The organism is Shinella sp. WSC3-e (genome assembly GCF_945994535.1).
Lineage (GTDB): Bacteria > Pseudomonadota > Alphaproteobacteria > Rhizobiales > Rhizobiaceae > Shinella > Shinella yambaruensis.
The window spans coordinates 57,672-283,488 of the sequence record NZ_OZ000535.1 but is presented as its reverse complement, the minus strand read 5'-3'; the positions used below and the strand labels follow the sequence as shown (position 1 = coordinate 283,488).

Genomic DNA, 225,817 nt, shown 5'->3' with positions numbered 1-225,817 from the left:
CGCGGCGGGCACGTTGACCGTGACGCCGCCGAGATCGACGCTGCTGCCGCCGATGCCGATCATGCCTTCGAACTCCAGGAAATTCATCGACGGCGAGCCGATGAACTGGGCGACGAATTTCGTCGCCGGCCAGTCGTAGATCTGCTGCGGGCGGCCGAACTGTTCCACGACGCCATGGTTCATGACGACGATCTTGTCGCCCATCTGCATGGCTTCGAGCTGGTCGTGCGTGACATAGACGGTGGTCGCGCCCATGCGGTCGTGCAGCGCGCGCAGTTCTTCCGCCATGTGCTCGCGGAATTCCGCGTCGAGCGCGCCGAGCGGCTCGTCCATGAAGAAGGCCTTCGGCCGGCGCACGATGGCCCTGCCGAGCGCCACGCGCTGGCGGTCGCCGCCCGAAAGCCCGCCGACCGGCTTGTCGAGGATATGCTCGATCCTGAGGATGCGGGCGACCTCCGCGACGCGCGTCTTCACCTCCTCGCGCTTCATGCCCTGGCTGACCAGCGGATAGGAGATGTTCTTGCGCACGTTCATGTGCGGGTAGAGCGCGAACATCTGGAAGACGAAGGCGATGTCGCGCTGGCTGGCCGGCTTCATGCCGACCTCCTCGCCGTCGATGAAGATCTCGCCCGAGGTCGGCAGTTCGAGGCCGGCCATCATGCGCAGCGTCGTCGTCTTGCCGCAGCCGGAGGGGCCGAGCAGCATGAAGAACTCGCCGTCCTCGATGGTGAAGGAGGAGGAGCGCACCGCGGTGAAGGCGCCGAACTCCTTGCGGACGTTCTGGATTTTTATCTGCGCCATCGGCCTATTCCGGGAAATGGCTGACGATGATGAACATCACCGTGCCGAGGAGAGTGACGACGAAGGACCAGGAATAGAGCGTGAGCGCGAAGGGCTGCATGAGCATGACGACGCCCGCCGCGATCAGCACCGAGGCCAGCATTTCCCAGGCGCTGCGCCGGAAATGCAGGAGGCCGTTGAAAAATCGTGTCATTTGCGGACTGCTCCGAAGGTGATGCCGCGCAGGAGATGCTTGCGCAGGAGGATGGTGAACACCATGACCGGCACGAGGAAGAGCGTCGCGCCGGCGGCGACGGCGGGCCAGTCCTGGCCGCTGACGCCGATGATGGTGGGAATGAAGGGCGGGGCCGTCTGGGCGTTGCCGGATGTCAACAGCACGGCGAAGGCATATTCGTTCCAGGCGAAGATCAGGCAGAAGATCGCGGTGGAGGCGATGCCGGTCGCCGCCTGCGGCAGCACGACCTTGTAGAACGCCTGGAAGCGGGTATAGCCGTCGATCAGCGCCGCCTCCTCGTATTCGACCGGGATCTCGTCGATGAAGCCCTTCAAGAACCAGACCGAGAGCGACAGGTTGACCGCCGTATAGAGCAGGATCATGCCGGCATGGGTGTCGCTGAGGCCGAGCGAGCGGAACATCAGGAAGATCGGGATGGCGACGGCGATCGGCGGCATCATGCGCGTCGAGAGGATGAAGAAGAGAAGATCGTCCTTCAGCGGCACCTTGAAGCGCGAGAAGGCATAGGCAGCCGCCGTGCCGAGCACGATGCAGAGCACCGTCGAGCCGAAGCCGATTATGACGGAATTGGTAAAACGTTCGGCAAAACGCGAGGGGCCGGAAATGACGAGCCCGTCCTTGCGCACCAGCTTGTCGTACCAGGTGGTGGGCTCGCCCAGCGCCTGCAACTGCTCGGTCGAAAGCCGGGTGCGCGTGGTGAAGACGTTGACATAGCCTTCCACCGTCGGCGTGAAGAAGGTCTTCGGCGGATAGGCGATGGCGTCGGACGGGGTCTTGAAGCTGGTGGCGATGATCCAGACCAGCGGCAGGATGGTGATCAGCGCGTAGCCGACGACCAGGATGCCCGCGACCCATTTCTGCCTTGGCGAGGGCTCGGTGACGGAATAGCTGCTCATCGTTGTTTCACCTTGTTGAGCGCCTTGACGTAGATCGAGGCTAGGCCGAAGACCGTGACGAAGAGGATGACGGCATAGGCAGAGGCATAGCCGGTGCGCCACTTCTCGAAGGCCTCGCGCTTGAGGTTGATCGAGGTGAGCTCGGTGATCGAGCCCGGGCCGCCGCCCGTCAGCTGCACGACGAGGTCGAACATCTTGAAGTTCTCGATGCCGCGAAAGAGCACGGCGAGCATCAGGAAGGGCAGGACGAGCGGGATGGTGATCGTCCAGAACTGCCGCCACTTGCTGGCGCGGTCGCATTCGGCGGCCTCATAGATGCTCCCCGGAATGGAACGCAGGCCCGCAAGGCAGATCAGCATGACGAAGGGCGTCCACATCCAGGTGTCGACGATGATGATCGCCCAGGGCGCGAGCTTGACGTCGCCGATCATCGAGAAGCTGGAGGGGTCCGCGCCGGTGAGGAAGCCGACCGCATAGTTGAACAGGCCGATCTGCGGCTGGTAGAGGAAGGTCCAGAAATTGCCGACCACCGCCGGGCTGAGCATCATCGGCAGCACGATGATCGTCGTCCACAGATCGTTGCCGCGGAACTTCTTGTTGATGAGATAGGCGAGCGAGAAGCCGATGAGGACCTGCAGCACGATGGTCCAGATCAGGAAATGCGCCGTCGCCTGCATGGTCAGCCAGATGTCGCGGTCGGACAGGATGCTGGCATAGTTCTTCAGGCCGACGAAATCGACCTCGGCATTGGGCCGGTTGACGCGGAAATTGGTGAAGCTCAGCCGGATCGTCCAGATGAGCGGGAAGATGTTGACCGCCAGCAAGAGCACGATCGACGGGGCGACGAAGAGCCAGGCGAGCGCGCGGTCGGACAGGCCGTGCATGCGTCTGGCAATGGCGTGCGGCGTCGCCTCGGCGATCCGGTCCACGGAGGATTTCAGCATGGGTGTTCCCCTGACTATCTGACTGGGCGGCGACAGAGCCGGGGCAGATCCCCGGCTCCGGCCGCGCCCGTGGCCCGCTGGGAGGCGGCGGGACAGGGCAGAGTATGAAGACGATCGGCCGCGACGCAAGAAGGTGCCTCGTTTCCCTTCTCCTCTACGGGGGCAGCGCCATCGCAGAAAGAAGGAAACCGCTGCCCCATCCCCTTCTCCCCCGCGGGGAGAAGGTGCCGGCAGGCGGATGAGGGGGATGCCGGAGGCGCAAAGGCTCTATCCGAGCCACCCCCTCATCCGGCCCTTCGGGCCACCTTCTCCCCGCGGGGGAGAAGGGGACAACGGCAGTGTCGAACCCCGATGCGATGGCCCTGCCCCATGGGAAGAAGGGAGCCGCATCGGCTTGCGTTCAACCCGGCCGCCCGGCGGCGTCAGTACTTGCCTTCGTCGTCGAAGACCTGCGTCCAGTCCTTGGCAAGGCCGTCGAGCGCGTCCTGCGCGGAGCCCTGGCCGGCGACGACATAGTCGTGGAAGCGTTTCTGCGCCGCCTGCAAGAGTGAGGCATAGGCGGGCTCGGCCCAGAAATCCTTCACGATCGCCATGGAATCGAGGAAGGTCTGCGCATAGGGCTGGCTGGTGGCGAAGCTTGGATCCTCGACCACCTTGCGCAGCGCCGAATAGCCGCCCATCTGCCACCATTTTTCCTGGATTTCCGGCTGGGCGAACCATTTGATATAGGCGAGCGCATCCTCCTGCTTTTCCGAGGCCGCGACCACGGAAATGCCCTGCCCGCCGAGCTGGGCGAAGGCGACGCCGTCCGGGCCTGCCGGGTTCGGGAAATAGCCGGACTTCTCGCCACCGACATTGGCGTCGGCATGGATGCCCGGCCAGGTGAAGGCGAAGTTCATGTGCAGCGCGACCTGGCCCGACTTGTAGGCGTCGATGTCCTCGGACATGTAGGCGTCGGAATGGCCGGGCGGCGTGCAGCAATCGTAGAGCTGCTTGTAGAATTCCAGGCCCGCCACCGCCTTGGCGGAGTTCACGTAGCCTTCCAGCTCATAGGGCTTGTCCGGGTTCTCGTACTGGAAGCCGAAGCTGTAGAGCACGTCCATCACGCCCATGGTGATGCCTTCGGAGCCGCGCTCCGTATAGATCGCCGCGCCGTAGACGGTCTTGCCGTCGATCTCGCGCTTCTGGAAGAATTCGGCGATGTCCTTCAATTCGGCAAAGGTCTTCGGCACGGCGAGGTCGCGGCCGTATTTCTCCTTGAACGCCGCCTGCAGCTCGGGCCGTTCGAACCAGTCCTTGCGGTAGCTCCAGCCGACGACGTCGCCGAAGGCCGGCAGCGCCCAGTAGTTCGGCGAGTTCTTCGGCCATTCCGCGTAACCGACGACGGTCGCGGGAATGAAGTCGTCCATCTTGATTCCTTCCTTGTCGAAGAAATCGTTGAGCTTGACGTACTGGCCGTTCTCCGCCGCGCCGCCGATCCACTGGCTGTCGCCGATCATCAGGTCGCAGAGCTTGCCGCCGGAATTCAGCTCGTTGAGCATGCGGTCGGCGAAGTTCGGCCATGGCACGAACTCGAATTTCATCGTGACGCCGTTCTTGGCCTCGAAATCCTTGCTGAGCTCGACGAGCGCGTTCGCCGGGTCCCATGCGGCCCAGCACAGCGTCAGATCCTTTGCGCTCGCTTCACCCGTGGCTGCGGCGCCGGCAGCCAAGAGGGCCGCGAAAGCGGCCAGTGATGTGGCATGGCGAAATGTCATGGCGGGGACCTCCTCCCTCGCCTTCCGACCCCATCGGAAGGCTGAAAACGCCCGGTGCGGGCATATGGCGCGGACTGGCTTTCCGGCGGGCCCGCAATCGGGCCCTCCTCCTCCGCGCCGCCTCTTGTGGCACGCGCCGTTCCTCCTGCCGGCCACGCAACGAGTCATATTGAGGTGCGCACCTCAATGCAAGCAATTTTTGAGGTGCGCACTTCAATTCTTGCTTTTCGCCTGCTTTTGTTGGAGGAATCGGATCAGGATCACGCCGTCGTGAAAGAGAGCGGAGAATGCGGCCCACCGCGAAAGACCTGGCAGAAGCCGCGGGCGTCAGCCTCGCGACGGTCGATCGCGTGCTCAACGAGCGGCCGAATGTCAGCCCGAAGGCCGCAAGGAAGGTGGCCGAGGCCATCGAGCGCATAGGCTTCGTGCGCAATCCCGCCGCCGTGGCGCTGGCACGCAACAAGACCTACCGCTTCCGCTTCGTGCTGCCGACCTCCGGCGACCAGTATCTTGCCGAACTCCTCGCCCGCGTGCGCGAGGCCAAGGAGGCCTTGCGCGCCGATTCTACCGAGGTCGAGGCCGTGCAGATCCCGATGAGCGACCCGCACCACGTCGCCAAGTACCTCACCGCCATCGACCACGACGCGGTGGACGGCGTCGCCGTGATGGCGCCGGAATCGCCGCAGGTGCGCGACGCGCTGCTGCGCCTCGTCGAGCGGGGCGTCAAGGTGGTGCAGTTCCTCTCCGGCCAGGAGCGGCTGGAGAGCGCCGACTATGTCGGCATCGACAACTTCGCCGCCGGCGCGACGGCCGGCAAGATCGCCGGCCGCTTCATCGGCGCGCGGCCGGGCAAGATCATGGTCGTCGCCGAGACCATGATGGCGCTCGACAGCATCCAGCGCCGCCTCGGCTTCGACAGCATCATCAACGCGCAGTTTCCGCATCTCGAGAGCCTGCCCTCGCTGGAGACCTATGCGGACGAGAAGCGCGCCGACCTCATCATCCGGCGCACGCTGCAGCACAATCCCGACACCGTCGCCGTCTATGTCCTGAGTTCCGAGGCGCGCGTCCCCCTCTCCGCAGTCTGGAACGCGCAAGGGGACCGCCCCCTCACCGTCATCGCCCACGAGCACACGCCCTTCAGCGCGCAGGCGCTGATGGACGAGCGCATCGACGCCGTGATCGCGCAGGACCCCGGCCATGCCGTGCGCAGCGCCCTGCGCATCATGCGCGCCCGCGCCGACCATCGCGAGCTTCTCGCCTCGCAGGAGCGCATCCGCATCGAGGTGCTGCTGAAGGAAAACCTGCCGCTGCGGAAGACCGCCGGCCTCTGACCCCTCCAAAGCCGTCCGGAAACCGCGCCATGGCAGGCGGCGGGCTGCGTCCGCGCGTTTCCGTTTCGGCAACGGACAGCCCCGGAAAGACTCCTCTCCGGTTGCCGGATCGGCAATTTTCTGCATCCGGAAGCCGAAAACCGGGATATTTTCGGAAAGAATGGCCCGATATGGCTGAAATATTCTTGACACAATTCCGTTTCGGAAATCTACTTGATGCATTCAGGCCGAAATGGAACCGCGCATGAGCCAACGCTACCTCGTCGACGATCTGGACCGCGAGATCATCCGCTACCTCAGCGAGGACGGGCGCCTTTCGGCCGCCGAGATCGCCGGCCGGATCGGCAGCGTCTCCGAGCGCACCATCCGCAACCGCATCGCCGGCCTGCTGCAGGCCAAGATGATCGTCATCGGCGCCATTCCCGATCCCGTGGCGCTGGGGCGCGACGTGCAGGTCGAGCTTCTGATCGAAATCGAGCCGGGCCGGCAGGAGGAGGTCGCCATTCAGCTCGCCGAATATGACGAGATCGGCTACCTCGCCGCCACCAGCGGCACGGCCAATCTCAGCGCCTCGCTCTTCGTCGCCGATCATGCGGCGCTTCTCGAATTCATCGACCAGGAGCTGGGCAAGCTGCCCGGCGTGAAGCGCGTGACGAGCTCGGTCGTCCTGCGCCTCTACAAGGTATTCGGCACGAGGACGACCGCGATCAGCCGCGGCACGGACCTCGGCGGCAAGAAGAAAGGATAACCCATGCTGCGCATCGGGGTGGATGTGGGCGGAACCAATACGGATGCGGCGCTGCTCTCCGGCACGACGGTTCTGGCCACGGTGAAATCCGCGACCACGGCGGACGTGACCTCCGGCGTCGCCGCGGCGATCCGCACGGTGCTGGCCGAGGCCGGCATCGCCGCCGGCGCGGTCAACGGCGTGATGATCGGCACCACGCATTTCCTCAATGCGGTGGTCGAGGGACGGCACCTCAAGAAGGTCGGCGTGCTCCGGCTCTGCGGCGCGGCGACGCGCTCGCTGCCGCCGATGATCGACTGGCCGGACACCCTGCGTCCCATCGTCGAGGGCGGCGCGGCGCTGGTCGGCGGCGGCCTCAACTATGACGGCTCGGACATCGCGCCGCTCGATGGCCTCGCCATCCGCGCGGCCTGCCGCGACTGGCGCGCCCGGGGCATCTCCGCCATCGCGATCTGTTCCGTCTTCGCGCTGGTCGATCCGCGCATGGAGATCGAGGCGGCCGCCATCGTCGCCGGGGAAATGCCGGATGCCGCGATCAGCCTGTCGCACCGCATCGGCCGCACCGGCCTCCTGCCGCGCGAGAACGCGGCGATCCTCAATGCCAGCCTCCACACGCTGGGCCGCGAGACGGTCGGCGCCTTCCGCTCGGCCTTCGCCGCGCTCGGCCTTGCCTGCCCGCTCTATCTCACCCAGAACGACGGCACGCTGATGGCGGCGGACTTCGCCGAACGCTACCCGGTCTTCACCATCGCCTCCGGCCCGACCAACTCCATGCGCGGCGCCGCCTTCCTCACCGGGCTTTCCGACGCCGCGGTCATCGATATCGGCGGCACGACTACGGATATCGGCATGCTCGTCGCCGGCTTCCCGCGCACCCGCAGCGAGGGCGCGATGATCGGCGGCGTTCCGACCAATTTCCGCGTGCCCGACGTCTATTCCTTCGGCCTCGGCGGCGGCAGCATCGTGCGAGACGGCGCAGCGCCGACCGTCGGCCCCGACTCCGTCGGCTTCCGCCTGCCGCAAAGGGCGCTGTGCTTTGGCGGCGACACGCTGACGGCGACCGATATTGCGGTTGCCGCCGGCCTCGTCGACCTCGGCGACCGCAGCCGCCTTTCCCACATCACGCCGGATTTCGCGCAGAAGATGCTGGCGCAGATGAAGGCCAGCATCGAGACCGTGCTCGACCGCATGAAGCCGAGCGCCGAGCCGATTCCGGCCATCCTCGTCGGCGGCGGCTCCGTGCTGGTCGAAGGATTGCTGGAGGGCACCTCCGTTTCGCTGAAGCCGGATCATTTCGGCTCGGCCAACGCCATCGGCGCGGCCATCGCGCAGGTTTCCGGCGAGGTCGACAGCGTGGTCTCGCTGGAAGGCACGACACGCGAGATCGCGCTCGAATCCGTCGTCGCGGAAGCGCGGGCGCGCGCCGTCGAGGCGGGCGCGGCCGCCGAAACGACGACGCTCGCCGAGATCGAGGAAACGCCGCTCGCCTACCTGCCCGGCAATGCCGTGCGCGTCGCGGCGAAAGTCATTGGAGAATTGCGGGCATGAAATACTGGACGCTCACCGAGGCGGATATCGACCGCATCGCCATCGGCTGCGGCATCCTCGGCACCGGCGGCGGCGGCAGCACCTATCACGGCGCGCTGCGCGCCAAGGCGCTGCTGCGGGAGGGTAAACGCATCCGCATGGTGCGCCCGGCCGACATGGACCCGGATGCGCAGATCATCGGCATCGGCGGCATCGGCGCGCCCACCGTCGGCATCGAGAAGATCGCCGAGGGCGGCGAGGGCGTGCGGCTCCTGCATGCGCTGGAGCGCCATATGGGCCGCAAGGTCGATGCACTGCTCGGCGACGAGGTGGGCGGCGGCAACGGCATCGCGCCGATGCTGACGGCGGCCATGGTGGACCTGCCGGTCGTCGACGCCGACGGCATGGGCCGCGCCTTCCCGGAGGTGCAGATGACGACCTTCTTCATCCACGGCCAGCCGGTGCAGCCGGCGGCGCTCGCCGATGCGGACGGCAACGTGCTGGTCGTCACCGACGCCACCACGCCGAAAATGCTGGAAAAGCTGCTGCGCGCCAGCACCATCGCCATGGGCTGCACGGCTCTGATGACGACCGCGCCGATGTCCGGCGACTTCGTGCGCCGCTTCGGCGTGCCGCACACGACGAGCCAGGCCTGGAGCCTCGGCGACGCCGTGCTCACCGCCCGCGCCGCCAAGGCGGACCCGGTCGAGGCGATCCTGCAGCAATCCGGCGGCGTGCGGCTGATGCGCGGCAAGGTGACCGATATCGGCCGCCGCGTCATGGCGGGCTTCACCCGCGGCAAGCTGACCGTGGCGGGGCTCGATGGCGATGCCGGCCGCACGCTGACCGTCGAGATCCAGAACGAATATCTCATCGCCCGCGAGGGCGAGACGATCATCACCATGGTGCCGGACCTCATCTGCATCGTGGATTCGGAGACCGGCCGCGCCATCGGCACGGAGGAGCTGCGCTACGGCCTGCGCATCGACGTGCTGTCCATGCCCGCGCCGGTGCTGCTGCGCAGCGAGATCGCGCTCGCCTCCGTCGGCCCCCGGGCCTTCGGCTATGATTTCGACTTCGTGCCGATGGGCGTCTCCGCCGATGCGCCCGCGGTCCCGCATTACGAAGAAGACGCCTGATCGTCCGATCAAACCATCCATTGGGAGCCCGACATGAACCGCCGCAATTTCCTGAAGACCACCGTCCTTGCCGCCCTCGCCAGCGCCGCCACCGCGCGCTGGAACTTCGCCATGGCGCAGGGCGCCAGCCAGATCTTCACGCTCGCCTATCCGACGAGCTTCCCGGACCTCGACCCGGCGACCTCGTTCTCCAACGACGGCGCGGTGCTGGCCAATGTCTATGAGGGCCTGACGCGCTACATTCCCGGCGACGAGAAGACGGAGGCGAAGATCGAGCCGCGGCTCGCCACCGCTTGGGAGGTGAGCGCCGACGGCAAGACCTGGACCTTCACCCTGCGCGACGGCGTGACATTCCACGACGGCACGCCGCTGACCTCCGAGGCCGTCAAGGGCTCCATCGAGCGCACCAAGAAGATCGGCGGCGGCGCGGCCTTCATCTGGGGTCCGGTCACCGCGATCGAGACGCCCGAGCCGCTGAAGGTCGTCTTCCAGCTCTCCGAGCCGCAGCCGCTCGACCTCATCGCCTCGGCCGGTTTTGCCGCCTGGATCTACGCGCCCTCCTCCTTCGACAAGGACAATGCCTGGTTCAACGCCGGCAACGATGCCGGCACCGGCCCGTTCAGGATCTCGCGCTACGAGCCCGGCCAGCGCGCAGTGCTCGACCGCGTCGAAGGCTACTGGGACACCGTGCCGGACGGCGCCTTCCAGACGATCTCCTTCGAGATCATCGAGGACACGACGCTCGCCCAGAACATGATCGAGAGCGGCCAGGCCGACTGGACCTATTCCATTCCCTTCGAGAACCTCGAGGCGATGAAGGCCAATCCGGACCTCAACGTCGTCTCCAACCCCTCCTTCGAAACGCTGTTCGGCCTCTACAACGTCAAGCGTGCGCCGCTCGACAAGGTGAAGGTGCGCCAGGCGCTGTCGCTCGCCTTCCCCTATGACGACGTGATCGCCGCCGGCACGATGGGCCTCGGCACCCGCGCCAAGGGCGTCGTGCCCGCCGGCATCTGGGGCCACGACGCCGATGCGCCGATCCCCAGCACCGACCTGGAAGCCGCCAGGGCGCTGCTGGCGGAGGAAGGCATCGAGCCGGGGCTGGAACTGGTCATGACCTATTCCACCACCCAGGCGCTTTCGGCCGTTGCCGGCGAGCTCTGGAAGGCGAACCTCGAAACCCTCGGCATCACGCTGACGCTGCAGCCGATGGCCTGGGAAGCGCAATGGCAGCTCGGCAAGTCGGACCCGAAGGCCGCGCAGGACATTTTCGTCATGTTCTGGTGGCCGACCTTCGTCACGCCCTACGACTACCTCTTCAACCTGTTCCACACGGAAGAAAAGCCGAACTTCAACCTCGGCTACTATTCCAACCCCGAGGTGGACGCCAAGATCGACGAGGCGGCCAAGCTCTCCGGCACCGACCGCCCCCGCGCCGAAGCCCTCTTCATCGAGGCGCAGCGCACGGTGATCGAGGAAGCGGCGGCCGTCTTCATGGTCGACCGGCCGAACGTCCACATTATCCGCTCGGACATCAAGGGCTATACCGACAATCCGGCCTATGGCCATGTCACCTTCGTCAACGAACTGAGCCGGTAACGGAACGGGAAACCCCCAGATGACGCGCGCGCACCCCTCCTTGGCCTGCCGGCCATCTCCCCCTGAAAGGAGGAGATCGGGTGGGGTGGCGCTCCGCCCTTCTTCGACGGTGCCGTTGAAGCCGGGTTCCCGCCTCGCGACCTCTCCTTTGGCGGCGAGAGGTCGTGCCCATGGGGCGGACCCGTCCTGCCTGCTCCCTTCTCCCCCTCGGGGAGGAGGTCGCGGCAGCGACATGGGGAGAATGCCGCAGGCGAACCCGTCCGATCATGGCGCCCGCGCCCCGCATCCGGCCCGGCGCGACGCGTCCGCCCGGAAAATGCCGGCAGGCGGCGGGGGTGCTCGCCGCAGCCCTTTCACCCTCCCCTCCGCCATGCGATCGGCCCGCTGATGGAACTCCTCCGCTACATCCTGCGCCGCACGGTCCTCTCCGCCTTCGTCGTCGTCGGCGTGACCTTCCTGGTCTTCATCGTGGCGCAGGTGGTTCCCTCCGATCCCGCCGCGCTCTATGCCGGCCCGCGCCCGACGGCCGAGCAGATCGAGAAGGCGCGCCAGGAACTCAACCTCGACGCGCCCCTGCCCGCCCGCTTCGCCACCTTCGCGGCCGCGATGGCCTCCGGCGACTTCGGCGTCTCCTACAAGTCGCGCCGGCTGATCGCCGAAGACCTCAAGGCCTACCTGCCGGCGACGCTGGAGCTTGCGGTCTTCTCCACCGGCCTTGCGCTTCTCATCGGCATTCCGCTCGGCGTGCTCGCGGCCGCAAGGCAGGGCAGGTGGCCGGACAGGCTCGGCAGCTTCGGCTCCATCGCCGCCGTCGCCATGCCGACCTTCTTCCTCGCCATGATCCTGCAGCTGGTCTTCGCGCAATGGCTCGGCATCCTGCCGCTGTCCGGCCGGCTGTCGCGCGAGATCGCGATCGGCGCGCCGCTGCCCGTCGTCACCAATTTCACGCTTGTCGACGCGCTCCTTGCCGGCCGGCTCGATGCCTTCGGCAATGCGGTGACCCATCTCATCCTGCCGGCGCTGACGCTCGCCTCCTACCCCGCCGGCGTCGCCATGCGCCTGACGCGCTCGGCGATGATCGAGATCCTCGAGCGCCGCCACGTCGTCGCCGCCCGCGCGCTCGGCCTGTCCGAGCCGCGCATCCTGTTCGGCCATGCGCTGCCGAACGCCATGGGTCCGGCCCTGACGGTGATCGGCCTCTCCTTCGCCTATGCGCTGACCGGCGCGGTGCTGGTCGAGATCATCTTCGCCTGGCCGGGGCTCGGCCGCTACGTTTCCGAGGCGATCCTCGCCAAGGACTTTCCGGTCATCGCGGCCGTCACCATGGTGGTGACGATCTGTTATGTCGTGATGAACCTCCTCATCGACATCGCCCAGGCGCTGGTCGACCCGCGGGTGGCGCTCTCATGAAAAAGCTCGTTCACCGCCTCGGCTGGCCCGGCACGATCGCCCTTGCCGTCGTCCTCCTCTTCGTCTTCGTCGGCCTCTTCGCGCCGTGGATCGCGCCCTATCCCGCGCAGGGCGCCGGCGCGCCGAACGTGCTGGCGAAGCTCGCGCCGCCCTCGGCGGACTATTGGCTCGGCACAGACCATCTCGGCCGCGACATCCTGAGCCGCATCATCTACGGCACCCGCGTCTCGCTGACCAACGGCGTGCTGATCGTCGCCTTCTCGCTGCTCATCGGCCTGCCGGTCGGCCTTGCGGCGGGCTATTTCGGCGGCTGGATCGACGAGGCGCTGATGCGCGGCACCGACGTCTTCCTCGCCTTTCCCGCGCTGCTGCTCGCCGTGCTGATGGCCGCCGCCCTCGGCCCGGGTTTCCTCAACAGCATCATCGCCGTCGCCGTGACCTGGTGGCCCTGGTATGCCCGGCTTGCCCGCGCGGAAGTGCTGGTGCTGCGCGGCCAGCCCTATGTGGAGGCGGCGCGGCTTGCCGGCGTGTCGCATCCGCGCATCATCGCCCGCCACATCCTGCCCGCCACCGGCCGGCCGCTGACCGTGCAGGCCGCGCTCGACGTCGGCCCGGCGCTGCTGACCGCCGCCGCCCTCTCCTTCCTCGGCCTCGGCGTTCTGCCGCCGACGGCCGACTGGGGCCAGATGGTCGATGCCGGCCGGAAATTCTTCCCGGCGCGCTGGTGGTATTCGGCCATGCCCGGCCTGACGATCTTCATTGTCGCGCTCGCGTTCAGCGTGCTCGGCGATGCGCTGCGCGAGCGCAAGGGAGGGACCGTCCGTGCCCCTGCTTGACATAAGCGACCTCTCCGTCCGCATCCCGACGCCGGAGGGCGAGGTGCATGCCGTGCGCGCCGTCAGCCTTAGGATCGAGCGCGGCGAGATCCACGGCGTCATCGGCGAATCCGGCTGCGGCAAGACGATGACCGGCATGGCCACGCTCGGCCTTGCGCCGAAGGGCACCCGCATCGAGGCCGCGCGCTTCCATTTCGACGGCGCGGACCTGCGCGAACAGGCGAAGGCCCTGCGCGGCAAGCGCATCGGCATGATCGCGCAGGACCCCGCGGCCGCGCTCAACCCGGTGCTTTCCATCGCCCGCCAGATGGACGACGTCATCCGCGCCCACCGCACCCTGCCGCGCGAAGCCCGCCGCAGGGAGGCGGCCGACCTTCTCGCCGCCACCGGCCTGCCCGATCCTGAAAGGGTGCTGAAGAGCTATCCGCACCAGCTTTCCGGCGGCATGCAGCAGCGCGTGGTGATCGCCCAGGCGCTGGCGACCGGCGCCGACTTCCTCATCGCCGACGAGCCGACCACGGCGCTCGACGTCTCCGTCGGCGCGCAGGTCCTCGCGCTGCTGCGCAAGCTCGTCGCCGAGCGCGGCCTCACCGTGCTGATGATCACCCACGACATGGACGTCATCGCGGAGGCCTGCGACCGGGCGACGGTGCTCTATGCCGGCCGCTCCGTCGAGACCGGCCCGGTGGAGGCCGTGCTGCAGAAGCCCGGCCATCCCTATACGCGCGCGCTGCTCGCCGCCCTGCCGGATGCCGCCCCGCACGGCGCCCGCCTTGCCGCCATCGAGGGCTCCATCCCGCCGCCGCGGACGAGGATCGCCGGCTGCGCCTTCGCCCCGCGCTGTCCGAAGGCCATGCCCGTCTGCGCCGCCGAGCCGCCGCCCGAACGCGCCCGTGACCGCCACACCTGGCTCTGCCACCTGCCGGAGGATGCGGCATGAGCCCGGCCCCGATGCTCGACGTCAAGGATCTCGTCATCCGCTATCGCGCCGGCCTCTTCGCGCCGCGCCCGAAACCGGCCGTCAACGGCGCCAGCTTCCGCCTTGAAAAGGGCGAGACCCTCGGCATCGTCGGGGAAAGCGGCTCGGGCAAGACGAGCCTGCTGCGCGCCATCCTGCGCCTCCTGCCGGTGGAAAGCGGCACGGTGCGGCTCGACGGGCAGGACTGGCTGGCACTGCAGGGCGACGCCCTGCGCGGCGCGCGCCAGAAGATCGGCGTCGTCTCGCAAAATCCCTTCCTGTCGCTGAGCCCGCGCCTCACCATCGCCGAGATCGTCGCCGAGCCCCTGCTGGCCGCCGGCGCACGGCAAGGCCCGGCGCTGCGCGAGAAGATCGCCGCGCTCGTCGCCGATTGCGGCCTCACCGCCGATTTCCTCGACCGACGCGCGCGGGAGATTTCCGGCGGCCAGGCGCAGCGCGTGGCGATCGCCCGGGCGCTGGCGCTGGAACCGGGCCTGCTCATCCTCGACGAGCCCACCTCGGCGCTCGACGTCTCCGTGCAGGCGCAGATCCTCAACCTGCTCGCGGACCTCAAGGAAAGCCGCGGCCTCTCGATGCTCTTCGTGACCCACAACCTCAAGGTCGTCGCGCACATTTCCGACACGCTCCTCGTCATGCGCCGCGGCGACGTCATCGAGTTCGGCCGGACGGAAGCGGTGATCGCCGCCCCTGCCGAGGCCTATACGCGCGACCTCCTGTCCTTCGGCCGCAAGGCGGCTGCCGGATAGCGCGATCCTTGTACGGCGCAGGGGCCGGCGCCGCCGGCTCCCCCTCATTCCGCCGCCGCGGCAAGACACCTGTCGACGATGCTGCGGATCTCCCCGCGGCAGGAACCGCAATTTGTGCCCGCCCTCGTCGCCTCCCCGACCCCTTCGACGCCGTGGCACCCGCCGCGCACGGCCGCAACGATCTGGTTGACGCCGACGCCGAAGCAGGCGCAGACCGTGGCGCCGGGATCCGGCCTGTCCGCCCCCGGCCGGCCGGCGACGAGGGCGAAGCGCCGGCGCAGGTTCGCATGCCCGGCCGAAAGTTGCGCGATCGCCCAGTTGCGTGCCACCGCCACCGGTTCGCGCGCAAGGAAGAAGGCCGCGAGCAGGCGCGGACCGTCGAAGAAGGCGAGGCGGATCTCGCCGGTCTCCCGGTCGGCGTAACCGAGCGGTTCGACCGCGTCCGGGATGGCGAAGGCACGCCGGCACCAGACGGCCCAGTCCTCCCCGGGACTATCGAAGGCAAGCTCCAGCCGCCAGCCGCCCTCGGCCTTCGCCAGCGCCCAATAGGCGGCCTCGAGCCCTTCCGGCCTTGCCCGCGAGACGGCAAAGGCATAGGAGGCGGCCTTGAACGGGCGGGCGGCGACGGCGACGTTCTTCGAGGCCGGCTGGCCGGAGATCCTGTCCGTCAGCGGCGGCACGAGGGTGTCGACGCGGGCTTTCGCCGCGAACTGGTCATTCCAGTGCATCGGCGCGAAGAGGCTGCCGCGCGCCTGCCGGTCCGTGACGAGGGCGCGCACCACCACGCTGCCGCGCGGGCTTTCGATCTCGACCAGGCCGGCGGGCACGACGCCGATCTCCAGCGCATCGCGCGGGTGGAGCTCGGCAAAGGGTTCCGCGATATGGGTGGAAAGGCGGGCGCTTTTGCCGGATCGCGTCATGGTGTGCCACTGGTCGCGGATGCGGCCCGTGTTCAGCGTGAAGGGATAGGCGGCATCGGTGCGGTCGGCCGCGGCGGGCGCGACGGCGACGAAACGCGCCCGGCCGTCCGGATGATAGAAGCCGCCGTTCGCGAAGAACCGGGTTTCCCCCTCCCCGCGGCCTGCCGGCTGCGGCCACTGGAAGGGCGAAAGCGCGTCATAGGCCGCCGGCCCGATGCCGGCATGGGCGCCGATATCGAAATCCCGGCTGCCGCCGTTCTCGAAGGCGGAGAGCGCCGCATGCTCGGCGAAGATCCCCGACGCCCCGTCATAGGCGAACGCACGCGCAAAGCCCATGCGCCGGCCGACCTCGGCCAGCTGCCACCAGTCCGCCCGTGCCTCGCCCGGCGCGTCGAGGAACGCCCGCTGGCGGGAGACGCGCCGTTCGGAATTGGTGACGGTGCCGTCCTTCTCGCCCCAGCCGCGCGAGGGCAGGAGCACATCGGCGTGGCGGGCGGTGTCCGTCTCGCGCAGGATGTCGGAGACGACGACGAAGGGACAGGCCCTGATCGCCGCCTCGACGGCATCGGCGTCCGGCATCGAGACGACCGGGTTGGTCGCCATGATCCACAGCGCCTTGATGCGTCCCTCCGCCACCGCACGGAACAGGTCGACCGCCTTCAGCCCCGGTTTCTCGGCGATGCGCGGCGCCTGCCAGAAGCGCTGCACGCGTTCGCGGTCCTCCGCGCTTTCGATCTCCATATGGGCGGCCAGCATGTTGGCGAGGCCGCCGACCTCGCGCCCGCCCATGGCGTTGGGCTGGCCGGTCAGCGAGAACGGTCCCATGCCCGGCCGGCCGATGCGGCCGGTGGCGAGGTGGCAATTGAGGATGGCGTTGACCTTGTCGGTGCCGGACGAGGACTGGTTGACGCCCTGGCTGTAGCAGGTCACCACCTTTTCGCTCGCCGTGAACAGCCGGTAGAATTCGCGAAGCTGCATGGCCGGCAGGCCGGTCCGCTCCAGCGCCTCCGGAAAGGAAACCGCCGCCGCGAAGGCCTCGGAAAAGCCCATCGTGTGCGCCGCGATGAAATTCTGGTCCACCGCGCCGTTCTTGACGAGATGGGAGAACAGGCCGGCGAACAGCGCCACGTCCGTATCCGGCCGGATGGCGAGGTGCAGGTCGGCGATATCCGCCGTCATGGTGCGGCGCGGATCGATGACCACCACCTTCAGGCCCGGCCGCCGCGCCTTGGCCGCGGCCAGCCGCTGGTAGAGCACCGGGTGGCACCAGGCAAGGTTCGAGCCGGCGAGGACCACGAGGTCGGCAAGCTCCAGGTCCTCGTAGGTCCCCGGCACCGTATCGGCCCCGAAGGCCCGGCGGTGGCCGGCGACGGAGGAGGACATGCACAGCCGCGAATTGGTGTCGATATTCGCCGAGCCGACGAAACCCTTCATCAGCTTGTTGGCGACGTAGTAGTCCTCCGTCAAAAGCTGGCCGGAGACGTAGAAGGCGACGGAATCCGGCCCGTGTTCTTCGATGGCGGCGGAGAATTTCTCCGCGACGAGGTCGAGCGCCTCGTCCCATGTCGATTGCCGGCCGGCGATCTCGGGATGGAGGATGCGGCCGTCGAGATCGATCGTCTCGGCGAGCGCCGAGCCCTTCGAGCAGAGCCGGCCGTAGTTCGAGGGATGGTCCGGATCGCCCCTGACGGAAACCGCGCCGTCCTCGCCGACCGTGGCGATCACCCCGCAGCCGACGCCGCAATAGGGGCAGGTGGTTTTCGTTTCAACGGGCATGGGCGGCGCCTCGCGGGGACGCTGCACGCCCCTCATCCCCCTGCCGGGACCTTCTCCCCGCAAGCGGGGAGAAGGAGGGTATGGCGACGTCGGTGCTCCATCGGCCTTCTCCCCGTCGAAACGGGGAGAAGGTGGCGGCAGCCGGATGAGGGGCAAGGCTGGCTCCTGTCATGGCCTACTCCGCCGCCGCCATCAGGCGTTCCAGCGCGATGAACAGCGCCCCGTCCTCGTTGCGCAGCGGGATGGTCCTGACCGCCCCTTCGTCCGCGCCGAGCGCGTTGCCGGTCTCCAGCGAGATCACCCAGTTGTGCAGCGGGCAGGTGACGGCCTTGGCATGCACGATGCCCTGCGAGAGCGGCCCGCCCTTATGCGGGCAATGGTCCTCGATGGCGAAGACCTCGTTTTCCGCCGTGCGGAAGACGGCGATCTTCCCCTCCGGCGTCTTCACGCAGCGCGCGCCGCGCAGGGGAATGTCGGCGATGTTGCCGATGGGAAACCAGGTCATGTCCGTGCTCCTCATTCCGCGGCCTCGCCGTAGCCGATGGTCGCCATCGGCCTGAATTCGTGTTTGTCCTTGCCGGAGACCCGCTCCGACCAGGGATCGACCTGCGCGAATTTCTGGGAGAAGACGAACCGGTCGTAGAAGGCCTTGCGCTTGTCGGCGTCGCCCATGATCTGGCGGCGGATCTCGTCGAGGCCGATGCGCTTGGCCCATTTGTAGATGCGCTCCAGATAGCGCGCCTGCTCGCGGTACATCTGCGTCAGTGCCACGATATGCTCCAGCGCCTCGTCCTCGGTCTTGACGAGGCCGAGCACCTCCGTGCCCTTGATGTCGAGGCCCGCGGCGCCCGCGAAATGGATCTCGAAGCCCGAATCGACGCAGACGATACCGATGTCCTTGCAGGTCGCCTCCGCGCAGTTGCGCGGACAGCCGGAGACGGCCATCTTCAACTTGGCCGGCGTCCAGGAGCCCCACATGAACTTCTCGATGCGGATGCCGAGCCCGGTGGAATCCTGCGTGCCGAAGCGGCACCAGTCGGAACCGACGCAGGTCTTCACCGTGCGCAGGCCTTTGGCATAGGCCTGCCCCGAGATGAAGCCGGCCTTGCCGAGATCGGCCCAGACGGCGGGCAGGTCCTCCTTTTCGATGCCCAGCAGGTCGATGCGCTGGCCGCCCGTCACCTTCACCAAGGGTATCTCGAACTTGTCGACCACATCGGCGATGGCGCGCAGTTCGTGCGCATTGGTGACGCCGCCCCACATGCGCGGCACGACGGAATAGGTGCCGTCCTTCTGGATGTTGGCATGCACGCGCTCGTTGATGAAACGCGACTGGTAGTCGTCGGCATATTCGTCGGGCCAGTCGCAGACGAGGTAATAATTGAGGGCCGGCCGGCACTTGGCGCAGCCGCAGGAGGTCTTCCACTCCAGCTCCTGCATGACGGCGGGAATGGTCTTCAGCCCCTTCGCCTTGATCAGGCGGCGCACGTCGTCATGGCCGAGATCGGTGCAGCCGCACAGGGGCTGAACGGCGGCGGGGTTGTAGCTGTCGCCCAGCGTCAGCGTCATCAGCTGCTCGACGAGGCCGGTGCAGGAGCCGCAGGAGGCGGACGCCTTGGTGTGGGCGCGCACGTCGTCGAGCGAGGCCAGGCCCCTTTCCGTGATCGTCGAAACGATCTTCCCCTTGCAGACGCCGTTGCAGCCGCAGATTTCCGCATCATCCGGCAAGGCTGCAACGGCCGCCATAGGGTCCAGCGGGGCGCCCCCCTGATAGGCCTGGCCGAAGATCAGCGTCTCGCGCATCTCGGAAATGTCGGTCTGCTTCTTCTTCAGGTCGTTGAACCAGGCGCCATCGGCGGTCTCGCCGTAAAGCACGGTGCCGATGATGCGGTTGTCCTTCAGCACCAGCCGCTTGTAGACGCCGGCCGAGGCATCGCGCAGCACGATTTCCTCGCGGTCGTTGCCATCGGCGAAATCGCCGAGCGAAAAGAGCTCGATGCCGGTGACCTTCAGTTTCGTCGGCGTATCGGAATGCACGAAGGCGGCCGAGCGGTCGCCGGCCAGATGCGCGGCGGCGACGCGCGCCATCTCGTAGAGCGGGGCGACGAGGCCGTAGACCATGCCGCCCACTTCCGCGCATTCACCGAGCGCCAGGATGCTGCCGTCCGAGGTCTGCATGCCGTGATCGACGACGATGCCGCGGTTGACGGCAAGGCCCGCCTCCCTGGCGAGGCTCACGCTCGGCCGGATGCCGACGGCCATGACGACGAGCGTGGCGGGAATGACGCGGCCGTCGTCCAGCGCGATGCCCTCGACCTTGCCGTTGCCGACGATGGCCCTGGTGTTCGCCTTGCAGATGATCCTGATGCCGCGCCCTTCCAGCTCCCTTTGCAGGAGATAGCCGGCGGCGGGGTCGAGCTGGCGGTCCATCAGCGTCGGCATGACGTGCAGCACCGTGACGTCCATGCCGCGGCCGGCAAGGCCGGCGGCGGCTTCGAGGCCCAGCAGGCCGCCGCCGATGACGACGGCCTTTTCGCGCGACTGGGCGGCGAGCAGCATGGCCTGCACGTCGTCGAGGTCGCGATAGGTGATGACGCCGCGCATGTCGTTGCCCGGCACGGGCAGGATGAAGGGCACGGAGCCGGTGGCGATGACCAGCTTGTCGTAGCGTTCCGTGACGCCGTGATCGGAGGTGACGGTCTTCGCATCGCGGTCGATGGCGACGATGCGGTGGCCCTTGTAGAGCGTGATGCCGTGCTTGATGTACCAGCCGTCGCCGTGGATGATGATCTCCTCATACGCCTTCTCGCCGGAGAGGACGGGCGAGAGCATGATGCGGTCGTAGTTCACCCGCGGCTCGGCGTTGAAGATGGTGACCTCGTACCGGCCGGGGGCCTTTTCGAGGAGGTGCTCCAGCATGCGCCCGGGGGCCATGCCATTGCCGACGATGACGAGTTTCTCGGTCATGGGATTTTTCTCAACGTTACGCGGCGACGGCGGAGACGGAGGGGCGCTCCATCTGGCGAATGGAAAGATGCATCCAGAGGAGCGAGACGGCGACGACGGCGAAGAGCAGCAGGAAACAGGTCGACCACAGGCCGGTCGCGTCCTTCAGCAGGCCGAAGGCGATGGGCAGCACGAAGCCGCCGAGCCCGCCGACCATGCCGACGACCCCGCCGACCGGGCCGACGGCATCGGGGTAATAGGCCGGAATGTGCTTGTAGACCGCCGCCTTGCCGAGGCTCATGACGAAGCCGAGCACGAAGACGGTGACGATGAAGACGGCGGGCGTGACGCCCGACGGCAGCGACAGGACGAGCGTCGCGACCGCGGAAATGCCGAACATCCAGTACATCACGGCGCGCGCACCCTTGCGATCCGAAAGCATGCCCCCGAGCGCGCGAAAGATGCTGCCGGGGATGGAATAGGCCGCGGCGACCATGCCGGCGGTGGCGATATCGAAGCCGTAGACGCCGACGAGGTAGCGCGGCAGCCAGAGCGCCAGCGCCACGAAGCCGCCGAAGGCGAAGAAATAATAGAGCGAGAAGCGCCAGACCTGCGCCTTCTTCAGCGGCGCGAATTCCTGCATGAGGCTGCGCTTCGGCGCCTTGCCGTCGCGGCGATTGCGGAAGGCCGGGTCGTCGCTGGTGGTGAACCAGAAGAGGCAGGCGGTGAGGATCAGCGCCGCCGCCCAGATTTCCGCCACCATCTGCCAGCCGGCGGCGACGAGCACGAAGGGTGCGAGGAATTTCGTCAGCGCCGCGCCGACATTGCCGGCGCCGAAGATGCCGAGCACCGTGCCCTGCTTTTCCGGCGGGAAGAAGGGCGAGACATAGGCGACGCCGACCGCGAAGGACCCGCCGGCAAGGCCGACGCCGAGCCCGGCGAGCAGCATCTGCGGGAAGGTCGCGGCATGCGAGAGCATGAGCGTCGAAAGCGCCGCCGCCAGCATGGTCAGCGTATAGACGAGGCGGCCGCCGTAACGCGGCGTCCAGACGCCGAGCAGGATGCGCACCAGCGAGCCGGTGAGGATGGGCGTGCCGACGAGGAGGCCGAACTGGGCTTCGGTGAGCCCGAGGTCTTCCTTGATGCGGATGCCGATGATGGCGAAAATCGTCCAGACGGCGAAACAGATGGTGAAGGCGAAGGTGGACATCCAGAGCGCGACGGCAGGTTCGCGCGGGGACAGGGGCTGCTTGATCTTTGACATGGCGTCTCCGTGGCCCGACAAGGTCGTGCCGCTCCATCTTTGGGGGTGAAAAACAAAAAGCCGCTGGCCAGGTTCTTTTCGCGCGACACGAGGGAGGCCATGTGCGCGAAAAACCCGATCAGCGGCTTTGCTGGTGGCGCCCGTCGTTGGACGCCGATATCGTGGCCCGAAGGCCTACGGAGAGAAAAGCAATCCGCGTGCCAAGTCGGCAAGCGATTGATTTAATTCATTTCCTGGAAGACCGCATGCCGGCATGCGCATAGGCCGTCGGCAAAGCGGCGCCAAATTTTGTGCAGTGCGCATAAAATAGGCGCTAGCGCGATTGCGCTGCGATATAGCCGTCGACGTCGTCGGGATCGAAGCGCCCGCCGTCGAAGAAACCGTCTGGGCCGAGCGTCAGCGCGCCGGAGGAGCCGACGGGCGTTTCCGCGGTCAGCGCGCCCTCCACCTTGGCGCTCGCCGAGGGCATGGCGATGCCGAGCGCCTTCAGCGCCGCGCGATAGACATCCGGGCGATAGGTCTTGGCGGCGACCTGGCGGTTCGCCTCGGTATGCGCCACCTGCCGCCAGCGGACCATCTGGGTGTAGAACCACAGCGCATGGCTCTTCCAGGGGAAGGTGGCCGCCTTGGCCTGCGGCACGAAGAAATCGCCGACCGTGCGCACCGCGCCGCCGCCGACCGGCAGGACGCCGGTGAGGGCCGGCAGCAGGAGGTCCGGTTCGCGCCCGACATAGGCGGGCAGCGCCAGCAGCGAAGCGAGTTCCGCGTGGTTGCGCGGATCGCCGCACCAGAGCGAGGCGTGGTGCAGCGCGACCAGCAGGGCGGCCAGCGCCTCCGGGTTCGCCTCGCCCCAGCCCGCATCGACGCCGAGCACCTTTTCCGGGCTCGATTTCCAGATCGCGGCCTTGACGGTGGCAAGATGCGCGTTGCGTTTCAGGACGCCGAACGTGTTCCACGGTTCGCCCGCGCAATAGCCGTCGATGAGCCCTTCGGCGAGCGCATCGCCCATATCCGGCGGCGGCAGGACGAGGATGTCGATCTCGCGGTCCGGATCGATGCCGCTCGCCGCCAGCCAGTAGCGCAGCTCGTAATTATGCCCGGAATAGGGATGCACGACGCCGAAGCGCAGCGGCTCGCCCCTGCGCCCGTCGATGACCCGGCGCAGCGCAGCGCCGTTTTCGCGCGCGTCGAGGTCGGCGGTCGCGCCCGCCTCGGCCATTGCCTGCCAGAGCGCCGCCGAGACCGTGACGGCGTTGCCGCCGAGGCCGAGTGCCATGGGCACGATCATCTTCGGGGCCGGGGCGGAAAGGCCGAGATTGCAGGCAATCGGCATGGGGCCGAGAATATGGGCGACGTCGAACTGGCGGACGGCGAGGCGATCGCGGATGCTCGCCCAGGAGCGCTCGCGCACCAGCGTGAGGTCGATCGACTGCGCCGCGGCAAAGCCCTTCTCCTTCGCGGCGACGAGGAGGGCGCTGTCGAGCAGCGGCACGAAGCCGGCGGTGATGGCGTGGCGCGTCGTCATGTCTTCACTCCCGGATCGGGCGCTCCCGGATCGAGCAGGCTCGCCGCCGTGACGAGGCTTTGGGCGATCTCGGCGATCTTGCGGTTCTGGTTCATCGCCGTGCGGCGCAAGAGCGCATAGGCCGCCTCCTCGGACAGCCCGCGCGAGCGCATCAGGAGGCCCTTGGCGCGGTCGATCACCTTGCGGTTCTCCAGCACGCTGCGCGTCTCCTCCAGTTCGCGGGCAAGGCGGGAGAAGGCGTTGAAGCGGCTGATCGCCATTTTCAGGATCGGCCGCACGCGCTCCTGCTTCAGCCCGTCGACGATATAGGCCGAGACGCCCGCCTCCACCGCCGCCTCGATGGAGGCCTCGTCGGACTTGTCGACGAACATGGCGATGGGGCGCTGGATGGCGCGCGTCAGCTGGAAGATGCTCTCCAGCATGTCGCGGTTGGGGTTTTCCAGGTCGATGACGATGACGTCGGGATTGAGCTCGGCGATGCGGCGGGCGAGGCCCTGCATCTCCTCGACCACGGTCACGGCATAGCCGGCATCGCGCAGCCCCTCCTCGATGATGGCGGCGCGGATGCGGTTCTCGTCGATGACCAGTACGTTCAGTGCGCCCGGTTGCATGTCCCCACCGTGTCGGCGTGAAGGTTTCCCGCAGATGCCTCCGAATGGCCGGGAAAATCAAGCCGCGAAGGGGCCAAAAAAAATGGGCCAGCGGAAACCGCGGCCCATGAAGTGTGAAGGTCAAAAACCTCCAGAGGGGAACAGCTGATGCGGCGGCACTGGGAGGAAAACCGCCGTGTGCATCAACTGGGGGCACTATGCGATTTTTTTGACCATATGGGAAACATTTATTGTGCAATGCAGCTATGCAAATGCCGCGTTGCTTCTGCCGGCGGCGCGGCGTGCCCGATTTTTGCGCAGGCGTGTCGGATGGCGACGGCAGCAGCACGCCGCCCGCCTGGCGCGCACCACTACCCCCGGTGCCACCAGGGCGCACAACGGTGCCGTTTCCCCCTTCTCCCCCACGGGGAGAAGGTGGCCCGAAGGGTCGGATGAGGGGGTAAGCACGCCGTCTTCCGCCTGCGCCGCCCCCTCATCCCGCTGCCGCGACCTTCTCCCCGCGGGGGAGAAGGGGCAGGAGGCACGCTTCCAGTTCCCTATGCGATTGCCCTGCCGGCGCCCCCCCGCACAGCGTGCCGCCCGGCGCCAGCGATTTGCCCGTTGCAGCGGCTGGACCTCTTCAACCGCGCAGTGCCGATTTCCTCGAACGGCTTCAATCCGCGCCGTAATGCGCGGCGACAGCCGCGGCCGCGGCGGCAAGATCCGCCGGGGCGCCGCATTTCTGCAGGGCGATGCCATAGGCAAGCACATTGCCGAGCACGCTATCGAAGCGCGCGCGGCGGCCCGTATGGTTGAGCCTCACCAGGCGCGCGGCGCCGGGGCCGATGCCGGCGGACAGCTCCATGTCGAGCGGCACGGCGGCGGCAAGAAAGGTCTCGGGATCGACGGCCTCGGGCAGCACCGCGGTGGTGACGAGATGGGACGCCCGGCCGAAATCCGCCCAGGAACGGGCGCCCAGCGCAAGGAGGCCGTCGCGCGCCGCCGCCGCCGCCCGGACATGGCGGGCGAGCACGGCTTCCGCCCCCTCCGCCTCGAAGCGGTCGAGCGCGGCCTCGAGCGCGAAGAATTCCAGCGGCGCCGCCGTGCCGGGAAGCGCGCCGCGCCCGCTGTCGAGCCAATCCCGGCGGTCGAGCAGGGAAAGCGTCGAGCTGCGCCGCCCGCCCGCCGCCGAAATCAGGGCCCAGGCCGCCTGGCTGACCGACAGCGCCGAGACGCCGGCCGGCCCGGCCAGCGATTTCTGCGGGCCGATCACCGCGATGTCGATGCCGAGCGCATCGACGTCGAGCGCATGCCCGCCCACCGAGGCGACCGCGTCGACGATCGTCACGATGCCGCGGGCACGGGCCGCGGCGGCAATCTCCGCCAGCGGATTGAGCACGCCGTTCGCCGATTCGGCATGGCAGAGGATGACGGCCTTCACGTCGGGATGGGCATCGAAGGCCGCCTCCACGCTTTCGATATCGATGGGCCGGGCGGGTTCGGCCGAAAGCGTGACGACGTCCGCGCCGCCGCGCCGCAGCCAGTCGCCGAACCAGGCGCCGAACGGGCTGGTGACGATGTTGAGCGCCGTCAGCCCCGGCCGGGCGATGCTGGTCGCCACCGCCTCCAGCGCCACGACGGCCTCCGTCTGGAAGAGGAGGATGTCGTTGCGGGTCTTCAGGATGCGGGCGAGCCGGTCGGCGAGCGGGCCGAGGCGGTGGGGCGGGAAATCGGGGACATCGTTCAGGGCGTTCCAGCGGTCAGCGGCCATCGGGGCTTTCCTTGCTTTCCTGGGGTAGGAGGCGCGGCACGGCGCGGATGAGGGCGCGGGCGGCGGGCGATTGCGGATCGGCGATGACGCGGCCCGCCGGCCCGCATTCGACGATGCGCCCGGCCTCCATCACGGCGATGCGGTGGGAGAGCGCGCGCAGCACGGCAAGATCATGCGAGACGAAGAGATAGGCGATGCCGCGCTCTTCCTGCAGCGTGGCGAGCAGGTGCAGGATGCGTTCGCGCACCGAGACGTCGAGCGCCGAGACCGCCTCGTCCAGCACGATCAGCGCCGGGCGCGTGGCGATGGCGCGGGCGATGGCGACGCGCTGGCGCTGGCCGCCGGAGAGGTCGCGGACCGCGCGGCCGGCATAGGCGGCGGGCACGCCGACACGATCGAGCAGGGCCGCGATCTCGCGCGGGCGCTCACCCTTCGGCACCACGGCGTGGATGCGCAGGGGATCGTCGAGCGCGTCGGCGACGGTGGCGCGCGGATTGAAGGCGCCGGAAACGTCCTGGAACACCATCTGCATGCGGGCGCGGCGGCGGCGCAGGTCCGCGCCCGAAAGGGCGAGCCAGTCCTCGCCGGCGAAGCGCACGCTGCCGCCATCGGGCGGCATGAGCCGGGTGAGGATGCGCGCCAGCGTGGACTTGCCGCTGCCCGAGGCGCCGGCAAGGCCGAGCGTCTCCCCCGCCGCAAGGCTGAGCGAGACATCGCGCAGTGCCTCCACGGTGCGGCCGCCGGAGGAAAAGCGCTTGCCAAGATTTTGCGCGACGAGAAGGCTCATGCGCGGATCTCCCCGACCAGCGGTGGGGAGGCAAGGTCGCGGTGGCTGGCGACCAGCATCTTCGTATATGTTTCGCGCGGTGCGGCCAGTACAGCCGCCGCCGGGCCGGTTTCGACGAGCGCCCCGTCCTTGAAGATCGCCACCCGGTCGGCGAAGCCGGCGGCCAGCGCGATGTCGTGGGTGATGAAGACGAGCGTCATGCCCGCCGCGCGCACCAGTTCGTCGAGCAGCGCGACAATCTCCGCCTGCACCACCATGTCGAGCGCGCTGGTCGGCTCGTCGGCGATGACGAGGCCCGGGCGGGCGGCGAGCGCGGCGGCGATCGCCACGCGCTGGCGCTGGCCGCCGGAGAGCTGGTGCGGATAGGCGGCGAGCAGCTTTTCCGGCTCGGGAAGGCGCACCCGCTCCAGCATGTCGAGCGCGCGGGCGCGGGCCTCGAGCCGGGAGAGGCCGAGATGCCGGCGCGCGCCTTCGGCCACCTGCTCGCCGATCGTCAGCACCGGGTTGAGGCTGGCGGAGGGGTCCTGCAGCACGAAGCCGAGATCGCGGCCGGGAAGCGGCGCGGCGCCCGCCGCCCAGTGCACCGTGCCCTCCACCTCGGCCCCTTCGGGCAGGAGCCCGGCCAGCGCCCGCGCGAAGGTGCTCTTGCCCGAGCCGCTCTCGCCGATGATCGCCAGCCGCTCGCCGGCGCGGATCGCAAGGTCGAGGTTCGTCAGGGCTGGTGTCTCCTGGTCGCGATAGGTGACGGAGAGATCTTGGGTTTCGCACAGCACATCTTCCTGCCTTCGTTGAGCAGGACGATCGCTTTCAGTGCCGGCACCCCCCTCTGCCCTGCCGGGCATCTCCCCCTCAAGGGGGGAGATTGGATGGAGGGCCGTTTCACCTACCTCCGGCGCTTCCGGTTGAGCAGGGTTCCCGCCGCTTGCCGATCTCCCCCCTTGAGGGGGAGATGCCCGGCAGGGCAGAGGGGGGGATTTGCCGGCGCGCCGTGGTTTCTTCCTCTCGGCACTCGCTTCCCCCGCAAGCGCATTGGTCAGCCCCTCGCTGAGCAGGTAAACGCCGACCACCGTGGCGACCAAAGCGAGGCCGGGGAAGATCGACAGGAAGGGCGAGGAGCGCAGGACGTTGCGCCCTTCGGCGATCATCGAGCCCCAGGTGACGACATTGGGATCGCCGAGGCCGAGGAAGGAGAGCGCCGCCTCCGTCAGGATGGCGGTGGCGACGATGATGGCCGAGAGCGCCAGCACGGGGGGAAGCACATTGGGCAGGATTTCGCGCAGGGCGATCTCCACGGGATGCATGCCGGCAATACGCGCGGCGGCGACATAGTCCCGCCCGCGCACGGACAGCACCTCGGCACGGGTGAGCCGCGCGGGATCGGCCCAGGCGCCGAGCGCGATGGCCAGCACCACGACCGGCACCGAGGCGCCGACGACGCTGACGAAGGCGAGCGCCAGGAGGAAGCTCGGCACGATCTGGAAGGCATCGACCACGCGCATCAGCGCCTCGTCGGCAATCCCTCCGGCAAAACCCGCCGCAAGCCCCACCGAAAGGCCGATCGCCAGCGCCGCCAGCGCCGCGGCGAGGCCGACGAAGAGCGAGGTGCGCGCGCCGTGCACGATGCCGGCCAGGACGTCGCGGCCGAGCCGGTCGGTGCCGAGCGGAAAGGCGGGATCGGTGAAGGGCGCCGTCAGCGCCCGGCCGGCGATCTTCAGCGGATCGCCGGGGAAGAGGACGGGCGCGAGAAGCGCGAGAAGCGCGAGCAGGACGAGGATGGCAAGGCCGGCCGCCGCCTCCGGCCGGCGCAGCATGTCGCCGACAAGTTTCATGCGCCGCGCTCCGCGGCGCCGACGCGCGGATCGAGCGCGGCATAGACGATGTCGACGAGGAGGTTGACGAGGATGACCAGCACGGCGCTCACGACGATGATGCCGCAGAGCAGCGCCGCATCGCGCCCGCTCACCGCCTCCTGCGCCAGGCGCCCGAAGCCGGGAATGGCGAAGATGCTCTCGATGACGACGCTGCCGCCGAGCATGGCGGCCGCCTGCAGGCCGAGCATGGTGACAAGCGGCAGGAGCGCATTGCGCGCCACGTGGCGCAAGACGATGCGGGCACGCGAAAGCCCCTTGGCACGGGCGAAGAGCACGAAATCCAGCCGCCAGATGCCGGCCATGCCGGCGCGCATGACGCGCAGGAACAGCGCGGTGTAGATGAGCGCCAGCGTGCCGACGGGCAGGACGAGATGGGCCGCGATGTCGGCGGCGCGGGAAAGGCCCGTGCGGCCGGAGGCGATCGTCTCGATGCCCGAGGTGGGCAGCCAGCGCAGTTGCACGGCAAAGACGATGGCGAGCACCAGGCCGAGCCAGAAGCCCGGTATAGCATAGACGACCAGCGAGAGGGTGGAGAGCAGCCGGTCGCGCAGGCTGCCCGGCCGCGCGCCGGCGAGGATGCCGAGCGTGGAGCCGAAGGCGAAGGCGAGCGCGATGGCGCTTCCCATCAAAAGCAGCGTGTTCGGCAGGCGCTCGATGATCAGCCCGAGCACCGGCCGGTCGAAGGCGACGGACCAGCCGAGATCGAGCCGGGCGAGCGCGGAGAGATAGAGCCACAGCCGCGCCGCCATGGACTGGTCGAGCCCGTAGGCCTGCCGCAGCGCCCCGGCGATCGCCGCATCCCCGCCGCCGATGGAGAGCAGATAGGCGTCGACCGCATCGCCCGCTGCGGTCTCCAGGAGCAGGAAGGTGAGGATGACGACGATCAGCAGGACGGGAACGCTGCTGAGGGCACGGCGCGCGGTGAGGCGGAGGGCGCGGGTCACGGGGGGCGCCGTTGGGTTGCGGGCGTGGGGTGGAGCGAGCGCGATAATGCCCTCCGGCTTGCCGGCGGTCTCCGGCCCGAGGCAAGGGTGTCGCATATGGCACCCCCCTCTGCCCTGCCGGGCATCTCCCCCTCAAGGGGGGAGATGCCCGGCAGGAGGCAAGAACCTTGCTCAACCGGTAGCGCCTGAGAGGGGCGAAACAGTGCTCCATCCAATCTCCCCCCTTGAGGGGGAGATGCCCGGCAGGGCAGAGGGGGGTAGCGAACTCCACTGTTCATATGCGGTCACCCTGCCTTGCCGGAGGGATGGCCGGCTGGCCGGAGGGAGGATCCAAGACAACGCCCGTCATGGCCCCGCCGTCACGTCTTGAGCGCGGTATCGGCCCAGTTCGACACCGCCCAGCGCGGGTTGCTGGCGACGTTGAGCACGCTGTCGCGCGCCACCGTGATGAAGCCCCATTCGGCGACGTTGATCAGCGGCAGGTCGGCGGCGACCAGTTTCTGGAACTGGCGGTAGAGCGCGGTGCGGGCCGCCGTGTCGATCGTCTCGGCCGCCTTTGCGATGACGGCGTCGAGCTCGGCATTGGCATAGCCGCCCTGGTTGGAGAAGCCGACGCCGGCCGGAATGCCCGACTGCACGAGGATGGTCGTGGAGATCGCCGGATCGCCGCGGAAGACCGGCGGGGCGACGGCAAGGTCGAAATCGTGGTCGGTATAGACGGCCTTCTGGTGCGCGGCCGAATCCGCGTTCACCAGTTCCGCATCGATGCCGATGGCGGCAAGCGCCTGGCGGAGATAGTCGCCGAACTGGCGCGTCTCGTTGAAATAGGGCGCGGGGCGCAGCTTCAGCGTGAAGCGCGTGCCGTTCGCATCCTTCGCATAGCCGGCCTCGTCGAGCAGGGCATTGGCCTTGGCGATATCGAAGGCATAGGCCGGCACGGCGGCCTCGTAGAATTGCGGCGCGTTCTTCGGCACCGGGCCGGTGGCGGCTTCGGCATAGCCGAGGAAGATGGTGTCGACGACGAAGGTCTTGTCGATGGCGTGGGCGATCGCCTGGCGCACCTTGAGGTCGGCGAGCTCCTTGCGGCGATGGTTGATCTCCACGACGAGCTGGTAGGTCAACGCCTCGTAGCCCCTGGTGACGACCGCAAGGCCCGGCACCTTGGAGATGCGGTCGAGATCGGCGAGCGGCACGGCGGAGAAGGCGGCGAGCTGGATCTCCTCCGCCTCCAGCGCCGCGCCCGCCCCGGCGCGGTCCGGCAGCACGCGGAAGATGATCTCGTCGAGCTTCGGCTGGTCCTTGTCCCAATAGGCCTCGTTGCGCGTCAGGCGGTAATATTCACCCGGCTTGTATTCGGCGAAGCGGAAGGGGCCGGTGCCGACGAGCTGGGTGTTCGCCGGGTTCGTCGCGATATCCGTGCCCTCGTAGAGATGCTTCGGGATGACGCTGCTGACGACCGGCAGGGCGTTACGGATGAGCTGGAGCGGCGTGGGCCTGGAAAAGCGGAAGATGGCGGTGGCGGCATCCGGCGTTTCGACGGCCTCGAGATGGGCGAAGACGATGCGGCCGAGATTCTGCAGCGGCTTCCAGACTTCAAGTGCCGAAAAGGCGACATCGGTGGAGGTGAAGGGCTTGCCGTCGTGCCAGGTCACGCCCTCGCGCAGGCGGAAGGTGACGGAAAGGCCGTCGTCCGATCCTTCCCAGCTCGTCGCAAGGCGCGGCGACAGTCCGTCCTCGCCCGCAAAGGCGGCCTCGGCCAGCGGCTCGATAACCTTGCTGGCGACGAAGAACACGCCGTTGGAGGCGACGATCGCGGGGTTGAGGTTCTTCGGCTCGGAATCGGCCGCCACCACCAGCCGGCCGCCGGCAGGCGCGCTCTCGGCAAGGGCGATGGCCGGCAGCGCCGTCGAGGCGAGAAGGGTGGCCCCGGCCTGCAAGAACGAGCGCCGGGTTGGGTTCGCGATCAGCATCTTTGTCTCCTGCGGTCAGCGTCTGCTGCCGATATTGGCGGCGATTCGCCGGTTAACATAGGCAGGAAATTCTTCTCTTGCCGTCGGCAACAACAAAATCTTGTCCGGGTGACATTCCGCCGCCGCATGCCCGTTGCGGGCGGCGGCAAATCGCGCTGCCGGGCTGCCTGCCGCTGCGTCAGGGCGAAACCTGCCTGAGGCCGCGAAGGGCCTCCTCCACGTCGCGCCGGGCCCCGGCCGCCTCCGGATAGACGGCATAGGCCGGATAGGGGAATTCGGGTGCGTCCTCCACCCGTTCGAGCTCGCCCGCCGCCAGATGCGGCGCGACCGTTCCCTTGCGGAAATAGCCCATGCCGCCGGTGCGCAGGATATAGTGGAGGGCGAGCGGGCCGAAATCCACCTTCAGCGCCGGCTCGGCAAAGCCCGCCGGCCCGAAGCCGCCCTGCCCGGCAAAGCGCGGCCCCCAGTCGACATGCACATAGTCCGGCGCGCCGCTCTCCTGCGGGCCGGCCGGCCTGCGCACCAGCACGAGCCGTTCCTCCTCCACCAACTCGACCTTGAAGCCCGGCATCAGCTTCGGCGCATAGAGCACGGCGATGTCGAGCACGCCGGTGCGCAGCTGTTCCAGCAGCTGGTCGGGCATGCCGACGGCGGCGTGGATGGCGATTTCGGGGCAATTGCCCTTCATCCAGACCAGCCAGTCGAGCAGCAGCGGGTTCCACAGGCTCATCTCGCCGCCCACCGCCACGACCGATGTCCGGCCGGGCGGCACGGTGAGCTGCTGGCGCGCCCGCTCCCAGACCTGGACGAAGGATTGCGCGAAACGCTCGAATTCGCGGCCGGCCGCCGTCAGCGCCGCGCCGTTGCGCGTGCGCACGAAAAGCTTGCGCCCCAGCGCCTCCTCCAGCGTGCGGATGCGCGCGCTCACCGTCGTCTGGGTGACGTGCAGCCGCTCGGAGGCCTTCAGGAAGCTGCCGGTATGGACGATCTCGAGGAAGGTGCGCGCCCGGTCGATATCCATGAGGCTCCTCATTGAGTGCAATTATTTTGTCTTCATACAGCATTTAATTCCGTTTGCCTTCTTTCTTCCCGCCGGCCCACACTCCTTTCAGGCAACAGGGCCGACAAAGGCGGGGAGAGGTGCCGGCTCCCCCGCCGCACCCGGCCGCACACAGGAAAGGCGCATGCGATGTCCGAACACACCGTCGGCGAAGCGGAACACCGGCCGGGCCTTGCCGCCCGCTGGCTGTTCTCCACCAACCACAAGGACATCGGCACGCTCTACCTCCTCCTCTCCATGCTGTCGGGCATCCTCGGCACCGGGCTTTCGGTGGCGCTGCGCATGGAGCTGCAGGCGCCAGGCCTGCAAGTCTTCTCCGATCCCGGCGTCTTCAACGTCGTGGTCAGCGCGCACGGGCTGGTGATGATCTTCTTCGTCATCATGCCGGCGCTGATCGGCGGCTTCGGCAACTGGTTCATCCCGATCATGATCGGCGCGCCGGACATGGCCTTTCCGCGCATGAACAACGTGTCGTTCTGGCTGCTCGTCGCCTCGCTCGCGATGTTCGTGCTGTCGATGTTCGTGCCGGGCGCCGCCGGGGTGAACGGCCATGGCGGCGGCTGGACGCTCTATCCGCCCTATTCGAGCGACGGCCAGCCGGGGCCGGCGGTGGATTTCGTCATCCTGTCGATCCACCTGTCCGGCGCCTCGTCGATCCTCGGGGCGATCAACTTCATCACCACGATCCTCAACATGCGCGCGCCGGGCATGACGCTGCACAAGATGCCGCTCTTCGCCTGGGCGATGCTGGTCACCGCCTTCATGCTGCTGTTCTCGCTGCCGGTGCTGGCGGGCGCCGTCACCATGCTCATCACCGACCGCAATTTCGGCACGACCTTCTTCCAGCCGGCCGGCGGGGGCGACCCGATCCTCTACCAGCACCTGTTCTGGTTCTTCGGCCATCCGGAGGTCTACATCATGATCCTGCCGGCCTTCGGCATCGTCAGCCACGTCATCTCGACCTTCTCGAAAAAGCCGATCTTCGGCTATCTCGGCATGGCCTATGCCATGGTGGCGATCGGCGCCATCGGCTTCGTCGTCTGGGCCCACCACATGTTCACGGTCGGCCTGTCGCTGGACTCGCAGCGCTATTTCGCCTTCGCCTCCATGGTCATCGCCGTGCCGACGGGCATCAAGGTCTTCTCATGGCTGGCGACGATGTGGGGCGGGTCGATCCGCTTCGCCACGCCCATGCTGTGGGCGACGGGCTTCGTGCTGCTCTTCACCATCGGCGGCGTCACCGGCGTGGTGCTCGCCAATCCGGGCATCGACCGCGTGCTGCATGATACCTACTACGTCATCGCGCATTTCCATTACGTGCTGTCGCTCGGCGCGGCCTTCGCCATCTTCGCCGCCTGGTACTACTGGTTCCCCAAGATGAGCGGCTACCGGATGAGCGAGACGCTGGGGAAACTGCATTTCTGGCTGACCTTCGTCGGCGTCAACCTCGTCTTCTTCCCGCAGCATTTCCTCGGCCTCGCCGGCATGCCGCGGCGCTATGCGGACTATCCGGATGCCTTTGCCGGCTGGAACCTCGTCTCCTCGGTCGGCTCCTACATCTCGGCCGCCGGCCTTGCCGTCTTCTTCTTCGCCGTCGCAGAAGCCTTCGCGCGCAAGCGCGTTGCGGGCGACAACCCCTGGGGCGAAGGGGCCGCCACCCTGGAATGGGCACTCTCCTCGCCGCCGCCCTACCACCAGTTCGCCGCGCTGCCGCTGATCCGCTAGCATTTCCAGCCGAAGCAAAGTCGCTTCGGCGTCGGACAATGCGGCAAACAAGGATCTAGGGCGGCAAGGCGGCTCTCAGACCTGGCCTTCGGGCCGCAGGAAGCGCCGGACCATGGTGGTGATCAGCGCCCGGCTCTCGTCGAAGCGGATGCCGGGCACCATCAGCGGCAGCATGGGGGCGGCGTCGACGATGGCGATCAGCATGGCGCTGGTGTGTTCCGGATCGAGCGCCGGGTCCACCTCGCCGCGTGCCTGGCCGGCCTTCAGCACCTGCGACAGGAGCGCGCGCACGCCGTCGGTGTTGCGGGCGAGGATGGCGCGCACCCGCTCGTTGCGCCCCGCTTCCGCCAGAAGCTCGAACAGGATGCGACAGTGGGCGGTGTCCTTCCAGCTCTCCATGCTCCAGATCTCCGAAAGCAGCACGGTCGCGGCATCGCCCGTCTCCCGCTGCCGGCCGAAGACGCCGTGCAGGCGCGCGAGGTATTCGTCCGCCATCTGCTCGACGATCGCCTCCTTGCTGGGGAAATAGTGGTAGAGATGGCCGGGGCTGATGCCCGCCTCCTTGCAGATCATCGAGACCGACGCGCCCTGCAGCCCGTGCCGCAGGAAGCAGCGATGTGCGGCCTCCAGGATCTCGTGGCGTTTGCCCTCGTGCTGCTCGGGAACAAGCTTGCGTGCCATGCGGCCTCCAAAATAGAATGATCGCTCTATCTATCTTGACGGAGCGGCGATCATAATTAGAATGAACGCTCAATCTATGGAGAAACCACCGCCCCGTCCAGCCTCGCGCCGCTGGAAAGGGCGGGCTTTGCCGAAAAGCGGAGTGTCATGTCCCAGTCGATCCTTTCCCCGTCCCTCTCCTCCCGCCTCGCCGCGCTGCTCGCCTGGCCGCTCGCGGCGTTCTTCCTGTTCGGCGCCTATGGCAACGCCTTCCTCTCCGCCGACAATGCGGCGGCCTATGAACGCTGGGGCTATCCGGGCTGGTTTCCCTACCTCACCGCCGCCCTTGAACTTGCGGCCGCCCTGCTGCTGATCCCCGTTGCCACGCGCCGCCCCGGCGCCGCGCTCGGCACGGCGGTCATGGCGGCGGCGACCCTCACCACCCTCATCAACCAGGATTATGCCCACACGACGGCCCCCGCCATCGTGCTGGTCGTCTCGCTTATCGTGCTGGCCGTCTCGCGCCCGCGCACCTGACCGTTTCCCCCGGAGCATTCCCATGAAAGAACCGCTGACATCGGCCGGCCCGGCCGATCCCTCGCCTGCGCCCGGCGCACACCTCGACACCTGGTCGGACCTCCTGTCCGGCCGCCATCTCGTCATCGTCGCCATCCTGGCGAGCGGCGTGCTGCTCTATGCGATGAACCTCTACTTCACCGCGGCCCTGATGCCCTCCATCGTCGCCGATATCGGCGGCCAGGCCTATTATGCCTGGGTGACGACCTCCTTCGTCGTCTCGGCCATCGTCGCCTCGCTCTTCGTCAGCCGCATGCTCGACTGGAAGGGGCCGGGGCCGGCCTATGTGCTGGCCTTCCTCGTCTTCGCGCTCGGCGCGGCCGGCAATGCCGCCAGCCCGACCATGGATCTTCTCATCGTCGGCCGCGTGGTGCAGGGGCTCGGCGGCGGGCTGCTCGCCGGGCTCGGCTATGCCGTGATCCGCGCGGCGCTGCCCGAGCGGCACTGGGCGCGGGGAACCGGCGCCGTCTCGGCCATGTGGGGCCTCGGCACGCTGTTCGGGCCGGCGCTCGGCGGCATCTTCGCCGAGCTCGGCCTCTGGCGCTGGGCCTATGGGGCGCTCGCCATCGTCGCGCTGCTCTTCGCCCTTCTCGCGCAGCGCGCCTTTGCCGGCATGGGCGGTTCGCCGCACCGTACGCCCGTGCCCGTCGCATCGCTCGTGCCGCTGGTGCTTGCCACCATCGCCATCAGCCTCAGCGCCATCGTGCCGATCGGCTGGCCGACGCTGGCGACCGTCGGCGCCGGCCTCTTGCTTCTCGTCCTCTTCGTGCTCGTCGAGCGGCGCGCGCGCAACACCATCCTGCCGCGCATCACCTACCGGCGCGGCAATGCGCTGAAATGGGTCTATCTCACCGTCGCCGCGCTCAGCGCCGGCGTCATGGTGGAGACCTTCATCCCGCTCTTCAGCCAGCAGCTCGCCGGCGTCAGCCCGCTGGTCGGCGGCCTGCTCGGGGCGGTGCTCTCGCTCGCCTGGGTCATCGCGCAGCTCTTCGTCGTGTCGGTGACGTCGCCCGCCGGCCGGCGCCGCGCCGTGCGCGCCGGGCCGCTGCTGCTGACGGCGGGCCTCATCGCCTACGGCCTGTTGCAGGTGGACGGCGCCGGCACGGGGCTGGTCGCCGCCTGGGTCGCGGTGCTGGCGCTGGCCGGCGCGGGCATCGGCCTTGCCTGGCCCCTGCTCGGCGTTGCCGCCATGCGCAGCACGCACGACCCGGCCGAGGGCGGCAAGGCGGCCGCGGCGATCACCACGACCCAGCTCATCGCCTTCTCCGTCACCTCGGCGCTTGCCGGCACGCTGATGGCGGCCGGCGGGGACGTGGCGGTCGATGCGGCGCGCTATGTCGTGCTCGGCATCGCACTCCTGACGCTGCTCGGCATCCTCACCGCCGGCATCGCCACCCGGCGCTGAAACGGGAGAGGCACGCCGCTCACAGCGTGGCGAGCCGGCTGTTGTCCAGCCGGCCGCCATAGGCCGCGCGCATGGCGATCTTGTCCTCCAGCGCGGCGATGACCGTGTCGGAGAAGTTGGTCTCGTAGAGCTGCGCCAGATTGCCGAGCCCGCCTGGCGTGAAGACATTGATCTCCAGGATCTTGTCGCCGACGATGTCGAGGCCGACGAGGAACATGCCGTCCTCGACGAGCTTCGGGCGCACCGCCTCGACGACGGCGAGCATGGCAGGCGTCACCTCCACCGGCGCCGGTCCGCCGCCGACATGCACGTTGGAGCGGATCTCGCCCTTGGCCGGCACGCGGCGGAAGGCGGCGTATTTGCCGTCGCGCATCAGCGGCCGGCCGTTCATCACGAAGAAGCGCACATCGCCCTCGCTCGCCTCCGGCATGAAGCTCTGGGCGATGAGATAGCCCTCGCCGCTCACCGCCTCGAAGATCTGGTTGAGGTTCTGGTCGTCGGGCGAGGCGACCTTGAAGACGTTCTTGCCGCCCGAACCCTGCAGCGGCTTGATGATCGCCCCCTTTTTCTTCTCCCCGGCGATGAAGCCGCGAATCTCCTCGATGCTCTTGGAGACCAGCGTGGCCGGACGCACGGAGGGCGGGAAATCCTGCAGGTAGAGCTTGTTCTGCGCCTTGGCGAGGCCGGCCGGATCGTTGACGACCAGGGTGCCCCGCAGCGCCGCAAGCCGCCCGAACAGCGCCCCGGCATGGGCCGCCCAGGGCCGGTCCGTCACGTCGAGCGAGGGGTCGTTGCGCAGGAACAGGACGTCGATCTCCGCGACGTCGAAGATGCGCGTCTCGGTATTCTCCCCCTGCAGGTCCTTGTGCAGCGTCTCCGGCTTCTTGTAGCCCGAGGAGGGCAGCACCAGCCCGCGCACGGCAAGGCTGTCATCCGCGCGCAGCACGAAATCGCCGGGCGTGACGTAGCAGATCTCGTGGCCGCGGTTGAGCGCGGCGAGCGCCAGCGTCGTCGTGGTGAACTGCGGGGTTTCGTCGGCGATCGAGTTGACGAAGAAAGCGATGCGCATGAGAGCCTCCTCAGGCGATGAGATCGAGGGGTGAAAGGCCAGCGCGCAGCCGGGCAAGGCGCTCCTGCGCGCCCTTGGCGGTCAGGAATTGCGGCGTCAGGCGCGGCGCCTTGAGCAGGCCGCGCAGGCTGAGCTCCTGCATGACGGCGAAGTGGCGGGCCGCGATCTTGCCGAGCCAGAACGGCTCGAGATCGCCGCCGCCGCGCAGATGCGCGAGGATTTCCAGGAGGCCGCGCAGGTAGACCGCATCCTTGGCAAGCCCGCCGCCGCGGTGGAGGCGAAGCGCGATGTTGAAGGCGCCGGACGGGGCAAAGCCATGCTCGCGCACCAGCAGCCGGTAGGTTTCCACGAAACCCGCCCCGTCGAGCATGGCGGCACAGGCGACCACCCGCGCGGCGATCAGCCGGAGGCGGGCCGTCGTCATGCCGCCGACGAGATATTCCGCCAGAACCGCCAGCCCCTCCTGCGCCCCCTCGTAGCCGGCAAGGCCGGAACGGAAGAGCCGCAGCCCGTGGCCAGAGCCGTTGCAATAGGTCAGGAGATGCACGCCGACCTCGTGGCTCAGCAGCGCCTCGACCCGCTCGCGCGCCATCGTCGTGGTGCGGGCGATCAGCAGCCGGTCGCTCGACACCATCAGCCCGGGCGGAAGGTCGTTGCGCACCTCGACGCTCGGCGCGAAGGCGGAGAACTGCGCGCTGTAGCGGTCGATCATCGCGCGCGCCCGCCGCTCGACATAGCGATGGTCCACCTCCGGCGGGGCGGCCTTGCGGCCGGGTTTCGCGGTCGCCTCCAGGATATCGCCGGCGACCTTCGCCAGACGGCCGTCGACGGAGCCGTAGAGCGCGCGGCTCATCTCGACGAAGCGGGCATCCTCGCGGGCGGCGAGCATGGAGAGCTGGAGGTCCAGCTCCTGCTGCTTTTCGCCGTAGAGCCGTTCCAGCACCGGATCCTCGAACCGGTCGAGGTCAATGGAGAACAGCGCCTTCTTGCGCGCGGCGATATCGATGGCGAGCGGGCGGTAGAGAAAGGTCGGCGCGCGCTCGCAGCCGGCCGTGCGGAAGGCTTCGAAGGCCGCGTCGGCATTGATCGGCGTCACCGCGAGCAGGAAATCGAAGCTGGCGGCGATATCGTCCATGGCACGGTCGGCGCGGGTCACCGCCTCGACGAAGACGCGCCGGCCGAGCGCCCGGTGGGTGGCGGGCGCCAGCGCCGTCTCGGCGCGGGCGAACTGGCTTGCCGCGCGCAGCCCGGCATCGACCAGGTGGGCGACCAGCCGGCCCTGCAGCTCCGGATAGACGGCGCGCGAGGTCGGCACCCGGTAGATCGGCGCGACGCGCACGGTGAGCGTCGGGATATCCGGCAGGCGCCGGGCAAGGCCCGCATGGGGATCCTCGGCAAGTGTCGGCCGCGCGATGCGCGGCGCGCGGTAGCGGCCGTCGATCTTCTCCACCGCGCCGACGAAGGCCGACTGCGCGCGCTCCGCCGCCGCATCGGGCGAGGCCGAGACGCTGATCTCGAAGGGCGCGAGATAGGGCGTGTCCGCGGCCAGCTGGTCGCGTGCAAGCTCGCCGAAATCGAGCACGAGGAAGGCGCCGAATTCCTCGCGCATCCGTTCACCGACGAGGCGCACGATGGCCGCGGCGTCGGAGAGGTTGCCGGCCAGGAGATAGGCGGCATTGGCCATGGTGGCCGCGCGGGCGGCGGGAGCCGAGCGCCGGTTCACATGCACGGCGAGAAACGGCAGCGGGCGATCGAGGTGGAGCCGGCCGCGGCGCGGCAGGTCGAGCCGGACGGGAAGGCCGCGCTCCAGCGCGGCGGCGACCGCGGCGAGCGGGTCCGCCGCCTTGCGGGCACGCCCGCTCATGGCCCGCCCCCGCCCGGCATCGCCCGGAGAGCGCCTTCGAGCACCGGCAGGCTGGCGCGGATGGCGGCGCGAAAGGCATCGATCGCCTCCCGGTCCGGCGCGCCCGTCCACTCGTCCATGAAGATCTTCTTGAACTCCACGGCGATGGCGCAGCCGCGGCCGGGGAAATGCTGGTGCACGAAGCGCGTCTGCTCGCCCTTGCCGGCAAAGGCGACGTTTTCCCGGACATCGAGTTGCCGGCCGGGGAACGGCTGCTCGCGCAGACAGGCCATGAAGGCATCGACCACCGGCGCCCAGAACGCCCTGTCCATGGAGAAGGTGCCAATATTGATGTCCGGCGCCTCCGCCTGCGCGGTCGGCGGCCCGTCGGGGCCGGCCCGGCGATGGTTGTAGCTGTGCATGTCGAGGAGGACGAAGCGGCCATGCGCACGCTCCATGTCCAAAAGCACGGCCTTCAGCATGGCATAGTAGCCGTCGTGCTGGGCAAGCAGCGTCTCCAGCGCCTCCTGGCCGGGCGGCTCGGCCCAGATGTCGAGGCCCCAGGCCTGTTCCGGGCGCAGATAGACGGCGCCCTCGCGCGGCCGGTTCAGATCCACCTCGAAGCGCGAACGGTGGACGACGATCCGGTTGCCGATATCTTCGATGAAGGCGGCGGTGAAAGGGTCCTCCTCGCGCAGCCGGCCGGCGGCGTCGAGCTTCATGCGTGCTGCAAGGTCGCTGCGCAGCAGGTGGCCGTCGTGAATGGCGGTGCCGATGATCGGCGACTGGCCGCGTGCAACGCTCCAGAGCGCCCCTTCCCGCCGCCCATCGTTCTCGATCAGGTCCGTCATGCAGCCATAACGCGAAAGACGGATTCGGGTTCCCTTGCCGCCCGCCGGTCGGCGGAGAGCTGCTTGCACAGCCGTGCGAAATCCGGCGCGGGACCGATGGTGGGAATGGCGCTGCGATCCCGCGATTTCGCGCTTTTCCGGGGAAATTCATCACGCTGCGGCTTTGCACAGGGCGAAGAATATGCGCAAGTATGCACAAACGCCACCGGAGGCAGGAAGACGTGACGACATCCAGGTCCAGGCCGAAAAAGGCCTCGGTCAGCGCCATTCGCGTGGCCGAGCTCGCGGGCGTCTCGCGCTCGGCCGTCTCGCGCACCTTCACCGACGGGGCCAGCGTTTCGCCGGCGACGCGCGCCAAGGTGCTCGCGGCGGCGGAAAAGCTCGGCTACCACGTCAACCACCTGGCGCGCGGGCTGATCCATCACCGGTCCGGCATCGTCTGCATGATCGTGGCGGAGCTGCAGGCGCCCTTCCACTCCAATGTGGTGGAGGTCACCACGCGCAAGCTGCAGGCGATCGGCAAGGTGGTCATGGTGCTGAACACGGCCGGCCAGCCGGACAATGTCGAGGCGGCGCTGCGCCAGACGCTGAACTACCGCGCCGACGCCACGGTGGTGGTGTCCGGCGCGCCGCCCGTCTCGCTGATCGAGACCTGCATCGAGAACGGCCAGCGCGTCATCCTCATCAACCGCGACGACCCGATCGAGGGGCCGGAGATCGTGCTGGTGGACAATGAGAGCGCGGCGCGCGAGGCCTGCCTCATGCTGCACCGGGCCGGCTGCCGGCGCCTTGCCGTGGTCAGCTCGACGGCGGGCACGCCGAGCATCGTGACGCGCGAGCAATCCTTCGTCGCCGCTGCCGCCGAGCTCGGCCTCGAAGCGCAGGTCAGCCGTGCCGGGCCGACCAGCTACGCGACCGGCGCGGAAGGCGCCCGCCAGCTGCTCGGCGCCTCCGGCCGGCCGGACGGCGTGTTCTGCGCCACCGACCTGCTGGCGCTCGGCTTCATGGACGTGGCGCGGCTGGAATTCCGCCTCGACATCCCCGAGGCGCTCTGCGTCGTCGGCTTCGACGACATCCCGCAGGCCGGCTGGATCGGCTACAACCTCACCACCTTCCGCCAGCCGATCGGCGAGATCGCCGACCATATCGTCGCCATCATCGAGAAGGACGAGGCCGACCCCGCCCCGCCCAAGCGCCTGCCGACGCAGGTCGCCTGGCGCAAGAGCGTGCGGCCCTAGAATCTGTCAGGTTCATTCTGAACCAGACAGATTCTCGGTTTCTTTGTTTTCGTTTGTCTCTTCGGGAAAACCGGCTCCCACTTTTCCTGACAAACTCTAAAGCGCCCGGACGACGAGGTCGGGCAGGCTGAGGGAGAAATCCCGGTTCGGCGGACGCTCGAGATAGGCGCGCATCATGCGCAGCAGCGTGGAAAAGCGGGCCGGCAGGCCGTCGCCCTCGATATGCGGCGCCCTTGCGCAAATGTCCCGGTAGAAGGCGAGCCGGTCGGACGCGATGTCCGCCTGGCTGAGCTCGCCCGCCTTGCGCAGCCGGTACCAGTCCTCGACGAGCTCGTTGAGACCGAAGGCCGGCGCGCCGGCGGCAGCGAGCCCGAGCGTTTCGAGAAGGTCGGCGACCGTCGCCGTGCGCACGAACTCCACCATGTCGCGCGGCCATTCGCGCGCGAGGTAACGCCCGTGCACGAGGTTGACGAGATGGCGGCTGAGGAAGGTGCCGTGGTCGGGCGCGGAACTCGCGGCGGGCTCCGCCGCCCCTTCCCGCGCCGCCTCGGTGCGATAGGCCGCGAAGGCCGCGTCGTGGCCGGGCACCTGCCGGAGAGAGAGCGTGCGGATCTCGCTGCGATCGGCGCAGAGATCGACGATCTTCAGCCCCGGCCCGTAGCCGACCGGCGAGGGAACCGCGATATTGACGAAGCGTCCCGCGCCCGTCTCGTGCCGCGCCGTGTCGTTGACATGGAGATGGCCGGAGAAATGCAGGGAAACGCCGGTCGCGGCGAAGGCATCGGCCACCGCGGGTGTCGGTGCGCGGCGGGCAAGGCCGGTGGGGCCGAACAGCGCGACCTCCTCGCTCGACACGCCGCCGAGCGGATCGAGCGCCGGATAGTGCGAGAAGGCGACGAGCCGCTTGCCCCTAGCCTTCGCCCGCGTCGCCACGTCCGCCATCCAGGCAAGGAGATGGGCGCGATGCGCGAGCACGGCCCGCCAGCCGCCGTCGGTCGGATCGTGGAACTCTCCGGGATCGGCGAGATCCTCCGCCCCGTCGCGCGGCACGCAGACATTGGCGTCGATGGCGAGCACCCAGAGGCCTTCCACCGGCTCGACGAGATAGGAGGAATCGATCATCCGGCAGCGCGTGCCGCCGTCCGGGCTTACCGCCTCGTAGCTGCGGGCCTCCCAGGCCGGATCGGTGCCGAAGGGGCTTTCCCAGTGCAGGTCGCCCGCCTCGGGCATGAAGCCGAGGCCGGAGAGCATGGCGAGCGCCTCCGCCGTGCCGAGCGTCGCCGCCTCCGGGCAATCGGCGCTTCTGAGGAGCAGCGACCGGCCGTCGGCCATGAGGAAGCTCTTGTCCTGCGGCCGGCCGGCAAGGGCGTAGAAATCGTGGTTGCCGGGGGTCATCAGCACGCGGATGCCGTGGCGCTCGCGATACTCCGCGACAAGGTCGAGCGCGGCGCGGATGTTCGGCCGCTGGCCGTCGTCGGTGAGATCGCCGACGAGGAGCACGGTCTTCACGCCGGCCGCGGCGACATGATCCAGCGCGGCGCGGAAGGCGGGGATGCTCTCGTTGAAGACGCGCGTCGAGGCGGCGGTCTCGGCAAAGCTGCGGATGGCGCCGGGCAGGCCGGAGCCCTCGGGAATCCACGCACAATCATGCACATGCGGATCGGCGATGACGGCGATGCGGATCATGCAGTGGCTCTTGCGGGCGCGGCGGCGCGGGCGCGATCGGCCTCGACGAGGCGCACCCAGCCGGCGGCGCTCTCGGCGGCGGCGATAAGCATGGGCTTCGGCGTCTCGTGCCATTCGTCGGGGCGCAGCTCGCGCTTCACCCGCACATGGTCGACCGCGGCGGCGAGCGTCGGGAATTCGCCGGGGATCTGCAAATGCAGCAAGAGCGCGGCGAGGATCACCGAGCGGGAGCGCCCGGCCCGGCAGTTGACCAGCACGTTGCCGCGCTCGCGCATGGGATAGCTCGGCTTTTCCGGCAGGACCTGCTGCAAGGCGCCGAGCAGCTGGTAGTAGCCGGCGAGGAACATCGTGTCGGGATTGCCGGGGCCGTCGACGATGCCGAGCTTGTAGTAGCGGATGGGCGCCGGGCCGTAGCCGACGCAGCTGTCATGCGAGACCTCGTCGGGCGCCGCGACATAGTTGAAGTCGAGGTTGACCGCGCAGTTGAGCACGGTGGAAATGCCGTTCTCGCGCAGCAGCGGCACGTCCGACGCCCCCTCGCGACCGCCGACGAAGAGATCGACGCCGAAGCCCGGCAGGTTCTCGTAGACGCGGCTGATCGGCGGGCGATCGTAGTGGCGGGTGGGTTTGTCGGTCATGCGGTTCTCCGATGCTCTTCTTCCGCCGCGGCCAGAAGGTCCGGCCCGGTCAGAAGGGGAATGCCCGTCGCCTCCGACAGGATGGCGGCGACGCCGGGCGCGGCGGCCAGCACCGCCGCGCCGGCGGTCAGCCCGCCGAGCGACAGGAACGGCCCCGTCACCCCGCCCGCCTCGCGCACGAGCAGGAGGCCGGCAAGGCAATCCCAGGAATTCATGTGCAGCTCCGCATAGCCGTCGCTGCGCCCGTCCGCAACATAGGCGAGCCCCAGCGCCCCGCAGGCGCCGCGCCGCACATTGCTGCCCGCCTCGAAGAGCGCGTTGAGCGCGCCGATATAGCGGGCGAGCGGCCGGCGGTTCGACCAGCCCATCTCGAAGGAGGTGGCGGTGATGTCGCTCGTGGCGGAAACGCGGATCGGCTTGCCGTTGCGGTGCGCCCCGCGGCCGAGGCGGGCGAAATAGACCTCGTCCAGCACCGGGTTGACGATAGCGCCGAGCTGCACTTCGCCCTTGGCGATGAAGGCGATGGCGACGCAGAAATGCGGGATCGCCCGGGCGAAATTGGCCGTGCCGTCGATGGGATCGACCACCCAGGCCTGCCGGCCGGGCTCGCCGCCGCCCTCCTCGCCGAGGAAGCCGTCCTCGGGGAAAGCCTCCGAGATCCGGGCGCGCAGATGGTCTTCCACCTGCCCGTCGGTCTCCGTCAGGTAGTCCTGCGGGCCCTTCATGCTGACCGCCTGCCCCGTCTGCCGGGCAAAGCCGGCGCGGGCGAGATCCGCCGCCTCGCGGACAAGCGCGTGCAGGAAGGCCTCCCGGCGGTCGATCGCCCCCTCGTCAATGCTCATGTGCCCTGTCTTTCCTGCCCTGTTCGTTTCCGGTTCATCATTGCCGCCGCAAGGGCGGCAGGCGGGCCGGGAAACGGCCCGCCCGTCTTTGGCTCAGCGCTTGTAGTGGACGCGCCAGAAATCCTGCCAGTCCTGCCGGCTGTCCCAGTCTTCGAGGCCTGTCGCCGGGTCGTAGTTCAGCAGGGCATCGAGATGCTTGCCGATGCCCGACGGCTCGTCGTCCGGCAGGCCGACGGTGCGGTTGCTGGACAGCTTGCCGTCCTCGGCCTGCGGCGCGATGCCCTCGGCCGTCATGGCATAGTGGACGAAGAGCTTTGCCGTATTCGGGCTGTCCGAGCCCTTGACGATGACGCCGACCGTCGGGTTGGAGAAGCCGATGATCGGATCCACCCCGGTGCAAAGGCCCAGCGAGAAGCCCTTGCCCGCATTGTCGCGGAACTTGGCCGAGGCGACGAGGCCGACGAAGGGCTCGCTCTGGCCGGGCGCGGCGACGGCCTCGGCGGCGGCGGAATCCGAATCCGTCAGCAGCGGGCCGTTGGCCGCGAGCGCCGCCACGAAGGCCTCGGTCGCGCTGCCGAGGTCGCTCTCCAGCTTCTTGCCGTACTGCTTCTCGTAGGCGGCGGCGATCTTGTCGTCGATGCGGCTGCGCATCTGGTTGAACCAGTCGGTGTAGGACGGCTTGCCGAGCGGGTCCTGCATGGCGACCTTGCCCTTCCACTCCGCCTCCGTGAGCTGCCAGATATTGGTGATCGGGCACTTGTCGTAGAGCTTGGTGTTGTAGGCGAGGAAGTTGGGGCTCGACACGACGAGCAGCGGGTTGTGCGCCTCGGGCGAGATGTCCTTGGCGAGATCCGGCGGCACCCAGTTCTCCACGAAGCCGGCGGGCATCAGCTGGCCGACCACCGCCGAGGGGTCGGAGATGAAGGACACGTCCGTCTGGATGTTGCCCGACTGGGATTCGCGGATGATCGTTTCGAGCTGCGCGGTCGCCTTGGATTTCGAGCCCTCCGCCTTCAGCCCGTATTTGGCGTTGAACGCCTCGACCATGTCGACGATCTTGCCGGTGCTGTCATAGACCGACAGCGGCGGCTCCTTCTTCGCCGCCTCGATCAGCGCGTCGAGGTTGAAGTCTTCCGCCAGCGCCCCGCCGGCCATGCATAGCGCCAGCGCAGCGCCTGCCAGTAAACCGTATTTCCGCATGCTCTCCTCCTCCAGCTTCGCCCCGTCCGTCTCTTCCCATCGGATGGCGCGGGTTTCAGTTTCCGTTTCGGTTCAGGCGGCGCGCGCCAGCGTGTCGTCGGCGCCGGCAAGCCTGAGGCCCGCCGCGTCGAAGACATGCATGGCCGTCGGCCGGGCATGGACGAAGACCCGCTCGCCGCCCTTCAGCACCGGGCATTCGGTGGTGGTGGCGAAGAGGGCGCGGCCGTCGACCTTCAGTTCGATGATCCAGCTTCCGCCGGTCGGCAGGATGCCGGTGACCTCGGCCGCATGGCGGAAGCTGTCGCCGGGAACGGCAGCCTCCGAGCGCGCGATCTGCAAGGCCTCGGGCCGAAAGCCCACCGAGCCGACCCCCGCGCTCTCGCCGAGCCGACCGGCGAGCCAATGCGATGCGGCGCGATCCAGCGCATGGCCGGTCGCGGTTTCGAGAATGTTGATCGGCGGGCTGCCGACGAATTCGGCGACGAAGCGGTTGGCCGGCCGGTCGTAGATGTCGTTGGGCGTGCCGAGCTGCTGCAGCCGGCCCTCGTTCATGACGGCGATGGAGGTGGCGAGCGTCATCGCCTCCCACTGGTCGTGCGTGACGAAGACGATGGTGGTGCCGAAGGCGGCGTGGATGCGCTTCAGCTCGGCGCGCATTTCGAGCCTCAGGCGCGCGTCGAGGTTGGACAGCGGCTCGTCGAGCAGCAGCACGCCGGGATTGACCGCCAGCATGCGGGCGAGCGCCACGCGCTGCTGCTGGCCGCCGGAGAGCTGCGAGGGGTAGCGGTGCCGGTACTTCTCGATGTCCAGCGCCTTCATGACCTCGGTCACGCGCGCCTCGCGCTCGGCCTTCGGCACCTTGCGCAGGCGCAGGCCGAAATCCGTGTTGCGCTCGATGGTGAGATGCGGCCAGAGCGCATAGGACTGGAAGACGAGGCCCATGCCGCGCTTTTCCGGGCCGATGAAGGCGCCGCGCGCCGGGCTGTCGACGATCTTCTCGCCGACGCGGATCTCCCCGTCCGTCAGGTTCTCCAGCCCGGCGATCATGCGCAGCGTCGTCGTCTTGCCGCAGCCGGAGGGGCCGAGCAGGCACATGAACTCGCCGTCCTTGATGTGAAGGTCGAGGTCGCTCACCGCGTTGGGCGAGCCGGCGCCGTAGGATTTCTGCACATTGCTGAGAACGATATCGGGCATCAGTTTCCAAGTCCCTCGGCAAGGTTGGTGCGGGTGAGCCGCTGGGCGAGCACCGTGCCGCCATAGGCAAGGCCGGCGATGATCAGCACCACGGCGTTGGCGGCCTGGGTGTAGTTGTAGTCGACGAGGCGCAGCGAGAAGGTCGTCAGCACGTCCGTGGCGGGCACGGCGAGGATGACGAAGAGGCTGAGCCCCTTGATGCCCGAGATGAAGGGCAGGAGGATGCCGGTGACGAGCGAGCCCTTCTGGATCGGGATGACGATCGAGGTCATGCGGCGGAACCAGCCGGCGCCGACGATCTGCGCCGCCTCCTCCGGGTCCTTGCCGAGCTGCATCATGGCCGAGATGCCGGCGCGGGACGCATAGGGCATCTGGTCCGCCATCAGGGCGAGGATGAGGATCAGCGTCGTGCCGTAGAGGCCGGGGATCGGCCCGCGCTGCACGGCGAAGAGCGAGAGATAGGCGGCCGCGAAGGCGATGCCCGGCACCAGATAGGGCATGAAGGTGACCTGCCGCAGGAAGATCGCCAGCGGCCGGATGGTCGTGCGCACCACGACATAGCCGGTGAGCACGCCGAGGATGCCCGAGCAGACCGAGGCGATGCCGACGATCCAGATCGTGTTCAGCGCCGCCTGCCAGAGATCGGGGCTGAGCAGGATGCCGGTGCGCATGGCGACCGTCGGCAGGTCCCGGCCGATCCAGTAGTCGAGCGTGAAGTTCGACAGGGCGAAGCTGCCGGGCTGGTGCATGACCGTCGAGAGCGCCAGCGTCAGGAGCGGCATGCCGACGGAGACGATGAAGATGGCGGCGGCAAAGCCGCTGGCCGGCCAGCGCCAGGATTTCAGCCGCGACAGCCGGTTCATCGCGCCCTTGGAGCCGACGGTGACGAAGCGCCGCGCCTCGCGGGCGAGATGCGCGTCGATCATGATGGCCAGAACGCCGATCAGCATGATGGCGCCGGCGAGCACGCCCGCAACGCCGGTCTGGCGCGAGCCGATGGAGCGGTAGAGCGAGGTCGCCAGCACGTCGAACTTCACCGGCAGGCCGAGCACATAGGGCACGCCGAACTCGCCGAGGCATTTGGCGAAGATGAGCAGCACCGCCGACAGCAGCGCGGGGCGCATCAGCGGCAGGATGATCTGCAATGCGACCACCCGGCCCGGCGCGCCGAGAATGCGCGCGCTGTCCTCCAGCTGGCTGTCGAAGCGGCGCAGCGCCGAGCCGAACAGCAGGATGACGAAGGGGGTATAGTGCAGCGCGAGGATGATGGTGATCGGCACCTGGCCATAGGCGAGCCAGTCCGGCGGCGACAGGCCGATCGCCTCGAACCAGCCCGGCTGGCCGCCGACGGTGCGGTTCTTGAACAGCGTGGTCCAGGCGAGCGCGAAGGTCCAGGCCGGCAGCATGTAGGGCACGATGAGGGCGGTGGCGAACCATCGGCGGCCGAACATGTCGGTGCGCGCGATCAGCCAGGCGAGCACGCCGCCGACCGACAGCGAGATGGCGATGGCGCCGAAGGCCACCTTCAGCGTGTTGGCGAGCGGCTCCCAGAAGAGATCGTAGGCGACGGGAGAGGCGAAGGCGCGGTAGAGATAGTAGGCGGTGAAGCTGCCCGTTTCGCCCGCCGTGCGCCGCTCGTCGCCGAACTGCACGGTGGCCGCATCCGAAAGGATCGACAGGATCGGCACGACGATGAGATAGGCAAACAGCGCCGCCATCAGGACGGCGATCACCGTCGTCGGCTCGCGCAGCGCCAGCCGCAACCGGTAGCGCCAGCGCGCGCCGCCAACGGGCGCTGGCGCTACAGCCGCATCAGACGTGGCCATGGAGCCCGCCTTGTGCGCTGCGGCACGTTTTTCCAACAATCTTCGCAAAGCCGTGCAATGTTTCCTCCCCTGCCGGCTTCCGCCGGCCACCGCACCGAATTCGACCAAACCGGGAATGTTTCCTCCCATCCCGGCTGGTCAGTGGGTGCAGTCAATCATTGAGGGTCGGCACTTGTCAACACAATATTGCACAGCCGTGCATTGATGTGTGAAACCGGCCGGCTAGGCAAACCCGGCCAGCTTTTCGAGGTCGGCGCGGGCGCCCGGACCTGCGGCGACGACCGGCGATCCTTTGGTCAGCCGCTCACCCTCCACCGGGAAGGGGTGATGCCAGCCGCCGGCCTCCTTCACGAGGCAATAGCCGGCAAGGCAATCCCAGGCGTGCATGTAGGGCTCGTAGTAACCGACGAGCCGGCCGGCCGCGACATAGGCGAGCATCAGCGCGCCGGAGCCGTTGCGGATGAAGGTGCCGCCGGCCTGCAGCAGCCGGCTGACGATATCGGCCATGGCCTCCGGCGTCACATGGCTGTTGGCGCCGATGCCGGTCATGGCATTGCGCACGTTGCGAGTGGGATCGAGCGTCAGGACCTTGCCGTTGAGCTTGGCGCCCCTGCCGGCGGCGGCGGCATAGAGCTCGTTGTGGCAGGGCGCGCCGATGACGCCGATGACGGGCTCGTCGCCGTGCAGCACGGCGACCGAGACGCACCAGTTCGGCATGCCGCTGACGAAGGGCGCGGTGCCGTCGATGGGATCGACCACCCAGGTATAGCCGGAGATGCCCGCCGTGTGGCCGAACTCCTCGCCGAGGAAACCGTCCCCGGCGAATGTCGCCTCGACCCGCTCGCGGATCAGCTTCTCCACATTACGGTCGGCGATGGAGACGACGTCCTGCGGGTCGCGCTTGGTCTCGATCACCAGGCTGTCGCGGCGGTTGAAATAATCGAGCGCCATGGCTCCCGCCTCCTGGGCGATGGCCTTGGCGAGGACGAAGCGCCTGTCGAGGTCCGTCTCTTGCGACGTCATGCTGATTTCCTTGGGTAAGCAATTCCAGCAAAAGTGCGAAGCGGTTTTGCGTCCGGAATTGCGTAAAAACAAAAAGATAGAGCGTTTCCGCGATTCGAGGAAAAGCGGAATTGCTCTAGTTGCTGATGAGGGCGATGCCGCGGTTCTTGAAGCCGAGCGTGGCGTTAGAGGCGGCGGGCAGGATGCGGTCGACGGCATGGTCGACGATGAAGAGCGTGCCGACATCGGTCTCCACCTCGTATTCGACATGGTCGCCGAGATAGGCCGAATGCAGGATGCGGCCGGCCAGCCCCTCGCCGCGGCCTTCGGCGAGCGTCACCGCGCCGGGGCGCACGGCAAGGCTGGCGGCGCCGGGTTTCGCCCGGCCGGCGGGCACGCGGTGCGTAAGGCTGCCGATGCGGATATCGGCCTCGGCGCCGTTGATGCCGACGACCTCGCAGGCGATGACATTCGCCTCACCCATGAAATCGGCGATGAAGGAGGAGGCCGGGAATTCGTAAAGCTCGCGCGGGGCGCCCGACTGGGCGATCTCGCCGTCCTTCATGACGATGATGCGGTCGGAGACGGCAAGCGCCTCGTCCTGGTCGTGCGTGACATAGACGGCGGTGAAGCCGAGGCGCTGCTGGAGCTCGCGGATCTCGGTGCGCACCCGGCGGCGCAGGCGGGCGTCGAGGTTGGAGAGCGGTTCATCGAGCAGCAGCACCTGCGGCTCCAGCACCAGCGCGCGGGCGACGGCGACGCGCTGCTGCTGGCCGCCGGAAAGCTCGGCCGGCAGGCGCCCGCCCATGCCGGCAAGGCCGACGAGCGAAAGCCCCTCCTCCGCCTTCTCCCGCGCCTCCCTGCGCGAGAGGCCGGAGGATTCCAGACCGTAGGCGACATTGTCGAGCGAGCTCATATGCGGGAAGAGTGCATAGGACTGGAAGACCATCGAGACGTCGCGCTCGTTGGCCGGCAGCATGGTGACGTCCTTGCCGCCGATGAGGATGCGCCCGGCCGTCGGGTGTTCCAGCCCGGCGAGCATGCGCAGCGTCGTCGTCTTGCCGCAGCCGGAGGGGCCGAGCAGGGTGACGAGCGTGCCGGGCTCGATGGTGAGCGAAAGGTCGGGGATGGCGGTGAAGGCGCCGAAGGTCTTCTTCACGTTCTCGAAGGTGACGGAGCCGGCTTTCTGGTTGATCATGCGGTTTTCTCCTGACGAGAGGGGGCAAGGCCGGCGACGCGGTTTTCACGGCGCAGGCGCCGTTCGCCCACGAGAAGCTGGAAGCCGGTGATGACGGTGATCATCACGACGATCAGCATGGAGGAATAGGCGATCGCCACGCCGTATTCGCCGTTCTCGACGAGGCCGACGATATAGGAGGTCGCCATGTTGTATTCGGCGCTGACGAGGAAGATGACGGCGCTGATCGAGGTGATGGCGCGCACGAAGGAATAGACGAGCGCTGCGGTGATGGCGGGCCGCAGGAGCGGCAGGATGACCTTGCGGATGGTGCGGAAGCTGCCGGCGCGCAGCGTCAGCGAGGCCTCGTCCAGGCTCTTGTCGAGCTGGCTCATCGCCGCGATCCCGCCGCGCACGCCGACCGGCATGTTGCGGAAGACGAAGCAGGCGATCAGGATCAGCGCCGAGCCGGTCATCTCCAGCGGCGGCAGGTTGAAGGCCATGATGTAGCTGACGCCGATGACCGTGCCGGGAATGGCGAAGCTCATCATCAGCGCGAACTCGAACACGTTCTTGCCGGTAAACTTCTGGCGCACGATGATATAGGCCGTCAAAAGGCCGACGATGGCCGTCAGCGGCGCGGAGATCAGCGCGATCTCCATCGTCGTCCAGAACGAGTTCCAGGCGACGCCCGTCCAGGCGATGCTGCCGTCGAAGCTGATGGAGAAGGCCTTGGCGTAGTGGTCGAGCGTCAGCGAATTGTCGAGGCCCCAGGTCTTCACGAAGCCGCCGACGAGGATCATGCCGTAGACGACGAGCGTGAAGAGGCCCCAGGGGATGACGATGGCATGCACGCCGATAGACAGGCCGCGCGGCAGCGCGATATGCGCCCCGCTGTCGCCCTTGCCCGTGACTGTGGCGAAGTTCTTGCCCGACAGCCAGAAGCGCTGGGCGAGGAAGGCCGAGAGCGTGAAGACGAGCAGCACTATGGCGAGCACGGCGGCGCGCGAGGGATCGTTCTGCGAGCCGACGACGGCGAAGAAGATCTCCGTCGAGAGCACGCCGTGGCTGCCGCCGAGCACCAGCGGATTGCCGAAATCGGCCATGCTCTCGATGAAGCCGATAAGGAAGGCATTGGCGAGGCCCGGCTTCATCAGCGGCAGCGAGACGCGCCGGAAGGTGCGCCAGCGGTCGGCGCGCAGCGTCGTGGAGGCCTCCTCCATCGACGGGCTGACGCCCTCGACGACGCCGATCAGGACGAGGAAGGCGATCGGCGTGAAGGAGAGGACCTGGGCGATCCAGATGCCGGTGAGGCCGTAGAGCCAGCGGCCGGGCTCGATGCCGAAAAGCGCCGAAAGCCCCTCGGTGATGACGCCCGCGCGGCCGAAGAGCAGCGTCAGCGCCAGGCCGATGACGAAGGGCGGCGTGATGATCGGCAGGATGGTGAGGAGGCGCAGGCCCTTCTTGTAGGGAAAGCGCGTGCGGGTGGCGACCAGCGCGAAGGCGAGGCCGAGCAGCGTCGAGCCGAGACCGGTCATGATGGCGAGCCACAGGGTGCGCCAGGCAACGCCGCAGCGCCCCGCACCGATGACGCAGTTCAGGCTCCAGATGCTCGGATCCTGAAGGTTGCGGATGAAATTGTCCGGATTGAACGAGCCGTCGAAGTCCTGCACCGAGCCGGCGAACATGCTGCTGATCGGATAGAAGACGAAGACCGCGACGAGGAAGACGAGCAGCGAGATGGCGCTGACGACGAAGGCATCGCCCTTCATGACGCCGCGCTCGGCAAGGCCGAAGGAAAAGAGCAGCACGAAGACGACGGCCGACAGCACGGCGCCGGCGCCCATCGAGGGCTGGCCGTCCGAAAGCGCGCCGAACAGGCTTTCGCTGATCGTCCACGTCCAGCCGGAAAAGCCGATGGCAAGGCCCTGCAGCGACAGGAAGAGGACGCCGAGCGCACCCAGCCAGGCCAGCGCGGCGCCGCGGCGCATCGGGTCCGCCATGCCGCGCGCCGCGCCGGCAAGAAGAAGCAGCAGAACGACGCCGGCTAGCCACCACCGGCCATGCGCGGCGATCTGCACGAGGCCGGGCGCGACCTCGGTCGAAAGAGGGAAACCGGCCAGCCAACCGAACCCGTAGAAGCCGCCGTCGATCCGGTACCAGGGCAGAAGGGTCAAAGCGACCGCGCCCAGGATCAGGACCACGTCCAGCCTGCGATTGCCATGTCTCATGGCCGACCTCGCTATGGTGTGTCGTTTCGGGAAGACGGCGCCCGGAGGAGACGGGCGCCGTCCATCGGGCCGTCAGTTGGCGGCCGCGCCGACTTCGCGGTCCCAGCGCTCCAGAAGCGCCTTGCGCTTGGCCGGCTCGCCATAGGTCGCGAAATCGTAGTCGATCAGCTTGATGTCCTCGAAGCGCGGCGCTTCCTTCGGGATTTCCGCGTTCTTGTTCGACGGCAGCTGGAAGGACTTCGCATCCTTCATGCGCGACTGGACCTCCGCGGTCAGTGCCCAGTCGTACCAGATCTTGGCATTGTCGAGGTTGCGCGCGCCCTTGATGATCGACATGGAGCCGATCTCGTAGCCGGTGCCTTCGCAGGGCGTGATCGACTTGACCGGGAAGCCTTCGGCCGTCTGCGCCACCGCGTCATGCACGAAGACGATGCCGAGCGCCGTCTCGCCGCGCGCCGCCGCCTTGACGGGCGCCGAGCCGGACTTGGTGTATTGCGAGATGTTGTCGTTGAGCTTCTTCAGGTAGTCGAAGGCCGGGTCCTCGCCCATGATCTGCACGAGGGAGGCGAGCGCCGTATAGGCGGTGCCGGAGGAGTTCGGGTTGGCGATCTGGATCTCGCCCTTCAGTTCCGGCGCCAGGAGATCGGCCCAGCAGACCGGCTCCTTGAAGCCCTTCGACTTGAAGATCTCGGTGTTGTAGCCCCAGCCGAGCGCGCCGGCATAGACGCCGACCGTCTTGTAGCCCGCGCTTTCGGCCTGCTTCTTCGCCCAGTCGTTCAGTTCGTCGAGCTTCGGCGACTTGTATTCCAGCGTCAGGTTCTCCGACGCGGCCTGCAGATGCGGGTCGCCCGTGCCGGCCCACCAGATGTCGGTCTTCGGGTTGCGGGCCTCGGCGCGCACCTTGGCATAGGTCTCGCCCGAGGACAGGCGCACCATGTTCACCTTGATGTCGCTATGCGCCTTCTCGAAATCGCCCTTCATCTGCTCGCAGATGACGACGTCGGCCGAGCAGATGAGGTTGAGTTCGCCGGCCGCCGCAGCCGGCAGGGCGGCAAGCGCCGTTCCGGCGAAAAGCATGAGGGAAAGGGTTCTGGTCTTCATGGGGCATCCTCCTGTTGCCTGGTTTTGATCTGCAGCACGAACGGGCACGGCGAGGCCATCGGGCTACCCGCGGGCGGCGCGTTCGCGTGTTGTCGAATAGGGTTATTTCCGGGCCTCGATCAGTTCGTCGCGGAGACCACCGCGTCGAACCGCTCGAGCAGCCGACTTCGTTCTTCCGGCGAGCCGAAGGTGGCGAAGTCGTAGTCCACCATCTTGATCAGCGAGATATCGGGGGCGGCGAGCGGCAGGCCCGCCATGGCGTTCGAAGGCACCTGGTTCTGGCCGGCCGCCGCACCCGTCGCCTGGCCCTCCGGGCTCAGCGCGAAATCGACGAAGCGCTTCGCCTCCTCGACATGGCGCGCGCCCTTGACGATGCTGACGGCGCCGATCTCGTAGCCCGTGCCCTCGCAGGGCGCGACGATGACGAGCGGGGAGCCCGCCTCCTTCTGCGTGACGGCGTCGTGCATGAAGGAGATGCCGATCAGCACCTCGCCGCGCGCCGCGGCCTTGACCGGCGCGGAGCCCGATGACGTGTAGCGCTCGATGTTGCGGTTGAGCGCGGCCAGATAGCGGAAGGCCTCCTCCTCGCCGAAAAGCTGCACCAGCGTCGCCAGTGTCGTGAACGCGGTGCCGGAGGAATTCGGATTGCCGCTCTGGATGCGGCCGCGATAGGCGATGTCCGTCAGGTCCTTCCAGCAGGTCGGCGCCGGCAGCTTCGCCGCGTGCAGCAGGTCGGCATTGTAGGCGAAGCCCAGCGCCCCGGCATAGATGCCGGCCGAGCGGCCGCCGGACATGGCGAAGAAGTTCTGCGCCCAGGGCAGCATGTCGCGCTCATGCGCCGGCTGGTAGGGTTCGAGCAGGTTCTCCGAGCCGGCCTGCAGATGCGTATCGCCCGTGCCGCCCCACCAGACATCGACGGTGGGCGCGGCCTTTTCCGCGCGGATCTGGTTGAGGATGTCGCCGGTGCTCCGGCGCGTCATCGCGATCTCAAGGCCCGTCTTCGCCTCGTAGGCCTTCTGCATGAGGGCGCACCACGCCTCGTCCACACCGCACAGGACGGTGAGCGAGGGGGCCGTCATGCCGGCCGTGGCGGTCGCCAGCCACAAGGCTACGCCCGCGCCGAAAGCGCTGATGCCTCTCACGATGTTCCTCCCATTCGGAACGCGCCGCCTGCAACGGCGGGCATCCCAATCTCCACGTTCAGGATGGCACATCCGCCGCGCACCGCAATCGAAGAATGGTTACCGTTCTTACAGCGCCGGCCTGCCCGCCCTCCCAAAGATGACAAAGGTTACAAATGTGACAAGGCCGCATAATGCGAGCCGCTTTGAACAATCATCCCGGCCTCACTATGATGGGCGCGGGAGGAAGGCATGTGCTGAACGAGAGGATACGGATTCTGATCGTCGAGGACGATCCGGACATGGCGGAGCTCATCTCCGACCTGGTGGAGGCGGAGGGCTGGATACCGGTGACCGCGGCGTCGGCGGAGGCGGCGGCGGGCGTGCTGGCGCGCGAAAGCGTGCATCTCGTGCTCGTCGACCATAACCTGCCCGGCATTTCCGGCAGGGTGTTCGCCCAGCGCCTGCGCGCGCAGACCAACATCGGCATCGTCATGGTGACGGCGGCGGGCAGCGCCGCCGACCGGGTACTGGGGCTGGAGACGGCGGCGGACGACTATGTCGTCAAGCCCTTCGAGCCGATCGAGCTGACGGCGCGCATCAAGGCCGTGCTGCGCCGCACGATTCCCTCGCTGAAGCCCGAGCGGGACAGCGAGCGCGAGCACGAACCGGCGTCCCTGAAGCTCGGCGACTGGTCGGTGGACCTTGCGAACCGCCGCGCCGTCTGCCGCACCGATCCCGGAAAGTCGCTGACCGGCGCCGAATTCGCCCTGCTCGAAATCCTCGCCGAGACGCCGAACATCCCGGTCAGCCGCGCGCATATCCTCGACCGGCTCGGCGCGGAGAGCGACCGCTACATCGACCGCAACGTCGACGTGCTGGTGCTGCGCCTGCGCCGCAAGATCGAGCGCAACCCGGACCTGCCGCGCCATATCAAGACGCGGCGCGGCAAGGGCTACGTGCTCGACACAGACGATGGCGAGCTTTCACCGTGATCAGCCGCCCCTTCCTCTCCTCGATCGCCTTCCGCCTGCCGTTTGCGATCGTCTTCATCTGCGTGCTCGTCTTCAGCCTGTCGACCATCGCCATCTACGGCCTGCAGCGGGCGCGCGAGGAGATGGCGAGCTACGGCCTGCAGGCCTTTTCGAGCCTCGCCAAGGCCTCGCTCGTCTCGCGCCAGGTTTCCGACCTCGTCTCCAGCGCCCCCTTCCTGATGAACGCCACCTCGCCCTACCGGGTCTCCAGCGAAAGCCGCTCGGTGGTCGCGCAGGTCGATGCGCTGCTGCGCACCATGGCGCCGGAAAGCGGGGCGGCGGCCGTGAAGGGTCTTGCCAGCACCCGCATCGTCGAGCTGCTGGAGACGATCCGCACGCAGACCATGATGCTTGCGGGCGATGCGGACAGCGCCCAGCAGCACAAGGCCGAGGCCGCCGCCGCGCTCGGCGAGATCGCCACGGGCAGCGGCATCGCCGACACCGATTTCCGCCGGCGGCTGAACGCCATCGTGCAGTCGGCCTCCAATTCCGACAGCCTGTTCCAGCTCGGGGAACTGCGCCGCCGCTATGTCGCCGAAACCGCGCCGCGCCTTGTGCGCGCCGCCCCAAACGGCTTTTCCGCCGCCGAGTTCGCCCCCTATGAACGCGTCTTCGAGGCGCAGACCCGCTACCTCCTCGAAATGTTCGCCATCCGCGCCGCCGTCTCGCGGCTGCATTCCGTCTCGCGCGATCTCTCGCACGCCACGGAGACCCAGAGCGAGGCGGTCGCCCGCGGCCTCAACGACGATCTCGTCTCGACATCCGATGCGCTGAGCCGGCTGCTCGTCATCGTCGCCTTCGCCGCGCTGCTCGTGCTCGTCATGGCGATCTTCTCCATCCGCTCCGTCATGCGCGTCTCGCGCGGCATCGTCGCGCTGTCGAACGGCATGAACGCGCTGGCGGAAGGGCGCAAGGACGTCGATGCCCCGCGCTACGACGGCACGGAAACCGAGCTGGTGCGGCTGCTGGAGGCCTTCCGCGCCTTCCGCGAGAGCGTCGAGCGCGTCTCGCGGCTGCGGCGCACCGCCGAGGCCGCCGCGCGCACCATCCGCTCCACCTTCCGCACCATGAACGAGGGCATCGCGCTGTTCGATCCGCGCGGCAAGCCGATCACCATGAACCGCCGCGTCATCGAGCTCGTCGGCTGGTCGGGCTCGGCGCGCAAGCTGCCGGTGCGCAAATTCGTCGCGCCGATCCCCGAGATCGACCCGATGCTGCTGCCGGCCGAAAGCGAGGCGGGCGCGCTCGGCGACCGTTCCGTGCTGCGCCATCGCTCCGCGGCGGGGCGGGTGACGGAGGTCTCGCTGTCGCGCCAGCCGGACGGCGGCATCGTGCTGCTCGCACGCGACGTCACCGATATCGACCGGCAGGAGGCGGAGGCGGCCAAGATCCAGCGCCTCGACGGCATCATGCGCATGACGCACCAGGTGAGCCACGAGGTCGGCAACATGATCGGCATCATCACCGGCAGCCTCGGCCTGCTGGAGCGCGAGACCGGCTTCAACGACCGGCAGAAGCGGCATCTCGCCCGCATCCGCAAGGCGGCAGACCGGGGCCGGTCGCTGGCCGGCAGCATGCTTTCCATCGGCAGCCAGCAGCCGATCCATCCGGGCGCGGTGGAAATCGGCGCGCTGCTGCGCGGCATGGCGGACGTGCTGGAAATCGCCGTCGGCGAGAAGTGCCGGCTCGTCTTCGACATTGCCGAAGGCCTGCCGGCGGTGCTGCTCGATGCAGCGCTGTTCGAGCAATCCATCCTCAACCTCTGCCTCAATGCCGCAGCCGCCATGCCGTCGGGCGGGACGATCCTCATCCGCTGCCTCGGCGGCGGGGCCGGCGTCGTGGTGTCGGTGGCGGACGAGGGCATCGGCATGTCGCCGGAAGCCGCCGACAAGGCCTTCGAGCCCTATTTCACCACGCGCGACGAGGAAGGCGGCGCCGGCCTCGGCCTTGCCGTGGTCTATGGCTTCGTGCGCCAGAGCGGCGGCGACGCCCGCATCCTCTCGGCACCGGGACGGGGCACGGTGGTGGAACTCACCTTTCCACCGCTCGGGCCGGAGGGCAATCGCCCGGCGTGAAGTCCCCTCCTAACCTCTGCCGGGCATTGCCTCCTTCCCCTTCTCCCCCGCGGGGAGAAGGTGGCCCGAAGGGCCGGATGAGGGGGTGGCTCGGATAGAGCCTTTGCGCCTCCGGCATCCCCCTCATCCGCCTGCCGGCACCTTCTCCCCGCGGGGGAGAAGGGGAGAACGGCAACGGTTTCCTTCCAAAGCGGGAGATGCCGACAGGCAGAACGGGCTCATGGACGGATGCGTTACCCCCCGGCGGCAACTGCCTTGCGGGCGACGTCCGGGCGGCGCTTTCCGGAAAACCCGCGCAGCAGCGGGCGCTCGATGAGCAGGTAGCCGGCAAGGCCGGCAAGGAGGCCGGCGAGGACAGAGGCGAGGAAGACGAGCGCCGGCACCAGGCCGAGCATCGTTCCCGCCTTCGCCACGACCGAGATGGCGAAGGTGTGCCAGAGATAGATCGAATAGGAGGCGTCGCCGAGGAGCGCGGGAAGCCGCAGATGCGGCACGCCGCCTTCCCGCTCCAGCGCCGCGGTGCCGTAAACGAGCATGGCCGCGAGCGGGCCGCAGGTCCATTCGTCGAAGGGCAGCCGCAGGAGGCCGATCACGGCGAAGCCGGCGAGCGACAGGACGACGAGCGCAAGGCCGAGCCTCCGGCCGCGCACCCGCCCGGCGAGCCACAGCCGGCCGATCAGCATGCCCGCCACGAATTCCAGGATGATCGGCCGCGTATAGGTGACGAAGAGCGGGTTCTCGCTCGTCACCGCGAGGCCGAGCGCCACGAGGGCGAGGAAGATGGCGGCGACGGCGGCAAGCCTCATGCGCGCGGGCAGGAGCAGGCAGGCGGCGAAGACGGCGTAGAAGAAGAGTTCGTAATTGAGCGTCCAGCCCTGGACGAGGACCGGCCAGACCTCCCCGCTGCTCGGCGAGGGCAAGGGCACGAAGAACAGCGAGGCGAGGAGGTGGCGTGCCGTCAGCACGAGATTGGGGAAGAGGCCGAGCAGCGCGCCCGCCACCATGGCGCCGGTCGCCAGCCAGTAGACGGGCACGATGCGGCGCAGGCGCTCGGCAAGGAAGCGGCCGGGCGAGACCGGCCGCCGCGCGACGATCACCCACATGATGAAGCCGCTGATGACGAAGAAGACGTCGACCCCCGCCGCGCCGATCGCCAGCGCATGGCCGCTGCGCTCGCCGGCATGGAAGAAGACGACCGCGAGCGCGGCGAGCGCCCGCAGGTACTGGATGCCGTAGAGCGTCGCCGGCCGGCTTTCCTGCGTCATGGACGGACCGTCCCTTCTGGGCGCAGCGGCAGCCTGACGCGGTAGACCGGCTGCCCCCTTCGAGCGCGGCGGGCATCGGCCAGCTTTCCGGCGGCGAAATAGAGCAGGAAGGAGCCGACGTGATACGGATTGAGGATGTCGATCTCGACGAAGGTGCGCACCGCGAGCAGCGCCGCCACGGTGAAGAGGACCAGCGCCTCCAGGTCGTGCGCCGCCGAGAGGAGCCGGCGGAGATGGCCGGCGAGCGCGGCGAGCAGCACCATCGACAGGAGCAGGCAGCCGACCAGCCCGGTCTCCACCGTCGCGGCGATGAAGGTGTTGTGGAAATGGAAGCCCGAGCGGGTGCCGATGAAGAAGGCGGCCCACAGCCGCTCGGCCTCGGCGAAACCCTGCACCCAGAAGGCCTGGTAGCCGATGCCGACGACGGGCGCGGCCATGGCCGTCTCGATACCTTGCTGCCAGAGATAGGTGCGCCCCGTCAGCGTCGCATCCTTGCCGAAGGCGCCGAGCACCAGCGCATAGCCCCCACCATAGGCACCGGCGAGAAGCACGAGGACGGCGAAGACGGCAAGCACGAGGAACAGCATCTTGCGGTGCGCCGGCGCCAGCCTTTCCAGCGCCTTCAGCCCGAGGCAGAGGCCCGCGACGGCGGCGGTCGTCAGCACCGAGGTCGCCGATTGCGAGGCTTTCAGGCAGTAGAGCGCGACGGCCACGCAGACGAGGGCGACGAGCTTCCACGCCCCGCGCTCGGCCCCGAGGAAGAGCGCGGCAAAGGCGAAGAGCACGGCGAGCGAGGCGTAGAAGCCGAGCTGGTTCTTGGAGGCGAAGGCGCCGACGAAGCTGTAGGTGCCGTCGAGCGGGTCGAGATGATAGACGCCGAAGACGAGCGAATAACACAAAACGAGCGCCGTGCCGGCAAGGCCGCCGCGCACCAGCGTGCGCGTGTCGACGACGCGCATGGCGATCAGCGCGCAGACGACATGGGAGAGATATTGCACGCCCGCGCGGGCGGTGACGCCTGGCGCCTGCGACCAGAAGACGGAGAGGCAGGCGAAGACGGCGAAGGCGAAGATCCAGCCGTAGCGCGCATAATTGCCGAGCACCCGCCGGTAATCGACGATGACCAACGGCAGCCACAGCGCATAATAGGCGAGGATCGACACCTGGCCGAAGCGGAAGGAATAGGCGAAGACGAAGAAGGACAGCGCGACGGCGGTCGCGGCATAGGCCGTGTTGGCCCCGGGGTCGATCAGGCTTGCCTTGGCGATCCGCATGGCCGGCTCACTGCGTCTTCAGGCTCAGCCCCACCTTGACGACATCGCCCGGCAGGACCGGCGTCGTCTCGGTGGCGGCGATCTCTTCGGCCTTGCCCTTCACCGTGCGCAGGATCGAATAGGCGATGTTGGCGGAGGAGAGCCCGTCCTTGAAGGCGGCCGCATCGGCCGATTGCATCAGCGCCTCCGACATCAGGCTGCGGCTCGTGCCGAGCTTCAGGGCCAGCGTGTCGAGCTCCTGCTCGGTGTTCTGCAATTCCTGGGCAAGCTGCGCGTCCCAGTCGTTCGTGAGGTTGGTCTCGTCCTGCGTGGCCTTGTTGATGTCCTGCTTGGCCTTCAGCGAGGCGGTGTCGATGTCCAGCAGGGCGGCCTGCAGGTCGGCGGTGCGCTGCTCCAGCGCCAGCCGCCGGGAGCTGATCGCAAGGCCCTTTTCGGCGAGCGTGTCGACCTTGTCGAGATCGGCCTGGACGAGTTCGAGCTGCCGCGTCTGGGTCTGCGATTTCTTGGCGAGGGCGTCGATCTCGGTGCCGAGCAGGGATTTCAGATCGGCGAGCGCCGTCAATTGCAGGCGCAGGCGCTTCTCCCGCGAGACCATCAGCGCCTTCTCGCTCTCCATCAGCGCACGCGCCTCCTCGGTATCGCCGAACTCCTTCGGCATGGCGATGCCCTTGGCGTTGTTCATCTCCGCGTGGATGCGGGCGCGGCGGACCAGCAGGCGGTTGCGCTCGGCAAGGAAGACGGCCGCCTCGCCTTCGGAGCGCAGGAAATCCCGCGTGAAGCGCTGGCCGGCATCGGCGCGGCGCAGGCCGCCGCCGAAGCTGACGGCCTTCAGCACCGTCAGTCCCGGCGCATAGGGATAGGCGCCTGGCGTCTGCACCTCGCCGGCAAGATAGACCGGCCGGTATTCGGCGATCTCCACCGAGGCGGACGGGCGGTCGCGCAGGCCGAAGAGGACCTGCATCTTCTGGCCGATCTCCTCGGCAAGCTCGCCGGTGGTGCGGCCGTCCGCCGGCAGCGGGCCGAGGAAGGGCACGGAAACCGCCCCGTCCGCCCCGACGCTGTAGTCGCCGCTGACGGCGCTCCAGTCGCGGATCGCGCCCTCGGCAGTCTGCCATTCCGCCACGCGGATGCGCAGCTTGTCCATCACCCCGAGCCGGTATTCGCCGACCTCGGCGCCCGCCGGACCGGCGATGACAAGAAAGGCAAGGCAGAGCGCCGTGCGCGCCTTCATGGGAAAAGCGGCCGCGGCGAACGCCGCGTTCGGTGTCTTCGTCTTCATGGAAACCCCTGTCTTCCGGGCGTCCCGCAGCCGGGGCCGCAGGCGCGTCTTTCGGATCAATAGCTGCCGCGCGAAAGGCAGACGGCCGGGATGGTGCGGGCGACGATCATGAGATCGCTCACCAGCGACCAGTTGCGGACATAATGCGTGTCGAAGGCGACGCGCGCCGCATAGGACACGTCGTTGCGCCCGCTGACCTGCCAGAGACCGGTGAGGCCGGGGCGGGTCTGGAGATAGTAGATGGCGGAGGCCTCGTAGAGCTCCAGCTCGTCCTCGACCACCGGGCGCGGCCCGACGAGGCTCATCTCGCCGCGCAGGATGTTGAAGAGCTGCGGCAGCTCGTCGAGGCTGAGCTTGCGCAGCACGGTGCCGACGAGGGTCACCCGCGGATCGTATTGCAGCTTGCGGGCGGTGCGCCACTCCTCATAGGCGGCCGGATTGTCCTTCAGATACTGCTGCAGGATGGCATCGCCGTTTTCCGCCATGGTGCGGAATTTCAGGCAGCGGAAGGTCGTGCCGTTATAGCCGATGCGGCGATGGCCGTAGAAGACGCTGCCGCCGTCGGAGAATTTCACCAGCGCCATGATCATCAGGAAGATGGGGCTGATGACGATGATGGCGCCGAGCGCCACCAGGATGTCGAAGCTTCGTTTCGATATTCCCCCCACCGGCGGCGCGCCGGTTGCAAACGAACTGAAATACGGCGAACTGGCCGATCGTGTCGCGGACTTCATAGAGATGGCTCCACTTGGATTTGCGATAGGGTCGGTCCCCTCGGACGCGTCCCGTCATCCAATGCGGACTGTGTGGTCACAGTTTGTTTTTTGAAATGTGAAGCCGTGGACAAGGACGATGCACTCGAATTTAAGAAATTCTTTATGTGCTAAATTGAAGTTCTGTTATGTTCATCCAGGTTCAATGGCAAGCTTTTTCGCGGCGGTAAGGCCATGGCACTTCTGCGGCTTTACCTTGAAAGTTTCAACATCACTTCTTTTGATGAATCGCAAGCCGATGAATTACGGTTCATTCCCGGAATCCTCTGCGGCAGATTGTAAAACCCGCGATAATATACATGGAAACCGCGAATTATTTTGCATCGCAATATTATTTTTGCAACGCACAGTTTCCGGCGAAGAAGCGTTGAATCGGTAATAAAATTTGATCCGCCGCGCCCTTCCTTCGCAACCCCGCGGATAGGCTGGCGGCGGGATAACCCGCATGCAGCGTGGACCATGTCCCGATTGAGGCAAGAACAAGGCAACGAATCGGGCGCTGCGGCGTTTAACGGAAGCGCAAGGTCGCCAGGCTAGGGTGGAGCCCATGCGGGCGCCTGCGCGGCTCTTGCCGTTGATTGCACCGGTGGAAACACACTATAGTGCCCCACAGCCTGCGAGGAGAAGGCGGATTCCAACGATGAAACGCGTGCCGGACAAAAAGTGGCGGGACAGCATGGCCTATGCGCCACGCTTCTTCCTGAGCATGGCCATCGCGCTCGTCGCCTTTGCCGTGGTGACCTATCTTTCCACCGGCTCGCTCGCCACCACCGCCCTCCAGACGTTCCTCTGCGCCGTCCTCATCCAGATCGGCTATTTCCTCACCACCCTCTTCCTGGTCTGGCGCGCGGCCCGGGAGCGCCGGCAGGGGATTGGCCCCGGCACGCCGGACGCCGACAAGACCCGGGATGCGGCGAAGAGCAAGGTTCCCGTTTCGATGAACGAGCCCGGCCACTCCAAGCCCTGATCGCCGCGTCCTCGCGCGGGCCGTTTTTGTGCCCTTTTCCCCTTTCATGCTGCATTGCAGCGCGGGCAGGCCCGCGCCATGGTTCAACGCGTGACGGGGGTATGCTCATGGCCCGGGAAGAAACGGTCTGCGTCATCATTGCCGCGAAGAATGCCGAGCAGACGATCGGGCGGGCCGTCGGCTCGGCCCTTGCGCAGCCGGAAGTGGCCGAGGTCGTGGTGGTGGACGACGGGTCGGACGACCGTACCATGGCGGCGGCCGCCGCCGCGAACGATGCGAGCGGCCGGCTGGAGATCCTGGGCTTCACCCGGAACCGAGGCCCCTCGGCGGCCCGCAACCGAGCGATCGCCGTATCCCGCGCGCCGCTGATCGCCATTCTCGATGCGGACGACGTCTTCTTCCCCGGCCGTTTCCGCCAGATGCTCGCCTGCCCGGACTGGGATTTCATTGCCGACAACATCGCCTTCATGGCCGAGGCCGAACCGCTCCGCCAGCCGGCGCGGTTCGCGCCGCGCCCGCGCCGGCTCGATCTCAAGGCCTTCGTGCTCGGCAACATCTCCCGCCGCGGCGCGCCGCGCGGCGAACTGGGCTTCCTGAAACCGGTCATGCGCCGCGCCTTTCTCGACGCGCACGGGCTACGCTACCGCGAGGAGATGCGGCTTGGCGAGGACTACGAGCTCTATGTGCGGGCGCTGGCGAACGGCGCGCGCTATACGGTGATCGAGAGCTGCGGCTACGGCGCCTTGGTGCGCGAGAACTCGCTCAGCGGCCGGCACCGCACGGAGGACCTGGCGGCGCTGCATGCCGCCGAACGCGCCATCCTGGCGACGGGCGGCATCCCCCCCGAGGCGCTCCCCGTCCTGCGCCGGCACTGCCGCCAGATCGGCAACCGGCATGCCCTGCGCCACTTTCTCGACCGCAAGCGGGAGAACGGCGCCGGTGCGGCCCTCTCCTACGCCTTCGGCAACCCCGCCACCCTGCCGGCCATTGCCGGCGGCATCCTGCGCGACAAGGCGGAGGCCGCCTACCGGCGCTTCCGCCCGCGGGTCCCGGCCGAGGCGGGCCTGCGCTACCTGCTGCCCGCCGAGCCGGTCTGACGGGACAGGCCGGCATCGCGGGACTTACAGGTAGTCGCGCCGCACGCCGTCCAGCACGTCGTAGAGCTGCGCCTTGCGCGCGGCAAGGCGGGTATCGGCGCTGAGCTGCGGTTCGGCGCGGCTCGCCTGCCAGAGCGCCAGCGTCGAGGGGGCGGCGAGCACCTGCTTGGCCGCGAGGCGAAGGCCCGTGCCGGATGGCGCACGGACGGCCTCGGCCACCGCGGCATCCTGTGCCGGCCCGGGCCCTGCCTGCCCGGACCCTGCCTGCCCGGGCTCCGGCCGCACGACACGGCGTCCCTCGTAGTCCACGCCCCAGAAGCGGGCGCCCTTGACGATGGCCTCGGCGCGGCTGGAGATCGGCACGCGCCGGGGCCGGTGTTCCACGCCGACCGTCGCCGCCCAGTCGCGCCATTTGAAGCTGTTGATGCTGTCCGACGTGCTGACGGCCACCCAGGGCACGCGGAAGGCGTCGGCGAGAATGGCGCCGTGCATGGATTCGGCGACGATCCGCTCGGACTGTGCGATCGCCCGGATCACGGCCTTCGCCTCGCCGCGCGGATCGATATAGTTGAGGCCCGCCGTGGCGCAGACGGCCGGCCAGAGGCCTGCCACCGCCGATTCCCAATGGGGCACGAAGCTGCAGCCATGCCGCTTCGGCAGGTTCGAAAATTCCGGCATGTCGGCCACCAGCACCGCCGGGTCGACGATGCCCAGCGTCTCCGGCACGCCGACCTTTCCCGCCGTCAGCGGCCCGCGCACTGAGCGGATGTCCCAGAGGCTTTCATCCCGCATGTCCGGCAGCACGCCGTAGCCGAAGCCGCTGCCGATGACGAGCTTTCGCCCCGCCTCGGGCAGCAGCGCCTTGTTCAGCACCGTGCCGACGCCGACGAGCAGCACGTCGGGATGGACGGTGCGAAAGCCCGGCAGCAGGAAATCCCAGAGCCAGAGATTGAGGTCGTCACCGAAATTGCCGTGCTGCGATTCCCAGTAATAGGGCTTCATGTCCACCTCCTTGGAAAAGCGGGGCGCAAGGGACCGGGCGTTCCCGCCCGGCGCGAAAAGGGTTCAGCGGGAGACCTTGCCGACGGCGAGCGCAAAGGCGCTGGCGATCAGCCGCGGATCGCGCAATGCCCAGCGGGCGAGCATGTCGAACTGCGGCAGCTTGCGCCGCTTGACGCGCCGCGCCTGGCCCCAGAGCGCCTGGCGCCGGGCCGTCTGCTTGTAGGCGCGCAGCGAGGCGACCTCCGCCGGCCGCTCGGTGAAGCGCGTCTCCAGCCGGTCGAGCGCCAGCCAGGTGTTGAACTGCTGGCGCAGGAACTGCGGGGAATCGTTGTCGACGCCGTGGAAGATATTGACCCCCTCCCCGCGCACGGCCCCCGCCTCCGCACCGAGCACGACGCGCCTTGCCGCCATCACGCAATCGCAGAAGAACAGCACGTCCTCGGCGGCAAGCCGCAGCGCCGCATCGAAGCGCACCCGCTCGATCAGCGGCCGGCCGATGACCATTGAGGAAAGGTGCAGGAAGCTCCAGTTCTTCAGCATGACCTGCGTCAGGCCGGGGATCTCGATGAGGAGCGGATCCTCCTCGAGCCGCACGACGGTCTCGCTTTCCGCAAGATCGGCGACGCCGAAATGATAGTAGAAGGCATCGCCCCCGGTGATGGAGGCGAAGTAGCAATCGGCCCCGAACCGCGTCATCGCCGCATGGGCGCGGGCAAGGTGGCCGGGGGCGAAGGTGTCGTCCGAATCAAGGAAGGCGACGAGCTCGGTTTCCCGCGCGACATGGTCGAGCCCGGTGTTGCGCGCCCCGCCCGGCCCGGCATTTTCCTGGCGCAGGATGCGCACGCGCGCCTGGTCTTCCGGTAAAAGCGCGATGATGTCGCCATCGGCCGGATACGGCGATTCGTCGTCGACGACGATGACGTCGAAGTCGTTGAAATTCTGGGCAAAAACAGACCTGAGCGCACGCCCCAGGATGCCCGGCTCCTTCTGGTAGAAGGGGATGATAACTGTCAGCTTCGCCATCTTTTCGTCCCTGTGGTTTCTCTAGAAAGAGTTTCGCATGGTCTCCTCCCACGGGGGCGCGGCCGTTTCCGGCGCAGGCATTTCGTCGTCGCCAAGGCTCCTTTTTCGAGCAGGTATCCGCCATGTCCCAGCAGGTGAACGCGAAGTCGGTGACGCGAAACGTCGGCTGGAGCGTCCTATCCAAGACAAGCACATTCGGGCTTAAATTTGTCACGGTGCCCATTCTCGCCCGGCTGCTTTCGCCCGAGGAGTTCGGCGCGGTGGCCGTTGCGCTGGCCCTCGTGCAGTTCCTGGCGATGATCGGCGGGGCGGGCCTCGCCTCGGCCCTCATCCTCGAACCGCGGGAGGACGAGGAGACCATCCACTCGGTGTTCTGGGCCAATCTGGCGCTCGCCTTCCTGATGGCGGCGGGGCTGTTTTTCTGGGCCGAGCCGCTGGCCGGCTGGCTCGGCGCGGCCGATGCCGCCCCGCTGCTCCGCCTGATGAGCCTGCTCGTTCCGCTGCAGCTGGCCGGCGACGTCGCCTATGCCCTCGTCGCCCGGCGCATGCAGTTCAGCAAGGATGCGCTGTGGAGCATGGTGTCCGAATCGCTGGCGGCGATCGCCGCGGTCGTGCTGGCGCTCGCCGGCTTCGGCGTCGTCGCGCTGGTCGTCCAGCTCTTCGTGGCGGGCGTCGTGCGGCTTGCCGGGCTGTTCTTCGTCTCGCGCTACCTGCCACGCCTTCGCTTCCGCCTTGGGGAGGTGACGCGGCTCGCGCGCTTCAGCCTCGGGCTGATGGGCTCGGAGATCGCCAATTTCGTCACCTTCCAGTCGCCGATGGTCGTCATCTCGCGCTTCCTGGGACTGGCGGAGGCGGGGGCCTATTCCGCGGCGAACCGCTTTTCCAGCATTCCCAACCAGGTGGTGCTGTCCGCCGTCATGGGCGTGCTGTTTCCCGCCTTCAGCGCGATGATGCATGATCGCGAACGCCGCTCGCAGGCGCTGATGCTCTCCACGCAGGTGACGACCCTCTTGCTCGCGCCGATGATGTTCGGCCTGTGGGCGCTCGCCGAACCCGCGATGTTCCTGCTGTTCGGCCCGCAATGGGCGGCCGCCTGGCCGGTGCTCGGCCTGCTCGCGCTGTCGAAGGGCATCCTGACGCCCTGCAGCACTTTCATCCCCTATCTGAAGGGCGCCGGCCATGGCGGCGCGCTCTTCCGCTGGGCGGTCGGCCGCGCCGTCGTCACCACCGCCGCCGTCGCCTATGGCGCCTATGAGGGCACGCTGGTCGCGGCGATGACGGCGCTCTGCATCGTCAACGCGCTCGTGCTGGTCGGTTATTCCAGGCTGGTGTTCAGCGCCGACGGCACGCCGTTCCTCTCCGGCTTCCTGCGCGCGGTGCGGCCGATGCTGATGGCCGCGCTGATGGCGCTTGCCGTGCGCTACGCCCTCGACCACGTCCTCGCCCCGCGGCTGCCCGCCACCCTGCAGCTTGCCGTCGGCATCGCGCTCGGCGGCATCCTCTACGGCGTGCTGGTCCTCCTGACGGAGCGCCCGCTGCTGCGCAAGCTCATCGAGCTCGCGCGCCGGCCCAAGGCATCGCCCGTCTTGCCCTGAGGCCGCCGCATTTCGGCCCCGTCCGGCCACAATCGCGCCGGCACCGGGCCGGTCACGCATGGTCCCCGAAAAAAACTTCACAGGTCGCTGCACCCCATAATTGCAGGCAGATCAGTATATTCGAATAGGCTTCAAAGAATTGATGCCCCGGCGCTTGGTCTTGCCGGACGGCGCCCTGAATTCCCCTTCCGCCCGCCGCGCCGAACCTGTCGTTATGCTGCAATGCAACCTTCCGCTCACGCGATTTTGTTGCGCTGCCATATTTTTTTCCGTCCCGTCACCCAGACTCCGCTTCGTAGGCTCGAGTCTGCTCTTGTTTGAACGGCCGCTTGGGGGAGCGGCACACCAGAGGGGTGACGGACACCGTGGATATCGACGCGACCGTTTCACAGCGCATCAACCTGATGCGCATCGTGCTGATCAGCGGCATCATCCTCGTGCATGTGCCCTATGATCCCGCGACCAGCCCCTATGCCGGGCAGTTCGGCGGCTTCGACTGGCTGCGCGTCTTCCTCGGCGACAGCCTGTTTCGGATCGGCGTTCCCTGCCTCAGCGCGATTTCCGGCTACCTGCTCTTCCAGCGCGGGTTTGCGGGGTTCGACTATCGCAGGACGCTCCGCACCAAGGCCTCGACGATCCTCGTGCCGTTTCTCCTGTGGAACACGGCCTTCCTTCTCCTCGTGCTGGCGGCCCAGTCGCGCGGCATCGGCTTCGGCTACCTGCCGGACGTCCTGAACGCCACGCCGCGCGAATGGATGAACCTTTCCTTCGCCATCGAGGCCTGGCCGGTCAACATCCCGCTCTATTTCCTGCGCGACCTCCTCCTCTGCCTTCTCCTCTCGCCGCTCATCGCCATCGCCGTGCTGCGCTATCCGCGCACCGTGCTCGCGCTGATGCTGGCCTATGCGGTTCTGCCGCTGCCGAACGGCATCTTCCTGAAGAAGTCGATCCTGTTCGGCTTCAGCTTCGGCGTCTGCGCCGCGCTGCATCGTTTCGACATCCGCCGCCTCGACCGCTTCGCCGTGCCGCTCGTCCTCGCCGTGCTCGCCATGGCGGTGGCGCTGTCGCTCGCCCTCTTCGCCTTCGGCCCGCAATTCCCCGCCTGGCTGGACATGCTGCGCAGCCTGACGGCGATCGCCGGCATCTTCGGCGCCTGGGCGCTTTCCGCGCTTCTGGTGCGCACGGCGCCGGGCGCGGCACTGGCGAAGCTCGGCGGCCTCAGCTTCTGGATCTTCTGCGCGCACTATCCGCTGCTCGTCCTGTTCTGGATGGTCTGGAACCGCCTCGGCAGCGCGGGCGACTACCCGCTCTTCTATGTCGCAAGCCCTCTCCTCGCGCTCGTCATCCTCGTTGTCAGCCATGCTGCGGCGCGGCGCTTCACGCCGTCGCTGCACGCCATCCTCACCGGCCGCCGGCTGGGCGGCCCGCGCGCGCCCACGGGCCAGCGCCAGCATCCGCCGATGGAGCCGAGCGGTTCCATCGCCCAACGGAGGTAACCGGAATGACCGCTTCCCTGAAAAACGCCCTTCGGGCCGGCGCCCTTCTTGCGGTGCTCGCCGCAGCCGGCCCCCTTGCCGCCCAGGAAGGCGCAAGCGGCACCTCCTTCGTCGAGGCGTTCGATACGCTCGACACGGGCTTCTGGTACGTCTCCGACGGCTGGAACAACGGCGCGCACCAGAACTGCACCTGGTCGAAGGACCAGGTCGCGGTCAGCGACGGCAAGCTGCTGCTCTCCTTCGATGCCGCGCCGGCCGGCGAGCGTGATTATGCCTGCGGCGAGGTGCAGACGCGCAAGCGCTACGGCTACGGCACCTATGAGGTGCGCATGAAGACGGCGACCGGCTCCGGCCTCAACTCGGCCTTCTTCACCTATATCGGCCCGGCCGACAAGAAACAGCACGACGAGATCGATTTCGAGGTGCTCGGCAAGGACACGTCGCGCGTCCAGCTCAACCAGTATGTCGCCGGCAAGGGCGGCAACGAGAAGCTGGTGCCGCTCCCCGGCCCGGCGAATGCCGGCTTCAACGACTATGCCTTCGTCTGGCAGAAGGACCGGCTGCGCTACTATGTCAACGGCGCCCTCGTGCACGAGGTGACGGACCCTGCGGCGCTGCCGGTGAACGCCCAGAAGGTGTTCCTCTCGCTGTGGGGCAGCGACACGCTGACCGGCTGGATGGGCCGCTTCGCCTTTGCCGGACCGACGCGGCTCGAGGTGGAGCGCGTCGCCTTCACCGCCGAGGGCGATGCCTGCCCCTTCGCCGGCTCCGTCGCCTGCCTGCTGAACTGACCGGGATACGGCCGATGCTCCGGGTGCTCTATCTCGTTCACGATCTTTCCGATCCCGCCGTGCGCCGCCGCGTGCTGATGCTGCGCGCGGGCGGGGCGGAGGTGACGCTGGCCGGCTTCCGGCGCGGCGAGAACCGGCTCGCGGCGGTGGAGGGCGTCGTGCCCGTGGAACTCGGCGCCACCCGGGACGCCCGCTTCGCCCAGCGCCTTGCCGCCGTCGCCCGCGCCGGCGCCACGCTTTCCCGCCGGCTGGCCGGCACGGCGCAGCCGGACGTCATCCTCGCGCGCAATCTCGAAATGCTGGCGCTGGCCGGCCGGGCGCAGGGTATCTTCGGCGGCACCGTGCCGATCGCCTATGAATGCCTCGACATCCACCGGCTGCTGACCGGCAGGGGCGTTGCGAGCCGCGGCCTGCGCGCGGCCGAGCGCCATTTCGCCCGCAAGGCCGGCCTCCTCGTCACCAGCTCGCCGGCCTTCGTGGAACACTATTTCAAGCCGCTTTCCGGCGTCAGGGCGCCGGTCCACCTCGTGGAAAACCGCGTGCTGGCGCTGGACGGCCCGGCCGGCGACCTTCCCCCGCGGGCAAAACAGGCAGGCGAGCCCTGGCGCATCGGCTGGTTCGGCGCGATCCGCTGCCGCAGGTCGCTCGATCTCCTCGCCGCCTTCACGCGGCGCATGGAGGGCCGTTTCGAGGTGATCCTGCGCGGCCGGCCCGCCCGGTCGGAATTCGACGATTTCGACGGCCTCGTGGCGCGCGAGCCCTTCATCCGCTTCGAAGGCCCCTACCGCAACCCGGAGGACCTTGCCGCCATCTACGGCGACGTCGACCTCGCCTGGGCGATCGACTTCTTCGAGGAGGGGCTGAACTCCGCCTGGCTGCTGCCCAACCGGCTCTACGAGGGATGCCGCCACGGCGCGCTGCCCATCGTTCTCGGCGGAACCGAGACGGCGCGGCTTGCCGGCCTGCGCGGCATCGGCATTGCGCTGCGCGATGCGCGCCTCGAAACGCTGGTGACACGCTTTTCCGCCTTCGACGGCGACAGCTACCGGGCGCTCCACGCCGCGCTCGCCGGGCTCGGGCCGAAACCCTGGATCCACGACCGGGCCGATTGCGCCGTATTCGTCCAGCGCCTCGCCGCGCTCCGTGCACCGGCGGCGGAGCCCGCGCCCGTTCCCTCCCTTCTCGCAAGCAAGGTGGATTGCCATGACCATTGATCCCGTGACATCCGTGCGGTGCCTGATCGTGATCCCGTGCCTCAACGAGGCGCGCTACCTGGAGCCGCTGGTGCGGCAGCTGGAGCCGGCGCTGGCCGAGCTCAACGCCACGCTCGTCATTGCCGACGGCGGCAGCACGGACGGCACGCGCGCCATCGCCGCCGAGCTTGCGGCAAGCGTGCCGAACCTGCACCTCCTCGACAATCCCAAGCGCATCCAGAGCGCCGCCGTGAACCTTGCCGTCGGGACCTTCGGCATGGACCACGACTATCTCATCCGCATCGACGCGCACGGCACCTATCCGGCGGACTATTGCCGCGTGCTCGTCGAGGAGGCGCTGTCGACCGGGGCCGATTCCGTCGTCGTCGCCATGCAGACCGTCGGCTTCGGCACCTTCCAGAAGGCCACCGCCGTCGCGCAGAATTCCGTGCTCGGCAATGGCGGCGCAAAACACCGCGCCGGGGCGCAAAGCCACTGGGTCGAGCATGGCCACCACGCCCTGATGCGCATCTCCGCCTTCCGCACGGTCGGCGGCTACGACGAGAGCTTCACCGCCAACGAGGACGCGGAATACGACTATCGCCTGCATGCGGCCGGCTACCGGATCTGGATGACCGCGCGCACCGCGATGGTCTACTATCCGCGCGCCAGCGCCGGGCCGCTGTTCAAGCAGTATTTCCGCTACGGCCGCGGGCGGGCGCGCAACTTCCTCAAGCACCGCGCGCGCCCGAACCTGCGCCAGCTTCTGCCGCTGATGGTGGCGCCGGTGGCGGTCGGGGCGTTCCTGGCGGCCATCACCTGGATCGCCGCCGTGCCCTTCGTGCTGTGGGCGGCGGCCTGCCTCGGCTATGGCGCCTGGATGGCGCTCGGCCAGCGCAACCCCTATGGCCCGCTTGCCGCCGTCTCGGCGATGATCATGCATTTTGCCTGGTCCGCCGGCTTCTGGCGCGAGCTTCTCGACATCCGCCAGCACCGGGTGCCGGCATGACGGCCCCCGCCCCGCTCCGCATCGACATCGCGGTCTGCACGTTCCGGCGCGCGGCGCTTGGCGATACGCTCGCCTCGCTCGCCGCGCTGACGGTGCCGGCGGGCGTCGCCCTCCGCGTCATCGTCGCCGACAACGATGCCCAGCCGAGCGCCCGTCCTTGCGCCGAGGCCGCGCGCAAAAACCTGCCGATGGCGCTTTCCTATGTGCATTGCCCGGCCGGCAACATCTCGCTCGCTCGCAATGCCTGCCTGGAGGCGGCCGATGCGGATTTCCTCGCCTTCGTCGACGACGACGAGACGGTGGAACCGCAATGGCTCGAAAACCTGCTCGCCACGGCGACGACGGCCGCCGCGGACGTGGTCCTCGGCCCGGTCAGGGCGCGGTACGGGCCGGACGCCCCCGGCTGGATGCGGCGCGGCGACTTCCATTCCACCCGCCCCGTCCGGGTGAAGGGCGAGATCCGCACCGGCTATACCTGCAACGTGCTGCTGCGCCTTGCCGCGCCGGCCATCGCCGGCCGCCGGTTCGACCATGCACTCGGCCGGAGCGGCGGCGAGGACACCGCCTTCTTCGGCGAGGTGCACGCCGCCGGCGGGCGCATCGCCTTTGCCGGCGAGGCCTGGGTCAACGAGCCGGTTCCGCCCGCGCGCGCCCGATTTTCCTGGCTGGCGCAGCGCCGCCTGCGCATGGGCCAGACCCATGGCCGGCTTCTTGCCGGGCACGGCGCGGGCCGGACCGGCGCGGCGGGGCTGGCGGCCGCAAAGGCCGGCTTCTGCCTTGCGGCGGCGGCGGCCCTCGTCCTCCTGCCGGTGCAGCGCAACCGCTTCCTCCTGCGCGGCCTGCTGCATGCCGGCGTGATCGGCGGCCTTTTCGGCGCCCGCGCCATCGAACCCTACGGACAGCCGGAGGCCGCGACGCGATGACCCGCACGCTCCCGCCCGATGTCTCCGTCGTGATCGCCGCCTACAACGCGGCCGATACGATCGGCGAGGCAATCCGCAGCGCCGCAGCGCAGGAGGGCGTGACCGTGGAGATCGTCGTCGTCGACGATTGTTCGGCGGACGCGACCCGCGCAGCCGTCGCCGCGCTCGGCACGCCGGGGCTGACACTCCTGCCGCTCGATCGCAACCGCGGACCGGGCGGGGCGCGCAATGCGGGTTTTGCCGCCGCGCGGGGCCGCTGGATCGCGGTGCTCGACGCCGACGACACGATGCAGCCGGATCGCCTTTGCCGCATGATCGCTGCGGCCGAGGCGAAGGGCGCCGACGTCGTCGTCGACAATCTCGACGTGCTGCATGCCGACGGCCGCAGCGAGCGGATGTTCGACGCGGCGCAACTCGCCGCCATGCCGGCGCTGACGCTGCCCGTCTTCATCGACGCCAACCGGATCTTCCGCGCCACGCACAATTTCGGCTACATGAAGCCGGTCTTCCGCCGGTCCTTCCTTGAAGAGAAGGGCCTTGCCTTCGACGAGGCGCTGCGCATCGGCGAGGACTATCTCCTGCTCGCCTCGGTGCTCGCCGCGGGCGGGACCTCAGCCATCGTGCCCGAGGCGGGCTATGTCTACCGCATCCGCGAAGGCTCGATCTCGCGCGTGCTGCACCTTCACCATGTCGATGCGATGCTGGCCGGCGACCGGCGTTTTCTCGCCCGCTTCCCGCTTCAGGGCGCGGCCGCCGCCGCCCAGCGCCGGCGCACGCGCAACCTGAAGGAGACGCGCTCCTTCCTCGCGCTCGTCCAGCATCTGAAGAACCGTTCGCTCGGGCCCGCCCTCAAGGTGGCGCTCGGCGATCCCGTCGCGCTCCGGCATCTTGCGATGCCGATCGCCGCCCGGTGGCGCCGCCTTATGGCGCCCTCGGCCCCTGTGAGGACGGCCGCGCCGCGCGCGGCCCTTTCCCCAACGACAGCGGAAGACCTGCCGCTCAAGAACAAAGGATAATGCCATGGAGCGAACCAAGACCGTCCGCAAGGCCGTCATCCCGGTTGCCGGCAACGGCACCCGCTTCCTGCCGGCCACCAAGGCCATGCCGAAGGAAATGCTGACCATCGTCGATCGTCCGGTCGTGCAATATGCGCTCGACGAGGCGCGCGAGGCCGGCATCGAGCATGTCGTCTTCGTCACCAGCCGCAACAAGCAGGTCATCGAGGACCATTTCGACGACACGCCGGAGCTGATCTCCTCGCTGGAGCGCTCCGGCAAGGAGGCCGCGGTCAGCGAGCTCGGCCGGCTGCTGCCGGCGGCGGGCGCGGTGAGCTTCACCCGCCAGCAGGCCCCGCTCGGCCTCGGCCATGCGGTCTGGTGCGCGCGCGATCTCATCGGCGACGAGCCCTTCGCGCTGCTCCTGCCGGACATGGTGTCCTTCGGCCCGCGCGGCTGCCTGTCCGGGCTGATGGACCTCTATGGCGAGGTCGGCGGCAATGTGGTGGGCGTCGAGCAATGCGCGCCCGAGGAGGCCTCGCAATACGGCATCGTCGGCAGGGGCGCGGCCGTGCGCCACGGCTTTGCCGTCACCCACATGGTGGAAAAGCCGGCGCCGGGCACGGCGCCCTCCAACCTCTTCCTCAACGGGCGCTATATCCTCCAGCCGGAGGTGTTCGGCCATCTCGCCCGCCAGCAGCGCGGCGCCGGCAACGAGATCCAGTTGACCGACAGCATGCTGAAACTCTCCGCCACGCAGCCCTTCCATGCCCATGTCTACGAGGGGCGGACCTATGACTGCGGCTCGAAGCAGGGCTTCATCGAGGCGAATGTCGCCTTCGCGCTGGCCCGCCCGGACCTCGGCGGCGCACTCTTCGAGCCGCTGCGCGATCTCGTGATGGCCCACGGCGGCGGCGCGCGCGCCGCCTGACACGAGCGGATCCCGGGCCACCGGCCCGGGATCCGCATAGGCAGCGACCAATGAGCCGAAAGGCAGAACGGAGCCCCATGCATCACCGCACCGTGCCGTACGGCAGCCTTTTCCGCAGGGAGCCGGATGCGTCCGACAGCTTCATCGATCTCAACCGCCTTGTGACGATCCTCATGCGGCGGGCGCGGCTGATCGCGCTCTCCGTCGTCGTGGCGCTGGCGCTCGGCGTCCTCTACCTCGTCTTCGCCACGCCGCTCTACACGGCGATGACCCAGATCCTGCTCGACGAGGACCTGTCGCGGTATGCCGAGGAGGCCGAGACCACGCCGCAGACCAGCCAGCAGGCGGACACGCGCCTTGCCAGCGCCATCGAGATCCTGAAATCGGGCCGGCTGGCGCTGCGCGTGGTCGATGCCCTTGAACTTTCCGAAAACGAGACGATCCTCAACCCGCCGCAATCACCCGTCTCCCTCGCCAAGGGCTGGGTGAAGTCGCTCGCCTCCCTCGGCTCCGACAGTCCCGCCCCCTCGGCGGAGGCGGAAGCGGAGGGCCGGCGGCAGAAGGCGGCGGCGATGCTGCAGCAGGCCCTCGGCGTCGAGCGCGTCGCGCGCAGCTCCGTCGTCGCGGTCTCCTTCCGCTCGCCCGACCCGCAGCTTTCGGCAACCATCGCCAAGGCCTATGCCGAGGCCTTCTTCGCCGAGCAGCTCAACGCCAATGTCCATGCCAGCGAGCAGGCCAGCGCCTGGCTGCAGGAGCGGCTTGCCGATATCCAGCAGCGCTCGCAGGCCGCAGCGCTGGAGGTGGAGCGCTACCGCAACGAGAACGGCCTGACCGCCGCACGCGGCGAGCTCATGTCGGAACAGCAGCTTGCCGACCTCAACAGCCAGCTCATCGTGGCGCAGGCCGACGCGGCAAGCGCCTCCGCCCGCTACAACCAGTTCCGCGCAATCGTCGAACAGGGGCCGGAAAAGGCGGTCGCCAATGCGACCATCCCGGCGCGGCAGGGCGACAATTCCATCTTGCAGGCGCTGCGCGGCCGCTACAACGCCGTCGTCAAGCGCGAAGAGGAGATCACCCGCGCCTTCGGTGCCGACCATCCCCAGGCGGCGGCGCTCAGGACCGAGAAGGAAGACCTCGCCCGGCAGATCTACCAGGAACTGCAGCAGCTGACGGCGAGCTACCGCAACGACTACGACGTCGCCCGCTCGCGGGAGGTCTCGCTGCGCGAGAACATCGAGAAAGTCGCCGGCAGCAATGCCGAGGCGAACCGCTCCTCGGTGCAGCTGCGCACGCTGGAACAGCAGGCGGCGGCACTGAAGACGCTGTCGGACGCCTATCTCGCCCGCTACGAGCAGGCGACGCAGCAGCAGTCCTTCCCCATCGCAAAGGCACGGGTGATCTCCGATGCCGGCGTGCCGACGGCGGCCTCCAGCCCGAACAGGACGCTGACGATAGGCCTGTCGCTGGTGCTCGGCCTGATGGGCGGCGGCGCGCTGACCGTGCTGCAGGAAATGCGCGAGCGCGCCTTCCGCGTCGGCAACGACATCCGCGCCGTTCTGGGGCTGCGCCCGCTCGGCTACCTGCCGCTGGTCGGCGCCCGCAAGGAGCGCGCGCAGCCCGCCCGGGCCGAGGACGGCGGCACGGAGGAGGGTGACGTCATTCCCTTCGAGCGCATGACGCGCATCGTGCTCGACGCGCCGGGCTCGGCCTTCGCCGAGACGCTGCGCCATGCCCGGCTCGCCAGCGACATGATGCTGCACGGACGCGAGAGCCGCGTGATCGGCATCGTCTCCGCCCTGCCGCAGGAGGGCAAGTCCACCGTCGCGATCAACTTCGCCGCGCTGCTCGCCGCCAGCGGCAAGCGCACCCTGCTGATCGACGCGGACCTGCGCCGGCCGAGCCTCACCGCCATGCTGAAACCCGCCCCGCAGGCCGGCCTCGTGGAGGTGCTGCTCGGGCAGGCCGCGTGGAACCAGGCGATCAAGGTCGACCGCCGCAGCAAGCTCGCCGTGCTGCCGGCCGGCGGCCGGGCGGGCGCGGGCGAGAGCCACCATCCCAACGAGCTGATGGCGTCGGCCGCCATGAAGCGGCTCTTCGACGAGCTGCGCCAGACCTTCGACTACATCGTCGTCGATCTCGCGCCGCTCGCCCCGGTCGTCGACGTGAAGACCTTCGAGCCGCTGGCGGACGGCTTCCTCTTCGTGGTGGAATGGGGCAGGACCCCCTCGCCGCTGGTGCGCGACCTGCTTGCCGCCGAAAGCCGCATCGAGGCCAAGATCGTCGGCGTCGTGCTCAACAAGACGGACATGGCGGCGCTCCCCCGCTACAGCGATTTCGGCGCGGCGGAGAAATATCGCAGCCTCTACGACCAGTACTGCACCGATTCCGTCCCGCCGGTGCGTGTGCGGGAGAAGGAAGTGCCGGTGAAGGCGGGGCAGTCGCGGGGAGCATGACACTCTTCCCACAAGGGGCAGGATTATCGCATACGAACAGGTGAGATCGCCGCCCCACCCCCCTCTGCCCTGCCGGGCATCTCCCCCTCAAGGGGGGAGATCGACAAGAGGCGAAAGCCTCGCTTGATCGGCAGCGCTGGAAACGGGCGAAACGGCTCTCCATCCAATCTCCCCCTGAGGGGGAGATGCCCGGCAGGGCAGAGGGGGGTGGGGCGGCAATCTCCACCGTCCATCTGCAATTGCCTGCCCTCACGCCAATCACGCCTCCGTCGCCGAGCACTCGTAGAGCGAGGCGCCCGTCTCGGCATCCACGCCGGACAGGCTGACATTGTAGCCCCACAGCCGGCGGACATGGGCAAGGGTCGCGTCGCGGTCATTCTCGTTCAGGAGGATGCCGCTCTTCACCCGGTGGCGCAGCCGGAGCTGCCGGTCGCCCAGGAGGTCGACGTCGATCACCTGGATATCCGGCCGGTTGACGCCGGGATCGTAGTTGCGGGCGAGCGCGGTGCGCACGGCGGAATAGCCCCGCTCGTCATGGATGGAGGCGACCTCGCAGAACCGTTCGTCGGCGCGGTCGGTGAGGTGGAACAGGCGGAAGCGGCGCATCAGCGTCGGGCTCAGATATTGCAGGATGAAGGATTCGTCGCGGTGGTTCTCCCAGGCGTCGAGCAGCGTTCCCCGCCAGTCGCCATTGCCGGCGATGGTGGGAAACCAGTCCCGGTCCTCGTCCGTCGGCCGGGTGCAGATGCGCTCGATGTCCTGCATCATCGCGAAGCCGAGCGCATAGGGATTGAGGCCCGAAAAGCGCGGATCGTCGAAATCCGGCTGGAAGACCACGTTGGCGTGGCTCGCCAGAAGCTCCAGCATGGCGCCCTCGCTCATCCGGCCCTGGTCGAACAGCCGGTTGATGATGAAATAGTGCACGAAGGTGGCGCAGCCCTCGTTCATCACCTTGGTCTGGCCCTGCGGGTAGAAATACTGGGCGATGACGCGCACGATGCGCAGGATCTCGCGCTGCCAGGGCTCGAGGATCAGGCTGTGTTTCTCCAGGAAGTAGAGCAGGTTCTCTTCCGGCAGGTTCAGCGCCTGCTTGCGCTCCAGCGCCTCCTGCTCGGCCGCCTCGATGCCGGCATTGCCGCCCGCCGTCGGCAGGGTGCGCCACAGGTCGCTATAGGTCTGCTCCTCGTATTCCAGCCGCTCGCGCGCCCGCTCCGTCACCTTTTCCGAGGACAGCCGCGGCGGGCGGCGATAGTGGAAGACGCCCTGGTCCATCAGGGCATGGGCGGCGTCGAGGATCTCCTCCACCGCCGCAGGCCCATGCCGCTCCTCGCACTTGGCGACGTATTTCTTGGCGAAATCCATGTAGCCGAGGATGGCGCTGGCATCCGTCCACTGGCGGAACAGGTAGTTGTTCTTGAAGAAATGGTTGTGGCCGAAGGCGGCATGGGCGGTGACGAGCGCCTGCATCGGCATGGTGTTCTCTTCCATGAGATAGGTGATGCAGGGATTGGAATTGATGACGAGCTCGTAGGCGAGGCCGCGATAGCCCTTGCGGTAGAGATGGCTTTCGAAGACGAAGCGCTTGCCGAAGGACCAGTGCTGGTACATCAGCGGCATGCCGACCGAGGAATAGGCGTCCAGCATCTGCTCGGAGGAGATGACCTCGATCTGGTTCGGGTAGACGTCGAGCCCCATCTCGCCGATCGCGATGGCCTCGATCGCGTCATAGGCCCGCGACAGGGTCGCGAAATTCCATTCGGAGCCTTCGAACAGCAGGGAGGAGGCCGGTCGCTTCGCCATCCGCTCGCCCCCTCAGCCGCGCGCGGAACGGGGTTGGTGCCGGGCAAAGAGCTTGCGGAAGACGGGGTAGATGTCGGCGGGCCGGGAAATGCGCGTCATCTGGAAATTCCCCACCGCCCCGTCGACCGTGCGATAGGCGCGCCAGAGCGAGGTGCCGTTGTCGGTGGTGCCGAAGATCTCGCTTTCGCGCTCGTCGATGATCTCCACATAGGCATAGTACTGGCAGAGTTTCATGAGCTCGTCGCGCAGCAGCGAGGCGCAGCGCTCGGAATCGCCATTGGCATTGTCGCCGTCCGAGGCCTGCGCGGCATAGATGTTCCAGATATTGGAGGGATAGCGGTCCATGATGATGCGCTGCATCTCCTCCAGAGCGGTCGAGACGATCGTTCCACCGCTCTGCTTGCTGAAGAAGAAGGTCTCCTCGTCCACCTCGTGCGCCTCGTCCGTGTGGCGGATGAAGACGATGTCGATGCGCTCGTAGCGGCGCTTGAGGAAGAGGTGCAGGAGCACGAAGAAGCGTTTTGCCAGGTCCTTCTCGCGCTCGCCCATCGAGGCGGAAACGTCCATCAGGCAGAACATCACCGCGCTCGCATTGGGCAGCGGCTGGCGCTCGAAGCGGTTGAACCGCACATCGACGGGATCGACATAGGCGATGCGCCGGCGCCGGCGTTCCAGCACCTCCAGCTCCTGCCGCAGCTGCGCGAGCCGGTTGCGCTGCGACAGCGACAGCCGCTCCTCCCCCTCCAGCGCGGCGATCTCGTCGGCAAGCACCCGGCATTCCCGCTCGCTCGGGCGGCGCAGCGCCATGCGGCGCCCGAAGCTGTTGCGCATGGTGCGCCCGACATTGATGTTGGTGGGGGTGCCGGATGTCGTCAGCCCGGCGCGATGCGGCTTGTAGGTGACGGTTTCCCGCAGATTGAGCTTCACGAGATCGGGAAGCTCCAGGTCCTCGAAGAAGAGGTCCAGCACCTCCTCCCGCGACAGGATGAAGAGGAAATCGTCCGTCGCCTCGCCGCGTCCGGGGCCGCGTCCGTTGCCCCCGCCGCCGGCGCCCGTCTCGGGCTTGCGGATCCGGTCGCCGGGCGAGAAGGTCTGGTTGCCGGGCAGCACATGGTCCCGCTCGCCGCTGGCGCCGGAATGGCGGAAGCTCGGCTCGTCCGCGCCGCGCCGCGGGATCGGCACGCCATGGGCGGCGTCCACGTCGGCGATCCTGTCGGATTTCACCTGGTCGCGGATCGTGCGCTTCAGCTCGTCATGCACGCGCTTGAGGAAACGCTGGCGGTTGCCGAGGCTCCGGTCCTTGGGATTGAGCCGGCGATCAATGAAATTCGGCATGCGCCAATCCCCCGCTTCGGCATGGTCAGCCGGCCTTGTTGACGCGCATGTACCAATCGACGAGCCGGCGGACCTGGCGGCCCGTATAGCCGCGCGCCGTCATGCGCTGGACGAATTCGGCGTGCTGCTTCTCGGTCGTGCTGTCCTTCTTCGAGCCGAAGCTGATGACGGGCAGAAGATCCTCGACCTGGCCGAACATGCGCTTCTCGATGACTTCCCGAAGCTTCTCGTAGCTCGTCCAGGCGGGGTTGCGCCCGTTGTTGCGGGCGCGGGCGCGCAGGGTGAACTTCACCACCTCGTTGCGGAAGTCCTTGGGATTGGCGATGCCGGCGGGCTTTTCGATCTGCGACAGCTCGCTGTCGAGGATCTCGCGGTTGAGAATCTGGCCCGTGTCGGGGTCCTTGAAGTCCTGGTCTTCCAGCCAGGCATCGGCATAGGCGATGTAGCGGTCGAAGAGGTTCTGGCCGTATTCGCTGTAGGATTCCAGATAGGCCTTCTGGATCTCGTGGCCGATGAACTCGGCATAGCGGGCGGCAAGCTCGGAGCGGATGAAGTCGAGATAGTTCGCCTCGACCTCCTTCGGAAACTGCTCGCGCCGGATCGCCTGTTCCAGGATGTACATGAGGTGCACGGGATCGGCCGCGACCTCCTTGGTGTCGTAGTTGAAGGTCTCCGACAGCACCTTGAAGGCGAAGCGCGTGCTGACGCCCGTCATGCCCTCGTCGATGCCGGCGGCATCGCGGTATTCCTGCAGGGACTTCGCCTTGGGGTCGGTGTCCTTCAGGTTCTCGCCGTCATAGACCCGCATCTTCGTGTAGGTCGGCGAGTTCTCGTGCGGGGAAAGGCGCGTGGCGACCGTGAAGCGGCTGAGGTTCTCCAGCACTTCCGGCGCGCAGGGGCTGTCGGCCAGCTCGCTCTCGCGCAGCAGCTTTTCGTAGATCAGCCGTTCCTCGGTGACGCGCAGGCAATAGGGCACCTTGACGACGAGGATGCGGTCGAGGAAGGCCTCGTTGTTCTTGTTGTGCTTGAACTGCAGCCATTCGGATTCGTTGGAATGGGCGAGCACGATGCCCTGGTAGGGGAAGGCGCCGAAATTCTCCGTGCCGTTGTAGCTGCCTTCCTGGGTGGCGGTCAAAAGCGGATGCAGCACCTTGATCGGCGCCTTGAACATCTCGACGAATTCGAGCAACCCTTGCGTCGTGCGGTTGAGGCCGCCGCTGTAGGAATAGGCGTCGGGATCGGCCTGGCTGAAGTTCTCCAGCTGCCGGATGTCCAGCTTGCCGACGAGGGCGGACACGTCCTGGTTGGTCTCGTCGCCCGGCTCCGTCTTGGCGATGGCGATCTGGCGCAGGCGCGAGGGCATCAGCTTGACGACGCTGAACTTGGAGATATCGCCGCCGATCTCGTCCAGCCGCTTGGTCGCCCAGGGCGAGATGAGGCCGGTGAGCCGGCGCTGGGCGATGCCGTACTTGTCCTCCAGCAGCTCGCCCATGCGGTCGCGGGAAAAGAGGCCGAGCGGCGATTCGAAGACCGGGCTGATCTTGCCGTTTATGGCGAGCGTATAGATCGGCTGCTCTTCCATCAGCTTCTTGAGGCGTTCGGCGAGCGAGGACTTGCCGCCCCCGACGGGACCGAGCAGGTAGAGGATCTGCTTGCGCTCCTCCAGCCCCTGGGCGGCATAGCGGAAGTAGCCGACGATGCGTTCGATCGTGTCCTCCATGCCGAAGAAATCGGAGAAGGCGGGATAGATCTTGATGGTGCGGTTGGCGAAGACCCGGCCGAGGCGCTCGTCCGCGCTGGTGTCGATCAATGTCGGCGCGCCGATGGCCGCCACCATGCGCTCGGGCGCGGTGGCATACATGCTCTTGTCGTCACGGCAGGCCAGCAAGTACTCCTGAAGGCTCAGCTCTTCCTGCGCAGTACTTGCGTAAGCCTTTGAAAACAGATCGAAAACGTCGCTGCCAGTGGTTCCCATGGAACGCTCCTGCGGTCGTCAGCCGGGGTATCGAATCTCCCGCCTGTAGTGTACGCTGGAACGCCAACGACTGCAATTTGTTCCCCCCTCTTCAAGCGAATGTGTGCGGATCGCCGCTTCTCCATGGCCCCGCCGGGCCGTGCAGCCTAGCGCGATCCCCGGTCGAAGGTCGCCGGGCCGAGGCCGCGCTGGCGCAGCACGCTGCGCGCCACCTTTTCCGTCGGCGTGCGCGGCAGCGGCGCGTCGGTGATCTCGATATAGCGCGGCACCATGTGGCGCGGCGCGTTCGCCCGGAAATGCGCAAGCAGGCCGGCCGCATCGAGCGTCGAGCCGGCGCGGCGGAAGGCCACCACCATGATGTCCTCCTCGGTGAACTCGGAGGCGATGCCGAAGGCGGCGCTTTCGACGATGTCGGGATGCTGCTCGGCCAGCGTCTCCACCTCGTAGGCGGAGATGTTCTCGCCGCGGCGGCGGATCGCCTCGTTCAGCCGGTGCTTGAAGTAGAGCCAGCCGTCCGCGTCCATCACGCCGGCATCACCCGAATGATACCAGAGATTGCGCAGCGTCTCGACCGTCTTGGCCTCGGCGCGATAGTAGCCGGAGAACATGCTCCAGCTCTTCTTCGGACGAGAGACGATCTCGCCGATGCTGCCGGGCGGCAGCGGGCGGTCCCTGTCGTCGACGACGGCCACCTCCCAGTCGGGATGCGCCCTGCCGCAGGAGCCAGGCCTCGTGTCGTCGACGGTGTCGAGCGTCACGAAGCTGGTCTCCGTCTGGCCGTAGCCGGTGACGAGGCGCATGCCGAAGCGTTTCTCGAACGCCGCCTTGTCCGGCACCATGGGAATGCACTGGCAGACCCGCACCGGATTGCCGCCGTCGCGCGCCTCCGGCGGCGCGCGCAGGAGGATGACGGCCATGGCGCCGAGAAGGTTGGTTGCCGTCGCGCCGCTGTCGCGCACCTGCGCCCAGAAGCGCGAGGCGCTGAACCCGTCGACGAGCGTTGCCCGGGTGCCGTAGATCAGCGGCAGGTAGACGCCGAACATCTGCGCATCGGTGTGGAACAGCGGCAGGGCGGAGAAGTAGCTGTCATCCGTGCGGTAGCCGAGATTGGCGGCCATTGCCGCCGCCCAAGCGTAACAATGGTGGTGCGACATCAGCGCGCCCTTGGCCGGGCCCGTCGTGCCCGACGTGTAGAGGATCGCCATCGGGTCGCTGTAATGCACGGCCGAAAGGTCGAGGGCGGCGGGCGATGCGAGGCATTCCTCGAAACGCAGGATGCGGCCGATCCGGATCCCCGCCGCGCGCGCCTCTACGGGATCGGTGCCGACGAGAATGAGCGTGCGCAGCGCCGGCAGCCGGTCCTGCACGATGGCGAGTTCCGGCAGGGCAGCCGCATCGGCGACCAGCACCTCCGCCCCGCAATTGTTGAGATTGTGGCAGAGCAGGTCGCCCTTCAGCCCCGGATTGTTCGGCACCTCGATCGCCCCGAGGCTGGAGACGGCGAACCAGGTGGCGACGAGTTCGAGGCAGTTGGGCAGCAGCATCGCGACCCGGTCGGCGCGGCCGACACCCAGCCGGCGAAGGCCGCCGGAGAGCCGGCAGGTGAGGTCCAGCATCTCCTCGAAGCTCGCCGTGCGGCCGCAGATGTCGAGGAAGGGGCTGGAGCCGAAGCGCTCGGCCTGCCTGACGAGGATCTTCGGCAGGACGCGCTCTTCGATCTCGTCGTCGTGAAGGCCCGGGACGGGCGAAAGGGACGAGAAGGCGGGAATGATGGACACGGTCAGAACCCTTTTGCCTTTGCCTGCGCCGCGGGGGAGAGGAAGCCGCGGACCGTGGCCGCCGTCTCCTGCGCCATCGCCTCTTCGAGGGAGGAATGAAAGCCGTCATTGATGGCGCGCTTGACATCCGCCACCGCGCCCGCCGGACGGCTGGCGATCGCAAGGGCGAGCTGCCGGGCCGCATCGAGCAAGGTATCGTCCGGCACGACCTTCCAGGCGATGCCGGTCTCCAGGGCCTTTTGCGCATCGTGGCGTTCGCCGAGGATGAGCAGTTCCTTGGTGACCTGCGGGCCGACCTGCTTGGTCAGGAGCGCGGTCACGCCGCCCGTCACGAACAGGCCGTAGCCGACCTCGGGGAAGAACCAGCGGGTGTTCTCGGCAAAGAGCCGGAAGTCGCAGTTGATCGCCCATTCCAGTGCGCCGCCGACGCACCAGCCGTGCACGGCGGCGATCACGATCTTGCGCGAACGCATGATGTGGCGCGTGACGGCCTGGATGGCCTCCACCCAGTCCTGCGTCTCGGCCTCCGACGCGGTCTGCGCGTCGAGGTCCTTGAGGTCGTCGCCCGAGCAGAAGGCCCGGCCGGTGCCCTTGAGGATGACGGCGCGGACGGCGTCGTCCGCCTCGGCGGCTGAAAGCGCCGCGATCAGCCCGTCGACGAGCGGCCGGTTCATGGCGTTCAGCCGCTCCGGCCGGTTGAGCGTGATCCAGGCGATCGGCCCTTCGAGGGTGGAAAGGACAGTCTCGTTCATCGTCCGCCTCACACGATCATCGGTTCGGCATAGGCGCCCCAGACGCCGCGCAGCGCGCCACAGATCTCCCCGAGCGTCGCCCGCGCCTTGACCAGTTCGATGGTCTTGGGCAGGAGGTTCGTGTCGTCGGAGCGCGCTTCCTCGGCCAGCTCGGCCAAGAGGGTGCGGATGCGCGCATCGTCCCGGTTCGCCCGCACCGCCTGGAGCCGGTCGATCTGCAACTGGGTACACTGCTCGTCATAGGGGTGGATATGCACCTCGGCGGTGCTGCTCGCCTCGTCGGCGAACCTGTTGACGCCGACGGAGATCTTCTCGCCGGAATCGATCTTCTTGAAGGTGGCATAGGCGGAATCGGCAAGCTTCTGCTGGAACCAGCCTTCCTCCACCAGCTTGACCGCGCCGCCGCGTTCCTCCACCTCGTCGAGCATCTTCCAGATCTCGGTTTCCATGTCCCTGGTCAGCCGCTCGATGAAATAGGAGCCGCCGAGCGGGTCGATCACCGAGGTGACGTTGATCTCCTCGCGGATGATCTGCTGGGTGCGGATGGCAAGCTTCATCGCCTCCTCGGTGGGGATGGCGAAGGCCTCGTCGAGGCCGTTGGTGTGCATGCTCTGGCAGCCGCCGAGCACCGCGCCGAGCGCCTGGATGGCGGTGCGCATGAGGTTGTTGTGGTGCTCGACCTTGGTGAGGCTCATCGCCGCCGTCTGCACATGGACGCGCAGGCGCATGGATTCCGGCTTCCGGGCCTTGAAGCGCTCCGCCATGATCTTCGCATAGACGCGGCGCGCGGCGCGGAACTTGCAGATCTGCTCGAAGAAATCCTGGTGGCTGATGAAGAAGAAGGACAGGCGCGGGGCGAAATCGTCGATGTCCATGCCGGCCTTCGTGACCTCCTCGCAATAGGCGATGGTGAAGGCCATGGTGAAGGCGATCTCCTGCAGCGCGTTGCCGCCGACATCGGAGAGATGGTAGCCGCTGAGGCTGACGGGATTGATCTTCGGCGTCGCCCTGGCGCTGTACATGATGAGGTCGCGCAGGAGCCGAACGGCCGGGCGCACGGGATAGATCCACTCCTTCTGGGCGACATATTCCTTCAGCGGATCGGCCTGCAGCGTGCCGGTCAGCTTGTGCAGGTCGCAGCCGCGCTGCTCCGCCACGGCGACGAACATGGCATAGACCACCCAGGCCGAGGGGTTGATCGTCAGCGAGACCGAGATCTTTTCCAGGTCGATGCCGTCGAACAGGCGGTCGATATCGTCCATCGTGTCGATGGCGACGCCGACGCGGCCGACCTCGCCGAAGGCCATCGGGTCGTCGGAATCGAGCCCCAGCAGGGTCGGCAGGTCGAAGTCGGTCGAAAGGCCGGTCTGGCCGGTCTGGATCATGTATTTGTAGCGCTGGTTCGTCGCCTCGGGATTGCCGAAGCCGGCGACCTGGCGGATCGTCCAGGGACGGCCGCGATACATCGTCGGGTAGACGCCGCGGGTGAAGGGATAGGCGCCGGGAAAGCCGAGCTCCTCGGCCGGAATGTCGGCAACGTCGGCGGCCGTGTAGATCCGCTTCAGCGGGATGCCGCTCTCCGTCTCGTAGACGTCCTTTTCCTCCGGCCGGGTCTTGAGGAAGGCGGCAAGCGCGCCCTCCTCCCATTCCGCCTGGCTTTGGCGGATGGCATCGATGGCGGAGGCGGAGAAGAGATGGGCGTCGCTCATGGTGTTTCCTCCCAACCCAGAAGGGCCCGCGCGGCGACGGCGGGATCCATCCGCCGTTCCGCCACCGCCCGGATCTGCCTTTCGAGCGTTTCGGGTGCTTCCTGGAATTTCTGCTGAAAGAGATGGCGGGCCGTGCCGAGGATGCGGGTGCGGCCCATGGCGCGCTGGCGCTCGGCCCGTTCGCCGCTCTCGTTGAGATGCGCCCAATGCGCGCCGATGGCGTCCTTCAGTTCGTCGATGCGCTCGCCGGAGACGGCGCTGACCGGCAGGACCGGCGGCGCCCGGCGGGAACCGGGCCGCTCGCCGCCGAGCGCCAGCATGCCGCGCAGCGCCGAGACCGTCGCGGCGGCCTCCGGCTTGTCGCATTTGCTGACGGCGTGGATGTCGGCGATCTCGAGGATGCCGGCCTTGATCGCCTGGATGTCGTCGCCAAGGCCCGGCGCGGAGAGCACGACGATGGTGTGCGCGGCCGTCACCACCTCCACCTCGTCCTGCCCGACGCCCACGGTCTCGATGATGACGGGGTCGTAGCCCGCCGCATCCAGCACGTCGACTGCCTGGAGCGTCGCCCGCGTCAGCCCGCCGAGATGGCCGCGCGTCGCCATGCTGCGCACGAAGGCGCCGCCGGCGGCCGCCGTCTCGCTCATGCGCACGCGGTCGCCGAGGATCGCCCCGCCGGAATAGGGGCTGCTCGGATCGACGGCGATGACGCCGACCTTGCGGCCTTCGGCGGCATAGGCCTTGATCAGCGCCGAGACGAGGGTCGACTTGCCCGCCCCCGGAACGCCGGTAATGCCGATGACATGGGCCTTGCCGCCGTGCCGGTAGAGTTCGGCGAGCGCCGCGGCGGCCTCCGGATATCCTTCCTCCGCGCGCGAGATCATCCGCGCAATGGCGATGGCCCGGCCCGCCAGCACGTCCTTCACCAGGTCGGCCGAGGGGACATAGGCCGCCCGCCGCGGACTTGCGGAATGGGTGACGACGGTCATATCCGGCCACGCGCCGTGACGAGGTCGGTGATCGTCGTGACGATCAGGTCGGAACGGGCCTCCTGGGGCACGATGGCATCGACGCCGCCCTCCAGCAGCGCGGGATAGTCCTGCTCGGGAATGACCCCGCCGGCGACGACGAGGATGTGCCCCGCTCCCTCCTCGCGCAGACAGCGGCCGAGTTCGCGGAACAGCGGGACATGCGAGCCGGAAAGCAGGCTGACGCCGATGACGTCGACGTCCTCCTGGATCGCCGCCTGCACGACGTCCTTCGGCGTCTTGTAGAGGCCGGTATAGACGACCTCCATGCCCGCGTCGCGCAGGATGCGCGCCACCACCTTGGCGCCCCGGTCATGGCCGTCGAGTCCGAGCTTGGCGACGAGGACGCGGATGGTGTCGGGGGCCTCGGCCGGCCCGGTGGAAAGGCTTTCGCCGGCAAGGTTCGCGTCGCGCATCCGCTCTTTCTCCCTATTCAGCCGCAATGCCCGGCGCGCGGGCACCGGAGACTGATGCCGCCTCGATGGACTGGGCGATGATGCGCAGGCCAAGGTCGATCTCCTCCTCGGAAATCGTCAGCGGCGGCGCGATGCGGAACACGCCGCCCATGCCGGGCAGCTTGACGATGTTCATGCTGAGCCCGCGGCGGAAGGCTTCGGCGGCGATGCGGCTGCCGAGCTCGTGGTCGGCGCTGCGGTCCGGATTGACGATCTCGACGCCGAGCATCAGCCCGCGGCCGCGCACGTCGCCGACGCAGTCGAAGCGCTGCTTGAGCTGCGACAGGCCCCCGAACAGCCGGCTGCCGAGCCGGCCGGCGCGCGCGACCAGCCGTTCCTCCTCCACGATGTCGAGCACGGCGAGGCCCACGGCCGCCGGCAGCGGATCGGAGACATGGGTCGTGTAGAAAAGGTAGCCCTTCTCGTGGGCGATGTCCTCGATCTCCGCCGTCGTCATGACGGCCGCCAGAGGCAGGCCGGCGCCGATCGTCTTGGAGAGCGTCAGGATGTCCGGCGTCACGCCGTCGCGCTGGAAGGCGAACATGGTGCCCGTGCGGCCGATACCGGTCTGGGCCTCGTCGAGGATGAGCAGCATGCCGCGCTCGCGGCACTTTTCCTTCAGCGCCGCCAGATAGCCGGGCGGCAGTTCCAGCATGCCGCCGCTCGACAGGATCGGTTCGGCGATGAAGGCGGCGAGGCTGCCGACCGACTGGCTGTCGATCAGCCCGAAGGCGTCGTCGAGCTCGGTCTTCCAGTCGAGGCTGCCATCCGCATGGCGGAAGCGCGGTCGGAAGGTGTTGGGGGCGGGAATGGTGAGCGAGCCGACCATGGCGGGGCCGTAGCCCTTGCGGCCGGCGCTGTAGGTCGCCGAGCTCGCAGCGCCCGTCATGCCGTGCCAGCTCTTGGAGAAGGCGACGATCTCGTGCCGGCCGGTGACGAGCTTGGCCATGCGGATGGCCGCCTCGTTGGATTCCGCGCCGGTCGACAGCAGCATGACCCGGTCGAGCCCCGGCGCCAGCGCCGCCAGCCGCGCGGCAAGGTCCACGACGGGCCGCGACAGCATACCGCTGAAGAGATGCGCCACCGCGCCCATCTGGCGCTGGACGGTGGCGACGATGTGCGGATGGGAATGGCCGACGAGCGCGCTCATCTGGCCGGAGGTGAAATCGAGGATCGGGCGTTCGTCCGCATCGAAGACGAAGCAGCCCTCGGCACGCTCGATGATGGCCGGGTCGAAGCTTCCGCCATAGCGGATGAGGTGCTTGCGTGCGGCCGCCCAGAAGGCGGGGTCCTGATTGCGTGACATGTGAGCCTCCGATGCCGTTGCACAAGCGATACCGGCTGGCAGGATCTCTGTAAAATTGATAGTATTTGGATTCCGATATAAGGAAAACTGATATGCTGGGGCCGCTGGACCTTCGCCTGCTCATCACCTTCGTCAATGCCGCCCATTCCGGCTCGCTGAGCGCCACGGCGGTGCAGGTCGGCCGCACGCAATCGGCCGTGACGATGCAGATGCAGCGGCTGGAGGAGATGCTGGGGCACAGCCTCTTGCACCGCAGCGGCAGCGGCGTGCGGCTGACGGGAAGCGGCGAGCGCTTCCTCGCCTATGCCGAGCGCATCCTGAAGATGCACGACGAGGCCGTTTCCGCCTTTTCCGAAAAGGGCCTGCACGGCTCCATCGTCTTCGGCAGCCCGGAGGACTACCTCCTGTCGTTCTTTCCCATATTGCTGAAGAGTTTCGGCACGCGCTATCCGGATGTCGAGATCAAGGTGGTCTCCGCCCCGACCGCGGAATTGCGCGCCCTCCTGCCGTCGCGCAAGGTCGACCTCGCCCTTGTCTCGACGCCCAATCTTGCCGACGTCGACAACATCGTGCGGACCGAGCCGCTGGTCTGGGTCGGCAGCAAGCCGACGCTGGAGGCGCATGATTTCGGCGATACGGTGCCGCTGGCGCTGCCGGCCTCCAATGCGATGGACCACCGCGCGGCCTGCGAGGCGATGGCGCGGGCGGGGCTGCGCTACAAGATCTCCTATGCCAGCAACAGCCTTGCCGGCCTCATCGGCCTTGCCCGCTCCGGCCTTGCGATCTGCGTCATGACGCAGGAGGCCGTGCCGCCCGACCTTCACATCCTCAACGCGCCGCTGCCGCACCTGCCGCATCTCGGCATGCTGATCGCCTTCGCCGACGGCGACGCGTCACCGGCGACGATCGCCTTCGCCGACCATATCCGCGCGGTGCTGCCGACGCTGTGACGCGAACGGCCGCGGCAGGTTTCCCCGCCGCGGCCGGTCCGGTTCCCGGAGGCGATGCCTGCGTCCTCGACGCGTTTCCGCTTTTCTCCGAATCGCGAAAACGCTCTAACCCTTTATTTTACCGCATTTCCGGACGCAAAACCGCTTCACACTTTTGCTGGAAATGCTCTATTTCTCGAAATAGGTCGGCTTGCCGTCCTCGCCCTTGCGCCATTCGTAGATGACATAGTCGGGGCGGTTGATGTCGCCCTTGGCGTCGTAGCCGATCTCGCCCAGCGCCGTCGCCCAGGGACCGCCGGACCTGATGGTCTCGGCGACCTTCTGCGCGTCCTCGGCCGAGCCCGTCTTCTCGATGGCGGCGGCGACGATCTGCACGGCGATGTAGGAATAGAGCGTATAGGCCTCCGGCTCGAAGCCGGCGGCACGGAAGGCCTCGACCACCTCCTTTGCCGCCGGGTTGCGGCGCGGGTCGGGGGCGAAGGTGTTCAGCGTGCCGACGACGGCGTCGCCCGCGATCTGCGCCAGCTCGCTGGAGACCATGCCGTCGCCGGAGAACAGCGTCGCCTTCAGCCCCTGGTCGGCCGACTGGCGCATGATCAGCCCGGCCTCGGTGTGCAGGCCGCCGAAATAGATGAGCGTGACGCCGGCATCCTTCATCTTGGCGATCAGCGCGGAAAAATCCTTCTCGCCGCTGGTAATGCCCTCATAGAGGACCTCGGTGATGCCCTCGCCGTTCAGCTCCTGCTTGGCCACGTCGACGAGGCCCTGGCCGTAGGGCGTCTTGTCATGCACGATGGCGATCTTCGCATCTCTGAAATTGGCCGCGATATAGGCCGCCGCCACCCTGCCCTGCTGGTCGTCGCGCCCACAGGTGCGGAAGGTGTTCCACAGGCCCCGCTCGGTGAACTGCGGGTTGGTCGAGGCCGGCGTGATCTGCAGCACGCCGTTTTCCGCATAGACCTCGGAGGCGGGGATCGAGACGCCGGAATTGAAATGGCCGACGACATAGTGGATGCCGTCGGCGACGAACTTGTTGGCGACCGAGATGCCCTGCTTGGGGTCCGAGACGTCGTCGCCGATGACGATCTTCACCTGCTCGCCGAGCACGCCGCCGGCCGCGTTGATGTTGGCGGCCGCCTGTTCCGCGCCCTTGACGAACTGCGCGCCGAAGGCGGCGTTCGGGCCGGTGATGGGGCCGGCGACGCCGATGACGATATCGGCGAAGGCGCTGCCGCCGGACAGGGCCAGGGATGTCAGGACCACCGAGGACAAGAGGATTTTCTTCATGGATGCGCTCCCAGTTTGGCTGCGGGCGATGGTTGAGGCCTTGCTGCGCTGCCCACGATCGGCGCAGAACGCCATCCGGCGCGTGAAGACACCCGCCAGGCATTCGGTCGTGATGATGTCGGACTGTGTCCGGCGGGCGGTTCGGGCTCCCGCCCCGCCGGCCGGCCTGCCAGGCGGCGAAGGCGCGGCGCCCCGGCTCCATGCCGCCCGGCTCCCCTTCTTTCGAGAGGGGATGATGCGGCGGAGAAATATGGTATGCAATGACCGAAGGTTTCAGATTTCGTGATCGCTTTTGCCATAGGGACGGAGGGCAGGCCGCATGGAACGCCGCATGATCGCGCCCTGCTTCATGGACGACACGCTCGAATGCCTGCGGCGGCAGGGGGTGGAGGCCGCGCCGCTCCTCGCCGAAGCGGGCCTCCCGCCGGTCATCAACGGCCCCATCCCGGCCGAGCGCTACGGCGCCTTCTGGCACGCGGTGGCCCGCACCATGGACGACGAGTTCTTCGGCGAGGGCGCGCGGCCCATGCGTGCCGGCTCCTTCGCGCTGCTCTGCCAGGCCATCCTCTCGACGGCGACGCTGGAACATGCGCTGCGGCGGGCGCTGCGGTTCCTGAGGATCGTGCTCGACGATCCGCACGGCACGCTGGTCGTCGAGGAGGGACTGGCGCAGATCGTGCTGAAGGATGCGGGCGGGCCGCGCTCGGCCTTCGCCTACCGCACCTTCTGGATCATCGTGCACGGGGTCAATTGCTGGCTGATCGGGCGGCGGCTGCCGATCCGCTGGGTCGATTTCCGCTGCAGCGCGCCGCCGGCCGGCGCCGATTACCGCCTGTTCTTCGGCGCGCCGGTGCGCTTCGACCAGCCGCAGACGCGGCTGGTCTTCGATGCCGAGTTCCTGAACCTGCCGACCATCCGCGACGAGCGCGCGCTGAAGGAATTCCTCCGCCACGCGCCGGGCAACATCCTCGTGCGCTACCGGCACGACATGGGCCTGTCGGCCGCCATCCGCAAGCGCCTCGGCGGCCTCGCGCCGCAGGCCTGGCCGGGTTTCGAGGAGCTGGCCGGGCGCATGCGCATCCCCGCGCCGAGCCTGCGGCGGCGGCTGAAGCTGGAGGGGCAGACCTACCGGGAGATCAAGGACGACCTGCGCCGCGCGCTCGCCATGGAGGCGCTGGCGGAGGGCCATGCCAATGTCACGCAGCTTGCCGCCGACCTCGGCTTTTCCGAGCCGAGCGCCTTCTACCGCGCCTTCCGCAAGTGGACCGGGAAGTCCCCGGCCGTCTTCCGGCGCAGTGCGGGCGCGACGGAGGCGTAGGGCGGTCTTCCCGTCAGTTCTCCTCGAACTCGACGAGCGTGCCCTGGAAATCCTTGGGATGGGCGAAGACGACAGGATTGCCGTGCGCGCCGGTCTTCGGCTCGCCGCCGCCGAGCAGGCGGATGCCGTTTTCCGTCGCCGTGCCGATGGCCGCCGAAATGTCGTCCACGTCGAAGCAGATGTGGTGGATGCCGCCCGCCGGCTGGCGTTCCAGGAAGGCGGCGATGGGCGAATTCGGCCCCAGCGGCTCCAGGAGCTCGATCTTGGTGTTCTCGAACTCCACGAAGACGATGCGCACGCCGTGTTCCGGCAGGTCCTGCGGCTCGGTCGTCGCAACGCCGAGGTCGCGGTAGCGGCTGGCCGCCGCTGCCAGATCCGGGACGGCGATGGCGATATGGTTGACGCGTTTCAGCATGTTGGCCTCACTGGTTCCTGCGGCGGCCTTCGATCAGGTCGAGCACCGTCCGGGCGGCATCGAGCACGTTGGTGCCCGGGCCGAAGACGGCGGCCACCCCGTTGTCCATCAGATAGGAATAGTCCTGCCGCGGGATGACCCCGCCGCAGACGACGATGATGTCCTCGCCGCCCTTGGTCTTCAGGGCCTCGGCAAGCTGCGGCATCAGCGTCTTGTGGCCGGCGGCGAGCGAGGAGACGCCGATGACGTCGACGCCCTTCGCCGCGGCCATGGCGGCCGCTTCGTCCGGCGTCTGGAACAGCGGCCCCGCCAGCACGTCGAAGCCGAGGTCGCCGAAGGCCGAGGCGATGACCTTGGCGCCGCGGTCGTGGCCGTCCTGGCCGAGCTTGGCCACCATCACCCGTGGCTTGCGCCCGAGCTTTTCGGCGACGCCGTCGAGACGCTCCGTCAGGACCGACAGTTCCGGTTCGCCCTCATAGGCCTTGCCGTAGATGTTGCGCACGACCTTGGGCTCGGCGACATGGTTGCCGAAGACCGCGCGCAGGGCATCGGAGATCTCGCCGACGGTGGCCCTGGCGCGGGCGCAGTCGACAGCCGCGTCCAGGATATTGCCCTCGCCGGTGCGGGCGGTCTCCTCGAGGCGCGCGAGCGCGGCCGTGACGGCGGCGGAATCCCGCCGGCGCCGGATCGCTTCGAGCCGCTTGATCTGCGACGAGCGGACGGCGGTGTTGTCGATCTCCAGCGTGTCGATCGGCGCTTCGTCCTCCAGGCGGAACCTGTTGACGCCGACGATCACCTCCTCGCCCTTGTCGACCGCCGCCTGCCGGCGCGTCGCCGCCTCCTCGATCAGCCGCTTCGGCAGGCCGGCATCGACCGCCTTGGTCATGCCGCCCATCGCCTCCACCTCCTCGATCAGCGCCCAGGCCTTTTCCGCCAGCTCGCTGGTGAGGCTTTCGACGTAGTAGGAGCCGGCGAGCGGATCGACCACCCTGGTCACGCCCGTCTCGTTCTGCAGGATGAGCTGGGTGTTGCGGGCGATGCGGGCGGAAAACTCCGTCGGCAGCGCGATCGCCTCGTCCAGCGCATTGGTGTGCAGCGACTGGGTGCCGCCAAGGGCTGCCGACAGCGCCTCATAGGCGGTGCGGATGACGTTGTTGTAGGGGTCCTGCTCCTGCAGGGAAACGCCGGAGGTCTGGCAATGGGTGCGCAGCATCAGCGAGGACGGCTTCTTCGGCTCGAATTCCTGCATGATGCGCGTCCACAAGAGCCGCGCCGCGCGCAGCTTGGCGGCCTCCATGAAGAAGTTCATGCCGATGGCGAAGAAGAAGGAGAGGCGGCCGGCGAAATCGTCGACGTCGAGGCCCTTGGCGAGCGCGGCGCGGACATATTCGCGCCCGTCGGCCAGCGTGAAGGCCAGTTCCTGCACCAGCGTCGCGCCGGCCTCCTGCATGTGGTAGCCGGAGATCGAGATGGAGTTGAACTTCGGCATCTGCCGCGCGGTATATTCGATGATGTCGGCGATGATCCGCATCGAGGGGGCGGGCGGATAGATATAGGTGTTGCGGACCATGAACTCCTTGAGGATGTCGTTCTGAATGGTCCCCGACAGCTTTTCGCGCGGGACGCCCTGTTCCTCGCCGGCCACGATGAAGCTGGCGAGGATGGGGATGACGGCGCCGTTCATCGTCATCGACACGGAAATCTTCTCCAGCGGGATGCCGTCGAACAGGATCTTCATGTCCTCGACGCTGTCGATGGCGACGCCCGCCTTGCCGACATCGCCGACGACGCGCGGATGGTCGCTGTCATAGCCGCGATGGGTGGCAAGGTCGAAGGCGACCGACACGCCCTGCTGCCCGGCGGCCAGATTCTTGCGGTAGAAGGCATTCGAGGCCTCGGCGGTGGAGAAGCCGGCATATTGCCGGATGGTCCACGGCCGCCCCGCATACATGGTCGCGCGCGGCCCGCGCACGAAGGGCGCAAAGCCGGGCAGCGAGGACAAGTGGTCGATGCCCTCGATATCGGCGGCCGTGTAGAGCGGCTTGACGGCGATGCCCTCCGGCGTCTGCCAGGTCAGCGTCTCGGGGGAGGCCTTCAGCTCCTTTTCGGCCAGCGCCTGCCAGTCGGCGATCGTCTTCTCGTTCATCGGGCGCCCTCCTGCCGGCCGCGATCAAGGTCGTTTGCCATCATTCGAACTCCCATCATTCGAACTCCATGATCAGCTCGTCGACCGCAAGGCTCGCGCCCGGCTCGACGGCGACGCGGCTGACGACCGCGCGCTTTTCCGCGCGCAGGATGTTCTCCATCTTCATCGCCTCGACGACGGCGAGCGCCTGCCCGGCCTCGACCGTATCGCCCGCCTTGACGCTGACGGAGGTGATGACGCCCGGCATCGGGCAGAGCAGCATCTTCGAGGTGTCCGGCGGCTGCTTCTTCGGCATCAGCCGCGCCAGCGCCGCGACCCGGCCCGAACGGACATGGGCCTTGACGTCCATGCCCCGCCAGCGCAGGCGGATGGCCGGGCCGACGAGATCGACCTTCATGCCGACCGTCTCGCCGGCAATGGTGAAGGAGGCATGGGTGGAGCCCGGCACGAAGCTGCCGGCGACGGGCAGCACGGTGCCGTCGGCAAAGCGCACGCTGGCGCCCTCCACGCCGGTTTCCAGCGTCAGGGCAAGCTCGGTCTCGCCGAAGCGCACGACCCAGTCCTTGCCGAGGACGCGGCGGTGGTTGCCGATCGTGCCGGAAATCTGCACGGCGCGGGCCTGCATCACCTGGTTGACCGAGGCGGCGACGGCGGCAAGCACCCGCGCGGCCTCTCCATCCGGCTCGACGCCGTTAAAGCCGTCCGGGAACTCCTCCGCGATATAGGCGGTTGTCAGCCGGCCCTCGCGGAACCGCGGCTGCTGCATGACGGCCGACAGGAACGGCAGGTTGTGGCCGACGCCCTCGACCTCGAAAGCGTCGAGCGCGCGGGCCATGGCATCCACCGCCGCAAGCCGGGCCTCCGCCCCCTCGCCCGGTGCCCAGGCGCAGAGCTTGGCGACCATCGGGTCGTAATACATCGAGATCTCGCCGCCCTCGTAGACGCCGGTATCGTTGCGCACGACCGTGCCGTCGGCCGCCTTGCCCTCGGCCGGCGGGCGGTAGCGCGTGAGGCGGCCGATCGACGGCAGGAAGTTGCGGTAGGGGTCCTCGGCATAGAGGCGGCTTTCGATCGCCCAGCCGTCCAGCTTCACGTCGTCCTGCCCGAAGGCCAGCTTTTCGCCGGCGGCGACGCGGATCATCTGCTCGACGAGGTCGATGCCGGTGATGAGCTCCGTCACCGGATGCTCGACCTGCAGGCGCGTGTTCATTTCGAGGAAGTAGAAATTGCGGTTCCCGTCGACGATGAACTCCACCGTACCGGCGGAATGGTAGCCGACGGCCTTCGCCAGCGCCACGGCCTGCTCGCCCATGGCCTTGCGCGTTGCCGCATCGAGGAAGGGCGACGGCGCCTCCTCGATGACCTTCTGGTTGCGCCGCTGGATCGAGCATTCGCGCTCGCCGAGATAGAGCGTGCTGCCGTGCTTGTCGCCCAGCACCTGGATCTCGATATGGCGCGGCTGCGTGACGAACTTCTCGATGAAGATGCGGTCGTCGCCGAACGAGCTCTTCGCCTCGTTCCGGGAGGACTGGAAGCCCTCGCGCGCCTCCGCGTCGTTCCAGGCGATGCGCATGCCCTTGCCGCCGCCGCCGGCGGACGCCTTGATCATCACGGGATAGCCGATGCGCGAGGCGATCGTCACCGCCTCGTCGGCATCCTCGATCAGGCCCATATGGCCCGGCACCGTGTTGACGCCCGCCTCCGCCGCCAGCTTCTTCGAGGTGATCTTGTCGCCCATCGCCTGGATGGCGCCGACCGGCGGGCCGATGAAGGCGACGCCCTCCTTCTCCAGCGCCTCGGCGAAGGCGGCGTTTTCCGACAGGAAGCCGTAGCCGGGATGCACGGCGTCCGCGCCGGTCTTGCGGATGGCGTCGAGGATGCGGTCGATGACGATGTAGGACTGTGCCGACGGCGCCGGCCCGATATGCACGGCCTCGTCGGCCATGGTCACATGCAGCGCGTTGCGGTCGGCATCGGAGTAGACCGCGACGGTGGGAATGCCGAGCCTGCGGGCGGTCTTGATGACGCGGCAGGCGATCTCGCCGCGATTGGCAATCAGGATTTTCTTGAACATCAGGTGTCTTCCGGTCCCGGTCTGTCTTTGTATTTCTTTTCGTAAGGCATCAGCAGGATGGCCGAGGCCGTCGCGGCCCCGCCGAACAGCGAGGCGAAGGGCACGACGAGCAGCAGCACCGGCATGACCGGATCCGCCGCGCGGGCGATGCGCGTGCCGATGCCGCCGATATCGAGGACGATGACGGCGGCGGCCGTCGCCGCGCCGATCAGGCCGCCGACGAGCGCATGCAGCATCATGAAGCGCAGCATGTGCCAGTGATCCTTGCGTGCCTCCTCCGGCGTCAGTTCCGGCCGTTCCATCCTCCCCGCCCTCGTCAAAGGGGTATCGTGTCGTGCTTCTTCCAGCGCGTCTCCACCTGCTTGTTTTTCAGCGATGCGAAGGCCCGGGCGATGCGCCGGCGCGAGGAATGCGGCATGATCACCTCGTCGATGAAGCCGCGCTCGGCGGCGACGAAGGGATTGGCGAAACGTTCCTCGTATTCCTTCGTGCGGGCGGCGATCTTCTCCGCATCGCCGAGCTCCGAGCGATAGAGGATCTCGGTCGCGCCCTTGGCGCCCATGACGGCGATCTCGGCGGTCGGCCAGGCATAGTTGACATCGGCGCCGATATGCTTGGAGGCCATGACGTCATAGGCCCCGCCATAGGCCTTGCGGGTGATCAACGTCACCATCGGCACCGTCGCCTGGCTGTAGGCGAAGAGCAGCTTGGCGCCGTGCTTGATGATGCCGTTATATTCCTGCGCGGTGCCGGGCAGGAAGCCGGGCACGTCGACGAGGGTCAGGAGCGGGATCGAGAAGGCATCGCAGAAGCGCACGAATTTCGCGGCCTTGCGGGCGGAATCGATGTCGAGGCAGCCGGCCAGCACCATCGGCTGGTTGGCGACGACGCCGACCGTCTGGCCTTCCAGCCGGATGAAGCCGGTGATGATGTTGCGGGCGAAGGCCTCCTGCAATTCGAAGAAATCGCCCTCGTCGGCCAGAGCCAGGATCAGCTCCTTCATGTCGTAGGGCTTGGTCGAGCTTTCGGGCACGAGGCTGTCGAGGCGCATCTCGAGGCGCGCGGGGTCGTCGTGGAACGGGCGGACCGGCGGCTTCTCGCGGTTGTTGAGCGGCAGGAAATCGAAGAGCAGCCGGACATTCTCCAGCGTCTCGACGTCGTTCTCGTAGGCCGCGTCGGCGACGGAGGACTTCTTCGTGTGGGTGCCGGCGCCGCCGAGTTCCTCGGCGGTGACGATCTCGTTGGTGACGGTCTTCACCACGTCCGGGCCGGTCACGAACATGTAGGACGTGTCGCGCACCATGAAGATGAAGTCGGTCATGGCCGGCGAATAGACGGCGCCGCCCGCGCAGGGGCCCATGATGACGGAGATCTGCGGGATGACGCCGGAGGCCTCCGCATTGCGGCGGAACACCTCGGCATAGCCGGCGAGCGAGGCGACGCCCTCCTGGATGCGCGCGCCGCCGCTGTCGTTGAGGCCGATGACCGGGGCACCGTTGCGCACCGCCATGTCCATGATCTTGCAGATCTTCTGGGCATGGGTTTCCGACAGCGAGCCGCCGAGCACGGTGAAATCCTGGCTGAAGACATAGACCTGCCGGCCGTTGATCGTGCCCCAGCCGGTGACGACGCCGTCGCCCGCGAAGGTCTGCCCCGCCATGCCGAAATCGACGGCCCGGTGGGTGACGTACATGTCGTATTCCTCGAAGGAGCCCTCGTCGAGCAGCACCTCGATGCGCTCGCGCGCCGTCAGCTTGCCCTTGCCGTGCTGGGCGTCGATGCGCTTCTGGCCGCCGCCGAGCCTCGCCTCGCTGCGGCGTTGTTCGAGTTGTTCAAGGATGTCGCGCATGAAGGCTCCCACTGGTGTCGTCTGGTAGTCATACCGGTTTGCACAGGTTTGCTGAAGTCTTGATCGGGCGCGAATGTGGAATTATAAATTCGCGAATTGAAACTTGCGAAATTGCGAACATGGCACTCGGAAAACTGTTCATCGGCCTGAAGGTGCGCGAGTTGCGCGTGGCGAGCCAGCAGACGCAGAGCCAGTTCGCCAAGCGCATCGGCATCTCCACCAGCTACCTCAACCAGATCGAGAACAACCAGCGCCCCGTCTCCGCCGCCGTGCTCTTGCAGCTCGCCGACAAGTTCAACCTCGACATCAGCGAGCTTTCGCGCGGGGAGACCGACCGGCTGCTCTCGGCGCTCAGCGAGGCGCTCGCCGACCCGATCTTCGAGAGTTTCAGCCCTTCCCTCCAGGAACTCAAGCTGATTTCGCAGAACGCCCCGGCGCTCGCCCATGCACTCGTGCTCGCCCACCAGGCCTATCGCCGCAAGAGCGAGCAGCTGGCGAGCCTCGACCACGACCGCGAGAACGCCCCCGGCCTCGGCGCCACGCCCTACGAGGAGGTGCGCGACTTCTTCCATTTCGTCGACAACTACGTGCACGCGCTCGATGTTCTTGCCGAAACGCTGGCGGCCGGCCTCTACGGTGCGGGCTTCGACCGCAGGTCCGCCCTCGTGCGCCACCTTGAAAAGCAGTTCGGCGTCTCGGTCGCCTTCGCCGAGACCAATGACGGCCCGCTGCGCCATTACGACCGCGAGCGGAAGGTGCTGACCCTCAACCGGCTCTCGGCGAACCCGACGCAGGTCTTCCAGCTCGCCCACCAGGTCTCCCAGCTCCATGCGGCACAGGAGATCGAGGAGATCGTGCAGCGGGCGAATTTTCGCACGGACGAAGCAAGGGACATCTGTCGCATCGGGCTGCACAACTATTTCGCCGGCGCCCTCGTCATGCCCTACGGTGAATTCCTTTCCGCCGCGCAAAAACTGCGCCACGATATCGAACTGCTCTCCGCCCGCTTCGAGGCCTCGCTGGAACAGGTCTGTCACCGGCTCTCCACGCTGCAGCGGCCGGGCAGCAAGGGCGTGCCGATCTTCTTCGCCCGGATCGACCGCGCCGGCAACATCACCAAGCGACACAGCGCGACCAAGCTGCAATTCGCCCGCTTCGGCGCGGCCTGTCCGCTGTGGAACGCCCACCGGGCCTTCGAGGTGCCGCAGGGCATCATCCGCCAGCTGGCCGAAACGCCCGACGGGGTGCGCTATCTCTGTCTTGCGACGCAGACCTTCAAGGGCACCGGCGGCTTTGCCGCCACGCGCACGGGCTATGTGCTCGCCTTCGGCTGCGAGGTCTCCTATGCCGACCAGTTCGTCTATGCCGACGACCTTGCGATCGGCGAGCGCTCCCGCTTCGAGCCGATCGGCATTTCCTGCCGGCTGTGCGAGCGTGGCAACTGTCCGAGCCGCGCCGTCCCGCCGATCCGCGGCCGCCTGCAAGTCGATCCCGACATCCGCGAGACGATCCCCTACCGTCTTGCCTGAGGGGCCGGCTTGCCTTTCGCCGGGCGGTCCCTGCATAGTCCCGGCCGATTTCGAACACGGGAAGGACCGACGAGACATGCCGACACAGCCCCGCCTCATCGATCTTGCCGCCGACACCGCGACGCGCCCCTCCAAGGGCATGCGCCAGGCCATCGCGGCGGCGCCCGTGGGCGACGAGCAGCGGGGCGAGGACCCGACGACGCTGGCGCTGGAGGCGCGGTCGGCCGGGCTTCTCGGGCAGGAGAAGGCGCTGTTCCTGCCGTCCGGGACGATGGCGAACCAGATCGCCTTCCTCGTCCATTGCCGGGCGGGGGACGAGATCGTCTGCGCGGAGAACGCCCATGTCTTCGGCTCGGAGGGGGCGGGGGCGGCCGCGCTTTCCGGCGCGCAGTTCCGGCCGATCGAGACGGCGACGGGCCTCTTTTCCGTGGAGGACGTCGCCCGCCGGCTGCGGGCGCCGCGCCACCGTTCGCCGCGCAGCCGGGTCATCGCCATCGAGCAGACCACCAACCGGGGCGGCGGGCGCATCTGGCCCGAGGCGGAGATCCTCGCCCTGAAGGCGCTGGCGCAGGAGAAGGGGCTTGCGCTGCACATGGACGGCGCGCGGCTGCTCAACGCCGCTGTCGCCACCGGCCTTGCGGCGGCGCGCTTCGCCGCGCCCTGCGACAGCGTCTGGATCGACCTCTCCAAGGGACTGGGATGCCCGGTCGGCGCCGTGCTGGCGGGACCGGAGGCCTTCATCGAGGAAGCCCTGGTCTGGAAGCACCGGCTCGGCGGGGCGATGCGGCAGTCCGGCATCCTCGCCGCCGCGGGGCTCTATGCGCTCGACCACAATGTCGCGCGCCTGGCGGAGGACCATGACAATGCCCGGCGGCTTGCCGCGCTCCTTGCCGGCGTGCCGGGCCTGACGCTGCAACCCGAGAGCAGCTTCACCAACATCCTCTTCCTCGACCTTGCCGGCACGGGCGTTGCCGCGCGCGCATTGGCCGAGGCGCTGCTCGGCGCGGCGATCCGCGTCAATGTCGAGGGCGTAAGCCGCATCCGCCTGGTCACCCATCTCGATATTTCGGCCGGGGACGTCGAGACCGCCGGGCGGGCGATCGTGGCGGCGCTGGCGCGGCTGCGGGCCGCTCCGCAAGGTCATGCCGCGCCATAGAAAAGGCTGCGCGCCATACCCCCTGTCAGCTACAGGGCAATCGCATATGGAATTCGGCATTACCGTTCTTCCCCTTCTCCCCCGCGGGGAGAAGGTGCCGGCAGGCGGATGAGGGGGATGGCGAAGGCAGGGAAGTTAGGAATCCCACCCGAATCACCCCCTCATCCGACCCTTCGGGCCACCTTCTCCCCGCGGGGGAGAAGGGGAAGGCGGCAACGTTGAATTCCATATGCGATTGCCCTGCCGTCCGATGGGTAGCAGCCGGCGGCAGGGCTTTCTCCGTCATTTCGGTGCGTGGCCGTGTTCGGCGTCGATCGACCGGCTCTCGCCTGTCGCGACCATGGTGCGGGTGGCGTCGACCGTGGCATAGGTCCAGAAGATGCGCATCGGCTTGTCCGACGCGTTGATGAAGCGGTGCGGCACGTTGGCCGGGATCCAGGTCGTGTCGTTGGTGGCGAGGTGGTGCTCGACACCGTCGATCTCGGCGATCGCCTCGCCCTCGATCACCATGACGCTCTCCTCGCAATTGTGGAAATGCAGGCCGATTGCGGCGCCGGGATCGAAGGCGGTGATGCCGTTGATCATGCTGGTGGAGCCGCAGCGGCGGGTGACGAGCGGCGTGGTGCGCGCGCCGCCGCCGCGATCGTTGGTCTTCAGTTCGTGCGGGCGCAGGATGGCAGGTTCGGGCATGTGGGACCTCACTTGGAAGGACCGATCCAGACGGTCTTGACGTTGACGAATTCGCGGATGCCGTAGACGCCGAGCTCGCGCCCGTAGCCGGAGCGCTTGATGCCGCCGAAGGGGTAGCGCGGGTCGGAGGCGGTCATGCCGTTGATGAAGACGGCGCCGGCATCGATGCGGGCGGCAAGCGCCCGGCCGCGGGCTACGTCGCCCGTCCAGAGCGCGGCGCCGAGGCCGTATTCGCTGTCATTGGCCATGGCGACGGCCTCGTCTGCGTCCTTCGCGCGGATGATGGCGGCGACCGGGCCGAAGGTCTCCTCACGGAAGGCGGTCATGCCGGGCCGGACATGATCGAGCACGGTCGGCGGATAGTAGAAGCCGTCGCCCTCGACCGGCGCGCCGCCGAGCTTCAGCACGGCCCCTTCGGCGAGCGAGCGCTTCACCTGCTCGTGCAGGCCGGTGCGCAGGTTCTCGCGGGCCATCGGGCCGATCTTCGTGTCGCGCGCCATGGGATCGCCGATCGTCAGCGCGGCGGCCTTTTCGACGAAGAGCGCGGTGAAGCGGTCCGCCACGGCCTCCTCCACGATGAAGCGCTTGGCGTTGACGCAGGACTGGCCGACATTGATGTAGCGCGCCTTGACGGCGGTCTCGGCGGCGGCGTCGAGATCGGCATCGGCGAGCACGATGAACGGGTCGGAACCGCCGAGCTCCAGCACCTGCTTCTTCAGCGCCTTGCCGGCCTGCGCGGCGACGATGGCGCCGACCTCGGTCGAGCCGGTCAGCGTCACGGCGGCGATGCGCGGGTCGGCGATGAGGCCGGCGACCCTGGACGTGTCGACGAGGAGCGTCGCCGTCAGCCCGGCCGGGGCGCCGGCGGCCTCCATCACCTCCTGCACGGCGAGCGCGCATTCCGGCACGTTGTTGGCATGCTTGAGGATGGCGCCGTTGCCGGCGGCGAGCGCCGGGGCGGCGAAGCGGAAATACTGCCAGAACGGATAGTTCCACGGCATGATCGCCAGCACCACGCCGAGCGGCTCGAAGGCGACGACGCTTTCGCTGGCATTGGAGGCGACGGGCTCGTCGGCGAGATAGGCCGGCGCATGCTCGGCATAGAAGTCGCAATTATACGCGCATTTCTCGATCTCGGCCTCGGCTTCCGCGATGGGCTTGCCCATTTCGCGCACGATCATCCCGGCATAGCGCGCCTTGCCGGCGCGCAGCGCCGCGGCCATGCGGGTGAGCAGCGCCACGCGCTCGCCGACCGGCACGCGCCGCCAGGCACGCTGCGCCCGGGCGGCCGCTTCCAAAGCGGCGTCCACGGCGGCATCGTCCTGCAGGTCGAAGCTGCGGATGGGCCGGCCGGTGGCGGGGTTGACGGAGGTGATGGCTGTCATGGCGAAACCTTTTCGGAAAGGAGCCGCTTCCAGCCGGGCAGGAAGGCAGCGCTGGCGGATGTCGCGGCGGAGGGGATGTATTCGAAGCCGATGGCGCCGGCATAGCCCGCCGCCGTGAGGGCGGTAAGGACGGACTCGAAGGAGAGCGTGCCGGTTCCCGGCTCGTGGCGGCCGGGATGGTCGGCGATATGGACATGGCCGAGGCGGCCGGCGTTCCGCGTGATCCAGCGGCGCGGGTCCTCGCCGAGCACGGCGGCATGGTAGGTGTCGAACAGGAGGGCGAAACGGCCCTGGAACTGGTCCTGCAGGTCCGCAGCGAGGGTAAGGCTGCCCATGTGGTAGCCGGGAATGGTGATCGCCTCGACGAGCACCCGCACGCCGCTGCCCTCCACCCGGTTCAGCGCCCAGGAGAGGTTGAGCCTGTAGGTCTCGGCGGCATCGAGGAGCCCGCCCTTCGGCACGCCCGCCATGGGGTGGACGAAGGGGCAATCGACCTCCAGCGCATAGGCGAGCGCGCGGTCGAAGCCGGCGCGGAACTCCGCCTCGCGGCCGGCGAGCGCGGCAAGGCCCTTCTCGCCCGCAGCCGCATCGCCCATGCCCGAGGTGACCTGCGAGAAGGTGAGGCCGAGATCGGCAAGGCGGGCCCGCATCTCCTTCGCCGGCACCGCCCAGGGCTCCGGATGCTCGACGGCGGTGAAGCCGTCGTGCGCCGCCGCCGCCGGCCGCTCGGCAAGCGGCAGGTCTGCGTAGAGATAGCCGATATGGGCGGAGAGACGGTTCATCAGGCCGCCTCGAATGGGGCCGCGCTGCCTTCCGGCACGGCGATGCCGGCGCCCGCGCCCTCGGCGGCAAGGTCCGCGACGACATTGCCGGTGACGGGAATGCCGGTGCGGCGGCGCTCGTCCTCGCGGCGCTGCTCCGGTTCGCCCGGCATCATGATCTCCTCGACGCCGGCCGCGCGCGGCAGCCGCTTGATGCGCTCGTAGAATTCATCCATCCGCGCGCCGAAATCGTCCAGCGAGAGGAAGAGGTCGGGCTTGATGGCGAAGAACAGGTGGCCGACATTCTGCGGCTCGGAATGGTCGAAATAGAGGCTCTTCACGTCGCCGCCGAAATTCGCGCCGGTGAGGACGCCGGACATCAGGTCCATCAGCGTCGCCAGCACCGAGCCCTTGACGCCGCCGAAGGGCAGGCAGACGCCCTCGAAGGCCTTGGCGGCGTCCGTGGTGGGGTTGCCCTCGACATCGAGCGCCAGGCCCTCGGCTATCGGATCGCCCTTCATGGCGGCGAGCCGGATCTTGCCGCGCGCAATCACCGTCATCGCCATGTCCATGAGATAGGGCGGGTGCTTGCCGCCCGGAATACCGGCGGCGATGGGGCTTGCGCCGAGGAAGGTGGTGCGCCCGCCCCACATCGGAATGGCGGGCGAGGAATTGGTGAAGATCATCGAGATGAAGCCGCGCTCGATGGCGCGCAGCGCATAACACGCCCCCATGCCGAAATGGGTGGAGCGGCGGACGCCGGCAAGGCCGATGCCCATCTCGCCGGCAATGTCGCAGGCGGCGTTCATAGCGATGTTCGAGGCGATGAAGCCCATGCCGTTGTCGCCGTCGACCGCGGCGACGGCGCCAGCCGCCTTCGTCACCGTCACGTCGGGGCGCGGATTGACGAGGCCGCGCTTCAGCCGCTCCAGATACATCGGGATGCGGCTGACGCCGTGGCTGTCGACGCCGCGCAGGTTCGCCTTGACGAGGTCGCCCGCGATCAGCGCCGCGTCCGCCTCGCTCATGCCCACGGAGAGGAACAGGGCTTTGGCGTATCGGATCAGGTCTTCGGCTCTAAAATAAAGCGTTTCGGCCATTTCGGGCTCCCGGAGGGTTGCGACCGCCCGCCCGGCCGCAGGGAGGCGGCCGGTCAGGCATCGGCGTGGATGGTGGGCGGCGTCAGACGCCGGCGGTTTCGTCGGGCATGTCGATCTTGCGGGTGCGCCGCCAGTGCAGCATCGCCGGCACGATCAGGATCAGGACCGAGACGGCGATGAGCACGGCCGAGAGCGGGGTGGAGACGAAGACCGTCGGATCCCCCTGCCCCACGGCGAGCGCCCGGCGCATCTGCACCTCCGCCATCGGCCCGAGGATGAGGCCGATCAGCACCGGCGCGATCGGGAAATCATAGACGCGCATCATGTAGCCGAGCACGCCGACGCCGGCCATCATGGCAAGGTCCACCCAGGAGTTCGACACGCCCCAGATGCCGACCAGCGAGAAGATCAGGATGCCGGCATAGAGATAGGGACGCGGGATGAAGAGCAGCCGCACCCACAGCCCCGCCAGCGGCAGGTTGAGGATCAGCAGCATCAGGTTGCCGACATAGAGCGAGGCGATGAGGCCCCAGACGAGATCGGCGGAGTTGATGAACAGCAGCGGCCCCGGCTGCAGCCCGTAGTTCTGGAAGGCGGCGAGCAGGATCGCGGCGGTGGCCGAGGTCGGCAGGCCGAGCGTCAGGAGCGGCACCAGCACGCCGGCGGCAGCGGCGTTGTTCGCGGCCTCGGGACCGGCCACGCCCTCGATGGCGCCATGGCCGAACTCCTCCGGATGCTTGGTCAGGTTGCGCTCGACCGTATAGGAGAGGAAAGTCGGGATCTCCGCGCCGCCGGCCGGCAGCGCGCCGATGGGAAAGCCGAAGCCGGTGCCGCGCAGCCACGGCTTCCACGAGCGCTTCCAGTCTTCCTTCGTCATCCAGATGCCGCCGGAAAGCGGATTGAGGTTGGGCTTCTGGAAGCCGAAGCGGCTGGCGACATAGAGCGTCTCGCCGACGGCGAAGAGCGAGACGAGCACGACGGTCATCTCGACGCCGTCCATGAGGTCCGGCACGCCGAAGGTCAGCCTTTGCAGGCCGGTCTGCTTGTCGATGCCGACGACGCCGAGCGACAGGCCGAGGAAGAGCGCGATGAAGCCGCGCACCTTGGACGTCCCCATCACCACGGAGACGGACAGGAAGGCGAGCAGCATCAGGGCGAAATAGTCCTGCGGCTTGAAGATGAAGGCGAGCTCGGCGATGGGCGGGGCGAGGAAGGTGATGCCGAGCGTGCCGATGGTGCCGGCGACGAAGGAGCCGATCGCGGCCGTGCAGAGCGCCGCCGCGCCGCGGCCCTGGCGGGCCATCTTGTTGCCTTCCAGCGCGGTCATCATCGAGCCGCTCTCGCCGGGCGTGTTGAGCAGGATCGAGGTGGTGGAGCCGCCATACATCGCGCCGTACAGGATGCCGGCGAACATGATGAAGGCCGCCGTCGGTTCGATATAGACGGTGACGGGCAGGAGCAGCGCGATGGTCAGCGCCGGGCCGATGCCGGGCAGCACGCCGATGGCGGTGCCCATGAAGGTGCCGACGAAGGCCCAAAACAGGTTCTGCGGCTGCAGGGCGACGGAAAAACCGTTCATCAGGCCGGTGATCGCGTCCATCCTACACCCCCATCATCGGAAGAAGACCGCCGAGCTGGACGCCCAGCTTGCGGAAGAGCCACCAGCACAAAAGCGAGAAGCCGAAGCCGAGCACCAGGTCGAGATGCCAGCGGCGCGACTTGAAGGCCGCCGCGACCAGCACGAAACAGCCGGTGCAGGTGATGACGAAGCCGAGCGGCTTCATCGTCAGCATCGGCAGGGCGCTGGCGGCCGCGGCAAGGCCGAGCGCCATGTAGTTGACCTTGTGGTCCTCGCTCACGTCCTCGGCGCCCTGTTCCTCGAACGGAACGCCCCGGTAGATCTGCAGTGCCAGCAGCAGGCCCAGAACGACCAGGCCGAGCCCGACGGCCGAGGGCATGAAGCCCGGGCCGACATGGGCGTACTGGTCGAACTGGGGCAGTTCCGCGGCCTTCAAGAAAACGATGGCTCCCCAGCCGACCGTTCCCGCCGCAATCCAATAGGGGCGTTCCGTCATGTCAGACATCCTTTCGAAAAGCGCGGCGGCGGCTTACTTGGTGAGGCCGGCTTCCTTCAGGATTGCGCCGATGCGGGTCTTTTCGTCGTTCAGGAAGGCGACGAAATCATCCCCGGCGAGATAGGCGTCTTCCCAGCCCTGCTTGGCCAGGATGTCCTTCCAGGCAGTGCTGTCGTGCATCTTGGCGAAGCGGTCGAGCCACATGGTACGGCCCTCCGCCGACATGTCGGGCGCGCCGACGATGCCGCGCCAGTTGCCGACGACCACGTTGAGGCCGGCTTCCTTCAGGCTCGGCGCGTCGATGCCCTCGACGCGGCCCTCGGAGGTGACGGCGATGATGCGGATGCGGCCGGCATCGGCCATCGGCTTGAATTCCGAGACGCCCGAGACGGCGACCGTCACGGCGCCGCCGCCGAGCGCGGTCACGGCTTCCGCGCCGCTGTCATAGGGGATGTAGTTCAGCCTGGCCGGCTCCAGACCGCTTTCCTTGGCGATCAGCGCCATCACGATATGGTCGACGCCGCCGGCCGAGCCGCCGCCGATCGACACGGCACCGAGGTTCTCCTTCATCGCCTTGACGAGGTCGTCCACCGTCTTGATCGGGGAATCGGTCGCCACCGCGACGACGCCCGTATCGTTGGTGAGGCGCACCAGCGGCGTCACGTCGTCGAGCGTGACGGGCGAGGAATTGAGCAGGATGCCCCCGACCAGGATGACGCCCATCGACATGACGGCATTGTCGTTGCCGCGGTTCGCGCCGACGAATTCGGCAAGGCCGATCGTGCCGCCGGCACCGCCCTTGTTGGTGAAGGTCGCGCCATCGGTGAAGATGCCTTCCTTCGACATGGCCTCGAACGGCAGGCGCGCCATGGCGTCATAGCCGCCGCCGGCGCCGCCCGGCGCCATCACCACGGCCGGATCGGCAAGGGCCGGCGCTGCGGCCGAAAGCGAAAACGCCAATGCTGCGGCAAAAACTGCTTTGATCATAATTTCCTCCCAAAAAGTCCGGGCCGAAAGCCCCGGTGCTGCCGAGCGGCAACACAGACACCGGCCTCCTTGCCGTTGTCTTAATAATACACTTACGACAATATTATCGATTGCGCAACACCGTTGTTGCCGTTGGGAGGCAACGGTTCCGCGCAATAAGCGGTCCGGGTTCCGGACCCGGTGCAGCCCCCCTCTGCCCTGCCGGGCAGAGGGGGGTGGCCGTCATCTCCATTGTTCATAGGCCACTGCTGAAGCGACATCGTTTCAAAAGAAAACAACGGAGCGCCGGCAACCTCGGCCTGCAAACAAAACGCCCCCTGCCGGAGGCAGAGGGCGTCGAAAGGAAACCGTGCGCAACAGGCCGGTCAGTCGATCTGCAGTTCCTCCAGCAGGCAGGCCCAGCCGGCGCCGTGCATGTCGCGGTCGGCGCGCGTGCCCTGGACGACGGGGCGCGGCACGGAGAACTTCACCACGTTGAGCGCCGGGATGTCGAAGCGCTTGAGCAATTGCTGCTCGACGCCGAAGAGCTTCGCCACCGTGGCGTCCTTCAGCCCGTCGCGCACCCGGGCATAGGTCACCGGATCGTCGCAGAAGACATCGACCGTCAGCCAGAACGGCCCGGCATTCTTGGAGCGCACCTTGCTGACGAGGCTTCCCAGTTCAGGCATGCCCCACCTCATGCGTCTCGAGCACGAAGGCGGCGAGCGGGTCGTCCAGTTCCATCACATGGTTGAGGCAGAACTCGTAGAGCGCGCCGCGCTGCATTTCGGCGGGCGAGAAGGGAAAGGCGAAGGTCGGCATCGGCTCGTCCTCGGTCAGGGGATGGTGCAGGAGATAGGGGTTGAGGATCTTGCCGGCCTCGGCCGCCAGCTCGGCGGTCGGGCAGGTGAGGATGCCGAGAATGCCGACCTCGACGGGAATGTCGTGGCGGTTCTCCAGCGCGCCGAGCGTCGCATCCATGCCGATCAGCCGGATCTCGACGGTGAAGGCATCGGGGGCAAGGCCCATGCGGGCGACGATCTTGTCGCGCACCCTGGCCTCGACATCCGCCGCCCATTCGCGCACATGCTCGACATAGCGGCGCTCGCGCACCACCGCGAGGCCGACCGTCTGGTAGCCGACGATGCGGGCGCCCTCCAGCTTGACCGTGTAGCCCCCCGGCACCCATTTCGAGCCCTCGACGCGCACCCGGCGCCCGTCGAGCGCCTCGTATTCCGACCGCGTCACGTCGAGATGGCCGCCCGGCTCGTGCAGGATGAAGGGGTCGGAGTTCTCGTAGAGCATGTGGGCGGAGACGGTGTAGGGCGTCGCGGCGGCATCGGCGGCCATCGGCTCGATGGTGAAGCCCGAGGCGTCGAAATCGATCTGGATCACGCCGGAATTCGGCTGCGTGGTGGCGAGCGCCCCGCATTCGCCGACCTTGGCGCCGTGCCAGGCGGCGCCGGCATGGTCGCCGCGTACGACCGGCAGGGCCGCGATGATGGCGGTGTCCGTGGTGCGGCCGGCGATGACGATGTCCGCCCCGGTGGCGAGCGCCGCCGCCACCTGCTCGACGCCGGCCAGCGCGACGATGTTGGTGCAGTCGTCGACGATGGCCTCGTTGATGTCGGGCGCAGCGGGCAGCGCGTGCAGGCGGCCCTCGCCGAGCGCGGCCTTAACCCGTTCCTTCGGCTGGCCGGATTTCAGCGTCGCGACCTTGACCTGCATGCCCTCCTCCAGGGCGATCTCGCGGGTGATGTCGAACAGCCAGTCGACCGCGGCATCGGCGCCGCAGGTGCCGGCCGTGCCGATGACGAGCGGCACGCCGGCCTTGGCCCGCGCCTGCATCAATTCGCGCCACTCCACCTTGGTCGAGGCGCGCGAATATTTCGAGACGCCGCGCCCGAGATAGGACGGGCCGCTGTCCGTCGATCCGCCGTCGATGGCGATGATGTCGGGCCGGTTGGCGACGCCGCGCTCCAGCGCCGCGCGGTCATAGCCCAGTCCCAGCGCGCCTGCGGGTATAAGTACGCGTGTCATGTGTCACCTCCCTTGCTCGGCCCGCCAGCGGGGCCACCGGAAAACATTTCAGCACGGGCCTTGCGCAGCTTGGCCCTGCCGAGGTGGTCGTGCATCAGGTCCGCCGCCCTGCCGGTATCGCCGGCATCCAGCGCGTCGAGAATGGCGAGGTGCTCGGCATTCTGGCCGCGCACCTGCTCGGCATTCAGCGTCTGGCGGTATTCGATCAGGCGGCGGAGCTGGTTGAGCTTCTGCACCGTGTTGACCAGGAAACGGTTGCCGGAGAGCGCAGCGAGACCCTCGTGGAAGGACGAATTCGCCTCGAACAGCTCCATCTGGCTGAGCCGACGCCAGCCGCCGTCGGCGACGATCTCCTGCCGGCGGCGCAGGTCCGCGAGCACGGCGGGATCGGCCCGGAACTCGGGCGAGCGGATGCCGTGCACCTCGATCGCCTGGCGCAGGTCGTAACATTCCCGGTAGGCCTCGACGGAATCGATCAGCACCGCGAAGGTCCAGCCCCGGCCCTCGTTGCGCTCGATCCAGCCCTCGCCGGAAATGCGCGTCAGGATGCGCCGCAGCCCCAGCCGCGACACGCCGTAGCGCCGCATCAGGTCGGTCTCGCTGACCCGGTCCGGCAGGCGGCGCGACAGGCGGTCTTCGGCGATGCGCAGATAGGTCGCCTCGTCCGACGTCTCGTTGGCCGCCGGCAGCGGATCGGCGGCGATGCGGTCGGGATCGCGCAGGTAGAAGCCCTTGTTGGGCACCCGCTCGACAATGCCCTGGTCGGCCAGGATGCCGAGCGCCGAGCGGATCGGCTGGCGCGACGTGCCGAACAGGGACTGGAGGCTGGCTTCCGTCAGGTGCTGTCCCCGTTCCATGGCCGATGTCCTGATATGGCGGACGATCTTGTCCGCCAGCGAGCGATGAAGTTCGTTCATGATCGACCCCTGGATGGTATTAAGCGCGTATATACGACAATCCACAGGCAATCAATCTGGCGGCGCCGGTCCTGCCGGCGCACTCTCCTTGGTGTTTTGAAATGACAAAAGTCCAATAGCCCGAATCCTGGTACTATGCAAGCACAAAGAACCGGCGCTTGGCGAAGCCCGCGGAACATGCGACAAGGCACAGGCCATCCAGGAGCGCCGATGACCCAGATAGCCAGCACCCTTGCCCACGAGATCGCCCGGCTCGTGCATGCCGAGCGGCTGGCGCCCGGCGAGCCCCTGACCGAGCGCAGCCTTGCGGAACGCTTCCTCGTCTCGCGCTCGCCGATCCGCACGGCGCTGCGCGAACTGCAGCGCGCCGGCGTGCTGACGGCGGCCGAGCGCGGCGGCTTCAAGGTGGCCGATCCTTCCGCCGCGAAGGCGCTTGCCGCCAGCACGCCGGCGCCCGACGGCGGCGAGGAGGTCTATCTCGCCATCGCCCGCGACCGGCTGGCCGGCGAGATCCCCGACCGGACGAGCGAGAACGAGCTCCTGCGCCGCTACGGCATCACCCGCCCGCGCCTGCAGGCCCTGCTCAGGCGCATGTCGGAGGAGGGCTGGGCGGAGCGGCTGCCGGGGCACGGCTGGCGCTTCCTGCCGGTGCTGACCTCGATGGAGACCTACCGGCAGAGCTACAGCTTTCGCCAGGCGATCGAGCCGGCCGCGCTGCTGGAGCCGGGCTTCACGCTCAACCGGCCCGTGCTGGAGCGGCATCTCGAACAGCAGCGCCGTTTCGTGGCGGGGGAGATCCTGGAGATCTCGGCCGTGCGCCTGTTCGAGACGAACAGCGAGATGCACGAGGCGATCGCCGAATGCAGCCGCAACGCCTTCTTCATCGAAAGCCTCCGGCGCGTCGACCGGCTGCGCCGGCTCATCGAGTACCAGCAGCGGGTGGACCGCGAACAGGCCCGCCAGCGCTGCGCCGAACATGTGCACATCCTCGAACTGGTGCTGGACGGCCGGAATGGAGAGGCCGCCGAGGCGATGCGCCAGCACCTGAGCGCGCTTGGCCCGCTGAAGGCGCCCGCGCCCTGAACCGGCGGCGGGGAATTCGCGCTACCTGGTGCGGGTCCGCAAGGCTCCAGATTCTTGTTCTGCCGCATTATCCGACGCCGAAGCGACTTCGCTTCGGCTGGAAATGCTCTAGTGTGCTCGCGGCTTGGCCCGGCGCGGGACAGAATCGGCAACACGAGGGAAACGACCCCATGAGCAACCATCTCTTCGACGCGATCCGGGCAGCGGCACGGCCGGAGGCGATCTTCATCGAGACGGGCGACGGGCGTCGATGGACCTATGGCGACATGATCGCGCTTTCGGGACAGCTCGCCGGCACCCTCGCCGCGCGCGGCGTGCGCCCGGGCGACAGGGTCGCCGTGCAGGTGGAAAAGAGCCCCGAGGCGCTGATGGTCTATCTCGCCTGCGTCAGGGCCGGCGCCGTCTACCTGCCGCTCAACACCGCCTATACGCTGGCCGAACTCGACTATTTTATCGGCGATGCCGAGCCGAGCCTGGTCGTCGTCTCGCCGGGTGCCCGCGAGGGCGTCAGCCCCATCGCCGGCAAATACGGCGCCGGGGTCGAAACGCTGGACGACAAGGGCGGCGGCTCGCTGCTGGAGCTTGCGGCGGACGAGGAGACCGATTTCCTCGACGCGGAGCGCGGCGCCGACGACCTCGCGGCGATCCTCTACACCTCCGGCACGACGGGCCGCTCCAAGGGCGCGATGCTGACGCACGACAACCTGCTGTCCAACGCGCTCGCCCTTCGCGACCACTGGCGCTTCACCCGCACCGACCGGCTGATCCATGCCCTGCCGATCTTCCACACGCACGGCCTGTTCGTCGCCTCGAACGTCACGCTGCTGTCCGGTTCGTCGATGTACCTGCTGCCGAAGTTCGATGCCGACGAGGTGCTGCGCCTGATGGCGGAGGCCACCGTGATGATGGGCGTGCCGACCTTCTATGTCCGCCTCGTGCAGCATCCCGGCCTGACGCCGGCGGCAACGGCCGGCATGCGGCTCTTCGTCTCCGGCTCCGCGCCGCTGCTCGCCGAAACCCATCGCAGCTTCTCGGAAAAGACCGGCCATGCCATCCTGGAGCGCTACGGCATGACCGAGACCAACATGAACACCTCCAACCCCTATGATGGCGATCGCATTGCCGGCACGGTGGGCTTCCCGCTGCCGGGCGTGTCGCTGCGCGTCACCGAGCCGGAGACCGGCAGGCCCCTGCCGGACGGCGAGACCGGCATGATCGAGGTGAAGGGGCCGAACGTCTTCAAGGGCTACTGGCGCATGCCGGAGAAGACGGCGGCGGAGTTCCGCGCGGACGGCTTCTTCATCACCGGCGATCTCGGCCTGATCGACGCGCGCGGCTACGTGCACATCGTCGGACGCGGCAAGGACCTCGTCATTTCCGGCGGCTACAACATCTATCCGAAGGAGGTGGAAACCGAGATCGACGGCATGCCCGGCATCGTCGAGAGCGCGGTCATCGGCGTGCCCCATCCCGATTTCGGCGAGGGCGTGACGGCCGTCGTGGTGCGCCAGAAGGGCGCGGCCATCGACGAACAGGCGGTGCTCGACGGGCTGAAGGACCGGCTGGCGCGCTACAAGCAGCCCAAGCGCGTGCTCTTCGTCGAGGACCTGCCGCGCAACACGATGGGCAAGGTGCAGAAGAACGTGCTGCGCGAGAGTTATGCCGACCTCTATTCCGCCGGATCATAGGCGCCGTCCCGCACGATGGCGGCAGCCGGCCGCACCGCCCGATCTTCCGCGCAAGCCCCGGGAATTTGGCTCTATCGGCCCGCTCGCGGCTGTCGTACAAACGGGCGGCGGGCGCCACGCTTCCACCCTGCCTTCGTGCAAGGCGCGGGAGAGGCGGCGCGCCAAGGCAGACAGGATTGGAAGGAAAGACCATGGACGTGATTTTCACCCCGGAACTGACGGTTTGCGGGATCGAGGAACTGCCCAGCCAGCGTGACCGCAAGGTGACCCATGTGCTGTCCATCGTCGACCCCGACCTCCCCGAGCTCGAGACCTTCGCCACCTATGGACGGCACCACCGCACGACGCTGCGCTTCCACGACATCATCGCCGCGCTGCCCGACCAGGTGATGCCCCGCCCGGACCATGTCGAGGCGATCCTTGAGTTCGGCGCGGATTTCCAGGCGCGGCAGGACCGCGCGGCGCCGAGCCACCTCCTCGTCCATTGCCACATGGGCGTGTCGCGCTCGACGGCCGCCATGCTGGCCCTGATGGCGCAGGCCAGCCCCGACGAGCCGGCCGAAGACCTCTTCACCCGTCTCGTCGCCATCCGTCCGCAGGCCTGGCCGAATTCGCAGATGGTCGGCTTTGCCGACGCGCAGCTCGGCCGCAGGGGCGAACTGACGGCCGCGCTCGGCCGGCACTACGGCCGCCAGATCAGGAGCCGCCCGCAATATACCGAGTGGATGACCAAGCTCGGCCGCGAGGCCGAGCTGCGCATGGCCGTGCTCGACTGAGCGGCGCCCTCCCCGCCAGCGGCCGGTGACAGGCCGGGGTGCCGCGGAAAACGCGCGGCTCCGACGGGCTGGATGCCCGCTGCCCCGTCTCAATCGGCGACGGAGACGTCCGGCGCGACGGAGCCGATATTGTAGCCTTCGAGCTGGGCGGCCGCGCCGTTCTTTTGCGGGAAGTTGAGGATGGTCGCGGTGCCCGGCGTGACGGGAACGACGCGCGAGGGCGGCAGGTCGAGGAATTCGTGGCAGACGGCACGGATGACGCCGCCATGGGCGACGATCAGCAGATCGCCCTCCGTGCGGGACATCCAGTCGTGCACGCCGTCGGCGACGCGGCCGCGGAAGGCGCTCCAGGTCTCGCCCCGCGTCGGGGTGAAGATGCCGGCGCGCCAGGCGACGTAGTCCTCGGGATGGTCGGCGATCAGGTCCGGCTTGCGAAGGCCCGTCCATGCGCCCATGTCGAGTTCGCGGAACCGCTCGTCGGAGGGGGCGTCGGGATGGCCGATGAGCGCGACGGTCTGGCGGGTGCGGCCGAGATCCGAGGCGATGATGCGGGCCGGCTTCAGCGCCCTGGCATAGGGACGGAAGCGCTTGACCTGGGCGACGCCGCGCTCGGACAACAGCGAATTGTCCTGGCCCTGCAGCCGCTGCTCGGCGTTCCATTCCGTTTCGCCGTGACGCATGAGGATCAGCCTCATTGATGTATCCTTTCTCCAGTGGCGGCGAAGACCGCATCGGGTGTGCGAATGAACGAGAGGGGGATCGGCTCGCCGGGCGTTGCCGTGAAATAGCCGTCCGCCATGCCGGTGATGCGCAGCTCGCCGATCATCGCCGTCACCATGGTGCGCCCGGCGATCGGCGCGGCCTCGGCAAAGCGCGCCGTCAGCGAGGGCATGCCGGCAACGACGCCGACGCCGACATCCTCGGCGCGGTAGAGGAGCTGCGCTTCCGCCCGCCCGCCGGCGAGCGCGGCCGGCGCGAGGGCCAGGTCGTTGAAGAGGAGGGCGTCGCCCTCCCGGCGCACCGGCAGGAGATTGGCCGGCGGCGTGCCGAGGAAGGTGGCGACGAAGGTGGTCTGAGGGTTGCGCAGGAGGTCGATCGGCTTGCCGAACTGCTCGACGCGGCCATTGTTGAGCACGGCGACATGGGTCGCCATCGTCATCGCCTCCACCTGGTCATGCGTGACGTAGACCGAGGTCGCGCCCGTCGCCCGGTGGATGCGCATCAGCTCGCTGCGCATCTCGATGCGCAGCTTGGCGTCGAGATTCGACAACGGCTCGTCGAAAAGCAGGATGCTCGGCTCGGGCGCGATGGTGCGGGCGATCGCCACGCGCTGCTGCTGGCCGCCGGAAATCTCGGCCGGATAGCGCTCGGCAAGCGCGTCGATGCCGAGCAGGGCGAGCACCTCCCTCACCCGCCGCTCGCGCTTTTCGCGCGGCCATCTCGCGACCTTCAGCGGCCAGGCGATGTTGCCGGCAACGGTCATGTGCGGCCAGAGCGCGTAGCTCTGGAAGACGAGCCCGGCATTGCGCCGGCCGGCATCGGCGATGACGCCGCCCGCGCCGCTGGAGACGGTCTGCCCGACGAAGGCGATCTCGCCCTCGCTCGGGCTTTCCAAGCCGGCCAGCATGCGCAGCAGGGTCGACTTGCCGCAGCCCGACGGGCCGACGAGGACCAGGAAGGCACCGGGCGGAACGGAGATGTCGACGTCCTTCACGGCGGTGAAGGCACCGAACCGCTTGACGAGATTGCGGATCTGGATGGCGTCCGCGGCGCCTGTGGCAAGGGCGTTCATGTCTCTTTCCATTTCTGGACGCGGTTCTGCAGGCCATGGGCGAGGAAGGAGGCAGCAAGGCAGACCACGAGGATGACGAGGGTGATGGCATTGGCGAACTGCATGAAACCTTCGGCCGCATAGCGGTAGGCGACCATGCTGAGCACCGGCGAGGTGGCGGTGAAGAGCAGCACGACCAGCGAGAGGTCGCGCACCATCTTCACGAAGACGAGGATCGCCCCGGCGAACAGGCCCCGGATCGCCAGCGGGAAGATGATGGCGAAGAGGCGCCGCACGAGGCTCGCGCCGGTCAGCCGGGCGCTTTCCTCGATATCGGCCGAGATCTGCCCGAGCACGGAGCGGCCGGACTGCACGGCGAAGGGCAGGTTGTGCGCCGAGGCCGCGATGACCAGCAGCGCGAAGGTGCCGTAGAGCGAGGGCAGCGGACCGATGGGCGCGCCGTAGAGCGCGATATAGGCCGCGGCGAAGGCGATGCTCGGGATCAGCAGCGGCAGGAAGGCGAGCTGGCTGAGCACGGTGGCGATGAGGCTGCCGCGGCGCTGCACGATCGTATAGGCGAGCGCAAGGCCGAGCAGCATGGTGGTGAAGGCAACGACGAGGCCGAGGCGGATCGTGGTCCAGAGCGCATCGAGCAGCACGGGATTGCGGAAGATGCCGGCCTGGCCCTGCGCCATCTGGCCGCCGCCCTCGCCGATCCAGAAATGCAGCGTCCAGTTGGAGAACAGCGCGCCGCTCTGCGGGGCAAGGCTGGAGGCCGCGAGCACCAGAACGGGCAGAACGGTGGTGGCGAAGCCGATGAGCACGGCGAGCGCGAAGAGCGGCCAGCGCCAGCCGCCGAGCGGAAAGCGCTTGGTGCGCCCGCCCTTGCCGGTGACCGTGATGAAGGCCTTGCGGCCGGAGACGATGCGGTCGGAGAGGAAGAGGAACAGCGCCGAGACGGCGATCAGAAGCAGCGCGATGACGAAGCCGCGCTCGTTCTGCCCCGTCTCGATCATGCCGAAGAGGCGGGTGGAAAGCGTCTGCATGCGCACAGGCAGGCCGAGCAGCGCGGGCGCGGCGAAGTTGGAGACGGCGCCGGCGAAGGTGAGCGAGGCGGCGGCGACCAGCGCGGGCGTGACGACCGGCAGGATGATGCCGAAGAAGATGCGGGGGCGCCTGGCGCCGGCCATCTGCCCGGCCTCGACGAGATCGGCCCCGACGGAGCTGAGCGCGGCGGCGATGATCGTGTAGGCGAGCGAATAATAGTGCGCGATGAGCACGATCGCCGTGGGGATGAGGCCCCAGGCGAGCCAGTCGGGAATGGCAAGGCCGTTCGTCTCGAAGAAGCCGGCCGAACCGCCGAGGCGGGAATTGCGGAACAGCGTGCCCCAGGCGAGCGCGGCGGCGAAGCTCGGGATCATGTAGGGCAGCGTCGCCATCAGGGTGAGGAAGCGCCGGCCCGGCACGTCGGTGAGCACGACCAGCCAGGCAAGGAAGCCGCCCATCAGGAGGCAGCCGCCGGCCACGCAAAAGCCGAGGATCATCGTGTTGAGGAGCGGGCGCCACCACAGATTGGCGGAGAGCCGGCTGGCGAGCACCGCCTGCCAGGCTTCCAGACCCTCGGGCGTCAGCGTGGACAGGAGAATGCGCAGGAGCGGCGCGACGACGAGGACGGCGACGATGGCGATGAGCAGCGCCGGCAGGAGAAAGCCCGATCGGAGCAGGCGCCTGCCCGATGGCACGGAAAGCGACGTGGATGTCATGGTGATCCTCCGCGTCCACCGGCGCCCGAAAGCGCGCCGGTGGACGGGTCCGTTACTGAAGCGTGATGATGAGGTCGGCGATGCGGCCGCGCGCGGCCGCCGTCTTCGCCGGATCGATCGTCCAGGCCTTCAGCTCGCCGAGCTTGACGGAATCGGGATGGTCGGCGATCGCCTTGCGCACCGCATAGTCGCCCGGCACGTTGAAGGGCTCGAAGCCCGGCCCGCCGGTCGGCGTGTCGTCGCCGAACATGAAGTCGATCAGGAGGCGCGCGGCGGCCGGATGCGGCGCCTTGTCGGCGATCGTCAGCACCGCCGGGAAGAGGATGCCGTTCGCCGGCTCGACATTGTTGGCGACCTGCAGCGCCCAGCCTTCCTTCTCGTTGTCGCGGCGGTCCGAATAGGTGCCGAAGCCGACGGGCGGGTTCTTGGCGTTGACGTCGCCGATCGACTTGTTGAGCACGTCGCTGTTGGGCAAAAGGATGAGGTCGTTTTCGAACAGTGCCTTGATGAACTGCTCGCCGGCGCCCTCGAGGCCGTCCTCGACCTCGATGTCCTTGCCGTACTGCGCCTTGTAGGCCGCCGCCATCTCGTCGGGATGCAGCGCGATCTCGGTGAGGAGGTCGAGCAGTTCGCCGCGCTGGCTCGGATCGACCATCAGCACCCGGCCCTGCCATTCCGGCTCGGTGAGCTGCCAGAGATTGGTCACGGGCGAACCGCCCGGGAAGGCCTTCTCGTTGTACATCAGCACCTTGGTGGAGAGGCGCTGGGTGAGCAGCGGCGCCTTGTAGCGGTCCTCCAGCTCGTCCGCCACGCGCGGCGGCACGTAGTTCACGACGCGCTTTGCCTCCACAAGCTTCGTGAAGACGACGGGCGTATCGGCGATGTAGAGCACGTCGACGGCATGGACGCCGGCCTGCTGCTCGGCCTCCACGCGGGCGATCTGCTTGGTCGAGCTCATGTCGACGCCGATCAGGTCTATGCCCGGATAGGCCGCCTCGAAGGCCGCCTCGATCCTGGCGATGCGGCTCGACAGCGAGAAGACCGTGACGCTGCCCTCCTTCTGGGCGAGCGGCAGCAATTGCTCCGGCGTCAGGCTGTCGAGATCCTCGGAAAACGCGATGCCCGGCAGGGCGAGACACGCCACGAGGGCGGATGCGTATACGCATTTCAACATGGTTTCCTCCTCCATTTTCTCACGTCAGTCGAAGTCGTTGAACAGCTCCGACAGTTTCTCCAATCGCCCGATGACCTCCCGCTCATGCCGTCCGGCGATCGTCAGCACGATGCCGTTGACGATGGCGAAGGGGATCGTCGGGGTCTGGAATTCGCTTCCCGAGCGCCCGCGCGGGGCGGCGAGCATCAGATCGGCGGCGGGCTCCATCAGCGGCCCGGCAAGATCCGAGACGAGGATGGTGCGCGCGCCGACCCGCGCGGCATGGCGCACCAGCGGCCCGTAGCTTTGCGGCTGCTTGCGGAAGGCGAGCGCGACGACGAGGTCGCCCGCCTCCATGCCGACCAGCCGTTCGGCAATGTCACGGCCGCGGCCCGTCAGCGCGATGGTCGTCATGCCGAACCGGTCGAGCCGGCGCTGCAGGAAGCCGGCGACGGACTGGGCATGGCCCTGGCCGAAGACGAAGACGCGGCGCGCCTCGAAGATCATGTCGGCGGCACGGTCGACATCGGCCTGCGGCACGGCGCGGGCCAGCGTCTCCAGCGCGGCGATCTCGGCCGTGATGAGGTCGGAAAGGTAATCGCCGTGCTCGACCTTGGCGACCGAGCGGCGCATGCGGTTGGCCGCGTCCTGGTCGAGCAGCACCTCGCGCTGCAGTTCGGCCCGCAGGTCCGGAAAGCCCTTGTAGCCGAGCTTCTGCGCCAGCCGCGTCGCCGTCGCCTCATGCACGCTGGCGCGCTGGGAAAGCTGCGGCCCGGACAGGAACGCCGCCTCCGCGCGGTTTTCCAGCATGGCGGCGATCAGCTTCTGGTCCGCCTCCGTCAGCTTCCTGGACTTGGCCTTTATGCGATCGAGAAGGGTCATGGCGCTCGACAAGGTTGTTTGCAGCGCCGATGGTGTTGGCAAAGCGCCTTGCAGTCAAGACGGCCACCGCAAGATTCCTTGCAAGGCTCTGCAAGGCCGCGCCCCGGGTAGGACCGCGACAGGCAATTCGGCAGGAAAAACAAGGCACGGGAACCAGCGGCTCCGAAACGCGGAGCCGCGACCGGACGGCCGGGCATGCGGGGGGGCGCCGGCGGCCTCGCTACCGCTCGTTCCGGTGAATGTCGCGCTGGGTGATCAGGCGGGCGCTGTTGCGGCCGGTGGCATAGGACCACAGCCAGCTCAGCGCCACGGCGATGCGGCTGCGGGTGCCGATCAGGAAGAAGATATGGGCGATGCCCCAGAACCACCAGGCCAGTGCGCCCTTCAGCTGGATGCGGCCGAAATCCACCACCGCCGCGCTCCTGCCGATCGTCGCGAGATTGCCGGAATGGCGATAGCGGAAGCGCGCCGGCGGCGGCTTTCCGGAGAGGCGCGCGCGCAGCAGCCCGGCCACGAAGCGCCCCTGCTGCTTGGCCGCCGGCGCGATGCCCGGCACCGGCGTGCCGTCCTCGTTGAGCACGCTCGCCGTGTCGCCGATGACGAAGATTTCGGGATGGCCGGGCACGCTGAGATCCGGCCCGACCCGCACGCGCCCCGCCCGGTCGACCTCCGCGCCGAGCCAGGCCGCGGCGGGAGACGCCTTCACGCCCGCCGCCCAGATGACCGTGCGGGCGGCGATCTCGTTTTCGCCGATGCGCACGCCCTCGTCCGTGATGTTCGTCACCGCCTCGCCCGTCTGCACGCTGACGCCGAGCCGGGTGAGCGCCGCCTGCGCATAGGCCGACAAGCTCTCGGGAAAGGCCGGCAGGACGCGCGGCCCCGCCTCGACCAGGATCACGCGGGCGGTGCGCGTATCGATGGTGCGGAATTCCTTCGGCAGGATGTGCTGCGCCAGTTCGGCGATGATGCCGGCAAGCTCGACTCCGGTCGGCCCGGCGCCGATCACCACGAAGGTCAACAGCGCCGCGCGCTCCTCGGCGCTCCCGGAGACCTCGGCCTTCTCGAAGGCGAGGAGCACGCGGCGGCGGATCGTCGTCGCGTCCTCGAGCGACTTCAGGCCCGGTGCCGCGCCCTCCCATTCGTCGTGGCCGAAATAGGAATGCCGGGCGCCGGTGGCGAGCACCAGCGTGTCGTAGGCAAGCGGCGCGCCCTCCTTGAGGCGGACGAGGCGTGCCGCCTCGTCGATGCCGACCACCTCGCCGAGGATCGTCGTCACGTCCGCGCGCGTCTTGAAGAGGTTGCGGATCGGCCAGGCGACGTCCGAGGTGGGCAGGATCGTCGTCGCCACCTGGTAGAGCAGCGGCTGGAAGAGGTGGTGGTTGCGCTGGTCGACGATCGTGATGCGCAGCCCCGGGAACCGCAGCGCCTTGACCAGCGCGAGGCCGGCAAAGCCCGCACCGACGACGACGAGGTGGTGGGTGTTGGAGGAAGGCACATCCTGCATGTTCGTCATCCCGCTTGTCCTCTTCCACACGCAGACGCCGCGAACGAGGCGGCGCCCCGTTCGCGGCGTGCGTTTCATGCTGTTTCAGGGCAAGCGCCGCGCCCGCACCGGCGCGGCCGCGGCCCTGCCGTCAGACCTTCACCACGCTGGCGGTGTAGATCTCGTCGATCGTCCTGCCGAGGCTGGCATTGAACTCGGCATCGTTCATCGTCACGCGCAGATCCTCGGTGAGGGCGCGCGAGAAACTGGCGATCATGCCGTGGTTGCGGCTGAGCTTCTCGCAGGCATCCGCCCGGCTGTAGCCGCCCGAAAGAGCGACGACGCGGGTGACCGCCTTGTGGTCGACGAGCGGCCTGTAGAAATCCGCGACCGTCGGGATGGTGAGCTTGAGCATCACCTTCTCGCCCGCCGGCAGCGCATCGAGTTCCCGGGCGATCTCGTCGCGCAGGATCGTCTCGGCCTCCTCCTTGCTCGGGCTCTTGATCGAGACTTCCGGCTCGATGATGGGCACGAGGCCGTGGCCGAGGATCTGCCGGCCGACCGCGAACTGCTGCTTCACCACGGCGGCGATGCCGGCCCTGTCGGCATGGGCGATGACCGAGCGCATCTTGGTGCCGAAAATGCCCTTCTTCACCGCGCGGGCAAGCAGGGCGTCGAGATCGGGCATGGGCTTCATCACCTGCGCGCCGTCCTCCTCGGCGGCAAGGCCCTTGTCGACCTTGAGGAAGGGCACGACGCCGCGCTCCTCCCACAGATAGGACGGCACCGACCTGCCGCCGGCCTCGCCGTCCATGGTCTTCTCGAACAGGATGGCGCCGATCACCTTTTCGCCGGTGAAGGCAGGCGCCGTCATGATGCGCACGCGCATCTCGTGCATCAGGCGGAACATCGCCTCCTCGCCGTCATAGTCGGTCTCGGCGATGCCGTAGAGCCGGAGGGCGCCGGGCGTCGATCCTCCGCTCTGGTCGAGGGCGGCGATAAAGCCCTCCTTGCCGGTCATCTGCGCCATCATCCTTGCATCGGCCATGGTTTCCTCCCTGTTGCGGGCCGGGACGCGGCGCGCCCCGCCCTGATCTCGTCTTCCCCGCCGCCCGGCCTCATGCCGGAAGGCCGGCCTTGCGGTAGCCCTCGACGAAATGCGCCCGCGTCGCGGCATCGCGGAACGGCTCCGTCTCGGCCCATTGGCTGGTCGAAAAATGCGGGTTCGCGACCAGGAACAGTTCGACCTCCGCCCGCGCCTCGTCGAGCCGGCCGAGCTGGGCAAGGCTTGCCGCCAGGAAACGGCGCGAGCCCGTGCGGTAGGTCTCGTCCCGGGTCAGCGTCTCGACGGCGGCCTCATAGGCGCCGGCGGCATATTGCGCCTGGCCGAGCGTCAGATAGTACCAGCTCGCCGGATAGGGATTGAGCCGGAACGCCTTGCGGATCTGCTCCAGCCCCTCCTCGATGCGCCCGGCGAGGACGAAGATGTCGGAGAGGGTGGCGAAGGTGTCGGCCTCGTTCGGATCGAGCGCGATGGCTCTTGCGAATTCCGCATCCGCCTCGTCGAAGCGGCGCTCGTAGGCGAGCAGGTTCGCCAGCACCCAGCGGCAGCCCGCGTCGTTGGGATCGATCGCGACGGCCTTTTCCGCAAGGGCAAGGGCGAGGCGGCGGGCCGGCTCCTCCGGCTCGCCCCAGTGCACCCAGCCCATCCAGTGGTTCATGGCGAGCCAGCGATAGGCCTCGGCATAGTGAGGGTCGAGCGCGACGGCGCGCGTCAGCATCAGGTGCGCCTCGCGCGCCGTCTGCGGCGAATCGTCGATCAGCTTGCGCGCCCGCACGCACAGGTCGTAGGCTTCGAGGTTGTTCGGCCGGTTGCGCGGCGGCGGGGCGCGCAGGCGCCCGAGCAGCGCCTCGACGATCTTGCCGGCGACCTCGTCCTGCACGGCGAAGATGTCGTCCAGGCTGCGGTCGAAACGTTCGGCCCACAGGTGGTCGCCGTTCTGTGCATCGACCAGCTGCGCGTTGATGCGCACGCGCCCGCCGGCGTGCCGCGCACTGCCCTGCAGCAGGTAGCGCACGCCGAGATCCTCGGCGATGGCGCGCACATCCGCCGCCCGGCCCTTGTAGGCGAAGACCGAGTTGCGGGCGATGACGAAGAGGCCGGGCATGCGGGAAAGGTCCGTGATGAGATCTTCCGTCAGCCCGTCGGAAAAGCTCTCCTGCTGCGGATCGCTGCTGACATTGACGAAGGGCAGCACGGCGATCGACGGCCTGTCGGGCAGCGGACGGGGCATGCGATCCACCCGATGCGGCGCGATGGCCCCGGTGAAGCGATAACCGACGCGCGGCACCGTCGAGATCCATTCGCCGCCGCCTTCGGCCGGGCCGAGCAGCTTGCGCAGCTGGGCGATCTGGACGGTGAGGTTGCCCTCCTCGACGGCCGTGCCGGGCCAGGCCGCATCCATCAGCTCGGCCTTGCCGAGGATTTCGCCGGGCCGCCCGACGAGCGCGGCAAGCAGCTTCAGCCCGCGATGGCCGACGGCAACGGGGTCGTCGTTCCGAAGAAGCGTTCCCGCACCGGAATCAAGCACGAACGGACCAAAGGCAAAGCGCGATCCCTGCATAGGGCGCATCTATAACCGGTTTTGGAAGTTTTTGAGAACTTTTTGGGAAGGTTTAAGGACGGTTCCCGTCCGCCTCCCGCACAATCCAGCCTTCAGGACCGGGTTTTCCCCGAAAATCCGATGGAGGTTGCCATGACCCACATTCGCGCGGCAAGACTGCCCGCCCCGCCCGGCCTTGCAAGCCTCGGTGCCCTTCTGGCCGCCTGGGACGCCCGCCTGCGCTTTCGCTGGGACCTCGCGCGCAAGGCGGCGGAGACCCCGCACCTGATCGCCGATATCGGCCTCACGCGCGACGAGGTCGCCGCGGAGATCGCCAAGCCGTTCTGGCGGGTATAAGACGGGACCATGTCGAGGTTTGCATGACGGCCGAAAGCACGACAGCAGGTGAGGAGCGCGGCATTCCGTGGGCCGCGATGGCCGGCATCATCGCGACCGTGTCGGTCTTCGCCCTGGCGCAGGGGCTGACCTATCCGCTGCTCAGCTTCATCCTGGAACGGCAGGGCACGACGCCCGGCCTCATCGGCCTGTCCGCCGCCATGACGCCGCTCGGCTTCATCGTCTCGGCGCCGCTCATTCCGGTGCTCGCGCGGCGCGTCGGCGCGGCGCGGCTGGCGGTCCTGTGCGCGCTCCTCGCCGCGCTCACGCTTGCGGCCATCGGGCTCGTGCAGGACGTGCGGGCCTGGATGCCGCTGCGTCTTCTCCTCGGCGTCTTCGCCAATCCGCTCTATGTGATCAGCGAGACCTGGCTGATCGCGCTCACGCCCGCCGCGCGCCGCGGCCGCATCCTCGGCCTCTATTCCTCGGTCGTCTCGGGCGGCTTCGCCATCGGTCCGCTGTCGCTCGGCCTTGCGGGCACGGCGGGCTGGGCGCCGTTCCTCGTCGGCATCACCGCCTTCGTCCTCTGCAGCCTGATCGTTTTCGCCGTCGCCCGGCGCCTGCCGGACCTGCCGCGGGAAGGCGAGACGGCATCGGTCGGCGGCATTTTCGCGCGCGCGCCGCTCCTCCTCTTCGCGGTCTTCACCGCGGCGGCCTTCGAGCAGACCTTCGTGTCGCTCTTTGCGGTCTATGGCGCGGCGCTCGGCAGCGGCGAGGCCCGCATCGCCGCGCTCATCACCGTGTTCATCGCCGGCAATGCCGTGCTGCAGGTCGTGCTGGGGCGCATCGCCGAGCGCTGCGGGGCGGCGCGCACCATGCTGGCCTGTGCGCTTGCCGCGCTTTTCTTCTGCCTGCTTCTGCCGCAGGCCTTTGCCGCCTGGCCCGTCTGGCCGCTGCTCTTCGTCTGGGGCGGGGTCTCGTTCGGCATCTACACCATGGCGCTGATCCAGCTTGGCGAGCGCTTCACCGGTCAGGCGCTGATCGCCGGCAATGCCGCCTTCGCCCTCGTCTGGGGCATCGGCGGCATGACCGGCTCGCCCGCGGCGGGCCTCGCCATGCAGCTGATCGGCCATCAGGGCCTGCCGGCCGCGCTCGGCCTCCTGTGCGCCGTGCTGGCCCTCCTCTTGATGGCGCGGCGACGGCGGGCCTGATCGGCCTTATGCGGTCCCGTTCGCCTCCAGCTTGTCCTGCGTCTTCGTGTCGAAGTCGGCGGCGTCGTGGCGCTCGTGCAACTGCTCGGACGGATCGCCGCTCAACCGGTTCACCATGCGGCCGCGCCTGACCGCCGGGCGGGCCGCGATCTCGGCCGTCCAGCGCTGGACGTTGCCGTAGCTCCGGACATCGAGGAAGGTGCCGGCATCGCCATAGGCCTGGTTGAGCGCGAGGTTGCCGTACCACGGCCAGATGGCCATGTCGGCGATCGTGTAGTCGTCGCCGGCCATGAACCGGTTGTCCGCCAGATGCCGGTCGAGCACGTCGAGCTGGCGCTTCACCTCCATGGCATAGCGGTCGATGGCATATTGGATGCGCATCGGCGCATAGGCATAGAAATGGCCGAAGCCGCCGCCGAGGAAGGGCGCCGAGCCCGTCTGCCAGAACAGCCAGTTGAAGGTTTCCGTGCGGGCGCGCAGCGCGCTCGGCAGGAAGGCGCCGAACTTCTCGGCGAGATAGAGCAGGATGGAGGCGGATTCGAAGACGCGCACCGGCGCGCCGCCGCCCGCCGGCGCGTGGTCCATCAGCGCCGGGATCTTGGAATTCGGATTGACCGCGACGAAGCCGGAGCCGAACTGGTCGCCATCGCCGATGCGGATGGGCCAGGCATCGTATTCGGCGCCCGCATGGCCGGCGGCCAGAAGCTCCTCCAGCATGATCGTGACCTTCACGCCGTTGGGCGTGGCGAGCGAATAGAGCTGCAGGGGATGCTTGCCGACCGGCAGGTCCTTGTCATGCGTCGGGCCGGCAATGGGGCGGTTGATATTGGCGAAGGCACCGCCATTGCCCTTTTCCCAGGTCCATACCTTCGGAGGCTCGTAGCCGGCGGGGAAATTGTCGGCAGGGGATTTCTCGGTCATGAATCAATCCTTGTCTTTGCGCGAACGCATCCGGCCTGCCGGATGCACCTTGCTCCATATAGGAAGGCGAAAGCAGTTTCTTATCCCCTCCCGCGGTTCCCGTGCAACGCAGGGTCATCGCCTCTGACGTTCGACGGTGCCGCACATCCCCTTCTCCCCCGCGGGGAGAAGGTGGCCCGAAGGGTCGGATGAGGGGGTGGCTCCATGCGGATCGTTTGCGCCTTCGACACCCCCCTCATCCGCCTGCCGGCACCTTCTCCCCGCGGGGGAGAAGGGGAAGAAGGCAGCGGTTTTCTTCCATAGGCGATGACCCGCCTTCAACGGGGCAGGATCACGCCGGAATGGCGCGGGGCTATGGCGGATGCCGGGCGGTTGGCGCATAGTCCGCCGCCGAGAGGCAAGACACATGAAATACGATTACTGCGTCATCGGCGGCGGCATCGTCGGGCTGGCAACGGCCATGCGGCTTCTGGAGGATCGTCCCGGCAGCAGCCTGGTCCTCCTGGAGAAGGAGGCGGCGCTCGGCCGGCACCAGACCGGCCACAACAGCGGCGTCATCCATGCCGGCATCTACTATCCGCCCGGCAGCCTGAAGGCCGAGCTGTGCCGCGAGGGCGCCGCCGCCACCAAGGCCTTCTGCGCCGAGAACGGCATCCGCTTCGAGACCTGCGGCAAGCTTCTCGTCGCCACCTCCGATCTCGAAATGCAGCGCATGGACGCGCTTTACGAACGCTCGAGGCAGAACACGATCGAGGTGCACCGCCTCGGCGCGGACGAATTGAAGGACCGCGAGCCGAATATCCGCGGCCGCGGGGCGCTCTTCGTGCCCTCGACCGGCATCGTCAGCTATGCCGAGGTCTGCGAGGCCATGGGACGCCGCATTGCGGCCCTCGGCGGCGAGATCCGCCTGTCCACCCGCGTGACCGGCCTTCGCGAGGCACCGGACGCGGTGACCATCGGGTCGGACGGCGAAAGCTGGCAGGCGCGCAAGCTGGTGGTCTGCGGCGGTCTCCAGTCGGACCGGCTCGCCCTTCTCGCCGGCCTGTCGATCACGCATCGCATCGTGCCCTTCCGGGGCGAATATTACCGCCTGCCCGCCGACAGGAACGACATCGTCCGCCACCTGATCTACCCTATTCCCGATCCCGCCTTGCCCTTCCTCGGCGTCCACCTGACCCGGATGATCGACGGCAGCGTGACGGTCGGGCCCAATGCCGTGATCGGCTTTGCCCGCGAGGGCTATCCGCGCCTTTCCGTCAACCTGTCCGACATGGCCGACTACGCGCTGTTCCCCGGCTTCTGGAAGACCGTGTTCGCCAACCGGAAATCGGCCGTGACGGAGCTGCGCAACTCGCTCTGGAAACCGGGTTATCTCGCGCAATGCCGGAAATACTGCCCGGGCCTTAAGCTTGCCGACCTCCTGCCGCACGAGGCCGGCATCCGCGCCCAGGGGGTGGGGAGGGACGGCACCCTCATCCACGACTTCCTGTTCGTCCAGACGGAGCGCATGCTGCATGTCTGCAACGCGCCCTCCCCCGCCGCCACCTCCGCCATCCCGATCGCCAGGATGATCGCCCGCCGCCTGATGCGGGAGCCGTGACGGGCACGCCGGAACGATGCCGCTTCGGCTGCGCCCTAGCGAAGCCAGCCGTCCACCGCGGCGGCGGCGGCAAGGACCCGTTCGTCGCTGTCCTTCGGCCCCGAGAGAAGGAGCCCGACGGGCATGCCGCCGGCCCCCGTGCCGCAGGGCAGCGAGACGCCGCACCAGTCGAGGAAATTGCCGACGAGCGTGTTGCGCAGCGTCTTGCCGTTGGTCTGGAAGAACAGGTCCTCGTCGTCGAGCAGCGGCTGGACCGGCGGGGCGACATGGGGAAGCGTCGGGCTGATGAGGATATCCTGCGTGCCGAGCCGCGCCTCGAAGGCGGCCGTCAGCCTTTCGCGGGCGGCCAGCGTTTCGAGATAGTCGGACAGCGCGATCTTCTCGCCGAGAAGCGTGCGCTTGACGACGCGGGGATCCATTTCGGCCGCCGCCGGGCCGGTGATGCGCGCGCGGTGGAGCACGAAGGCCTCAGCGGTCACCAGCGCGCCGTGCCGCGCCATCACGTCGAAGACCGCGGAGAATTCCGGGAAGGCCTGCCGGCGGATGCGGGCGCCCGCCCGCGCCAGGCGCTCGACGGACGCTTCGAACGCGGCGACGACCTCCCGCTCGGCCCCGTCGAAGAACACGGTCTCGGGAATGACGAAGGAGAGATCGGCGGGGCTGAGGCGCGGCAGCGGGCCGGCGGCCGCCTGCCCGCGCATGGCGGCGTCGATCCACACCGCATCCTGCACGGTGCGGCAGAGCGGGCCGAGCGAATCGAGGCTTTTGGCCAGCGGGAACACGCCGTCCATGGCATAGCGCCCGCGCGTCGCCTTGTAGCCGACGATGCCGTTGAAGGCGGCGGGGATGCGCACCGAGCCGCCGGTATCGGTGCCGATGGAAACGGGCACGAGCCCCGCGGCGACCGCGACGCCCGAGCCGGAGGAGGAGCCGCCCGGAATGCGGTGCTCGCCGGCCGGCGAGGCCGGGTTGCGCGGCGTGCCGTAATGCGGATTGATGCCGAGGCCGGAAAAGGCGAACTCGCTCATGTTCACCCGCCCGACGCTGACCATGCCGGCGCCGGCGAGCGCCTGCACCACGGCCGCGTCGCGGCCTGCGGGCGCCGCATCCTTCAGCACGCGCGAGCCGGCGGTGGTCGGCAGGCCCGCAATGTCGAAAAGGTCCTTCCAGGCGATCGGCACGCCATCCAGCACGCCGTGCGAGCGCCCTTCGCGCAGGCGCCGCCGCGCGGCCTCCGCTTCCGCCTTCGCCCGCTTCTCCAGAAGAACGGTGAAGATCGCGGCGTCCGGATGGGACCGGATGGCGGCAAGCGTCTCTTCGGCGAGCGCGACGGGATCGAGCGCGCCCGATTGCAGGAGCACGGAAAGCTGGGCGATCGACCGCGGCTCTGTCGTCATCGTCAAATGTCCTTCTCTGCGCGCCCGACGAGCTGCATCCAGCGGCGGACGAGATAGTTGTGTTCATCCATGGTCGTGTTCCAGACGGCGATGCCGTTGGCGCGCTGCCAGTAGGAACCGCCGCTGCGCACCGCACCGCGCTTGACGCGGACGGCGCCGTCGGGACCCGGCAGGTCCTCCCGCGCGGCGAGGCCTTCATACCAGTAGTCCCACTCGGCGGCGCTCATGTAGCGGCGCGAGCGCTCCGGGGTGGAGATATAGTAGCCCTGCCGGGCGACGACCGCGCCCGGCCAGCCGGAAATCCACCAGTTGAGATAGTCGTAGGCGACATCGAGCATGCGGCCGGAAAGCCGCCGGGAAAGGCACAGGCCGCCGTGCCAGGCGCGATAGCCCTCCACCGGGGTCGCCTGCTCGACGGGGAAACCCCGGCCGTTAAGGATGCCGATGCCCGTCGACCACATGCTCTGGATGTCGGTTTCGCCGGCCACCATCAGCCCCGCGGCCTCTTCCGCCGTGCGCCAGAACCCCCGGAAGAAGCCCGCCTTGCGCCGCGCCTCCAGGATATCCATCAGCTCGTCGATCTCCGCCACCGTCATGTTGCCGATATTGCCGAAGCTCATCAGGCCGGCCGCCTGCGCGGCGAGCGCGGCGTCGAAAATGCCGATCGCCGGCTCGTCGACGAGCGCGGCGCGGCCGCTCCAGCGTTCGTCGAGCAGCGCGGCCCAGCTGTTCATCGGCGCAAGGGGATCGGCGGCATCGCTGCGATAGGCGAAGCTGTCGAAATTGTGCGTCGTCGGCAGCATGGAGATGCGGCCGGTCGGCGTGTCGCCGAGCGCGAGGCTCGGCTGGACATAGAGCTTGCGCGCCGGCACGTCGCCCTGGCCCATGCGGGCGCTCGGGCCGATCTGGCCGGTCTTCGTCAGGTCGTTGATCTCGTCCCAGAGCGCAATGCGGGCAATCTCGATCGGCTGGATGGCGCGCCAGTACCAGACGATGTCGAGATTGTGGAAACACTGGTCGTAGATGTCGTAGCGGTCGGGCTCCTGCGCGGCCTTGTGCTGGGTGACGATGAAATCGTTGTTGTCGAAGCTGACCTCGATGCCGAGATCGGCCTCGGCCTTCACGCGCAGCTCCTCCAGAAGCGAGATGGCCGTGCCGAGCACGCGCAGCTTCGGCTTGCCCGCCGTATGGACGGCCGGTGCGGCCGGTTCCGGTTTCGGGGAATGCTTGTTCATCAAGGGCTCTGGGCGTTGCGAACCGGTGCGGCTGCCTCTGGCTGCGGACTGTCTGCGGCCTTCCCGGCAAGCGCGAAGGCGTTGAAGGACCGTTTCAACAGGTTCGGATCGAGACCGTCAACAATAAAGACGATGCGCGAGGAGCGCTCCCCCGCCGGCCAGGCGTCCATATGCACGGGCGGATGGACGAGATGCTGCACGCCATGCACCGCCACCGGCCGGTCCTCGCCCGCGATGTCGAGCATGCCCTTCACCCGCAGCACGCGCTCGCCATGGCGGTTGAGCAGCATGGTGAGCCAGACGCCGAAGCCGGTCCAGTCGATCGGGGTATCGACGGTGATCACGAAGGAGGAGATGGCCGCCTGGTGCGGCGTACCGTCCGCCGTCACCAGCCCGGCGGGGGCATCGCAGTAGAAGCCGCTCGCCGATTGCAGTCTTGCCGCCCGCTGCGCCGTGTCATCGCCGAAGAGCGCATCGGCGCCCGGCCCATCGGCCGCCGCGATGTGGCTTACCGCGTCCGGGTTGAGCTCGGCAAGCCGCGAAAGCAGGCGCACCAGAGCGGCATTGCCCGGGCAAAGATCCGCCTTGGTGACGACGATGCGGTCGGCGATGGCCGCCTGCCGGTTCGATTCGACATAGGTGTCGAGCTGGGCGAGGCCGTTGACGGCATCGACGGTCGTCACCACGCTGCCGACACGAAAATGATGGCGCAGCACGGGATCGGATTTCAGCGTCGAGAGCACCGGGAAGGGATCGGCAAGACCCGTGCTCTCGATGACGACGCGGGTGAAGGGCGGCACGAGGCCGCGGTCGCGCTTCGAATGGAGATCGCGCAGCGCCTCGGCCAGCTCGCCGCGCACGGTGCAGCACACGCAGCCCGACTGCAGCAGCACCATCGTGTCGTCGATGCGCTCGACGAGATGATGGTCGAGGCCGACCGCACCGAATTCGTTGATCATGACGGCGGTATCGGCGAGCGCCGGATCGGCAAGCAGGCGCTTCAGCAGCGTGGTCTTGCCCGAGCCGAGGAAGCCGGTCAGCAGATGGACGGGCGTGAAGGCGGGAATGTCAGCCATCGCTTACGCTCTCCATGCGCGCGATCAGCACGGGATCGAGCGGATCGCAGGGACGGCCGGCAAGGCGCTCGGCGGCCGGCCAGAGGTGGCCGAGGTCCTCGATCATCTCGCTCTTGCCGGTGCGCGTCGCCAGCACGAAGGATGAGCCCTGCCAGTCGGAAAGGCCCATGCCGAAGGCGGCGAGCACGCGGTTGACAGCTGTCACCCGCCGGGCGCGCTCGCGTCGCCGGTCGAGCCGCTCGACATTGCGCGTGTAGACGCCGGGCCGCGCGGCCGCGTCCGTCCAGTGCTGGTCTCCGCCGATGACACCGCATAGGGAGCACATGGGGTTTCGTCCTTTCTTCCTTGGTGCACCCCCCTCTGGCCTGCCGGCCATCTCCCCCTCAAGGGGGGAGATCGGATGGAGCACCGTTTCGCCCATCTCCAACGTCGCTCTTGGATCAGGAGTCCCGCCCCCTGCCAATCTCCCCCCTTGAGGGGGAGATGGCCGGCAGGCCAGAGGGGGGTGCTCGCCCCTACTTCTTCCGCGGCGACCGCCGCGCAAAATCATCCGCGACCTCGTCCATCGTCACGAACTTCACGCCCGGATGCCTGATCATATGCGCATAAAGCCGCTCCAGCATCATCAGCACCTGCGGCCGGCCGGCGACGTCGGGGTGGATGGTGATCGGGAAGACGGCATAGTCCATCTCGCGGTAGACCCAGTCGAACTGGTCACGCCACATCTCCTCCAGATGCCGCGGATTGACGAAGCCGTGGCTGTTCGGCGATTTCTTGATGAACATCATCGGCGGCAGGTCGTCGAGATACCAGGAGGCCGGGATCTCGATGAGGTCGGTCTCGTGCCCGCGCTTCAGCGGCACCATCCAGTCCGACGGCTTCTTCGAATAGTCGATCTTGGTCCAGCTGTCGCCGACGCGCACGTAATAGGGCGTGAAGTCGTTGTGCATCAGCGAGTGGTCGTACTTGATACCCCGCTCCAGAAGCAGCTCGTTGGTGACGTTGGAGAACTCCCACCACGGCGCGACATAGCCGGTCGGGCGCTTGCCCGAGAGTTTCGAGACGAGCTCGATGCTCTTGTCGAGCACCTCCGTCTCCTGCTCGCGCGTCATGGCGATGGGGTTCTCATGGGTATAGCCGTGGATGCCGATCTCGTGGCCGGCCTCGGCGACGGCCTGCATCTGCTCGGGAAAGGTCTCGATCGAGTGGCCGGGGATGAACCAGGTCGTCTTGACGCCGAACCGCTCGAAGAGCTTGAGGAGGCGCAGGCTGCCGACCTCGCCGGCGAAGATGCCGCGCGAGATGTCATCCGGCGAATCCTCGCCGCCATAGGAGCCGATCCATCCGGCCACCGCGTCGACGTCGACGCCGAAACTGCACAAAATCTCTTTTGCCATTTTGTATCTCCTTGGTTCCCTCAAAAAAGGATCAATGGGCCGGGATGACCGTCGCCTCGGCGGGGTTCCAGCTCAAAAGAACGGGGGTTCCGGCCGGGAACGCGCCCGGGCGGTACTTGTCGACATGGGCTTCGAGCGCGACGGCCCGCCCGTCCTGAAGCCGCGCCGTCAGATGCGCGATATGGCCGACGACCTCCGAGCGCTCGATGCGGGCGTCCACCCGGTTCTTCGCGCCGGACAGCGCCGCCTCGCCCGCCGCATGCACCTCGATCGCCTCGGCCGGCACGACGAGATTGACGCGGCCCTTCTCGGCGAGCGCGCCGTTGGCGCGGCCGCAAAGCGTGCCGATGCCTGTCGTCACCACCACGTCCTCGCCCTCGCTGCCGGCGACCTCGCCCGCAAGCACGGTGTTGCGGCCGATGAACTGCGCGACGAAGGGCGTGTTCGGGCGGGTGTAGAGCTGGTGCGGCGGGCTCACCTGCTCGATGCGGCCCTGGTTCATCACTACGATGCGGTCGGAGAGCGCCAGCGCCTCCGACTGGGCGTGCGTGACGAAGATGAAGGTGACGCCGAGGCTCTTCTGCAGGAGCTTCAGCTCGTTCTGGATGGCCTTGCGCAGATTGGCGTCGAGCGCGCCGAGCGGCTCGTCGAGCAGCAGGATATCCGGCTCGACGACGAGGCCGCGGGCGAGCGCGATGCGCTGGCGCTGGCCGCCGGAGAGTTTCTCCGGCTTGCGCTCGGCGATGTCCTCAAGGCCGAGCGTCGCAAGGATGCGGTCGACCTTCGCCTCGCGCTCGCCTTTGGGAACACCCTTGACCTCCAGCCCGTAGCCGACATTGCGGCGCACGCTCATATGCGGGAAGAGCGCGTAGTTCTGGAAGATCATCGAGGTCGGGCGGCGCTGCGGCGGCACGTCGTTCATCCGCTCGCCGCGGATCAGCATGTCGCCGGAGGAAATGCCCTCGAAGCCGGCGATCATGCGCAGCGTCGTCGTCTTGCCGCAGCCGGACGGGCCGAGGAAGGCGATGAACTCGCCCTTGCGGACGGACAGGTTGAAGTCGATGACGGCGGGCGTGCCATTGTCATAGACCTTGCCGACATTGTTGAGTTCGAGGTCGAACAGCATCAGGAAATCTCCGGTCGCGGACCGGGGCCACGCGCGCCCCGGTCCTTCGTCTTGGGATCAGGCGTTGAGGAACTCGTCCCACTTCTGGATGAGGTGGTCGTATTCGTCCGGCCACTGGTGCCAGTAGGCGACGTTCTTCGCGCGCTCCTCCAGCGAGCCGCCGTCGCGCAGGTCCCCCTCCTTGATGCCGCGCTCCTCCGCGCCGACCCAGGGCTTGCCCTCGTACCAGAAGGCGTATTTCTCCGGGGACATGACGTCCTTGATGTTGGTGGAGGGCGAATAATAGCCCTGTTCGGAGACCGTGATGCCGGGCTCGCCCGAGAGCCAGTAGTCGGCATAGGCGATGACGGCGTCGCGGTTGGCCGTGCCGGCGATCATCGAGGGGCCGATCGCCCAGCCGCGATAGCCTTCCTTCGGCACGGCGTATTTGCAGGCCTTGCCCTGCGCCTTGACGGCCATGACGGCCGGCTGCCAGGCGTCGCAGACGACCATCTCGCCCGAGGCCATCAGGTTGACCAGCTCGCCGAAATCGCCCCAGAGCGCGCGGAACTGGCCTTCCTTCTTTTTGGAGACGAGGAAGGCGGCAGCCTCGTCGATCTCGGCGGCGGTCGGGTTGCCGGGGTTCTTCACATCCGACAGGCCGAGCGTGTTCATCGCCATGATGGCTTGGCCGAAGGCGATGAGCGGGTCGGTGTTGAGGCCCGACTTGCCCTTCCACTTCGCATCGAAGATCGCCGTCCAGGTGTTGGCCTCCTCGTCGGAGAGCACATCCGGATTGTAGCCGATGGAATCGTAGTTGTAGACGGCGGGCACCATGTTGAGCACGGTCTGGCCCTCGTCCGCCCAGATCTGGCCGACAATCTGCGCGGCGCGGTCCCACTTGTCGCTCGCCGTGGTGAAGGTGTCACGGATATTGGCCCAGTTCTTCAGCGAGGCGGCCGGGATCGTCTCGACATTGTCGGTCATGACGATGGAGGGCAGGCGCTCGGCGATGATCTCCCAGCAGTCGTAGTCCTTCGAGCCCGAGAGGATCTTCGTCTGCGCGTCCGGGAAGGTGGCGGCGGTGCCCGAGGTGCCGCCGACGCCGGAGGCCTTCTTGAACTCCTCAAGGATGCGCTCCTGCACCGTCACGGAAAGGCCGATGGTGCGCAGCTGCTGGCCGGCGAGGTCAGCGGCCTGCGCGAAGGCCATGCGCGAGGAGAGGAACGGCGTGCCGCCGCCCATCGCCAGCGCCATCACCCCGGCCGAGCGCTTGAGGAGCGAGCGGCGATTGATTTCCGACTTGAACATGTCTCTTCTCCAGTTGTTATCGTTCCCCGGAGCCGCCCCGCGGCTCCTTTTTGTCTGCAATTCCGGGCGCAAACCGCTGCACATGCTTGCCGGGATTGCTCAGTACCGGCCCACCAGGAGGCCGCCATCCACGACCAGCACCTGGCCGGTCATGTATCTCGCGCTGTCGGAGGCGAGGAACACGGCGACATCGGCGATGTCCTCCCCGGTCCCGAGCCGCCCCATCGGAATGAACTCCGCCGCCTTCTCCGCCCCCGCGGGGCCGAGCGAGTTCTCCTCCGAGAGAAGCTGCGCGGTGCGGATGTAGCCGGGCGCGATGCCGTTCACCCGCACGCCGTCGCGCGCCATCTCGACGGCAAGGCCCCGCACCAGGCCGACGACGCCGGATTTGGCCGCCGAATAGTGCACGTGCTCGTCCCAGCCATAGGCGACGCCCATGATGGAGGAGAGCGCGACGACCGATCCCGACCGGCGGGCGCGCATGCCGGGCGCGGCGGCCCGCACGAGGCGGAAGATGCCCTTGAGGTCGATGTCGAAGGTGAGGTCCCACTTCTCGTCGGTGAGGTCGGCCAGCTTCGTGCGGTGCGCGATGCCGGCATTGGCGACGACGACGTCGATGCGGCCGTGCCGCGCCTCGACATCGGCGACCAGCGCGTCGGTCGCCTTCGTCGAGCGCACGTCATAGAGGTGGAACTCCGCCGCGCCGCCCGCGGCCGAGATCGCCGCCGCCGTCTCCCGGCCTTCCCTTTCAAGAATGTCGGTGACGACCACATGGTCGCCCAGGGCCGCAAACGCCTTCGCGGTGGCCGCGCCGATGCCGATGCCGGCCCCTGTGACGATGACGATGCGTTTCTTGTCTGCGCTCATGGCTGTCTCCGAAGTCAAAAGGGGGCGATCGCATGGGGCGACCGGTCCATCCGATGGGCAAGCGTCGTCGGGGTCACAGCATCACGTCCCCGCTGTTCGGCCCGAGCGTCTGCCCGACGAAGAGGCTGGCGGCGGGGGATGCGAGGAAGGCGACGGTCTCGGCCACCTCCTCCGGCTCGCCGAAGCGGCCGAGCGGCAGACCCGCCCGCTTGGCGGCCCGCCAGTCCTCCGAAAGCTGCATGACGAGCGGCGTGTTGATCGGGCCGGGCGCGACGGCGTTGACCCGCACCCCGCGGGCGGAAACCTCGCGGGCAAGCGCCTTGGTCATGCCGATGATCGCGGCCTTGGCGCCGGAATAGTGCACGAGCTCGACGCCGCCGATCTGGCCGAGCTGCGAGGCGACGTTGACGATGACGCCCGCCCCGGCGGAGAGCATCGCCGGCAGCACGGCCCTGGTCATCAGGAACGTGCCGCGCACATGCACGGCGAACATGCGGTCGAAATCGCGGACGTCGAGGTTCTCGAACAGCGCCTGATGGGCGATGCCGGCATTGTTGACGAGCAGCGTGACATCGCCATGCGCCGCGACGGCGGCAAGATGGATGGCCGCGACATCCGCCTCGCCGGAGACATCGCCCGCCACGGCGACGGCCTTGCCGCCCGCCGCGCGGATCTCGTCCGCCACCGCCTCGGCGCGCTCGGGCGAGAGGTCGTTGACCGTCACGGCGTAACCGTCCGCCGCGAGCTTTTGCGCGATGGCGCGGCCGATGCCGGAGCCTGCGCCGGTGATAAGAGCAGCGCCCGCCATCACGCCTCCTCCTGGATCGCCATGCGCTTGGCACGGCGCACCGACAGACCCATCAGCACGGCATAGGTGCCGAGCAGCGCGAAGGAGAACAGCGTGGTCAGCACGCCGAAGGCGAAGACGTTCGGATGCACTTCCACCGAGAAGGTGCCGTAGATGGCGAGCGGCAGCGTCAGGTCCCGGCCCGAGGCGAAGAGCGTGCGCGAGAACTCGTCGTAGGAGAGCGTGAAGGCGAAGAGCATGGCCGAGAGAACGCCGGGGAAGATCAGCGGGAAGGTGATCTTGCGGAAGGTGCGCGCCGGGGTGACGCCGAGCGACCAGGCGGCCTCCTCCACGCTCGGATCGAAGCGGTTGAAGATCGCCAGCATGACGAGGAAGGCGAAGGGGAAGGTGTAGACGACATGCAGCACGAAGGCCGTGCCCCACCAGTGGCGGTCGACGCCGAGCGTGTTGGCGACCAGCGCCATGCCGAGGCCGACGAGCACGCCGGGCACCATCATGCCGAGCACGATGAGATAGAAGACGACGCCCGAGCCGCGGAACCTCTTGCGGAACGCCTGGGCGGCGGTGACGCCGAGCACGGTCGAGACGATCATCGTCATGACGGCGAGCGCCAGCGAGCGCACCAGCGCCTGTTCGATCGGCAGCGGCGCGATGCGCGAGGGCGGGGTGAGGCCGAAGAGGTGCTTGTACCAGTAGGTCGACCATTCGATGATCGGGAACTGCGGCCCGCCTTCCGGCCCTGTCTGGAAGGAGAGGATGGCGAGCACGGCGAGCGGGCCGTAGAGGAAGACGATGAACAGCGTCGTATAGAGGCCGAGGCCGAGCTTGATGCCGGAAGCGTTCATGGCTCAGAGCTCCTTCCTGAGATCGACGACCCGGAGCAGCGCGGCGACGACCGCGCCCATCAGGATGGTCAGCACCACGCCGGCAACCGCGGCGAAGGCCCATTTCAGCGACCCCACCTGGGTGACGATGATGTTGCCGAGAAGGTTGACCTTGCGGCCGGAAAGCGCGGCCGAGGTGGCGAACTCGCCGAGCACCATCACGGAGACGAAGATCGCGCCCACCACCACGCCCGGCATGGAGAGCGGCAGGATGATGGTTCTGAAAATCCGCCAGAAGCTCGCCCCGAGATCCTGCGCCGCCTCGATGACGGAAGGGTCGATGCGGCCGAGCATGAAGGCGATCGGCCCGACCATGAAGACGCAGTAGATCTGCGTCATGCCGATGATGACGGAGAGCTCGGAGAACAGCAGCACCTCGATCGGCTGGGTGACGATGCCGAGCTTCATCAGGATCATGTTGATCGCGCCCTCCTTGCCGAGCATCGGCCGCCAGGCGAGCACGCGGATGAGGAAGGAGGTCCAGAACGGGATGACGCAGAGCACCAGGAGTGCCGTCGAAAGCGTCTTGTTCTTGACGAAGAGCCCGACGAAGAGCGCCGCCGGATAACCGACGAGGAGGGTGGAGACGAGCACGATCAGCCAGATGCGGACCGTCGTCCAGAGCGCGCCGAGATAGGTGTCGGAGGAGAAGAAGGTGATCCAGCTCTTCAGCGTCAGCGTCGGCTCGATCTTGAAGGTGGTCTGCGTCCAGAAGGAGACGTAGACCATCATCAGGATGGGCGCGACGAGGAAGAGCAGCATCCACAGGACGCCGGGGGCGAGCAGCCAATAGGTGCGGTCCGGCTGCCTGCGGGTGGAAGGCGCCGCCGTTTCGACGGGCGTGTCATGGCTGGTGGCGGCCATCGTCATCTCTCATTCTCCGGGTGGACAGGGGCGGGACCGGCGACGGGGTTCTCAAACGAAGACAAGGGCGTCCTCCCGTTTCCAGACGAGGGCGTAGCGGGCCTTCTCCTCGAAGGCCTCGGGCGCGGCATGGCTGAGATGCGTCTCCACCTCGAAGACGCGGCCGTCGTCGAGCGTGAAGAAGGAGTTGATCGCCGCGCCGGAATACTCGCTGGCGACGAAGCTCGCCTCGATGCGCACCTCGTCGCCAGCGGCCGCCGCATCCCTCGGGCGGATCGCAACACGGTCGTAGCGGATGGCGTAGGCCGGCCTGCCGGATGCCTGGCGCACCCCGCCGAGCGCCAGGCGGCCGACGGGGCTCTCGAAGACATCGCCCGAGACCGCGCCGGAAAAGATGTTGTAGCAATTGAGGAAACGCGCGACGTCGGCGGAGGCCGGGCGGCTGTAGAGCGTGCCGGCATCCGTCGCTTGCGCGATGCGGCCGTGATCGAGCACCAGCACGGTGTCGCCCATGGCGAGCGCCTCGCTCTCCGAGCCGGTGACGTGGAGGAAGGTGACGCCGCAGCGCTCGCGGATGGTGCGGAGCTCCCCGCGCATGCGCGTGCGCAGGTTGGCGTCGAGCGCGCCGAGCGGCTCGTCGAGCAGCACCATGCTCGGCTCCGTCACCAGCGTGCGGGCGAGCGCCACGCGCTGCTTCTGGCCGCCGGAGATCTGCGTGACCGCGCGGTCTTCGAGGCCCGTGAGCCCGACGAGGCCGATCATGTCGCGCACCCGGGCGGCGACGGCCTTCGTGTCCGTCACCGGGGCGACGGCGCGGTTCTCGAGGCCGAAGGCGATGTTCTGCGCGACGCTCAGATGCGGAAAGAGCGCGAAATTCTGGAAGACGAAGCCGATGCCGCGCTCATGCGGCGGCACGCCGTCGATGCGCCTGCCGGCAAAGAGGATCTCCCCGCCGTCCGGCTGCTCGAAGCCGGCGATGACGCGCAGCAGCGTCGTCTTGCCCGAGCCCGACGGCCCGAGCAGCGAGACATAGGAATTGTCCATGAGCGCCGCATCGACGCCCGCAAGCGCCGGCACGCCGGCAAAGGCCTTGTGCACATTCTTCAATTGGAGGACGGCTGACACCTCTGTTCCCACCAGTTCCGGCCAGGACCCTCGGCGCACGGGGCTCCGCATCCCCGGGCGCGAAGAGGCCTTCGGAGAGGGCAAGAGGCTCCCGTTCGCGCATCGGTCAGATGCGCGGCGCAGCGTCGATCCTGAGCATTTCGTTTTGTTCCACTGCCGACGCCTCTTCCGGGCGTCTTGTTGTCAAAACCATGGCATAAATGATTTTTGTATTCAATAGACTTTTTAGAAATTTCTATCGCGGGGCCGGCCCGGCCTTTTGCTCATGAATTTCCGGCCGCGGAGACGTCGTCTTCGCACCAGGACTTCCCACGTCTTCTGGCGAATTTCCGCGCATTATGCGCAAAATTCACCGCTTTCGCCAATAAATTCGGCGGCCGGACCGCCATGGCGGCGCGACCAGCGATAGCGCGCCTTCCTCTTTCACGCTCGAAGAATCGTCGAAGCTATCTTCAAATTTTGTATTCAATAATCATTTATGCTATCCTTTCCTTGCGGCGGAGAATGCGGCAGAGTGCTGCCCTCCACGAGGCCGACGGATCAGGGACCCATGAAGGACGAGCAGGCAGCCACCGGCACCCAGCGGCGCTACGCGATCGCCGAGGACGTGCTGCGCAGCAATATCGAGGCGGGCACGCTGCCGCCCGGCCTGGTGCTCCTGGAAGGCCCGATCGCCGACATCCTGCAGACCTCGCGCGCGCCGGTGCAAAGGGCGCTGCAGGCGCTGGAGGCGGAGGGGCTGGTGCACCGCTTTTCCGGTCGCGGCTTCTTGGTCGGCCCGCCGGGCGCCGGCATCGAGCCGAACCGCACGGACATCAAGGCGCTCGGGCTGATCGTGCCGCGCCATGCGGACGAGGCGCTGCAAAGCCGCTCCTCCTGGGAGCGCATCTACAACCAGGTCGAGGCGGACGTCGCCGGCTGCGTGGTGTTCGGCCGCTACCGCATCATCGAGATGGAGCTCGCCACCCATTTCAACGTCAGCCGCACCGTGGTGCGCGACGTGCTGACGCGCCTGCGCGAGCGGGGGCTCGTGCGCAAGAACCAGAGCTCGCACTGGATCGCCGGGCCGCTGACCGCCCAGACGGTGAAAGACCATTTCGTGCTGCGCACCATGCTGGAGCCGCCGGCGATCCGCCTTGGCGCGCGGGCCGTCAACCAGGCGCGGCTGGAGACGCTGCTGAAGCGCCTGCGCGCCGCCGAGGAGGCGAGCGCCGCCGGCTCCCTGCGCGAAAGCGAGGCGATCCAGACCGAATTCATCGAATGCTGCGTGCTCGCCGCGCCGAACGAGCGGCTGAAGGATCTCGTGCGCAACAACCTCCTGCCCGTCACGGCCACCGACCGGCTGCTGCGCCGCCTCGGCCTGCCGGGCGATCCCGCGATTATCACGGAGCTGCGGCTGGTCGGCGAGCTTCTGCTGCGCGGGGCGACGGAGGCGGCCGTCTCGATGATGGAGACCCATCTGGAGGCCTCGCTGAACCGCACCATCGCCCAGATGAAGATCGTCGCGATCATCCCCGGGCCGGGCGTCACGGCAGCGTATCTGACGCCCGTGCTGGATTGAGCGGGAAGAGTGCCGCGCATCGCCCGACTTCGGGCAGGCCGGGCCGTAGTGCATACCCCCCTCTGGCCTGCCGGCCATCTCCCCCACAAGGGGGGAGATCGGATGGAGCACCGTTTCGCCCATCTCCAACGTCGCCGATGGAGCAAGGGTCTTGCCCCTGGCCGATCTCCCTCCTTGTGGGGGAGATGGCCGGCAGGCCAGAGGGGGGTGCACCCAAAGCCGCCGTCGCTCCGCGGACAATGCCCCCTCCCCCTATGCCAGCGCTTCGCGCAGCTGCGCGAGGCTCGCCTGCCGGGCCTTCCGTGCCGCCAGCGCCTCCTCCATCGTCACCTTGACGAAACGGGTTGGCGTGTGGGGCTGGAGCTGGCCGATCAGGTCCATGTCGGCGGAGATGACCGTGCCGACCATGAAATAGCCGCCGCCGGAGACGGCGTCGCGGTGCAGGATGATCGGCTCCGTGCCGCCGGGCACCTGGATCGAGCCATAGGGATAGCAGCTGTCGACGATGTTCGACGGATCGGAACCCGCCCCGAAGGGCTGGTCGCGCGCGACGAAATCCAGCTTGCGCCCGCCCTTGAAGCGATAGCCCATGCGGTCGGCCTCGTTCGCCACCTTCCATTCGTCGGCGAAGAAGTTCTCCTGCGACGCCTCGGTCAGGCGATGCCAGTAGAGGCCCGGCACGACGCGCAGCGCCGCCGGCAGGCCCGGCGTGCGGCGCAGCGCCTCGGGCACCGTTCTTCCCTCGCTGGAAAGGCTTGCCTTCCCGACCGGCAATTCGTCGCCCGCGGCAAGCGGCCGGCCCTTGTAGCCGCCGAGCGCGCCGATCGGATAGGTCGAGCGGCTGCCGAGCGCTTCCGGCACATCGATGCCGCCGGAGACCGCGATCAAGATGCGCGCGCCGGACTTCAGGAAGTCGAAGGTCAGCGTCTGGCCCGCCTTCACCTTGAAGGCCGTCCAGCCGGGCTGGGCAACGCCGTCCACCTTGGCCGGCATGTCGGCACCGGTGACGGCGACCAGCGCATCCTCGGTGAATTCCAGCTTGGGGCCGATGAAGACGGCCTCGAGCCCCGCCGCGCCCTCGTCATTGCCGACCAGCAAATTCGCCGCGCGCATGGCGAAACGGTCCATCGCCCCGCCGACGGGGATGCCGAGGTGGAAATAGCCGGGCCGGCCGAGATCCTGGACGGTGGTCGCAAGACCGTGATGGAGAACCTTAATGGCCATGGAGCATGCCCTCCAGCTTGGCGTTGGTGCCGTCGATATCCTTCTGGAAGTCCCGGAGGTCGAAGCGCACCTCGCGGATGGGCGGGGCGAAACGGCCCCGGTCGACATCCTCCACCGCCTGGTCATAGGCGTCGCGATCGATCGGCTTGAACTTGACGATGTCGCCGGGGCGGAAGAAGACCATGAAATCGCGAAGATAACTGGTCGTCTGCGCCGGGTCGAAGATCGGCATGGGCGTGATGCCGAACATCTGGTAGCCGCCCGCCCCGCGCACCGAATAGATGCAGCCGAAGCAGCCGCCATGGCCGACCGTCAGCCTCGGCGTGTCCGTGCGCGGCCGCAGGTATTTCGGCACCTGGATCTGCCGCTTTCGCTCGACCATCTGGTACATGAACGGCAGGCCCGCGACGAAGCCGACCATGGAGACGAACCAGGGCGAGCCGGAATGCGCGGTGACGAAATCCTCGACCGAGCCGTAGCCGTTGATGCGCGCGGCATAGTCGAGGTCGGTGCCCGACGGGTCCTGGTGGCGCTCGCGAAAGCGCATCAGCGTCTCGTGCGTCCAGGGATCGTTGTAGAAGACGGGGATCTCGACGATGCGGGTCTTCAGCACGGGCTCGGCCTTTTCCGCCGCGCCCTCGATCGCCTTCACTTCCCGCAGGATGTCGTCGGGATGGATGAGGTCGGGATCGAACTTCACCTGAAAGGAGGCGTTGGCCGGGCAGATCTCCGTCACGCCCCTGATGCCGCTCTCGCGCACGCCCTTCGCCATGGAAAGGCTCTTGAAGAAGGCTTCGAGCGACATCTCCTCGCTGCATTCGACGAAGAGGTGCTCGTCGCCGCCAAATGTGTATCGGATGCTCATCAGGCAACCTCCGCAGTCGTGCCGGCCCTTGCGGCGAATTCGGTTTCAAGCCAGTGTTCGAGGAAGCGGGTGTCGAAGGCCCCGCGCCGGACGCTGTCGTCCGCGGTGAGCGCCAGATGCAGCGGGATCGTCGTCGGGATGCCCTCGATCGCCAGCCCCTCCAGCGCGCCCTTCAGCCGTGCGAGGCAAGCCTCGCGCGTCTCGGCCCAGACGACGAGCTTGCCGACGAGCGAATCGTAGAAGGGCGGGATCGTGTAGCCCTCGTAGAGCATCGTATCGAAGCGGATGCCCTCGCCCTCAGGCACGACGAGCCTCGTGATCGTTCCCGGCGCGGGCATGAACCCCCTGGCAGGGTCTTCCGCATTGATGCGGCATTCGATGGCGTGGCCCTCGGCCGCGACATCCGCCTGGCGGATCGACAGCGGCGCGCCGCCGGCGATGCGGATCATCTCCTCGACGAGGTCGATGCCCGTGATCATCTCCGTCACCGGATGTTCGACCTGGATGCGGGTGTTCACCTCGATGAAGTAGAATTCCCGCGTCGCCTCGTCATAGAGATATTCCACCGTGCCGGCGCCGCGATAGCCGACCGCACGGGCAAGCGCCACGGCACTCTCGCAAAGCCGCGCCCGCACATCCGCCGGCAGCAGGAAGGACGGCGCCTCCTCCCACACCTTCTGGCGGCGGCGCTGCAGCGAGCATTCCCGCTCGAAGCAATGGATGAAATCCTGCCCGTCGCCGAGGATCTGCACCTCGACATGGCGCGCCCGGGTGATGACCTTCTCCAGATAGAGGCCGCCATCGCCGAAGGCGGCGAGCGCCTCGGCGGAGGCCTGCGGGAAATGGCGCTCCAGGTCGGCACGGTCGGCGGCGATGCGGATGCCGCGGCCGCCGCCGCCTGCCGCCGCCTTGATCATGATCGGAAAGCCGGTTCTTTCCGCCACGGCCCGCGCTTCCTCGATCGTCGAGAGGCGCCCTGCGCTCCCCGGCACCGTCGTCACGCCGGCCTTCGCCGCGACTTCCCGCGCCGCGACCTTGTCACCGAGCAGGCGGATCGCGTCGCCCTTCGGGCCGATGAAGACCATGCCCGCCGCCTCGACGGCATCGGCGAAATCGGCATTTTCCGAGAGGAAGCCGTAGCCGGGATGCACCGCATCGACGCCGGCGGCCTTCGCCGCGTCCACCACCGCCGCTATGTTGAGATAGGACTTCTTCGGCGCCGGCGAGCCGATGTCGACGGCGGCGTCCGCGAGCTTGACCGCCAGCATGTCGGCATCCGCCGCGCTGTGAACCTGCACGGTGCGGATGCCGAGCGCCCTGGCCGCCCGGATGATGCGCACCGCGATCTCGCCGCGGTTGGCGACGAGGATGGAGCGGATGGTCATGCCTCCACCTCGGCGATGACCTGGCCTGCCATGACGGGCTCCTCGTTGTCGACGAGGAAGGTGATGTTCCTGCCCTCGACGCCGGCCGGCACTTCCTGGAAGGTCTTCATCACCTCGATGAGCCCGATCGCATCGCCGCTCGCCACGGCGTCGCCATCCGCCTTGAACGGCGGGACGTCCGGCGAGGATGCCCGGTAGAAGGTGCCCGGCAGGGGCGATCTGATCTCGATCTTGCTCATGGTTCTCTCTCCACTTTATGACGTCAGCGCCCGGCCACGTCCGAGACCGGCGCAATGCGAATGCCCGCCCCCACCAGCGCCTCGCGCATCTGGCGCACGATGTCGAAGGCGCCGAGCGTGTCGGAATGGAAGCAGATGGACTCGAAGTCGATGGCGATGTCGTTTCCCGTCACCGTCCTGACCTTGCCCTCCTTGCAGGCGCGCAGGACCTTGCGGGCGATCGCCGCCGGATCGGGCCGGCCGGCATCGCGGGTAAAGACGATGGAGCCGCTGTCGTCATAGTCCCGGTCGGCATAGAATTCGCGCACGACCGGCTGGCCGGCCTCCCCGGCCGCGCGCCAGGTGGCCGAGCCGCCCATGCAGAAGATGTAGGCATTCGGCTCGACGGTGCGCATGTACTGCACGAAGATCCGCGACAGTTCCGGATTGGCGGCCATCTCCATGTAGAGCGCGCCATGCGGCTTGACGTGCTGCAGGCGCACGCCGTGGCGATGGGCGAATTCCCGGATGGCGCCGACCTGGTAGATGATGTCGTTGACGAGTTCCCGGGCGGTGCCGGCGATCTTGCGGCGGCCAAAACCCTGCAGGTCGTTGTAGCCCGGATGGGCACCGATGCCGACGCCGTGTTCGGCGGCAAGCCGCACGGTCTGGTCCATCAGGTTCGGGTCGCCGGCGTGGAAACCGGCCGCGATATTGGCCGAGCTGATCAGCGGCATCAGGGAGGCATCGTCGGTGTCGCCGACGCGCCAGCGGCCGAAGGCCTCGCCCATGTCGCAATTGATGTCGACGACCTCGCGCACTGTCTCTTCCCTCGCCTGCTTTTCCCGACGGGGAAACGCTAGGTCGTTTTCCGCCTTTTGAAAAATTCTATTTTTCCATATATAAATTCTGAAAATCAGAACCCGTTGCCTCTTTTTGTTGCGGCGCAAAAATATGGGAAATCAAATGGATATGCGCGGAATGCCCGCAATGGCGCGACGCCATGCCCATTTCGATATCGCTCCTTCTGATTTTCCGATACCTTGCCGCAATAAATCAGAAGGGATGGCACAGCCTTGACGATCAGCCTCAGACAGATCCGCTACTTTGTCGCGACGGCCGAGCTCGGGCAGATCTCGCAGGCCGCCGTCGACCTGTCGATCTCGCAGTCCGCGGTGACGACGGCGATCAAGGAGCTGGAGCGCACGGTGGGCGTCGGCCTGTTCCTGCGCACGCCGCACGGCATGGACCTGACGCCGGCCGGCCGGCAGTTCCTGTCGCATGCCTACGAGATCCTGAAGAAGGTCGACGAGGCGGTGCACCTCAATGCCGTCAGCAGCGAGATCGAGGGCACGCTGACGGTCGCGGCGACCTATACGGTCATCGGCTATTTCCTGCCGCTGCATATCGAGCGGCTGCGGCGCCTCTTCCCGAAGCTCGACATCCAGCTCTTCGAGCTCAATCGCGAGTCGATCGAGGAGGGGCTTTTGAGCAACCGCTACGACATGTCGGTGCTGCTCACCTCCAACATCCTCAATCCCGCGCTGGTGACGGAGAAGGTGCTGAGCTCGACGCGCCGCCTCTGGCTGCCGGCGCAGCATCCGCTGCTGCAGGCCGAGACGGTGGGGCTGAAGGAGATCGCGGAGGAACCCTACATCATGCTGACGGTGGACGAGGCGGCGCATTCCGCCCTCAAATACTGGAGCACGACGCCTTACCAGCCCCGCGTCATCCTGCGCACCTCCTCGGTGGAGGCGGTGCGCTCGCTCGTCGCCAACGGCCAGGGCGTGGCGATCCTCTCCGACATGGTGCACCGGCCCTGGTCGCTGGAGGGCCGGCGCATCGAGACGGTCAATATCAGCGATGCCGTACCCGCCATGGATGTCGGCCTCGCCTGGCGGCGCAACATGGAGCTTTCCCCGCCCATGCTCGCCTTCCGCTCCTATTTCCAGCAGGCCTTCCACCTGCCGGAACGGTGAGCGGCCCTTACGGGCATCGCCATGGCCGCCGAGCGGCCTCTATTCCGCGAAGGTCTTCCAGCGCGTCGGGCGGAAGCGGATCGCCGTGCCGGTCGCGGCGGTCGCCTCCAGCGGCACCTCGATCTCGACATGGTGCGGCGCGCCGGGCCTGCCGATGTCGAGGTCGGCGATGCGGGTGCCGGCGAGGCGGCGCGAGGTGGCGACGCGGCCTTCGAGCGCCGGCGCGGCGGGATCCTCGATGAGGACCACATCCTGCGGGCGGAAGAACAGCGTGCCGGCACCGGACGCGATGTCGCTGGCGCGCGGGGTGATGCCGACCGGCGTATCCTGGAAGTGGACCGCGCCATCGGCCACGCGGATCGGCAGGCTGGCGCTGTCGCCGATGAAGGAGAAGACGAAGGGCGAGTTCGGGCGGTCGTAGACATCGTCCGAGGAGCCGACCTGCTCGATCGCGCCCTGGCTCATCACCACCACGCGGTCGGCAAGTTCCAGCGCCTCCTCCTGGTCATGCGTGACGAAGACGGTGGTGTGGCCCGTGCGGTCATGGAACTCGCGCAGCCAGCGGCGCAGCTCCTTGCGCACCTTGGCATCGAGCGCGCCGAAGGGCTCGTCGAGCAGCAGCACCTTCGGCTCGATCGCCATGGCGCGGGCGAGCGCGACGCGCTGGCGCTGGCCGCCGGAGAGCTGGTTCGGATAGCGCTTCTCGAGGCCGGAGAGCTGCACCATCTCCAGGAGCTCGCCGACGCGGCGGCGGATCTCCGCCTTGTCCGGCCGCTCGCCGCGCGGGCGCACCGTGAGGCCGAAGGCGATGTTGTCGGCGACGGTCATGTGGCGGAAGAGCGCGTAGTGCTGGAAGACGAAGCCGACATGGCGTTCCTGCACCGTCCGGTGCGAGGCGTCTTCGGCGCCGAAATAGATCTTCCCGAGGGTCGGCTGCTCCAGGCCGGCGATGAGGCGCAGGAGCGTCGTCTTGCCGGAGCCGGAGGGGCCGAGAAGCGCGATCAGCTCGCCGGAGCGGATGTCGAGCGAGACATCGTTGAGCGCCGGGTATCGGTCGAATTCCTTGCGGATGTTTTTTACACTGACGTCCATACGGGCGTGCCTTTCAGGTCAATGCTTGCGGCCGGCGGCGATTTCCGCGCCGTAGTGAAGTTCGAGCACCGTCTTGACGACGAGCGTGACGAGGGCGAGCGCGGCGAGAAGCGAGGCCACCGCGAAGGCGGCGACGAAGTTGTACTCGTTGTAGAGGATCTCCACATGCAGCGGCATCGTGTTGGTGAGGCCGCGGATATGGCCCGAGACCACCGAGACCGCGCCGAACTCGCCCATGGCGCGCGCGTTGCAGAGCAGCACGCCGTAGAGCAGGCCCCACTTGATGTTGGGCAGCGTCACGTACCAGAAGGTCTGCCAGCCGGAGGCGCCGAGCGACAGGGCCGCCTCCTCGTCGCCCGTGCCCTGCTCCTGCATCAGCGGGATCAGCTCGCGCGCGACGAAGGGAAAGGTGACGAAGACGGTGGCGAGCACGATGCCCGGCACGGCGAACAGGATCTCGATGCCGTGGCTCTTGAGCCAGGGCCCGAGCGCGCTGCCGGCGCCGAAGAGCAGCACGTAGACGAGGCCGGAAATCACCGGCGAGACGGAGAACGGCAGGTCGATCAGCGTCGTCAGGAACGCCTTGCCCTTGAACTCGAACTTGGCGATGGCCCAGGCCGCCGCCACGCCGAAGACGAGGTTGAGCGGCACGGCGATGCCGGCGACCGTGAGCGTCAGGCGGATCGCGGCCAGCGTATCGGGATCGTCGAGCGAGGCGAAGAACTCGCCCGCGCCCCTGCGGAAGGCCTCGATGAAGACGGCGACGAGCGGCAGGATGAGGAAGAGCGCCAGGAAGAGGAAGGCGACCGCCATCAGCATATAGCGTGCGAGCGGCGCCTCCGTCGTCGGGGAGCGCAGGCGAAAGGACTTATGCGCCATGGCCATACCTCCGGCGGTTCCAGGCTTGGACGAGGTTGATGAACAGCAGCATGGCGAAGGACAGCCCCAGCATGATGGTGGCGATCGCCGCCGCCGCGCCGTAGTTGAACTCTTCCAGGCGGATGACGATGAGCAGCGGCGCGATTTCCGAGACGTAGGGAATGTTGCCCGCGATGAAGATGACCGAGCCGTATTCGCCGACGCCGCGGGCGAAGGCAAGCGCGAATCCCGTCAGGATCGCCGGGGAGAGGCCCGGCAGCAGAATCCGGGAAATGGTCTGGAAGCGGCCTGCGCCGAGCGTCGCGGCCGCCTCCTCCACCTCGCGGTCGATCTCCTCCATGATCGGCTGCACCGTGCGCACCACGAAGGGCAGGCCGATGAAGACGAGCGCGATGACGATGCCGGTCGGGTTGAAGGCCGCCTTGATGCCGAAGAGGTTGAGGATCTGGCCGATCCAGCCGTTCGGCGCATAGAGCGCGGCGAGCGAGATGCCCGCGACGGCCGTCGGCAGCGCGAAGGGCAGGTCGACGATGGCGTCGATGATGCGCCGGCCGGGGAACTCGTAGCGCACGATGACCCAGGCGACGATGACGCCGAACACGACATTGACGAGCGCGGCGATGAAGGCCGTGCCGAAGGAGACCTTCAGCGCATTGAGGGTGCGCTGGTCCGAGAGGATGGCGAGGAATTCCGCGCCCGATAGCCCGGCCGAGCGCCAGACGAGGCCGGCGAGCGGGATGAGGATGATGAGGGTCAGATAGGCGAGCGAAAAACCGAGCGTCAGTCCGAATCCTGGAATGACGCTCGGTTGTCTCAGTCGCCACCGCCCGGAAGCAGCAGCAGAAGTCGTCAAAACTGTTAGTTCCCCGGCTTGTAGATCTGGTCGAAGACGCCGCCGTCACCGAAATGCTCGGGCTGTGCCTTCACCCAGCCGCCGAAGATCGGGTCGTCGATGGTGACCAGCTTAATGTCGGGAAGCTGCTTGAGCAACTCGGGTGCCACCACATCGCGCTTGGACGGGCGATAGTAGTGCTTGGCCGCGATGTTCTGGCCCTCGTCCGAATAGAGGTATTCCAGATAGGCTTCCGCCTGCTTGCGGGTGCCCTTGGCGTCGACATTGCCGTCGACGACGGTGACCGGCGGCTCGGCGAGGATCGAGATCGGCGGCCAGACGATGTCGAAGGAATCCGCGCCGAACTCGGCGCCCGCGAGATAGGCCTCGTTCTCCCAGGCAAGCAGCACGTCGCCGATCTGGCGCTGCGCGAAGGTGGTGAGCGAGCCGCGTGCACCCGTGTCGAGCACCGGCGCGCGCTTGAAGAGCTCGGCGATATACGCCTTGATCTTGTCCTGGTCGCCGGCAAATTCCTCGTTCGCCCAGGCCCAGGCCGCAAGGTAGTTCCAGCGGGCGCCGCCCGAGGTCTTCGGGTTCGGGGTGACGATCTGCACGTCGTCCTTCACCAGGTCGCCCCAGTTCTGGATGCCCTTGGGGTTGCCCTTGCGCACCAGGAAGACGATGGTCGAGGTGTAGGGCGAGGAATTGTTCGGCAGGCGGGTGCGCCAGTCCTTGGGAATCTTGTCGGTGTTCTCGGCGATCGCGTTGATGTCGCTTTCGAGCGCCAGCGTCACCACGTCGGCTTCCAGGCCGTCGATCACGCCGCGGGCCTGCTTGCCCGAACCGCCATGCGACTGCTGGATCGTGACGTCCTCGCCGGTCTGCGCCTTCCAGTGCTTGGCGAAGGCCGCGTTGTAATCCTTGTAGAGCTCGCGCGTCGGGTCATAGGAGACGTTGAGCAGCGTCGTTTGTGCGAACGCCCCCGTCACCCCGCCGAGCGCAAGCCCGACACCCACGATCAAAGCCCCGAACCGTTTGGCCAATATCGACATCTCCAACCTCCTTGGATTTCTATCCCACACAAACCCTAGTGAATTAGTAGAGTTAGTCAACAATGCCTCTGCAACTCGCAAAACGGGTTTCAAACAGGCCGGAAGCGCGCAACGGACAACCTGTGGATACCCGCAAGAGCCGAACATTTCATTCCGCTAATCCAACTTCGCACGCAAAATGCATCCACAAAAAACCGCCGTTTCCGCCGCTGCGCCCGACCTTTTTTCGCGGCAGATACGTCTTCAGCGCTGCGAGACGCGGGCAAGGCCCTGCGTCTGGATATCGAGCACGGCCCTGTAGGCCTGCCGCACCGTTTCGGCAAAGGTGAACGGGCCGGGCCGCAGGCTGGAGGCGACGGCGCCCACCACGGACAGGCCGCCCAATACCGCCTCGTGGCTGGCGAGACGGCCGCACTCGTCGACGGTGAGCGGGGCGGCGTCACGGCCGAGCAGGCCGGCCAGCGCGCGGGCAGACGGCGTCTCGCGGCAATCGATGGTGTTTTCGCCGGAGGACTTCGGATCGCAGGGCGGCACGAAGCGGGTGCGGCCGGTCTCGAACTCGCCGGCGAGGCGGCGGTGGATGTCGCGCGCGATGCGGATGGAGAAGTGCCGGTGCAGGCCGAGGAGATGCCGCCGGTAGTGGTTGCGCTCGGCCTGGGGCAGATGGCGCCAGACGACGGAAAGGCGGGCGGAGGCGGCATCGACGACGGACTGCCATCCGCCGCCCTGGGCCTCCGCGGCCCTACACTCCCTGCGGATATAGCGGAAGGCGTCCTTCAGGGACCGGGTGGCGGGCGGCACGCCGAGCGTCATGCCGCCCTCGCCGCGGCCATGCGGCTGCGGCAGGCGGCCTGCCGCCGCGGCGACACGGATCTCCCCGGCATAACCGCCCGCCCGAAGGTCGAGCAGGATGGCGGCAAGGCGAGGCCCGTTGCCGACCAGCGTCAGCGGCGGCGGCGCTTCCGCCTGCGACAAGCGCTCGGCGGCGGCCCGCGCGGCGCGCCAGGAGGCGGCCTCGCGCTGGGCGATGCCGAATCCGGTGGCGACGACGACATGGTCGAAGTCGGCATATTCCCCGTCGCGAAAGCCGATGCGCAGGCCCTCCGCGCGCAGGCCGATATGGCGCACGGCGCCGCGGAAGGTGCGGATGCGCACGTCCCGGCGGAGGGCCAGCGCCTCGGCGAAGCGGGCCATGACATAATCGCGGAACAGGCTGCGCGGCACGTGCAGGTCCTGCGCCCCGCGCAACGCCGCGACGGCACCGCCCGAGAACAGGCCCGTTTTCAGCCAGTCGCAGAAATCCTCCGGGCGATCCGGCACGACGGAGAGGTCGCGCGCCGGCTCCGTCGTCAGCGCCCGGCCGGCCGCGCCGTCGGCGAAGGCGCCCGGCGCATCCTCGGCATCGATCAGCCAGGCCTCGAAGGGGCGATGGAGCCGCCGCATCAGCGCGATGGCCGTGGCAAGCCCCGACGGTCCGGCGCCGATCACCGCGATGCGCATCACCGGCTGCCCTGCCGGCCGCGCGCCCTCTTTCCCGACGGCCCTTTCGAAGAACATGCGCTGTCCCTTCCCTCTCGATGAACCGAGACGCCTGATCGCCATGATAGCGCAGCGCGCGATAATTTTCTACCTTTTTACTAGAATAATTGGCGGCCGCTCGCCGTCCAGCCTGTCGGCGGGGTCGGACAGCACGTCCGCCAGCGTCGTGCCGTCGAGGATTTCGCCGGACGCGACGGCCACTTTCGCAAAGACGCGGCGCACGGCGCAAAGCCGCTCGTCGCGGCAATCGGCGCAGCGCCGGTGCCCGCCATCGGCAAGGCAGGCAAGCGGCACGAAGGGGCCTTCCAGGATGCGCAGCACCTCGCCGACGGCGATCTCCTCCGGCGCGCGCAGCAGGTGATAGCCGCCGTGCTGGCCCCGCCGGCTGGCCACGAGGCCGGCATGCTTGAGGTCGAGCAGGATCTGTTCGAGGAACTTCTTCGGGATCGCCTCGCGGGCGGCGATGGTGCCGATCTGCAGGGTCTCGCCCGGGCCGGCGCGCGCCAGCGCGATGAGGGCACGCAGGGCATATTTGGATTTCAGCGCGACCATGGCGTCAGCGGGCCACGCGGTGCGGGCGCGGAACCGGCACGCCGCTCGGGGCGCCGGAGGGCCTCCTCATCCGGCGGCGACCTCGGCATTGATGCGCGCCGCGACCGCGCGCGCCTGGACACGGATATCGGGAACGGCGGTGATCTCCCAGCTATGGCCGGCGGTGAGCGGGCCGAGGGCGTAGAGGCCCGCCGTGCGGGCGCCGTCGCCGGCAAGCACCGCCGCCGCGTCGTCGACGAGGATGCCGAGGCCGTGCGGATCGGGCCGGACGAGGTCACGCTCGGCAAGGCTCGTCAAAAGCGGCGAGGCGGCGACCGTACATCGGTCGAGGCCGGTGCAGTTGACGACCAGATGGGCCGCCAGCGGCGTACCGTCCTTGAGAACGGCGGCAAGCCGGCCGTCCCTGAGACACAGCGCCTCCAGCCGGCCGCGGTGGATGACGAGCTGGCCGGACCTGCGCAGCGCCTCGATCTCCTCGGCGACGGCCGGCGCCATGCGGTGGCGGTGGACATTCCAGAAGGAGGCGGCGTGGCGCAGGAAACGGCGGCGCTGGACCGCGCTCCAGCCCTGCCAGAGGGCCTGCGTGACCGGCCTCAGGCCGTCCATGACGGCGCGCCAGTCCGGCGCGGCCGCGGCCTGCCGGCGCAATGAGACCAGCATGGCGCTGATCTCGCCCCCGCCCGGAACGAGCGCCGTCTCCACCGGATCGGCCCGGCGGGCGAGATGCGGCTGCGGCAGCAGGCCGTGCCGCGACAGGGCATGCATGGTGCCGCGGAAGCCGCGGCGCTTCAGCAGCAGCAGCTGGTCGACGGTGGTGAGGCCCGTGCCGACGAAGAGCACGTCCGCATCCGCCGGCAGGCGCTCCCACCAGGCGTCGGCCCAGGGATCCTCCACGACGAAGGGGCGCGCCGCGGCCGGGATCGCCGCCTCCGGCAGCGGCAGGCGGCGCGTGCCGGCACCGGTGCAGAGCGCCGAGACACGGGCGGAAAGCCGCCCGCCGTCGGAAAGCGCGAAGACCAGCCCGCCATCCTGCCCGGCCGCGGCGCCCAGCGCCTCGGCGTCGACGAGGGTGAGCGCGGCGCGGTTGCCGGTGCGCTTCATCGCCTCGTCGAGGCTGTCGCGCACATAGGCGCCGTAGATGCGGCGCGGCACGAAATCCTCGGCCGACCAAGGATAGCCCTGCGCGGCAAGCCAGGCGAGGAAATGATTCGGCCGGTCGGCGAAAAGGCTCATGCGCCCGGCCGGCACGTTGAGGAGATGGCACTCCGCCTTGGTGGCATAGGCGATGCCCCGCCCCTGCGCGGCCGCCTTGCCGACGAGGCTGATCTTCACTGCGGGGGGCAGCAGGTCGACGAGGTTCAGCGCGAGCGCGACGGCCGAATAGCCCGAACCGATGATGGCCACATCCGTTTCCAGCGTCATGCACTCCCTCCTGCCAGGACCGTGCCGATACTCTAGCGAGATTTATCCATTAAATCTATAGACTATTATCAAGCATGATCTGCGGAAGGAAACGGCGGGCGTGCGGTGCGGGTTCCGGCAGGCCTTTTCCTGCCGGAGCCGAAGGCGGCGCTAGGCGTTCCGGCCGAGGCGCGGATAGGCCGAGGAAAAGATCTCCCCGACGGGCGGGTGGCCGTAGGTGCGCTCCGGATAACGGGCGACGAGGCCGTCGAACTGGCGCTGCGCCCGCGCCTGCTCCGCCGTCGCATCGAAGCCGGGGATCTGGCCGTCGACCATGACGAACCGCCCGTCGATGACGACGTCGGTGACGTCGCGGCCGGAGCTCGCCATCATCAGGGTCTGGATCGGATCGATGACATGGCCGATGCGGTCGTGGCCCATGTCGATTACGATGATGTCGGCCTTCGCACCGGCCTGCAGGCGGCCGAGGTCGGGCCGCCGGAGGGCGTCCGCGCCGCCGAGCGTCGCCGCGTCGAAATAGTGCTCCGAGCGCACGCTGTCGATCGAGCCGTCCATCACGCGCGAGATCATGACGCCGACCTGCATGTTCTGGATGACGTCCGGCGGCCAGGTGTCCGTGCCGAGGCCGATGCGCACGCCCATGGCGCGGAACTTCGAGAAACTGTCCATGAAGCCGCCGTGGCGGGCCGAGACGAGCGGGCAATGCACCAACGTCGCGCCGGCATTCTTCAGGATGTCGAGGTCGCGGCCGGGCCGGTCCACATGGCGCGTGCCGGCGACGAGCTCGCCATGCGGCAGGAGCACGCGCTCATTGAGCGCGCCGAGCGAATCGAGCCATTCGAGCGGCGTCATGCCGTAGGTCGCGGTGATGCGGGTGAATTCGAGGTCCGACTGGCAGCAGTGCTGGCGGACCGGGATGTCGAGGTCGCGGCCGGCATCCGCCGTGCGGCGCACGAGGTCCGGCGTGCAGGTCTCGATGCGGTCGGGCGCCAGCATGGCGCGCACCAGCGGCGAGGCCAGCCCCTCGATGCGCTCGGCAAAGGCGAGCGAATCGGCAAAGCTGCGAAAGCCGCGTTCCTCGTCGTAGAAGAAGGCGATCCGGCCGTCGTCGACGACATAGCTGTTGCCGGTGCGATAGGCCGGGCCGAGATAGACGCGCAGGCCAAGCTCATGCGCGGCATCGGCGGCGGCGGAGAATTCCGCGTCCGTCTCGCCCCATGCGCGGTAGAACAGCGAGGCGATCGGCAGCGCGGTCGTCACGCCGTTGCGGATGAGCTGGGCGAAGGCGTAGCGCTTCTGGAAGGCGAGCTCCGCCTGCGTGTACATTTCGTAGGCGCACTCCATGTAGCTCCTCGGCCAGACCCGGCCCTTCCTCCAGGAGGGCTGGTTGTCGAAGGCGAGCACCGTCGTGTCGAGGTCGGAGAGCGCGTCGAGGTCGACGAAGCCGGGCGAGAGAATGGCATTGCCGTAGTCGATGCGCGCGGCGACCGCGCCCGGATAGTCGTGCCCGACGAAGACGACCCTGTCCCCCTCGAAGACGACGACGCCGTCGTCAAGGATCACATGGCGGCCGTCCCGATGGCCGACGACCCAGCGGGCGGTGAGAAGGACCGGGCCGTCGATGCGGCCGGAGGGCGGAAGTGTCGTCATGGTGCGTCCCATCTTTCATCGATCATGCCGGAGCCGCGCCCGGGCGGCTCCGAAACCCCGCAAGGCCCGGCCGGACGGTTGCGGCGCCACCGCTCAGACGGGCGCGGGGGTCAGCATCTCGAACCGGTCGCGGATGGTGGCGCAGGTATCGCCGCCAAGGCGCGCGATGGCGTCGATGACGTCAGGATCGACATGCATCGCGGTGTCCACCGCGCCTTCCCGGTAATGGGCGAACAGGATCTCGCCCATGATGATCTGGCGCGTCCGGCCAAGCTCCAGCGTGACGTGGCGGCGGCATTCGAAGGCGGCCGGCGCCTCCTTGATCCAGGGCGCCGCGATCTTCTCGCCCGGCATGGCGGTGAGGCCCGCCTTCTTCAATTCGTCCATGCCGCGCGGATACCTGGCGCCGCAGACATGCATCGCCTCGGCGATGGCGCGGGAGACGATGTTGACGGTGAAGACCTCCGTCATGCGGATGTTGTGGCCGGTGTCCTTGAAGGACATGTCCGGGTTGTGCTCCACGCCGATGGCGAGGATCGGCGGATCGGCCGAAAGGCAGTTGAAGAAGCTGAACGGGGCGGCGTTGTAGCGGCCGTGCTCGTCGACCGTCGTCACCAGCGCGATGGGGCGCGGGATGATCGTCCCGATCATCAGCTTGTAGCGCTCGCGCGCGCTGAGCGTCGTGAAGTCGAAGGCTGTCCTCTCGCCGGCCTTGATCTCGGTGCTGCAGGTGTCCATCGGCATTCCTCCCCGGCTTTCGCGCCCCGGCGCCGAGGGCGGCGCTTCGCCCGCCCATTTGCGCATGCAATGGTTCCTATTTATAGAATGCAATTATTGTATGCAATATATCCGCCTTCCTGCACCCTGAAAAATCTCAAGCCTTCGCGGAAACCGGACCGTGGCCGGGTGCCGCCACCGGCCGTCCAAACCGGCCGGATCGCGGGCGCCAAAACCCGGTAGTGCCTCAGTTTGAATTCTCACCAGGCGCGACGGCAATTTCAGATTATGCCGTGCTTCTTTAGAAGAGCCTGCTCGTCGCCCGACACCCAGCCGAAAACCTTCGGCTCCCCGTTCAACATCTGAACCAGATAATGAACGTCGAAATCTATCGTCACGTCCGGTTGATCCTTCCGGGCATAGGTGGCGATCCAAGCAACATGAGCCACGCAATGAAGCTCGTCTATCTGGGAGAGGCGGACATTGCGTATCCGCATCTCCTTGGTTCCTATCGCTCGATAGTGCTCATAGCCTTGCGCCATGAGCTGCTTGAATTGGTCGTCGTTCTTTCCGGCTTTCACTCCGGCGGGCGCAGCACCTATAAACTCGGAAGCATACAGCGATGCGAGCTCGTTCATATCGACCTTGCCGGCGAGGGACCGATTGAAAAAGCTCTCGTATCGCTCGAACAGTCTCCTTACGCTGGTTTCCATCATCTGCTCTCCTGGCGAAGACCCTAGCTTGGGTGGGTGGAAGTGGAAATTCAAACTGAGACACTACCCAAAGCCCGCTCCGGTGGACAGGATCGTCCTTTGTGTGCAATTTGCTCGCTGCTTTTGCGATTCTGGAGGCGAGTGCATGGCAAAGACAGTTGGCGATTCCGGCCGCGGTCGCTCCCAGGCCGTTCACCGGGCACTCAAGCGCGCCATCCTCGACCAGGCCCTTTCGCCCGGCGCCAAGCTGCCGGAGGACTCGATCGGCGAGCGGCTGGGCGTCAGCCGCACGCTGGTGCGCGAGGCGCTGGTGCGCCTCAGCGAGGAAGGCCTCGTCGACCTGCGGCCGAACAAGGGCGCCACCGTGGCGCGGCCGACGCTCGAGGAGGGCCGCAACCTCTTCCTGACGCGCGCGGCGCTGGAACGCCTGGTGGTGGAAACGCTCGCCGGCAAGCTGACGCAGGAGCAGATCGACACGCTTTCCGCCCATATCGCGGCGGAGGACGCCGCCCGCAAGGAACACGCGACCTCCATCCGCCTTGCCGGCGAGTTCCACACCCTGCTGGCGCAGATGACCAACAATGCCAGCCTGATCCGCTACGTGAACGAGCTCGTCGCGCGCAGCTCGCTGATCCTGGCGCTCTACGGCCGCCCGCACTCCTCCGAATGCGCCGTCTCCGAGCACCAGGAACTGCTCGACAGCCTGATCGCCGGCAAGGCCGAGGACGCCTCGAAGCTGATGGCGCACCATCTCGATTCCATCACCACGCGCGCCCTGCTGCCGCGCGAGGAGGACCGCAACATCAAGGACGTGCTCAGCGCCTATGCGGCGGCCGAGGGCCTTGCCTAGAGCCACCCCGGCGGAGGTACGTCCGCGATTGCGGCGAAACGAAAGCCTGGCGCGCCTTCGCGATCCGGAGAAAAGCGGAAGCATCCCGAGAGCCGCCGGCATCCCCTCGCCGGCCTGAAACCGGCGATGTCCGGCATGCCCCGGGGGCCATGCCGATTGCGCGCGCCCCGCCTCGCCCGCGCCCATGATGCCTCGGACCGGGAGAGGACCCGGCGCGACCGCGAGCCCATCCACAATGCCGGCGGCAACAGGGGTATCGGCGCTGCCGTCCAGGTCCCCGCATTCAAAAGTATACGTCCTCTCCCCGTCGAGGCGACCTGCAAGACGGCGCCGCACGCCGTGCAGTCCTTGTTCCGTTCCATGCTCTGCCTCACCCGTTGCGACGGGAAGCGTCGCGCCACGAATTCTGGCTGCACTTTTCCGCGTTCACTCACGCTAATACTTAAACAATTTAACGTTGCATCCTGTTTACAACTTAATCAAAGGTGGTAAATATATATCACCCCAATCAGAGGGTGTAGGGAGGAACTGAAATGTGTGGAACCGGAGGATGCTGCGGAACAACGCAGCCTGGCATCAGAAGATTAAGCCCGGAATCATTGGACACTCTCCGCCAGAAAGTGGCGGACAACAGAGTAGACCTTCTGCAAAACGACAAAATGAAGGCGTCTATCCTAAGCTCGGATAATGTTACGGCGATAGAATTCCTGAGCCTTAAGAAGGACGACATGCATAGCGTGATCGTCTGCCAGAAAATGGGCAGCTTCGGCGCTTTCGACATAAAAATAATCAAGCTCGACGTCCAATATCCAAAAGTCGAAATGGTCGCCCACATCAAATTCGAACCCTTTGACAATGTGCCTTTCAAGTTCGAGGCGACGCTGACCATCAGATGCAACGACATCACCAAACCCATAGGTTGTGAAGTCATCCTGGATTACGACAAGACACCTTCGGAAATCCAGCCCTTGATAAACTGGGATTGCATCAAGCGATGCGCGCCGCAATGCATTTACTGCGGCGCGGACTACCAGTGCTGGCTGGCGTGCGCAGGCATATGCATCATTCAATGCCTCTGACGCCTCGCCGGTGACGGCGTCCCGCGCCGGTCGCCTTCGATGTTTCGGAAGAAGGCTCCACCCTTCGATATCGGCGCTGCCGATTTGACGGCAGGGTGGAGCGTCCGCGCGGGTGGCGGGGCAACGCCGTCCTTCGCGACCGGAAGGAACCGGGGCGTGGCCCCTCGGGAGGGGTGACGCGCGGCCTCGCGGCATGCGGTGACGCGCCTCAGCGCACCGCCATCTGCCGCCATCCTTCGGCGCTCGGCGGCCCGGCTGCAACGCAGAGCGATACCGTCTCGCCGATCTCGTAGACGACGGCGCCGATCGTCATCTGCCGCAGGAGGCCGAGCCTGATGTCGGGGCGGGGCGGCCCCTTGGGCACGATGGACACCGCGCCGCCCTTGCGCCGGGCCGCGAGGGCGCGCTTGGCGGTCTCGATATCCGCCGGCCCGCGCGAGAAATCGGTGTGCAGGCTGCGAAGGCGGGTCCGCGAATCGCCGCTGCCCTCCAGCCGGGCGTTCGGCGCAGCGCGCGTGTTGGCGAGCGGATGGTTGGTATGGAGCGAGAGGCCGCCGGCAATGGCGATCTCGGTCACGCCGCCCGCGGCGCATTCGAGCGTGCGGATGCCGTGGCGGTCGCCGATCTGGTAGGTCTGGCCGGAGGCATGCGGCACGCGGGAAAGGAAGCCCGCGGCCGCGGCCGCGTTTTCCTGCGCCAGCGCGCCGCGCAAGGCGAAGGAGACGGGAAGCCCGCGCGGGCTGTAGGCGAGCTGGGCAAGCGTGTTGACGCAGATGCCGAGGCCGCGGCCGGAGACGCCCATCAGGCCGATCAGGCCGGCGGAGGTGTAGACCAGCGTTTCGCTGCCGCCGTCATCCAGCCGCAGCACGGCCTGCGCGCCATCGTGCCAGCGCGGCAGGTCCATGGTCTGGCCGACGAGCGTGCCGCGCCCCGCCACCGGCGCGACGGCGAGACTGCTGCAATGGCCCTCGCCGTCGAAGCCGCCGAACCACCATTCCTCGTCCATCAGCTGGAGGGCATAGGCCGTCTCCTCGGAAATGCCGGCGCCTTCGGCAATGCCGCGCACCTCCTCCAGGAGATCCGGCACATGGGCGGCGATCGCCGTGCGGAAATCCGTCACCGACAGGAAGACCGGCAGGAAGGCCGCCGCCGGCCGGCCATAGGCCTTGCCGATCGCCGCCTGCCAGCGCTCGACCTTGCCCGCGATCGTGCCGCGCAGCGCCTCGCCATGCGCCCGCCCGCGGGCAAGCGGCGCCTTCGGGCAATCGATGACGGGAAGATCTTCGGTACGCATGGTTTCCTCCAGACAGGGCACGGCTGTCGGGGCGCCGAAAGCGCCCCGACGCAAGGGAAGGACGGGCGAAGGCGTGCATGGAGCGCGTCCCCGCAGGTCCGGACGCAAAACCGCCGCGCGTTTCCGCCGGACCTGCTCCGGGATTGCCGCCCTCGCCCGACGGGCGGGATCAGTCCTTCTTCACGCCCCAGGCCCGCTCCTTGTCGGCGGCCCAGACCTCGAAGCCTTCGATCCTGGCGCCGACCGCCGCGACGACGGGCTCGTAGTAGAGGCCGAAGATCGGCAGGTCTTTCGCCATCAGCGCGTGGATGTCCTTGAAGACGGCCTTGCGCGCCTCGAAATCCGTCGTCTTGGTCGATTTCAGGTAGAGCTGCCAGGCCTCGGGATTGTCCCACTGTGCCGTCGGCTCGGCCTTCTTGTCGCCGATGATGACGCCGTAGAACTGCGAGGGATCGAGGCGGGCGGAATAGCCGAAGGACTGCATCTGGAACTTGCCGGCGAGGTAATTGTCGAGCTGCGCGGCCCAGTCCAGCACTTCCAGCTCGGCATTGATGCCGGCGCCCGCCAGCATGGCCTGCACCAGGATGCTGTTCTCATACATGCCCTGGTAGCGGGTGTTGGTCTGGATTTTTATCACTTCGCCCTTGTAGTCGGCTTCAGCCAAAAGCGCCTTGGCGGCCTCCGGGTCGTATTCCGGCCATTTCAGGAAATCCTCATCGAAGAAGGCGCTTGCCTGCGGCACGCCGGAGGGATTGAACTCCGACAAGCCGGCCGTGCGGGCGGCGGCGATCTGCTTGAAATCGATGGCATGGGCGATCGCCTGGCGCAGCTTGACGTTCGACATCAGCGGGTCGGTCGTCTGGATGAGCAGCGGCGTCAGGGAAAGGCCCGGCGTCGTCATCACCTTCAGGCCGCGCCCCTTTGCATCCTCGATGCGCTGGGATTCGAAGTTCGGCAGCACGTCGATCTCGCCGGCGAAGAGCGCCGTCTCGGCGGCCGACGTATCGGGGATGATCAGGAATTTCGCTTCGTCGACCAGCGCCGTGCGGTCGCCGGCATAGCCGCTCGCCTTCTCCTTCGGCGGTTTATAGCCGTCGTATTTCTCCAGCGTGATGTACTGGCTCTTCACCCATTCCTTCAATTTGAAGGAGCCGCTGCCGATCGCGCTGCCGTCGATCCACTTGCCGTCCGGCCCGGCATTCTTGGGGCTGGCGACCCAGCCGTTGCACTGGATGTTGGCGAGCTGGGCGAGGAAGAGCGCGTTCGGCTCGTTGATGCGGAAGACGACGGTGCGCGGATCGGGCGTTTCCAGCGCCTCGACCTTCAGGCCCTGCGAACCGTCGAAGAAGCCGTTGCAGAACCATTCGGCGCCGGCCGCGACGCGGTGGTCCCAGTTCCATTTGACATCCGCCGACGTGACGGGATCGCCGTTGTGGAAGGTCGCGCCCTCACGGAGGATGAAGGTGTAGGTCCTGCCGTCCTCCGACACCGTCCAGCTCTCGGCGAGCGCCGGGCCGATGCTGAGATCGGCGCGGAAGCCGACCAGCGTCTCGAAGATGTGGTGCAGCACGGTGTCGGTATTGGCGTCGCGGTCGATGCCTTCCGTGCCGCGGATATCGGCGTTGATGCGGATGTTCAGCGTTGCCGCCTCGGCCGAGGCGCCGAGCAGCAGGCCCGCGGCCAGCGCCGTCGAAATCAGGAATGTGCGTTTCATGGTGATCTCCGATCGTTCCCCGCTTCGTTATCGTCAGGAGCGCTCGCGGATTGCGCCCAGCGTTTCTGCAAAGAAGTCCTTGACCTTGCTTATGAGCTGGCGGTCGTCATGGGTGATGCCCGGCACGATGTCGTGGCGCACGGCGATGCCGTGCTGCTCGAAGCTCTTCTTCAGCGCGCGCATGCGGTCGTTGCGGTTGGCGCCGGCAAGGTCGGCGCCGGGCATGTACCAGGCGTCGTCGGGCGTGATGGTGATCTCCCAGGTCTCCCGGTCGTCGCCGCCGATCACCATCTGCACGGCGACCTTGCGGATTGCGTCGAGATCGACCGGCTTGCCGAAGACCTTCTCGAAATCGCGCAGGCCGACCCAGAAATCGTGGTCGAAATCGAGCAGCGTCACGACGCCGGGCGCACCGATCGAGGCGGCGAGCAGGCGCTCGGGATGGAGGTAGAGGAACCGGTGGGTGAAATGCCCGCCGCCGGAAAAGCCGTACATCATCATCCGGTCGCCCGCGATGCGGTACTTTTCCTGCATCTCGGCGATCATATCGAGCATGACGGCGTCATAGTGCAGGTCGCCGTCCCGCAGCATCTTGTAGGAGGAGAGATCGCCCGGAAAGCAGATGTTCGCGGGAAACAGCGGGCACAGCACGATGACGCCGTTGGCCTCGGCGAAATCGGCGAAGGCGTCGCGATAGGCCTGCATGCCGCGCTCCGTGCCGTGCACGATGACGGCGAGCGGATAGGTCTTCTCGCCATCCTCCTCGTAGTCGTCGGGCACATAGGCGCAATAGGGGAAACGCGGGTCGAGCCGCGAGGCATAGACGGTCGTGTGGCCGAAATCGTAGTAGGACAGTTTCCGGCCGTGACCGCTGACATTGCGCATGGATGGTCTCCTCTCCGTATCGAAAATCTATGAGCCCGCCGCGCCCGACAGGAGGCGGGAACCGCCGGCGCCGTCCGCGCCCGCGAAGGTGCGGTCGAGCAGCATGGCGGCGTCGAGCAGGCGGCGGGTATAGGCGTGCTGCGGCCGGTCGAAGACGTCGTCGCGCGTGCCGGTCTCGACGATGCGGCCGTTCTCCATCACCGCCACCCGGTCGGCCACCTGCTCCACCGCGCCGAGATCGTGCGAGACGAACAGGCAGGCAAAACCGTAGCGGGCCTGAAGATCGCGGAAGAGCTTGAGGATCTGCTTCTGCACGGTCATGTCGAGCGCGGAGACGGGTTCGTCGGCGACGACGAAGGCGGGGCGGCTGACGATGGCGCGGGCGATCGCCACACGCTGGCGCTGGCCGCCCGAAAGCTGGTGCGGGAAGCGGTCGGCAAGTTCCGCCGCAAGCCCGACCTCGGCGAAGACCTCCGCCACCCGCGCCTGCCGCCGCGCCCGGTCCAGCGCCGGATCGAGCTTCAAGGGTTCGCCGACGATGCCGGCGATGCGCTGGCGTGGATCGAGCGAGGAATAGGGATCCTGGAAGACGATCTGGATCGCCTGGCGCAGCGCCCGGCCGCCGGCATCGCGCCGGTAGGCGAGCGGCGCGCCGCGGAAGGCCATCGTGCCGCCGGAAGGCGTCACCAGCCCGACGATCGCCCGGCCGAGCGTCGTCTTGCCGGAGCCGGAGGCGCCGACCAGCGCCAGCGTCTCGCCGCGGTTGATGGCAAGATCGACGCCGTGCACGGCGCGCTTGCCCGCCGCCCGGCCGAAGAGCCGTGCGCGTCCGGGATAGTCGATGACCACGTCCTTCAGTTCGATCAGCGGCTCGGCCGGCGCGCCCCCCGACCGGCTGCCGCCGGCGCTGCGGCGCGGCAGGGCGTCGACGAGGCGCCGGGTGTAATCGTGTTTCGGGGCGTGCAGCACTGCCCGGCTGTCGCCCTGCTCCACCGCCCTGCCCTTGTGCATGACGACGACGTTGCGGACATAGTGCGCGACCATGCCGAGGTCGTGGCTGATCAGGAGGACCGCGGTGTTGTTCTCCTGCGTCAGCTCCACCATCAGGTCGAGCACGTCGCGCTGGATCAGCGTGTCGAGCGCCGTCGTCGGCTCGTCGGCGATGAGCAGCGCCGGCTTCAGCAGCATGACGGAGGCGAGCATGATGCGCTGGCGCATGCCGCCGGAGAATTCGTGCGGGAAGGCGGCAAGGCAGCGCGCCGGATCCTGGATGCGGATGCGCTCCAGCATGGCAAGGCTCATGTCGCGGATCTCGGCCTTGCCGAGCTTCCTGTGCAGCGCCAGCCCCTCGGCCATCTGCCGGCCGATGGTCATGGCGGGGTTGAGCGAGACCATCGGCTCCTGGAACACCAGGCCGATGCCGGCGCCGCGGATCTGCCGCAGCGTCTCCGGCGGCGCGCTGACGAGGTCCGTGCTCCTGAAGCGGATGCGGCTTTCCGGCGTCGCCACGAAGGGCGGCGGCAGGAGGCCGAGCACGGAGCGGGCCGCCATGGTCTTGCCGGAGCCGGATTCGCCGACCAGCGCCAGCATCTCGCCGGCCGGCAGGGAGAAGTCGAGGCCGTCGACCACGGTGAGGCCGGCCTGCCCCATGCGGACGGAGAGGTTTTCGACGGAAAGCACATTCTCGATGCCAGCCATGGGATCAATCCTGCATCTTGGGGTCGAGCCAGTCGCGCACCGCATCGCCGAGCAGGTTCACGCCGAGCAGCGTGATGGAGATGCACAGGCCGGGCAGGATGATGATGTGCGGCGCCTGGTTGATGTAGGGGCGGCCGGTGGAGAGCATGTTGCCCCAGCTCGGCGCCGGCGGCGGCACGCCGAGGCCGAGGAAGGAGAGCGCGCTTTCCGACAGCACGACCCAGCCGAACATCGTCGTCGCCAGCACCATGATCGGCGCGAGACAGTTGGGCAGCACATGGCGCAGCATGGTGACGATGCCGCTGTTGCCGATCACCCGCGAGGCCTCGACGAATTCCCGCTCGCGGATCGACAGCACCGTGCCGCGCACCACGCGCACGGCGACGGGCATGTAGGCGATGCCGAGCGCCACGATGATGCCGTTGCGGCTGGCGCCGAACACCGCCATGAAGCCGAGCGCGAGCAGCAGGCCGGGAAAGGCGAGCAGCGCGTCGTTGACCATCATCAGGATGCGGTCCGTCCAGCCGCGCAGGAAGCCGGCGAGCACGCCGAGGACCGTGCCGAAGACGATGGCGAAGACCACGGTGGCGAAGGCGATCCAGGCGCTGGTGCGCGCGCCGTGGATCAGCCGGCTGAGGAGATCGCGGCCGAACTCGTCGGCACCGAGCAGGTGCGCCGCGGACGGGCCCTGGAGACGGGCCATGAGATCGAGCTTCAGGGGATCGTAGGGCGCGAGCCACGGGCCGAAGACCGCCACGAGGAGGAGGAGGCCGACGACGAGGATGCCGATCAGGCCGTTGAAACGCAGTGCCGGAAGGCCGAATGCCCGCGCGATCATGCCGTCACCCTTGGATCGAGAAGCGGATAGAGGAGATCGACCAGGAGGTTGACCACCACGTAGAGGAAGGCGGTGAACAGCATGCAGCCCTGCACGACGGGATAGTCGCGGGCATAGATGCCATCCACCAGCAGGCGGCCGAGGCCGGGAATGGTGAAGACGGTCTCGATGACGGCGATGTTGGCGAGCAGGCTGCCGAGCACGAGGCCGATCAGCGTCAGGGTGGGAGCGAAGGCGTTCTTGAAGGCATGGCGCCACATGACGGTCGCCTCCGAAAGCCCCTTGGCCCGCGCATGGGTGATGTATTCCAGCCGCGCCACCTCGATGGTGCTCGCCCGCGCCATGCGGGTGATCGAGCCGGATTCCACCAGGACCAGCGTCACGACGGGCAGGATGATGTAGAGCAGCGCGCTGCCGAAATCGCGGCTGAACGGCACGTAGCCGACCACCGGCAGCCAGCCGAGCTGCAGGCCGAAGATCAAGAGCAGCATCAGCCCGAGCCAGAAGCTGGGGATGGAAAGCAGCAGCGTCGAGGTGGCGATGACGGCGATGTCGCCGGCGCGGTTCTGCCGCCAGGCGGCGAACATGCCGGCCGGCACCGCGATCAGCGTCGCGAAGAAGACGGCGACGAGAACGATGGTGGCCGAGACGGAGAAGCGGTCCAGCATCAGCGGCAGCACCGGCTGTCGCGTCGCGATCGACCGGCCGAAATCGCCGGTCAGCACGTCGCCGAGCCAGTAGAGATATTGCACGACGATCGGCTGGTCGAGGCCCATCTCGGCGCGCAGCGCCTCCAGCTGGCCGGGCTGGGCGAGATCCCCCAGCATCAGCGCCGCCGGATCGCCGGGGATCGCCCGCATCAGCGCGAAGACGGTGACGGAGACGAGGAACAGCGTGGGGATCGCCGTGGCGATGCGGGTCAGGAGGAAGCGGACCATCGTTTCCCCCTGCCGAGCGTTTCATCGGCGGCGCCGGCCGCGCGGGCGAAGGCGTCGCCGTCCATCGCCAGCTCATAGCGCGTGAAGGTGCGGTTGATCGCCGGCAGCGGGGCGATCTCCATGACGCCCTTCGCCGGCTCGCACAGGATCATCGCCACCGTCGCCGAGAGATTGCCGCCCTCCTTGGCGAGCGGCGCGCGGCAGACACAGAAGGGCGCGGCGAAATCGTCGAAGAAAGCGCGCTTCAAATCCTCGACGCCGAGCTTGCCGCCGCTTTCCCGCAGGACCGTCAGGACGCGGTGATCGCGGTAGAGGCTGTCTGGCACATTGGCAAGGCCGGTTTCCTTCAGCTTGGAAAGGGCGACGGCGCTCTGCCAGTGGTTGGCATGCACGATCATGCCGTCCTGCGGGTGGATCGGGAAGGCCTCGTCCGGCGCGCATTCGAGATCGACCGCATAGCCCTCGGCGGTGCTCAGCATCATGTTGTTGGAGCCGGATTTCGGCGTGATGGCGACGACGCGCAGCGCCATCGCGAAATGCCGCGCCTCCAGCGCCCGGCGGCGGATGAAGGGCAGCGGAATGCCCATCTCGCGGTAATCGCGGTCGCTCTCGAGATAGTTGGCGGTGATCGTGATGCCGGCGGCGTTGAAGCCGCTGCGGGCAAGGCCGCCCGCCTCGGTGAAGGTCAGGATGTCGGGCCCGTCGTCGCGCAGGATGCGCAGCACGACGGAGGTATCGGCGCATTCGGCGCGCCAGTCCCAGTTCTGGCCGTGGATGACCGTGCCGTCGCGCGTCACCTCCGGCAGCAGCACGGCGCCGGTGCAGCCGTCCGGCTCCTCGTCGGCAATGCCCGCCTCCAGGCGTGCAAGCTGCAGCACCTCGGTGCGCGCATTGACGAGAACGATGGCCGAGAGGCCGGTGCCCGCCCCTTCGGCGATGCCCTCCATCTCCGTCACCAGGTCCGGCGCCCAGTCGCGGATGCGCGGCAGGAAGGCGGCGACGAGGCGCTCGATATTGGCATCGTCGAAGCCGAGCTTGTGGAGCTGGCTGGTGTAGAGGCCGGCCGAGAGGCGGATGCGCTCACGCGCCTTCTCGCCGTACAGGCGGCCACGCTCGCGCGGCGGGCCGCTGATCTCGATGAGAGGGAAAGGGGTGATCTCTGCCATATGCCGCTGCCTCGGTTCCGTCTTTGATCGCAGCTTAATGCATTTTATAGATATGAAAAGCACTAATTTTGGAAATTTATCGGGTCGCATTGCGTTGTGTTCCCGCTATAATGCAAATGAACATGAGGGACCCATGGACGATACGGACCTTTCGGACGCCGAGCAGGCGGACGGCCCCAGCACCCTGCAGCTCGATCTGGCCCGCCGGATCATCGACCGGATCCGCGATGCGGACCTGACGGTCGGCACCCGCATTTCGGCGCCCGAGCTGGCACGGCTCTTCGGCGTGTCGCGCTCGCCGATAGCGGGCGCGCTCGACCTGCTCGTGGAAAAGGGCGTGCTGCAGCCGATGGAGAAACGGGGCCTGCGCGTCGCGCGCGACGTCTCGACGCTCGACCTTGCCGAAATCCTGCCGGTCTCGCCGATCGAGGACCTCTACCGGCGCATGCTGCGCGAGCGGGCACAGGGCGCCCTGCCGCAGGACGTGTCGGAGGCCGAGCTCATGCCGCGCTACGGCGTGTCGCGCGGCACCGTGCGCAAGCTCCTGATGCGGTTCGCCGCCGAGGGACTGGCGCAGCGCCTGCCCGGCCATGGCTGGCGCTTCGTCGATACGCTGGTCGGCGACGACGCCTATCGGGAGAGCTACGAGTTCCGCGCCATCGTCGAATGTTCGGCGCTGCGCACGCCGTATTTCAAGGTGGACAGGGAGATCGCAGCGCAGATCCGCCGCGCGCACGAGCGCATCCTCGGCGATCCCGCCAGCCGCTCGGGCAGCGACGAGTGGTTCCGCGTCAACGCCTTCTTCCACGAGAACCTTGCCGGCTTTTCCGGCAACCGGTTCCTCACCGACGCGATCCGCCACCAGAACAACCTGCGCCGCATGCAGGAATCGGCCGCCTTCTTCGAGCTGCCGGCCGAACGCATCGAGCAGTCCTGCCGCGAGCACCTCGCCATTCTCGACGCGGTGGAAAACGGCGATCTCGACTGGGCCGAGGCCCTGCTGCGCCAGCACCTGAAGCAGGCGCTGGAATACGGCACGGGCGACCGCGACTGACGCCCCGAGAAAACCTTACCGGCCGCGGCGGGCGCTCTCGGCAGGCAAGGGCAGGCCGCTAAAGGGCTTGATCTCCTTGAGGACGAAGGTGGTCTGCATCTCCTTGATGCCCGGCAGCCGCCGCACGACGCTCATGGCGAAGTCGGAATAGGTGTCGAGATCCTGCGAGACGACCTGCAGCAGGAAATCCGCATCCCCCGCGATGCTGTAGCAGGCGACGACGCAATCGAGCTTCATCACCTCGCTGGCAAAGGCCTCCGCCTCCGCCTCGGTGTGGCTGTCGATCTTGACGCGGATGAAGGCGAGGACCCCGAGGCCGATCTCCCGTCGCCCCAGCACCGCCATGTAGCGCTGGATGATCCCCTCGTCCTCCAGCTGCCGCACCCGCCGCCAGCACGGCGAGGCGGACATGCCCACCGCGCCCGAAAGCGCCTGGTTGCTCAAGCGCCCGTCCTCCTGAAGCGCCTTCAGGATCCTCACATCCGATGCGGCGAGCGTATCCGGCATATCCTGCCCCTATATTTGCTATGTGGGGTAGATCCTACCTTTCTTTCGACCTTTCCAGCAAGATCAGAAAGAACCTGCCTGCCTTCCCCCTGTAGTCTTGCCGGCATCGCAATACAGGAGAAAGGCCATCATGCTCCAGGACGTCCGCCTCGCCATCGTCGTCAATCCCGACCTGCTGCCGGGCCATCTCGCCAATACGATCGCGGCCGTCTCCATCGGCATGGGAGCGGCCATGCCGGCGCTCGGCGCCCGCCAGCTCACCGACCGCCGGCAGGCGACGATCGACATCAGCGCCGACAGGCCCGTGCCGGTGCTGCAGGCGGACAGCCGGACGATCGGCACGCTGCTGGCCAAGGCGCTGCCGCGGCAGGACGGCCGCGTCATCGTCGCCTTCCCGTCCTTCGCGCGCGCACTGCACAGCTATGCCGACTACGAGGCGACGTTCCCCGAGCGCGATCTCGGCGAGGAGACCATCGACGGGCTCGGGCTCGCCGGCGAAGGCCGATGGATCAAGTCCCTGACGGGTTCCCTGAAACTGCTTCGCTGACAACTACGCCGCCGGCGGGCGGGCGACGGACACGAGGCTTTCCCAGCCCGCCATGGCGCAGCCGGCGATGGCCAGCAGCGTCTCGCGCGACGCGCCGTCGCGCGCCTGGATGGAAAGGCCATGCTGCACGGTGACGACATAGGCCGTGATGGCCTCGACATCGGCCGTCGCGGGGAGATCGCCCTCCGCGACCGCCCGTCGCAGGCGCTCCCGCAGCACGGCCGTGGTCGCCGCGCGATGGTGTTTCAGCGCGTCGCATATGGAGGGACTGGACCCTTCCGTCTGCGGCGCGGACAGCACGACCAGGCAGCCGCGGCGCTTTTCGTCGCCCGCGAAGGCCTCGGCGGTGGCGCGCAGCAGATGCGCACAGGCGGCTCGCGCGGTCGGGGCGGCCGGCACGCCTTCCCAGATGTCGCAGCCTTCCGTTGCGGAATAGAGCGCCAGCGCCTCCTGGAACAGCGCTTCCTTGCTGGTGAACGCCGCATAGAGGCTGGGCGCGTTGATGCCCATCGCCTCGGTGAGGTCCGCGAGCGAGGCGCGCTCGTACCCCTTCGCCCAGAAGACCTCCATGGCCTTACGCAGGGCCGCGTCCCTGTCGAACGCCCGGGGTCGGCCACGTGGCGCCATTTCAGTCTCCTTTTCTGTATCGCTCGATAAATAAATCACTTGACGCGCTTCGGCAAGACGGCCAGTAATTATGTATCGATCAATACAGAAAGGCAGGACATGGCAAATCTCGACGGAAAAACCGCCCTCGTCACCGGCGGCAGCAGGGGCATGGGCGCGGCGATCGCCCGGCGGCTGGCGCGGGAAGGCGCGCGCGTCACCCTCACCTATGCCAGCGCGGAGGCCGCAGCCGCGGCCACCGTTGCGGCCATCGAGGCCGCCGGCGGCAGGGCCGTCGCCATCAAGGCCGACAATCGCGACGCCGCGGCCCTCACGGCGGCCGTCGATGCAACGGCGAAGGCCGAGGGCCGCATCGACATCCTCGTCAACAATGCCGGCATCTTCCATGCCGCGCCGCTCTCCGACCTGACGCTGGAGGATTTCGACCGCACGATCGACGTCAATGTGCGCGCCGTCTTCGTCGCCACCCGGCAAGCCATCGCCCACATGCCCGATGGCGGCCGGATCATCACCATCGGCAGCAACCTGGCGCAGCGCGTGCCCTGGCCGGGCATCAGCCTCTATGCGCTGAGCAAGGCGGCGCTGTCGGGCTTCACGCGCGGCATCGCCCGCGACCTCGGGCCAAGGGGGATCACCGCCAACATCATCCACCCGGGCTCGACCGACACGGACATGAACCCGGCGACAGGCGAGACGGCGGACATGCAGCGTGCGACGATGGCGATCCCGCGCTTCGGCAGCCCGGACGACATCGCGGCATTCGTCGCCTGGCTGGCAGGGCCAGAGGCCCGCTTCGTGACGGGCGCCGAACACGTCATCGACGGCGGCACCAACGCATAGGACGCGCGGCGCGCCTTTCATGGAAGACCCGGACAGCGGGAGCGGCCAATGCCCTTCCGCTGTTTTCGCGTGAAGGAAAACGGATGGTCGCGAGGCTTCGGGGCAGCGCGATTCCGACGCATTGACTTTTGTCAGCGACAATGAATAATGTCAAAATCCCTTCGCGAGAGACCCTTGATGCCCATCCGCGCCAACGACCAGATCATCCACAAGGCCGCCTGGCTCTATTATACGCATGGGCTGCGGCAGGATGAAGTGGCGCAGAAGCTGGAAATCTCCCGCGCCTCCATCGCCATGTATCTGCGCAAGGCGCGCGAGATGGGCATCGTCACCATCACCACCTCGACGGACCTCTTTTCCGACGACGTTCTCGCCCGCGAACTGGAGGACGCCACGGGGCTGACGACGGCCTGGCTGGTGCCGGAGGACCGGCAGGCCATGGACCCGGCCGCCGAAATGCCCGTCGTCGCCGCCTCGGTCTTCCTCGAACTCATCAACAAGGGCGACCGGATCGGCGTCGCCTGGGGCCGCACCGTCTACCACATCGCCGATGTCATGCCCTTCGCCGATCTCAGCGGCGTCACCGTCGTGCAGCTCTGCGGCAATCTCGGCGCGCCCTATTCCTATCGTCCCGACCAGTGCACCACGGAAATCGCCCGCCGCCTCAATGCGGAAGGCATCAATTTCTACGCGCCGCTCGTGCTGTCCTCCGAGCGGCTGGCCGAGGAGCTGCGCGGCGAGCCGGTCATCAGGGAACAGCTCGCGACGATTTCCGACTGCCAGCTCGCGCTCTATTCCGTCGGCGGCATCGAGGATGACAGCCATCTCGTCAAATGCGGCGCGCTCTCGGCCGCCGACATGCATGCGATGGGCGAGCGGGGCGCGGCCGGCGTCATCGCCGGCCAGCTCATCGACCACGACGGCCAGTGGATGGACTGCGAGCACAACCGGCGCTGCATCTCCGCCGACCTCGCCTCCATCCGCGCGATCCGCAAGCGCATGCTCGTCGTGCAGGAGGACAGCAAGTTCGAACCGCTGATGGCAGCGCTGAAGGGTGGCTTCGCCTCGCATCTCATCGTCACGGCATCGATGGCGCGGCGGGTGCTGGACCGCTGGAACCGCGAGGGGCTCGGCAAGGCCGGGCGCTGAGCCAGGAAAATGTGCGGTCCGCCGATGCCGGCCGGGCCGGTTTATCGGGAGGCTGAACACGATGGAAAATCTCTGGCGCGACGACGAGGCGGAACAGGTCGTCGCCGGCTATGCAGCGAAGGGCGTCAACCGGGACCTGGCGCTGCGCACCTATACGACGCGGCTCCTCGGCGGCGAGCCCCGGCTCGTGCTGCATGGCGGCGGCAACACCTCGGTGAAGACGGAGATGACCGACCTCGTCGGCGACGTGCATGCCGTGCTCTGCGTCAAGGGCAGCGGCTGGGACATGGGCACGATCGAGCCGCCGGGCCTGCCCGCGGTGAAGATCGGCCCGCTGCTGAAGGGCCGCAAGCTGCCAAAACTCTCGGACGAGGACATGGTGACGCTGCTGCGCGCCAACCTCATCGATCCCGGCGCGCCGAACCCGTCCGTCGAAGCGCTGCTGCACGCCTTCCTGCCGCACAAATTCGTCGACCACACCCATTCGACCGCCATCCTCGCCATCGCCGACCAGGCGGAGAGCGCAAGCATGTGCGCCGAACTCTTCGGCAAGAGGATGGGCTTCGTGCCCTATATCATGCCCGGCTTCGCCCTTGCCAAGGCGGCCGCCGAGGTGTTCGACCGGGACCCGACGGTCGAGGGCCTGATCCTCGACAAGCACGGCATCTTCACCTTCGGCGAGACGGCGAAGGAAGCCTATGACCGGATGATCCACCATGTCACGCTGGCCGAGGATCATGTGAAGCGGAACGGCCGCAACCCGTTCACGCCGGCCGCCCTTCCCGCCGCGCTCGCCGACCCCGGCGACATCGCGCCGATGCTGCGCGGCGCCGTCGCCGTCGACAGGGGCGAAGGGCGCTACGACCGCATGGTCAGCGTCTTCCGCGCCTCCCCGGCGATCCTGGATTTCGTCAACGCGGCGCAAGTCGCGGACATGGCCGCCCGCGGCGTCTCGACGCCCGACCTCTCGATCCGCATCAAGACGGGGCCGATGGTGCTGCCGGCCCCGGCGAAGGACGACCTTGCGGGCTATCGCGCCGTGATCGACGAACGGGTCGCCGCCTTCGCGGCCGACTACACCGACTATTTCCGCAGCAACGACGCCCGCGACGACGTCAAGCGCGTCATGCTCGATCCGATGCCGCGCCTGACGCTGGTGCCCGGCCTCGGCATGTTCGGCCATGGCCGCACCTACAAGGACGCGACGATCGCCGTCGATGTCGGCGAGATGTGGATCGAGGCGGCGCGCGACGCGGAATCCGTCGGCCGCTTCGAGCCGGTCAGCCGGCCGGACCTCTTCGACCTCGAATACTGGTCGCTGGAGCAGGCGAAGCTGGCGGGCGCCAGGCCGAAGCCGTTCACCGGCCAGGTCGTGCTCGTCACCGGCGGCGCGGGCGCCATCGGCGCGGCGATCGTCAAGGCCTTCGTGACGGAAGGTGCGCATGCCGTCGTGCTCGACCTTGACGGCGGGAAGGCGGCGGCGGTGGCGAAGGCCGCCGGCAACCATTCGATCGGCATCGCCGCCGACATCACCGATCCCGCCTGCGTGCGCGCCGCCTTCGATCAGGCCGTCGCCACCTTCGGCGGCGTCGACATCGTCGTTTCCAATGCGGGCGCGGCATGGGAAAGCCCGATCGCCACGATGGACGACGCGTTGCTGCGCAAGAGCTTCGAACTGAACTTCTTCGCCCACCAGAGCGTCGCGCAGAACGCCGTGCGCATCATGAAGGCGCAGAAGACCGGCGGCGTGCTGCTCTTCAACGCTTCCAAGCAGGCGGTCAATCCGGGCGCGAAATTCGGCGCCTACGGCCTGCCCAAGGCCGCGACGCTGTTCCTGTCGCGGCAATACGCGCTGGAGCACGGCGCCGACCATATCCGCGTCAACGCCGTCAACGCCGACCGCATCCGCTCGGGCCTGCTCAACGACGAGATGATCGAGAGCCGCGCCGCGGCCCGCGGCCTTTCCGTCAAGGACTATATGGGCGGCAACCTGCTCGGCCTCGAAGTGACCGCCGAGGACGTCGCCCGCGCCTTCGTGCACCACGCGCTCGCCGAACGCACGACCGCCGACGTGACCACCGTCGACGGCGGCAATATCGCGGCGGCGATGCGCTGAGTTTCGAGCGGGGCACACAGTCTGCTCCGCCCTTCCTCAATATATATATATGCACAAGGGGCGGCCTGTGGACCGCCCCTTGTGCATTCTCCTGTTCAGCAATCAGGGCTTCGGCATCCAGGCCGGCATGGCGACGTCGGCATGGGCGAACTGCGGCAGCTTGGCGCCGAGCTCCTCCATGTTCTTGATGTCCTGGTCGTTGAGGTCCTGCTGGGTGATCAGCGTCGGCGGCACGATGACCTGCTTGCCGGGATCCTCGCCGGCGAGCAGCATGGCCAGCGAGCGGACGGAGACCTGGCCGACCACGGCCGGGTTCGTCGCGGCCGTCGCGACCCAGGCGGAGCCGGATTCGCGCATGGCGGCGATATCGGAGGTCGAGATGTCGGCCGAGTAGATCTTCACGCTGGAGGAGAGGCCCGCCTCGTCGACGGCGATCTTCACGCCCTTGGCGAATTCGTCATAGGGGGCGAACATCACGGTGATGTCGGGATTGGCGGAGATCACCGAGCGGGCCTGGTTGGCGACCGAGTTGGCGATCGGGTTGTCCATCGTGCCGAACTGGGCGGCCTCGTTGATGCCCGGATACTTCGCCTTGAATTCCTTCCAGGTCTCGTCGCGGCGGTCGAGCGGCGCGATGCCGGCGACGTAGACATAGCCCGCCTTGAAGCTCTCGCCATTGTCCTTGATCGCCTGCTCGAGGGCAAGGCGCGCGAGGTCGCGGTCGGACTGCTCGATCTGCGGGATCTTCTCGTTCTCGACGTTGACGTCGAAGGCGACGACCTTGATGCCGGCATCGACCGCGCGCTGGGCGGCCTCCTTCATGGATTCCGTCAGGCCGTGCTGGATGATGATGCCCTGAACGCCGAGCGCGATCGCCTGGTCGACCATGTCGGCCTGGAGGGCCGCGTCCTGGCGGCTGTCGAAGACCTGCAGTTCCACGCCGATGGCTTTCGCCTGCGCCTCGACGCCGGCGAGATAGGACTGGAAGAAATCGCCGGTCGAAAGGTAGCGCACGAGCGCGATCTTCACGTCGCCGGGCTTGTCGAAGGGCGCCGGCATGTCGGCGGCGAAGGACGGCACGGCGAAGGCCGCCGCGCCCATCAGCCCGAGCGTTAATTTGCCCAGGGTTCTGCGAGTAAGGTTCATGTCAGTCTCCTCCACTGGTGAACTTTTGGTTGTCCGCTGAGCGGTCTCAGCGTTTGCCTCTTTTCGAGAGCGCAAAGGTGAAGATCAGGGCGATGACGAGCACGGCGCCCTTGATGAAATCCTGCGTGTAATAGGGCGCGTTCATCATCGTCAGGCCCTGCAGGAGGATGCCGACGAAGAGCGCGCCGACGGCGGTGCCGAAGGCGTTCGGCTTGGCCGCGCCCAGCACGGCAAAGCCGATCAGCGCGGCGGCGACGGCGTCGAGAAGCAGGTTGTTGCCGGAGGCGATGTCGCCGCGGCCGAGACGGGCGGCGAGCAGGATGCCGCCGATCGAGGCGAAGACGCCGGAAATGATGTAGGCCGAGATCTTGTAGGCGTTGACGGGCGCGCCGGCGAGGCTCGCCGCCCGCTCGTTCGAGCCGACGGCATACATCATGCGGCCGAAGCGGGTGTATTCCAGGAAGAACCAGATGACGATGGCGAGCACGATTAGCACGACGACCGAGACCGGCACGAGATTGGGCAGGATCAGATCGAAGCGGTGGCGGCCGAGCGCGAGGAAGGCGGGGCTGAAGGCACCCGTCGCCGTCGAGCCGTCCGGCAGCGTCATGCCGGTCGCGATGGAGCGGCCCTCGGTCGGGATGCGCTGGAGGCCGAGCAGGAGGAACATCATGCCGAGCGTGGCGAGAAGATCCGGCACGCGCATGTAGACGATGATGACGCCGTTGACGAGGCCGACGAGCACGCCGACGGCAAGGCAGACCAGCGTCGCCGTCAGCGCGTCGCCGCCCATCACCACCATGACATAGGACGAGGCCATCATCGCCGTGGTGGCGACGGAGCCGATGGAAAGGTCGAAGCCGCCGACGACCAGCGTCGCCGTGACGCCGAGCGCGAGGATGCCGGTGATCGAGACGGACTGCAGGATGAAGACGGCGCTCTGCGGCGAGGCGAAACCGCCCGTCACCAGCGAGAAATAGAGCACCATGCCGGCAAGCAGCACGAGGAAGCCGTATTTGATGGCGGCTTCCCTGACATTGAGGGCCGGCGGCGGGACGGGGCCAGCGGCCGCCTGTTTGCTCTGTTCGCTGCTCATGATGCATGGACCTGTTGATAGAATTGCCCGGCGATCTCGCAGAGCAGCCGCTCGACGTCGATATCGGCGTTGCGGTGCGCGCCGACGATGGTCTGCTCCGACATCACGAGGATGCGGTCGGCGACCTCGAAGGCTTCGTCGAGTTCGGTCAGGAAGAGGATGGTGGAGCGGCCGGCGGCCGAGGCGCGCAGCTTCTCGCCGATGTCGCGGCGGGCGGCGATGTCGACGCCCTGGAACGGTTCGTCGAGGATGAGGAGGCGCGAGGGCTCGGAGAGCCAGCGGCCGACCATGACCTTCTGCTGGTTGCCGCCCGACAGCGTCTGCATCTCGTCGCGCTCGCTGCGGCAGACGACGCCGAGCGCGTCGATCTGCCGGCGCGCCTTCGCCCTCTCCGCCCGGCGGCTCGCGACGCCGAAGGCCGAGAGCCGGCGCAGGAACGGCAGGCTGATATTCTCGTAGATGTTGAAATCCGGCACGATGCCGCTGATCGCGCGGTCCTTGGCGACGAGGAAGACGCCGCGGGCGATCGCCTGGCCCGTGCTTTTCGGCGCATAGGCCCGGCCGTCGAGCGTCATTTCGCCTGCCGCCGGCGCACGGGCGCCGAAGAGCGTCTCGGCGAGCGCCGTCTTGCCGACGCCGACAAGGCCGGTGACGGCGACGATCTCGCCGTCGCCGAGGTCGAAATCGAACGGCCGCGCCTGCTCGGAGAGCTTCAGGCCCCGCACGCTGAAGACCGGAGCGCCCGCCTCGCGCACGGCGACCGCGCCGGCCGAGACCTTGCGGCCGAGCATGGCGTTGACCGCGCCCTCGTAATCGAGCTCCGGCCCTTCGAAACGGCCGGTGATGCGGCCGTCGCGCAGCGAGAGGATGCTGTCGGCAAGGCGGCGGATATCCGACATGCGGTGCGAGATATAGAGAATGGCGACGCCGCGTGCCTTCAGCCGGTCGACGAGATCGAACAGGCGGTCGGCCTCGGCGCTGGAGAGCGAGGAGGTCGGCTCGTCGAGGATCAGCACCTTCGGCTCGTGCGCCATGGCCCGCGCGATCGCCACCATCTGGCGGTCGGCGAGCGTCAGGTCGTTGATGTTGGCGGCAAGATCGATGGCAAGGCCCATGCGGGCGGCCACCGCGGCGGCCTCGCGGCGCACCCGGCGCGGATTGAAGAACAGTTTCGCGCCGCGCCCGTTCAGCCGGTCGAGCGTGAGGTTCGTGGCGACGTCGAGATCGGCAACGACGCCGTCATTGATGTTCTGGTGCACGGTGACGACGCCGGCGCGGATCGCCTCGGCGGGCGTTGCCGGCTCGAAGGACTGGCCGGCGAGCGTGATGGCGCCGGCATCGCGCGTGTAGACGCCGGAGAGGATGCGCACGAGCGTGGACTTGCCGGCGCCGTTCGCGCCCATCAGAACCGTCACCGCGCCGGCCCTGAGGTCGAGGTCCACCCCCTGGAGCACCGTCACCGGCCCAAAGGACTTGCGCACGCCCTCGATGCGAAACACCGCCTCACCGCTCATTCTTTCCTCCCGATGACGGCAGGTTAGGATAGGCTCTCATCAAATGTCAAGGCCATTGACATTTGACAGAATGCTGCCTTAGCTGTGCGCAAGGATGGTGGGACGACAGGCGGCGGAGGCCGCGTCCCGTCGCGGAGGAGAAGCATATGGAAAGCCAGGTCTTCACGGCGCTGAGCGTCGAGACATTGCCGGATCGGCTGGGCGGCAACGCCGTCCTGAAGGCGAAAATCGGGGCGGATTCGTCCCATTGGAGCGTCAGGGAGGTCGGCGACGGCAACCTCAACCTCGTCTTCATCGTGACGGGGGATCAGGGCGCGGCGATCGTCAAGCAGGCGCTGCCCTATGTGCGGCTCGTCGGCGAAAGCTGGCCGCTGCCGCTCAAGCGCTCCTTCTTCGAATATCACGCGCTGACGCGGCAGGCCGCGCGCGATCCGGGCATGGTGCCGGAAATCTACGTCTTCGACGAGGCGCAGGCGCTCATCGTCATGGAATACCTGACGCCGCACGTCATCCTGCGCCGCGCGCTGATCGACGGGCGCGAACCGCCGAGGATCGGCCGCGACCTCGGGCTCTTTGCCGCCCGCACGCTGTTCCGCGGCTCGGACCTTTCCATGGCAACGCGGGAGAAGAAGGCGGACCTCGCGCTCTTCGCCGATAATGTCGAGCTCTGCGACATCACGGAAAACCTCGTCTTTTCCGATCCCTATTTCGAGGCGGCGCTCAACCGCCACACCACGCCGCAGCTCGACCCGATCGTGGCGGAGCTGCGCGCCGACCGCGACCTCAAGGTGGAGGCACAACGGCTGAAGCATCTCTTCTCCGCCAAGGCCGAAACGCTCTGCCATGGCGACCTGCACACCGGCTCCGTCATGGTGACGGACGACGAGACGCGCGTCATCGACCCGGAATTCGCCTTCTACGGCCCGATCAGCTTCGACGTCGGCATGCTGATCGCCAATTTCTGGATGAGCTATTTTTCGCAAGCCGGCCATGAGACGGCGCCCGGCGCGCGCGACGGCATGCGCGCCTATCTGCTCGATACGATCGAGACGCTCTGGGAAACGTTCCGGGCCGAATTCGCCCATCTCTGGCACACGGAGCGCAAGGGCATCCTCTATCAGTCGAGCCTCTTCGAGGACCGTGGCGACCCGCTCGCCGCCGAGCAGGCGCTCGCCATCGTCATCGACGAGATCTGGCGCGAGATGCTGGGTTTCGCCGGCATCGAGATCCATCGCCGCATCCTGGGCCTTGCCCACAACGCCGATTTCGAAACCATCGCCGACCCCGACCGCCGCGCGCCCTGCGAGACCAGGGCGCTGAAGCTCGGGCGTCACCTCGCCGTCAACCGGCAGCGCATCCACAGCCTCCGCGACATCCGCGAGACCGTGGAGCGGCTTGAAAAGGAGATCCTCGCGTGAAAGTCGGAGAACGCCACTACCATACGATCTGGCTGAACGAGGACGGCCGCTCGGTCGACATCATCGACCAGCGCTGGCTGCCGCACGAGTTCCGCGTCGTGACGCTCACGACCGTCGCCGACATCGCCACCGCGATCCGCGACATGTGGGTGCGCGGCGCGCCGCTGATCGGCGTCACCGCCGCCTATGGCGTCGCCATCGCCATGGCGAAGGACCCGTCGGATGCGCATCTCGACGCCGTGTGGGAAGAGCTCAACGAAACGCGCCCGACCGCCATCAACCTGCGCTGGGCGCTGAACGCGATGCGCGAACACCTTCGCCCACTGCCGGAAGGCGAGCGCGCGGCCGCCGCCTATGCGCGCGCCGCGGAGATCGCGGAAGAAGATGTCGAGCTCAACCGCGCCATCGGTGCGAACGGCCTCGACGTGATCCGCGAGATCGCGGCGAAGAAAAAGCCGGGCGAGCCGGTGCGCATCCTCACCCATTGCAATGCCGGCTGGCTGGCGACCGTCGACTACGGCACCGCGACCGCGCCGATCTACATGGCCGTCGAGGAAGGCATTCCCGTCCACGTCTATGTCGACGAGACGCGGCCGCGCAACCAGGGGGCCTACCTCACCGCCTGGGAGATGAACGGCCATGGCGTGCCGCACACGCTGATCGTCGACAATGCCGGCGGCCATCTCATGCAGCACGGCGACGTCGACCTGGTGATCGTCGGCACCGACCGCACCACGGCGAACGGCGACGTCTGCAACAAGATCGGCACCTACCTGAAGGCGCTCGCCGCGCGCGACAACAACGTGCCCTTCTATGTGGCGCTCCCCTCGCCCACCATCGACTGGACGGTGGGGGACGGCATCCGGGAAATCCCGATCGAGGAGCGGGCCGGCGACGAGGTGAGCTTCGTGCAGGGCCGCGCCAGCGACGGTTCGATCGCCAGCGTGCGCATCTCGCCGGAGGGCAGCCCGGCGGCGAACCCCGCCTTCGACGTCACGCCCGCGCGCCTCATCACCGGCCTCATCACGGAGCGCGGCATCGCCACGCCCTCGCCCGAGGGCCTGAAGGCGCTCTTTCCCGAACGGAGCTGAGACGATGAGCCTTGCGAACGAAAAATCCACCGGGGACATCGCGCTCGGCATCCGCCGACGCGTCTTCTTCCACACGATGAAGAACAATGGCGGTTATCTCAGCCAGGCCTGCTCGGCCGCCGAGAGCCTGGCGCTGCTCTACAACGAACTTCTGACGCTCGGCGAACCCACGCTGCCCAAGGTGCCCTTGCCGTTCCGCGGCGTGCCCTCGGCGCACAATCCCGACGCCTTCACCGGCGCGGGCTACCATGGCCCGGCCGGGCCGGACTTCGACCGTTTCTTCATCTCGCCCGCCCACTATGCGCTCGTCATCTATTCCGCGCTGATCGAGACGGGCCGCATGGACGAGCACGCGCTCGACCACTTCAACAAGGACGGCGGTTCGGTCGAGATGATCGGCGCCGAGCACAGCCCCGGCATGGAGGTGACGACGGGCTCGCTGGCGCAGGGCCTTTCCATGGCCTCCGGCGTCGCCTGGGCGCGGCTCAGGAAAAAGGAACCCGGCAAGGTCTGGGTCTACATGTCCGACGGCGAGTTCCAGGAGGGCCAGACCTGGGAATGCCTTGCGGCGATGAGCTACCACGGGATCGACAATATCCGCGTCATCGTCGACGTGAACCGCCAGCAATGCGACGGGGCGATGTCCTCCGTGCTCGATCTCGGCGATCTTGCCGCCCGCGTCGCCGCCTTCGGCGTCACCTGCCGTTCGGTGGACGGCCACGATCTTGCAGCGCTCCGCGCTGCGGCGGAGAGCGCCGAGGCCGGCAAGCCGCTCGTCATCCTCGCCAACACCTCGCCCTATCAGGGCATGGATTTTCTGAAGAAGCGTTTCCCGCGCCTCCACTACGTTCGCTTCAAGAGCACCGAGGAACGGCTGGAAATGCAGGCGGCGCTCGCCGCCGAGCTCGGCGTCGACGTGAACGCGATGGAAGGGGCCTGACCATGGTCGAGATCGTCAACCGTCCCTATGCCAGGGCGTTCGAGGCCTTCGCCAGCGCGCGGCCGGAGGTTCTGTGCCTTTCCGCCGACCTCACCTCGTCCTGCGAGGTCGACGGGTTCCGCGACCGGCATCCGGACCAGTTCCTGTCGCTCGGCATGGCGGAGCAGAACATGCTCTCCTTCGCCGGCGGCCTCGCCATGCAGGGGTTCCGGCCGTTCCTGCACACCTTCTCGGTCTTCCTCTATCGCCGGCCCTATGACCAGCTGATCAATTCCATCGCCTATTCCAACCGCAAGGTGCGGCTGATGGGCTTCCTGCCCGGCATCACCACGCCCGGCGGCATCACGCACCAGGCGATCGAGGACATCGCCGTGCTGCGCGCCGTGCCGAACATGACGATCCTCGAGACGGGGGACGCGACGGAAGTCGAGACCGTGCTCGAGGTCGCCGACAGCATAGACGGGCCGGTCTATGTGCGCGTCCTGCGCGGCGAGGTGCCCCGCCTCTTCTCGACGCCCTTCGAATTCAACCGGCTGCGCACGCTTTCGGAGGGCGACGACATTCTCGTCGTCTCCTCGGGCGTCTGCACGGAGGAGGCCCTGCGTGCGATCCAGCCGCTGAAGACGCGCGGCGTCGGCGTGCACCACCTGCACGCCTCGACGCTGAAGCCCTTCGACCGGGCGGGCCTCCTGAAGGCCGCCCGCGGAAAGAAGGGCATCGTGACGCTGGAGAACCACACAATCGTCGGCGGCCTCGGCTCGCTGGTGGCGGAAATCCTCGCCGAGGAGGGGCTGGGCATCCGCCTCAAGCGCCTCGGCCTCGACGACACTTTCGCGCACGGCGCATCGAAACCCTATCTCATGAAGAAATACGGGCTCGACGCCGGGGCGCTCGTCACCGCCATCGAGGCACTGCTCGGCAAGACGCTCGGTATCGGCGAGGAGGAACTGGCGGAGGTGCGCCTCGATCACGTGCATTCGGCCCAGAAGGCCGAGGCGCTCTGATGGCGCCGCGCTTCACCGTCCGCTACTTCGTCCGCGCGGCCGATGCGGCGGAGGCCCGGGCCCGGGCGCTCGACATCGCGCTGGAGCAGACGGTCGAGATCCCGCGCGACGTGGTGCCGAAGGGCTATGTGGAGGACGAGATCCTCGGCAGGCTGGAAACGCTGGAGCAGGCCCCGGACGGGCGGGCGGGCTTTCTCGCGACGATCTCCTATTCCGAGGACGATGTCGGCGGCGACTTCCTGCAGTTCCTCAACATCGTCTTCGGCAACAGCTCGATCAAGCCGGGCCTCAAGGTCGAGGATATCGGCCTTTCGCCGGGCATTCTTTCGCTCTGCAAGGGGCCGCGTCATGGCATTGCGGGGCTTCGCGCCCGCGCGGGCATCGGCGATATCCCGCTCCTCATGTCGGCGATCAAGCCCGTCGGCCTTTCCACGGCCGCGCTGGCCCGCCTTGCCCATGATTTCGCGCTCGGCGGCATGCATTATGTGAAGGACGACCACGGCCTCGTCGACCAGAGGACCGCGCCCTTCTCCGAGCGGCTGAAGGCCTGCGTCGAGGCCGTCGGCGAGGCGAATGCGAAGAGCGGCGGACGGACCAGCTTCGTGCCCAACATCACCGGCCCGGCCGACGCCGTCCTCGAAAGGGCGAAGGAAGCGGAGGCCGCCGGCGCGGGCGCCGTCATGATCGCCCCGGCGCTTGCCGGCTACGACGTGGCGCGCACGCTGGCCGCGGATCCGGATTTTTCCCTGCCCATCGTCGCGCATCCCGCCTTTTCCGGCGCGAATGTCGTTTCGCCGGATTGCGGTTTCTCGCACCGGGCCTTCTACGGCGTGCTGCACCGGCTGATGGGCGCGGACGCCGTGGTCTTTCCGAATTTCGGCGGCCGCTTCGGCTTCACCCGCGAGGAATGCCGGTCGATCGCGCAGGCCTGCGCGGCGGAGATGGACGGGCCGAAGGCGAGCGTCCCGGCGCCGGGCGGCGGCGTGAATTTCGCCCGCGTGCCGGAGATGCGCGCGGTCTATGGCAAGGACGTCATGTATCTTGTCGGCGGCGCGCTGCTGCAGGAGCCGAACCTTGTCGACGGCTGCCGGCGTCTCGCCGAGGCGGTCTATGCCTGACCTTACGGATCAGGACGGGTCGAACGTCGCATAGCCGCCGCAATTGCGCGCGCCGTAGCGGCAGTCGCGCGGCCGGTAGAGCCGCCGGTAGCCGCCCTCCTCGGCGCGGATCGCCTGCCGCCGCTGGTGCGCGCGCATAGCCGGCGAGACCGCGCCGGAATAGCCGGGGCGCACATCCGCCGCATGCTCCGTCGTGCAGCCGGCAAGCACCGTGCCGGCGGCCAGCATGATCACGAGCATTCCTGGAATGGCCGGGACAACACGCATCTGGGCTCTCCTCGCCTCGGGCAGGCCGGGCCTGCCACGGTTTTGCCCTCTAAAGGCTCGTTTACGGACATTTTTCTTTAAAACGCTGTTAACTGCGCAGCGTACAGATTGGCACAAGCCGGATGACTCCAGAATGAACGCAGTGCTCAGGGACGGTTCAGGTCGCCGCTGTCATTCATTGAAACGAACGTCAGGTTCGGTTCGAAATCGAGGAAATTCCATGAAAACCGCTGGTATCCTGCTTGCATCTCTTCTTCTTGCCACGGCTGCGCAGGCGCAGACGGACGACATCTCGCTCGGCACGCCCGGCTACGGCGGCAGCGGCTGCCCGGCCAACAGCGTCGCGGCGACGCTGAGCCCGGACGGCAAGGCGCTCAGCCTTCTCTTCGACGAATATGTCGTGGAAGCCGGCGGCGAGACCGGAAAGTCCTTCGACCGCAAGACCTGCAACGTCGCGATCCCGGTCCATGTGCCGCAGGGCCGCAGCGTCTCGGTGCTCGCCATCGACTATCGCGGCTTCAACCAGCTGCCGCGCGGCGCCCGCTCGCAGTTCAACGTCGAATATTTCTTCGCCGGCACGCGCGGCCCGGCTTTCCGCCAGACCTTCACCGGCCCGCAGGAGAAGGACTACCTGATCTCCAACAAGCTGACGGCCGAATCGCTGGTCTGGTCGGCCTGCGGCGAGGACGTCAACCTGCGCACCAATTCCAGCATCCGCGTCAACACCAACCGCGGCCAGGAAGCCATGGCGACGGTCGACACGCAGGACGTCAAGGCCGCGATCATCTACCGTCTGCAGTGGCGCAAGTGCCGCTAAAGCATTTCCAGCAAAAGTGCGAAGCGGTTTTGCGTCCGGAAATGCGGCAAAGCAAAGGGTTAGAGCGTTTTCGCGATTCGGAGAAAAGCGGAAACGCTCTAAGTCCGGCAGGACGCGTTTCCTGAACGGGAAAACGCCCTATCCTTCGCCTTCATGAACCGGGCGGCGCCCGCGCCGCCCGGCCTCCATCCAGGGAGTTTTTACATGCGTCTTCCGGTCCGCCTCGCCCTCCTCGCCGCCGCCACGGTCCCGCTTCCGGGGCTTGCCCATGCGGCCAACGGCTGTGCGGACGGGACGTTTTCCGCAACGCATTCGCCCGACGGCAACGCGACGAGCATTCTCTTCGACGATTTTTCCGCGATGGCGGGCGGCGCATCGGGCAAGAGGCGCACGACCACCACCTGCAGGCTCTCCGTACCCGTCACCCAGCCGGGCGGGCACACGGTCTATGCCGTGGACTATCGCGGCTTCGCGACGACCGAGGATGGCCAGACCGCCTCGCTGCGCACCATGCAGGACGGCAAGCAGATCCTGCAATACGAGATCAAGGGCCCGCTGCAGGACGATGTCGCCATTTCCGACAGGGTGGGCGTTTCGGGCTCGGAGACGCTCGACCTCGCCGTGATCCTCGGCGCGACCGGGCCGCTCGACGAGAACGGCTTCGAATCCACGCTGGCGATCGATTCCATCGATTTCGCCCGCATCGGCTACACCACCACCGCCTCGGTGGTCGCCTCGCTCGACCAGATCGCCCGCCAGCGGCAGTCCATCGCGCTCGACCTCATGGACACCGCGCAGAACCTGCTCGGCCAGCAGAGCCGGTTCGACGAGGGCAGCTATGTCGCCGCCTTCGCGAGCTCCGATGCCGCGGCCGGCTTCAACGGACGCTGGGAGGCCGGCAGCGGCGTCAGCGTTCTCGGCGGCGCGGCCGTGGTGCATGCGAACCGCACCGATGTCGCGCTCGACACGCTCGGCCTTTTCGCCGGCGCGGTGCGCTATACCAGCCCGCAGGCCACCTGGCGCGCCTTCGGCGAAGTCGGCGCCTGGGGATCGCCCGACATCTCGGCCTCGTTCTCGCGCAGCTACCAGAACCTCGATTCGATCGTCCTTGCCAGCGGCAACGCCTCCGGCTCGCTGTTCAGCGCCTATGGCCGGGCCGGCGTGATCTATGCGCCGGACGCAGCGAACGAATTCGCGCTCTCCACCCGCTTCACCCGCGCCTGGCTCGACCTCGACGGCTATGACGAGGACGCGTCCGGCAAGAACCTCTTCGCGGGCCATATCAAGGGCGGCCGCTCGGCCTCCGACACGGTGAGCGCGGAATTCGCCTGGAGCCGCAGGCTGGACGAGAAGCTGGACTACACGATCCTCGGCGCGGTCGGCCGCACCTTCGCCGGCAAGGATGGCGCAAAGGCCTCGGTCGACTGGGTGGGCGATGCCAGGGGCAAGGCGGACGACCAGAACTTCGCGACGCTCGGCGGACGCGTCGGCTGGAAGTTCGACGAACGCTGGCAGATCGACACCGCGGTTTCCGCCACCTTCCGCGAAAACGACAAGCCGGACTGGAACATCGGCGGCCAGCTGAAGGCGTCGTTCTGACGCCATCCGGGCGCCGCGCCCACCGCGACGTGATAATCCGGGCGGAACCGCCCGGCGCCGTCCCGTGGCAGGAACACCCTTCCCTCATCCGTATCGGCCGCCGCCCGCCCCGGCAGTTCGATCCTCACGGCACTTGAAGATATATAGGACTCCTATATACTCTTCGCATGGAAACGCCCAGGAACCCCCATGCGATCACCGAGCGCCTTCGCGAAGGCCTTTCCCGCGTCGGCATGGCCATGCGCATCGACGAGTGGAACCGCTCGAAGGCGAGCGGGCTCAACCCGACGCAGCTCGCCATCCTGACGCTGCTGGAAGGACGCGGGGCGGGCGGCCTCGGCGTGCGCGAGATCGCCGCCCATCTCGGCGTCTCGCAGCCGACGGCGACGGATTCGATCAATGCGCTGGAACGCAAGGCCTGTCTGGAGAAGCGGCCGGAGGCGGGCGACAGGCGCGCGGTGCGCGTGGTGCCGACGGCGGAAGGTCTTGCAATCCTCAAGGCCTCGGATACCGGCGGCGGCCTAGCCGCCACGGCCCTCGGCGCGCTCGATGACCGCGAGCAGGAGGACCTGCTCCTCACGCTGATCAAGATGATCCGCCGCCTGCAGGTGGCGGAGGCGATCCCCGTCCAGCGCATGTGCGTGACCTGTCGCCACTTCTCCCCCTTCGCGCATGCGGATGCCGCGCGCCCCCATCACTGCCATTTCGTCGATGCCGCCTTCGGCCAGCGCGACCTGCGCGTCGATTGCCGCGATCACGATGAAGCCGATCCCGCATCCCGGGCTGCCACCTGGGATGCATTCCAAGCGGGATAGTTCCAACCCTCCAGGCAAACGAAAGGAAGACCATCATGCTCGGCAGATTTGCAACCGGCGCGCTCGCCGCCGGAACGGCCCTGTTCTGGCTGACGACAGCCTCGGCCCATTCCATCAAGGCGGAGCCGGCGGAAGCGGTGGAGGCCGCCTTCGACATCATCGAGACGACGATCGTCACAAGGGGCGACAGCGTGATCTTCACCACCCGCGTGCGCGGCGAGGCCGGCAAGGACAAGCCCGACGCGACGGGCAGGTTCGAAGGCTCCAGCGTCTATGCCTATGTCTGGCCGACGAGCCTCGACAGCGGCGCGATCGGCTTCGACGCGGGCCAGGGCATCGTCGCGCTCGCCGTCACCTTCCATCCGGATTTCGACGATGCGGCCAAGGGCGGCAAGAACCGCCATGTCTGGCATCCGCACTGGGTGGTGCTGGCCGAGGACAAGGCCTGCGGCGGCGGCCTCAAGGTCATCGACATTCCGGAAGGCACCACGCCGAAGGTGCCGGAGACCTGGCCCGGCGTGCCGCTCCTCATCGACAGCCCGGAATACCCGACCAGCTTCAAGGGCGACACGGTGGACGTCGCCATTCCCCTGTCGCTGATCGGCGGCATCAAGGGCGCCGCCTTCGACGGCGTGACGGCGGGGCTAAAGGTCAACGGCAACCTGCATGCACCGCTGCTGTGCGTCAGCAACGTGTTCAAGGTCGCCTCGGGCGATCTCAGCCTGCCCGGCAAGGTCGTGCCGGCCGAATGATCCGGCGCCGGTCCGGCAACTGCCATTGCCGGACCGGCCATTCCTCCCCTCCAGGCAAATGAAAGGAAAGAACGTGCCGAGATTTACCCCTACTCATCCCTGCGATGCAACGGCCCCGGCCGAGGCTTGCCGGCAGGGAGGCGACGATGACCGCGCCTGAGACGCCGCTTGCCCCGGAACTGGCCGTCAGCGAATGGTTCAACACGCCGGTTCCGCTGACGCTCGCCGGCCTGCGCGGCCGCCCGGTCTTCCTGCACAGTTTCCAGCTTCTCTGCCCCGGCTGCGTGGCGCAGGCCCTTCCGCAGGTCCAGCGCATCGAGCGTGTCTTCGCCCACACCGACCTGCAGGTCATCGGCATCCACACGGTCTTCGAGCACCATGCGGCCATGTCGCCGGTCACCCTCAGGGCCTTTCTCCACGAATACCGGCTGAAATCGCCCGTCGGCGTCGACAAGGCCGCAGAGGGCTCGGATATCCCGGTGACGATGCAGCGCTTCGGGCTGCGCGGAACGCCCTCCTCCGTGCTGATCGGCCGGGACGGCACCATCCTGCACGAGGCCTTCGGCGTGGAGGACGACATCGCCGTCGGGGCGCGGATCGCCATGGCGCTTTCCGCGCCCGCAGCCGGGGACGACGCCTGCGCCGACGACCGCTGCGCGGCACCGATGCCTCCGGTCGTCGAACCATGACGGAGGTCGCATTGCTCAGCCTGCGCATCGGCGGCGTCGCGCCGCTCGGCGCGCGCGGCGTGCCGAGCGGCATCGTGAAGGCGCCGGTCCACCATGCGCTCCATCTCTCAGAAACCGGTTTTGCCGGCGACAGGCAGGGCGATACGGTGCGGCATGGCGGGCCGGAAAAGGCCGTGCACCACTATCCCTTCGAGCACTATGCCGACTGGGCCCGCGATCTCGGGCCGCATCCGCTGCTTGCCGGCCCCGGCGCCTTCGGCGAGAACCTTTCGACGGCCGGGCTGACGGAGCGCATGGTGGCGATCGGCGACGTCTTCCAGCTCGGCACCGCGGTCATCGAGGTCAGCCAGGGGCGGCAGCCCTGCTGGAAGCTGAACGAGCGCTTCGGCCGGACGGAGATGGCGCGCCTTGTGCAATCGAGCGGGCGGACCGGCTGGTACTACCGGGTGCTCACGCCCGGCACCGTCTCGCCCGCCGACCGCCTCGTCCTGCGCGAGCGCCGCGCGCCGGAATGGACGCTGGCACGCATCTGGCGCGCCTTCTACATCGATCCGCTCAACCGCGCGGAACTGGCCGGCATCGCCGCGCTCGAGCGCCTTGCCGACGGCTGGCGCGCCCATGCCGCCCGACGGCTGGAGAGCAACCGGGTCGAGGACTGGACGAAGCGCCTCACCGGCGCCGGCTGACATCCCGCAGCGCCGCTGCCTGCAGCCTTGCCCGCCGAACCGGCAACGCTTCGGCGTTGGATCACGCAATATCCCGGCACCTGCGACGCTATTGCACTTTCGACCGGGCGGGGCTTGCGCTAAAAGTGGTATCCAGAATACTTTTTTAAGGCCCCGGCCGGGAGACGATGCCATGCGGATGACGCTTCACACGGACTATGCCCTGCGCATGCTGATCTACGTGGCGACGCGGCGGGACCGCGTGTGCACGGTGAACGACGTCGCCGAGGCCTACGGGCTTTCGCGCAACCATCTCCTGAAAGTGGCGCAGACCCTGCGCGATCTCGGCCTCGTCGAGACGACGCGCGGGCGGGCGGGCGGCATCAAGCTGGCGAAGGCGCCCGCCGAGATCGCCGTCGGCGCGCTGGTCCGGGCAACGGAAGAGGAATTCTCGCTGGCCGAATGCATGCAGGCGGGCGGGCGGGCCTGCGCCATCTCGCCGGCCTGTCGGCTGAAGGGCATGCTGCACGAGGCGCTCGCCGCATTCCTTGCTGTTCTCGATAAATACACGCTCGAGGATATTGTCCGCAACAGGGCCGCGCTCGGGCCGCTGCTCGGCATTGCCGAAGCGGCGTGAGACACGGAGGGGGGAGATCGATGATATCGGGATTGACGGTTTCGGAGCGGCATCTGGCCCTCTTCGTGCTCGGTGCGCTCGGCCTGACGGGGCTTGCCATGGCGGTGGCCGGGCGGGGCGATCCGCTGGCCGTGCACGGCTATATCGTGCTGGTCTTCAGCGTCGGCCTCGGCTTTGCCGTGCTGTCCGCGCTGTTCGACCCGGAGCCGCCGGAAAGCCGGCTTTCCGAATATTACGACGATCCGACGCGGGCCGGCATCATCCTGTCGCTCGCCTGGGCGGTGGCCGGCATGTTCGTCGGCGTCTGGGTGGCCGCGCTGCTCGCCTGGCCGGAGCTGACCTTCGTCGACAGCGCCTGGGCGAGCTTCGGGCGCCTCAGGCCCGTGCACACGTCGGGCGTCATCTTCGGCTTCGGCGGCAATGCGCTGATCGCCACCTCCTTCCACGTGCTCCAGCGCACCTGTCGCGCGCGGCTGCCCGGCCAGTTCGCCCCGTGGTTCGTGCTGATCGGCTACAATCTCTTCTGTCTGATCGCCGCGACCGGCTACCTGATGGGCATGACCCAGTCGAAGGAATATGCCGAGCCGGAATGGTATGCCGATCTCTGGCTGGTCGTCGTCTGGGTCGTCTATTTCCTCATCTACATCCGCACGCTGCAGCGCCGCAAGGAACCGCATATCTACGTCGCCAACTGGTACTACATGGCCTTCATCCTGGTCGTGGCGGTGCTGCACATCGTCAACAACCTCGCCGTGCCCGTCTCCTTCGGCCATGCCAAGAGCTATTCGCTCTTCTCGGGCGTGCAGGATGCCATGACGCAATGGTGGTACGGCCACAACGCCGTCGCCTTCTTTCTGACCGCCGGCTTCCTCGGCATGATGTACTACTACCTGCCGAAGCGCGCCGAGCGGCCGATCTTCTCCTACCGCCTCTCGATCATCAGCTTCTGGGGCATCACCTTCATGTATATGTGGGCGGGCGCGCACCACCTGCACTACACCGCCCTGCCGCAATGGGTGCAGACCCTCGGCATGACCTTCTCGATCGTGCTGCTGGTGCCGTCCTGGGCCTCCGCCGGCAACGCGCTCGCCACGCTCAACGGCGCCTGGCACAAGGTGCGCGACGACGCGACCCTGCGCTTCATGATGGTGGCGGCCGTGTTCTACGGGCTCTCCACCTTCGAAGGCTCCTTCATGGCGATCCGTGCCGTCAACTCGCTCTCGCACTATACCGACTGGACCGTCGGCCATGTGCATGCCGGCGCGCTCGGCTGGGTGGCGATGATCACCTTCGGCTCGCTCTACGCCCTCGTGCCGTGGATGTGGAAGCAGGAGCGCATGTATTCGCCGAAACTGATCGAGGTACATTTCTGGCTCGCGCTTGCCGGCACCGTCGTCTACGTCTTCGCCATGTGGAATTCGGGCATCATCCAGGGCCTGATGTGGCGCACCTACAACGACAGCGGCACCCTCGCCTATTCCTTCATCGACAGCCTCGTCGCCATGCATCCCTATTACATCGCCCGCGCCTTCGGGGGACTGCTGTTCCTTTGCGGCGCCGTCGTCTGCGCGTTCAACGTCTGGATGACGATCCGCATGGCGCGAAGGGCGCGCGCCGCGGAGCCCGCCGGCGACGTTCCCCTCTACGGTAAAGCCGGCGCGGCCCCGGCAGGAGAATGACGATGAAGGAGTTCTTCCACCGCAAGCTCGAGCGCAACGCCATCGGCTTCGTGCTGGCCATCGTCGGCGTCGCCTCCATCGGCGGCCTCGTCGAGATCGCCCCGCTCTTCACCATCCACGAGACGGTGGAGGAGGCGCCCGACATGCGGCTCTACACGCCGCTGGAGCTTGCCGGCCGCAACCTCTATATCCGCGAGGGCTGTTATGCCTGCCATTCGCAGATGATCCGCACGCTGCGCGACGAGGTGGAGCGCTACGGTCCCTATTCGCTGGCCGTGGAATCGAAATACGACCACCCGATGCTCTGGGGCTCCAAGCGCACCGGCCCGGACCTCGCCCGCCTCGGCGGCAAGTATTCCGACGCCTGGCATGTCGCCCATCTCGTCAATCCGCGCGACGTGGTGCCGGAATCGGTCATGCCGCGCTACGGCTGGCTGAAGCGCAACGCGCTGAGGATCGACGATCTTGGCGCGCACCTTGCCGCCCAGCGCGCCGTCGGCGTGCCCTATACGGACGCGATGATCGAGAACGCCACCGCCGACGCCCGCGCACAGGCCAATCCCGACGATGCCGGCGCCTCCGGCGTCAGCGAGCGCTACGGCGAGGCGACCAATGTGCGCGCCTTCGACGGCAATCCCGGTCTCCTGACCGAGATGGACGCGCTGGTCGCCTATCTCCAGATCGTCGGCCAGCTGACGCAGGCCGCGCAGCAGCAGACGGCAACGGCGGAGTGAGGCTATGGAGATCGAGCACAACAGCGTCGTCGCCTTCGCCAAGAGCTGGGGGCTTTTCTACCTGATCGCGCTCGCCGCGGGCGTCGTGATCTACGCGCTCTGGCCGGGCAACCGGAAGCGTTTCGATCGCGCCAAGAAGAGCATTCTCGACAAAGACGACCGGCCGGGGGACTAGGGCATGGCAACCGAAAGACACGATCCCGCCACCGGACGGGCCACCACCGGGCACGAATGGAACGGCATCGAGGAGCTGGAAACGCCGATCCCGCGCGTGGTCGTTTTCTTCCTCACCGTCACCACGCTCTTTGCCATCGGCTACTGGATTCTGATGCCGGCCTGGCCGCTCGGCGTCACCTATACGAAGGGCCTGCTCGGCATCGACCAGCGCGATGTCGTGACGCGGCAGGTCGAGGACGCCGCCGCGGCCCGCGCCGCCTGGACGAGCCGCATCGCCGGGGCGAGCCTTCAGGAGATCGCCGCGGACGACGGCCTGATGCGGCATGTGCGCGAGACCGGCCGCACGCTCTTCATCGACAATTGCGCCGTCTGCCACGGCACGCGCGGCAGCGGCGGGCCGGGCTTCCCGAACCTTGCGGCGAAGGCCTGGCTGTGGGGCGGCGAACCGGAGACCATCGCCGAGACGATCCGCATCGGCATCAACGCCACCAACGAGGAGACGCGCGTCTCGCAGATGATGGCCTTCGGCCGCGACGGCATCCTCGACGGCAGGCAGGTGCGCGCCGTCGCCGCCTATGTGCGCTCGCTCTCCGCCCTGCCGATGGGCGCGGCCGACACGGCTGAGGTCGAGGCGGGCAAGGCGGTCTTCGCCGCCAATTGCGTCGCCTGCCACGGCGAGGACGGCCGCGGCAGCACGGAGGCCGGCGCACCCGACCTCACCGACGCCGCCTGGATCTACGGCAGCGACGCGCAGAGCGTCTTCACCTCGATCTATTCCGGCCGGCAGGGCCACATGCCCCACTGGGACGGCCGCCTTTCGCCGGTCGATATCAAGCTGCTGGCGCTCTATGTCGGCACGCTGGGGGAGGACGGGCAATGAGCGGCGCGGCAAGCGAGGCGCGCCGGCCCGGGCGCATCAACTGGCGGATCGCCGCGTTCCTCATCGTCGCGGCGGGCCTTGCGCTCTTTGCCGGCGCCAATGCGCATCTCGTCCATGTCGCGCTGACGTCCCAGCCCGATTGCGTGCAACACCTGAAGACGGAAGGCCGGGACGGCGCGTATCGCGCCGCGCGGCCCTCCTGCTGAGAGAGGAAGGACATCATGGGAACGACCGACAAGACCGGTGGCGCGCCCGTGCCGCTCGCCGAACAGCGCCGCCGCCACCTGCCGGCCGGCGCGGCGCTCGGCTGGCTCGCCGCCGGCTGGCGCGACCTCTGGCGCAACCCGCTGCCGAGTCTCGCCTACGGCTTCGCCGTCTTCCTCCTGTCGCTGGCGGTGGTCTGGGGCCTCTTCCGCCTGGAGCTCGACTATATCCTCTTCCCCGCGCTTGCCGGCTTCATGGTGGTCGGTCCGCTGGTGGCGATCGGCCTCTACCGCAAGAGCCGGGACCTCGAGGAGGGCGTGACGCCGAGCCTTGCGCGCATGATCTTCGTGAAAACCGAATCCGGCGCGCAGGTCTGGTATACGGGCGCGATCCTCTGCCTGCTGATGCTGGTCTGGATGCGCGCCGCCGTCATCATCTACGCGCTCTTCGTCGGGCTCCGGCCCTTTCCCGGCCTCGACCATGTCGTCGCCATGCTGGTCTCCACGCCGGAAGGGCTCGGCATGATCGTCGTCGGCACGGCGGTCGGCGGGCTCTTCGCCGCCTTCTCCTTCGCCATCAGCACCTTTGCCATTCCCATGCTGCTGGCGGAGAAGACGGACGCCTTCACCGCGATGGGCACGAGCATTTCGCTCACCTTCCGCAACCTGCCGGTCATGCTCGCCTGGGGCGCCATCGTGCTGGCGCTTACCGTCCTCGCCATCGCGACGGGGTTCCTCGGCCTGATCGTCATCTTCCCCCTGCTCGGCCATGGCACCTGGCACAGCTACAGGGCGATCCGATGAGAGGCCGCCCCGCCCCCGACCGCACCATCGTCATCGACGGCAAGCCGCTGCCGGAGGTGCTCGACGAAGCGATGATCCATGCCGTGGTGCACGGTTTCTACGACGGGATCCGCAAGGACGCGCTGCTCGGCCCGATCTTCGACGGCGCGATCGCGCCGGAGGAATGGCCGGTGCATCTTGCAAAGATGTGCGACTTCTGGTCTGCAACGCTTCTGCGCACCGACCGCTACGAGGGCCGACCCTTGCCGCCGCACCTTGCCATACCCGAACTCGGGGAACAGCATTTCCGCCGTTGGCTCACGCTGTTCCGCGCGACCGTCGAGCGGCTCTGCCCGCCCGAGGTCGCCGATCTCTTCCTCGACCGGGCCTTGCGCATCGCCCATTCCTTCCGCCTCGCCATCGCCTTCAGCCGCGGCGAGGATTCCCTGGCGGTCACGCCAATTTCGCGGGACGCAATCTCATGAGCGCAGCCGATGCCAGCCCCCTCGTCCTCAGCCGGGACGAAGCGGGAGAATTCCTCCTGCCGGCGGATATGCTCGCCGCGCGTTTCGGCTGGCCGACGCAGACGCTGCGCGACTACATGCGCCGCGGCCTCGTCGCCTCGCGCGTCGAGCGCGGCGAAGGCGAGGATGCCGGGCGCTGGCGGCTGTCCGTGCGCTGCGGCAACCGCCGCTGGCAGGCCGTCGTCGAGGCGGACGGCACTGTCGGCACGCAGCGCGTCGAGGTGCTTTCCGCCGGGGCGCCGAAACCCTCGCGGTAAAGCAATTCCAGCAAAAGTGCGAAGCGGTTTTGCGTCCGGAATTGCGTAAAAACAAATAGATAGAGCGTTTTCGCGATTCGAGGAAAAGCGGAAATTCTCCAGGAGGACGGCCGGCCCCGTCAGTCGCCGAGCAGCTGGCGGTCGTCGCCGTCGCGCCGGCTGACCAGCTCCTCCTTGATGCTGCGCAGCGTCTTCATCGCCTTTGTCCGGTCGGCATAGGCGACGAGATTGGCCAGCATGTCGATGACCGCGAGATAGGCATAGCGTGTCGAGGTGGGCCGGAAGATGTTCTTGCCCTCCGGCAGCTCGACGGCGATCACCACATCCGCCGCCGCCGCGACGGGCGAACCGCCCTGCGTGAGGACGATGGTGGGGATGCCGCGCCGGCGCAGCAGTTCGAGGCAGTGGACGAGCGCCGGGTCGCGGCCGGTGAAGGAGGAGCCGAACACCACCGTGCCCGGCTGGGCGGCCGCGGAGATCATCGCGTTCATGTTGTGGTCGTTCGAGGCATTGATGCGACATCCGAGCCGGAAGAGCCGGTTGTGCAGCTCGTTGACGATCATCGCCGAATTGCCGCTCGCCCCGAAGGCCTGGATGAAATCGGCGCCGCGCAGCAGGCGGGCCGCCATGTCGAGCGAGGCGAAATCGAGCTGGCGATGCAGCTGGAACAGGGCGTTCTGCGCCTTGGCGATGATGTCCTCGGCCACTTCCTCGGGCGTTTCGGTCGGCACTTCCGGCTTGACGTAACGCAGGCCCACATAAGTGAGCCGGGCAAGCTGCACCTTGAAGTCTGGATAGCCCTTGCAGCCGAGCCGGCGGCAGAAGCGCGTGACGGTCGGCGGCGACACCCCGGCGCGGTCGGCCAGCTCGCCGATCGACGAGTTGACGACGAAATCGACGTCGTCGAGGGCCAGCTGCGCCAGCTTGCGATCGAGCCCCGACAGCCGGCCATCCTCATCCGACAAGGCGTGAAAAAGGTCCATCGGCTGCTGCCTCCCCCTGCACGGCGCGTCGGTCCGGCGCGCAAATGAAAACGAATTTCTTGTCTGCCAGTCATAACACAGTGCCGGCGGGCATCAATGGGCTTGGCGATCCGCGCCTGAAATTCGCCGGGCCGTTCCGGGGTGCCCTCCCGTCCTCCTGCACGGCACGGCCCGGATCTCCAGGCACTAACGGCGGCGGCCACCGGCAGTACGGCGGATTTTCACGAAGGGGTGGGTCGAGGCGGGTGTCGCGACACGGATTTTCAGGCGGACGGCCTCGCTTTTTCAGAAAAATTTTTTCGCATGGAAGGAAAAACGACGGGAGGCGCGGAACAGAAGCCCATCATCGATGAAAATCAGCTCTCCCGAACACGGTGCCATTTTCACGTTTCCCCCGGTTTTCCAAGCTTTCCTCCCCTTTTCCGCGCCTGCGCAACGGTGCTGGAACGGATTGAAATCGATGCGGGATTCGGAGCGACCGCCATGGGCCGCGCCACATCCGCCGAAGCGCATACCATGAAAATTTCTCCCATTTTCGCCCAACAAGAAAACGGATTACTGCATAACCCGCCAAACACCCTCCCTCCATTGACTTTCCCTGAAATTATCGCATTATCGAGAAAACAAATTACATCGCTCCAGCGATGATCACTGACGGGAACTTTGCGATCCAACAGCACGGCGTTCACGCCGTTCGGCCAGGCACCGGCGCGACAGGCGGCGGGCGATGACGGCCGGGCAGCGGCCGGCCTGGACGCCAGCGGAACGGACGCCCATGCGCATCTTCACGGCCTCGCTTGCCACCGAGACCAACACCTTCTCGCCCGTCCCCACGGACATGAACGCCTTCAAGGCGGCGTTCTATGCCGGCCCGGGCGAGCATCCCGACACGCCCACGCTCTGCTCCTCCGTCGTACCGATCCTGCGCCGGCGCGGCCGGGCGGAAGGCTTCGCCGTCGTCGAGGGCACGTCCTGCTGGGCCGAGCCGGCCGGCCTCATCCAGCGCCGAACCTTCGAAACCCTGCGCGACCGCATCCTCGGCGAACTGCAGGCCGCTATGCCGGTCGATGCGGTGGTGCTCGGCCTGCATGGCGCGATGGTGGCGCAGGGTTATGACGATCCGGAGGGCGACCTCCTGGAGCGGGTCCGCGCGATCGTCGGGCCGGACGTACTGGTTGCCGCCGAGTTCGACCCGCACAGCCACCTCACCGCCCGGCGCGTCGCCAATCTCGACCTGATGGCGACCTTCCTCGAATTCCCGCACACCGACTTCGAGGAGCGCGGCGAGCATGTCGTCGAGCTCGCGCTGCGCACGCTGCGCGGCGAGATCCGCCCCGTCATCTCCACCTTCGACTGCCGCATGATCACCATCTACCCGACGAGCCGCGAGCCGATGCGCGCCTTCGTCGACCGGCTGAAGGCGATGGAGGGCAGGGACGGCATCCTCTCCATCTCCGTCATCCACGGCTTCATGGCCGGCGACGTGCCGGACATGGGCACGCGCATCGTCGTCGTCACCGACGGCGACAGGGCGAAGGGCGACGCGCTGGCGCAAAGGCTCGGCCATGAGCTCTACGGCCTGCGCCGCGAGGCGGCGATGCCGATGTTCGACACGGAGGCCGGGCTCGACCGGGCGCTTGCCGTGCGTGACGAACGGCCGGACATGCCCGTCGTCATCGCCGATGTCTGGGACAATCCGGGCGGCGGGGTGGCGGGCGATGCGACCTATATCCTGCGCCGCATGATGGCGCGGGGCTTTGACAATGTCGCGGTGGCGACGATCTGGGACCCGATCGCCGTCTCCTTCTGCCATGCGGCGGGGGAAGGAGCGGAGCTTGCGTTGCGCCTCGGCGGCAAGTCGGGGCCGGAGGGCGGCGAGCCGCTCGACCTCCGAGTCACGGTCGAAGCCGTGTTCGATGCCGGCTGGCAGAGCTTCCGCAACAGCCGGGTGACGCTCGGGCCCGCGGCCGTGGTGCGCCCGCTCGGCACGACGATCGACATCGTGCTGATCACCAGCCGCACGCAGACCTACGAGCCCGACATCTTCGCCAACCAGGGCATCGACTTTACCAGGAAAGCCTTCCTGCTGGTGAAGTCCACCAACCACTTCCATGCGGGCTTCCAGCCGGTCTCCTCCGAGATCGTCTACGTCGCCGCGCCGACCTCCTACCCGACCGATCCGGCAACCACCGCCTATCGCAAGGCCAGTCTCGACCTCTGGCCACGCGTGGAGGATCCGCTCGGGCTTGAAAGCTGAACCACCCGCCGGACGGGAGCCGGCGCGGACATGAACCATGTGGAACCAGAGGGATACAGATGAAGAATGCACTTGCTCTCATGACGCTGGCGGCGGCGCTCGCCAGCACCAGCAGCCTCGCCATCGCCCAGACGACGGACGGCGTCCTGACCGTCGCGACCATCGGCGAGCCGCCGACGCTCGACGTCATGCAGACGGCGACCGACATCGTGCTGACCATCGACCAGCACATTTTCGAGACGCTCTACACCTATGACAACGAATGGCGCTCCGTGCCGCTGCTGGCGCTCGCCATGCCGGAGATTTCCGAGGACGGCCTCACCTATCGCATTCCGCTGCGCGAGGGGGTGACGTTCCACGACGGCAGCGACCTCGACGCCAAGGACGTCATCGCCTCGCTGACGCGCTGGATGGCCGTCAACTCCAAAGGCAAGCAGGTCGCCGAAGTGGTGGAGAGCCTTTCCGAGGATGGGCCGAACACCGTCGTCGTCAAGCTGAAGTCGCGTTATGCGCCGCTGCTCGCCACCTTCTCGCAGGCCTCCGTCATCATGCCCTCGGAGAAGATCGCCGACACGCTGACCGAATTCGTCGGCACCGGCCCCTATGCGCTGAAGGAGCGCAAGCCCGACCAGTATACCCAGCTCGTCCGCTTCGACGGCTACAAATCCCCCGAGGGCGAGCCCAGCAACTATGCCGGCAAGCGCGTGGCGATCGCCAAGGAGATCCGCTTCGTGCCGGTTCCCGACGCGAACACCCGCGTCGAGGGCCTGATCTCCGGCCAGTTCGACTTTGCCGATTCGCTGCCCGTCAGCGCCTATGAGCGCGTCGAGGCGAGCGGCAAGGCGAAGGCCGTGATCTACGAGAACACCGGCTGGGCCTCGCTCAACATGAACATGAAGGAGGGCCTGCTCACTAGGAAGGAGCTGCGCCAGGCCGTGCAGGCCGCGCTCAACCCGAACGACATGATGCTCGCCGCCTTCTCCGACGAGCGCTTCTTCAGCGTCGATGCCTCGATCTTCCCGAAGGGCTCGCTCTGGTACACCGAGGCGGGCGTCGCGCGCTACGGCGAGGGCGACCCGGAAGAAGCGGGCAAGCTGCTTGCGGATGCCGGCTACGACGGCACGCCGCTGCGCCTGATGACCAGCCGCCAGTACGAGTTCCACTACAAGATCGGCGAGGTCGCGAAAGCCTATCTCGAAGCCGCCGGCTTCAAGGTCGACCTGCAGGTGGTGGACTGGGCGACCCTGACGACCCGCCGCGCCGACCCGAAGGAATGGGACATCTTCATCACCCACTCCAACTTCCCGGGCGACCCGACGACGATCAACACGATCACCGACAGCTATCCGGGCTGGTATGTCTCCGACCAGAAGGCCGCCGCCGTCGCCGCCTACATGGACGCCGTGTCCGACGCCGACAAGCAGAAGGCCTGGGAGGGCATCCAGACCGTGATCTATGACGATGCGCCGCTCTTCAAGGTCGGCAATTTCAACGCGGTCACGGGCGTCGGCGCCGGCATAGCCGACTACACGCCGACCTACTGGCCGCATTTCTGGAACGTCACGCCGAAGCAGTAAGGGGGTTATCATGGCAAGGATCGTCCGGGCACTGTTGAAACGGCTGGGGGGCATGGCCATCGTGCTCGCCCTCGTCGTGACGGTGGTTTTCGTCATCGTCCGCGTGACGCCGGGCGATCCCGCCGCCGTGATGCTGGGGTCGGACGCGACCCCTGAGGACATCGCCGAACTGCGCACGAAAATGGGGCTCGACGCGCCGCTGATCGCCCAGTACGGCCAGTTCGTGCTGGGTATAGTGCAAGGCGATCTCGGCCAGTCGATCTTCCTCGACCAGCCGGTGACATCGGCGCTCGCCGCACGGGCGGAGCCGACCTTCTTCCTCACGCTGTTCTCGATCCTGATCGCGGTGGCGATCGCGCTGCCGGTCGGCATCCTGTCGGCCGTCAAGCGCGGCACGCTGTTCGACCAGGTCGTGGTGACGCTGACCATGGTGGCGGCGAGCGTGCCGAGCTTCTGGCTCGGCCTCATGCTGATCCAGGTCTTCGCCGTCGGCCAGGGCTGGTTCCCGGCCTCCGGCTATGGCGGGCCGGACACCTCCTTCCTCGAGCGGCTGCATCATCTCGTGCTGCCGGCCGTGGCGCTCGGCATCGTCAATTCGGCGCTGATCACCCGCTTCACCCGCGCCGCCATGCTGGACGTGCTGGGCGACGACTATGTGCGCACCGCCCGCGCCAAGGGGGCGAGCGAGCGGCGCGTCATCCTGAAACATGCGCTGAAGAACGCCCTGATCCCGATCATCACCGTCATCGGCCTTTCCATCGCCATGCTGGTTGCCGGCGCGGTGGTGACGGAAACCGTGTTCGGCCTGCCGGGCGTTGGCAATCTCGTGGTCTCGGCCGTGCTGCGCCGCGACTATCCCGTCATCCAGGGCACGCTGCTCGTCGTCGCGGCGATCTACGTGCTGATCAACTTCATCGTCGACATGCTCTACATCCTCGTCGATCCGCGGGTGCGCCTATGATGACCGCTTCCCTCTCCATGCCGCTCGTTTCCAGCCTGCGGCGGCTCTTCCGCAACAAGGCCATCCTCATCGGCGCGATCATCCTTGCCGTCGTGCTCGTGGCGGCGGTCCTCGCCCCGTGGGTCGCGCCCTATGCGCCGAACAAGCTGTCGATCGTCAACAAGCTGAAGGCGCCGTCCCTTGCCCATGTCTTCGGCACCGACGAATTCGGCCGCGACATCTTCTCCCGCGCCATCTATGCGGGGCGCATCTCGCTGCTCGTCAGCCTCGGCGTCGTCTGCATCTCCACGGTGCTCGGCGTCATCCTGGGGGTCGCCGCCGGCTTCTTCCGCAAGCTCGACGCGCCGATCTCCCGGCTGCTCGACGCCATGATGTCCTTCCCGGACATCCTGCTCGCCATCGCGCTCGTCGCCGCGCTCGGGCCGTCGCTCACCACGGTGATCCTGGCGCTCGGCATCACCTATGCGCCGCGCCTTGCCCGCATCGTGCGCGGCTCGACGCTGGTGCTGCGCGAATTGCCCTATATCGAGGCCGCCGTCGCCATGGGCCTGCCGACCTGGCAGATCCTGACGCGCCACGTCCTGCTCAACCTCGCCTCGCCCATCCTCGTGCAGGCGACCTTCGTCTTCGCCTCGGCCATGCTGGCGGAAGCAAGCCTTTCCTTCCTCGGCGTCGGCGTTTCCACCGACATGCCGACCTGGGGCACCATGCTCGCCTCCGGCCGCGAATACATGAACAACGCGCCCTGGCTGATGGTGTTTCCGGGCCTCGCCATCGTCTTCTCGGTCCTCGCCCTGCAACTTCTCGGCGACGGGCTGCGCGATCTCGTCGATCCGCGCCTTGCGAAGGAAAGCTGACCATGACGGACACTGCAAAGCGGCCGGTGCTCTCGGTCGAGAACCTGACGACCTCCTTCAAGACCGCCGAGGGCTGGCGCGCCGTCATCCGCGACATCAACGTCGAGGTGAATGCCGGCGAGACCGTCGCCATCGTCGGCGAATCGGGCTCGGGCAAGAGCGTCACCGCGCTCTCCACCATGCGCCTGCTGCCCGCCGGCCGGGCGCGCTGCGAGGGCCGCATCCTGCTCGAGGGGCGCGATCTCCTGAAAGCGAGCGAGGCGGAGATGCGCTCGGTGCGCGGCGGCACGATCGGCATGATCTTCCAGGAGCCGATGACCTCGCTCAATCCGGTCTTCACCATCGGCAACCAGATCGCCGAGGCGCTGGTGCTGCACCGCGACCTCTCCTGGAAGGCGGCGGAGGCGGAAGCCCTGCGGCTGATGGAGCGCGTGCGCATCCCCGCTGCCAGGAGCCGGCTCGGCGAATATCCGCACAAGTTCTCCGGCGGCATGCGCCAGCGCGTGATGATCGCTATGGCGCTCGCCTGCCGCCCGAAACTCTTGATCGCCGACGAGCCGACGACGGCGCTCGACGTGACCGTGCAGGCCGAGATCCTCCACCTGCTGCGCGAATTGCAGCGCGAGGAGAACATGGGCGTGCTGTTCATCACCCATGACATGGGCGTGGTGGCGGAGGTCGCCGACCGCACCCTCGTGATGTTCCGCGGCGACATGGTCGAGACCGGCCCGACGCCGCAGATCTTCACCGCGCCCAAGGCGGTCTATACCAGGGCGCTGCTCGCCTCCATCCCGCGCCTCGGCACGATGGGCGACGCCGCCGCGCCCCGCCGCTTCCCGGATGTGGACCCTGCCACCGGCAAGGCCGGCGACGGCCGCGTGACGTCGCCCGTTCCGGGCGGCGTGGCGCCGATCCTGAAGGTCGAGAAGCTCGCGGTGCGCTTCGCGCTGCCGCAGGGGCAGATCCATGCGGTCGAGGGCGTCTCCTTCGACCTGAAGCCCGGCGAGACGCTGGCGCTGGTCGGCGAATCGGGTTGCGGCAAGTCCACCACCGGCCGCGCCATCATGCGCCTCGTCGATCCGAGCGCCGGCTCGATCTCCGTGGACGGCCAGGATGTGGCCAAGGCCAGTTCCGGGGCGCTGCGCGCCATGCGCCGCACCTCGCAGATGATCTTCCAGGATCCCTTCGCCTCGCTCAATCCGCGCATCACCATCGGCTCGGCGATTGCCGAACCCATGCTGGCGCACGGCCTGATAAGCCGGCGCGAGGCGAAGGAGCGGGTGGCCGAGCTTCTGCAGCAGGTCGGCCTCTCGGCGGCGATGGCCGACCGGCATCCGCACGAATTCTCCGGCGGCCAGCGCCAGCGCATCTCGATCGCCCGGGCGATCGCCTTGCAGCCGAAGCTCATCGTCGCCGACGAGGCGGTCTCGGCGCTCGACGTGTCGGTGAAGGCGCAGGTCTCCAACCTCCTGCTCGACCTGCAGGAGAAGCACCGCCTCGCCTATCTCTTCATCTCGCACGACATGGCGGTGGTGGAGCGCATGAGCCATCGCGTCGCCGTGATGTTCCTCGGGGAGATCGTCGAGATCGGCCCGCGCGCGGCGATCTTCGACAATCCGCAGCACGCCTATACGCGCCGCCTCATCTCCGCCGTGCCGATCCCCGATCCCGCCCGGCGCGGCCAGCTCAACCCGCCGCTCAACGAGGAGATCAAGAGCCCGCTGCGCCCGCACGGCTACGTGGCGCCGAAGCGCGCCTACCGCGAGGTGTCGCCGGGGCATTTCGTGCAGGAAGCGGCGGCCTGACGCGTTCCAGGGGATCCTCCCAGCCTGCCCGCCGGTTGCTATAGGCGCCGGCGGGCTTTTTTGCATCCTGCAGGTTTGCCCCTCACCCTAACCCTCTCCCCGCAAGCGGGGAGAGGGGACTTGCCTCATGAACGGGTATTGGTTGGGCAAACCGGTGCGGCATATCCCCTTCGCCCCGCTTGCGGGGAGAAGGTGGCCGGCAGGCCGGATGAGGGGCAAAGCACACGCGAAAACCCCGATTTCTCCCGCTCCGCGCGAACCGTTGCACGGCCGCCCCAGGACGCATGCCTCGCGCCAGCCAGACCTGCAAATTAACCCTTTGTTAACCATTTCATCGGTACACCGAAGCAACCGAAAATTAACGAAGATGACTGACGTGTTAACCCAACCACGGCCGATCCGCCTCAAGGGGCGATCCTTCCTCGCGCTTGCGCTGACCCCGGAGCTGCCCTTCGAGGACTGGCTGGTGCGGCTCGACGATCTGGCGGCGCGCTCCGCCGGCTTCTTCCTGCGGCGGCCGGTGGTGCTCGATGTCGACGGGCTCGACATCGAGAAGGCGGAGCTTCGCGAACTCGTCGGCCAGCTGAGCGCCCGCAATGTGCGCGTCATGGGCATCGAGGGCGCGCGCTCCTCGCTGCTCGGCGCGGACATGCCGCCGGCCATGACCGACGGCCGCCCCGCGGCCGATATCGAGGAACCGGCGGCGGAGGAGCCTTCGAAGAAGGCCGGCAAGGCCGAAAAGGCCGAGCCCGTCGAGACGGCGGCGCCCGCGAGCCCGCCGCCGATGCACACGGTACCGTCGATGGTCGTCGCGCGGCCGGTCCGCTCGGGCCAGTCCATCTTCTTTCCCGAAGGCGACGTCACCATCGTCGGCTCGGTCGCATCCGGCGCGGAAATCGTCGCCGGCGGCTCGATCCATGTCTACGGCCCGCTGCGCGGCCGGGCGATGGCCGGCACGACGGGCAACGCTTCGGCCCGCATCTTCTGCCGCACGCTGGAAGCGGAGCTGATCGCCATCGACGGCTACTACAAGACGGCCGAGGACATGGAGCCGGAGCTGCGCGGCAAGCCCGTGCAGATCTGGCTGGAAGGCGAAGCCATCAAGGCGGCAACACTTGGCTGAACCGAAGGCGGTTCATAAAACGGAGAGGTCAATGGGCAAGGTAATCGTGGTCACATCGGGCAAGGGCGGCGTCGGCAAGACGACGTCGTCGGCCGCGCTCGGCGCCGCGCTGGCGCAAAGCGGGGAGAAGGTCGTGGTCGTGGATTTCGACGTCGGCCTGCGCAATCTCGATCTCGTCATGGGCGCGGAACGGCGCGTCGTCTATGACCTCGTCAACGTCATCCAGGGCGAGGCCAAGCTGACGCAGGCGCTGATCCGCGACAAGCGCGTCGAGACGCTCTACCTGCTGCCGGCCTCCCAGACCCGCGACAAGGACAATCTCACGCCCGAGGGCGTCGAGCAGGTCATCGCCGCCCTGAAGAACGCCTTCGACTGGGTGATCTGCGACAGCCCGGCCGGCATCGAGCGCGGCGCGACGCTGGCCATGCGCCATGCCGACGTGGCGATCGTCGTCACCAATCCGGAAGTCTCGTCCGTGCGCGATTCGGACCGCATCATCGGCCTCCTCGATTCCAAGACGCTGAAGGCGGAGAACGGCGAGCGCATCGAAAAGCACCTGCTGCTCACCCGCTACGACGCCGCCCGCGCCGAGCGCGGCGACATGCTGAAGGTCGACGACGTCCTGGAAATCCTCTCGATCCCGCTGCTCGGCATCATCCCGGAGAGCATGGACGTGCTGCGCGCCTCCAACGTCGGCGCCCCGGTGACGCTCGCCGACGGACGCTCGGCCCCGGCGCTCGCCTATTTCGAAGCGACGCGCCGCCTCAAGGGCGAAAGCCTGCCGGTCACCATTCCCGGCGACAAGCGCTCGTTCCTCGGCAAGATCTTCGGAAGGAAGGCGGCATGAACCTGTTCCGTTTCTTCTCCCGCGCCCAGTCGGCGCCGGCCGCGCGCGAGCGGCTGCAGGTGCTGCTCGCCCACGAGCGGGCCGCCACCGGCGACAGCGATCTCGTCAACAAGCTGCGCGACGAGATCCTGAAGGCGATCTCCAAGCACATGCAGGTAGATGACGAGAAGGTCTCCATCAAGATGGAACGCGGCGCGCAAGTCTCGACGCTCGCCGTCGACATCGAAATTCCCTTCGACGCCGGCAAGAAGGCGGCGTAAGGCGCCACCGGCAAGGCGAGATGGACGCCCGGCAAAAGCCGGGCGTTCGCCGTTTCAGGCGTCGCTCGCCGAGACGTAGAGCGCGGCGAGCGCCTCGAAGCCGGCCTGGTCTTCCGCCGTGAACCGGCCGGGCGACGGGCTGTCGAGATCGAGAACGCCGAACACCACGCCGTCGCGCACGAGCGGCGTGACGAGCTCGGAGCGCGAGGCCGCGTCGCAGGCGATGTGTCCCGGAAAGGCGTGCACATCCGGCACGAGCTGGCTTTTCCCCTCCGCCACGGCGGCGCCGCAGACGCCCTTGCCGACCGGAATGCGCACGCAGGCGACCTTGCCCTGGAACGGACCGAGCACCAGCTCCTGCGGGCCTTTGAGGAAGTAGAAGCCCGCCCAGTTGAGATCGTCGACCGCATCAAAGATCAGCGCCGAGAGGTTCGCCGCATTGGCAACGGCATCGCGCTCGCCGTGCAGCAGCCCCTCGGCCTGGGCGAGCAGCTCGCGGTAGAAGGCAGGCTTGTCCGCGGCCTCTATTTTCCCGATCTCATGCATGGTCGTCCTCGCACATCATGGCTTCCTGGAACCGTCGATAGACCCGGATGCTTGACCTGGCAAGGATGGCGATGGAGACCCGGCCGCGCCTTCAGGCAGGCTAGACGCCGACGCGCTGCTTCCTGCGGCCGGCCTGCTGGTCGGCGGCCGCGGCGTTGACCTCGGCCCGCGCGCTCACCTGCGGCACGCCGACATCCCACCAGGCATCGCCCGGGGTCCAGGTGAAGGCGTCGGAGACGATGGTGAGGACGGTGGTGCGGTCGGTGCCCTTCGCCCATTCGACGGCCTCGCCGAGATCGGCAAGGCTGTCGACGCGGCGCGTCAGCGCGCCCATCGCCTCGGCATGCTTGGCGAAATCGACGGCGAAGGGCTCCTTGACGCGGCAATCCTTGATGAGGTTGTTGAAGCCCGGCGTGCCCTTGGCGTTCTGCAGGCGGTTGATGACGGCATAACCGCCGTTGTCGCAGACGATGAGGATCATCTTGTGGCCGGACAGCACGGTCGAATAGATGTCCGAGTTCATCATCATGTAGGTGCCGTCGCCGATCATGACGATGGGCGTGCGGGTGGGGTCGGCCATGGCGGCACCCCAGCCGGCGGCGATCTCGTAGCCCATGCAGGAGAAGCCGAATTCGCAGTCGAAGGTGTTCGGCGCCTTGACGCGCCAGTTCTTCATCACCTCGCCCGGCAGGCCGCCGGCGGCGGTGATCAGGAGGTCGCGCTCCCCGGCCTTCGCATTGACGATGCCGACGACCTGGGCATAGGTCGGCACCGGCGCATTGGTCGGCTTCTGGTAGCCGTCGAGCGCCTCGTTCCACTTGGCGAATTCCCGCCTGCCCTTCTCCGTCCAGCCGGCATCCGCCCTGTAATCGCCGATAGCGGCTTCCAGTTCGCCGACCGTCTCCAGCGCATCGCCGACCACGGCCACGGCGCGGTGCTTGCTGGCATCCCAGCGCGCCGCGTTGATCGAGACGAAGCGGGCGTCGGGCGAAAACGCGGTCCAGGAACCGGTTGTGAAATCCATGAGGCGCGTGCCGACGGCGAGCACCACGTCGGCCTCGCCCGCCAGCGCATTGGCCGAGGTGGAGCCGACGATGCCGATCGGGCCGACATGGGCCGGGTGGTCATGGGTAACGGTGCCCTTGCCGGCAATGGTCTCGCAGAGCGGGATGCCGTGCTTTTCGGCAAAGGCGGCGAGCGCCGTTTCCGCACCCGAATAGCGCACGCCGCCGCCGGAGATGATCAGCGGGCGTTTTGCCGCCTTCAGCACGCGCACGGCCTCCGCGAGGCTGTCGCGGTCCGGCCGCGGGCGCGGCGCCTTGTGGACGGTCGGCGCAAAGAAGCTTTCGGGATAGTCCCAGGCGATCTCCTGCACATCCTGCGGCAGGGCCAGGAAGGCCGGGCCGCAATCGGCGGGGTCCAGCATGACGGCGACGGCCTGCGGCAGCGAGGCGATGATCTGCTCGGGATGGGTAATGCGGTCCCAGTAGCGCGTCACGGCCTTGAAGGCGTCGTTGACGGTGATGGTCGGATTGCCGAAATGCTCGACCTGCTGCATGACCGGGTCGGGCCGGCGGTTGACGAAGCTGTCGCCGGCCAGCAGCAGGACCGGCAGGCGGTTGGTGTGCGCCACGCCCGCCGCCGTCACCATGTTCAGCGCGCCCGGGCCGATGGAGCTGGTCGCCACCATGATCTGGCGGCGGCGCGTCGCCTTGGCAAAGCCGATCGCGGCAAGCGCCATCGACTGCTCGTTCTGGCCGCGCCAGGTCGGCAGCGTGTCCTTGACCGCTTCCAGCGCCTCGGAAAGGCATGTTACATTGCCATGGCCGAAAATGGCGAAGACGCCGGGAAACAGCGGCTCGCGCCTGCCGTCGATCTCGGTGAACTGGTTGCAGAGATAACGCACCAGGGCTTGCGCCATGGTCAGGCGGATGGTGGACATGGTAAACCTCCCTCGGCCGGCCTTTTCGCGCCGGCCACTGTCTGGAAACTTTTATTCCACATTATTGTTTATTGCAATACTTATTGCAATTCATGACGGCAGCGTGCAGTCCGCCCAGGCGCCGCCCGACTGGCTGGAGGCGAGCGCCGCCTCGATGAACTTCACGCCGAGCGCGCCGTCCACCACCGTCGGATAGGCGAGCAGTCCCTCGGGCAGGGTCCGGCCGAGACGGCGCGCCTCGATGGCGATGGCGAACTCCTCGTAGAGATTGCCCCAGGCGTCGCTCAGCGCCTCCGGATGGCCGCGCGGCATGTGCACGAAACGCGCCGCATGCGTGCCGATGCCCGCGCCCTCGCCGCGCGTCAGCACGCGGGCCGGCTCGCCGAAACGGCGGAAGTGCAGCAGCTCCGGCTCCTCCTGGTTCCATTCCAGGCTCGCCCTGTCGCCGAAGACGCGGATGCGCAGGCCGCAATGGGCGCCGGGCGCGACCTGCGAGATCATGATGGTGCCGGGAATGCCGCCCTCGTAGCGCACATGCATGAAGGCCGTGTCCTCCAGCGCCTTCGGCGGGCCGAGCGTGTGGAACTCCGCCCGCACGGCGGTGACCGGGCGGCCGCAGACGAAGGCGCCGAGGTGGTGGCAATGGGTGCCGATGTCGCCGGTCGTGAAGGTGGGGCCGACAATGGCGGGATCGACGCGCCACTGGGCGCCGGCACCGGCCTCGCTCGGCGGGGTCAGCGCCCATTCCTGGAAATACTCGACATGCACCTGCTGCAATCTGCCGAGCGCGCCTTCCGCGATCATCTGGCGCGCCTGGCGCACCATGGCGGAGGCGGCATAGGCATAGGTGACGCCGAAGACGAGGCCCGTCTCCTTCTGCCGATGCACCAGATCGAGCGCATCCTCGAGCGTCGTCGTCAGCGGCTTGTCGCTGATGACGTCGATGCCCTTCTCCAGGAAGGCGACGGCGATGGCATGGTGGGAATTGTTGGGCGTGGTGATCGCCACGGCGTCGATGCCGTCCGGCCGCGCCGCCTCGCGCTCGGCCATCACGCGGTAGTCGGTATAGATGCGGTCCTCCGCAAGCAGCCAGGCGCGGCCGGATTCCTGCGCCACCTGCGGGCGGGACGACAGCGCGCCCGCCACCACATCCCAGCGGCCCGAAAGCCGCGCGCCGCGCGCATGCACCTTGCCGATGAAGCTGCCCTGCCCGCCGCCGATGACGCCGAGCCGCAAACGGCGCCCGGCCAAGGGAAATTCCGCCATGCTCTCCTCCTCCAGATTCTGTCCCGTCCGAAACGGGCTTGCAAAAGCGCTCCCGGCAGAATTAATATTGACGAAATTTCATATGCGCAACTTTTTTTGCAAGCCATCCGTACATCCCGAGGAGGAACCATGACGAGGATCGCACTGCTCGGCTGCGGGCGCATCGGCAAGATGCACGCCGCCACCATCGCCCGCGCCGAGGGCGCGGCGCTTGCCGCCGTCTACGACCCGGTCACCGCCGCCGCCGGGGAGATCGGCCGGCGCTACGGCTGCCCGGTCGCCGCCAGCGCCGAGGAGGCGATCGCCCTTGCCGACGCCGTGCTGATCGCCACCTCCACGGCCACCCATGCCGACCTCATCGAGGCCGCCGCGCACGCCGGAAAGGCCATCTTCTGCGAAAAGCCGATCGACCTTTCGCTTGCCCGCGTCGTCGCCTGCCGCAAGGCCATCGCCGGCTTCGACCGGCCCGTCCAGATCGGCTTCAACCGCCGCTACGATCCCGGCCACCGGGCCGCGCGCGATGCGGTGCGCGCCGGCGAGATCGGCGATCTGCGGCAGGTGATCATCACCTCGCGCGACCCGGGCCTTGCCGCGCGCGACTATCTCAAGGTCTCCGGCGGCATCTTCCGCGACATGACCATCCACGATTTCGACCTTGCCCGCTTCATGCTGGGCGAGGAACCCGCCGAGGTCTTCGCCACCGGCAGCACGCTCGTCGACCCGACGCTCGCGGAATTCGGCGACGTCGATTCCACGATGATCATCCTGCGCACCGCAAGCGGCAAGCTCTGCCACATCAACAATTCCCGCGCCGCCGCCTATGGCTACGACCAGCGCGTCGAGCTGTTCGGCGCGAAGGGCATGCTGATCTCCGGCAACCGGCGCGCCCACCAGGTCGAGCGCTTCACCGCGGCCGCCACCGGCGCGGGCGAGCCCTATCTCGACTTCTTCATCGAACGTTACGTCGAAGCCTTCGAGATCGGCCTGAAGTCCTTCCTGCGCTGCGTCGCCACCAACGCTACGCCGGACGTGACCTTCGACGACGGCGAAAAGGCACTGGTGCTGGCCGAGGCCGCCATCCGCTCCAAGGCGGAAGGCCGCTTCGTCAGGGTCGATGAGATCACCGGCTGAAGGCCGTCCCAAAGCAACCCTGCCGAGCGCCGCATGCCTCTCTTTCGTCATGGTCGGGTCAAGCCCGAGGATGACGGAGGAGAGGATGCAGAGCCGCTATGCGGTATTTCGACCTGCGTACCGCCTTAGCCCTTGCGCCGCTGCCTGCCCGTGACCGTCGGGATCTCGGGCGAGCCCTTCTTGTCCTCCTGCAGGAGGGCGGCGAGCGCCACCGCGATGGTCTGCGTCAGGCACATCGGCGCGGCGAGCGAGCGCGAGAAGGAATATTCGTCTTCCGGGATGGTGAAGAGCACGGCCGCGTTCTTGGCGAGCGGCGAGAGCTGGCTGTCGGTGATCGCGACGATGGGCGTGCCGTTCTCGGCCGCGACATCGGCGATCGTCACCACCTCCTTGGCATAGTGGCGGAAGGCGATGGCGACCAGCACGTCCTTCTTGCCCATCACCTTGGCCATCTCGGGCGCAAGGCCGCCGGCGGGGTCGAGCAGGATGACCCGGCACTGCAGCATGGACAGCACGTAGCGCAGGAACTTGGCGATCGGCTCGGAGCGCAGCTGGCCGGCGATGAAGATCGTGTTGGCGTTCTTCAGCGCGCGCGCCGCCTGCGACAGGCTCTCCTCCGTCGTGGTGTTCAGGAGCTCCTGCAGGGTGGCGATGTCGCGCACGACGAGATCGTGCAGGAAGCCGAGATTGCCCTTGCGCTTGGTCTTTTCCAGGTCGACGTCGAGCGCGCTGATGCGCTCGCGGTAGCCGGGCGCGGCCGTCGACAGGCGGCTCTGGAACACCGACTGGAGCTGCTTGAAGCCGGAAAAGCCGAAATGCTGGGCGAAGCGCACGAGGATGGAGGGATGCGCGCCGCACTGTTCGGCGATCGCGTTGATCGACTGCATCGCCACGACATTCGGGTTCTGCGTGATGAAGCGGGCGACCTGCTGGAAGCGGTCGGACAGGTTCGGATAGGCCTCGGTGACGATGTTGACGAAGGTCTCGTAGTTCGCCGTCTTCGGCGGCGGCTGATCGGACTGCTTTACCCTCGGCATACGGCCTACTCCCCGGATGGTACTGTCTCGGACCCGGGATGAGCCGGTGCCGGTCCATATTTGCACTATTGCATAAAACCGAAGTCTGCAACGCTCGCCCGGAAACGGCGCATCCCGCCATGCCCGGAGGCATGGCGGGAGGCCGGGAGGCGTGCTCCGGGCCTGCTTATCAGTAGGGCGCGTCCGGGAAGTAGTATTCCGCGGCATTGTCCTTGGTGATCAGCGGGCTGCCGAGCACGTAACGGCCGCTGATCGGGGCCTGCGTGGCGTATTTCATCGTGACGAGCTCGATCGCCGGGATGATCAGCGTCGGCGGGTAGAAGATGTCGGCATCGACCATGTCGTGGCCGTCCATGACAAGCTTGATGACCTTGTTCATGCCCGAACCGCCGAGCACCGTGACGTTCTTGCGGTCGGCCTGCTTGATCGCCTCGATGGCGCCGAGCGCCGCATCGTCGTCACCGGCCCACACGCCGTCGATCTCAGGGAAGCGCTGCAGGTAGTCCTGCATCACCTCGAAGCCCTTGTCTGGGTTCCAGTTGGCATATTGCATGTCGAGCACTTCGATCTTCGTGTCCTTCAGCGCCGCGTTGAAGGCGTCGATGCGGATATTGTCGATCGCCGTCGGGATGCCGCGCATCACGACGATCTTGCCGCCGTCCGGGAACTTCTTCTTGAAGTATTCGGCGGCCGCCGTGCCGTATTGCGGGTTGTCGCCGCCGACATAGAGATCCTCGATGCCCTCTTCCGCAAGGCCGCGGTCGACGGTGGCGATGAACACGCCCTTGGCCTTGGCGGCCTTGACCGGCTCGGTCAGCGGATCGGATTCGAAGGGCAGAACGACGAGCGCGTTGATGTTGCGCGCCATCAGGTCCTCGATGTCGTTGACCTGCTGCGTGGCGCTGGACGAGGTCGCCAGCACGAAGTCGATGTTCGGGAAGGCTTCCTTCATCCGGTCGATCGTGCGCTTGGTGTGGTAGTTGAGGCCGCCCGTCCAGCCGTGCGTCGCCGCCGGGATCGAGACGCCGATGACGGCATCGGCGGCAAGGGCGGGCGCCGCGAAGGCGGCAACGGCCACCGCACCTGCGGCGAGCATGGATTTCAGTCGATGGAACATTCACTTGTCTCCCTGTTGTGAAATGAAGCGTCAGCCCTGCGCCCGGTCGCGCTGCAGGAGCACGGCGATGATGATGATCGCCCCCTGGAAGGCGCCGTTGAGATAGGGGCTGACGAAGCCGGTGAGGTTGAGGATGTTGCTGATGAAGCCGAGGATCAGCACGCCGACGATGGTGCCCCAGATGCGGCCGAAGCCGCCGCTGAGCGCCGTGCCGCCGATGATGACGGCGGCGATCGCCTCCAGCTCCCACATGAGGCCGGTGGAGGGCGTGGCGGCGCCGAGGCGCGGCACGTAGATGACGGTGGCGACGGCGACGCAGAGGCCCTGGATGACATAGGTGAGGATGCGCACGCGGCTGACCGGGATCGCCGAATAGAAGGCGACGTGCCGGTTCGAGCCGATGGCGGCGACATGGCGGCCGAAGCGCATGCGGCGCAGCGTCAGCTCGCCGATGACGGCGATGACGGCGAGCACGATGATCGGCACGGCGATGCCGAGGACCTGGCCGTAATAGATCGGCCGCGCCGCATCGCGCAGCGAGAAATCGAGCGAGATGGAGCCGCCGTCGGCAAGCCAGGTGATGACCGAGCGGAAGATGCCCATGGCGCCGAGCGTGACGATGAAGGCCTCGACGCGGCCGCGCACGATCATGAAGCCGTTGATGAAGCCCGCGAAGGCGCCGATGGCCAGCGAGAAGAGGATGCCGGCGGCGACGAGCTGCCAGCCGTCGCCGAGCGTGGCGGCGGCCGAATTCATGAACATGATCGTCATGCCGGCGACGAGCGCCGAGAGCGAGCCGACCGACAGGTCGAGCCCGCCCGCCGTGATGACGAAGGTGGCTCCGACCGCGATGATGCCGATGATGGCGCTGCGGGTGAAGACGTTCGAAAGGTTCTCCGCGCCGAGGAAGCTGTCGCTCATCAGCGCGCCGACCAGCATCAGGAGGATGAGCGCGATGAGCGGGCCGGCGGCCCCGAACAGGCCGACGAGGGTGCGACCCGGCGACGCGGCTGCGCTGCCGGCGGACGTGGCGGTGATGTCGGTCAATGGCTTGCCTCCTCCTGCGGGCCCTTCTCTTCAAGGCCCATGGCAAATCGGATGATGTCGGTCTCGGTGATGCCCTCGCCCGAAAGCTCGCCGGCGATGCGGCCGCGCCGCATGACGAGCACCCGGTCGGAAAGGCCGACGATCTCCTGCATCTCCGAGGAGATGACGACGATCGCCTTGCCCGCGGCGGCGAGCCCCGCGATGATGTCGTAGATCTGCTGCTTGGCGCCGATATCGACGCCGCGTGTCGGCTCGTCGAAGACGACGAGGTCCGGCTCCACCCCGAGCGTCTTGGCGATCAGCACCTTCTGCTGGTTGCCGCCGCTGAGCGCGCCCGCGGTGACGTCGAGCCGGCCGGTGCGGATGTCGTAGCGCCCGACGGCCGCTTCCAGACCGCGCCGCTCGGCCCGCCGGTCGATCCAGGCCGCGCCGGCGATCGCGCCGCTGGTCAGGGCGACGTTTTCCGCCAGCGGCTTGCCGAGCAGCAGGCCCTTGCCCTTGCGGTCCTCCGTCAGGTAGGCCAGCTTCAGCCCCCAGGCCTCGCGCGCCGCCGGCAGCCGGCGTTTTTCCCCGCGCAGCACGAAGGAGGCGCATTTCGCCGGGCGCAGGCCGAACAGCGCCTCGAAGAGCTCGGTGCGGCCGGAACCGACGAGGCCGGAAATGCCGAGCACCTCGCCTTCGCGGATTTCCAGCGTCGCCTCTTCCACCGCGCCGGGCGCCGTGAGGCCGGCCACGCTGAGGAGCGGCTTGCGCGCGGCCGCGCCGCGGCGGGGCGGATAGATCTCGGCCAGCGGCCGGCCGACCATCGCCTCGGCCATCGCGTCCTCGGAAATGTCGCGCGCCCGTTCGACGCGCACGATCTGGCCGTCGCGCAGCACCGCGACCCGGTCGGCGATCGCCTTCACCTCGTCGAGGCGGTGCGAGGTGAAGATCACCGCCCCGCCCGCCGCGCGGAAGGCACGCATGCGCGCGAAGAGGTTGCCGGCCTCGGTCGCCGAGAGCACGGCGGTCGGCTCGTCCATGAGGATGAGCTTCGGCTGGCGGGCGAAGGCCTTGGCAAGCTCGATCATCTGCCAGTCGGAAACGGGAAGGTCGCGAAGCCGCGCGCGCACCGGCGCCGCCGAGCCGAGCTCGGCGAGAAGGTCGCGCGCCCGCGTCTCCATCGCCTTGCGGTCGGTGAAGAGGCCGCGGGTGATCTCGCGGCCGAGGAAGACGTTCTCCGCCACCGTCAGATGCGGGGCGAGGCAGAATTCCTGATGCACCATGACGATGCCCGCCCGCTCGGCGGCATGGAGGCTTGCCGGCGCGGGCGCTCCGTCCAGCAGCATCGTGCCCGAGGAAGGCGGCGCAAGGCCGGCGGCGATGCGCATGAGGGTCGACTTGCCGGCGCCGTTCTCCCCGACAAGGGCGAGGACCTCGCCGGGTTCGACCACGAGGTCGATGCCCTTCAGCACCGGCACGGTGCCGTAGGCTTTGGCGATGTCGCGAAAGGTCAGGAGCGCCATGATCAGGCCCCGATCGTCGCGGGACGGTGCGCGGCGATCTCCGCGCGGTTGACGACGAGCGCCGGGTCGAGCGTGCCCTTGAAGAAATCGAGGATATTGGCCGCCGCGGCGATCGCCATGCGCCGCGCGCAGGCCTCGGTCAGCCCGGCATTGTGCGGGGAGAGCACCACCCGCTCGCAGGCGAGCATCGGGTCGTCGCCGGCCGGCGGCTCGCAATCGAGCACGTCGAGCCCCGCCGCCGAAAGCCGCCCCTCCTCCAGCGCCGCCAGCAGCGCCTTCTCGTCGATCAGCCCGCCGCGCGCCGTGTTGACGAGAATGGCCGAGCGCTTCATCGATGCCAGCTCCGCCGCGCCGATCAGCGGCTCGGCACCGGATTTCGGCACATGCAGCGACACGACGTCGGCGCGGCGCAGCCCGTCCATCAGGTCGCCGACCGGGATGACGCCGGCCGCCGCGATCCCGGCGGCATCCTGGTACTTGTCATAGGCGAGCACCGTCATGCCGAGCGCCGCGCCGATCTGCGCCAGCCGCCGGCCGATGCGCCCGAAGCCGACGATCAGCAGCGTGCGCCCGTCGAGCTCGTCGGCATCGAGGCTGTTGCGATAGTTCCAGTCGCCCTGCCGCATCCTGCGGTCGAAGAGCACGGTGCGCCGCGCGGCCGAGAGCATCAGCATGACGGCGTGCTCGGCCACCGCGCGGGAATTCACGTCGCCGACCACGGCGAGCGGGATGCCGCGGCCGTTCAGCGCCGCGACATCGACGGAATCGTAGCCGACGCCGTGGCGCGAGACGATCTTGAGGTGCCGCGCCCCGGCGATGAAGGCCGCGGGGAGCGGCTGGGTGCGGATGAGCAGCGCATCGGCCGCCGCCAGGAAGGGCTCGTAGCTTGCCGCGGAGACCTCCTCGACATAGTCGATCACCATGCCGGGCGCGGATTCGAGCACGGCAAGGCCGTCCGCGTGGATCTTGCCGGCCACCAGGATCCTCGGCATTCAATATCCTCCCGTGTCGATCGTGTCGGCGGGGGCGACCTGCTGCACGCGCTCGCGGAAGGCCCGGACGCTCGCCTCGGCGGCGCCGGCGAGCAGGCGCACGTCGTTGGAGACGGTCACGAGATCGAAGCCCCAGCCGACCGCCTCGGCGGCATAGTCGGCCGTGCCGTTGTGCAGCGCCGCCCGCTTGCCGGCCCGGTGGGCGGCATGGAGGATCGTCCTGATCGCCTCGATCATCTCGGGCTCGCGGCGGTCGAAGCCGGGCGCGTAGCGCTTGCCCTGCAGGCCGAGCGTCAGGTCGGCCGGGCCGATATAGACGCCGTCGAGGCCGGGCGTGGCGAGGATATCCTCGAGGTTCTCGTAGGCCTGCGCGGTCTCGATCATGGCAAGGCAGATGATCTCGTCGTCGGCCTCGGCGGCATAACCGGGGCCGGCGGAAAACAGGGCCCGGCTCGGGCCGAAGCTGCGCACGCCGGCGGGCGGATAGCGCACATAGGAGACGAGGCGCTCGGCCTCGGCGCGGGTGTTGACCATCGGGCAGATGACGCCGTAGGCGCCGGCATCCAGCGCCTTCATGATATCGGCCGGATCGAGCCAGGGCACGCGCACCAGCGGCGTCACGCCGCTTGCCCGCATGGCCTGCAGCATCGGCACCGCGCCGTCATAACCGACGATGCCGTGCTGCAGGTCGATGGTGAGGGAATCGTAGCCCTGCGCGGCCATGATCTCCGCGCTGAAGGAATTGGCGATGGAGAGCCAGCCGTTGAGCACCGGCCTGCCTTCCGCCCAGCGCTGCCTGACACCGTTCCTGATCATGCATGCCTCCCTCAGACCGTCATCTGCGCGAGCTTGACGTTGGAATAGTCGAGGATGCCCTCGGTGCCGCCTTCGCGGCCCATGCCGCTCGCCTTGATGCCGCCGAAGGGCGCCTCGGCCGCGGCCAGGGCAAAGCTATTGACGCCGACCATGCCGGCCTCCAGCCGCGCCGCCGCCTCGCGGGCGCGGCCGGCATCGCGGGTGAAGACATAGGCGGAAAGGCCCATCTCCGAGGCGTTGGCGCGGTCGAAGACCTCGTCGGCCGCGGCGAAGGGCGTGATGGCGGCGATGGGGCCGAAATTCTCCTCCGCGATCGCCTTCGCATCGTCCGGCAGGCCGGTGATGACGGTGGGCTCGAAGAAGAAGCCGGCATTCATCTCCGCCGGGCGCCGCCCGCCGGCAAGGATCCTGCCGCCGCGGTCGCGCGCATCCGCGACGATCTCCTCGACGGCGGCGATGCGGCGCTGGTTGATCAGCGGCCCCATCTGCGTCGCCTCGTCGAGGCCGTGGCCGAGCTTCAGCGCCCGGGCGCGGGCGGCAAAGCCCTCGGCGAAACGGTCGTGCAGCGCCTCGTGCACATAGAAGCGGTCGGGCGTGACGCAGACCTGGCCGGCATTGGCGTATTTCGTCGGCACGGCGAGATCGAGCGCCTTGTCGAGATCGGCGTCGTCGAAGACGATCATCGGCGCATTGCCGCCCAGCTCCATGCTGACGCGCTTCACCGTCTCGGCGCTGTCGCGGATCATCTGCTGGCCGACGCGGGTGGAGCCGGTGAGCGAGACCTTGCGCACGGCGGCCGCGGCCATGATGGGCCTGTAGGTGGCGGCGGTGGGGCCGATCAGGAGATTGGCGACGCCGGCGGGAATGCCGGCCTCGCGCAGGCAATCGAAGAGGATCATCGCGACGCCCGGCACCTCGACGGAGGGGCGGACGATGACGGCGCAGCCGGCGGCGAGCGCCGGGGCGACCTTGCGGGCGATCAGCGCCGCCGGGAAATTCCAGGCGGTGAAGGCGGCGACGACACCGACCGGCTCGTGGCTCACTTCCAGCCGGCCGCCCGGCGCGCGGCTCTCGACGATGCGGCCGTAGATGCGGCGCGCCTCCTCGGCGTACCAGCGGAACTGGTCGACGGCGAGGCCCCATTCGCGGCCGGACTGGGCGAGCGGCTTGCCGGTCTCCAGCGTGATCCGGCGGGCGGCTTCCGCCGCGCGGGCGGCCATGACGTCGGCGACCTTGTGCAGCAGGTCGGCCCGCGCCCAGGCGGGCGTCGCCTTCCAGCCGCGGAAGGCCCGCTCCGCGACGGAGATCGCGCGCTCCGTATCCTCGACGCCCGCCGCCGGCACGCTGCCGAGAACCGCACCGTTGCCAGGGTCGGTGATCTCGGTCGAAGCGCCCTGCGCCGGCTCCGACCAGGCACCGTCGATGAACAAACCGTATGAGCCGTACATGCTGTCTCCTCCATGCGGGGGGCGCCGCCCGAAGGGGCCGCGTCCGCAAGCATAATTCCAGAACCAGAAAGAAAGCAATTTTTATTGCAAGTCAAGAACAATCCGCAATATTTGGTGCGGACACCCGTTTCATGCGCGGTTCAGTGCGGCCGCTCCGGCAGCACGAGCGGCGTGCGCCGGCGCGTCGCCATCGCCTCGACGATCTGGTCGGCAAGGCAGGTGGCGACGAGACCGTCCCAGGCCGTCGAGGCGTCGGCGGGTGGCGTTGCGCTGCGGATGCCGTCGATCCAGGCCTGGTTCTGCAGGCGATAGGCATCGCGGAAGCGGGGAACCCAGTTTGCCGGAAAGGCGCCTTCCTCCGCGCCGTCACGCCGCGTGCGGGTGAGCGCCGGATGCGCCATGCCGACCGTGCCGCCCGCGCAGACGGCCTCGGCATGGACATGATAGCCGTAGGCGGCATTCATGAAGACCTCGACGGACACGAGGCTGCCGGCCTCCGTCTCGAAGACGAACAGGGCGGGATCGCCGCTGCCCCCGGCCTCCGACGGGCAGGGAATGACGGTCACGGCGCTGTATTCCGTCGAGAGCAGCCAGCGGCAGACATCGATCTCGTGCACCAGCGAATTGGTGATCGCCATGGCGCCGGTGAACCAGGCGGGCGCCGCGGCGTTGCGGTGCTGGCAATGCAGGATGCGCAGGGCGCCGAGCGCCTTGCTGTCGAGCGCCGCCTTCATCTCCCGGTAGGCCGGATCGAAGCGGCGCATGAAGCCGGTCTGCACCAGTTGCCGGCCCGCGCGCCGTTCGGCCGCGACGATCTCCAGGCATTCGGCGGTGCTCGCGGCGAGCGGCTTTTCGCACAGGACCGGCTTGCCCGCCGCAATCGCCGCCAGCACCAGCCGGTGATGCGTGGCGTCGGGCGAGGCGACGAGGACCGCCTCGACCGCGGGATCGGCGATCAGCGCCAGCGCGTCCGTCGTGGCCCGCGCGCCCTGCGCGGCCGCCTCGGCCCGCGACAGGTCGGCGTCAACCACGGCGACGAGATGCGCGCCCGCGACATCGCCGGCAAGGATGCGGGCATGCTCCGCCCCCATCACGCCCGCGCCGATGACGCCCACTCCAACCGTCCTCATCGTTCCCTCCTCCTTCGTTTCAGCCGCCGTCCACGGCACGCCATTGCCCGGCGCGCGCGGATGCGTGGATCGTCTCCACCAGCGTCTGGATGCGCAGGCCGGCGCGGAAATTGAACGGCTCGGGCCTGAGGCCGGCAATCGCCTCCAGGTAGCCGGCGACCTCGATCGCCTTCAGGTCGTTGAAGCCGAGCTGGTGGCCGGGCGCGACGCAGAAGCGGCCATAGGGCACGTGATCCGGCCCCGCCTCGATGCGGCGGAAACCCTGCCGGCCCTTCCGGTCGTCCGTGGAGTAGAAATGCAGCTCGTTGAAGCGCTCCTGCGAGAAGGCAAGCGCGCCCCTGGTGCCATAGACCTCGAAATCGTGCTGCATCTTGCGGCCGGTGGCGATCCAGTTGCCCTCGATGGAGCCGGTGGCGCCGTTCGCAAAGCGCAGGAAGGCGCGGCCGACATCGTCCGTCTCCACGGTGCGCATGCCGCCTTTGCCGTCCGGGCGGCTGGCGATCATCGTCACGCAATCGCCCATCACCTTCACGATCGGGCCGAGCAGGAATTCGGCGGTCGCCAGCGCGTGGCTGCCGAGATCGGCCAGCGCCCCGCCGCCGGCCGGATCGTGGCGGAAGGTGAAGGGCGCGGCGGCATCGGCCATGTAGTCCTCGGCATGCAGGCCGCGATAGCCGCGGATCTCGCCGAGCTCCCCGCCCGCGATCATCTCCCGGGCAAGGCTCAGCATCGGATTGCAGAGATAGTTGAAGCCGACCTGCGTGCGCACGCCCGCCCGTTCCGCCGCCTCGGCCATTTCCCGGGCATCGCCCGCCAGCGGGGCGAGCGGCTTTTCGCAATAGACATGCTTGCCGGCGGCGATGGCGGCGAGCGCCATTTCCTTGTGCAGGGCATTGGGGGCGGTGATGTCGACAATGTCGATTTCGGGATCCGCCACCAGGCTGCGCCAGTCGTCCGTGGCGCGCCGGAAGCCGAGCGCCGCGCGGGCGGCCTCCGCCTGTGCCAGGGTCACGTCGGCAAGAGCGGCCAGCTCCACCTCGTAGGGCAGGTCGAAGACCCGCGCGGCGGCCGCAAAGCCGAAGACATGCGTCTTGCCCATGAAACCCGACCCGATGAGGCCAAGGCGAAGCGTCTTCTTCATTCTCTCTGTTCCCCGGATGATGGCGCACGGAGTTTTCCGCGGGCGCCATTTCTGCAACATTTCTTGCAGAATCATTGCACTGTGAATGTTCGGTCCGCTGCCGGGGCGCGGGCGGCGCCCCGGCGCGTGGTCTTGTCAGATCGTGCCGCCGAGCGAGGCTTCCAGCAGCGCCAGCTCCTGCCCGCCCGCCATCATGTCCTGCAGGGCCGCCGCATCCACCGTGCCGCGCTCGGCCGTGCCCAGCGTCTGGCCGCGGTTGAGCACCGTGAACCGGTCGCCGACGGCGAGCGCGTGGCGCACATTGTGGGTGATGAAGACGACGCCGATGCCCTGCTTGCGCACTCGGTCGATGGTGCTGAGCACGTTCGCCGTCTGGCGCACGCCGAGCGCCGAGGTCGGCTCGTCGAGGATCAGCACCTTGGCGCCGAAATAGACCGCGCGCGCGATGGCGACCGTCTGGCGCTCGCCGCCCGAGAGCGTGCCGACGGCCTGGTCCGGCCCGCGCAGGTTGATGCCCATCTTGCGCATCTCGGCGACGGTGATCTCGTCGGCCTTGCCGGTGTCGAAGGTCTTGAACGGCCAGACGCCGCGCTCCGGCTCGCGGCCCATCCAGAAATTGCGGCTGACGCTCATCAGCGGGATCATCGCGAGGTCCTGGTAGACGGTGGCGATGCCGGCCGTCATGGCGTCGCGCGGGCTCTGGAAGAGCGTCGGCGCGCCCTCCACCAGCACCTCGCCGCCGCTCGGCTTGTAGACGCCGGACATGATCTTGATGAAGGTGGACTTGCCCGCGCCGTTGTCGCCGAGCAGGCAGTGGCATTCGCCCGGCCTTATGTCGAAGGAGACGCCGGCCAGCGCGATGACATGGCCGAAATGCTTGGTGATGTTTCTCATCTCCACGATGGCGGACATCAGCGTTCTCCCGTGATGATGCGGCGGATGTAGGTGTTCATGATCACGGCGGTCAGAAGGATGACGCCGAGGAACACCCGGAAGAGCGAGCTTTCCGCATTGGCGAAGAACAGGCCTTGCTGCACCACGCCGAAGATGACCGCCCCGAGCGCCGCGCCGATGACCGAGCCGTAGCCGCCGGTGAGCAGCGCCCCGCCGATGACGACGCAGATGATCGCCTCGAACTCCTTGAGCAGGCCCCGGTCGGCCGCCGCCGAGCC

The 225,817-nt window shown here is 67.8% G+C and carries 202 protein-coding genes and 1 pseudogene (2 of these 203 only partly in view); 75 read left to right on the top strand and 128 right to left on the bottom strand.

The annotated features are described in order from the left end of the window. From AABF56_RS33650 to AABF56_RS33630, 5 genes are all read right to left on the bottom strand, one after another. A protein-coding gene (locus AABF56_RS33650; RefSeq protein WP_272808973.1) for an ABC transporter ATP-binding protein crosses the window boundary here: on the bottom strand, window positions 1–801 show its 5' portion. The gene continues 297 nt to the left of window position 1, outside the view; only the first 801 of its 1,098 coding nucleotides appear in the window; it begins with the start codon at window positions 799–801; its stop codon lies off the left edge, out of view. 4 nt (window positions 802–805) lie between these two features. After that, on the bottom strand, window positions 806–994 hold the full coding sequence (locus AABF56_RS33645; protein ID WP_244768948.1) for a hypothetical protein: 189 nt from the start codon (window positions 992–994) through the stop codon (window positions 806–808). Continuing rightward, window positions 991–1,932, bottom strand: a complete 942-nt coding sequence (locus tag AABF56_RS33640; RefSeq protein ID WP_272808972.1) for a carbohydrate ABC transporter permease — start codon at window positions 1,930–1,932, stop codon at window positions 991–993. The genes AABF56_RS33645 and AABF56_RS33640 overlap by 4 nt, the downstream gene beginning before the upstream one ends. Then, entirely contained in the window at window positions 1,929–2,876 is a 948-nt protein-coding gene (locus AABF56_RS33635) for a carbohydrate ABC transporter permease (RefSeq protein WP_244768946.1), read from the bottom strand. The genes AABF56_RS33640 and AABF56_RS33635 overlap by 4 nt, the downstream gene beginning before the upstream one ends. 422 nt (window positions 2,877–3,298) lie before the next feature. Then, window positions 3,299–4,633 carry an ABC transporter substrate-binding protein gene (locus AABF56_RS33630; protein ID WP_244768945.1) on the bottom strand — a complete coding sequence of 445 codons (1,335 nt, stop codon included), beginning with the start codon at window positions 4,631–4,633 and terminating at the stop codon, window positions 3,299–3,301. 287 nt (window positions 4,634–4,920) lie between these two features. Between AABF56_RS33630 and AABF56_RS33625 the strand changes: the two genes are divergently transcribed. From AABF56_RS33625 to AABF56_RS33585, 9 genes are all read left to right on the top strand, one after another. Next, entirely contained in the window at window positions 4,921–5,967 is a 1,047-nt protein-coding gene (locus AABF56_RS33625; RefSeq protein ID WP_272808971.1) for a LacI family DNA-binding transcriptional regulator, read from the top strand. A gap of 244 nt (window positions 5,968–6,211) precedes the next feature. After that, window positions 6,212–6,715, top strand: a complete 504-nt coding sequence (locus AABF56_RS33620; RefSeq protein ID WP_272808970.1) for an Lrp/AsnC family transcriptional regulator — start codon at window positions 6,212–6,214, stop codon at window positions 6,713–6,715. Between the two features lie 3 nt (window positions 6,716–6,718). Next, window positions 6,719–8,263 (top strand): hydantoinase/oxoprolinase family protein, encoded by a 1,545-nt coding sequence (locus AABF56_RS33615; protein ID WP_272808969.1) that lies wholly within the window; start codon window positions 6,719–6,721, stop codon window positions 8,261–8,263. After that, window positions 8,260–9,381: a DUF917 domain-containing protein gene (locus AABF56_RS33610; protein ID WP_272808968.1), complete on the top strand. Its 1,122-nt coding sequence runs from the start codon at window positions 8,260–8,262 to the stop codon at window positions 9,379–9,381. The genes AABF56_RS33615 and AABF56_RS33610 overlap by 4 nt, the downstream gene beginning before the upstream one ends. Before the next feature lie 33 nt (window positions 9,382–9,414). Further along, complete coding sequence (locus tag AABF56_RS33605) at window positions 9,415–10,980, top strand: ABC transporter substrate-binding protein (RefSeq protein WP_272808967.1); 1,566 nt, start codon at window positions 9,415–9,417, stop codon at window positions 10,978–10,980. Between the two features lie 387 nt (window positions 10,981–11,367). After that, complete coding sequence (locus AABF56_RS33600; RefSeq protein ID WP_272808966.1) at window positions 11,368–12,390, top strand: ABC transporter permease; 1,023 nt, start codon at window positions 11,368–11,370, stop codon at window positions 12,388–12,390. Continuing rightward, window positions 12,387–13,226: an ABC transporter permease gene (locus tag AABF56_RS33595; RefSeq protein ID WP_244768938.1), complete on the top strand. Its 840-nt coding sequence runs from the start codon at window positions 12,387–12,389 to the stop codon at window positions 13,224–13,226. Before AABF56_RS33600 ends, AABF56_RS33595 begins: the two co-directional genes overlap by 4 nt. After that, entirely contained in the window at window positions 13,213–14,166 is a 954-nt protein-coding gene (locus AABF56_RS33590) for an ABC transporter ATP-binding protein (protein WP_272808965.1), read from the top strand. The genes AABF56_RS33595 and AABF56_RS33590 overlap by 14 nt, the downstream gene beginning before the upstream one ends. Beyond that, window positions 14,163–14,951 (top strand): ABC transporter ATP-binding protein, encoded by a 789-nt coding sequence (locus AABF56_RS33585; RefSeq protein ID WP_272808964.1) that lies wholly within the window; start codon window positions 14,163–14,165, stop codon window positions 14,949–14,951. The genes AABF56_RS33590 and AABF56_RS33585 overlap by 4 nt, the downstream gene beginning before the upstream one ends. A 44-nt stretch (window positions 14,952–14,995) precedes the next feature. Here AABF56_RS33585 and AABF56_RS33580 read toward each other — a convergent pair whose 3' ends face one another. From AABF56_RS33580 to AABF56_RS33520, 13 genes and pseudogenes are all read right to left on the bottom strand, one after another. Then, window positions 14,996–17,647 (bottom strand): nitrate reductase, encoded by a 2,652-nt coding sequence (locus AABF56_RS33580; RefSeq protein WP_272808963.1) that lies wholly within the window; start codon window positions 17,645–17,647, stop codon window positions 14,996–14,998. Window positions 17,648–17,822: 175 nt separating this feature from the next. Next, window positions 17,823–18,152, bottom strand: a complete 330-nt coding sequence (gene nirD / locus AABF56_RS33575; protein ID WP_272808962.1) for a nitrite reductase small subunit NirD — start codon at window positions 18,150–18,152, stop codon at window positions 17,823–17,825. An 11-nt stretch (window positions 18,153–18,163) separates the two neighbouring features. Further along, window positions 18,164–20,614 (bottom strand): nitrite reductase large subunit NirB, encoded by a 2,451-nt coding sequence (gene nirB, locus AABF56_RS33570; protein WP_272808961.1) that lies wholly within the window; start codon window positions 20,612–20,614, stop codon window positions 18,164–18,166. Between the two features lie 16 nt (window positions 20,615–20,630). Then, entirely contained in the window at window positions 20,631–21,857 is a 1,227-nt protein-coding gene (locus tag AABF56_RS33565; protein ID WP_272808960.1) for an MFS transporter, read from the bottom strand. A gap of 313 nt (window positions 21,858–22,170) precedes the next feature. Next, window positions 22,171–23,382: a CmpA/NrtA family ABC transporter substrate-binding protein gene (locus AABF56_RS33560; protein WP_272808959.1), complete on the bottom strand. Its 1,212-nt coding sequence runs from the start codon at window positions 23,380–23,382 to the stop codon at window positions 22,171–22,173. Further along, window positions 23,379–23,993, bottom strand: a complete 615-nt coding sequence (locus AABF56_RS33555) for an ANTAR domain-containing response regulator (RefSeq protein WP_272808958.1) — start codon at window positions 23,991–23,993, stop codon at window positions 23,379–23,381. The genes AABF56_RS33560 and AABF56_RS33555 overlap by 4 nt, the downstream gene beginning before the upstream one ends. Before the next feature lie 652 nt (window positions 23,994–24,645). Beyond that, window positions 24,646–25,743: a pyridoxal-phosphate-dependent aminotransferase family protein gene (locus tag AABF56_RS33550; RefSeq protein WP_272808957.1), complete on the bottom strand. Its 1,098-nt coding sequence runs from the start codon at window positions 25,741–25,743 to the stop codon at window positions 24,646–24,648. Beyond that, window positions 25,733–26,530, bottom strand: a complete 798-nt coding sequence (locus AABF56_RS33545) for an ABC transporter ATP-binding protein (RefSeq protein ID WP_272808956.1) — start codon at window positions 26,528–26,530, stop codon at window positions 25,733–25,735. The genes AABF56_RS33550 and AABF56_RS33545 overlap by 11 nt, the downstream gene beginning before the upstream one ends. Then, window positions 26,527–27,372, bottom strand: a complete 846-nt coding sequence (locus AABF56_RS33540; RefSeq protein ID WP_336314408.1) for an ABC transporter ATP-binding protein — start codon at window positions 27,370–27,372, stop codon at window positions 26,527–26,529. The genes AABF56_RS33545 and AABF56_RS33540 overlap by 4 nt, the downstream gene beginning before the upstream one ends. A 180-nt stretch (window positions 27,373–27,552) precedes the next feature. After that, a pseudogene (locus AABF56_RS33535) lies at window positions 27,553–28,359 on the bottom strand (ABC transporter permease); the annotation flags it as partial. Beyond that, window positions 28,356–29,345 (bottom strand): ABC transporter permease, encoded by a 990-nt coding sequence (locus AABF56_RS33530; protein WP_272808955.1) that lies wholly within the window; start codon window positions 29,343–29,345, stop codon window positions 28,356–28,358. The gene AABF56_RS33530 and the pseudogene AABF56_RS33535, both read right to left, overlap by 4 nt. Window positions 29,346–29,704: 359 nt before the next feature. Then, complete coding sequence (locus tag AABF56_RS33525) at window positions 29,705–31,315, bottom strand: ABC transporter substrate-binding protein (protein ID WP_272808954.1); 1,611 nt, start codon at window positions 31,313–31,315, stop codon at window positions 29,705–29,707. Window positions 31,316–31,493: 178 nt separating this feature from the next. Further along, window positions 31,494–32,336 (bottom strand): LysR family transcriptional regulator, encoded by an 843-nt coding sequence (locus tag AABF56_RS33520; protein ID WP_272808953.1) that lies wholly within the window; start codon window positions 32,334–32,336, stop codon window positions 31,494–31,496. A 168-nt stretch (window positions 32,337–32,504) separates the two neighbouring features. Between AABF56_RS33520 and ctaD the strand changes: the two genes are divergently transcribed. After that, window positions 32,505–34,100 (top strand): cytochrome c oxidase subunit I, encoded by a 1,596-nt coding sequence (gene ctaD, locus AABF56_RS33515; protein WP_272808952.1) that lies wholly within the window; start codon window positions 32,505–32,507, stop codon window positions 34,098–34,100. Between the two features lie 75 nt (window positions 34,101–34,175). On the opposite strand, the gene AABF56_RS33510 is transcribed toward ctaD, so the two are convergent. Next, complete coding sequence (locus AABF56_RS33510) at window positions 34,176–34,781, bottom strand: TetR/AcrR family transcriptional regulator (protein ID WP_272808951.1); 606 nt, start codon at window positions 34,779–34,781, stop codon at window positions 34,176–34,178. 147 nt (window positions 34,782–34,928) lie between these two features. Between AABF56_RS33510 and AABF56_RS33505 the strand changes: the two genes are divergently transcribed. Both AABF56_RS33505 and AABF56_RS33500 read left to right on the top strand, forming a co-directional pair. Beyond that, window positions 34,929–35,297, top strand: a complete 369-nt coding sequence (locus tag AABF56_RS33505; protein ID WP_272808950.1) for a DoxX family protein — start codon at window positions 34,929–34,931, stop codon at window positions 35,295–35,297. 22 nt (window positions 35,298–35,319) lie between these two features. Beyond that, window positions 35,320–36,741, top strand: coding sequence for an MFS transporter (locus AABF56_RS33500; RefSeq protein WP_272808949.1), 1,422 nt, complete (start codon window positions 35,320–35,322; stop codon window positions 36,739–36,741). A 19-nt stretch (window positions 36,742–36,760) separates the two neighbouring features. Here the strand turns inward: AABF56_RS33500 and AABF56_RS33495 are convergent, their stop codons facing one another. The 3 genes from AABF56_RS33495 to AABF56_RS33485 are packed head-to-tail and all read right to left on the bottom strand — an operon-like array spanning window position 36,761 to window position 40,504. Then, window positions 36,761–37,810, bottom strand: coding sequence for a glutathione synthetase (locus AABF56_RS33495; RefSeq protein ID WP_272808948.1), 1,050 nt, complete (start codon window positions 37,808–37,810; stop codon window positions 36,761–36,763). Window positions 37,811–37,820: 10 nt separating this feature from the next. Then, window positions 37,821–39,674, bottom strand: a complete 1,854-nt coding sequence (locus AABF56_RS33490) for a flavohemoglobin expression-modulating QEGLA motif protein (RefSeq protein WP_272808947.1) — start codon at window positions 39,672–39,674, stop codon at window positions 37,821–37,823. Then, complete coding sequence (locus AABF56_RS33485; RefSeq protein ID WP_272808946.1) at window positions 39,671–40,504, bottom strand: N-formylglutamate amidohydrolase; 834 nt, start codon at window positions 40,502–40,504, stop codon at window positions 39,671–39,673. The genes AABF56_RS33490 and AABF56_RS33485 overlap by 4 nt, the downstream gene beginning before the upstream one ends. A 221-nt stretch (window positions 40,505–40,725) precedes the next feature. Between AABF56_RS33485 and AABF56_RS33480 the strand changes: the two genes are divergently transcribed. Then, window positions 40,726–41,742, top strand: coding sequence for a LacI family DNA-binding transcriptional regulator (locus tag AABF56_RS33480; RefSeq protein ID WP_272808945.1), 1,017 nt, complete (start codon window positions 40,726–40,728; stop codon window positions 41,740–41,742). A 96-nt stretch (window positions 41,743–41,838) separates the two neighbouring features. Here the strand turns inward: AABF56_RS33480 and AABF56_RS33475 are convergent, their stop codons facing one another. The 11 genes from AABF56_RS33475 to AABF56_RS33425 form a co-directional block, all read right to left on the bottom strand. Beyond that, window positions 41,839–43,428: a metallophosphoesterase family protein gene (locus tag AABF56_RS33475; RefSeq protein WP_272808944.1), complete on the bottom strand. Its 1,590-nt coding sequence runs from the start codon at window positions 43,426–43,428 to the stop codon at window positions 41,839–41,841. Next, a complete protein-coding gene (locus AABF56_RS33470; protein WP_272808943.1) occupies window positions 43,425–44,066 on the bottom strand; it encodes a dual specificity protein phosphatase family protein in 642 nt (213 codons plus the stop codon). Before AABF56_RS33470 ends, AABF56_RS33475 begins: the two co-directional genes overlap by 4 nt. Continuing rightward, complete coding sequence (locus AABF56_RS33465) at window positions 44,063–44,908, bottom strand: inositol monophosphatase family protein (protein ID WP_272808942.1); 846 nt, start codon at window positions 44,906–44,908, stop codon at window positions 44,063–44,065. Before AABF56_RS33465 ends, AABF56_RS33470 begins: the two co-directional genes overlap by 4 nt. A gap of 93 nt (window positions 44,909–45,001) precedes the next feature. Beyond that, complete coding sequence (locus tag AABF56_RS33460; RefSeq protein ID WP_272808941.1) at window positions 45,002–46,108, bottom strand: ABC transporter substrate-binding protein; 1,107 nt, start codon at window positions 46,106–46,108, stop codon at window positions 45,002–45,004. A 72-nt stretch (window positions 46,109–46,180) separates the two neighbouring features. Continuing rightward, on the bottom strand, window positions 46,181–47,302 hold the full coding sequence (locus AABF56_RS33455) for an ABC transporter ATP-binding protein (protein WP_272808940.1): 1,122 nt from the start codon (window positions 47,300–47,302) through the stop codon (window positions 46,181–46,183). Next, a complete protein-coding gene (locus AABF56_RS33450) occupies window positions 47,302–49,128 on the bottom strand; it encodes an ABC transporter permease (RefSeq protein WP_272808939.1) in 1,827 nt (608 codons plus the stop codon). Before AABF56_RS33450 ends, AABF56_RS33455 begins: the two co-directional genes overlap by 1 nt. Window positions 49,129–49,350: 222 nt before the next feature. Continuing rightward, complete coding sequence (locus AABF56_RS33445; protein WP_272808938.1) at window positions 49,351–50,151, bottom strand: inositol monophosphatase family protein; 801 nt, start codon at window positions 50,149–50,151, stop codon at window positions 49,351–49,353. A gap of 115 nt (window positions 50,152–50,266) precedes the next feature. Beyond that, window positions 50,267–51,328: an ABC transporter ATP-binding protein gene (locus AABF56_RS33440; protein ID WP_272808937.1), complete on the bottom strand. Its 1,062-nt coding sequence runs from the start codon at window positions 51,326–51,328 to the stop codon at window positions 50,267–50,269. Further along, the gene (locus AABF56_RS33435) at window positions 51,325–53,538 is read right to left on the bottom strand and encodes an ABC transporter permease (protein WP_272808936.1); all 2,214 of its coding nucleotides are present in this window, start codon (window positions 53,536–53,538) and stop codon (window positions 51,325–51,327) included. Before AABF56_RS33435 ends, AABF56_RS33440 begins: the two co-directional genes overlap by 4 nt. A 72-nt stretch (window positions 53,539–53,610) precedes the next feature. Beyond that, window positions 53,611–54,639, bottom strand: coding sequence for an ABC transporter substrate-binding protein (locus AABF56_RS33430; protein ID WP_272808935.1), 1,029 nt, complete (start codon window positions 54,637–54,639; stop codon window positions 53,611–53,613). A gap of 119 nt (window positions 54,640–54,758) precedes the next feature. After that, the gene (locus tag AABF56_RS33425) at window positions 54,759–55,781 is read right to left on the bottom strand and encodes an ABC transporter substrate-binding protein (RefSeq protein ID WP_272808934.1); all 1,023 of its coding nucleotides are present in this window, start codon (window positions 55,779–55,781) and stop codon (window positions 54,759–54,761) included. A 233-nt stretch (window positions 55,782–56,014) separates the two neighbouring features. On the opposite strand from AABF56_RS33425, the gene AABF56_RS33420 reads away from it, so the two are divergent. Further along, window positions 56,015–56,755 (top strand): response regulator, encoded by a 741-nt coding sequence (locus AABF56_RS33420; protein WP_272808933.1) that lies wholly within the window; start codon window positions 56,015–56,017, stop codon window positions 56,753–56,755. Then, window positions 56,752–58,869: an ATP-binding protein gene (locus AABF56_RS33415; protein WP_272808932.1), complete on the top strand. Its 2,118-nt coding sequence runs from the start codon at window positions 56,752–56,754 to the stop codon at window positions 58,867–58,869. The genes AABF56_RS33420 and AABF56_RS33415 overlap by 4 nt, the downstream gene beginning before the upstream one ends. A gap of 233 nt (window positions 58,870–59,102) precedes the next feature. On the opposite strand, the gene AABF56_RS33410 is transcribed toward AABF56_RS33415, so the two are convergent. The 4 genes from AABF56_RS33410 to AABF56_RS33395 all read right to left on the bottom strand — a co-directional run bounded on the left by AABF56_RS33410 (window position 59,103) and on the right by AABF56_RS33395 (window position 63,421). Beyond that, window positions 59,103–60,134 (bottom strand): acyltransferase family protein, encoded by a 1,032-nt coding sequence (locus AABF56_RS33410; protein WP_272808931.1) that lies wholly within the window; start codon window positions 60,132–60,134, stop codon window positions 59,103–59,105. After that, window positions 60,131–61,408, bottom strand: a complete 1,278-nt coding sequence (locus AABF56_RS33405) for an O-antigen ligase family protein (RefSeq protein ID WP_272808930.1) — start codon at window positions 61,406–61,408, stop codon at window positions 60,131–60,133. Before AABF56_RS33405 ends, AABF56_RS33410 begins: the two co-directional genes overlap by 4 nt. 7 nt (window positions 61,409–61,415) lie before the next feature. Then, the gene (locus AABF56_RS33400; protein WP_443021282.1) at window positions 61,416–62,639 is read right to left on the bottom strand and encodes a polysaccharide biosynthesis/export family protein; all 1,224 of its coding nucleotides are present in this window, start codon (window positions 62,637–62,639) and stop codon (window positions 61,416–61,418) included. A 104-nt stretch (window positions 62,640–62,743) separates the two neighbouring features. Continuing rightward, window positions 62,744–63,421, bottom strand: a complete 678-nt coding sequence (locus AABF56_RS33395; RefSeq protein WP_244768901.1) for a sugar transferase — start codon at window positions 63,419–63,421, stop codon at window positions 62,744–62,746. 688 nt (window positions 63,422–64,109) lie between these two features. On the opposite strand from AABF56_RS33395, the gene AABF56_RS33390 reads away from it, so the two are divergent. After that, window positions 64,110–64,427, top strand: coding sequence for an exopolysaccharide production repressor protein (locus AABF56_RS33390; protein WP_272808928.1), 318 nt, complete (start codon window positions 64,110–64,112; stop codon window positions 64,425–64,427). Window positions 64,428–64,528: 101 nt separating this feature from the next. Continuing rightward, window positions 64,529–65,524 (top strand): glycosyltransferase family 2 protein, encoded by a 996-nt coding sequence (locus AABF56_RS33385; protein WP_443021276.1) that lies wholly within the window; start codon window positions 64,529–64,531, stop codon window positions 65,522–65,524. A gap of 24 nt (window positions 65,525–65,548) precedes the next feature. Here the strand turns inward: AABF56_RS33385 and AABF56_RS33380 are convergent, their stop codons facing one another. Together AABF56_RS33380 and AABF56_RS33375 are read right to left on the bottom strand one after the other, a co-directional pair. Continuing rightward, window positions 65,549–66,526 (bottom strand): polysaccharide pyruvyl transferase family protein, encoded by a 978-nt coding sequence (locus tag AABF56_RS33380; protein ID WP_272808926.1) that lies wholly within the window; start codon window positions 66,524–66,526, stop codon window positions 65,549–65,551. Window positions 66,527–66,589: 63 nt separating this feature from the next. Beyond that, a complete protein-coding gene (locus AABF56_RS33375) occupies window positions 66,590–67,549 on the bottom strand; it encodes a glycosyltransferase family 2 protein (protein ID WP_272808925.1) in 960 nt (319 codons plus the stop codon). A gap of 122 nt (window positions 67,550–67,671) precedes the next feature. Here AABF56_RS33375 and AABF56_RS33370 point away from each other — a divergent pair, with 122 nt between their 5' ends. The 9 genes from AABF56_RS33370 (at window position 67,672) to AABF56_RS33330 (ending at window position 78,935) form a co-directional block, all read left to right on the top strand. Beyond that, complete coding sequence (locus tag AABF56_RS33370; protein ID WP_272808924.1) at window positions 67,672–69,144, top strand: lipopolysaccharide biosynthesis protein; 1,473 nt, start codon at window positions 67,672–67,674, stop codon at window positions 69,142–69,144. A 353-nt stretch (window positions 69,145–69,497) separates the two neighbouring features. Beyond that, window positions 69,498–70,640 (top strand): acyltransferase family protein, encoded by a 1,143-nt coding sequence (locus tag AABF56_RS33365; RefSeq protein WP_272808923.1) that lies wholly within the window; start codon window positions 69,498–69,500, stop codon window positions 70,638–70,640. A 5-nt stretch (window positions 70,641–70,645) separates the two neighbouring features. Then, window positions 70,646–71,431, top strand: coding sequence for an endo-1,3-1,4-beta-glycanase ExoK (locus AABF56_RS33360; RefSeq protein WP_272808922.1), 786 nt, complete (start codon window positions 70,646–70,648; stop codon window positions 71,429–71,431). A 14-nt stretch (window positions 71,432–71,445) separates the two neighbouring features. Further along, a complete protein-coding gene (locus tag AABF56_RS33355; protein WP_272808921.1) occupies window positions 71,446–72,645 on the top strand; it encodes a glycosyl transferase family 1 in 1,200 nt (399 codons plus the stop codon). Then, window positions 72,635–73,633, top strand: coding sequence for a glycosyltransferase family 2 protein (locus AABF56_RS33350; RefSeq protein ID WP_272808920.1), 999 nt, complete (start codon window positions 72,635–72,637; stop codon window positions 73,631–73,633). The genes AABF56_RS33355 and AABF56_RS33350 overlap by 11 nt, the downstream gene beginning before the upstream one ends. After that, entirely contained in the window at window positions 73,630–74,556 is a 927-nt protein-coding gene (locus AABF56_RS33345) for a glycosyltransferase family 2 protein (protein WP_272808919.1), read from the top strand. The genes AABF56_RS33350 and AABF56_RS33345 overlap by 4 nt, the downstream gene beginning before the upstream one ends. Continuing rightward, the gene (locus AABF56_RS33340) at window positions 74,553–75,572 is read left to right on the top strand and encodes a glycosyltransferase family 2 protein (RefSeq protein WP_272808918.1); all 1,020 of its coding nucleotides are present in this window, start codon (window positions 74,553–74,555) and stop codon (window positions 75,570–75,572) included. The genes AABF56_RS33345 and AABF56_RS33340 overlap by 4 nt, the downstream gene beginning before the upstream one ends. Window positions 75,573–75,576: 4 nt before the next feature. Beyond that, entirely contained in the window at window positions 75,577–76,482 is a 906-nt protein-coding gene (locus AABF56_RS33335) for a UTP--glucose-1-phosphate uridylyltransferase (RefSeq protein ID WP_272808917.1), read from the top strand. A gap of 50 nt (window positions 76,483–76,532) precedes the next feature. After that, entirely contained in the window at window positions 76,533–78,935 is a 2,403-nt protein-coding gene (locus AABF56_RS33330; RefSeq protein ID WP_272808916.1) for a polysaccharide biosynthesis tyrosine autokinase, read from the top strand. Between the two features lie 258 nt (window positions 78,936–79,193). Here AABF56_RS33330 and AABF56_RS33325 read toward each other — a convergent pair whose 3' ends face one another. From AABF56_RS33325 to AABF56_RS33285, 9 genes are all read right to left on the bottom strand, one after another. Then, window positions 79,194–80,735 carry a SpoVR family protein gene (locus AABF56_RS33325; protein ID WP_272808915.1) on the bottom strand — a complete coding sequence of 514 codons (1,542 nt, stop codon included), beginning with the start codon at window positions 80,733–80,735 and terminating at the stop codon, window positions 79,194–79,196. A 12-nt stretch (window positions 80,736–80,747) separates the two neighbouring features. Further along, a complete protein-coding gene (locus AABF56_RS33320; RefSeq protein WP_272808914.1) occupies window positions 80,748–82,070 on the bottom strand; it encodes a YeaH/YhbH family protein in 1,323 nt (440 codons plus the stop codon). Between the two features lie 25 nt (window positions 82,071–82,095). After that, window positions 82,096–84,045, bottom strand: coding sequence for a PrkA family serine protein kinase (locus tag AABF56_RS33315; RefSeq protein WP_272808913.1), 1,950 nt, complete (start codon window positions 84,043–84,045; stop codon window positions 82,096–82,098). A 146-nt stretch (window positions 84,046–84,191) separates the two neighbouring features. After that, window positions 84,192–85,823: an AMP-binding protein gene (locus tag AABF56_RS33310; protein WP_272808912.1), complete on the bottom strand. Its 1,632-nt coding sequence runs from the start codon at window positions 85,821–85,823 to the stop codon at window positions 84,192–84,194. 2 nt (window positions 85,824–85,825) lie between these two features. Then, a complete protein-coding gene (locus tag AABF56_RS33305) occupies window positions 85,826–86,575 on the bottom strand; it encodes an enoyl-CoA hydratase/isomerase family protein (protein ID WP_272808911.1) in 750 nt (249 codons plus the stop codon). An 8-nt stretch (window positions 86,576–86,583) separates the two neighbouring features. Then, window positions 86,584–88,284 (bottom strand): methylmalonyl-CoA mutase family protein, encoded by a 1,701-nt coding sequence (locus AABF56_RS33300; RefSeq protein ID WP_272808910.1) that lies wholly within the window; start codon window positions 88,282–88,284, stop codon window positions 86,584–86,586. Further along, a complete protein-coding gene (meaB, locus tag AABF56_RS33295) occupies window positions 88,281–89,273 on the bottom strand; it encodes a methylmalonyl Co-A mutase-associated GTPase MeaB (RefSeq protein WP_272808909.1) in 993 nt (330 codons plus the stop codon). The genes AABF56_RS33300 and meaB overlap by 4 nt, the downstream gene beginning before the upstream one ends. Continuing rightward, window positions 89,270–89,728, bottom strand: a complete 459-nt coding sequence (locus tag AABF56_RS33290; RefSeq protein ID WP_244768882.1) for a cobalamin B12-binding domain-containing protein — start codon at window positions 89,726–89,728, stop codon at window positions 89,270–89,272. Before AABF56_RS33290 ends, meaB begins: the two co-directional genes overlap by 4 nt. A 13-nt stretch (window positions 89,729–89,741) precedes the next feature. Next, window positions 89,742–91,073 (bottom strand): aspartate aminotransferase family protein, encoded by a 1,332-nt coding sequence (locus AABF56_RS33285; RefSeq protein WP_272808908.1) that lies wholly within the window; start codon window positions 91,071–91,073, stop codon window positions 89,742–89,744. 92 nt (window positions 91,074–91,165) lie between these two features. On the opposite strand from AABF56_RS33285, the gene AABF56_RS33280 reads away from it, so the two are divergent. Continuing rightward, a complete protein-coding gene (locus tag AABF56_RS33280; protein ID WP_064333568.1) occupies window positions 91,166–92,023 on the top strand; it encodes a LysR family transcriptional regulator in 858 nt (285 codons plus the stop codon). Window positions 92,024–92,191: 168 nt separating this feature from the next. Here AABF56_RS33280 and AABF56_RS33275 read toward each other — a convergent pair whose 3' ends face one another. Then, window positions 92,192–93,310 carry a branched-chain amino acid ABC transporter substrate-binding protein gene (locus AABF56_RS33275; RefSeq protein ID WP_272808907.1) on the bottom strand — a complete coding sequence of 373 codons (1,119 nt, stop codon included), beginning with the start codon at window positions 93,308–93,310 and terminating at the stop codon, window positions 92,192–92,194. A 319-nt stretch (window positions 93,311–93,629) separates the two neighbouring features. Here AABF56_RS33275 and AABF56_RS33270 point away from each other — a divergent pair, with 319 nt between their 5' ends. After that, window positions 93,630–94,628 (top strand): AraC family transcriptional regulator, encoded by a 999-nt coding sequence (locus AABF56_RS33270; RefSeq protein ID WP_272808906.1) that lies wholly within the window; start codon window positions 93,630–93,632, stop codon window positions 94,626–94,628. 13 nt (window positions 94,629–94,641) lie between these two features. Here the strand turns inward: AABF56_RS33270 and mce are convergent, their stop codons facing one another. Genes mce through AABF56_RS33245 form a run of 5 tightly spaced genes read right to left on the bottom strand, consistent with a single transcriptional unit; the run spans window position 94,642 to window position 101,112 of the window. Continuing rightward, window positions 94,642–95,043: a methylmalonyl-CoA epimerase gene (gene mce, locus AABF56_RS33265; protein WP_244768878.1), complete on the bottom strand. Its 402-nt coding sequence runs from the start codon at window positions 95,041–95,043 to the stop codon at window positions 94,642–94,644. 7 nt (window positions 95,044–95,050) lie between these two features. Further along, the gene (gene scpA / locus AABF56_RS33260; protein ID WP_272808905.1) at window positions 95,051–97,189 is read right to left on the bottom strand and encodes a methylmalonyl-CoA mutase; all 2,139 of its coding nucleotides are present in this window, start codon (window positions 97,187–97,189) and stop codon (window positions 95,051–95,053) included. Between the two features lie 55 nt (window positions 97,190–97,244). Then, window positions 97,245–99,263: an acetyl-CoA carboxylase biotin carboxylase subunit gene (locus tag AABF56_RS33255; protein ID WP_272808904.1), complete on the bottom strand. Its 2,019-nt coding sequence runs from the start codon at window positions 99,261–99,263 to the stop codon at window positions 97,245–97,247. Then, window positions 99,263–99,565 (bottom strand): hypothetical protein, encoded by a 303-nt coding sequence (locus tag AABF56_RS33250; protein WP_272808903.1) that lies wholly within the window; start codon window positions 99,563–99,565, stop codon window positions 99,263–99,265. The genes AABF56_RS33255 and AABF56_RS33250 overlap by 1 nt, the downstream gene beginning before the upstream one ends. Window positions 99,566–99,579: 14 nt before the next feature. After that, window positions 99,580–101,112 carry an acyl-CoA carboxylase subunit beta gene (locus AABF56_RS33245; protein WP_272808902.1) on the bottom strand — a complete coding sequence of 511 codons (1,533 nt, stop codon included), beginning with the start codon at window positions 101,110–101,112 and terminating at the stop codon, window positions 99,580–99,582. A gap of 119 nt (window positions 101,113–101,231) precedes the next feature. Between AABF56_RS33245 and AABF56_RS33240 the strand changes: the two genes are divergently transcribed. Together AABF56_RS33240 and AABF56_RS33235 are read left to right on the top strand one after the other, a co-directional pair. Then, window positions 101,232–102,641 (top strand): helix-turn-helix domain-containing protein, encoded by a 1,410-nt coding sequence (locus AABF56_RS33240; RefSeq protein WP_272808901.1) that lies wholly within the window; start codon window positions 101,232–101,234, stop codon window positions 102,639–102,641. 76 nt (window positions 102,642–102,717) lie between these two features. Beyond that, on the top strand, window positions 102,718–103,797 hold the full coding sequence (locus AABF56_RS33235; RefSeq protein ID WP_272808900.1) for a threonine aldolase family protein: 1,080 nt from the start codon (window positions 102,718–102,720) through the stop codon (window positions 103,795–103,797). A 282-nt stretch (window positions 103,798–104,079) separates the two neighbouring features. Here the strand turns inward: AABF56_RS33235 and AABF56_RS33230 are convergent, their stop codons facing one another. From AABF56_RS33230 to AABF56_RS33185, 10 genes are all read right to left on the bottom strand, one after another. Continuing rightward, the gene (locus tag AABF56_RS33230) at window positions 104,080–104,487 is read right to left on the bottom strand and encodes a cupin domain-containing protein (RefSeq protein ID WP_272808899.1); all 408 of its coding nucleotides are present in this window, start codon (window positions 104,485–104,487) and stop codon (window positions 104,080–104,082) included. A gap of 8 nt (window positions 104,488–104,495) precedes the next feature. After that, window positions 104,496–105,872, bottom strand: a complete 1,377-nt coding sequence (locus AABF56_RS33225; RefSeq protein WP_272808898.1) for an NAD-dependent succinate-semialdehyde dehydrogenase — start codon at window positions 105,870–105,872, stop codon at window positions 104,496–104,498. Further along, a complete protein-coding gene (locus AABF56_RS33220) occupies window positions 105,869–106,654 on the bottom strand; it encodes a hydroxypyruvate isomerase family protein (protein WP_272808897.1) in 786 nt (261 codons plus the stop codon). Before AABF56_RS33220 ends, AABF56_RS33225 begins: the two co-directional genes overlap by 4 nt. Then, window positions 106,654–107,733: an Ldh family oxidoreductase gene (locus tag AABF56_RS33215; RefSeq protein ID WP_272808896.1), complete on the bottom strand. Its 1,080-nt coding sequence runs from the start codon at window positions 107,731–107,733 to the stop codon at window positions 106,654–106,656. Before AABF56_RS33215 ends, AABF56_RS33220 begins: the two co-directional genes overlap by 1 nt. An 82-nt stretch (window positions 107,734–107,815) precedes the next feature. After that, the gene (locus AABF56_RS33210; RefSeq protein ID WP_244768868.1) at window positions 107,816–109,333 is read right to left on the bottom strand and encodes a tripartite tricarboxylate transporter permease; all 1,518 of its coding nucleotides are present in this window, start codon (window positions 109,331–109,333) and stop codon (window positions 107,816–107,818) included. A gap of 1 nt (window position 109,334) precedes the next feature. Further along, window positions 109,335–109,808 carry a tripartite tricarboxylate transporter TctB family protein gene (locus AABF56_RS33205; RefSeq protein ID WP_272808895.1) on the bottom strand — a complete coding sequence of 158 codons (474 nt, stop codon included), beginning with the start codon at window positions 109,806–109,808 and terminating at the stop codon, window positions 109,335–109,337. Window positions 109,809–109,841: 33 nt separating this feature from the next. Beyond that, window positions 109,842–110,795 carry a tripartite tricarboxylate transporter substrate binding protein gene (locus AABF56_RS33200; protein ID WP_244768866.1) on the bottom strand — a complete coding sequence of 318 codons (954 nt, stop codon included), beginning with the start codon at window positions 110,793–110,795 and terminating at the stop codon, window positions 109,842–109,844. 365 nt (window positions 110,796–111,160) lie between these two features. Further along, window positions 111,161–111,463: a DUF4387 family protein gene (locus AABF56_RS33195; RefSeq protein WP_272808894.1), complete on the bottom strand. Its 303-nt coding sequence runs from the start codon at window positions 111,461–111,463 to the stop codon at window positions 111,161–111,163. Then, on the bottom strand, window positions 111,456–112,814 hold the full coding sequence (locus tag AABF56_RS33190; protein WP_244768864.1) for an acyclic terpene utilization AtuA family protein: 1,359 nt from the start codon (window positions 112,812–112,814) through the stop codon (window positions 111,456–111,458). Before AABF56_RS33190 ends, AABF56_RS33195 begins: the two co-directional genes overlap by 8 nt. After that, complete coding sequence (locus tag AABF56_RS33185) at window positions 112,811–113,731, bottom strand: GntR family transcriptional regulator (protein WP_244768863.1); 921 nt, start codon at window positions 113,729–113,731, stop codon at window positions 112,811–112,813. The genes AABF56_RS33190 and AABF56_RS33185 overlap by 4 nt, the downstream gene beginning before the upstream one ends. A gap of 210 nt (window positions 113,732–113,941) precedes the next feature. On the opposite strand from AABF56_RS33185, the gene AABF56_RS33180 reads away from it, so the two are divergent. From AABF56_RS33180 to AABF56_RS33170, 3 genes are all read left to right on the top strand, one after another. Continuing rightward, window positions 113,942–114,814 carry a GntR family transcriptional regulator gene (locus AABF56_RS33180; protein WP_244768862.1) on the top strand — a complete coding sequence of 291 codons (873 nt, stop codon included), beginning with the start codon at window positions 113,942–113,944 and terminating at the stop codon, window positions 114,812–114,814. 170 nt (window positions 114,815–114,984) lie between these two features. Beyond that, window positions 114,985–116,502: a malonate--CoA ligase gene (locus AABF56_RS33175; RefSeq protein ID WP_272808893.1), complete on the top strand. Its 1,518-nt coding sequence runs from the start codon at window positions 114,985–114,987 to the stop codon at window positions 116,500–116,502. Window positions 116,503–116,693: 191 nt separating this feature from the next. Beyond that, a complete protein-coding gene (locus AABF56_RS33170; protein WP_272808892.1) occupies window positions 116,694–117,278 on the top strand; it encodes a tyrosine phosphatase family protein in 585 nt (194 codons plus the stop codon). Window positions 117,279–117,367: 89 nt separating this feature from the next. Here AABF56_RS33170 and AABF56_RS33165 read toward each other — a convergent pair whose 3' ends face one another. From AABF56_RS33165 to AABF56_RS33130, 8 genes are all read right to left on the bottom strand, one after another. Continuing rightward, on the bottom strand, window positions 117,368–117,973 hold the full coding sequence (locus AABF56_RS33165) for a histidine phosphatase family protein (RefSeq protein ID WP_272808891.1): 606 nt from the start codon (window positions 117,971–117,973) through the stop codon (window positions 117,368–117,370). Further along, window positions 117,970–119,070: an ABC transporter ATP-binding protein gene (locus tag AABF56_RS33160; RefSeq protein ID WP_272808890.1), complete on the bottom strand. Its 1,101-nt coding sequence runs from the start codon at window positions 119,068–119,070 to the stop codon at window positions 117,970–117,972. Before AABF56_RS33160 ends, AABF56_RS33165 begins: the two co-directional genes overlap by 4 nt. Then, complete coding sequence (locus AABF56_RS33155) at window positions 119,067–120,812, bottom strand: ABC transporter permease (protein ID WP_272808889.1); 1,746 nt, start codon at window positions 120,810–120,812, stop codon at window positions 119,067–119,069. The genes AABF56_RS33160 and AABF56_RS33155 overlap by 4 nt, the downstream gene beginning before the upstream one ends. Window positions 120,813–120,864: 52 nt before the next feature. Beyond that, a complete protein-coding gene (locus AABF56_RS33150) occupies window positions 120,865–121,986 on the bottom strand; it encodes an ABC transporter substrate-binding protein (RefSeq protein WP_272808888.1) in 1,122 nt (373 codons plus the stop codon). 24 nt (window positions 121,987–122,010) lie between these two features. After that, the gene (locus AABF56_RS33145; protein WP_272808887.1) at window positions 122,011–122,847 is read right to left on the bottom strand and encodes a MurR/RpiR family transcriptional regulator; all 837 of its coding nucleotides are present in this window, start codon (window positions 122,845–122,847) and stop codon (window positions 122,011–122,013) included. A 220-nt stretch (window positions 122,848–123,067) separates the two neighbouring features. Further along, window positions 123,068–124,351, bottom strand: a complete 1,284-nt coding sequence (locus AABF56_RS33140; RefSeq protein ID WP_272809010.1) for an NAD(P)/FAD-dependent oxidoreductase — start codon at window positions 124,349–124,351, stop codon at window positions 123,068–123,070. 130 nt (window positions 124,352–124,481) lie between these two features. Next, window positions 124,482–125,378, bottom strand: a complete 897-nt coding sequence (locus AABF56_RS33135; protein WP_272808886.1) for a fructose bisphosphate aldolase — start codon at window positions 125,376–125,378, stop codon at window positions 124,482–124,484. 70 nt (window positions 125,379–125,448) lie between these two features. Continuing rightward, window positions 125,449–126,954 carry a winged helix-turn-helix domain-containing tetratricopeptide repeat protein gene (locus AABF56_RS33130; protein WP_272808885.1) on the bottom strand — a complete coding sequence of 502 codons (1,506 nt, stop codon included), beginning with the start codon at window positions 126,952–126,954 and terminating at the stop codon, window positions 125,449–125,451. Window positions 126,955–127,086: 132 nt separating this feature from the next. Between AABF56_RS33130 and AABF56_RS33125 the strand changes: the two genes are divergently transcribed. Continuing rightward, window positions 127,087–127,290, top strand: a complete 204-nt coding sequence (locus AABF56_RS33125) for a DUF1127 domain-containing protein (RefSeq protein WP_272808884.1) — start codon at window positions 127,087–127,089, stop codon at window positions 127,288–127,290. A 23-nt stretch (window positions 127,291–127,313) separates the two neighbouring features. Then, a complete protein-coding gene (locus tag AABF56_RS33120) occupies window positions 127,314–128,480 on the top strand; it encodes an MFS transporter (RefSeq protein WP_272808883.1) in 1,167 nt (388 codons plus the stop codon). Between the two features lie 6 nt (window positions 128,481–128,486). Here AABF56_RS33120 and yghU read toward each other — a convergent pair whose 3' ends face one another. Continuing rightward, complete coding sequence (gene yghU / locus AABF56_RS33115) at window positions 128,487–129,401, bottom strand: glutathione-dependent disulfide-bond oxidoreductase (RefSeq protein WP_272808882.1); 915 nt, start codon at window positions 129,399–129,401, stop codon at window positions 128,487–128,489. A 406-nt stretch (window positions 129,402–129,807) separates the two neighbouring features. Here yghU and lhgO point away from each other — a divergent pair, with 406 nt between their 5' ends. Further along, on the top strand, window positions 129,808–131,001 hold the full coding sequence (lhgO, locus tag AABF56_RS33110) for an L-2-hydroxyglutarate oxidase (protein ID WP_272808881.1): 1,194 nt from the start codon (window positions 129,808–129,810) through the stop codon (window positions 130,999–131,001). Window positions 131,002–131,036: 35 nt separating this feature from the next. On the opposite strand, the gene AABF56_RS33105 is transcribed toward lhgO, so the two are convergent. The 12 genes from AABF56_RS33105 to AABF56_RS33050 form a co-directional block, all read right to left on the bottom strand. Further along, window positions 131,037–132,398, bottom strand: a complete 1,362-nt coding sequence (locus AABF56_RS33105; protein ID WP_338341944.1) for an amidase — start codon at window positions 132,396–132,398, stop codon at window positions 131,037–131,039. Between the two features lie 2 nt (window positions 132,399–132,400). Continuing rightward, window positions 132,401–133,633: an ABC transporter substrate-binding protein gene (locus AABF56_RS33100; protein WP_244769126.1), complete on the bottom strand. Its 1,233-nt coding sequence runs from the start codon at window positions 133,631–133,633 to the stop codon at window positions 132,401–132,403. Next, entirely contained in the window at window positions 133,633–134,709 is a 1,077-nt protein-coding gene (locus AABF56_RS33095) for a CobW family GTP-binding protein (RefSeq protein WP_272808879.1), read from the bottom strand. Before AABF56_RS33095 ends, AABF56_RS33100 begins: the two co-directional genes overlap by 1 nt. Continuing rightward, window positions 134,702–135,034 (bottom strand): hypothetical protein, encoded by a 333-nt coding sequence (locus AABF56_RS33090; protein WP_244769124.1) that lies wholly within the window; start codon window positions 135,032–135,034, stop codon window positions 134,702–134,704. Before AABF56_RS33090 ends, AABF56_RS33095 begins: the two co-directional genes overlap by 8 nt. A 190-nt stretch (window positions 135,035–135,224) precedes the next feature. Beyond that, window positions 135,225–136,106, bottom strand: a complete 882-nt coding sequence (locus AABF56_RS33085) for a polysaccharide deacetylase family protein (protein ID WP_272808878.1) — start codon at window positions 136,104–136,106, stop codon at window positions 135,225–135,227. Window positions 136,107–136,137: 31 nt separating this feature from the next. Further along, the gene (locus AABF56_RS33080) at window positions 136,138–137,232 is read right to left on the bottom strand and encodes an ABC transporter ATP-binding protein (RefSeq protein ID WP_272808877.1); all 1,095 of its coding nucleotides are present in this window, start codon (window positions 137,230–137,232) and stop codon (window positions 136,138–136,140) included. Window positions 137,233–137,289: 57 nt separating this feature from the next. Continuing rightward, window positions 137,290–138,522, bottom strand: coding sequence for an ABC transporter substrate-binding protein (locus tag AABF56_RS33075; RefSeq protein ID WP_064333788.1), 1,233 nt, complete (start codon window positions 138,520–138,522; stop codon window positions 137,290–137,292). 99 nt (window positions 138,523–138,621) lie between these two features. Beyond that, the gene (locus AABF56_RS33070; RefSeq protein WP_272808876.1) at window positions 138,622–139,389 is read right to left on the bottom strand and encodes an SDR family NAD(P)-dependent oxidoreductase; all 768 of its coding nucleotides are present in this window, start codon (window positions 139,387–139,389) and stop codon (window positions 138,622–138,624) included. Between the two features lie 73 nt (window positions 139,390–139,462). After that, the gene (locus AABF56_RS33065; RefSeq protein ID WP_272808875.1) at window positions 139,463–140,197 is read right to left on the bottom strand and encodes an SDR family NAD(P)-dependent oxidoreductase; all 735 of its coding nucleotides are present in this window, start codon (window positions 140,195–140,197) and stop codon (window positions 139,463–139,465) included. Beyond that, the gene (locus tag AABF56_RS33060) at window positions 140,197–141,042 is read right to left on the bottom strand and encodes an ABC transporter permease (protein ID WP_244769119.1); all 846 of its coding nucleotides are present in this window, start codon (window positions 141,040–141,042) and stop codon (window positions 140,197–140,199) included. The genes AABF56_RS33065 and AABF56_RS33060 overlap by 1 nt, the downstream gene beginning before the upstream one ends. A gap of 3 nt (window positions 141,043–141,045) precedes the next feature. Next, a complete protein-coding gene (locus AABF56_RS33055; protein ID WP_064333784.1) occupies window positions 141,046–141,951 on the bottom strand; it encodes an ABC transporter permease in 906 nt (301 codons plus the stop codon). A 45-nt stretch (window positions 141,952–141,996) separates the two neighbouring features. Further along, the gene (locus tag AABF56_RS33050) at window positions 141,997–143,070 is read right to left on the bottom strand and encodes an ABC transporter ATP-binding protein (RefSeq protein ID WP_272808874.1); all 1,074 of its coding nucleotides are present in this window, start codon (window positions 143,068–143,070) and stop codon (window positions 141,997–141,999) included. A 550-nt stretch (window positions 143,071–143,620) separates the two neighbouring features. Here AABF56_RS33050 and AABF56_RS33045 point away from each other — a divergent pair. Continuing rightward, window positions 143,621–144,631 (top strand): GntR family transcriptional regulator, encoded by a 1,011-nt coding sequence (locus AABF56_RS33045; protein WP_272808873.1) that lies wholly within the window; start codon window positions 143,621–143,623, stop codon window positions 144,629–144,631. Between the two features lie 252 nt (window positions 144,632–144,883). On the opposite strand, the gene AABF56_RS33040 is transcribed toward AABF56_RS33045, so the two are convergent. The 5 genes from AABF56_RS33040 to AABF56_RS33020 are packed head-to-tail and all read right to left on the bottom strand — an operon-like array spanning window position 144,884 to window position 149,144. After that, window positions 144,884–145,855 (bottom strand): 5-oxoprolinase subunit C family protein, encoded by a 972-nt coding sequence (locus AABF56_RS33040; protein WP_272808872.1) that lies wholly within the window; start codon window positions 145,853–145,855, stop codon window positions 144,884–144,886. Further along, window positions 145,845–146,720 carry a 5-oxoprolinase subunit B family protein gene (locus AABF56_RS33035; RefSeq protein WP_272808871.1) on the bottom strand — a complete coding sequence of 292 codons (876 nt, stop codon included), beginning with the start codon at window positions 146,718–146,720 and terminating at the stop codon, window positions 145,845–145,847. Before AABF56_RS33035 ends, AABF56_RS33040 begins: the two co-directional genes overlap by 11 nt. After that, window positions 146,720–148,105: an acetyl-CoA carboxylase biotin carboxylase subunit gene (locus tag AABF56_RS33030; RefSeq protein WP_272808870.1), complete on the bottom strand. Its 1,386-nt coding sequence runs from the start codon at window positions 148,103–148,105 to the stop codon at window positions 146,720–146,722. Before AABF56_RS33030 ends, AABF56_RS33035 begins: the two co-directional genes overlap by 1 nt. Further along, the gene (locus AABF56_RS33025) at window positions 148,102–148,344 is read right to left on the bottom strand and encodes an acetyl-CoA carboxylase (protein ID WP_244769114.1); all 243 of its coding nucleotides are present in this window, start codon (window positions 148,342–148,344) and stop codon (window positions 148,102–148,104) included. Before AABF56_RS33025 ends, AABF56_RS33030 begins: the two co-directional genes overlap by 4 nt. Window positions 148,345–148,367: 23 nt before the next feature. Next, window positions 148,368–149,144 (bottom strand): 5-oxoprolinase subunit PxpA, encoded by a 777-nt coding sequence (locus AABF56_RS33020; protein ID WP_244769113.1) that lies wholly within the window; start codon window positions 149,142–149,144, stop codon window positions 148,368–148,370. Between the two features lie 255 nt (window positions 149,145–149,399). Between AABF56_RS33020 and AABF56_RS33015 the strand changes: the two genes are divergently transcribed. After that, a complete protein-coding gene (locus AABF56_RS33015) occupies window positions 149,400–150,302 on the top strand; it encodes a LysR family transcriptional regulator (RefSeq protein WP_064333776.1) in 903 nt (300 codons plus the stop codon). Window positions 150,303–150,341: 39 nt separating this feature from the next. Here AABF56_RS33015 and AABF56_RS33010 read toward each other — a convergent pair whose 3' ends face one another. The 10 genes from AABF56_RS33010 to AABF56_RS32965 all read right to left on the bottom strand — a co-directional run bounded on the left by AABF56_RS33010 (window position 150,342) and on the right by AABF56_RS32965 (window position 160,750). Then, the gene (locus AABF56_RS33010) at window positions 150,342–151,394 is read right to left on the bottom strand and encodes a sulfate/molybdate ABC transporter ATP-binding protein (RefSeq protein WP_272808869.1); all 1,053 of its coding nucleotides are present in this window, start codon (window positions 151,392–151,394) and stop codon (window positions 150,342–150,344) included. 18 nt (window positions 151,395–151,412) lie between these two features. Further along, on the bottom strand, window positions 151,413–152,279 hold the full coding sequence (cysW, locus tag AABF56_RS33005) for a sulfate ABC transporter permease subunit CysW (protein ID WP_272808868.1): 867 nt from the start codon (window positions 152,277–152,279) through the stop codon (window positions 151,413–151,415). Beyond that, a complete protein-coding gene (cysT, locus tag AABF56_RS33000) occupies window positions 152,263–153,126 on the bottom strand; it encodes a sulfate ABC transporter permease subunit CysT (RefSeq protein ID WP_272808867.1) in 864 nt (287 codons plus the stop codon). Before cysT ends, cysW begins: the two co-directional genes overlap by 17 nt. A 5-nt stretch (window positions 153,127–153,131) precedes the next feature. Further along, window positions 153,132–154,157: a sulfate ABC transporter substrate-binding protein gene (locus AABF56_RS32995; protein WP_244769109.1), complete on the bottom strand. Its 1,026-nt coding sequence runs from the start codon at window positions 154,155–154,157 to the stop codon at window positions 153,132–153,134. Window positions 154,158–154,400: 243 nt separating this feature from the next. After that, a complete protein-coding gene (locus AABF56_RS32990; protein WP_272808866.1) occupies window positions 154,401–155,714 on the bottom strand; it encodes an FAD/NAD(P)-binding protein in 1,314 nt (437 codons plus the stop codon). Window positions 155,715–155,783: 69 nt separating this feature from the next. Beyond that, window positions 155,784–156,248: an RrF2 family transcriptional regulator gene (locus tag AABF56_RS32985; RefSeq protein ID WP_272808865.1), complete on the bottom strand. Its 465-nt coding sequence runs from the start codon at window positions 156,246–156,248 to the stop codon at window positions 155,784–155,786. A gap of 66 nt (window positions 156,249–156,314) precedes the next feature. After that, window positions 156,315–157,670, bottom strand: a complete 1,356-nt coding sequence (locus tag AABF56_RS32980; protein ID WP_272808864.1) for an FAD/NAD(P)-binding protein — start codon at window positions 157,668–157,670, stop codon at window positions 156,315–156,317. Between the two features lie 150 nt (window positions 157,671–157,820). After that, window positions 157,821–159,320, bottom strand: a complete 1,500-nt coding sequence (locus AABF56_RS32975; protein WP_272808863.1) for an amidohydrolase family protein — start codon at window positions 159,318–159,320, stop codon at window positions 157,821–157,823. A gap of 93 nt (window positions 159,321–159,413) precedes the next feature. Further along, complete coding sequence (locus tag AABF56_RS32970) at window positions 159,414–160,058, bottom strand: flavin reductase family protein (RefSeq protein WP_443021270.1); 645 nt, start codon at window positions 160,056–160,058, stop codon at window positions 159,414–159,416. 260 nt (window positions 160,059–160,318) lie between these two features. Next, window positions 160,319–160,750, bottom strand: coding sequence for a nuclear transport factor 2 family protein (locus tag AABF56_RS32965; RefSeq protein ID WP_244769149.1), 432 nt, complete (start codon window positions 160,748–160,750; stop codon window positions 160,319–160,321). Window positions 160,751–160,895: 145 nt separating this feature from the next. Here AABF56_RS32965 and AABF56_RS32960 point away from each other — a divergent pair, with 145 nt between their 5' ends. Beyond that, on the top strand, window positions 160,896–161,600 hold the full coding sequence (locus AABF56_RS32960) for a GntR family transcriptional regulator (protein WP_244769104.1): 705 nt from the start codon (window positions 160,896–160,898) through the stop codon (window positions 161,598–161,600). A 728-nt stretch (window positions 161,601–162,328) separates the two neighbouring features. Beyond that, entirely contained in the window at window positions 162,329–162,679 is a 351-nt protein-coding gene (locus tag AABF56_RS32955) for a hypothetical protein (protein WP_244769103.1), read from the top strand. Between the two features lie 208 nt (window positions 162,680–162,887). On the opposite strand, the gene AABF56_RS32950 is transcribed toward AABF56_RS32955, so the two are convergent. From AABF56_RS32950 to AABF56_RS32920, 7 genes are all read right to left on the bottom strand, one after another. Then, window positions 162,888–163,973, bottom strand: coding sequence for a C45 family autoproteolytic acyltransferase/hydolase (locus tag AABF56_RS32950; RefSeq protein WP_272808862.1), 1,086 nt, complete (start codon window positions 163,971–163,973; stop codon window positions 162,888–162,890). Window positions 163,974–164,142: 169 nt separating this feature from the next. Continuing rightward, window positions 164,143–165,687 (bottom strand): ABC transporter substrate-binding protein, encoded by a 1,545-nt coding sequence (locus AABF56_RS32945; RefSeq protein WP_272808861.1) that lies wholly within the window; start codon window positions 165,685–165,687, stop codon window positions 164,143–164,145. 33 nt (window positions 165,688–165,720) lie between these two features. Further along, window positions 165,721–166,572: an alpha/beta hydrolase gene (locus tag AABF56_RS32940; protein WP_272808860.1), complete on the bottom strand. Its 852-nt coding sequence runs from the start codon at window positions 166,570–166,572 to the stop codon at window positions 165,721–165,723. A gap of 27 nt (window positions 166,573–166,599) precedes the next feature. Beyond that, a complete protein-coding gene (locus AABF56_RS32935; protein ID WP_272808859.1) occupies window positions 166,600–168,270 on the bottom strand; it encodes an ABC transporter ATP-binding protein in 1,671 nt (556 codons plus the stop codon). 4 nt (window positions 168,271–168,274) lie between these two features. Continuing rightward, a complete protein-coding gene (locus AABF56_RS32930; protein WP_272808858.1) occupies window positions 168,275–169,108 on the bottom strand; it encodes an ABC transporter permease in 834 nt (277 codons plus the stop codon). Beyond that, window positions 169,105–170,046, bottom strand: coding sequence for an ABC transporter permease (locus AABF56_RS32925; RefSeq protein WP_244769097.1), 942 nt, complete (start codon window positions 170,044–170,046; stop codon window positions 169,105–169,107). Before AABF56_RS32925 ends, AABF56_RS32930 begins: the two co-directional genes overlap by 4 nt. Next, window positions 170,028–171,212: a C45 family autoproteolytic acyltransferase/hydolase gene (locus AABF56_RS32920; protein ID WP_272808857.1), complete on the bottom strand. Its 1,185-nt coding sequence runs from the start codon at window positions 171,210–171,212 to the stop codon at window positions 170,028–170,030. Before AABF56_RS32920 ends, AABF56_RS32925 begins: the two co-directional genes overlap by 19 nt. A 133-nt stretch (window positions 171,213–171,345) precedes the next feature. On the opposite strand from AABF56_RS32920, the gene AABF56_RS32915 reads away from it, so the two are divergent. Next, window positions 171,346–172,266: a GntR family transcriptional regulator gene (locus AABF56_RS32915; protein ID WP_272808856.1), complete on the top strand. Its 921-nt coding sequence runs from the start codon at window positions 171,346–171,348 to the stop codon at window positions 172,264–172,266. Window positions 172,267–172,281: 15 nt separating this feature from the next. On the opposite strand, the gene AABF56_RS32910 is transcribed toward AABF56_RS32915, so the two are convergent. Then, on the bottom strand, window positions 172,282–172,773 hold the full coding sequence (locus tag AABF56_RS32910) for an Lrp/AsnC family transcriptional regulator (protein ID WP_064329101.1): 492 nt from the start codon (window positions 172,771–172,773) through the stop codon (window positions 172,282–172,284). A 130-nt stretch (window positions 172,774–172,903) separates the two neighbouring features. Between AABF56_RS32910 and AABF56_RS32905 the strand changes: the two genes are divergently transcribed. Then, on the top strand, window positions 172,904–173,320 hold the full coding sequence (locus AABF56_RS32905; RefSeq protein WP_272808855.1) for a DUF2000 domain-containing protein: 417 nt from the start codon (window positions 172,904–172,906) through the stop codon (window positions 173,318–173,320). 3 nt (window positions 173,321–173,323) lie between these two features. On the opposite strand, the gene AABF56_RS32900 is transcribed toward AABF56_RS32905, so the two are convergent. Further along, a complete protein-coding gene (locus tag AABF56_RS32900; RefSeq protein ID WP_272808854.1) occupies window positions 173,324–173,947 on the bottom strand; it encodes a TetR/AcrR family transcriptional regulator in 624 nt (207 codons plus the stop codon). 99 nt (window positions 173,948–174,046) lie between these two features. On the opposite strand from AABF56_RS32900, the gene AABF56_RS32895 reads away from it, so the two are divergent. From AABF56_RS32895 to AABF56_RS32885, 3 genes are all read left to right on the top strand, one after another. Continuing rightward, window positions 174,047–174,787: an SDR family NAD(P)-dependent oxidoreductase gene (locus AABF56_RS32895; protein WP_272808853.1), complete on the top strand. Its 741-nt coding sequence runs from the start codon at window positions 174,047–174,049 to the stop codon at window positions 174,785–174,787. A gap of 177 nt (window positions 174,788–174,964) precedes the next feature. Continuing rightward, a complete protein-coding gene (locus AABF56_RS32890; RefSeq protein ID WP_064329097.1) occupies window positions 174,965–175,936 on the top strand; it encodes a sugar-binding transcriptional regulator in 972 nt (323 codons plus the stop codon). A 61-nt stretch (window positions 175,937–175,997) separates the two neighbouring features. Next, window positions 175,998–178,052, top strand: a complete 2,055-nt coding sequence (locus AABF56_RS32885) for a bifunctional aldolase/short-chain dehydrogenase (protein WP_272808852.1) — start codon at window positions 175,998–176,000, stop codon at window positions 178,050–178,052. Window positions 178,053–178,154: 102 nt separating this feature from the next. Here AABF56_RS32885 and AABF56_RS32880 read toward each other — a convergent pair whose 3' ends face one another. From AABF56_RS32880 to AABF56_RS32870, 3 genes are read right to left on the bottom strand one after another with little or no spacing between them, the layout of a single operon-like run. Next, window positions 178,155–179,198, bottom strand: a complete 1,044-nt coding sequence (locus AABF56_RS32880) for a substrate-binding domain-containing protein (RefSeq protein WP_244769087.1) — start codon at window positions 179,196–179,198, stop codon at window positions 178,155–178,157. A 46-nt stretch (window positions 179,199–179,244) separates the two neighbouring features. Further along, on the bottom strand, window positions 179,245–180,294 hold the full coding sequence (locus AABF56_RS32875) for an ABC transporter permease (RefSeq protein WP_244769086.1): 1,050 nt from the start codon (window positions 180,292–180,294) through the stop codon (window positions 179,245–179,247). Continuing rightward, window positions 180,291–181,808: a sugar ABC transporter ATP-binding protein gene (locus AABF56_RS32870; RefSeq protein ID WP_272808851.1), complete on the bottom strand. Its 1,518-nt coding sequence runs from the start codon at window positions 181,806–181,808 to the stop codon at window positions 180,291–180,293. Before AABF56_RS32870 ends, AABF56_RS32875 begins: the two co-directional genes overlap by 4 nt. A 146-nt stretch (window positions 181,809–181,954) precedes the next feature. Between AABF56_RS32870 and mtnK the strand changes: the two genes are divergently transcribed. From mtnK to AABF56_RS32845, 5 genes are read left to right on the top strand one after another with little or no spacing between them, the layout of a single operon-like run. After that, window positions 181,955–183,226: an S-methyl-5-thioribose kinase gene (mtnK, locus tag AABF56_RS32865; RefSeq protein WP_272808850.1), complete on the top strand. Its 1,272-nt coding sequence runs from the start codon at window positions 181,955–181,957 to the stop codon at window positions 183,224–183,226. Continuing rightward, on the top strand, window positions 183,223–184,317 hold the full coding sequence (gene mtnA, locus AABF56_RS32860; protein ID WP_272808849.1) for an S-methyl-5-thioribose-1-phosphate isomerase: 1,095 nt from the start codon (window positions 183,223–183,225) through the stop codon (window positions 184,315–184,317). Before mtnK ends, mtnA begins: the two co-directional genes overlap by 4 nt. Window positions 184,318–184,321: 4 nt before the next feature. Beyond that, window positions 184,322–185,257 (top strand): transketolase, encoded by a 936-nt coding sequence (locus tag AABF56_RS32855; protein ID WP_272808848.1) that lies wholly within the window; start codon window positions 184,322–184,324, stop codon window positions 185,255–185,257. A 2-nt stretch (window positions 185,258–185,259) separates the two neighbouring features. Beyond that, window positions 185,260–186,261 carry a transketolase family protein gene (locus AABF56_RS32850; RefSeq protein ID WP_272808847.1) on the top strand — a complete coding sequence of 334 codons (1,002 nt, stop codon included), beginning with the start codon at window positions 185,260–185,262 and terminating at the stop codon, window positions 186,259–186,261. Beyond that, window positions 186,261–187,379 carry a RuBisCO large subunit C-terminal-like domain-containing protein gene (locus AABF56_RS32845; RefSeq protein WP_244769080.1) on the top strand — a complete coding sequence of 373 codons (1,119 nt, stop codon included), beginning with the start codon at window positions 186,261–186,263 and terminating at the stop codon, window positions 187,377–187,379. The genes AABF56_RS32850 and AABF56_RS32845 overlap by 1 nt, the downstream gene beginning before the upstream one ends. Window positions 187,380–187,388: 9 nt before the next feature. Here the strand turns inward: AABF56_RS32845 and AABF56_RS32840 are convergent, their stop codons facing one another. Beyond that, window positions 187,389–187,646: a hypothetical protein gene (locus AABF56_RS32840; RefSeq protein WP_272808846.1), complete on the bottom strand. Its 258-nt coding sequence runs from the start codon at window positions 187,644–187,646 to the stop codon at window positions 187,389–187,391. Window positions 187,647–187,866: 220 nt separating this feature from the next. Between AABF56_RS32840 and AABF56_RS32835 the strand changes: the two genes are divergently transcribed. The 15 genes from AABF56_RS32835 (at window position 187,867) to AABF56_RS32765 (ending at window position 198,857) form a co-directional block, all read left to right on the top strand. Next, window positions 187,867–188,463: a DUF4360 domain-containing protein gene (locus AABF56_RS32835; RefSeq protein ID WP_244769078.1), complete on the top strand. Its 597-nt coding sequence runs from the start codon at window positions 187,867–187,869 to the stop codon at window positions 188,461–188,463. Window positions 188,464–188,667: 204 nt separating this feature from the next. After that, window positions 188,668–190,062, top strand: a complete 1,395-nt coding sequence (locus AABF56_RS32830) for a DUF4360 domain-containing protein (RefSeq protein WP_272808845.1) — start codon at window positions 188,668–188,670, stop codon at window positions 190,060–190,062. Window positions 190,063–190,229: 167 nt separating this feature from the next. After that, entirely contained in the window at window positions 190,230–190,877 is a 648-nt protein-coding gene (locus AABF56_RS32825) for a MarR family winged helix-turn-helix transcriptional regulator (RefSeq protein WP_272808844.1), read from the top strand. 35 nt (window positions 190,878–190,912) lie between these two features. Beyond that, on the top strand, window positions 190,913–191,629 hold the full coding sequence (locus AABF56_RS32820; RefSeq protein ID WP_272808843.1) for a hypothetical protein: 717 nt from the start codon (window positions 190,913–190,915) through the stop codon (window positions 191,627–191,629). A 146-nt stretch (window positions 191,630–191,775) separates the two neighbouring features. Beyond that, window positions 191,776–192,318 (top strand): redoxin family protein, encoded by a 543-nt coding sequence (locus AABF56_RS32815; protein WP_272808842.1) that lies wholly within the window; start codon window positions 191,776–191,778, stop codon window positions 192,316–192,318. Further along, on the top strand, window positions 192,315–193,004 hold the full coding sequence (locus AABF56_RS32810; protein ID WP_272808841.1) for an MOSC domain-containing protein: 690 nt from the start codon (window positions 192,315–192,317) through the stop codon (window positions 193,002–193,004). The genes AABF56_RS32815 and AABF56_RS32810 overlap by 4 nt, the downstream gene beginning before the upstream one ends. Before the next feature lie 172 nt (window positions 193,005–193,176). Continuing rightward, on the top strand, window positions 193,177–193,620 hold the full coding sequence (locus tag AABF56_RS32805; protein WP_244769072.1) for an Rrf2 family transcriptional regulator: 444 nt from the start codon (window positions 193,177–193,179) through the stop codon (window positions 193,618–193,620). A 20-nt stretch (window positions 193,621–193,640) separates the two neighbouring features. Beyond that, entirely contained in the window at window positions 193,641–195,299 is a 1,659-nt protein-coding gene (ccoN, locus tag AABF56_RS32800; RefSeq protein WP_272808840.1) for a cytochrome-c oxidase, cbb3-type subunit I, read from the top strand. 2 nt (window positions 195,300–195,301) lie between these two features. After that, the gene (ccoO, locus tag AABF56_RS32795) at window positions 195,302–196,033 is read left to right on the top strand and encodes a cytochrome-c oxidase, cbb3-type subunit II (protein ID WP_244769070.1); all 732 of its coding nucleotides are present in this window, start codon (window positions 195,302–195,304) and stop codon (window positions 196,031–196,033) included. Between the two features lie 4 nt (window positions 196,034–196,037). After that, on the top strand, window positions 196,038–196,208 hold the full coding sequence (locus AABF56_RS32790) for a cbb3-type cytochrome c oxidase subunit 3 (RefSeq protein WP_244769069.1): 171 nt from the start codon (window positions 196,038–196,040) through the stop codon (window positions 196,206–196,208). Between the two features lie 3 nt (window positions 196,209–196,211). Beyond that, window positions 196,212–197,090: a cytochrome-c oxidase, cbb3-type subunit III gene (gene ccoP / locus AABF56_RS32785; protein WP_272808839.1), complete on the top strand. Its 879-nt coding sequence runs from the start codon at window positions 196,212–196,214 to the stop codon at window positions 197,088–197,090. Beyond that, complete coding sequence (locus AABF56_RS32780; protein WP_244769067.1) at window positions 197,087–197,296, top strand: hypothetical protein; 210 nt, start codon at window positions 197,087–197,089, stop codon at window positions 197,294–197,296. Before ccoP ends, AABF56_RS32780 begins: the two co-directional genes overlap by 4 nt. A gap of 15 nt (window positions 197,297–197,311) precedes the next feature. Continuing rightward, a complete protein-coding gene (locus AABF56_RS32775; RefSeq protein WP_272808838.1) occupies window positions 197,312–198,097 on the top strand; it encodes a DUF2189 domain-containing protein in 786 nt (261 codons plus the stop codon). Continuing rightward, the gene (locus AABF56_RS32770) at window positions 198,094–198,561 is read left to right on the top strand and encodes a group III truncated hemoglobin (RefSeq protein ID WP_244769065.1); all 468 of its coding nucleotides are present in this window, start codon (window positions 198,094–198,096) and stop codon (window positions 198,559–198,561) included. The genes AABF56_RS32775 and AABF56_RS32770 overlap by 4 nt, the downstream gene beginning before the upstream one ends. Further along, the gene (locus tag AABF56_RS32765; RefSeq protein ID WP_244769064.1) at window positions 198,558–198,857 is read left to right on the top strand and encodes a DUF6522 family protein; all 300 of its coding nucleotides are present in this window, start codon (window positions 198,558–198,560) and stop codon (window positions 198,855–198,857) included. Before AABF56_RS32770 ends, AABF56_RS32765 begins: the two co-directional genes overlap by 4 nt. 119 nt (window positions 198,858–198,976) lie before the next feature. Here AABF56_RS32765 and AABF56_RS32760 read toward each other — a convergent pair whose 3' ends face one another. Further along, window positions 198,977–199,840 carry a MurR/RpiR family transcriptional regulator gene (locus tag AABF56_RS32760; RefSeq protein WP_244769063.1) on the bottom strand — a complete coding sequence of 288 codons (864 nt, stop codon included), beginning with the start codon at window positions 199,838–199,840 and terminating at the stop codon, window positions 198,977–198,979. Between the two features lie 303 nt (window positions 199,841–200,143). On the opposite strand from AABF56_RS32760, the gene AABF56_RS32755 reads away from it, so the two are divergent. The 9 genes from AABF56_RS32755 to minE all read left to right on the top strand — a co-directional run bounded on the left by AABF56_RS32755 (window position 200,144) and on the right by minE (window position 209,527). Beyond that, window positions 200,144–200,488: a hypothetical protein gene (locus AABF56_RS32755; RefSeq protein ID WP_272808837.1), complete on the top strand. Its 345-nt coding sequence runs from the start codon at window positions 200,144–200,146 to the stop codon at window positions 200,486–200,488. Window positions 200,489–200,615: 127 nt separating this feature from the next. Further along, window positions 200,616–202,097 carry a M81 family metallopeptidase gene (locus AABF56_RS32750; RefSeq protein ID WP_272808836.1) on the top strand — a complete coding sequence of 494 codons (1,482 nt, stop codon included), beginning with the start codon at window positions 200,616–200,618 and terminating at the stop codon, window positions 202,095–202,097. Between the two features lie 59 nt (window positions 202,098–202,156). Further along, window positions 202,157–203,674, top strand: a complete 1,518-nt coding sequence (locus AABF56_RS32745; protein WP_272808835.1) for an ABC transporter substrate-binding protein — start codon at window positions 202,157–202,159, stop codon at window positions 203,672–203,674. A gap of 19 nt (window positions 203,675–203,693) precedes the next feature. Further along, window positions 203,694–204,635 (top strand): ABC transporter permease, encoded by a 942-nt coding sequence (locus AABF56_RS32740; RefSeq protein ID WP_244769148.1) that lies wholly within the window; start codon window positions 203,694–203,696, stop codon window positions 204,633–204,635. Continuing rightward, window positions 204,632–205,492, top strand: coding sequence for an ABC transporter permease (locus AABF56_RS32735; protein ID WP_133036218.1), 861 nt, complete (start codon window positions 204,632–204,634; stop codon window positions 205,490–205,492). Before AABF56_RS32740 ends, AABF56_RS32735 begins: the two co-directional genes overlap by 4 nt. 2 nt (window positions 205,493–205,494) lie before the next feature. Then, the gene (locus tag AABF56_RS32730) at window positions 205,495–207,297 is read left to right on the top strand and encodes an ABC transporter ATP-binding protein (protein WP_272808834.1); all 1,803 of its coding nucleotides are present in this window, start codon (window positions 205,495–205,497) and stop codon (window positions 207,295–207,297) included. A gap of 367 nt (window positions 207,298–207,664) precedes the next feature. Then, entirely contained in the window at window positions 207,665–208,420 is a 756-nt protein-coding gene (minC, locus tag AABF56_RS32725) for a septum site-determining protein MinC (protein ID WP_272808833.1), read from the top strand. A gap of 31 nt (window positions 208,421–208,451) precedes the next feature. Beyond that, window positions 208,452–209,267: a septum site-determining protein MinD gene (gene minD, locus AABF56_RS32720; protein ID WP_244769056.1), complete on the top strand. Its 816-nt coding sequence runs from the start codon at window positions 208,452–208,454 to the stop codon at window positions 209,265–209,267. After that, window positions 209,264–209,527: a cell division topological specificity factor MinE gene (gene minE, locus AABF56_RS32715; protein ID WP_064329066.1), complete on the top strand. Its 264-nt coding sequence runs from the start codon at window positions 209,264–209,266 to the stop codon at window positions 209,525–209,527. Before minD ends, minE begins: the two co-directional genes overlap by 4 nt. Before the next feature lie 54 nt (window positions 209,528–209,581). Here the strand turns inward: minE and AABF56_RS32710 are convergent, their stop codons facing one another. From AABF56_RS32710 to AABF56_RS32700, 3 genes are all read right to left on the bottom strand, one after another. After that, on the bottom strand, window positions 209,582–210,073 hold the full coding sequence (locus tag AABF56_RS32710) for a GAF domain-containing protein (protein ID WP_272808832.1): 492 nt from the start codon (window positions 210,071–210,073) through the stop codon (window positions 209,582–209,584). Between the two features lie 100 nt (window positions 210,074–210,173). Then, window positions 210,174–212,015: a 3D-(3,5/4)-trihydroxycyclohexane-1,2-dione acylhydrolase (decyclizing) gene (iolD, locus tag AABF56_RS32705; protein ID WP_272808831.1), complete on the bottom strand. Its 1,842-nt coding sequence runs from the start codon at window positions 212,013–212,015 to the stop codon at window positions 210,174–210,176. Window positions 212,016–212,105: 90 nt separating this feature from the next. Next, complete coding sequence (locus tag AABF56_RS32700; protein ID WP_272808830.1) at window positions 212,106–213,281, bottom strand: Gfo/Idh/MocA family protein; 1,176 nt, start codon at window positions 213,279–213,281, stop codon at window positions 212,106–212,108. A gap of 129 nt (window positions 213,282–213,410) precedes the next feature. On the opposite strand from AABF56_RS32700, the gene iolG reads away from it, so the two are divergent. Further along, the gene (iolG, locus tag AABF56_RS32695) at window positions 213,411–214,412 is read left to right on the top strand and encodes an inositol 2-dehydrogenase (RefSeq protein ID WP_272808829.1); all 1,002 of its coding nucleotides are present in this window, start codon (window positions 213,411–213,413) and stop codon (window positions 214,410–214,412) included. 125 nt (window positions 214,413–214,537) lie between these two features. On the opposite strand, the gene AABF56_RS32690 is transcribed toward iolG, so the two are convergent. From AABF56_RS32690 to AABF56_RS32640, 11 genes are all read right to left on the bottom strand, one after another. Next, window positions 214,538–215,449, bottom strand: a complete 912-nt coding sequence (locus AABF56_RS32690) for a MurR/RpiR family transcriptional regulator (RefSeq protein WP_272808828.1) — start codon at window positions 215,447–215,449, stop codon at window positions 214,538–214,540. 169 nt (window positions 215,450–215,618) lie between these two features. Then, window positions 215,619–216,566, bottom strand: coding sequence for a substrate-binding domain-containing protein (locus AABF56_RS32685; RefSeq protein WP_272808827.1), 948 nt, complete (start codon window positions 216,564–216,566; stop codon window positions 215,619–215,621). Between the two features lie 30 nt (window positions 216,567–216,596). After that, a complete protein-coding gene (locus AABF56_RS32680; RefSeq protein WP_432349831.1) occupies window positions 216,597–217,604 on the bottom strand; it encodes an ABC transporter permease in 1,008 nt (335 codons plus the stop codon). Window positions 217,605–217,609: 5 nt separating this feature from the next. Next, the gene (locus AABF56_RS32675; RefSeq protein ID WP_272808826.1) at window positions 217,610–219,118 is read right to left on the bottom strand and encodes a sugar ABC transporter ATP-binding protein; all 1,509 of its coding nucleotides are present in this window, start codon (window positions 219,116–219,118) and stop codon (window positions 217,610–217,612) included. A 2-nt stretch (window positions 219,119–219,120) separates the two neighbouring features. Continuing rightward, window positions 219,121–220,110: an NAD(P)-dependent oxidoreductase gene (locus tag AABF56_RS32670; protein ID WP_272808825.1), complete on the bottom strand. Its 990-nt coding sequence runs from the start codon at window positions 220,108–220,110 to the stop codon at window positions 219,121–219,123. Continuing rightward, window positions 220,111–220,926: an HpcH/HpaI aldolase family protein gene (locus AABF56_RS32665; RefSeq protein ID WP_272808824.1), complete on the bottom strand. Its 816-nt coding sequence runs from the start codon at window positions 220,924–220,926 to the stop codon at window positions 220,111–220,113. A gap of 11 nt (window positions 220,927–220,937) precedes the next feature. Next, window positions 220,938–222,374 carry an NAD-dependent succinate-semialdehyde dehydrogenase gene (locus AABF56_RS32660; protein ID WP_272808823.1) on the bottom strand — a complete coding sequence of 479 codons (1,437 nt, stop codon included), beginning with the start codon at window positions 222,372–222,374 and terminating at the stop codon, window positions 220,938–220,940. A 140-nt stretch (window positions 222,375–222,514) separates the two neighbouring features. Continuing rightward, complete coding sequence (locus AABF56_RS32655) at window positions 222,515–223,504, bottom strand: Gfo/Idh/MocA family protein (protein ID WP_272808822.1); 990 nt, start codon at window positions 223,502–223,504, stop codon at window positions 222,515–222,517. A 19-nt stretch (window positions 223,505–223,523) separates the two neighbouring features. Then, entirely contained in the window at window positions 223,524–224,645 is a 1,122-nt protein-coding gene (locus tag AABF56_RS32650) for a Gfo/Idh/MocA family protein (protein WP_272808821.1), read from the bottom strand. Between the two features lie 135 nt (window positions 224,646–224,780). Continuing rightward, window positions 224,781–225,557 (bottom strand): ATP-binding cassette domain-containing protein, encoded by a 777-nt coding sequence (locus AABF56_RS32645; RefSeq protein ID WP_244769042.1) that lies wholly within the window; start codon window positions 225,555–225,557, stop codon window positions 224,781–224,783. After that, window positions 225,557–225,817: the end of an ABC transporter permease gene (locus AABF56_RS32640; RefSeq protein ID WP_272808820.1), read on the bottom strand. The gene runs 861 nt beyond the window's last position; the window shows 261 of its 1,122 coding nt (coding positions 862–1,122); its start codon lies off the right edge, out of view; the stop codon is at window positions 225,557–225,559. The genes AABF56_RS32645 and AABF56_RS32640 overlap by 1 nt, the downstream gene beginning before the upstream one ends.

Bases quoted from the DNA above. Each gene is read 5' to 3' on its own strand.
- AABF56_RS33435 (WP_272808936.1), bottom strand. From the start codon at position 53,538: ATGAGACATGGCAATCGCAGGCTGGACGTGGTCCTGATCCTGGGCGCG.
- AABF56_RS33130 (WP_272808885.1), bottom strand. From the start codon at position 126,954: ATGCAGGGATCGCGCTTTGCCTTTGGTCCGTTCGTGCTTGATTCCGGT.
- AABF56_RS33120 (WP_272808883.1), top strand. From the start codon at position 127,314: ATGACGGCCGAAAGCACGACAGCAGGTGAGGAGCGCGGCATTCCGTGG.
- AABF56_RS33335 (WP_272808917.1), top strand. From the start codon at position 75,577: ATGGAGCGAACCAAGACCGTCCGCAAGGCCGTCATCCCGGTTGCCGGC.
- AABF56_RS33615 (WP_272808969.1), top strand. From the start codon at position 6,719: ATGCTGCGCATCGGGGTGGATGTGGGCGGAACCAATACGGATGCGGCG.
- AABF56_RS33560 (WP_272808959.1), bottom strand. From the start codon at position 23,382: ATGACGACGCGCCACGCCATCACCGCCGGCTTCGTGCCGCTGCTCGAC.
- AABF56_RS33505 (WP_272808950.1), top strand. From the start codon at position 34,929: ATGTCCCAGTCGATCCTTTCCCCGTCCCTCTCCTCCCGCCTCGCCGCG.
- minC (WP_272808833.1), top strand. From the start codon at position 207,665: ATGACTGACGTGTTAACCCAACCACGGCCGATCCGCCTCAAGGGGCGA.
- AABF56_RS33450 (WP_272808939.1), bottom strand. From the start codon at position 49,128: ATGGCCACGTCTGATGCGGCTGTAGCGCCAGCGCCCGTTGGCGGCGCG.
- AABF56_RS32690 (WP_272808828.1), bottom strand. From the start codon at position 215,449: ATGCCGAGGGTAAAGCAGTCCGATCAGCCGCCGCCGAAGACGGCGAAC.
- AABF56_RS32975 (WP_272808863.1), bottom strand. From the start codon at position 159,320: ATGACGACACTTCCGCCCTCCGGCCGCATCGACGGCCCGGTCCTTCTC.
- AABF56_RS32915 (WP_272808856.1), top strand. From the start codon at position 171,346: ATGGACGATACGGACCTTTCGGACGCCGAGCAGGCGGACGGCCCCAGC.
- AABF56_RS32925 (WP_244769097.1), bottom strand. From the start codon at position 170,046: ATGGTCCGCTTCCTCCTGACCCGCATCGCCACGGCGATCCCCACGCTG.
- AABF56_RS33235 (WP_272808900.1), top strand. From the start codon at position 102,718: ATGCCGACACAGCCCCGCCTCATCGATCTTGCCGCCGACACCGCGACG.
- AABF56_RS33500 (WP_272808949.1), top strand. From the start codon at position 35,320: ATGAAAGAACCGCTGACATCGGCCGGCCCGGCCGATCCCTCGCCTGCG.
- AABF56_RS33440 (WP_272808937.1), bottom strand. From the start codon at position 51,328: ATGATCAACCAGAAAGCCGGCTCCGTCACCTTCGAGAACGTGAAGAAG.
- AABF56_RS32960 (WP_244769104.1), top strand. From the start codon at position 160,896: ATGGCAAAGACAGTTGGCGATTCCGGCCGCGGTCGCTCCCAGGCCGTT.
- AABF56_RS33345 (WP_272808919.1), top strand. From the start codon at position 73,630: ATGACGGCCCCCGCCCCGCTCCGCATCGACATCGCGGTCTGCACGTTC.
- AABF56_RS33520 (WP_272808953.1), bottom strand. From the start codon at position 32,336: ATGGATATCGACCGGGCGCGCACCTTCCTCGAGATCGTCCATACCGGC.
- iolG (WP_272808829.1), top strand. From the start codon at position 213,411: ATGACGAGGATCGCACTGCTCGGCTGCGGGCGCATCGGCAAGATGCAC.
- AABF56_RS33230 (WP_272808899.1), bottom strand. From the start codon at position 104,487: ATGCCCGAACCTGCCATCCTGCGCCCGCACGAACTGAAGACCAACGAT.
- meaB (WP_272808909.1), bottom strand. From the start codon at position 89,273: ATGACCGTCGTCACCCATTCCGCAAGTCCGCGGCGGGCGGCCTATGTC.
- AABF56_RS33055 (WP_064333784.1), bottom strand. From the start codon at position 141,951: ATGACGATGGCCGCCACCAGCCATGACACGCCCGTCGAAACGGCGGCG.
- AABF56_RS33080 (WP_272808877.1), bottom strand. From the start codon at position 137,232: ATGCTGTTCGACCTCGAACTCAACAATGTCGGCAAGGTCTATGACAAT.
- AABF56_RS32735 (WP_133036218.1), top strand. From the start codon at position 204,632: ATGATGACCGCTTCCCTCTCCATGCCGCTCGTTTCCAGCCTGCGGCGG.
- AABF56_RS33100 (WP_244769126.1), bottom strand. From the start codon at position 133,633: ATGAACAAGCATTCCCCGAAACCGGAACCGGCCGCACCGGCCGTCCAT.
- AABF56_RS33510 (WP_272808951.1), bottom strand. From the start codon at position 34,781: ATGGCACGCAAGCTTGTTCCCGAGCAGCACGAGGGCAAACGCCACGAG.
- AABF56_RS33355 (WP_272808921.1), top strand. From the start codon at position 71,446: ATGCTCCGGGTGCTCTATCTCGTTCACGATCTTTCCGATCCCGCCGTG.
- AABF56_RS33290 (WP_244768882.1), bottom strand. From the start codon at position 89,728: ATGCGCGACGCGAACCTTGCCGGCGAAAGCCTTTCCACCGGGCCGGCC.
- AABF56_RS33485 (WP_272808946.1), bottom strand. From the start codon at position 40,504: ATGACGGACCTGATCGAGAACGATGGGCGGCGGGAAGGGGCGCTCTGG.
- AABF56_RS32805 (WP_244769072.1), top strand. From the start codon at position 193,177: ATGCGGATGACGCTTCACACGGACTATGCCCTGCGCATGCTGATCTAC.
- AABF56_RS33250 (WP_272808903.1), bottom strand. From the start codon at position 99,565: ATGGAACGGCCGGAACTGACGCCGGAGGAGGCACGCAAGGATCACTGG.
- AABF56_RS32700 (WP_272808830.1), bottom strand. From the start codon at position 213,281: ATGGCGGAATTTCCCTTGGCCGGGCGCCGTTTGCGGCTCGGCGTCATC.
- iolD (WP_272808831.1), bottom strand. From the start codon at position 212,015: ATGTCCACCATCCGCCTGACCATGGCGCAAGCCCTGGTGCGTTATCTC.
- AABF56_RS33565 (WP_272808960.1), bottom strand. From the start codon at position 21,857: ATGTCAAAGATCAAGCAGCCCCTGTCCCCGCGCGAACCTGCCGTCGCG.
- AABF56_RS33165 (WP_272808891.1), bottom strand. From the start codon at position 117,973: ATGAGGCTGATCCTCATGCGTCACGGCGAAACGGAATGGAACGCCGAG.
- AABF56_RS33545 (WP_272808956.1), bottom strand. From the start codon at position 26,530: ATGAGCCTTCTCGTCGCGCAAAATCTTGGCAAGCGCTTTTCCTCCGGC.
- AABF56_RS33075 (WP_064333788.1), bottom strand. From the start codon at position 138,522: ATGTTCAAGTCGGAAATCAATCGCCGCTCGCTCCTCAAGCGCTCGGCC.
- AABF56_RS33370 (WP_272808924.1), top strand. From the start codon at position 67,672: ATGTCCCAGCAGGTGAACGCGAAGTCGGTGACGCGAAACGTCGGCTGG.
- AABF56_RS33205 (WP_272808895.1), bottom strand. From the start codon at position 109,808: ATGACGGAACGCCCCTATTGGATTGCGGCGGGAACGGTCGGCTGGGGA.
- AABF56_RS32830 (WP_272808845.1), top strand. From the start codon at position 188,668: ATGCGTCTTCCGGTCCGCCTCGCCCTCCTCGCCGCCGCCACGGTCCCG.
- AABF56_RS33600 (WP_272808966.1), top strand. From the start codon at position 11,368: ATGGAACTCCTCCGCTACATCCTGCGCCGCACGGTCCTCTCCGCCTTC.
- ctaD (WP_272808952.1), top strand. From the start codon at position 32,505: ATGTCCGAACACACCGTCGGCGAAGCGGAACACCGGCCGGGCCTTGCC.
- AABF56_RS32895 (WP_272808853.1), top strand. From the start codon at position 174,047: ATGGCAAATCTCGACGGAAAAACCGCCCTCGTCACCGGCGGCAGCAGG.
- AABF56_RS32840 (WP_272808846.1), bottom strand. From the start codon at position 187,646: ATGCGTGTTGTCCCGGCCATTCCAGGAATGCTCGTGATCATGCTGGCC.
- AABF56_RS33405 (WP_272808930.1), bottom strand. From the start codon at position 61,408: ATGCGGATCGCCAAGGCAAGCCTGATCGACCCCGGGGCCAACACGGCC.
- AABF56_RS32980 (WP_272808864.1), bottom strand. From the start codon at position 157,670: ATGACGCTGGAAACGGATGTGGCCATCATCGGTTCGGGCTATTCGGCC.
- AABF56_RS33220 (WP_272808897.1), bottom strand. From the start codon at position 106,654: ATGAACCGTCTCTCCGCCCATATCGGCTATCTCTACGCAGACCTGCCG.
- AABF56_RS33275 (WP_272808907.1), bottom strand. From the start codon at position 93,310: ATGAAGAAAATCCTCTTGTCCTCGGTGGTCCTGACATCCCTGGCCCTG.
- AABF56_RS32815 (WP_272808842.1), top strand. From the start codon at position 191,776: ATGACCGCGCCTGAGACGCCGCTTGCCCCGGAACTGGCCGTCAGCGAA.
- AABF56_RS33155 (WP_272808889.1), bottom strand. From the start codon at position 120,812: ATGACATCCACGTCGCTTTCCGTGCCATCGGGCAGGCGCCTGCTCCGA.
- AABF56_RS33430 (WP_272808935.1), bottom strand. From the start codon at position 54,639: ATGAAGACCAGAACCCTTTCCCTCATGCTTTTCGCCGGAACGGCGCTT.
- AABF56_RS33645 (WP_244768948.1), bottom strand. From the start codon at position 994: ATGACACGATTTTTCAACGGCCTCCTGCATTTCCGGCGCAGCGCCTGG.
- AABF56_RS32665 (WP_272808824.1), bottom strand. From the start codon at position 220,926: ATGATCAGGAACGGTGTCAGGCAGCGCTGGGCGGAAGGCAGGCCGGTG.
- AABF56_RS33270 (WP_272808906.1), top strand. From the start codon at position 93,630: ATGGAACGCCGCATGATCGCGCCCTGCTTCATGGACGACACGCTCGAA.
- AABF56_RS32645 (WP_244769042.1), bottom strand. From the start codon at position 225,557: ATGTCCGCCATCGTGGAGATGAGAAACATCACCAAGCATTTCGGCCAT.
- AABF56_RS33395 (WP_244768901.1), bottom strand. From the start codon at position 63,421: ATGAAGTCCGCGACACGATCGGCCAGTTCGCCGTATTTCAGTTCGTTT.
- AABF56_RS33090 (WP_244769124.1), bottom strand. From the start codon at position 135,034: ATGTGCTCCCTATGCGGTGTCATCGGCGGAGACCAGCACTGGACGGAC.
- nirD (WP_272808962.1), bottom strand. From the start codon at position 18,152: ATGACCTGGTTTCCCATCGGCAACATCGCCGACATTCCCCTGCGCGGC.
- AABF56_RS33280 (WP_064333568.1), top strand. From the start codon at position 91,166: ATGCTGGGGCCGCTGGACCTTCGCCTGCTCATCACCTTCGTCAATGCC.
- AABF56_RS33385 (WP_443021276.1), top strand. From the start codon at position 64,529: ATGCTCATGGCCCGGGAAGAAACGGTCTGCGTCATCATTGCCGCGAAG.
- AABF56_RS33045 (WP_272808873.1), top strand. From the start codon at position 143,621: ATGAAGGACGAGCAGGCAGCCACCGGCACCCAGCGGCGCTACGCGATC.
- AABF56_RS32890 (WP_064329097.1), top strand. From the start codon at position 174,965: ATGCCCATCCGCGCCAACGACCAGATCATCCACAAGGCCGCCTGGCTC.
- minD (WP_244769056.1), top strand. From the start codon at position 208,452: ATGGGCAAGGTAATCGTGGTCACATCGGGCAAGGGCGGCGTCGGCAAG.
- AABF56_RS32940 (WP_272808860.1), bottom strand. From the start codon at position 166,572: ATGCGCAATGTCAGCGGTCACGGCCGGAAACTGTCCTACTACGATTTC.
- AABF56_RS32765 (WP_244769064.1), top strand. From the start codon at position 198,558: ATGAGCGCAGCCGATGCCAGCCCCCTCGTCCTCAGCCGGGACGAAGCG.
- AABF56_RS33350 (WP_272808920.1), top strand. From the start codon at position 72,635: ATGACCATTGATCCCGTGACATCCGTGCGGTGCCTGATCGTGATCCCG.
- AABF56_RS33380 (WP_272808926.1), bottom strand. From the start codon at position 66,526: ATGAAGCCCTATTACTGGGAATCGCAGCACGGCAATTTCGGTGACGAC.
- AABF56_RS32985 (WP_272808865.1), bottom strand. From the start codon at position 156,248: ATGGTCGCGCTGAAATCCAAATATGCCCTGCGTGCCCTCATCGCGCTG.
- AABF56_RS32660 (WP_272808823.1), bottom strand. From the start codon at position 222,374: ATGTACGGCTCATACGGTTTGTTCATCGACGGTGCCTGGTCGGAGCCG.
- AABF56_RS33595 (WP_244768938.1), top strand. From the start codon at position 12,387: ATGAAAAAGCTCGTTCACCGCCTCGGCTGGCCCGGCACGATCGCCCTT.
- AABF56_RS32930 (WP_272808858.1), bottom strand. From the start codon at position 169,108: ATGATCGCGCGGGCATTCGGCCTTCCGGCACTGCGTTTCAACGGCCTG.
- AABF56_RS33140 (WP_272809010.1), bottom strand. From the start codon at position 124,351: ATGCAGGATGTGCCTTCCTCCAACACCCACCACCTCGTCGTCGTCGGT.
- AABF56_RS32835 (WP_244769078.1), top strand. From the start codon at position 187,867: ATGAAAACCGCTGGTATCCTGCTTGCATCTCTTCTTCTTGCCACGGCT.
- AABF56_RS33175 (WP_272808893.1), top strand. From the start codon at position 114,985: ATGAGCAACCATCTCTTCGACGCGATCCGGGCAGCGGCACGGCCGGAG.
- AABF56_RS33630 (WP_244768945.1), bottom strand. From the start codon at position 4,633: ATGACATTTCGCCATGCCACATCACTGGCCGCTTTCGCGGCCCTCTTG.
- AABF56_RS32910 (WP_064329101.1), bottom strand. From the start codon at position 172,773: ATGCCGGATACGCTCGCCGCATCGGATGTGAGGATCCTGAAGGCGCTT.
- AABF56_RS32790 (WP_244769069.1), top strand. From the start codon at position 196,038: ATGGAGATCGAGCACAACAGCGTCGTCGCCTTCGCCAAGAGCTGGGGG.
- AABF56_RS33470 (WP_272808943.1), bottom strand. From the start codon at position 44,066: ATGACCGACAAACCCACCCGCCACTACGATCGCCCGCCGATCAGCCGC.
- AABF56_RS33025 (WP_244769114.1), bottom strand. From the start codon at position 148,344: ATGAGCAAGATCGAGATCAGATCGCCCCTGCCGGGCACCTTCTACCGG.
- AABF56_RS33185 (WP_244768863.1), bottom strand. From the start codon at position 113,731: ATGAACGAACTTCATCGCTCGCTGGCGGACAAGATCGTCCGCCATATC.
- AABF56_RS32710 (WP_272808832.1), bottom strand. From the start codon at position 210,073: ATGCATGAGATCGGGAAAATAGAGGCCGCGGACAAGCCTGCCTTCTAC.
- AABF56_RS33330 (WP_272808916.1), top strand. From the start codon at position 76,533: ATGAGCCGAAAGGCAGAACGGAGCCCCATGCATCACCGCACCGTGCCG.
- AABF56_RS33445 (WP_272808938.1), bottom strand. From the start codon at position 50,151: ATGACGTCGCAAGAGACGGACCTCGACAGGCGCTTCGTCCTCGCCAAG.
- AABF56_RS33305 (WP_272808911.1), bottom strand. From the start codon at position 86,575: ATGAACGAGACTGTCCTTTCCACCCTCGAAGGGCCGATCGCCTGGATC.
- AABF56_RS33375 (WP_272808925.1), bottom strand. From the start codon at position 67,549: ATGGCGAAGCTGACAGTTATCATCCCCTTCTACCAGAAGGAGCCGGGC.
- AABF56_RS32905 (WP_272808855.1), top strand. From the start codon at position 172,904: ATGCTCCAGGACGTCCGCCTCGCCATCGTCGTCAATCCCGACCTGCTG.
- AABF56_RS33455 (WP_272808940.1), bottom strand. From the start codon at position 47,302: ATGCCCGATATCGTTCTCAGCAATGTGCAGAAATCCTACGGCGCCGGC.
- AABF56_RS32775 (WP_272808838.1), top strand. From the start codon at position 197,312: ATGGGAACGACCGACAAGACCGGTGGCGCGCCCGTGCCGCTCGCCGAA.
- AABF56_RS32760 (WP_244769063.1), bottom strand. From the start codon at position 199,840: ATGGACCTTTTTCACGCCTTGTCGGATGAGGATGGCCGGCTGTCGGGG.
- mtnK (WP_272808850.1), top strand. From the start codon at position 181,955: ATGGAAAGCCAGGTCTTCACGGCGCTGAGCGTCGAGACATTGCCGGAT.
- AABF56_RS33060 (WP_244769119.1), bottom strand. From the start codon at position 141,042: ATGAACGCTTCCGGCATCAAGCTCGGCCTCGGCCTCTATACGACGCTG.
- AABF56_RS33105 (WP_338341944.1), bottom strand. From the start codon at position 132,398: ATGACGACAGAGCCGCGGTCGATCGCCCAGCTTTCCGTGCTCCTGCAA.
- AABF56_RS32685 (WP_272808827.1), bottom strand. From the start codon at position 216,566: ATGTTCCATCGACTGAAATCCATGCTCGCCGCAGGTGCGGTGGCCGTT.
- AABF56_RS33145 (WP_272808887.1), bottom strand. From the start codon at position 122,847: ATGACCCTTCTCGATCGCATAAAGGCCAAGTCCAGGAAGCTGACGGAG.
- AABF56_RS32770 (WP_244769065.1), top strand. From the start codon at position 198,094: ATGAGAGGCCGCCCCGCCCCCGACCGCACCATCGTCATCGACGGCAAG.
- AABF56_RS33580 (WP_272808963.1), bottom strand. From the start codon at position 17,647: ATGCCCGTTGAAACGAAAACCACCTGCCCCTATTGCGGCGTCGGCTGC.
- nirB (WP_272808961.1), bottom strand. From the start codon at position 20,614: ATGACCGAGAAACTCGTCATCGTCGGCAATGGCATGGCCCCCGGGCGC.
- cysW (WP_272808868.1), bottom strand. From the start codon at position 152,279: ATGGCCATGGCGCATAAGTCCTTTCGCCTGCGCTCCCCGACGACGGAG.
- AABF56_RS33320 (WP_272808914.1), bottom strand. From the start codon at position 82,070: ATGCCGAATTTCATTGATCGCCGGCTCAATCCCAAGGACCGGAGCCTC.
- AABF56_RS33200 (WP_244768866.1), bottom strand. From the start codon at position 110,795: ATGATCAAAGCAGTTTTTGCCGCAGCATTGGCGTTTTCGCTTTCGGCC.
- AABF56_RS32880 (WP_244769087.1), bottom strand. From the start codon at position 179,198: ATGAACCTTACTCGCAGAACCCTGGGCAAATTAACGCTCGGGCTGATG.
- AABF56_RS32755 (WP_272808837.1), top strand. From the start codon at position 200,144: ATGGAAGGAAAAACGACGGGAGGCGCGGAACAGAAGCCCATCATCGAT.
- AABF56_RS33605 (WP_272808967.1), top strand. From the start codon at position 9,415: ATGAACCGCCGCAATTTCCTGAAGACCACCGTCCTTGCCGCCCTCGCC.
- mce (WP_244768878.1), bottom strand. From the start codon at position 95,043: ATGCTGAAACGCGTCAACCATATCGCCATCGCCGTCCCGGATCTGGCA.
- AABF56_RS32850 (WP_272808847.1), top strand. From the start codon at position 185,260: ATGGTCGAGATCGTCAACCGTCCCTATGCCAGGGCGTTCGAGGCCTTC.
- AABF56_RS33475 (WP_272808944.1), bottom strand. From the start codon at position 43,428: ATGATCCGCATCGCCGTCATCGCCGATCCGCATGTGCATGATTGTGCG.
- AABF56_RS32810 (WP_272808841.1), top strand. From the start codon at position 192,315: ATGACGGAGGTCGCATTGCTCAGCCTGCGCATCGGCGGCGTCGCGCCG.
- AABF56_RS33300 (WP_272808910.1), bottom strand. From the start codon at position 88,284: ATGAGCGACGCCCATCTCTTCTCCGCCTCCGCCATCGATGCCATCCGC.
- AABF56_RS33525 (WP_272808954.1), bottom strand. From the start codon at position 31,315: ATGCTGATCGCGAACCCAACCCGGCGCTCGTTCTTGCAGGCCGGGGCC.
- AABF56_RS32995 (WP_244769109.1), bottom strand. From the start codon at position 154,157: ATGTCGATATTGGCCAAACGGTTCGGGGCTTTGATCGTGGGTGTCGGG.
- AABF56_RS32730 (WP_272808834.1), top strand. From the start codon at position 205,495: ATGACGGACACTGCAAAGCGGCCGGTGCTCTCGGTCGAGAACCTGACG.
- AABF56_RS33325 (WP_272808915.1), bottom strand. From the start codon at position 80,735: ATGGCGAAGCGACCGGCCTCCTCCCTGCTGTTCGAAGGCTCCGAATGG.
- AABF56_RS33550 (WP_272808957.1), bottom strand. From the start codon at position 25,743: ATGGCCGCTGACCGCTGGAACGCCCTGAACGATGTCCCCGATTTCCCG.
- AABF56_RS33340 (WP_272808918.1), top strand. From the start codon at position 74,553: ATGACCCGCACGCTCCCGCCCGATGTCTCCGTCGTGATCGCCGCCTAC.
- AABF56_RS33360 (WP_272808922.1), top strand. From the start codon at position 70,646: ATGACCGCTTCCCTGAAAAACGCCCTTCGGGCCGGCGCCCTTCTTGCG.
- AABF56_RS33035 (WP_272808871.1), bottom strand. From the start codon at position 146,720: ATGAGCATCCGATACACATTTGGCGGCGACGAGCACCTCTTCGTCGAA.
- AABF56_RS33135 (WP_272808886.1), bottom strand. From the start codon at position 125,378: ATGGCCGATGCAAGGATGATGGCGCAGATGACCGGCAAGGAGGGCTTT.
- AABF56_RS32845 (WP_244769080.1), top strand. From the start codon at position 186,261: ATGGCGCCGCGCTTCACCGTCCGCTACTTCGTCCGCGCGGCCGATGCG.
- AABF56_RS33010 (WP_272808869.1), bottom strand. From the start codon at position 151,394: ATGGACGTCAGTGTAAAAAACATCCGCAAGGAATTCGACCGATACCCG.
- AABF56_RS32745 (WP_272808835.1), top strand. From the start codon at position 202,157: ATGAAGAATGCACTTGCTCTCATGACGCTGGCGGCGGCGCTCGCCAGC.
- ccoP (WP_272808839.1), top strand. From the start codon at position 196,212: ATGGCAACCGAAAGACACGATCCCGCCACCGGACGGGCCACCACCGGG.
- scpA (WP_272808905.1), bottom strand. From the start codon at position 97,189: ATGAACGAGAAGACGATCGCCGACTGGCAGGCGCTGGCCGAAAAGGAG.
- AABF56_RS33620 (WP_272808970.1), top strand. From the start codon at position 6,212: ATGAGCCAACGCTACCTCGTCGACGATCTGGACCGCGAGATCATCCGC.
- AABF56_RS32780 (WP_244769067.1), top strand. From the start codon at position 197,087: ATGAGCGGCGCGGCAAGCGAGGCGCGCCGGCCCGGGCGCATCAACTGG.
- AABF56_RS33070 (WP_272808876.1), bottom strand. From the start codon at position 139,389: ATGAGCGCAGACAAGAAACGCATCGTCATCGTCACAGGGGCCGGCATC.
- AABF56_RS33610 (WP_272808968.1), top strand. From the start codon at position 8,260: ATGAAATACTGGACGCTCACCGAGGCGGATATCGACCGCATCGCCATC.
- AABF56_RS33065 (WP_272808875.1), bottom strand. From the start codon at position 140,197: ATGGCGGGCGCTGCTCTTATCACCGGCGCAGGCTCCGGCATCGGCCGC.
- AABF56_RS32885 (WP_272808852.1), top strand. From the start codon at position 175,998: ATGGAAAATCTCTGGCGCGACGACGAGGCGGAACAGGTCGTCGCCGGC.
- AABF56_RS32965 (WP_244769149.1), bottom strand. From the start codon at position 160,750: ATGGAAACCAGCGTAAGGAGACTGTTCGAGCGATACGAGAGCTTTTTC.
- AABF56_RS33285 (WP_272808908.1), bottom strand. From the start codon at position 91,073: ATGTCACGCAATCAGGACCCCGCCTTCTGGGCGGCCGCACGCAAGCAC.
- AABF56_RS33635 (WP_244768946.1), bottom strand. From the start codon at position 2,876: ATGCTGAAATCCTCCGTGGACCGGATCGCCGAGGCGACGCCGCACGCC.
- AABF56_RS32670 (WP_272808825.1), bottom strand. From the start codon at position 220,110: ATGCCGAGGATCCTGGTGGCCGGCAAGATCCACGCGGACGGCCTTGCC.
- AABF56_RS32655 (WP_272808822.1), bottom strand. From the start codon at position 223,504: ATGAGGACGGTTGGAGTGGGCGTCATCGGCGCGGGCGTGATGGGGGCG.
- AABF56_RS32750 (WP_272808836.1), top strand. From the start codon at position 200,616: ATGCGCATCTTCACGGCCTCGCTTGCCACCGAGACCAACACCTTCTCG.
- AABF56_RS32935 (WP_272808859.1), bottom strand. From the start codon at position 168,270: ATGGCTGGCATCGAGAATGTGCTTTCCGTCGAAAACCTCTCCGTCCGC.
- AABF56_RS33125 (WP_272808884.1), top strand. From the start codon at position 127,087: ATGACCCACATTCGCGCGGCAAGACTGCCCGCCCCGCCCGGCCTTGCA.
- yghU (WP_272808882.1), bottom strand. From the start codon at position 129,401: ATGACCGAGAAATCCCCTGCCGACAATTTCCCCGCCGGCTACGAGCCT.
- AABF56_RS33465 (WP_272808942.1), bottom strand. From the start codon at position 44,908: ATGAGCATTGACGAGGGGGCGATCGACCGCCGGGAGGCCTTCCTGCAC.
- AABF56_RS33410 (WP_272808931.1), bottom strand. From the start codon at position 60,134: ATGACGCAGGAAAGCCGGCCGGCGACGCTCTACGGCATCCAGTACCTG.
- AABF56_RS32825 (WP_272808844.1), top strand. From the start codon at position 190,230: ATGGAAACGCCCAGGAACCCCCATGCGATCACCGAGCGCCTTCGCGAA.
- AABF56_RS32855 (WP_272808848.1), top strand. From the start codon at position 184,322: ATGAGCCTTGCGAACGAAAAATCCACCGGGGACATCGCGCTCGGCATC.
- AABF56_RS32970 (WP_443021270.1), bottom strand. From the start codon at position 160,058: ATGGACACCTGCAGCACCGAGATCAAGGCCGGCGAGAGGACAGCCTTC.
- AABF56_RS32955 (WP_244769103.1), top strand. From the start codon at position 162,329: ATGCATAGCGTGATCGTCTGCCAGAAAATGGGCAGCTTCGGCGCTTTC.
- AABF56_RS33085 (WP_272808878.1), bottom strand. From the start codon at position 136,106: ATGGCAAAAGAGATTTTGTGCAGTTTCGGCGTCGACGTCGACGCGGTG.
- AABF56_RS33160 (WP_272808890.1), bottom strand. From the start codon at position 119,070: ATGAACGCCCTTGCCACAGGCGCCGCGGACGCCATCCAGATCCGCAAT.
- AABF56_RS33315 (WP_272808913.1), bottom strand. From the start codon at position 84,045: ATGGGAACCACTGGCAGCGACGTTTTCGATCTGTTTTCAAAGGCTTAC.
- minE (WP_064329066.1), top strand. From the start codon at position 209,264: ATGAACCTGTTCCGTTTCTTCTCCCGCGCCCAGTCGGCGCCGGCCGCG.
- AABF56_RS33585 (WP_272808964.1), top strand. From the start codon at position 14,163: ATGAGCCCGGCCCCGATGCTCGACGTCAAGGATCTCGTCATCCGCTAT.
- AABF56_RS33180 (WP_244768862.1), top strand. From the start codon at position 113,942: ATGACCCAGATAGCCAGCACCCTTGCCCACGAGATCGCCCGGCTCGTG.
- AABF56_RS32900 (WP_272808854.1), bottom strand. From the start codon at position 173,947: ATGGCGCCACGTGGCCGACCCCGGGCGTTCGACAGGGACGCGGCCCTG.
- AABF56_RS33210 (WP_244768868.1), bottom strand. From the start codon at position 109,333: ATGGACGCGATCACCGGCCTGATGAACGGTTTTTCCGTCGCCCTGCAG.
- AABF56_RS32650 (WP_272808821.1), bottom strand. From the start codon at position 224,645: ATGAAGAAGACGCTTCGCCTTGGCCTCATCGGGTCGGGTTTCATGGGC.
- AABF56_RS33225 (WP_272808898.1), bottom strand. From the start codon at position 105,872: ATGACAGCCATCACCTCCGTCAACCCCGCCACCGGCCGGCCCATCCGC.
- AABF56_RS32945 (WP_272808861.1), bottom strand. From the start codon at position 165,687: ATGAAACGCACATTCCTGATTTCGACGGCGCTGGCCGCGGGCCTGCTG.
- AABF56_RS33495 (WP_272808948.1), bottom strand. From the start codon at position 37,810: ATGCGCATCGCTTTCTTCGTCAACTCGATCGCCGACGAAACCCCGCAG.
- AABF56_RS33030 (WP_272808870.1), bottom strand. From the start codon at position 148,105: ATGACCATCCGCTCCATCCTCGTCGCCAACCGCGGCGAGATCGCGGTG.
- AABF56_RS32950 (WP_272808862.1), bottom strand. From the start codon at position 163,973: ATGCGTACCGAAGATCTTCCCGTCATCGATTGCCCGAAGGCGCCGCTT.
- AABF56_RS33040 (WP_272808872.1), bottom strand. From the start codon at position 145,855: ATGGCCATTAAGGTTCTCCATCACGGTCTTGCGACCACCGTCCAGGAT.
- AABF56_RS33460 (WP_272808941.1), bottom strand. From the start codon at position 46,108: ATGCGGAAATACGGTTTACTGGCAGGCGCTGCGCTGGCGCTATGCATG.
- AABF56_RS33150 (WP_272808888.1), bottom strand. From the start codon at position 121,986: ATGTTGAAATGCGTATACGCATCCGCCCTCGTGGCGTGTCTCGCCCTG.
- lhgO (WP_272808881.1), top strand. From the start codon at position 129,808: ATGAAATACGATTACTGCGTCATCGGCGGCGGCATCGTCGGGCTGGCA.
- ccoN (WP_272808840.1), top strand. From the start codon at position 193,641: ATGATATCGGGATTGACGGTTTCGGAGCGGCATCTGGCCCTCTTCGTG.
- AABF56_RS33490 (WP_272808947.1), bottom strand. From the start codon at position 39,674: ATGAGCGGGCGTGCCCGCAAGGCGGCGGACCCGCTCGCCGCGGTCGCC.
- AABF56_RS33190 (WP_244768864.1), bottom strand. From the start codon at position 112,814: ATGACACGCGTACTTATACCCGCAGGCGCGCTGGGACTGGGCTATGAC.
- AABF56_RS33640 (WP_272808972.1), bottom strand. From the start codon at position 1,932: ATGAGCAGCTATTCCGTCACCGAGCCCTCGCCAAGGCAGAAATGGGTC.
- AABF56_RS32675 (WP_272808826.1), bottom strand. From the start codon at position 219,118: ATGGCGCTCCTGACCTTTCGCGACATCGCCAAAGCCTACGGCACCGTG.
- AABF56_RS33625 (WP_272808971.1), top strand. From the start codon at position 4,921: ATGCGGCCCACCGCGAAAGACCTGGCAGAAGCCGCGGGCGTCAGCCTC.
- AABF56_RS33240 (WP_272808901.1), top strand. From the start codon at position 101,232: ATGGCACTCGGAAAACTGTTCATCGGCCTGAAGGTGCGCGAGTTGCGC.
- AABF56_RS33195 (WP_272808894.1), bottom strand. From the start codon at position 111,463: ATGCCTGAACTGGGAAGCCTCGTCAGCAAGGTGCGCTCCAAGAATGCC.
- AABF56_RS33245 (WP_272808902.1), bottom strand. From the start codon at position 101,112: ATGCGCGACATCCTTGAACAACTCGAACAACGCCGCAGCGAGGCGAGG.
- AABF56_RS32870 (WP_272808851.1), bottom strand. From the start codon at position 181,808: ATGAGCGGTGAGGCGGTGTTTCGCATCGAGGGCGTGCGCAAGTCCTTT.
- AABF56_RS32920 (WP_272808857.1), bottom strand. From the start codon at position 171,212: ATGGCAGAGATCACCCCTTTCCCTCTCATCGAGATCAGCGGCCCGCCG.
- AABF56_RS32820 (WP_272808843.1), top strand. From the start codon at position 190,913: ATGCTCGGCAGATTTGCAACCGGCGCGCTCGCCGCCGGAACGGCCCTG.
- AABF56_RS33215 (WP_272808896.1), bottom strand. From the start codon at position 107,733: ATGGCCGAAACGCTTTATTTTAGAGCCGAAGACCTGATCCGATACGCC.
- AABF56_RS33555 (WP_272808958.1), bottom strand. From the start codon at position 23,993: ATGCAACCGGGCGCACTGAACGTACTGGTCATCGACGAGAACCGCATC.
- AABF56_RS32875 (WP_244769086.1), bottom strand. From the start codon at position 180,294: ATGAGCAGCGAACAGAGCAAACAGGCGGCCGCTGGCCCCGTCCCGCCG.
- AABF56_RS33255 (WP_272808904.1), bottom strand. From the start codon at position 99,263: ATGTTCAAGAAAATCCTGATTGCCAATCGCGGCGAGATCGCCTGCCGC.
- AABF56_RS33400 (WP_443021282.1), bottom strand. From the start codon at position 62,639: ATGAAGGCGCGCACGGCGCTCTGCCTTGCCTTTCTTGTCATCGCCGGT.
- ccoO (WP_244769070.1), top strand. From the start codon at position 195,302: ATGAAGGAGTTCTTCCACCGCAAGCTCGAGCGCAACGCCATCGGCTTC.
- AABF56_RS33095 (WP_272808879.1), bottom strand. From the start codon at position 134,709: ATGGCTGACATTCCCGCCTTCACGCCCGTCCATCTGCTGACCGGCTTC.
- AABF56_RS33170 (WP_272808892.1), top strand. From the start codon at position 116,694: ATGGACGTGATTTTCACCCCGGAACTGACGGTTTGCGGGATCGAGGAA.
- AABF56_RS33540 (WP_336314408.1), bottom strand. From the start codon at position 27,372: ATGCCCGGCAGGGCAGAGGGGGGTGCCGGCACTGAAAGCGATCGTCCT.
- AABF56_RS32990 (WP_272808866.1), bottom strand. From the start codon at position 155,714: ATGTTCTTCGAAAGGGCCGTCGGGAAAGAGGGCGCGCGGCCGGCAGGG.